The 227,971-nt window shown below is 60.7% G+C and carries 212 protein-coding genes, 4 tRNA genes and 4 pseudogenes (1 of these 220 running past the window's edge); 123 read left to right on the forward strand and 97 right to left on the reverse strand.

Going from position 1 to position 227,971, the window contains the following annotated elements; translation table 11 throughout:
• The first annotated feature begins 278 nt into the window (after window positions 1-278).
• Window positions 279-1,013, forward strand: a complete 735-nt coding sequence (locus tag BVH01_RS09625; RefSeq protein WP_075930115.1) for a DUF599 domain-containing protein — start codon at window positions 279-281, stop codon at window positions 1,011-1,013.
• Window positions 1,010-1,402 (forward strand): MAPEG family protein, encoded by a 393-nt coding sequence (locus BVH01_RS09630; RefSeq protein WP_075930116.1) that lies wholly within the window; start codon window positions 1,010-1,012, stop codon window positions 1,400-1,402. The genes BVH01_RS09625 and BVH01_RS09630 overlap by 4 nt, the downstream gene beginning before the upstream one ends.
• Before the next feature lie 66 nt (window positions 1,403-1,468).
• Here the strand turns inward: BVH01_RS09630 and BVH01_RS09635 are convergent, their stop codons facing one another.
• Window positions 1,469-1,762, reverse strand: a complete 294-nt coding sequence (locus tag BVH01_RS09635) for a hypothetical protein (RefSeq protein ID WP_075930117.1) — start codon at window positions 1,760-1,762, stop codon at window positions 1,469-1,471.
• A gap of 243 nt (window positions 1,763-2,005) precedes the next feature.
• Between BVH01_RS09635 and BVH01_RS09640 the strand changes: the two genes are divergently transcribed.
• Window positions 2,006-3,247 carry an MFS transporter gene (locus BVH01_RS09640; protein ID WP_075930118.1) on the forward strand — a complete coding sequence of 414 codons (1,242 nt, stop codon included), beginning with the start codon at window positions 2,006-2,008 and terminating at the stop codon, window positions 3,245-3,247.
• An 80-nt stretch (window positions 3,248-3,327) separates the two neighbouring features.
• On the forward strand, window positions 3,328-5,232 hold the full coding sequence (gene htpG, locus BVH01_RS09645) for a molecular chaperone HtpG (protein ID WP_075930995.1): 1,905 nt from the start codon (window positions 3,328-3,330) through the stop codon (window positions 5,230-5,232).
• 369 nt (window positions 5,233-5,601) lie between these two features.
• Here the strand turns inward: htpG and BVH01_RS09650 are convergent, their stop codons facing one another.
• The 7 genes and pseudogenes from BVH01_RS09650 to BVH01_RS24095 all read right to left on the reverse strand — a co-directional run bounded on the left by BVH01_RS09650 (window position 5,602) and on the right by BVH01_RS24095 (window position 10,809).
• Window positions 5,602-7,188: an ABC-F family ATPase gene (locus BVH01_RS09650; RefSeq protein WP_075930119.1), complete on the reverse strand. Its 1,587-nt coding sequence runs from the start codon at window positions 7,186-7,188 to the stop codon at window positions 5,602-5,604.
• Between the two features lie 20 nt (window positions 7,189-7,208).
• Window positions 7,209-7,736, reverse strand: a complete 528-nt coding sequence (locus tag BVH01_RS24955; protein ID WP_371915599.1) for a tyrosine-type recombinase/integrase — start codon at window positions 7,734-7,736, stop codon at window positions 7,209-7,211.
• A pseudogene (locus tag BVH01_RS24960) lies at window positions 7,737-8,578 on the reverse strand (nucleoid-associated protein); the annotation flags it as partial.
• A 444-nt stretch (window positions 8,579-9,022) separates the two neighbouring features.
• Complete coding sequence (locus BVH01_RS09670; protein WP_075930123.1) at window positions 9,023-9,670, reverse strand: hypothetical protein; 648 nt, start codon at window positions 9,668-9,670, stop codon at window positions 9,023-9,025.
• A gap of 129 nt (window positions 9,671-9,799) precedes the next feature.
• Complete coding sequence (locus tag BVH01_RS09675; protein ID WP_075930124.1) at window positions 9,800-10,045, reverse strand: hypothetical protein; 246 nt, start codon at window positions 10,043-10,045, stop codon at window positions 9,800-9,802.
• A gap of 181 nt (window positions 10,046-10,226) precedes the next feature.
• Entirely contained in the window at window positions 10,227-10,409 is a 183-nt protein-coding gene (locus BVH01_RS24650) for a hypothetical protein (protein ID WP_075930125.1), read from the reverse strand.
• Window positions 10,410-10,515: 106 nt separating this feature from the next.
• Window positions 10,516-10,809 carry a hypothetical protein gene (locus BVH01_RS24095; protein ID WP_083651793.1) on the reverse strand — a complete coding sequence of 98 codons (294 nt, stop codon included), beginning with the start codon at window positions 10,807-10,809 and terminating at the stop codon, window positions 10,516-10,518.
• Here BVH01_RS24095 and BVH01_RS09685 point away from each other — a divergent pair.
• The 3 genes from BVH01_RS09685 to BVH01_RS24100 all read left to right on the forward strand — a co-directional run bounded on the left by BVH01_RS09685 (window position 10,809) and on the right by BVH01_RS24100 (window position 12,716).
• A complete protein-coding gene (locus tag BVH01_RS09685) occupies window positions 10,809-11,042 on the forward strand; it encodes a DUF1654 domain-containing protein (RefSeq protein ID WP_083651795.1) in 234 nt (77 codons plus the stop codon). The two genes, BVH01_RS24095 and BVH01_RS09685, sit on opposite strands and share 1 nt — an antisense overlap.
• Before the next feature lie 49 nt (window positions 11,043-11,091).
• A complete protein-coding gene (locus BVH01_RS09690; RefSeq protein WP_075930127.1) occupies window positions 11,092-11,397 on the forward strand; it encodes a DUF1654 domain-containing protein in 306 nt (101 codons plus the stop codon).
• Between the two features lie 116 nt (window positions 11,398-11,513).
• Window positions 11,514-12,716: a hypothetical protein gene (locus BVH01_RS24100; protein WP_139317808.1), complete on the forward strand. Its 1,203-nt coding sequence runs from the start codon at window positions 11,514-11,516 to the stop codon at window positions 12,714-12,716.
• Between the two features lie 394 nt (window positions 12,717-13,110).
• Here BVH01_RS24100 and BVH01_RS09700 read toward each other — a convergent pair whose 3' ends face one another.
• The 6 genes and pseudogenes from BVH01_RS09700 to BVH01_RS09720 form a co-directional block, all read right to left on the reverse strand.
• Window positions 13,111-13,470, reverse strand: coding sequence for a DUF4440 domain-containing protein (locus BVH01_RS09700; protein ID WP_075930128.1), 360 nt, complete (start codon window positions 13,468-13,470; stop codon window positions 13,111-13,113).
• A gap of 156 nt (window positions 13,471-13,626) precedes the next feature.
• Window positions 13,627-14,079, reverse strand: a complete 453-nt coding sequence (gene gspS2, locus BVH01_RS09705; RefSeq protein WP_075930129.1) for a type II secretion system pilot lipoprotein GspS-beta — start codon at window positions 14,077-14,079, stop codon at window positions 13,627-13,629.
• 78 nt (window positions 14,080-14,157) lie between these two features.
• Window positions 14,158-14,739, reverse strand: coding sequence for a hypothetical protein (locus BVH01_RS09710; RefSeq protein ID WP_075930130.1), 582 nt, complete (start codon window positions 14,737-14,739; stop codon window positions 14,158-14,160).
• 2 nt (window positions 14,740-14,741) lie between these two features.
• Complete coding sequence (locus tag BVH01_RS09715; protein ID WP_075930131.1) at window positions 14,742-15,317, reverse strand: hypothetical protein; 576 nt, start codon at window positions 15,315-15,317, stop codon at window positions 14,742-14,744.
• A gap of 22 nt (window positions 15,318-15,339) precedes the next feature.
• Window positions 15,340-15,450: pseudogene (locus BVH01_RS24965) on the reverse strand (Cro/Cl family transcriptional regulator); the annotation flags it as partial.
• Complete coding sequence (locus BVH01_RS09720) at window positions 15,438-15,857, reverse strand: hypothetical protein (protein ID WP_075930132.1); 420 nt, start codon at window positions 15,855-15,857, stop codon at window positions 15,438-15,440. The pseudogene BVH01_RS24965 and the gene BVH01_RS09720, both read right to left, overlap by 13 nt.
• Before the next feature lie 441 nt (window positions 15,858-16,298).
• Here BVH01_RS09720 and BVH01_RS09725 point away from each other — a divergent pair, with 441 nt between their 5' ends.
• Entirely contained in the window at window positions 16,299-16,562 is a 264-nt protein-coding gene (locus BVH01_RS09725) for a hypothetical protein (RefSeq protein WP_075930133.1), read from the forward strand.
• A gap of 76 nt (window positions 16,563-16,638) precedes the next feature.
• On the opposite strand, the gene BVH01_RS09730 is transcribed toward BVH01_RS09725, so the two are convergent.
• The 3 genes from BVH01_RS09730 to BVH01_RS09740 form a co-directional block, all read right to left on the reverse strand.
• A complete protein-coding gene (locus BVH01_RS09730) occupies window positions 16,639-16,875 on the reverse strand; it encodes a hypothetical protein (RefSeq protein WP_075930134.1) in 237 nt (78 codons plus the stop codon).
• 179 nt (window positions 16,876-17,054) lie between these two features.
• Window positions 17,055-17,318 carry a hypothetical protein gene (locus tag BVH01_RS09735; protein ID WP_075930135.1) on the reverse strand — a complete coding sequence of 88 codons (264 nt, stop codon included), beginning with the start codon at window positions 17,316-17,318 and terminating at the stop codon, window positions 17,055-17,057.
• A gap of 149 nt (window positions 17,319-17,467) precedes the next feature.
• Complete coding sequence (locus BVH01_RS09740) at window positions 17,468-18,424, reverse strand: GlxA family transcriptional regulator (protein WP_075930136.1); 957 nt, start codon at window positions 18,422-18,424, stop codon at window positions 17,468-17,470.
• Window positions 18,425-18,683: 259 nt separating this feature from the next.
• Here BVH01_RS09740 and BVH01_RS09745 point away from each other — a divergent pair, with 259 nt between their 5' ends.
• The 6 genes from BVH01_RS09745 (at window position 18,684) to BVH01_RS24105 (ending at window position 26,980) form a co-directional block, all read left to right on the forward strand.
• Window positions 18,684-19,478 (forward strand): outer membrane protein, encoded by a 795-nt coding sequence (locus BVH01_RS09745; protein ID WP_075930137.1) that lies wholly within the window; start codon window positions 18,684-18,686, stop codon window positions 19,476-19,478.
• Between the two features lie 324 nt (window positions 19,479-19,802).
• Window positions 19,803-20,972 (forward strand): GGDEF domain-containing protein, encoded by a 1,170-nt coding sequence (locus BVH01_RS09750; RefSeq protein ID WP_075930138.1) that lies wholly within the window; start codon window positions 19,803-19,805, stop codon window positions 20,970-20,972.
• A gap of 799 nt (window positions 20,973-21,771) precedes the next feature.
• The gene (locus BVH01_RS09755; protein WP_218189097.1) at window positions 21,772-22,371 is read left to right on the forward strand and encodes a fimbrial protein; all 600 of its coding nucleotides are present in this window, start codon (window positions 21,772-21,774) and stop codon (window positions 22,369-22,371) included.
• Window positions 22,372-22,428: 57 nt separating this feature from the next.
• A complete protein-coding gene (locus tag BVH01_RS09760; protein ID WP_075930140.1) occupies window positions 22,429-23,163 on the forward strand; it encodes a fimbria/pilus periplasmic chaperone in 735 nt (244 codons plus the stop codon).
• An 84-nt stretch (window positions 23,164-23,247) separates the two neighbouring features.
• Entirely contained in the window at window positions 23,248-25,866 is a 2,619-nt protein-coding gene (locus tag BVH01_RS09765) for a fimbria/pilus outer membrane usher protein (RefSeq protein ID WP_083659451.1), read from the forward strand.
• An 88-nt stretch (window positions 25,867-25,954) separates the two neighbouring features.
• Window positions 25,955-26,980 (forward strand): fimbrial protein, encoded by a 1,026-nt coding sequence (locus tag BVH01_RS24105; RefSeq protein WP_168177273.1) that lies wholly within the window; start codon window positions 25,955-25,957, stop codon window positions 26,978-26,980.
• Between the two features lie 158 nt (window positions 26,981-27,138).
• Here BVH01_RS24105 and BVH01_RS09775 read toward each other — a convergent pair whose 3' ends face one another.
• From BVH01_RS09775 to BVH01_RS09810, 8 genes and pseudogenes are all read right to left on the reverse strand, one after another.
• Window positions 27,139-27,789: a methionine ABC transporter permease gene (locus tag BVH01_RS09775; RefSeq protein WP_168172872.1), complete on the reverse strand. Its 651-nt coding sequence runs from the start codon at window positions 27,787-27,789 to the stop codon at window positions 27,139-27,141.
• Window positions 27,773-28,813, reverse strand: a pseudogene (locus tag BVH01_RS09780) (methionine ABC transporter ATP-binding protein); the annotation flags it as partial. The gene BVH01_RS09775 and the pseudogene BVH01_RS09780, both read right to left, overlap by 17 nt.
• 55 nt (window positions 28,814-28,868) lie before the next feature.
• A complete protein-coding gene (locus BVH01_RS09785) occupies window positions 28,869-29,663 on the reverse strand; it encodes a MetQ/NlpA family ABC transporter substrate-binding protein (protein WP_075930144.1) in 795 nt (264 codons plus the stop codon).
• Between the two features lie 18 nt (window positions 29,664-29,681).
• Window positions 29,682-31,100 carry an LLM class flavin-dependent oxidoreductase gene (locus BVH01_RS09790; RefSeq protein ID WP_075930145.1) on the reverse strand — a complete coding sequence of 473 codons (1,419 nt, stop codon included), beginning with the start codon at window positions 31,098-31,100 and terminating at the stop codon, window positions 29,682-29,684.
• Window positions 31,100-32,299 (reverse strand): SfnB family sulfur acquisition oxidoreductase, encoded by a 1,200-nt coding sequence (locus BVH01_RS09795; RefSeq protein ID WP_075930146.1) that lies wholly within the window; start codon window positions 32,297-32,299, stop codon window positions 31,100-31,102. Before BVH01_RS09795 ends, BVH01_RS09790 begins: the two co-directional genes overlap by 1 nt.
• Before the next feature lie 4 nt (window positions 32,300-32,303).
• Complete coding sequence (locus BVH01_RS09800; protein ID WP_075930147.1) at window positions 32,304-33,548, reverse strand: SfnB family sulfur acquisition oxidoreductase; 1,245 nt, start codon at window positions 33,546-33,548, stop codon at window positions 32,304-32,306.
• A 109-nt stretch (window positions 33,549-33,657) separates the two neighbouring features.
• Window positions 33,658-34,887, reverse strand: coding sequence for an acyl-CoA dehydrogenase family protein (locus BVH01_RS09805; RefSeq protein WP_075930148.1), 1,230 nt, complete (start codon window positions 34,885-34,887; stop codon window positions 33,658-33,660).
• A complete protein-coding gene (locus tag BVH01_RS09810; RefSeq protein ID WP_075930149.1) occupies window positions 34,884-35,846 on the reverse strand; it encodes an aliphatic sulfonate ABC transporter substrate-binding protein in 963 nt (320 codons plus the stop codon). The genes BVH01_RS09805 and BVH01_RS09810 overlap by 4 nt, the downstream gene beginning before the upstream one ends.
• A 371-nt stretch (window positions 35,847-36,217) precedes the next feature.
• Here BVH01_RS09810 and BVH01_RS09815 point away from each other — a divergent pair, with 371 nt between their 5' ends.
• The 4 genes from BVH01_RS09815 (at window position 36,218) to BVH01_RS09830 (ending at window position 40,147) form a co-directional block, all read left to right on the forward strand.
• Window positions 36,218-37,534 (forward strand): OprD family porin, encoded by a 1,317-nt coding sequence (locus BVH01_RS09815; protein ID WP_075930150.1) that lies wholly within the window; start codon window positions 36,218-36,220, stop codon window positions 37,532-37,534.
• Window positions 37,535-37,602: 68 nt separating this feature from the next.
• Window positions 37,603-38,595, forward strand: coding sequence for an aliphatic sulfonate ABC transporter substrate-binding protein (locus tag BVH01_RS09820; protein ID WP_075930151.1), 993 nt, complete (start codon window positions 37,603-37,605; stop codon window positions 38,593-38,595).
• A gap of 2 nt (window positions 38,596-38,597) precedes the next feature.
• Window positions 38,598-39,419 carry an ABC transporter permease gene (locus BVH01_RS09825; RefSeq protein WP_075930998.1) on the forward strand — a complete coding sequence of 274 codons (822 nt, stop codon included), beginning with the start codon at window positions 38,598-38,600 and terminating at the stop codon, window positions 39,417-39,419.
• The gene (locus tag BVH01_RS09830; protein WP_075930152.1) at window positions 39,416-40,147 is read left to right on the forward strand and encodes an ABC transporter ATP-binding protein; all 732 of its coding nucleotides are present in this window, start codon (window positions 39,416-39,418) and stop codon (window positions 40,145-40,147) included. The genes BVH01_RS09825 and BVH01_RS09830 overlap by 4 nt, the downstream gene beginning before the upstream one ends.
• A 217-nt stretch (window positions 40,148-40,364) precedes the next feature.
• Here BVH01_RS09830 and sseA read toward each other — a convergent pair whose 3' ends face one another.
• Both sseA and BVH01_RS09840 read right to left on the reverse strand, forming a co-directional pair.
• On the reverse strand, window positions 40,365-41,216 hold the full coding sequence (sseA, locus tag BVH01_RS09835) for a 3-mercaptopyruvate sulfurtransferase (RefSeq protein ID WP_075930153.1): 852 nt from the start codon (window positions 41,214-41,216) through the stop codon (window positions 40,365-40,367).
• Between the two features lie 110 nt (window positions 41,217-41,326).
• Window positions 41,327-41,605, reverse strand: a complete 279-nt coding sequence (locus tag BVH01_RS09840; protein ID WP_013791549.1) for a peptidylprolyl isomerase — start codon at window positions 41,603-41,605, stop codon at window positions 41,327-41,329.
• Window positions 41,606-41,748: 143 nt separating this feature from the next.
• Between BVH01_RS09840 and BVH01_RS09845 the strand changes: the two genes are divergently transcribed.
• Entirely contained in the window at window positions 41,749-42,954 is a 1,206-nt protein-coding gene (locus tag BVH01_RS09845) for a PilT/PilU family type 4a pilus ATPase (RefSeq protein WP_177344606.1), read from the forward strand.
• A 46-nt stretch (window positions 42,955-43,000) separates the two neighbouring features.
• On the opposite strand, the gene BVH01_RS09850 is transcribed toward BVH01_RS09845, so the two are convergent.
• The 7 genes from BVH01_RS09850 to alaC all read right to left on the reverse strand — a co-directional run bounded on the left by BVH01_RS09850 (window position 43,001) and on the right by alaC (window position 51,900).
• The gene (locus BVH01_RS09850; RefSeq protein WP_075930155.1) at window positions 43,001-43,525 is read right to left on the reverse strand and encodes a thioredoxin family protein; all 525 of its coding nucleotides are present in this window, start codon (window positions 43,523-43,525) and stop codon (window positions 43,001-43,003) included.
• Between the two features lie 301 nt (window positions 43,526-43,826).
• Window positions 43,827-44,543 carry an ABC transporter substrate-binding protein gene (locus BVH01_RS09855; protein WP_168177274.1) on the reverse strand — a complete coding sequence of 239 codons (717 nt, stop codon included), beginning with the start codon at window positions 44,541-44,543 and terminating at the stop codon, window positions 43,827-43,829.
• A 142-nt stretch (window positions 44,544-44,685) separates the two neighbouring features.
• Entirely contained in the window at window positions 44,686-46,641 is a 1,956-nt protein-coding gene (locus BVH01_RS09860; protein WP_075930157.1) for an acetoacetate--CoA ligase, read from the reverse strand.
• A 46-nt stretch (window positions 46,642-46,687) separates the two neighbouring features.
• Window positions 46,688-47,458, reverse strand: a complete 771-nt coding sequence (locus tag BVH01_RS09865) for a 3-hydroxybutyrate dehydrogenase (protein ID WP_075930158.1) — start codon at window positions 47,456-47,458, stop codon at window positions 46,688-46,690.
• Window positions 47,459-47,501: 43 nt separating this feature from the next.
• Window positions 47,502-48,893 (reverse strand): GntP family permease, encoded by a 1,392-nt coding sequence (locus BVH01_RS09870; protein WP_075930159.1) that lies wholly within the window; start codon window positions 48,891-48,893, stop codon window positions 47,502-47,504.
• A 289-nt stretch (window positions 48,894-49,182) separates the two neighbouring features.
• Window positions 49,183-50,583, reverse strand: coding sequence for a sigma-54-dependent Fis family transcriptional regulator (locus tag BVH01_RS09875; RefSeq protein ID WP_075930160.1), 1,401 nt, complete (start codon window positions 50,581-50,583; stop codon window positions 49,183-49,185).
• Between the two features lie 72 nt (window positions 50,584-50,655).
• Window positions 50,656-51,900: an alanine transaminase gene (gene alaC, locus BVH01_RS09880; RefSeq protein ID WP_075930161.1), complete on the reverse strand. Its 1,245-nt coding sequence runs from the start codon at window positions 51,898-51,900 to the stop codon at window positions 50,656-50,658.
• Window positions 51,901-52,135: 235 nt separating this feature from the next.
• Between alaC and ampC the strand changes: the two genes are divergently transcribed.
• On the forward strand, window positions 52,136-53,299 hold the full coding sequence (gene ampC / locus BVH01_RS09885; protein WP_075930162.1) for a class C beta-lactamase: 1,164 nt from the start codon (window positions 52,136-52,138) through the stop codon (window positions 53,297-53,299).
• 3 nt (window positions 53,300-53,302) lie between these two features.
• Here the strand turns inward: ampC and BVH01_RS09890 are convergent, their stop codons facing one another.
• Both BVH01_RS09890 and acnB read right to left on the reverse strand, forming a co-directional pair.
• On the reverse strand, window positions 53,303-54,652 hold the full coding sequence (locus BVH01_RS09890; RefSeq protein ID WP_075930163.1) for a pyridoxal-dependent decarboxylase: 1,350 nt from the start codon (window positions 54,650-54,652) through the stop codon (window positions 53,303-53,305).
• A gap of 302 nt (window positions 54,653-54,954) precedes the next feature.
• Window positions 54,955-57,564, reverse strand: coding sequence for a bifunctional aconitate hydratase 2/2-methylisocitrate dehydratase (gene acnB / locus BVH01_RS09895; protein WP_075930164.1), 2,610 nt, complete (start codon window positions 57,562-57,564; stop codon window positions 54,955-54,957).
• A 396-nt stretch (window positions 57,565-57,960) separates the two neighbouring features.
• Between acnB and BVH01_RS09900 the strand changes: the two genes are divergently transcribed.
• On the forward strand, window positions 57,961-58,437 hold the full coding sequence (locus BVH01_RS09900; protein ID WP_075930165.1) for a DUF1289 domain-containing protein: 477 nt from the start codon (window positions 57,961-57,963) through the stop codon (window positions 58,435-58,437).
• 72 nt (window positions 58,438-58,509) lie between these two features.
• On the opposite strand, the gene BVH01_RS09905 is transcribed toward BVH01_RS09900, so the two are convergent.
• Window positions 58,510-58,791, reverse strand: coding sequence for a pyrimidine/purine nucleoside phosphorylase (locus BVH01_RS09905; protein WP_070887319.1), 282 nt, complete (start codon window positions 58,789-58,791; stop codon window positions 58,510-58,512).
• A gap of 61 nt (window positions 58,792-58,852) precedes the next feature.
• Entirely contained in the window at window positions 58,853-59,416 is a 564-nt protein-coding gene (locus tag BVH01_RS09910; protein ID WP_075930166.1) for an exonuclease domain-containing protein, read from the reverse strand.
• Window positions 59,417-59,592: 176 nt separating this feature from the next.
• Between BVH01_RS09910 and BVH01_RS09915 the strand changes: the two genes are divergently transcribed.
• The 4 genes from BVH01_RS09915 to BVH01_RS09930 all read left to right on the forward strand — a co-directional run bounded on the left by BVH01_RS09915 (window position 59,593) and on the right by BVH01_RS09930 (window position 64,682).
• Window positions 59,593-61,806 carry an EAL domain-containing protein gene (locus BVH01_RS09915; RefSeq protein WP_075930167.1) on the forward strand — a complete coding sequence of 738 codons (2,214 nt, stop codon included), beginning with the start codon at window positions 59,593-59,595 and terminating at the stop codon, window positions 61,804-61,806.
• Window positions 61,806-63,713, forward strand: coding sequence for a sensor histidine kinase (locus BVH01_RS09920; RefSeq protein WP_075930168.1), 1,908 nt, complete (start codon window positions 61,806-61,808; stop codon window positions 63,711-63,713). Before BVH01_RS09915 ends, BVH01_RS09920 begins: the two co-directional genes overlap by 1 nt.
• A gap of 79 nt (window positions 63,714-63,792) precedes the next feature.
• Window positions 63,793-64,053, forward strand: a complete 261-nt coding sequence (locus BVH01_RS09925; protein WP_070887505.1) for a YkgJ family cysteine cluster protein — start codon at window positions 63,793-63,795, stop codon at window positions 64,051-64,053.
• Between the two features lie 29 nt (window positions 64,054-64,082).
• A complete protein-coding gene (locus BVH01_RS09930; RefSeq protein WP_075930169.1) occupies window positions 64,083-64,682 on the forward strand; it encodes an START domain-containing protein in 600 nt (199 codons plus the stop codon).
• Between the two features lie 57 nt (window positions 64,683-64,739).
• Here the strand turns inward: BVH01_RS09930 and BVH01_RS09935 are convergent, their stop codons facing one another.
• A complete protein-coding gene (locus BVH01_RS09935) occupies window positions 64,740-65,408 on the reverse strand; it encodes a Bax inhibitor-1/YccA family protein (RefSeq protein ID WP_075930170.1) in 669 nt (222 codons plus the stop codon).
• A gap of 180 nt (window positions 65,409-65,588) precedes the next feature.
• Between BVH01_RS09935 and BVH01_RS09940 the strand changes: the two genes are divergently transcribed.
• Window positions 65,589-65,679 (forward strand) — tRNA-Ser (locus BVH01_RS09940).
• A gap of 613 nt (window positions 65,680-66,292) precedes the next feature.
• Here BVH01_RS09940 and BVH01_RS09945 read toward each other — a convergent pair.
• Entirely contained in the window at window positions 66,293-66,499 is a 207-nt protein-coding gene (locus tag BVH01_RS09945; protein WP_074888029.1) for a hypothetical protein, read from the reverse strand.
• Between the two features lie 326 nt (window positions 66,500-66,825).
• Between BVH01_RS09945 and uvrY the strand changes: the two genes are divergently transcribed.
• The 5 genes from uvrY to BVH01_RS09970 all read left to right on the forward strand — a co-directional run bounded on the left by uvrY (window position 66,826) and on the right by BVH01_RS09970 (window position 70,143).
• The gene (gene uvrY, locus BVH01_RS09950) at window positions 66,826-67,470 is read left to right on the forward strand and encodes a UvrY/SirA/GacA family response regulator transcription factor (RefSeq protein ID WP_075930171.1); all 645 of its coding nucleotides are present in this window, start codon (window positions 66,826-66,828) and stop codon (window positions 67,468-67,470) included.
• Between the two features lies 1 nt (window position 67,471).
• The gene (uvrC, locus tag BVH01_RS09955; RefSeq protein WP_075930999.1) at window positions 67,472-69,295 is read left to right on the forward strand and encodes an excinuclease ABC subunit UvrC; all 1,824 of its coding nucleotides are present in this window, start codon (window positions 67,472-67,474) and stop codon (window positions 69,293-69,295) included.
• A gap of 33 nt (window positions 69,296-69,328) precedes the next feature.
• Window positions 69,329-69,889, forward strand: a complete 561-nt coding sequence (gene pgsA, locus BVH01_RS09960) for a CDP-diacylglycerol--glycerol-3-phosphate 3-phosphatidyltransferase (protein ID WP_075930172.1) — start codon at window positions 69,329-69,331, stop codon at window positions 69,887-69,889.
• Window positions 69,890-69,955: 66 nt separating this feature from the next.
• A tRNA-Gly gene (locus BVH01_RS09965) sits at window positions 69,956-70,031 on the forward strand.
• A 38-nt stretch (window positions 70,032-70,069) separates the two neighbouring features.
• A tRNA-Cys gene (locus BVH01_RS09970) sits at window positions 70,070-70,143 on the forward strand.
• A 274-nt stretch (window positions 70,144-70,417) separates the two neighbouring features.
• Here BVH01_RS09970 and BVH01_RS09975 read toward each other — a convergent pair.
• Together BVH01_RS09975 and BVH01_RS09980 are read right to left on the reverse strand one after the other, a co-directional pair.
• Complete coding sequence (locus BVH01_RS09975) at window positions 70,418-70,852, reverse strand: hypothetical protein (protein WP_075930173.1); 435 nt, start codon at window positions 70,850-70,852, stop codon at window positions 70,418-70,420.
• A 235-nt stretch (window positions 70,853-71,087) separates the two neighbouring features.
• A complete protein-coding gene (locus BVH01_RS09980; protein WP_013791523.1) occupies window positions 71,088-71,378 on the reverse strand; it encodes an Arc family DNA-binding protein in 291 nt (96 codons plus the stop codon).
• A 253-nt stretch (window positions 71,379-71,631) separates the two neighbouring features.
• On the opposite strand from BVH01_RS09980, the gene BVH01_RS09985 reads away from it, so the two are divergent.
• From BVH01_RS09985 to BVH01_RS10010, 6 genes are all read left to right on the forward strand, one after another.
• The gene (locus BVH01_RS09985) at window positions 71,632-71,835 is read left to right on the forward strand and encodes a hypothetical protein (protein WP_075930174.1); all 204 of its coding nucleotides are present in this window, start codon (window positions 71,632-71,634) and stop codon (window positions 71,833-71,835) included.
• Window positions 71,836-72,093: 258 nt separating this feature from the next.
• Window positions 72,094-72,342, forward strand: a complete 249-nt coding sequence (locus BVH01_RS09990; protein ID WP_075930175.1) for a DUF1652 domain-containing protein — start codon at window positions 72,094-72,096, stop codon at window positions 72,340-72,342.
• A 79-nt stretch (window positions 72,343-72,421) separates the two neighbouring features.
• Window positions 72,422-72,673 (forward strand): hypothetical protein, encoded by a 252-nt coding sequence (locus BVH01_RS09995; RefSeq protein WP_075930176.1) that lies wholly within the window; start codon window positions 72,422-72,424, stop codon window positions 72,671-72,673.
• A gap of 77 nt (window positions 72,674-72,750) precedes the next feature.
• Entirely contained in the window at window positions 72,751-73,101 is a 351-nt protein-coding gene (locus tag BVH01_RS10000; protein WP_083651909.1) for a YqjD family protein, read from the forward strand.
• 175 nt (window positions 73,102-73,276) lie between these two features.
• Window positions 73,277-73,363, forward strand: a tRNA-Leu gene (locus BVH01_RS10005).
• Between the two features lie 63 nt (window positions 73,364-73,426).
• Window positions 73,427-73,996, forward strand: coding sequence for a GNAT family N-acetyltransferase (locus BVH01_RS10010; RefSeq protein ID WP_075930177.1), 570 nt, complete (start codon window positions 73,427-73,429; stop codon window positions 73,994-73,996).
• A 52-nt stretch (window positions 73,997-74,048) separates the two neighbouring features.
• Here BVH01_RS10010 and BVH01_RS10015 read toward each other — a convergent pair whose 3' ends face one another.
• Window positions 74,049-74,837 (reverse strand): outer membrane protein OmpK, encoded by a 789-nt coding sequence (locus tag BVH01_RS10015; protein WP_075930178.1) that lies wholly within the window; start codon window positions 74,835-74,837, stop codon window positions 74,049-74,051.
• A gap of 247 nt (window positions 74,838-75,084) precedes the next feature.
• Window positions 75,085-75,336, reverse strand: a complete 252-nt coding sequence (locus tag BVH01_RS10020) for a hypothetical protein (protein ID WP_075930179.1) — start codon at window positions 75,334-75,336, stop codon at window positions 75,085-75,087.
• Between the two features lie 147 nt (window positions 75,337-75,483).
• Here BVH01_RS10020 and galU (BVH01_RS10025) point away from each other — a divergent pair, with 147 nt between their 5' ends.
• Window positions 75,484-76,320, forward strand: coding sequence for a UTP--glucose-1-phosphate uridylyltransferase GalU (galU, locus tag BVH01_RS10025; protein ID WP_075930180.1), 837 nt, complete (start codon window positions 75,484-75,486; stop codon window positions 76,318-76,320).
• 75 nt (window positions 76,321-76,395) lie between these two features.
• Here the strand turns inward: galU (BVH01_RS10025) and BVH01_RS10030 are convergent, their stop codons facing one another.
• Window positions 76,396-76,818, reverse strand: a complete 423-nt coding sequence (locus tag BVH01_RS10030) for a VOC family protein (RefSeq protein WP_075930181.1) — start codon at window positions 76,816-76,818, stop codon at window positions 76,396-76,398.
• Between the two features lie 117 nt (window positions 76,819-76,935).
• Here BVH01_RS10030 and gorA point away from each other — a divergent pair, with 117 nt between their 5' ends.
• Complete coding sequence (gorA, locus tag BVH01_RS10035) at window positions 76,936-78,291, forward strand: glutathione-disulfide reductase (RefSeq protein ID WP_075930182.1); 1,356 nt, start codon at window positions 76,936-76,938, stop codon at window positions 78,289-78,291.
• 7 nt (window positions 78,292-78,298) lie between these two features.
• Complete coding sequence (locus tag BVH01_RS10040; protein WP_075930183.1) at window positions 78,299-78,922, forward strand: trimeric intracellular cation channel family protein; 624 nt, start codon at window positions 78,299-78,301, stop codon at window positions 78,920-78,922.
• Window positions 78,923-78,975: 53 nt separating this feature from the next.
• Here BVH01_RS10040 and tcyN read toward each other — a convergent pair whose 3' ends face one another.
• From tcyN to BVH01_RS10060, 4 genes are all read right to left on the reverse strand, one after another.
• Entirely contained in the window at window positions 78,976-79,737 is a 762-nt protein-coding gene (tcyN, locus tag BVH01_RS10045) for an L-cystine ABC transporter ATP-binding protein TcyN (protein ID WP_075931000.1), read from the reverse strand.
• An 11-nt stretch (window positions 79,738-79,748) separates the two neighbouring features.
• Complete coding sequence (tcyL, locus tag BVH01_RS10050) at window positions 79,749-80,417, reverse strand: cystine ABC transporter permease (protein WP_075930184.1); 669 nt, start codon at window positions 80,415-80,417, stop codon at window positions 79,749-79,751.
• Window positions 80,414-81,211: a cystine ABC transporter substrate-binding protein gene (gene tcyJ, locus BVH01_RS10055; RefSeq protein WP_075930185.1), complete on the reverse strand. Its 798-nt coding sequence runs from the start codon at window positions 81,209-81,211 to the stop codon at window positions 80,414-80,416. Before tcyJ ends, tcyL begins: the two co-directional genes overlap by 4 nt.
• A gap of 104 nt (window positions 81,212-81,315) precedes the next feature.
• On the reverse strand, window positions 81,316-82,314 hold the full coding sequence (locus BVH01_RS10060; protein ID WP_075930186.1) for a D-cysteine desulfhydrase: 999 nt from the start codon (window positions 82,312-82,314) through the stop codon (window positions 81,316-81,318).
• 219 nt (window positions 82,315-82,533) lie between these two features.
• On the opposite strand from BVH01_RS10060, the gene BVH01_RS10065 reads away from it, so the two are divergent.
• From BVH01_RS10065 to BVH01_RS10090, 6 genes are all read left to right on the forward strand, one after another.
• Window positions 82,534-83,313, forward strand: a complete 780-nt coding sequence (locus tag BVH01_RS10065; protein ID WP_075930187.1) for a MetQ/NlpA family ABC transporter substrate-binding protein — start codon at window positions 82,534-82,536, stop codon at window positions 83,311-83,313.
• 477 nt (window positions 83,314-83,790) lie between these two features.
• A complete protein-coding gene (locus BVH01_RS10070) occupies window positions 83,791-84,684 on the forward strand; it encodes a TauD/TfdA family dioxygenase (RefSeq protein WP_075930188.1) in 894 nt (297 codons plus the stop codon).
• 214 nt (window positions 84,685-84,898) lie between these two features.
• Complete coding sequence (locus tag BVH01_RS10075) at window positions 84,899-85,942, forward strand: ABC transporter substrate-binding protein (protein ID WP_075930189.1); 1,044 nt, start codon at window positions 84,899-84,901, stop codon at window positions 85,940-85,942.
• Window positions 85,943-85,948: 6 nt separating this feature from the next.
• Window positions 85,949-86,812: an ABC transporter ATP-binding protein gene (locus BVH01_RS10080; RefSeq protein ID WP_075930190.1), complete on the forward strand. Its 864-nt coding sequence runs from the start codon at window positions 85,949-85,951 to the stop codon at window positions 86,810-86,812.
• Between the two features lie 13 nt (window positions 86,813-86,825).
• Window positions 86,826-87,692, forward strand: a complete 867-nt coding sequence (locus BVH01_RS10085) for an ABC transporter permease (protein WP_075930191.1) — start codon at window positions 86,826-86,828, stop codon at window positions 87,690-87,692.
• Window positions 87,693-87,810: 118 nt separating this feature from the next.
• Window positions 87,811-88,827, forward strand: coding sequence for an ABC transporter substrate-binding protein (locus BVH01_RS10090; RefSeq protein WP_075930192.1), 1,017 nt, complete (start codon window positions 87,811-87,813; stop codon window positions 88,825-88,827).
• 216 nt (window positions 88,828-89,043) lie between these two features.
• Here the strand turns inward: BVH01_RS10090 and BVH01_RS10095 are convergent, their stop codons facing one another.
• The gene (locus BVH01_RS10095; RefSeq protein ID WP_075930193.1) at window positions 89,044-89,940 is read right to left on the reverse strand and encodes a formate/nitrite transporter family protein; all 897 of its coding nucleotides are present in this window, start codon (window positions 89,938-89,940) and stop codon (window positions 89,044-89,046) included.
• 399 nt (window positions 89,941-90,339) lie between these two features.
• Here BVH01_RS10095 and cysP point away from each other — a divergent pair, with 399 nt between their 5' ends.
• The 3 genes from cysP to cysW all read left to right on the forward strand — a co-directional run bounded on the left by cysP (window position 90,340) and on the right by cysW (window position 93,325).
• On the forward strand, window positions 90,340-91,353 hold the full coding sequence (cysP, locus tag BVH01_RS10100) for a thiosulfate ABC transporter substrate-binding protein CysP (protein ID WP_075930194.1): 1,014 nt from the start codon (window positions 90,340-90,342) through the stop codon (window positions 91,351-91,353).
• 296 nt (window positions 91,354-91,649) lie between these two features.
• Window positions 91,650-92,498, forward strand: coding sequence for a sulfate ABC transporter permease subunit CysT (cysT, locus tag BVH01_RS10105; RefSeq protein ID WP_013791498.1), 849 nt, complete (start codon window positions 91,650-91,652; stop codon window positions 92,496-92,498).
• A complete protein-coding gene (gene cysW / locus BVH01_RS10110; protein WP_075930195.1) occupies window positions 92,495-93,325 on the forward strand; it encodes a sulfate ABC transporter permease subunit CysW in 831 nt (276 codons plus the stop codon). Before cysT ends, cysW begins: the two co-directional genes overlap by 4 nt.
• Here cysW and ubiM read toward each other — a convergent pair whose 3' ends face one another.
• Both ubiM and BVH01_RS10120 read right to left on the reverse strand, forming a co-directional pair.
• Window positions 93,326-94,501 (reverse strand): 5-demethoxyubiquinol-8 5-hydroxylase UbiM, encoded by a 1,176-nt coding sequence (gene ubiM, locus BVH01_RS10115; RefSeq protein ID WP_075930196.1) that lies wholly within the window; start codon window positions 94,499-94,501, stop codon window positions 93,326-93,328.
• A gap of 85 nt (window positions 94,502-94,586) precedes the next feature.
• Window positions 94,587-95,024, reverse strand: a complete 438-nt coding sequence (locus BVH01_RS10120) for a hypothetical protein (protein WP_083659454.1) — start codon at window positions 95,022-95,024, stop codon at window positions 94,587-94,589.
• A 163-nt stretch (window positions 95,025-95,187) separates the two neighbouring features.
• On the opposite strand from BVH01_RS10120, the gene BVH01_RS10125 reads away from it, so the two are divergent.
• The 3 genes from BVH01_RS10125 (at window position 95,188) to BVH01_RS10135 (ending at window position 97,359) form a co-directional block, all read left to right on the forward strand.
• Window positions 95,188-95,688 (forward strand): CinA family protein, encoded by a 501-nt coding sequence (locus BVH01_RS10125; protein ID WP_075930197.1) that lies wholly within the window; start codon window positions 95,188-95,190, stop codon window positions 95,686-95,688.
• 49 nt (window positions 95,689-95,737) lie between these two features.
• A complete protein-coding gene (galU, locus tag BVH01_RS10130; RefSeq protein ID WP_075930198.1) occupies window positions 95,738-96,574 on the forward strand; it encodes a UTP--glucose-1-phosphate uridylyltransferase GalU in 837 nt (278 codons plus the stop codon).
• A 248-nt stretch (window positions 96,575-96,822) separates the two neighbouring features.
• On the forward strand, window positions 96,823-97,359 hold the full coding sequence (locus tag BVH01_RS10135) for a sterol desaturase family protein (protein ID WP_075930199.1): 537 nt from the start codon (window positions 96,823-96,825) through the stop codon (window positions 97,357-97,359).
• Here BVH01_RS10135 and crtB read toward each other — a convergent pair.
• From crtB to fni, 5 genes are read right to left on the reverse strand one after another with little or no spacing between them, the layout of a single operon-like run.
• On the reverse strand, window positions 97,241-98,239 hold the full coding sequence (crtB, locus tag BVH01_RS10140) for a 15-cis-phytoene synthase CrtB (RefSeq protein WP_075930200.1): 999 nt from the start codon (window positions 98,237-98,239) through the stop codon (window positions 97,241-97,243). The two genes, BVH01_RS10135 and crtB, sit on opposite strands and share 119 nt — an antisense overlap.
• Window positions 98,236-99,726 (reverse strand): phytoene desaturase, encoded by a 1,491-nt coding sequence (locus tag BVH01_RS10145; RefSeq protein ID WP_075930201.1) that lies wholly within the window; start codon window positions 99,724-99,726, stop codon window positions 98,236-98,238. Before BVH01_RS10145 ends, crtB begins: the two co-directional genes overlap by 4 nt.
• Window positions 99,723-100,889, reverse strand: a complete 1,167-nt coding sequence (gene crtY, locus BVH01_RS10150; RefSeq protein WP_075930202.1) for a lycopene beta-cyclase CrtY — start codon at window positions 100,887-100,889, stop codon at window positions 99,723-99,725. Before crtY ends, BVH01_RS10145 begins: the two co-directional genes overlap by 4 nt.
• Window positions 100,886-102,157 (reverse strand): glycosyltransferase, encoded by a 1,272-nt coding sequence (locus BVH01_RS10155; protein WP_075930203.1) that lies wholly within the window; start codon window positions 102,155-102,157, stop codon window positions 100,886-100,888. Before BVH01_RS10155 ends, crtY begins: the two co-directional genes overlap by 4 nt.
• The gene (gene fni, locus BVH01_RS10160; RefSeq protein ID WP_075930204.1) at window positions 102,154-103,209 is read right to left on the reverse strand and encodes a type 2 isopentenyl-diphosphate Delta-isomerase; all 1,056 of its coding nucleotides are present in this window, start codon (window positions 103,207-103,209) and stop codon (window positions 102,154-102,156) included. The genes BVH01_RS10155 and fni overlap by 4 nt, the downstream gene beginning before the upstream one ends.
• Window positions 103,210-103,457: 248 nt before the next feature.
• On the opposite strand from fni, the gene BVH01_RS10165 reads away from it, so the two are divergent.
• Window positions 103,458-104,345, forward strand: coding sequence for a polyprenyl synthetase family protein (locus BVH01_RS10165; protein ID WP_075930205.1), 888 nt, complete (start codon window positions 103,458-103,460; stop codon window positions 104,343-104,345).
• Here BVH01_RS10165 and BVH01_RS10170 read toward each other — a convergent pair whose 3' ends face one another.
• On the reverse strand, window positions 104,346-104,807 hold the full coding sequence (locus tag BVH01_RS10170; RefSeq protein ID WP_075930206.1) for a hypothetical protein: 462 nt from the start codon (window positions 104,805-104,807) through the stop codon (window positions 104,346-104,348).
• 207 nt (window positions 104,808-105,014) lie between these two features.
• Between BVH01_RS10170 and BVH01_RS10175 the strand changes: the two genes are divergently transcribed.
• The 16 genes from BVH01_RS10175 (at window position 105,015) to BVH01_RS10250 (ending at window position 124,664) form a co-directional block, all read left to right on the forward strand.
• Entirely contained in the window at window positions 105,015-105,527 is a 513-nt protein-coding gene (locus BVH01_RS10175; RefSeq protein WP_075930207.1) for a sigma-70 family RNA polymerase sigma factor, read from the forward strand.
• Entirely contained in the window at window positions 105,521-106,471 is a 951-nt protein-coding gene (locus BVH01_RS10180) for a FecR domain-containing protein (RefSeq protein ID WP_083659455.1), read from the forward strand. The genes BVH01_RS10175 and BVH01_RS10180 overlap by 7 nt, the downstream gene beginning before the upstream one ends.
• Window positions 106,472-106,536: 65 nt before the next feature.
• Window positions 106,537-108,963, forward strand: a complete 2,427-nt coding sequence (locus tag BVH01_RS10185) for a TonB-dependent receptor (RefSeq protein ID WP_075930208.1) — start codon at window positions 106,537-106,539, stop codon at window positions 108,961-108,963.
• Window positions 108,964-109,178: 215 nt separating this feature from the next.
• On the forward strand, window positions 109,179-110,564 hold the full coding sequence (locus BVH01_RS10190) for a diaminobutyrate--2-oxoglutarate transaminase (RefSeq protein ID WP_075930209.1): 1,386 nt from the start codon (window positions 109,179-109,181) through the stop codon (window positions 110,562-110,564).
• Between the two features lie 85 nt (window positions 110,565-110,649).
• On the forward strand, window positions 110,650-112,410 hold the full coding sequence (locus tag BVH01_RS10195) for an IucA/IucC family siderophore biosynthesis protein (RefSeq protein ID WP_075931003.1): 1,761 nt from the start codon (window positions 110,650-110,652) through the stop codon (window positions 112,408-112,410).
• On the forward strand, window positions 112,403-113,602 hold the full coding sequence (locus BVH01_RS10200) for a type III PLP-dependent enzyme (protein ID WP_075930210.1): 1,200 nt from the start codon (window positions 112,403-112,405) through the stop codon (window positions 113,600-113,602). Before BVH01_RS10195 ends, BVH01_RS10200 begins: the two co-directional genes overlap by 8 nt.
• Complete coding sequence (locus BVH01_RS10205) at window positions 113,602-115,059, forward strand: DHA2 family efflux MFS transporter permease subunit (protein WP_075930211.1); 1,458 nt, start codon at window positions 113,602-113,604, stop codon at window positions 115,057-115,059. The genes BVH01_RS10200 and BVH01_RS10205 overlap by 1 nt, the downstream gene beginning before the upstream one ends.
• An 11-nt stretch (window positions 115,060-115,070) precedes the next feature.
• Entirely contained in the window at window positions 115,071-116,936 is a 1,866-nt protein-coding gene (locus tag BVH01_RS10210; protein WP_075930212.1) for an IucA/IucC family siderophore biosynthesis protein, read from the forward strand.
• A complete protein-coding gene (locus BVH01_RS10215; protein ID WP_075930213.1) occupies window positions 116,930-117,703 on the forward strand; it encodes an HpcH/HpaI aldolase/citrate lyase family protein in 774 nt (257 codons plus the stop codon). The genes BVH01_RS10210 and BVH01_RS10215 overlap by 7 nt, the downstream gene beginning before the upstream one ends.
• A 4-nt stretch (window positions 117,704-117,707) precedes the next feature.
• Window positions 117,708-119,579: an IucA/IucC family siderophore biosynthesis protein gene (locus tag BVH01_RS10220; RefSeq protein WP_075930214.1), complete on the forward strand. Its 1,872-nt coding sequence runs from the start codon at window positions 117,708-117,710 to the stop codon at window positions 119,577-119,579.
• Window positions 119,569-120,480 (forward strand): ABC transporter substrate-binding protein, encoded by a 912-nt coding sequence (locus tag BVH01_RS10225; RefSeq protein WP_075930215.1) that lies wholly within the window; start codon window positions 119,569-119,571, stop codon window positions 120,478-120,480. The genes BVH01_RS10220 and BVH01_RS10225 overlap by 11 nt, the downstream gene beginning before the upstream one ends.
• On the forward strand, window positions 120,477-121,466 hold the full coding sequence (locus BVH01_RS10230) for an iron ABC transporter permease (RefSeq protein WP_075930216.1): 990 nt from the start codon (window positions 120,477-120,479) through the stop codon (window positions 121,464-121,466). The genes BVH01_RS10225 and BVH01_RS10230 overlap by 4 nt, the downstream gene beginning before the upstream one ends.
• The gene (locus BVH01_RS10235) at window positions 121,459-122,490 is read left to right on the forward strand and encodes an iron chelate uptake ABC transporter family permease subunit (protein WP_075930217.1); all 1,032 of its coding nucleotides are present in this window, start codon (window positions 121,459-121,461) and stop codon (window positions 122,488-122,490) included. The genes BVH01_RS10230 and BVH01_RS10235 overlap by 8 nt, the downstream gene beginning before the upstream one ends.
• Window positions 122,491-122,500: 10 nt before the next feature.
• Window positions 122,501-123,292, forward strand: coding sequence for an ABC transporter ATP-binding protein (locus tag BVH01_RS10240; protein WP_013791471.1), 792 nt, complete (start codon window positions 122,501-122,503; stop codon window positions 123,290-123,292).
• Window positions 123,289-124,059 carry an IucA/IucC family C-terminal-domain containing protein gene (locus BVH01_RS10245; RefSeq protein ID WP_075930218.1) on the forward strand — a complete coding sequence of 257 codons (771 nt, stop codon included), beginning with the start codon at window positions 123,289-123,291 and terminating at the stop codon, window positions 124,057-124,059. Before BVH01_RS10240 ends, BVH01_RS10245 begins: the two co-directional genes overlap by 4 nt.
• Window positions 124,056-124,664: an RraA family protein gene (locus BVH01_RS10250; RefSeq protein WP_075930219.1), complete on the forward strand. Its 609-nt coding sequence runs from the start codon at window positions 124,056-124,058 to the stop codon at window positions 124,662-124,664. The genes BVH01_RS10245 and BVH01_RS10250 overlap by 4 nt, the downstream gene beginning before the upstream one ends.
• A gap of 264 nt (window positions 124,665-124,928) precedes the next feature.
• Here BVH01_RS10250 and BVH01_RS10255 read toward each other — a convergent pair whose 3' ends face one another.
• Entirely contained in the window at window positions 124,929-125,240 is a 312-nt protein-coding gene (locus tag BVH01_RS10255) for a hypothetical protein (protein WP_075930220.1), read from the reverse strand.
• Window positions 125,230-126,006, reverse strand: coding sequence for a VacJ family lipoprotein (locus BVH01_RS10260; protein WP_075930221.1), 777 nt, complete (start codon window positions 126,004-126,006; stop codon window positions 125,230-125,232). Before BVH01_RS10260 ends, BVH01_RS10255 begins: the two co-directional genes overlap by 11 nt.
• A gap of 164 nt (window positions 126,007-126,170) precedes the next feature.
• Here BVH01_RS10260 and BVH01_RS10265 point away from each other — a divergent pair, with 164 nt between their 5' ends.
• Entirely contained in the window at window positions 126,171-126,875 is a 705-nt protein-coding gene (locus BVH01_RS10265; protein WP_075930222.1) for a response regulator, read from the forward strand.
• The gene (locus tag BVH01_RS10270; protein WP_075930223.1) at window positions 126,872-128,218 is read left to right on the forward strand and encodes an ATP-binding protein; all 1,347 of its coding nucleotides are present in this window, start codon (window positions 126,872-126,874) and stop codon (window positions 128,216-128,218) included. Before BVH01_RS10265 ends, BVH01_RS10270 begins: the two co-directional genes overlap by 4 nt.
• Before the next feature lie 20 nt (window positions 128,219-128,238).
• Here the strand turns inward: BVH01_RS10270 and BVH01_RS10275 are convergent, their stop codons facing one another.
• The 13 genes from BVH01_RS10275 to BVH01_RS10335 form a co-directional block, all read right to left on the reverse strand.
• Complete coding sequence (locus tag BVH01_RS10275) at window positions 128,239-129,426, reverse strand: N-acetylmuramoyl-L-alanine amidase (protein ID WP_075930224.1); 1,188 nt, start codon at window positions 129,424-129,426, stop codon at window positions 128,239-128,241.
• A gap of 216 nt (window positions 129,427-129,642) precedes the next feature.
• Window positions 129,643-130,467: a DUF4198 domain-containing protein gene (locus tag BVH01_RS10280; protein ID WP_075930225.1), complete on the reverse strand. Its 825-nt coding sequence runs from the start codon at window positions 130,465-130,467 to the stop codon at window positions 129,643-129,645.
• Between the two features lie 7 nt (window positions 130,468-130,474).
• The gene (locus BVH01_RS10285) at window positions 130,475-130,798 is read right to left on the reverse strand and encodes a hypothetical protein (RefSeq protein WP_075930226.1); all 324 of its coding nucleotides are present in this window, start codon (window positions 130,796-130,798) and stop codon (window positions 130,475-130,477) included.
• An 18-nt stretch (window positions 130,799-130,816) separates the two neighbouring features.
• Complete coding sequence (locus BVH01_RS10290; protein WP_256562748.1) at window positions 130,817-131,770, reverse strand: metal ABC transporter solute-binding protein, Zn/Mn family; 954 nt, start codon at window positions 131,768-131,770, stop codon at window positions 130,817-130,819.
• Window positions 131,771-131,811: 41 nt separating this feature from the next.
• Window positions 131,812-132,717 carry a metal ABC transporter permease gene (locus tag BVH01_RS10295; protein ID WP_075930228.1) on the reverse strand — a complete coding sequence of 302 codons (906 nt, stop codon included), beginning with the start codon at window positions 132,715-132,717 and terminating at the stop codon, window positions 131,812-131,814.
• Window positions 132,710-133,393 (reverse strand): metal ABC transporter ATP-binding protein, encoded by a 684-nt coding sequence (locus tag BVH01_RS10300; RefSeq protein ID WP_256562749.1) that lies wholly within the window; start codon window positions 133,391-133,393, stop codon window positions 132,710-132,712. Before BVH01_RS10300 ends, BVH01_RS10295 begins: the two co-directional genes overlap by 8 nt.
• 14 nt (window positions 133,394-133,407) lie before the next feature.
• Window positions 133,408-134,340, reverse strand: a complete 933-nt coding sequence (locus BVH01_RS10305) for a metal ABC transporter solute-binding protein, Zn/Mn family (RefSeq protein WP_075930230.1) — start codon at window positions 134,338-134,340, stop codon at window positions 133,408-133,410.
• Window positions 134,337-135,074 carry a DUF6162 family protein gene (locus BVH01_RS10310; RefSeq protein WP_075930231.1) on the reverse strand — a complete coding sequence of 246 codons (738 nt, stop codon included), beginning with the start codon at window positions 135,072-135,074 and terminating at the stop codon, window positions 134,337-134,339. The genes BVH01_RS10305 and BVH01_RS10310 overlap by 4 nt, the downstream gene beginning before the upstream one ends.
• The gene (locus BVH01_RS10315; RefSeq protein WP_075930232.1) at window positions 135,074-135,562 is read right to left on the reverse strand and encodes a DUF6644 family protein; all 489 of its coding nucleotides are present in this window, start codon (window positions 135,560-135,562) and stop codon (window positions 135,074-135,076) included. Before BVH01_RS10315 ends, BVH01_RS10310 begins: the two co-directional genes overlap by 1 nt.
• A gap of 28 nt (window positions 135,563-135,590) precedes the next feature.
• Window positions 135,591-136,079 (reverse strand): DUF6644 family protein, encoded by a 489-nt coding sequence (locus BVH01_RS10320; protein WP_075930233.1) that lies wholly within the window; start codon window positions 136,077-136,079, stop codon window positions 135,591-135,593.
• Window positions 136,080-136,100: 21 nt separating this feature from the next.
• Window positions 136,101-137,609, reverse strand: a complete 1,509-nt coding sequence (locus BVH01_RS10325) for an alpha/beta hydrolase domain-containing protein (RefSeq protein WP_075930234.1) — start codon at window positions 137,607-137,609, stop codon at window positions 136,101-136,103.
• A 38-nt stretch (window positions 137,610-137,647) separates the two neighbouring features.
• Window positions 137,648-138,403, reverse strand: coding sequence for a hypothetical protein (locus BVH01_RS10330; RefSeq protein WP_075930235.1), 756 nt, complete (start codon window positions 138,401-138,403; stop codon window positions 137,648-137,650).
• Between the two features lie 57 nt (window positions 138,404-138,460).
• Window positions 138,461-138,853, reverse strand: a complete 393-nt coding sequence (locus tag BVH01_RS10335; RefSeq protein WP_075930236.1) for a DUF6152 family protein — start codon at window positions 138,851-138,853, stop codon at window positions 138,461-138,463.
• Window positions 138,854-139,096: 243 nt separating this feature from the next.
• On the opposite strand from BVH01_RS10335, the gene BVH01_RS10340 reads away from it, so the two are divergent.
• Complete coding sequence (locus BVH01_RS10340) at window positions 139,097-140,431, forward strand: hypothetical protein (protein ID WP_075930237.1); 1,335 nt, start codon at window positions 139,097-139,099, stop codon at window positions 140,429-140,431.
• Window positions 140,432-140,731: 300 nt separating this feature from the next.
• On the opposite strand, the gene BVH01_RS10345 is transcribed toward BVH01_RS10340, so the two are convergent.
• From BVH01_RS10345 to BVH01_RS10355, 3 genes are all read right to left on the reverse strand, one after another.
• On the reverse strand, window positions 140,732-141,295 hold the full coding sequence (locus BVH01_RS10345) for a cytochrome b (RefSeq protein WP_075930238.1): 564 nt from the start codon (window positions 141,293-141,295) through the stop codon (window positions 140,732-140,734).
• Window positions 141,296-141,382: 87 nt separating this feature from the next.
• Entirely contained in the window at window positions 141,383-142,837 is a 1,455-nt protein-coding gene (locus BVH01_RS10350; protein ID WP_075930239.1) for an aldehyde dehydrogenase family protein, read from the reverse strand.
• A 28-nt stretch (window positions 142,838-142,865) separates the two neighbouring features.
• The gene (locus tag BVH01_RS10355) at window positions 142,866-144,242 is read right to left on the reverse strand and encodes an aspartate aminotransferase family protein (protein ID WP_075930240.1); all 1,377 of its coding nucleotides are present in this window, start codon (window positions 144,240-144,242) and stop codon (window positions 142,866-142,868) included.
• Between the two features lie 190 nt (window positions 144,243-144,432).
• On the opposite strand from BVH01_RS10355, the gene BVH01_RS10360 reads away from it, so the two are divergent.
• From BVH01_RS10360 to BVH01_RS10390, 7 genes are all read left to right on the forward strand, one after another.
• The gene (locus tag BVH01_RS10360; protein ID WP_075930241.1) at window positions 144,433-145,407 is read left to right on the forward strand and encodes a helix-turn-helix domain-containing protein; all 975 of its coding nucleotides are present in this window, start codon (window positions 144,433-144,435) and stop codon (window positions 145,405-145,407) included.
• Window positions 145,408-145,492: 85 nt separating this feature from the next.
• A complete protein-coding gene (gene xth / locus BVH01_RS10365) occupies window positions 145,493-146,293 on the forward strand; it encodes an exodeoxyribonuclease III (RefSeq protein WP_075930242.1) in 801 nt (266 codons plus the stop codon).
• 152 nt (window positions 146,294-146,445) lie between these two features.
• Complete coding sequence (locus BVH01_RS10370; protein WP_075930243.1) at window positions 146,446-147,756, forward strand: MmgE/PrpD family protein; 1,311 nt, start codon at window positions 146,446-146,448, stop codon at window positions 147,754-147,756.
• Between the two features lie 9 nt (window positions 147,757-147,765).
• On the forward strand, window positions 147,766-149,115 hold the full coding sequence (locus BVH01_RS10375; RefSeq protein WP_075930244.1) for an LLM class flavin-dependent oxidoreductase: 1,350 nt from the start codon (window positions 147,766-147,768) through the stop codon (window positions 149,113-149,115).
• Between the two features lie 3 nt (window positions 149,116-149,118).
• Window positions 149,119-150,015 (forward strand): ABC transporter substrate-binding protein, encoded by an 897-nt coding sequence (locus BVH01_RS10380; protein WP_075930245.1) that lies wholly within the window; start codon window positions 149,119-149,121, stop codon window positions 150,013-150,015.
• On the forward strand, window positions 150,012-150,914 hold the full coding sequence (locus BVH01_RS10385; RefSeq protein ID WP_075930246.1) for an amino acid ABC transporter permease: 903 nt from the start codon (window positions 150,012-150,014) through the stop codon (window positions 150,912-150,914). Before BVH01_RS10380 ends, BVH01_RS10385 begins: the two co-directional genes overlap by 4 nt.
• Entirely contained in the window at window positions 150,911-151,672 is a 762-nt protein-coding gene (locus tag BVH01_RS10390; RefSeq protein ID WP_075930247.1) for an amino acid ABC transporter ATP-binding protein, read from the forward strand. The genes BVH01_RS10385 and BVH01_RS10390 overlap by 4 nt, the downstream gene beginning before the upstream one ends.
• Window positions 151,673-151,717: 45 nt before the next feature.
• Here BVH01_RS10390 and BVH01_RS10395 read toward each other — a convergent pair whose 3' ends face one another.
• Window positions 151,718-152,824: a YheT family hydrolase gene (locus BVH01_RS10395; RefSeq protein ID WP_083651933.1), complete on the reverse strand. Its 1,107-nt coding sequence runs from the start codon at window positions 152,822-152,824 to the stop codon at window positions 151,718-151,720.
• Between the two features lie 248 nt (window positions 152,825-153,072).
• On the opposite strand from BVH01_RS10395, the gene BVH01_RS10400 reads away from it, so the two are divergent.
• Window positions 153,073-153,981, forward strand: coding sequence for a bifunctional GNAT family N-acetyltransferase/nucleoside diphosphate kinase regulator (locus BVH01_RS10400; RefSeq protein WP_075930249.1), 909 nt, complete (start codon window positions 153,073-153,075; stop codon window positions 153,979-153,981).
• A 343-nt stretch (window positions 153,982-154,324) separates the two neighbouring features.
• On the opposite strand, the gene BVH01_RS10405 is transcribed toward BVH01_RS10400, so the two are convergent.
• Window positions 154,325-155,905 (reverse strand): IclR family transcriptional regulator C-terminal domain-containing protein, encoded by a 1,581-nt coding sequence (locus BVH01_RS10405; protein WP_075930250.1) that lies wholly within the window; start codon window positions 155,903-155,905, stop codon window positions 154,325-154,327.
• A 135-nt stretch (window positions 155,906-156,040) separates the two neighbouring features.
• Here BVH01_RS10405 and BVH01_RS10410 point away from each other — a divergent pair, with 135 nt between their 5' ends.
• The 9 genes from BVH01_RS10410 to BVH01_RS24355 all read left to right on the forward strand — a co-directional run bounded on the left by BVH01_RS10410 (window position 156,041) and on the right by BVH01_RS24355 (window position 165,569).
• Window positions 156,041-157,375: an MFS transporter gene (locus BVH01_RS10410; RefSeq protein ID WP_075930251.1), complete on the forward strand. Its 1,335-nt coding sequence runs from the start codon at window positions 156,041-156,043 to the stop codon at window positions 157,373-157,375.
• Between the two features lie 8 nt (window positions 157,376-157,383).
• Window positions 157,384-158,358: a hydroxyacid dehydrogenase gene (locus BVH01_RS10415; protein ID WP_075930252.1), complete on the forward strand. Its 975-nt coding sequence runs from the start codon at window positions 157,384-157,386 to the stop codon at window positions 158,356-158,358.
• Window positions 158,359-158,385: 27 nt separating this feature from the next.
• Complete coding sequence (locus tag BVH01_RS10420) at window positions 158,386-159,030, forward strand: RraA family protein (RefSeq protein WP_075930253.1); 645 nt, start codon at window positions 158,386-158,388, stop codon at window positions 159,028-159,030.
• A 916-nt stretch (window positions 159,031-159,946) separates the two neighbouring features.
• A complete protein-coding gene (locus BVH01_RS10425) occupies window positions 159,947-161,725 on the forward strand; it encodes a Mu transposase C-terminal domain-containing protein (RefSeq protein WP_168177275.1) in 1,779 nt (592 codons plus the stop codon).
• A 122-nt stretch (window positions 161,726-161,847) separates the two neighbouring features.
• Window positions 161,848-162,165: a TniB family NTP-binding protein gene (locus BVH01_RS25175; RefSeq protein WP_168177276.1), complete on the forward strand. Its 318-nt coding sequence runs from the start codon at window positions 161,848-161,850 to the stop codon at window positions 162,163-162,165.
• Between the two features lie 30 nt (window positions 162,166-162,195).
• Window positions 162,196-163,049, forward strand: a protein-coding gene (locus BVH01_RS24110; protein WP_139317811.1) for an IS5 family transposase whose coding sequence is annotated in 2 segments (ribosomal slippage) — window positions 162,196-162,544 and window positions 162,544-163,049 — 855 coding nt in all. Because the reading frame shifts where the segments join, the coding sequence is not laid out codon by codon here.
• A gap of 10 nt (window positions 163,050-163,059) precedes the next feature.
• On the forward strand, window positions 163,060-163,668 hold the full coding sequence (locus BVH01_RS10445; protein ID WP_139317812.1) for a TniB family NTP-binding protein: 609 nt from the start codon (window positions 163,060-163,062) through the stop codon (window positions 163,666-163,668).
• On the forward strand, window positions 163,661-164,512 hold the full coding sequence (locus BVH01_RS24350) for an AAA family ATPase (RefSeq protein ID WP_139317813.1): 852 nt from the start codon (window positions 163,661-163,663) through the stop codon (window positions 164,510-164,512). The genes BVH01_RS10445 and BVH01_RS24350 overlap by 8 nt, the downstream gene beginning before the upstream one ends.
• Window positions 164,496-165,569: a hypothetical protein gene (locus tag BVH01_RS24355; RefSeq protein ID WP_139317814.1), complete on the forward strand. Its 1,074-nt coding sequence runs from the start codon at window positions 164,496-164,498 to the stop codon at window positions 165,567-165,569. The genes BVH01_RS24350 and BVH01_RS24355 overlap by 17 nt, the downstream gene beginning before the upstream one ends.
• Before the next feature lie 714 nt (window positions 165,570-166,283).
• Here the strand turns inward: BVH01_RS24355 and BVH01_RS10455 are convergent.
• Complete coding sequence (locus BVH01_RS10455) at window positions 166,284-167,384, reverse strand: hypothetical protein (RefSeq protein WP_075930259.1); 1,101 nt, start codon at window positions 167,382-167,384, stop codon at window positions 166,284-166,286.
• Window positions 167,385-167,720: 336 nt separating this feature from the next.
• On the opposite strand from BVH01_RS10455, the gene BVH01_RS10460 reads away from it, so the two are divergent.
• Both BVH01_RS10460 and BVH01_RS10465 read left to right on the forward strand, forming a co-directional pair.
• Window positions 167,721-168,080 carry a histone-like nucleoid-structuring protein, MvaT/MvaU family gene (locus tag BVH01_RS10460; RefSeq protein WP_075931004.1) on the forward strand — a complete coding sequence of 120 codons (360 nt, stop codon included), beginning with the start codon at window positions 167,721-167,723 and terminating at the stop codon, window positions 168,078-168,080.
• A gap of 128 nt (window positions 168,081-168,208) precedes the next feature.
• Complete coding sequence (locus BVH01_RS10465) at window positions 168,209-169,381, forward strand: hypothetical protein (RefSeq protein ID WP_075930260.1); 1,173 nt, start codon at window positions 168,209-168,211, stop codon at window positions 169,379-169,381.
• 223 nt (window positions 169,382-169,604) lie between these two features.
• Here the strand turns inward: BVH01_RS10465 and BVH01_RS10470 are convergent, their stop codons facing one another.
• Window positions 169,605-171,194 (reverse strand): LA2681 family HEPN domain-containing protein, encoded by a 1,590-nt coding sequence (locus BVH01_RS10470; RefSeq protein WP_177344607.1) that lies wholly within the window; start codon window positions 171,192-171,194, stop codon window positions 169,605-169,607.
• A gap of 312 nt (window positions 171,195-171,506) precedes the next feature.
• Between BVH01_RS10470 and BVH01_RS24360 the strand changes: the two genes are divergently transcribed.
• From BVH01_RS24360 to BVH01_RS10485, 5 genes are all read left to right on the forward strand, one after another.
• Entirely contained in the window at window positions 171,507-172,424 is a 918-nt protein-coding gene (locus BVH01_RS24360; protein WP_139317815.1) for a DUF5677 domain-containing protein, read from the forward strand.
• Between the two features lie 72 nt (window positions 172,425-172,496).
• A complete protein-coding gene (locus BVH01_RS10475) occupies window positions 172,497-173,003 on the forward strand; it encodes a hypothetical protein (protein WP_075930261.1) in 507 nt (168 codons plus the stop codon).
• A 392-nt stretch (window positions 173,004-173,395) separates the two neighbouring features.
• Entirely contained in the window at window positions 173,396-174,202 is an 807-nt protein-coding gene (locus BVH01_RS24115) for a hypothetical protein (protein ID WP_177344608.1), read from the forward strand.
• Window positions 174,203-174,245: 43 nt separating this feature from the next.
• Entirely contained in the window at window positions 174,246-175,817 is a 1,572-nt protein-coding gene (locus BVH01_RS10480) for an AAA family ATPase (protein ID WP_075930262.1), read from the forward strand.
• Entirely contained in the window at window positions 175,814-176,686 is an 873-nt protein-coding gene (locus BVH01_RS10485) for an HNH endonuclease (protein WP_075930263.1), read from the forward strand. Before BVH01_RS10480 ends, BVH01_RS10485 begins: the two co-directional genes overlap by 4 nt.
• A 32-nt stretch (window positions 176,687-176,718) precedes the next feature.
• Here BVH01_RS10485 and BVH01_RS10490 read toward each other — a convergent pair whose 3' ends face one another.
• Window positions 176,719-177,780 (reverse strand): phospholipase D family protein, encoded by a 1,062-nt coding sequence (locus BVH01_RS10490; protein WP_075930264.1) that lies wholly within the window; start codon window positions 177,778-177,780, stop codon window positions 176,719-176,721.
• Between the two features lie 57 nt (window positions 177,781-177,837).
• Between BVH01_RS10490 and BVH01_RS10495 the strand changes: the two genes are divergently transcribed.
• Window positions 177,838-178,590 carry an NYN domain-containing protein gene (locus BVH01_RS10495; protein WP_075930265.1) on the forward strand — a complete coding sequence of 251 codons (753 nt, stop codon included), beginning with the start codon at window positions 177,838-177,840 and terminating at the stop codon, window positions 178,588-178,590.
• 118 nt (window positions 178,591-178,708) lie between these two features.
• Here the strand turns inward: BVH01_RS10495 and BVH01_RS10500 are convergent, their stop codons facing one another.
• On the reverse strand, window positions 178,709-179,824 hold the full coding sequence (locus BVH01_RS10500) for a pentapeptide repeat-containing protein (RefSeq protein WP_075930266.1): 1,116 nt from the start codon (window positions 179,822-179,824) through the stop codon (window positions 178,709-178,711).
• 34 nt (window positions 179,825-179,858) lie between these two features.
• On the opposite strand from BVH01_RS10500, the pseudogene BVH01_RS10505 reads away from it, so the two are divergent.
• Together BVH01_RS10505 and BVH01_RS10510 are read left to right on the forward strand one after the other, a co-directional pair.
• Window positions 179,859-180,272, forward strand: a pseudogene (locus BVH01_RS10505) (DDE-type integrase/transposase/recombinase); the annotation flags it as partial.
• Window positions 180,273-180,423: 151 nt separating this feature from the next.
• Window positions 180,424-181,752, forward strand: coding sequence for a hypothetical protein (locus tag BVH01_RS10510; RefSeq protein WP_075930267.1), 1,329 nt, complete (start codon window positions 180,424-180,426; stop codon window positions 181,750-181,752).
• 127 nt (window positions 181,753-181,879) lie between these two features.
• Here the strand turns inward: BVH01_RS10510 and BVH01_RS10515 are convergent, their stop codons facing one another.
• Together BVH01_RS10515 and BVH01_RS10520 are read right to left on the reverse strand one after the other, a co-directional pair.
• Window positions 181,880-182,875 (reverse strand): hypothetical protein, encoded by a 996-nt coding sequence (locus BVH01_RS10515; RefSeq protein ID WP_075930268.1) that lies wholly within the window; start codon window positions 182,873-182,875, stop codon window positions 181,880-181,882.
• A 779-nt stretch (window positions 182,876-183,654) separates the two neighbouring features.
• Entirely contained in the window at window positions 183,655-184,113 is a 459-nt protein-coding gene (locus BVH01_RS10520) for a helix-turn-helix domain-containing protein (RefSeq protein ID WP_075930269.1), read from the reverse strand.
• Between the two features lie 167 nt (window positions 184,114-184,280).
• Between BVH01_RS10520 and BVH01_RS10525 the strand changes: the two genes are divergently transcribed.
• Genes BVH01_RS10525 through BVH01_RS10540 form a run of 4 tightly spaced genes read left to right on the forward strand, consistent with a single transcriptional unit; the run spans window position 184,281 to window position 186,141 of the window.
• Window positions 184,281-184,571, forward strand: coding sequence for a hypothetical protein (locus BVH01_RS10525; protein ID WP_075930270.1), 291 nt, complete (start codon window positions 184,281-184,283; stop codon window positions 184,569-184,571).
• A gap of 14 nt (window positions 184,572-184,585) precedes the next feature.
• On the forward strand, window positions 184,586-184,981 hold the full coding sequence (locus BVH01_RS10530) for a hypothetical protein (protein WP_075930271.1): 396 nt from the start codon (window positions 184,586-184,588) through the stop codon (window positions 184,979-184,981).
• Window positions 184,978-185,376 (forward strand): hypothetical protein, encoded by a 399-nt coding sequence (locus BVH01_RS10535; protein ID WP_075930272.1) that lies wholly within the window; start codon window positions 184,978-184,980, stop codon window positions 185,374-185,376. The genes BVH01_RS10530 and BVH01_RS10535 overlap by 4 nt, the downstream gene beginning before the upstream one ends.
• Window positions 185,377-185,406: 30 nt before the next feature.
• Window positions 185,407-186,141, forward strand: coding sequence for a metallophosphoesterase (locus BVH01_RS10540; protein WP_075930273.1), 735 nt, complete (start codon window positions 185,407-185,409; stop codon window positions 186,139-186,141).
• Between the two features lie 237 nt (window positions 186,142-186,378).
• On the opposite strand, the gene BVH01_RS10545 is transcribed toward BVH01_RS10540, so the two are convergent.
• Both BVH01_RS10545 and BVH01_RS10550 read right to left on the reverse strand, forming a co-directional pair.
• On the reverse strand, window positions 186,379-187,677 hold the full coding sequence (locus BVH01_RS10545; protein WP_075931006.1) for an integrase: 1,299 nt from the start codon (window positions 187,675-187,677) through the stop codon (window positions 186,379-186,381).
• 1,140 nt (window positions 187,678-188,817) lie between these two features.
• Window positions 188,818-190,257, reverse strand: coding sequence for an HD domain-containing phosphohydrolase (locus tag BVH01_RS10550; protein ID WP_075930274.1), 1,440 nt, complete (start codon window positions 190,255-190,257; stop codon window positions 188,818-188,820).
• 92 nt (window positions 190,258-190,349) lie between these two features.
• On the opposite strand from BVH01_RS10550, the gene BVH01_RS10555 reads away from it, so the two are divergent.
• A complete protein-coding gene (locus BVH01_RS10555; protein WP_075930275.1) occupies window positions 190,350-191,135 on the forward strand; it encodes an alpha/beta fold hydrolase in 786 nt (261 codons plus the stop codon).
• Between the two features lie 46 nt (window positions 191,136-191,181).
• Here the strand turns inward: BVH01_RS10555 and BVH01_RS10560 are convergent, their stop codons facing one another.
• The gene (locus BVH01_RS10560) at window positions 191,182-192,558 is read right to left on the reverse strand and encodes a GntP family permease (protein ID WP_075930276.1); all 1,377 of its coding nucleotides are present in this window, start codon (window positions 192,556-192,558) and stop codon (window positions 191,182-191,184) included.
• A 118-nt stretch (window positions 192,559-192,676) separates the two neighbouring features.
• The gene (locus BVH01_RS10565; RefSeq protein WP_177344612.1) at window positions 192,677-193,171 is read right to left on the reverse strand and encodes a gluconokinase; all 495 of its coding nucleotides are present in this window, start codon (window positions 193,169-193,171) and stop codon (window positions 192,677-192,679) included.
• 222 nt (window positions 193,172-193,393) lie between these two features.
• On the opposite strand from BVH01_RS10565, the gene BVH01_RS10570 reads away from it, so the two are divergent.
• Complete coding sequence (locus tag BVH01_RS10570; RefSeq protein WP_075930278.1) at window positions 193,394-194,419, forward strand: LacI family DNA-binding transcriptional regulator; 1,026 nt, start codon at window positions 193,394-193,396, stop codon at window positions 194,417-194,419.
• 114 nt (window positions 194,420-194,533) lie between these two features.
• On the opposite strand, the gene BVH01_RS10575 is transcribed toward BVH01_RS10570, so the two are convergent.
• Entirely contained in the window at window positions 194,534-195,550 is a 1,017-nt protein-coding gene (locus BVH01_RS10575) for a zinc-dependent alcohol dehydrogenase family protein (protein WP_075930279.1), read from the reverse strand.
• A gap of 242 nt (window positions 195,551-195,792) precedes the next feature.
• On the opposite strand from BVH01_RS10575, the gene BVH01_RS10580 reads away from it, so the two are divergent.
• The 7 genes from BVH01_RS10580 to BVH01_RS10610 all read left to right on the forward strand — a co-directional run bounded on the left by BVH01_RS10580 (window position 195,793) and on the right by BVH01_RS10610 (window position 206,326).
• Entirely contained in the window at window positions 195,793-196,710 is a 918-nt protein-coding gene (locus tag BVH01_RS10580; protein WP_075930280.1) for a LysR family transcriptional regulator, read from the forward strand.
• A gap of 179 nt (window positions 196,711-196,889) precedes the next feature.
• Window positions 196,890-198,110, forward strand: coding sequence for a multidrug efflux RND transporter periplasmic adaptor subunit MexE (gene mexE / locus BVH01_RS10585; protein ID WP_075930281.1), 1,221 nt, complete (start codon window positions 196,890-196,892; stop codon window positions 198,108-198,110).
• Window positions 198,111-198,210: 100 nt separating this feature from the next.
• Window positions 198,211-201,387: an efflux RND transporter permease subunit gene (locus tag BVH01_RS10590; protein WP_075930282.1), complete on the forward strand. Its 3,177-nt coding sequence runs from the start codon at window positions 198,211-198,213 to the stop codon at window positions 201,385-201,387.
• Between the two features lie 5 nt (window positions 201,388-201,392).
• Entirely contained in the window at window positions 201,393-202,796 is a 1,404-nt protein-coding gene (locus BVH01_RS10595) for an efflux transporter outer membrane subunit (RefSeq protein WP_371915600.1), read from the forward strand.
• Between the two features lie 312 nt (window positions 202,797-203,108).
• A complete protein-coding gene (locus BVH01_RS10600) occupies window positions 203,109-203,606 on the forward strand; it encodes a disulfide bond formation protein B (protein ID WP_075930284.1) in 498 nt (165 codons plus the stop codon).
• 6 nt (window positions 203,607-203,612) lie between these two features.
• Window positions 203,613-204,899 carry a glycosyltransferase family 4 protein gene (locus tag BVH01_RS10605; RefSeq protein WP_075930285.1) on the forward strand — a complete coding sequence of 429 codons (1,287 nt, stop codon included), beginning with the start codon at window positions 203,613-203,615 and terminating at the stop codon, window positions 204,897-204,899.
• A gap of 425 nt (window positions 204,900-205,324) precedes the next feature.
• On the forward strand, window positions 205,325-206,326 hold the full coding sequence (locus BVH01_RS10610; RefSeq protein WP_075930286.1) for a TRAP transporter substrate-binding protein: 1,002 nt from the start codon (window positions 205,325-205,327) through the stop codon (window positions 206,324-206,326).
• Between the two features lie 59 nt (window positions 206,327-206,385).
• On the opposite strand, the gene cysG is transcribed toward BVH01_RS10610, so the two are convergent.
• The 6 genes from cysG to ftsK form a co-directional block, all read right to left on the reverse strand.
• Window positions 206,386-207,777, reverse strand: a complete 1,392-nt coding sequence (gene cysG / locus BVH01_RS10615; RefSeq protein WP_075930287.1) for a siroheme synthase CysG — start codon at window positions 207,775-207,777, stop codon at window positions 206,386-206,388.
• Window positions 207,778-207,950: 173 nt separating this feature from the next.
• Window positions 207,951-209,228, reverse strand: a complete 1,278-nt coding sequence (serS, locus tag BVH01_RS10620; RefSeq protein ID WP_075930288.1) for a serine--tRNA ligase — start codon at window positions 209,226-209,228, stop codon at window positions 207,951-207,953.
• A gap of 16 nt (window positions 209,229-209,244) precedes the next feature.
• Window positions 209,245-209,619, reverse strand: coding sequence for a fluoride efflux transporter CrcB (gene crcB / locus BVH01_RS10625; RefSeq protein ID WP_075930289.1), 375 nt, complete (start codon window positions 209,617-209,619; stop codon window positions 209,245-209,247).
• Window positions 209,616-210,941, reverse strand: coding sequence for a replication-associated recombination protein A (locus tag BVH01_RS10630; protein WP_075930290.1), 1,326 nt, complete (start codon window positions 210,939-210,941; stop codon window positions 209,616-209,618). The genes crcB and BVH01_RS10630 overlap by 4 nt, the downstream gene beginning before the upstream one ends.
• Before the next feature lie 6 nt (window positions 210,942-210,947).
• Window positions 210,948-211,574, reverse strand: coding sequence for an outer membrane lipoprotein chaperone LolA (lolA, locus tag BVH01_RS10635; protein ID WP_075930291.1), 627 nt, complete (start codon window positions 211,572-211,574; stop codon window positions 210,948-210,950).
• Between the two features lie 18 nt (window positions 211,575-211,592).
• Window positions 211,593-213,998, reverse strand: coding sequence for a DNA translocase FtsK (gene ftsK, locus BVH01_RS10640; RefSeq protein WP_075930292.1), 2,406 nt, complete (start codon window positions 213,996-213,998; stop codon window positions 211,593-211,595).
• A 216-nt stretch (window positions 213,999-214,214) separates the two neighbouring features.
• On the opposite strand from ftsK, the gene trxB reads away from it, so the two are divergent.
• The 4 genes from trxB (at window position 214,215) to infA (ending at window position 217,043) form a co-directional block, all read left to right on the forward strand.
• Window positions 214,215-215,165, forward strand: coding sequence for a thioredoxin-disulfide reductase (trxB, locus tag BVH01_RS10645; RefSeq protein WP_027910772.1), 951 nt, complete (start codon window positions 214,215-214,217; stop codon window positions 215,163-215,165).
• 47 nt (window positions 215,166-215,212) lie between these two features.
• Entirely contained in the window at window positions 215,213-215,905 is a 693-nt protein-coding gene (aat, locus tag BVH01_RS10650; RefSeq protein WP_075930293.1) for a leucyl/phenylalanyl-tRNA--protein transferase, read from the forward strand.
• 69 nt (window positions 215,906-215,974) lie between these two features.
• Complete coding sequence (locus BVH01_RS10655) at window positions 215,975-216,682, forward strand: arginyltransferase (RefSeq protein ID WP_075930294.1); 708 nt, start codon at window positions 215,975-215,977, stop codon at window positions 216,680-216,682.
• Between the two features lie 142 nt (window positions 216,683-216,824).
• The gene (gene infA / locus BVH01_RS10660) at window positions 216,825-217,043 is read left to right on the forward strand and encodes a translation initiation factor IF-1 (RefSeq protein ID WP_002553999.1); all 219 of its coding nucleotides are present in this window, start codon (window positions 216,825-216,827) and stop codon (window positions 217,041-217,043) included.
• A 122-nt stretch (window positions 217,044-217,165) separates the two neighbouring features.
• Here the strand turns inward: infA and clpA are convergent, their stop codons facing one another.
• Window positions 217,166-219,436 (reverse strand): ATP-dependent Clp protease ATP-binding subunit ClpA, encoded by a 2,271-nt coding sequence (gene clpA / locus BVH01_RS10665; RefSeq protein ID WP_075930295.1) that lies wholly within the window; start codon window positions 219,434-219,436, stop codon window positions 217,166-217,168.
• Window positions 219,437-219,464: 28 nt separating this feature from the next.
• Window positions 219,465-219,827, reverse strand: a complete 363-nt coding sequence (gene clpS / locus BVH01_RS10670) for an ATP-dependent Clp protease adapter ClpS (protein WP_075930296.1) — start codon at window positions 219,825-219,827, stop codon at window positions 219,465-219,467.
• A 221-nt stretch (window positions 219,828-220,048) separates the two neighbouring features.
• Here clpS and cspD point away from each other — a divergent pair, with 221 nt between their 5' ends.
• The 7 genes from cspD to BVH01_RS10705 all read left to right on the forward strand — a co-directional run.
• Complete coding sequence (gene cspD, locus BVH01_RS10675; RefSeq protein ID WP_075931007.1) at window positions 220,049-220,315, forward strand: cold shock domain-containing protein CspD; 267 nt, start codon at window positions 220,049-220,051, stop codon at window positions 220,313-220,315.
• Between the two features lie 384 nt (window positions 220,316-220,699).
• Window positions 220,700-222,928, forward strand: coding sequence for an NADP-dependent isocitrate dehydrogenase (locus BVH01_RS10680; protein WP_075930297.1), 2,229 nt, complete (start codon window positions 220,700-220,702; stop codon window positions 222,926-222,928).
• 80 nt (window positions 222,929-223,008) lie between these two features.
• Complete coding sequence (locus BVH01_RS10685) at window positions 223,009-223,455, forward strand: NUDIX hydrolase (protein WP_075930298.1); 447 nt, start codon at window positions 223,009-223,011, stop codon at window positions 223,453-223,455.
• Between the two features lie 83 nt (window positions 223,456-223,538).
• Window positions 223,539-224,654, forward strand: coding sequence for a tRNA 2-thiouridine(34) synthase MnmA (mnmA, locus tag BVH01_RS10690; RefSeq protein WP_075930299.1), 1,116 nt, complete (start codon window positions 223,539-223,541; stop codon window positions 224,652-224,654).
• Window positions 224,651-225,271, forward strand: coding sequence for a high frequency lysogenization protein HflD (hflD, locus tag BVH01_RS10695; RefSeq protein WP_075930300.1), 621 nt, complete (start codon window positions 224,651-224,653; stop codon window positions 225,269-225,271). The genes mnmA and hflD overlap by 4 nt, the downstream gene beginning before the upstream one ends.
• Window positions 225,272-225,389: 118 nt before the next feature.
• Window positions 225,390-226,760, forward strand: coding sequence for an adenylosuccinate lyase (gene purB / locus BVH01_RS10700; RefSeq protein ID WP_075930301.1), 1,371 nt, complete (start codon window positions 225,390-225,392; stop codon window positions 226,758-226,760).
• 80 nt (window positions 226,761-226,840) lie between these two features.
• On the forward strand, window positions 226,841-227,971 hold the 5' portion of the coding sequence (locus BVH01_RS10705) for a cupin domain-containing protein (protein WP_075930302.1). 39 nt of this gene lie beyond the right edge of the window; the window shows 1,131 of its 1,170 coding nt (coding positions 1-1,131); its start codon is at window positions 226,841-226,843; the stop codon falls past the right edge of the window.

Raw genomic sequence — 227,971 nt, forward strand, 5'->3', positions numbered from 1 at the left:
AGCCAAACTTCGCATCTGTGTGACCCACATGGATGTGGGAAATGCCGCAAGCCCGCCGGGAGCGGGCGCGGCCCTTGCCTCGCGCAAGAACTGGCTCCGGCGCGGCCGTGCGTGAAACGGGAACAGACCCTAGGCCTTAACGCGTGAACGAAAGCCGCTCCCTGGAGCGGCTTTTTGCTGTCTTGCGTGGCTATAATTCGCAGGCCTGCTGCCGTTTCATCGCCACTCGAAGAGGAGGGCGCGATCACCGGCAGGCCCTCGCCCCACAAGGAATTTGCATGTCCATCAGCGAAGACTATCTCCACCACTTGATTGCTGCCTGCTGGTTCGTTCTGTGCTGGGCGGGTTACACCCGGTATGCCCATGCCAAGGGCCGCACCACGCCATGCCTGGCCAGCGTACTGCACCTGTATCGCGAGGACTGGATGCGGCGCATGTTGCTGCGCGAGAACCGCATCGCCGATGCCAACGTGATCGGCAACCTGGAACGCAATGCCTCGTTCTTCGCATCCAGTACGCTGATCATTCTGGCCGGTATCCTCACCGTACTTGGCGCCTCGGATCGCGCGGTGTCACTACTCGCCGACCTGCCATTCGTGCAGTCGGCCAGCCGTGGCATCTCCGAGGTCAAGCTGCTGTGCCTGGGCGTGGTGTTCGTCTACGCCTTCTTCACGTTCAGCTGGTGCATGCGCCAGTACAACTTTGCCGCCGTGCTGGTGGGCTCGGCACCGATGATCGGTGAGCGTCACGTTACCGAGCAGGAACGCAAGGCGTTCGCCGAGCGCACTGCGCGCGTCATCTCGATGGCGGCTAACCAGTTCAACTATGGCTTGCGCGCCTATTATTTCGGCATGGCCACCCTGGCGTGGTTCATCAACCCCTGGTTCTTCATGATGGTGAGCGCAGGGGTCGTGGTGGTGTTGTACCGCCGCGAATTTCATTCGGATGTACTGGAAGTCATGGTGTACACACAAACGCCGACCTTCGAGCCGGCCAAGGAGAAGAGCGAGTGAGCATTCCATTCTGGTGCATCTTCATCAGCGCCTTGCTGATTTTCATCGCTAAAGCGCCGGTAGCCAGGGCGATGAAGCAGGAGGGCGGCACGTACGACAATCACCATCCGCGGGCTCAGCAGGCGCGCTTGACCGGTTTCGGTGCGCGGGCATTGGCGGCGCATCAGAACAGCTTCGAAGCCTTCCCGCTGTTCGCGGTGGGCGTGCTGATGGCGCACGTTACCCAGAGCAGTGGCTGGCTGGTCGACTGGCTGGCGGTGATCTTCGTGATCGCGCGGGTTCTGTATCTGATCTTCTACTGGGCCGACCTGCACTGGCAGCGCAGCCTGGTATGGGCGATTGGGATGGGATGTACGCTGTTGCTGATGCTGACACCGGCGATGCGTTGAACCAGACGGGAGCAGGGGGGAAGGGCGTTACCCGCAGCGGACTGCGGGTAACGTGATACTGTCAGCTTACTGCTGCTTTGGCGCGTCAGTCGCGGCTGGTTCTGCAGGGGCTGCAGGCTCGGCCGGGGCAGTGGCTGGTGGAGTCTGAGCTTCTTCCTGTTGCTCTTTGGCGGCTTCTTGAGCGGCCTCTGCTTCTTTCTGTGCAGCTTCGTTGCTTTCTTTAGCAGCGTCGTTCATCGACTCTTGAGCTTCAGTACGGGCTTCCTGAGCATCTTGAGCTTTGTTTTCGGACGGCTTGTCACAGGCCGCAAGGCCCAGCGTGGCAGCCAGCATGAAGGCGTAAGCGACTGATTTTTGCATGGTGGTGTTTCTCCTTTGGGTAAAGACCATTACCGTTTTTCGAGGCGTCGAGGGCACGATAAGTTCACTGCCTTTGCGTTGATGCGCTTTTTTGCTTCACCCAAGCAGGCGCAAGCACCAATCCAGGGCTTGCCACGAAAAGCGAAAAGGCTCGACGCGTCGATGGAACCCGAGTGCGGCGATCATTATCGTTGCGCTCTTTGCGCGGTTGATCGACGCCGGTTACTGATCTAAGGAAATCGAATGGATGCGTTGTTGATCCTGGGCGGCCTGCTGCTGATCCTCGTCGGCCTGGTGCTGTTGGTGATGCGCGGTTTCGCCACCAGTCTGCTGTGGGGGTGGGCCTGCCTGTTGCCGCCGTTGACGCTGCTGTTCATCGTGCGGCACTGGCGACGTGCCAAGCATGCACTGGGTTGCTGCGCTTTGGGCATGATCCCGCTGATCGTCGGGCTTGCGGTGATGGCCGGGCAGGATCCGCAACGCCTGGAGGCGATCATCGGACTGCAGTGGCTCAAGCCCGAGCAGCCAGCCGCTGGCGAACTGAACATCCAGTTGCACGGCCAGCTCAACGGCGAGCCCTTCACGCCCCAGGAAGGCGAACTGGTCGATGGCGTGCTCAGCCTGCGTGAAGGCCAGGATTTTTTCGCGCGTCGCGAGCTCAGCATTCGCGGCCTGCCGGTCGGCGTCGATGGTTTGCGCCTGGATGTGCTGCCCGATGATCCCGGGCAACTGCCGGAAATCGAATTGAGCTGGTTGTTGCCCGATCAGGATCTGCCCGAAGCACGTCAGCTCAAGGGCGGCTATACGCTGCATCTGGACCTGCACCCCGAGGAACCGAACCGCCTGGTAGGTGAATTTCACCTGGTGCTGCCGGCACAGTTCCAGACCACCTTGACCGGCAAAGTCGAGTTGTTTCGCAACGGCTTGCGCTACCAGCAAGGCCAGGTCGACCGTACGGTGGATTCACGCGACACTCTGGTTTACCTGGTCACCGATTACCTGCAGCGGCGCTTTGCCACCCGTGACGTCCAGCTCGCGCCGTTGCCGCTGCACGACGTGACCACCGGCAATCTGGCGCTCGACGTACAGGCGCGCGTGGGCGGCCAGGAGCGGCGCGTTCCGGTGCGCTTGAGCAAACATCCGCAGCTTGGCTGGCGAATCGATGATGACCGTTTCCCGGAATTGCCGGTGGCATCCGAGCCCGCGCCGAGCACCATGGCGCCCAAGGCGGCGATAAACCCACCATCGGCGCAGCTGGATCCTCGCCAGGAGCTGACTCTGGCGCGGTTGCTCGCCGAGCCGCAGCACTACGTCAACCAGCCCATGCGCCTGTTCAGCGAAAAGGGCACGGCGGTTCAGGGCCAGTTTGCCGGCATCGACGAACAGGGCCTGCTGGTGCTGCGTCAACGCCTGAATGGTTCGGGCGAAGCACGCTTCACCCTGTTGCCGGCCGATGTCGTGCACGTGGAGCGCGTCGACGAATGACTTGAATTTTTCCACGCCGCCCCCACCTGATGGTCATCCGCCGTACCGCGGCTTAGCCATCAATGTGGAGTTAGATGACCATGAGTGTGGAAACTCAAAAAGAAACCCTGGGCTTCCAGACAGAGGTGAAGCAGCTGCTGCACCTCATGATTCACTCGCTGTATTCCAACAAGGAAATCTTCCTGCGCGAGTTGATCTCCAACGCATCGGACGCCGTCGACAAGCTGCGTTTCGAAGCGCTGGCCAAGCCCGAGCTGCTCGAGGGCGGTTCGGAGCTGAAGATCCGTGTGAGCTTCGATAAGGACGCCAAGACCGTCACCCTCGAAGACAACGGCATCGGCATGAGCCGCGAAGAGACCATCGCGCACCTGGGCACCATCGCCAAGTCGGGCACCGCCGATTTCCTGAAGAACCTCTCCGGTGATCAGAAGAAGGATTCGAGCCTGATCGGCCAGTTCGGCGTGGGCTTCTATTCGGCCTTCATCGTCGCCGACAAGGTCGAAGTGTTCACCCGTCGCGCAGGCCTGGCCGCCGGCGAAGGCGTGCACTGGGCCTCGAAGGGCGAAGGCGAGTTCGAGATCGCCACCGTCGAGAAAGCCGAGCGCGGCACCCGTATCGTCCTGCACCTGAAGAGCGGCGAAGAAGAGTTCGCCGATGGCTGGCGCCTGCGCAACGTCATCAAGAAGTACTCCGACCATATCGGCTTGCCGATCGAGCTGCCGAAAGAATTCCACGGCGAAGAGAAGGACAAGCCCGCTGAGCCGGAGTGGGAGGTGGTCAACCGCGCCAGCGCGCTGTGGACGCGCCCGCGCACCGAGGTCACCGACGAGCAGTACCAGGAATTCTACAAGCACGTCTCCCACGACTACGACAACCCACTTAGCTGGAGCCACAACAAGGTCGAAGGCAAGCTGGAGTACACCTCGCTGCTGTACGTGCCGGGCCGCGCACCGTTCGACCTGTACCAGCGTGAAGCGCCGCGCGGCCTGAAGCTATATGTGCAGCGCGTGTTCATCATGGATCAGGCCGACGAGTTCCTGCCGCTGTATCTGCGCTTCATCAAGGGCGTGGTCGACTCCAACGACCTGTCGCTGAACGTTTCGCGCGAAATCCTGCAAAAGGATCCGGTGATCGACTCCATGAAGTCGGCGCTGACCAAGCGCGTGCTCGACATGCTGGAGAAACTCGCCAAGAACGAGCCCGAGCAGTACAAGACCTTCTGGAAGAACTTCGCTCAGGTCCTCAAGGAAGGCCCGGCGGAAGACTTCGCCAACAAGGAAAAAATCGCTGGGCTGCTGCGTTTCGCCTCGACCGCCGAAGGCGAGGGCGAGCAGGTGGTTTCCCTGGGCGATTACGTCAGCCGCCTGAAAGAAGGCCAGGACAAGATCTACTTCCTCACCGGCGAATCCTACGCGCAGGTCAAGAACAGCCCGCACCTGGAAGTCTTCCGCAAGAAAGGCATCGAAGTGCTGCTGCTCACCGACCGCATCGACGAGTGGCTGATGAGCTACCTCACCGAGTTCGACGGCAAGTCTTTCATCGACGTGGCGCGTGGTGATCTGGATCTGGGCTCGCTGGACTCGGAAGAGGACAAGAAGGCCCAGGAAGAAGTCGCCAAGAGCAAGGAAGGCCTGGTCGAACGCCTGAAAACCGCCCTGGGCGAGCAGGTCGCCGAGGTTCGCGTTTCCCATCGTCTGACCGATTCGCCGGCCATTCTGGCCATCGGCGAACAGGACCTGGGCCTGCAGATGCGCCAGATCCTCGAGGCCAGCGGGCAGAAGGTGCCGGATTCGAAACCGATCTTCGAATTCAACCCCAGCCATCCGCTGATCGAGAAGCTGGACGCCGAGCCGGACGAAGATCGTTTCGGCGACCTGTCGCACATCCTCTTCGACCAGGCGGCCCTGGCAGCAGGCGATAGCCTGAAGGATCCGGCCGCCTATGTGCAGCGCCTGAACAAGCTGCTGGTCGAACTATCAGCCTGATCATTCAGCCGTAACCCAAAAGCGCCGCTCGATTGAGCGGCGTTTTTGTATCTGCAGCCTGGTTCTTTCGATTCGGTAGCCTGGGTATCGCGATGCTCAACCCAGGCTACGCCGTCAGGCGCGGTGCACATATGGGTGTGCAGGACATGCCGAGAGGCACGCTGCAAAAATGTGGGAGCGGCTTCAGCCGCGATAAGCCTTGCGTTCGCCGATAGCCTCGCGGCTAAAGCCGCTCCCACAGGGGGAAATCCGTTATCGGCTACCACCGGTGGGTCCGCAGGCTGCAACCTGCGACGCTACTATCAGCCCATACAAAAAGCCCCGCCATCCAGCGGATGACGGGGCTTCTGGTCACACTGGCTCAGTCGATCAAACGATGATGCCCTGGCTGCGCAGGTAGTCGTCGTAGGTACCGCTGAAGTCGGTCACGCCGTTGTCCGACAGTTCGATGATACGCGTGGCCAGGGAACCGACGAACTCACGGTCGTGGCTGACGAAGATCAGCGTGCCCGGGTAGTTTTCCAGCGCCAGGTTGAGCGCTTCGATGGATTCCATATCCAGGTGGTTGGTCGGTTCGTCCATCACCAGTACGTTGGGTTTCTGCAGGATCAGCTTGCCGAACAGCATGCGGCCCTGTTCACCACCGGAGATGACCTTCACCGACTTGAGAATTTCGTCGTTGGAGAACAGCATGCGGCCCAGGGTGCCGCGAATGACCTGCTCACCGGTGGTCCATTGGCCCATCCAGTCGAACAGGCTCACGTCGTCCTCGAAGTCGTGGGCGTGATCCTGGGCGTAGTAGCCGACTTCGGCGCTTTCCGTCCATTTCACCGCACCGGCATCCGGTTTCATTTCGCCAACCAGAGTGCGCAGCAGGGTAGTCTTGCCGATCCCGTTGGGGCCGATGATCGCCACGCGCTCGCCCGCTTCGACGGTGAAGCTGAAGTTCTTGAACAGCACCTTGTCATCGAATGCCTTGCTGAGCTTCTCGATGGTCACGGCCTGGCGGTGCAGCTTCTTGGTCTGCTCGAAGCGAATGAACGGGCTGACGCGACTCGACGGCTTGACCTCGGCCAGCTGGATCTTGTCGATCTGCTTGGCGCGGCTGGTTGCCTGCTTGGCCTTCGAGGCGTTCGCCGAGAAGCGGCTGACGAAGCTTTGCAGCTCGGAGATCTGCGCCTTCTTCTTGGCGTTGTCGGCCAGCAGCTGCTCGCGTGACTGAGTCGCGGCGGTCATGTACTCGTCGTAGTTGCCTGGGAAGAGGCGCAGTTCGCCGTAATCCAGGTCAGCCATGTGGGTGCAGACCGAGTTCAGGAAGTGACGGTCGTGGGAAATGATGATCATGGTGCTGTTGCGCGCTGTGAGGATCGTTTCCAACCAACGGATGGTGTTGATATCCAGGTGGTTGGTCGGCTCGTCGAGCAGCAACACGTCCGGATCGGAGAACAGCGCCTGGGCCAGCAGCACCCGCAGCTTCCAGCCGGGCGCGACTTCGCTCATCGGACCAAAATGCTGTTCCAGCGGAATGCCCAGGCCCAGCAGCAGTTCGCCGGCGCGAGACTCGGCGGTATAACCGTCCATCTCGGCGAACTCGCCCTCGAGCTCGCCGACTTTCATGCCGTCTTCTTCGCTCATTTCAGGCAGCGAGTAGATACGGTCGCGCTCGGCCTTGACCTTCCACAACTCCTCATGACCCATGATGACCGTGTCGATCACGTTGAATTCTTCGTAGGCGAACTGATCCTGGCGCAGCTTACCCAGGCGCACGTTCGGTTCGAGCATCACCTGGCCGCCGGATGGCTCGAGGTCGCCGCCGAGAATCTTCATGAAGGTCGACTTGCCGCAGCCGTTGGCGCCGATCAGGCCGTAGCGGTTGCCGTTGTTGAACTTGACGGAAACGTTCTCAAACAGCGGCTTGGCGCCGAACTGCATGGTGATGTTAGCGGTGGAGATCAAAGTGCTTACCTATCAGTAACTTAGCTGCGCGTTTCTTGAATCGATACCGATTTGATACCAATATCAAGCTTGCTCATCTCCCCCCAGTCCGAGGTTGAGTTGATCCGGCGCGCATATGTGGAGAGCAGCATCTGCACGGAATGGCCGAGCTGCTGGGCGATAAAGGCGGGTTTCATGTCCGTCATTAAGCAGATTGTCGCATACGTGTGACGGCAGTTATATGGCCGCCTGTAGCGAATGCCCAGGTCATTCAGGGTCGGGCGCCACTTGTAGTGGATATCGGAGGTTAGTCGAACGTATTCCTGGCCCTTCGACGGCGGGAATATGTAGTGCGTCGACTTGATACGCCCGATGCCGAGCAGGCGGCGATCAGCGTATGCCTTGGCGAACCACAGCGCTCTGAGAGCCCTCTGATTCAGCAGCACGAACCGTTCATGGCCCGTCTTCGTTCTCTCTTCTTCCTGGCCCAGCGCAACCGTGCGACGGACGTGAGCGCTGCGCTGTCCCCAGTTGATGTCTTCCCATCTAAGCTCGAGCGCCTCTGAAATCCGGAGCCCTGAGAACGTTCGCTTGTCCGCCGGTATCTCAGGCGACAGGCCGTAGTCCTTGTTGCGGATGTGGTCGTAGACGGCCTTCGGGCGATCTTCATCCGGTACCTCGGACAGTTCGTCCAGGGTGATCGGCTCGCTTATCTTGGCCTGGGCGAGTGCATGCTCTTCCGGCAGATCCTCGGCTTCGACGAATCGCTGAAAGCCTTGAGCAGCGTGCGGGTCTCGCTTGGCGCGTCGATCCCTTCCTGACACCCAATGAAATCGTGGAAGTAATCGCTCACCTTGCGGCCGTTCTTTCCCTTGATGAACGAAATGTACTGCTTCGATTGCTTGTTGTCGCGCCACTCGCTGAGGTTGATACGCGATGCCAGATGCAGTTGGCCCAGGTCGAGCTGCTTGGCTGGTACTGGCTGCAGCGAATCATCCAGAGCTACACCGTCGGCATGGTGGAGAAGGGCAATCGCGAGGTAGTCCGTCGTGCCCTGCTGGTAGTGGGCGAAGAACACTTAGCCACCGGTGGTGAGGTTCGATTCCTCCATCAGGTTGGCCAAGTGCACGGCCGCCTCAAGGCTGAAATCGATGAAAGACAACGACTGCTGCAGGTATTCGTTCAGCCAGCGGCTGAAGGGGCACGCGCCGGATTCTTCATGGAAGAAGCCCCAGGCTTTGCCCTGCCTGGCGTTGTAATTTTCGTTGAGGTCGGCCAGCACGCCTTCAATTAGCTCGCCAGCAGGCCGCTCGGCTGGGGCGTGATGCAGCACCGCTGGGGTTCCGTCCGGTTTTTTGTCGATATGGTGAATAACGCGAATCGGCGTGGCGGATACCTCAGTTATGGGCATAGCTTCGCCGTCGGCTGCGGGGGCAGGCCGGTGGCGGATTGGTGTGGGTGGGCTATTACAGTTAACCGGCATGAGGCCGGATCTAGGAGGTGTGATGGCTGCAGATCGTGAAATCGCTTTGGAGCAGGCGCTCATTGCCTTGATCGGCTGCTAAGCACAAGGGCTGGGATGAGAGGGAGTTGGCTGATCACGCCGGAGCGCTCCTGCTCGGCAACAACCCCCTCCGGGATGTCGGGCATCCCCATGTAACCAACGCGATCAGGGAGATTGGCGAGGCTCACAGCGAGGCGTTGGTACGTCTGGCCTGAGCCGCGGCATCAGTCTCGGAATCCCGCCGCAGCTCGCGCTCGCTCTCTTCGATGAAGCGCCGTGCCACGTTTTCCGATTATTGGATTTCGTCGCGCGCGATGGCGAGAGCAGTGGGACTGGGTGAGTATAGCGAGGTCACCACTGGTCGTCTTCCGGGTCGTACCCTTTAACCTCATAGGCAAAGGCTTCCCGGCGTTTCTGACCCTCCTCGTTGAGCTGCTGCCAGCCGGGCGAAACGTCGTGATGCACTATCTCACCTGCCTTGAAATGGATGGTTCCACAGTTACTACCGAGGTCTTCATCGGCGAACTGTACTTCGATCAGCTCAGTCGGATGGCTGGCGCTCAGTGCCTGTAAAACCGGGATAGGGCAGCTCCAAGCTGTGTCAAATTTGACCTTGCCTGCTGCTGCGTCGATTTCCTGCTCATAGGCATTCCACTTGGTACCCCAGTTCTCCCGGGTGAAAGACAGGTAATGCATGAAGCCGGTTGCTCGGAAGTTGCGTAGCATCTGAATGAACTGCTCGAAATCCCGTTCGGGCAGAGCCGCAATGCTGGAGCTTTCGCGGTTTTTGGCCTGCCAGTTGGTGATCGTGACGTTCTCGTGAAGCGGCACGTTGAGCGCAATATCCGCCGCGGCTTGGGCTGCCTCGCTTACGTCATCCCAGGGCCATTCACCTGGAAAAGGAATGATCTTTGCGAAGTCGACCTGGCCGCTTTCATCGAGCATCGAATGTATGACTGCGGTCGTCGCCTGAATACGGTTGGTGACATGATTGGGCATGCAATGTTCCTCAGGTTGGTCAGGCGAAGCTGAGTGCCAGTTGGATTTTAAAGTCCGTTGGAAGCCGATGCCCAGCAGCAGGGCAGTGTCGATTAGCCCACGCGCGCCCGTACATGTCACACCTCTATGTCACATATCGGTGATTTCGAGCAGGGTTTCGTCATCAAAGCAGTTGGCGCCGCAGATCAAACGGCTGATGAGGTCTTGCGGCTCCTCGATGTCCAGCCGCTCCATGGAGCGGATCAGCTGAGCGTCGGTGGCCTTGAACAGGTCGAGCTTGATGGTGCACGACAGCAGCCTGGCCAGGCGTTCCTCTTCGGCCAGCTTGTCGCGCTCCCGCTGCTCCTGCTTTCGTCGGGTCGCGGATTTGGCCATCAAGCGCTCCTCGATCCAGGAAGCGGGGTGCCGTGCCGCGCCATGAACTGCTCGAACGCTACGGGTCCAAGTCCCAACATTCTTGCGAATGTGCTGAGAGCCCAGGCCGGTCGCGGCCAGTGCTGCCGCGCGTTGCGCCAGGTCATTGTCCTTGCGGTCGAGCTCGCGCCGGCTGGTGCAGCTAGGTGCGGACTCGGTCGCGCAGCTTGCCGACGGGTTCGGGCAGGCGGTCGGTGATAGCCAGCTTGTCGACCTGGCCGCCAGAGGCCAGGAACTGCTCCTGCAGGGCTGCCAGTTCGTCGCGCTCGGGAGCGCGGAGTTGGTTGCTGGTTGCTGGTTGCTGGTTGCTGGTTGCTGCAAGCATAAGCACCTCACACAGCGATGCGGCTCTGCTGAGCCTGCTGGATATGGCTGATCAGCGCCGAGCAGATCGCCGGGAAGTCTGCGGCGCGATACAAGACGGCGGCACGCTAACGGCCAACGGCCTCGAAGCCGATTGAGCGGGGGAAGTCGCCGGTCAGGTTGGAGCGCAACCGGCCGTTGATGTCGCCGAGCTTGATGCGCTGGCCATCGTCGACGGCAGCGGCTGGGGAATGCGCTGCATGCGTAACTGGCGCTGACTGCTGAGCCTGCGTTGCGGGCTCCGGCTGACTGGCCGGGGCAACCGGTGCCGCCGCTTCCTTGGCTTGGGCCTTTGCAGCCTGGCGCTTCTGTGCCTCGGCCTGCTCGTGATCATGGATGCGTAGGCCTGCGGGTGTCGGCAATGATCGGATCGCCACAGGCGCAGCTAGAGAGGAGGGCGGTGATTCACCGCCTGGAAACGGACACCGATGAGGCCTGGGACGGGATCATGACGCTGCTGGCGGATACCGACGGCCTGGCGCTGGCCTTCGATGTAGAGGAGCACGCGGTGATTACCTGGGAAGCCGGCGAGCCAGAGGATGGTGCAGAGCGTAGCGAGGCGGTGGCGCCCGTTGAGGAAGAGGCGCCGTTTTAGGTGCTCGCGGATTGCGGAATTGGTAAGGCAAAGAATTCAGGAGGGCGGCATGGGTAGGCAAGCAGCAGAGGCACAAGATATGGCGTCGATCAGCACAGGCTCATATCAATTGGCGCGCGGAGTGCTGGCGATGGTCGATTTGCCGGTGGCATGGCTGGGCAAGCGCGTACGGATACATCGGTTGGAAACCGACGGCGACGCGGAGTGGGGTCAGGTGATGTATCAGCTGGCAGCTATAGGCGGGTTGCAGATGGACTTCGACGAGGCAGGCTCGGTGATTCTACAGTGGGAGAAGCAAGGTGATATGGCTTCGGTGTTCGGTGGAAAAAAGCGTATTGCAGCTACAGCCAGCTGATAAGGAAGCAGTTCCGTTTTGATGGTGTTGGTATTAGATGGCAACAATCGATGGCATGGAACCGGATGGAACTGGCGCCCACTTAGCTGAAGAGCAACCAGTTGAATGGATCACCTATGCCAACGCCTATCAGCAACCCGCACTTCAACCCTAGTCTGACCTTATTGCGTGGCCAACATCAGCCATTACAAATCGCGCAACCACAAGCCAGGCTCGAGCAGCCTGGTGAGGGGATTATCTCCGTCAGCGGTATGCCGGTGCAGCTAAAACCTGTGAGCAGAGCTGGTTTCACGTCATCTTTCGAAGCGCCCGCCTCTCGAGAGATTCAACAAAGAGGTCGTCAGCAATTAAGTGTCAATGATGCCAGGCATTTGCTTGCTCAGAAGGCATACTTGAGGCAACACGCTCAAGCAATGGCAGATTCTATCAAGGGAATGACGCTGAACGATTTGCCCAATTCTCGCACCATGATTCATACCCAAAGCCGGGAATATGTCAGCTCTTTGTCTCGCGCTCATAAAAGCGAACTGGCTGAAGCCTTGGATTATTATCAGCAGGCGTACGGCGACAATTTCTTCATGAACTTGGCTGCAATGGGATTTGAATCGCTGCCTCAATTTCTACGTCACCTCACACCTGATGAGGGTGAGCAATCGAATGACATTGATGAATTCGTCGAGGAGTTTGGACATCATTATGGCGCGTTTACTGGAATGTGCGAGCTTGAGGAGGAAATGGACGCCCTTAGAATGCGTTTGGAAGATACGCTGCAGGCGCCAAGTCAAGTGTTGAAAAATATTTTGCAGCATGCCCCGAAGATTGATGGGGTTCCCTTGTTGAAGGGGGCAACGAGTTCTGAAGATGCGGTAACTACAAAGCTACAAGGTGGGCGCTTTCTCAATGCAATTCTTGACGGGGAGTGCATCAACTTTAATGGCTTCTTGAGTACGACATCGTCCTACCACGCAGCCATGCAATTCTCGGGGCGGATGGCGAGCAGCGGAATGGGCGAGCCGGAATACGTTGTGGACTTGACCAAGAGCGATATGGAGAACGAAGTGCTGAGGAGGCAGTTGAAAAAAGAACTTGAAAGCGGGAACTGCAATACCGGATCTGTGCTGTTTTATATGAAGTCTAGCAACGCTGCTGGCATGAGTGTGAATGCTGCCAAAGTAGCTCTTGGCGAGAGCGAAGACCGGTTAGATTCTGAAGATGAGTTGCTATTGGCGCCAGGCCATTACCTTACGCCCGAACAGGTTGTAAAAAGTGCAGATGGAATTATAGTCATTGGCCAACTGCGCAATGGTGCTGAAAGGTGAAGTACTCGGTCGGCACAGTGTGACCGGGTATAAATAGTCGCTGGCCGAGTACGACGAGGTCATAGAGTGGCTGGATGTCCCGAGCAGTTTGCAAAGGAGCTTCGAAGAAACGGGCTCAGTTATCCTGCAGCGAGAGTCGTGTGGCGACCTGGCAATGACGCTTGTCGAAGGCAGCACTAAAGCGGATCGCAGCAATCATGAGGCTCCGTTCTGACGGGGCTGAGAGATGCGGCCGGCCGCGATGCTCCATCATCTCTTGTGGGCATGCACTGGGAGCGCGCGAGTCGTAAGCGTACGGCTAGTACACCTTTACTTAGATTGAGCCGTATCAGCAAAAAAATCGATTCATATGTGTGAGGTACCGCCTCATGCACATTAGCGTTGGTATCGATATCTACTCGGAGACCCCCGTACCTTGGTGAAACACCATGTGCCAACCACTCTCGTAGGTTTTCCAAACAGAGCTACGCATTGATAAGGACTCATCGCCATTAGCGTTTTGATGACGGCATCGGTACGTTGCTAACGCGACACCATCTGCAAGTACACGCAGTTTGAAATCCTCAATTGTTCTTTTGATCCAGGTCTGGGACTTTAGTCCCATGATCACTTCCGCTCTCGTCCAGCTTTTGCCGATAGCTCCAAACTCAACGAAGTCTTCGGCAAGCAGCTGTTTGAGCAGTCGATCATTCTTTCTCGCATCCGGCTCTAGCAACAGCTGTTCAAGCGCTAAAATTTCTAGACGGATATCCATTTCCCTCACCTACCAAGTGTGATTTACATGTGTTTCACAGTGGACAATAGATCACATGAGTTACATCTGTACCCACTGATGCGGCAGCAGCTGGCTGATGTCCTTGGACCGTGCCAATTAATGCCTCAGTCCAGGTGCCCAATCCGTAGCGGCAGCTCAGAGCCCAGATGCACGGCAGATATCAGCCGACACTGAGGCAGTGACCACGGTCGCGCCTAGGTTGTTGGCGTACACGTAGTCGTATGTCAGGCCCCCGTTCAGGGTCTTACGGAGCTCCGCGTCGGTGCAAGTGTGATTCATCAAATCAGAGCGCATTTCAGCTACCGCGTCTTCGGGGAATTCATCTCCGTCGTAGTTGATGAACGTGTAATGGAAGGTCACTAGGGCACCTGGCCCTGCCTCAGCTTTTTCGAGGCGGGTTTCGTCGTCGACCATGTTTGGCGCTTCCCTGTTCACCATGAAGGCAGTTGCCTCCGCTACCTTTGTAGCGCTCTCCAGTGCTTCAGCGGCCAGCTTTTCTGGGTCGCGGTCAATGTAGACGGCCTTGTAGGCGACCAGGCCGAACAGGGTGGCGGCGCTGAGCAGGTATATGACGAGTTTGCGATTCATGGTCGATCCTTGAGCGGCCAGCTAAGACGCTGGAAATCCTTTGAGTAATTCGTTACTGATTGATAATCATCTGGTAAATCATGGACAGGGGCTGAAAATCTGTATCACCTCTGAGCCAACCACGATGGGAACAGGACCGCTAGGGGCGTAGACATTGTGGACGCCGTATTCCTTCCGGCCGGTCCCTCTGGTGATCGTCGCATCTTTACCTGTCAGGTATGGCTGACCATTGCTGAGCAGCATCTTGATCACTTTGGCGCGGTATTCCGGATTGTTTTCCAGGGGAGCTCTGTGCACTTCGGTATAGGGGATCAGCGACACGGCCAGCTTGTCTTTGAAGACATAGAAATTCTGTCCGTCAGCATCACTGATGCACTTCACGTCCTCAGTTTTGATGACGTCTTTCTGCACGAAAGCCCCTTTTTCATAGTCCGTTAGATACAGGCTATCAGGCGTGAGAACGCTATACCCAGGCGTATATTTGCACCTGGCAACTCCATCAATGGCAAGCCAGCAGAAGCTAGTGAGCGCTGTATCGACAATCTGGTCGATCTTCAGGTCTCGCTTGATTTGCTCCCGGACTTCAGGTGATTTGTGCTCGATGTTCGTGCAGGCAGTAAGGAGGAGTGCAGTTGAAACGATGGCTATGCGGCGGAGCATCATCAGTCCTTGATCGTATTGGACGTGGTTGAGGCATCGGGTACCTGGCTCAGAGAGATGCCGTCCAGATTGTCTGCCTCGATGTGAACCTGCCGCTTACTGTCGATGCTGACGGTTACGGTGATTCCTTCATGCAAGGCTTTCTTCAGCGCCTCGGCGTCAGTCGAGCCTCGCAGGCAGATTCTGACAGGCTTGCCCTCAGTGAGAATCAGCGGCATTCGCTGCTTGGGAAATGGTTTGACTGCCAGCAGAAGAAACGCCCCGGACGCGCCGGCATACGCGATTACGTTGAATGTGTTCAGTATCAGCATGAACACGTCTTTGCGTGATATCGGTTCCGCGCTGACTCGGAACTCATAGATTTCTTTAGCTGAAGACCAGGTGATTGTTGCCGCACCTGCAAGCATGCACAAAAACAATAGACGCAGCGCGGAGCTGGCAACGACCGGCTTTGCACGCTTAGTGTGCTCAGAGAGCCACCTTCGAAAATTCTCGCGCTTATCGGGTCCAGATGAGCCGTAGTGCCAAGCGCCTGCCGCGATTACCGCGACCATCGAGAGGAGAAACTCGTAACTCATACACATCCTTGTTTTGTCGGGCTCACACCCGCGTCGCGTGCCAGACCAGCAGAGTCTTGACTTGGATATAGGTCTCGTCGATTCGAACGATCCGATCCTTGTGTGTCGGGTTGTCCGAAATCATCTCGAAGTGCGGTGTTTTATGGAATCGGCGGGAGCTTGCCGGGGAGCTTGGAGTATCCCCTGCCTATCCGGCTCTGGCAGATCAGCTTGAAGGATCCGTGTCTCGATCATCTGACGGATCGCGTCCTCATGAAACTTGATCGTGACCACGCCAAGGATCGCGGAAAGCCCGCCGTCATCCTCCAGAAAATCCAAGCCCTTTGCAGTTATTTGCGCAAACAGGACAGCTTGGATGCCGTCCATGTAGTCGGTGATTTTTGCGCGCACCAGTCCGTGCTCATGCAGGTATTTGCAACACCACGCCATGTCTTCGTTTTCATCGAAAATATCTGCCAGCCCATTGAAATCGACCTGCCTCGGATAGGCCGTGGCCAGCCTTTCGAGCACCGCTCGCTGAACAGATCTATCAATTCTCATCAGCCTGGTCTCCTGACCTTCGTTTCGAGCGAGCTCAAAACGATAGCACGGAGCGCCCGGCGCCCAGTTAGGCGTAAAGCCCTGAGAGGTGCTCTGTGAGCATGGGTTTAATGGTTGCCGCCATCCGGTATAGGGTCGAGTTGGGGCCATTTGCGCAGAGATTGAGGGCAGCGTTCGTTCGCTTCGACCGAGCTGCAGGGCAGTAAGGCAGGGTTACAAGCCTGATTGCAGCTATTGTCGCATAGCTGTGTCAGCAGTTGTATGGCGTCCTACGAACGTTTTGGTCTCTCCAGCGGCTGGCTGCACAGTGGCAAGTCGATTCTCGGCGCGCGGAGTGCCGTTCAGCTGAAAAGCTACAAAGTTTCCTGAATCCCCACCACATAGCCTCTGTCACTAATTACAGACGCGGTATTTCCCACGCATGTCGATGAGGTGACAGTAGTGAGATGCTTTATCTGTGGCGACGACGCCTGGTTGATTTCCAAAACGGGCACTTACGCGGCGTGTGACTGTCGCACCTGCGGGCTGTATCGAGTCGAAGGTGGCTGGTTCCAGGGCATCGCTGCTCCCGTACCTGCCGACGATTTCCGCGCCTTCCTGCAGTTGCAGCGCGAGGAAAGCCCGGATGACACGCCGGTGATCAGCAGCGAATCGGCCAAATCCTTGTTCGCGTTGAGCCAGCTCAATACCTCGCAGGCGATCTGACGGGCGTGGGCGGCTCTATGGCCGCCGCTCGTCTCTGTGCGCTCCAGGCCAAAGGATTACCTTCCCTCAGATTTTCTCAGGCGCTTTTGGAGCGAACGATACGGCCAGCCTTGATCTCGCCCGCATATTTGTTGAGCCGATCCTCGTCGTTGGTCAGTACTCCGACCATGCGCATAATGGCCCAGGCGTCCGCCTCATTTTCCGTCCCTCGCAAACGCTCGGCGATCTTCAACAGGTCGACGGAGACCCATCGCAGGTCTTCTGCAACGGCTTTCAGATCTTGCTTCAATATCTGTGTTTGGCGCTGGCCCATATGTACTCGTATGCGTTGAAATGGTGACGACCGTGTAGAGCGAACAGCGCTTCTGGCGGCTGCAAGAGTGACAGCGTTGCCACGTTGAGATCGCTGAGACTGGCATTTTACGCCATCGCCGGATCGTCCAAGAGCAGAGGTGGGCGGTAATTCGCTTGCCGGATTACCGCCATTGACATTTAAAGATCTTTCTTCAGTTCCTTGTCAATATGCTTGTCTGCCTTGTGCCGCTCCTTGCTGTCATGGTCGATGCCTTTGTCGATTTCCTCGGCGCTGTGATGCTCGCCTTTGTCTACCTCGTGGGCATCGTGTTTAGCATCCTTCTCGACATCCCGGGCCTCCTCGCGGATGCTCTTTTCGGCCGGGCTTTCTGCCATGGCCGCCGGGATGACCGTCGCAGAAACGAACAAGGCGACAGCCAGAGTGATGAGTGCTTTTGGCATAGTGATTCTCCATTTCTCTATGGGCAGCCCTTTATGGGGCTGTACACCTTGCACTCTAGTTCAGGAAAACGAGGGCCGACGTGCATCCAGTCGGTTTGCTCGAGTGCATGGCGCCTCGGTTGTGCTGCCGCGTGAGGTGCACGCTAATTTCAACTGGCTCGAAAGTGCTCACGGTGCTCCTTGGGCGTCACGCCAAATGCTTTGGTGAAGCGCCGAATCAGCGTGGCTTCATTATTGAATCCAGTCTTGCAGGCCACCTCCTTGAGCGGCCTGTTCGAGGTCACCAGGAGATGCCGGGCGGCGTCCAGGCGCAGTTGTTCGACCATCTTCTTCGGCGTGCGTCCTGTTTCCGCCGTGTATTTGCGAATGAACGTACGCTCGGTCATATTCATGAAGTTGGCCAGCATTGAAATCGACAGATCCATATCGAGGTTTCTGGTTATCCAGGCGTGTAGATCGGAAAAGTGACTGCTTTCAGCCTGTAACTTCAATGACGAGCTGAATTGTTCCTGATCGCCGGGGCGCTTCAGAAACATCACCAGATGCCTCGCCACTGCCAGTGCCACGGAGTGCCCCAGGTCTTGTTCAACCAGAGATAGTGCCAGGTCGATGCCTGAAGTTATGCCTGCGGACGTCCAGATATTGCCATCTTTGATGTAGATGGGGCCTCGCTGTACGGAGACGTCAGGGAACCGCTGCTCCAACTCGTCGTAGGCTGACCAGTGCGTAGTCGCCTTCAGCCCTTTCAACTTGCCGGCGGTTGCCAGTGCGAACGTGCCGATGCACACACCAACCAGGCGCTGCGCCTTGTTCATGTGTGCCACGAGTTCGATGAAACGCGGGGATTTGCACAGTTCATGAATCCCCAACCCACCAGGAATGACCAAGGTATGCGGCTTCGGCGTTTCAGCATCGAGCAGGCTGGTATTCAATGACAGTCCTGAAAACACGTCGGTTCTCTCTTCCAGTGCGATAACCGATATTGAATAGGGCGGTCTGGTCGACGGCGCAAACATGTTCGCTGCAAGAAAAACGTCGAGAGGGCCTGCAAGGTCGAGCAGGCTGATGCCGGAATACGAAACAATTTGTATCGACTTACTGGGCACAGGGCAGTCCTTGTAATCTGATTACTACCCGCCGCCTGCCGGACTGGCGAGAACAATCAATTTTTTGTCCATTAGGCGAGCATCAATGGCTTTATTGTTACAGCTCAATTTTGAACAGTGATTTGCTCAGATAAGCAACTGTTCGAAGCTACATCTGACGTGTCGCGCTTCCAGTACAACGATAACCCACGGTTACCCGTTTCGTTGCCTATCTGGTCTGGCCCACGGAAGGGTCTTGGAACTATATAGGAAGCTTACGATGCGCTTGCAACCCACTCTTTTAATCGCCCTCGCCACGCTGAGCCTTGTCGGGCCGGCCAACGCGAGCGCCTACGATAGCTGGGAGGGGTTCTACGGCGGCCTGTCCATCGGGCAACGCACGCTGATTGCCGATTGGGCACAAACCGGCCTCTACGACACCGAGGGTCCGTATCTCATGGACAGCCACTTCACCCGTAGCTCGCGTGATCGGGCTGCCTACGCGGGCGTTTATGCGGGCTACAACTGGCTCATCAGTAGTCAAGTGATTGCCGGCGTCGAACTGTCCGCCGGCTATGCCGGCAATGAATCCTCGGCCAATCCCCTCTACCTACCGCCGACCCCTGTTTTCGACGGGGTGCTGCCAACCGCTGCCGCTACTACCCTGAAGTCCGATTGGGATGCAAAACTGCGGGGCCGGCTGGGCTATATGGTTACGCCGACTACGCTGCTGTATGGCGCGGCCGGTGTTGCGGTCACCCAGCTCAAAGCGACGACCACTTGTAGGGGGCCGATAGGCTTTGTTTGTTTCGGCCCTGACCGTAAGGAAACCGTTTCCGAGACGCTATTTGGCTGGACCGCTGGCGTCGGCGTCGAACACGCCTTGTCGGATCGCGTGCTGGCCCGCGCCGAGTACAGTTATACAGACTATGAGCGCGCTTCGTTCATGGCCCAGCGCTCCGGAAAAGACGACTACGATTTCGCCTCTGGTTCGGGTAGCGCCGCAGCGGGCATCAGGGGGAGGGCCGACTTGACAACCCAGGCGCTCAGCCTCGGCCTGACCTATCGCTTCTGATAGGTGATAGTGCTCTGGCGAGTTGGTCAGCAAAAATCCAAGACCCGCAAGGCGCGGGATTGGGTGTTTGAAGGCCGGCCATACGAGTGCTTGCTAGGGTTTCTCACTGTGCCATCCGAGTGCATTGGAATGGCTTTGAACCCGAAGCGCTGGTCTATTGCGACAACGGCCCACTGAGAGGCAAATGCCATTCAACGCGGGCCTTCAATACGATTCGCAACATCAAATGGCTGTACCGAATGCCCGGTAGGCATCTTTCAGCGATCACGCCCTGCCAGTCCTCCCGTGTTCGGTCCTAATCGTACTCTCACCTGCGCGAACTCCATGGTCACTACCGTCATTATCGGCATGCTTTGCGTGTACCTGCTGTGCTTTTGCGTGATGTTCTTGGTGATCAGCACACGTCTTGCCGACCAGAAAATGGGCATGGACGTGTTCGCGCTGGGTAACCTGTTGCTAGGGCTTGCCTATATGCTTCAGCTATTGGGTGAAGCACCTGGCTGGAGCGCGATGAGCGTCGTCAACCACACCCTGACGCTGTGCGCACCCGTCACCTATGCCATCGGCGCCATGCGGTTCTTCAAGCGTCCAACACCGGTGCTGCGCCCGCTGCTCGCCTTGGCTGTCACTTACACAGTCGCTCAAGTGCTGGTGCATCTAGCGCTAGGCAGTGAAGCACGCCATGCACTGCTGGCCGGTTCCTGTGCGCTGCTCTTCCTGCTGATGTCGTGTGCAGCGGTGCACGCCAGCCGGACTTTTGCTAGGGATTTGCGGGTTGAAATGCTGGTAATTGCCGCGCTGATCCGTGGCATCTGCGTGCTGAACGCCGCCAAGTTCATGATGATCGTTGGCGGTGGTCTGGCCGCGCTGGACATGGGCGGCAACTTTCAGAAAATCTTCTATTTGTATATGTCATTCCTCGCTACGGTGTTGCCGCCCTGCGCGGTATGGCTGGTGCTACGCCGTCTTACTGATCAGCTACGCAGCCTGGCGGCCCGCGACCCGCTAACGGGCCTGCTCAATCGGCGTGGGCTGATGGACGTTCTGGAAGCACACTTTCGCTCCGGTACTGCAGAACCTGGCTTTCTACTGATCGTCGACATCGACCAATTCAAACGTATCAACGATACCCACGGCCACAAGACGGGTGACCTGGTGTTGTGCCATGTCGCCGATACGCTCAAGCATGCCGCCCGCCAGGGCAATCTGATTTGCCGGCTGGGGGGCGAGGAGTTCGTGGTGGTCGCATTTGGTTCTGACAAAGCAGTTGTGCTTCAACTGGCAGAGCGCATGCGTGCAGAAATCGAAACTCTTGAGCTGCGCAGCTCTGATCGAAAGCAGTCAATCCGTTGTACTGTGACCATTGGGGTTTCGGACTCGTTCGCCAGCACGCAAGCAGTTGATGAGTGTTTGCAACTGGCGGATTCTGCGCTTTATCGAGGAAAGCGAGCAGGGCGTAACCGGGTCGAGTGGCGGCCGGCACACGATCTCTGAAGTTGCACGAAAGTCGCCGAGTGAATCGTGAGCGTGGCAACGCATAGCATACAGGCAGCGTTTAAGAATTGTGAGTCAGCATTCCGGCTGGGCTGGCAACCCAGCCGACTTTCAAATACTGCCTCAGCAGGTTCGGCAGGTTAATTCAGCGTTTTCTCATCGCGGACACTACCGTTAACAACGGCCAAGACCAAGATCTTGAGTGTCGTCTTGAATTTCTCCAACTCTCATAAATAAGTATGGCGATGCGGAAAAGCCGTAATTCTCGGATTGTTCCCTTCTTGGCCATAGCCGCCGCAAGCGCAATAATTTTTGCAGAACATGCAGCGTTCGTTATCGATCAGAGTGATCGATTGCAAACCGCAGGTATTGCGCTGCTTACTGAAAGGTAATCAAAGAAAGGCTGGTTTGGTGCGATAACGGATGTCGTATGAGTTAGCTTGATACTAATAAAAAATGATCGCCGCTCAAGGTTTTAGAAAACCGCTCGATCTGGGTAAGTTGGCCGACGAGATGACTTCGTCAATTTTTAGATGATGCGTGGAATTAGCGAGTTGTCCGCCAATTATTAAGTAATGTTCTGGCAGGAATCATCAACTTTTTGTCCGCTTGAGGCGTGTCGGTAGCTCTATCTTTAGGGTCTTGTTGTTGAGTGCTTGATTTGCTTTTGCAATGAGTTGCATCAAATTTTGCATATCGAGATGAGATTCTGTTGCCGAGCGTGGAGGTGTATCGATAGTTGAGCGAGTTTCAAGATCTAACCTGTATCAAAGTTTAATTGTAGGCGGCAGTCGACTCTGTGACCGATCACTACGAGGTGGCTGCCGATGCAGTACATAAATTACATATCAGTGGAAAATATATAATGAAACTAAAAAGCTTGTCGCTGGCCCTAACCGCCGCTGCCTCCGTACTGGTATTCGGCTCGGCAATGGCCTCCGACGGAACGATCACCATCAATGGCTCGGTGACTGGCAATACGTGCACCGTGACGGGCAACGGAGCTGGCGGTGATATCACGGTCAACCTGGATCGCACAGGTACCAACACCCTTCATGCTGCGGGTCAAACAGCCGGGTTCAAACCCTTTACCATCACGCTGAGCGACTGCACTGCTGCTGGTCTTGTCAAGGCGGGCTTCGAGGCGGGCGCGACGACCAATATCGCCACTGGTCGTTTGAAAGTGTTGCCGGCCGCTGACGCGGCAAGCAACGTAGAACTGCAATTGCGTAACCCCGACAACTCCGTCATCAAAATTGGCGACAGCAGCACCATCCAAGGCACAACCGTCGAGAATGGTACGGCCACTCTGGACTATCTCGTCGGTTACTACGCGACAGGTGCCGCAACGCCGGGTACTGCAAACAGCACCGTGACTTACAGCATCATCTATCCGTAACGGATGGCACAGGAGGGGGCTTTCCCCTCCTGGCTCAGATCGTCATTCGAGGGCGCAATGGGAAAAAAAGTACGTCTTTTTTCAATTTTCGTCGGTATGCTCTTTGGCAGTATTATGACTCTGCCGGCATCCGCGACAATCGTTTTGAGCAATACACGAGTGGTTTACAACGCCAGCGATGCCGAAACCAGTGTAAGGCTTGTCAACAATGGAGCAAGCCCGTCCATTGTTCAGTCCTGGATTGATGACGGCGAGATCAATCAAGATCCCAGTCAGCTCAAAGTTCCATTCATGTTGATGCCACCCATGGCTCGGGTCGAGCCAGGCCAAGGGCAAACATTGCGACTGATGTATACCGGTGAGCAACTGCCCGGCGATCGTGAGTCGATCTATTACCTTAATGTGCTGGAAATCCCCCCGAAAGCTAATGCCAAAGAGGGGGAGAACTATGTGCAAGTCGCGCTGCGTACCAGAATCAAACTTTTCTTTCGGCCTGATAGGCTTCAGGGAAGGTCAATCGAAGCTCCAGCGAAAATGACCTGGTCCATAGTTGAAGACCATGGTGTCGCTTACCTCAAAGCTTCGAATCCTACGCCTTATCACGTCTCTATGAGTGAAGTGGCCTTGGATGCAAACGGCAAGCTCACTCAGGTAGGAGAGGGCATGGTTGCTCCGTTGCAAGCGCTGAGTCTAAAACTGAACGAGCGACCAAGCAGGGGAGCCAGAGTAAGACTGTCGGCGATTGACGATTTTGGTGCAGTCCGGGTGGTCTATAGCGACTTACAGCCGTAACGGCTCAAGAAAATAATACGAGTGATTCTCTTATTATAGGGACGCTTTCAAGAGCAAGGCTCTGCAGTCATCTCCAGGATTTCTATGAATGAATTATCGAATGTGTCAGGTTCACGACGCATAGTTCGCAGTGTCTATCGTTTAGGTTTTTCATTGCTATCGATTGTCGCCAGTCAATATGCGAATGCCAGGGAAAACCACGAATTCGAAGAGTCATTTCTGCAGGGCGGAGTTGGCGCCAGCGAGCTTGCGAAATTTTCAAGAGGCCATTTGGTCGAGCCGGGAACTTATTCGTTGGACATTGTTGCCAACGACATAGCGATTGGCCGCGACATGGTCGATTTTTACTTGCTACCGGGCGATGAGAGTGCAACACCGTGTCTGACTTATGAATTACTGGGGCGCATCGGTGTCGACGTGCTCAAACTTCCGAGCATTGCTCCGGAGGCTCAGCAGTCCTGTGTCGATCTCGAAGCCAGCGTTGACCTGGCCAGTGTGTACTATGATAGCGCTGAGCATCGGCTGAACATTAGCGTGCCACAGGCTTATTTACGCCGTAATGTCCAGGGATATGTTGATCCCTCCCAATGGGACAGGGGCGTTACCGCAGGGCTCCTAAATTACAACTACAACAGTTTCTACAGCAGTCGGCAGCGAAGCGGCACGCAAAATTACCTTGGTTTGACAGCTGGCTTCAACCTGGGGGATTGGCGTCTGCGCTCGATTTCCTCGTATGAGCGGAACGATGACGATAGCCGCTGGCAAAATCGCCAACTGTATGCCCAGCGAGATATAAAGACGCTCAAATCCCAATTGACGCTTGGTGATCTATCGAGCAACGGTAATTTGTTCGACTCGTTTTCCCTGCGCGGTGCACAACTTTCAAGTGATGATCGGATGCTGCCGGATTCCCTCAGCGGCTATGCTCCCGTGGTTCGCGGGCAGGCAAATAGCAACGCCAAGGTGACGGTTACGCAGAATGGCTACACCATCTACGAGACGAACGTGGCGCCTGGGCCCTTTGAAATCAAGGACCTCTATCCGTCTGGTTACGGCGGCGACCTAAACGTGGAGGTCACCGAGGCCGACGGCCAAGTTCGCAAATTTTCAGTACCTTACTCTTCGGTCGTTCGTTTACTGCGACCAGGGGCCTACCGCTATAGCGCAGCGATAGGACAGTATCGTGATGGGTTCGATACCAAATCAGATCAACCAGTGGGGCAATTCACCTACGAGCACGGGTTGAGCAACATGTTCACCGCCTACGCCGGATTGCAAGGCACCCGCGGCTATCATTCGCCGATGATCGGTACGGCCATGAACACGCCTGTCGGCGCATTCGGCCTTGATGTCGCCCATGCGACCACCAAACTTCCCACGCATTCGGCAGCTGGTGCTGGAACGCAGACAGGAAAGAGCGCACGCCTGTCATTCAGTAAGACACTACCAGAGACTGGTAGTACCGTTTCGATTGCAGCCTACCGCTATTCCACCAGTGGCTTTTACAACCTTTCAGATGCCGTATTGGCGATGAACGACGAACGCAGGAGATTCTCCGTCGATACGCGCTCCTATGGTGAAAGCGAGGCCAGCTATTCATTGGACAGATACAAAGATCGGGACTTTCAGTTAAAGCGCCAGCGCAGCACCATGCAATTGACGCTGAACCAATCCCTGGGCGACAAGGGATCGATTTTCATGACTGGAATTCGGCGCAACTACTGGGGCCATTCAAAACCTTCCACGCAGTACCAACTGGGCTACAACGGGAGCCTTCGCCATTTGAGCTATTCGGTGTCGGCTATGCGTTCCACCGACTCCCAAGGCAAGGGCAATAACGAGGTTTATGCAACGCTCTCGATCCCGATCGGCGCTCGTACGACTGCCTCCTCTACTGCCAGTTTCAGCGACAAAGGATCAACGGTTCGAGGCGTTCTGAATGGAACGGCAGGTGCGAATAACCAATATACATGGGGCACCAGCGCAACCAAGGATCACGATGACAATGGTGCTGTTGGTGCACATGGGAGTTACCGGGGCTCCAATGGCATGCTCAACGCTTCACTTGGGCGTGGTGAGGACTATCGACAGGCTTCTTTAGGGGTTAGCGGTTCTGTTGTAGGGCATTCTGGCGGCATCACGCTGGGTCAGCCCGTCAGTGAAACGCTGGCAATCATCGAGGTGCCGGGAGCGCAGGGGGCCTCGGTAGTCTCTCAAAATGGTGTGAAAGTCGATGGCCGAGGCTATGCGGTCGTGCCTTATCTGACACCCTACCGTCGCAATAGAGTCGAAATCGATCCCAAAGGGACTTCCTCCTATGTGGAGTTGAGATCGACCAGTAAAGAGTTGGTGCCTACAGCGGGTGCCATCGTAGTCAAGAAATTTGAAACGGTCAGCGGTCAGGCAGCCGTTATCGACTTGCAACTTCCGAAAGGTGTTTCAGTACCCTTTGGTACTCAAGTATCGACGGTTGAAGGCACCAGCGTCGGGGTTGTCGGACAGGGCAGCAGGGTGATCGCTCGTGGCCTCGACGGCAGTGGGTCGCTGATCATCAGGTGGGGGGAGTCTGCCGATCAGCAATGTCAGGTTTTCTATACCTTGGCACCACCAAGGAAAAATGTAAGCCGAACTCGTTTCGAACACCTCAGCGCGCCCTGCACACCGCCGCGTACAGAAATGCCTGTTGCGATGAGTGAGCATTGAAACACATGGGTATCGGATTAAATGGAATTCTCGCGTTTCGAAATCGGCATCGGGTTATGCCGCGGACGTGAAGTGGGAGATTAGAAGCTTGCATTATTTAAAATTAGTTTGTCGCGCGTTTTTCGGCGTGTTGGAAACCAAGACTCGCTTGAGTATTCTGCTTGGTGGCAGTGCGATGCTTTCGTTGATGTCGTTCACACAATCTGCCTCTGCTAACTGCATACTCGAGAGTGAAACCTCTTACATAAATGTCACCTTGCCTGATAATTTATCCATCCCAGTCAATGCACGCTATTCTCCTGGGGATATTCTTTGGGATAGTCAATGGGTTCCGGGCACGTCCAGGCCTCGGAGTCATTGCTTTACAGTGACAGAAGTCCGTTGGCCTCTCGCTCCTTTGCAAGCAACAAGTCTTCCGAATGTCTACCAAACGGCTGTGCCAGGAGTTGGTATTCGGGCTTATGTAAACGAGTTGGGTAGGGTATTAACGCATCCTGCACGTACTGATCGATCCGGTGCTGGAATCGCCTATGGCCCGCAGTCTGGGGCGGGCCGTGTTCAGTTGATCTATACAGGGCCGGTGAGAAGCGGCCAACTACAACTGCCGGTGATTTTGGGCGCCGAGTACTACGGCGATGCCATGACCGCACAGCTTAGCCTGAACAACAACAACGCATCCGTGACGGCGGGTACTTGCGAAGTCACCACCCCCAATATCAACGTATCCATGCCCGCAGCCTCCACTGAACGTTTCCCTGCCGTAGGCTCGAGCTATGGTCGCACGCCATTTGTCATTGGAATCAACTGTAATTCAGCAGTTGGGCTGAACGTTACGCTCACGGACTCCAGTAATTCCGGTAATGATTCGGACATACTGTCGTTAACTCCCGGATCGAGTGCCAGAGGCATCGGTTATCGGGTAAGACACAATGCGTCGGTGGTTCGTTATGGCCCCGATTCGGCTCTGGCAGGCAATCCGAATCAGATTCATGTTGGCACGGCCTCAGCCGCAGGATATGTGTCGATTCCGTTCACCATAGAGTACGTCAATACCGACACCGTTCGAGCTGGCAGCGCTAACGCGATGGCAACGTTTACCATGAGTTATCAATAAGACAGCATGGGCAATACAGTTGGTGAACGGCTCACTACGACGCAGTTATTTCGATCCCATAGCAAGATTCGAAAGTTTCTAACAGGCGTTGAGTGAGCAGCCTCGAGCCAAAAAGACCCCGGAAATCCGGGGTTTTCATGTGCAGTGACAACTCCACCTCACCGCTTATTCAGCCGCTGCGCCAATCGATCCCCACCTAACTGAATGAAGCTGACCATCACCACCAATACGACGATCACCGTCAGCATCACCTGTGTGTCGAAGCGCTGGTAGCCATAGCGATAAGCCAGATCACCCAGGCCGCCTGCGCCAATGGCGCCGGCCATGGCGGAGGAGTTGATCATGGTGACCAGGGTGATGGTGAATCCGCCGACGATGCCAGGCAGGGCCTCGGGCAGCAGTACGTGCCAGACGATATGCCGGCGGCGGCAGCCCATGGCCTGGGCGGCTTCGATCAGACCGTGATCCACCTCGCGCAGGCTGACTTCGGCGATGCGCGCGAAGAACGGTGTAGCGGCGATGGTCAGCGGCACCACGGCGGCCCAGACGCCATAGGTGGTGCCGACCACCAAGCGGGTAAAGGGAATCAGCGCAACCATCAGGATCAGGAAGGGGATGGAGCGGAACAGGTTGACGATGGCGCCGAGCACGCGGTTCAGCCGCGGCGCCTCGAAGATGCCGCCGCGGCTGCTGGTGACCAGAAATACCGCCAGCGGGATACCGGCCAGCAGGGCGAGCACGGAGGACACGCCGACCATCAGCAGGGTGTCGAGCAGGCCTTGCCACAGGCGTTCAAACAGCAGCGACATAACCCAGTACCTCCACATGGTCGGCCAGCGCGCGGGCGTTTTCGATCAGCGCTGCATGGCCGAGAGCTGACGGGCCTACGGACAGGATCAGGTGGCCCACGGCGTGACCCTGAATCTGTTCCAGGCTGGCGTCGAGCAAGGTGGCGCGGCCGCCCAGGGCCGCGCTCAGTGCCGGCAGGTCCGGTTCCAGGCCCGTGCCGGCGAAGTGCAGGCGCAGCACCAGGTCGTCGCGCTCGCCGGGTGAGTCGTGCAGACGCTGTTGCAAGCTCGCCGGCAGGGCATGTTGCAGCGGTGCCAGCAGGGTGCGGGTGACCTCGTGGCGTGGCGCGCCGAATACCTGCCACACCGGACCTTGTTCCACCACCTCACCGCGTTCCAGCACCACCACGCGGTCGCAGATCTCGCGAATCACCGCCATCTCGTGGGTGATCAGCACCACGGTCAGGCCCAGACGCCGGTTGATCTCGCGCAGCAGGCCGAGGATCGCCTGGGTCGTTTCCGGATCCAGAGCGCTGGTGGCTTCGTCGCAGAGCAGAACCTGAGGGTCGTGCACCAGGGCGCGGGCGATGCCCACGCGTTGCTTCTGTCCGCCGGAGAGCTGCGCCGGGTAGGCGCCGTGCTTGTCCGCCAGACCCACCAGTTCGAGCAATTCACGCACCTTGTGCTGGCGGGTTTCGCGCGCCACGCCGGCAACCTTTAGCGGCAGCTCGACGTTCTGCCAGACGGTTTTGGCGGACATCAGGTTGAAATGTTGGAAGATCATGCCGATGCGCCGGCGCAGCGCCACCAGGGCGTCATCGTCATAGCCGGCGATGTCGCTGCCATCGATCAGCACGCGGCCGCTACTAGGCCGCTCCAGGCGATTGATGGTGCGCAGCAGCGACGATTTGCCCGCGCCGCTGCGGCCGATGATGCCGAACACTTCGCCGCGCTCGATCGACAGCTCGATGTCATGCAGCGCATGCACCGGGCCCTGGGCGCCCTCGTAGGTCTTGCCCAGGCGCTCGAAGCGCAGGTGCGCCTGAGCGATGCGGCTGGCTGCGGCGGCTTGCTGCAGGTGGGGATCGAAGCCGCTCATGTCAGCTCTCCCAGCCGGCCTGGTAGAGGTTGCCGTGTGCCTTGTCAAGCGCAGCGCGCACTGCTGGTGAGTGCTGGTAGATATCGATGAACTTGAGCAGTCGCGCGTCCTGCGCCTTCGCCGGTTGGGCGACGAACTGGATGATGTACTCGGGATGGTCGACGCCATCGAACAGCAGGGCCGAGGCCGGATCGAAGGTCTTGGCCAGGCGAATGTAGGCCGGATAGCCCTGCACCAGATCGACCTCGTCATAGGCGCGCACCAACTGCACGGCTTCCAGTTCGATGATGCGGATGTTCTTCGGATTGGCGGTGATGTCCTGCTGGGTCGCCTTGTAGCCGACGCCGGGCTTGAGTTCTATCAGCCCGGCCTTTTGCAACAGTTGCAGGCCGCGCCCACCATTGACCGGGTCGTTGGCGATGGCCACTTTGGCACCATCCGGGAGGCTGGCGAAATCCTTGTGTTGCTTGGAGTAGAGGCCGACGTTGTTGATCACCCCGCGCGCCACCGGCACCAGGTCGTAACCGCCCTCGGCCTTGGCGTTTTCCAGAAAGGGAATGTGCTGGAAGTAATTCACGTCAATGTCGCCATTAGCGAGGCTGACGTTGGGGGCGATCCAGTCGGTGAACTCGATCAGTTCCACCTCCAGCCCCTGTTTCCTGGCTTCGGCCACGGCCACTTCCAGCGGTGGGGCGAATGCCGCGGTGGTGCCCAGCTTGAGAGCGGGCTCGGCCTGGGCCAGGGTGCTGGCCGTGAACAGAGCGACGAGGGTCAGGGTTTTCAACGGTTTGAGCATGGCGGCGTCCTTGTGGGGTCAGAGCAGGTTCAGCGCATTGGCGCTGAGGTTTCGCAGTTCATGGGGGATGGCGTTGGCGTGTTGCAGGCGGGCAGGGTCGCGCCAGGCTGCAGCCGGATGATCGGCCGGCAGCCTGGGACCCTGGCCGAACAGCTTGTGGCGTAGGGCTCCCTGGGCGTAGGCGGTCTTGTAGCGGCCGCGCTGTTGCAGCTCGGGAATCACCAGGTCGATGAAGTCGGCGTAGCTTTGCGGGGTAACGATGCGCGTGAGGTTGAAACCGTCCAGGCCGGTGGCGTCGATCCAATCGACCAATTGATCGGCCACTTGGCCGGGCGAGCCGACCAGCACTGGATAGCGGCCGCCCAGGGCGTGCTGTTCCAGCAGGCGACGCTTGGTCCAGCCGGTGAAGGTCTTGACCACCGATTCGATGGCGTTGGTCTTGCGCGCCATGATCGGTTCGTCGAGGCCAAAGGCCGCCAGGTCGATACCGGTGGAACTGGAGAAGTGGGCGATGCCGGCTTCCGGGCTGGCGTAGCGCAGGTACTCGGCGTGCTTGTCGCGGGCCTCGGCTTCGGTGGGCGCGACGATCACGGCGATGCCCATGAATACCTTGATCGCGTCGCCCTTGCGCCCGGCCGCCACGGCGCTGGCCCGCACCTGCTCGACCTGGGCGCGCGCCGCCTCGACGCCATTACCGCCAATGAACACGCATTCGGCGTGCTGGCCGGCGAAGCGCGAGCCGCGTGCTGACGAACCGGCCTGGAACAGCAGCGGCGTACGCTGTGGCGACGGCTGGCTGAGGTGGTAACCCTCGACCTGATAGAACTCGCCGTGGTGGCGCACCTTGTGCACCTTGCCGGGCTGGGCGTAGACACGTTGCTGGCGGTCGGCGAGCACGGCGTCGTCCTGCCAGCTGCCTTCGAGCAGCTTGTAGAGCACCTCCAGATATTCGTCGGCCTGGTCGTAGCGGCGGTCGTGCTCGACCTGCTGGCTCAGACCCATGGCCTTGGCCGCGCTTTCCAGGTAGCCGGTGACGATGTTCCAGCCGATGCGGCCATTGCTCAGATGATCGAGGGTGGAGAGCCTGCGGGCGAAGGTGTACGGCGCCTCGTAGCTGAGGTTGGCAGTAACCCCAAAGCCGAGGTGCTGCGTGACGCCGGCCATGGCGGAGACCAGCAGCAGCGGGTCGTTGACCGGCAGCTGGATGGCCTCCTGCAGCGGCAAGTCGATGCCGTTCTGGTACACGTCGTAAACGCCGAGGATGTCGGCGATAAACAGACCGTCGAACAGCCCGCGCTCCAGCAGTTGGGCCAGATCGGTCCAGTAGCTCAGCTGGTTGAAGTTCACCGACTGATCGTCGGGGTGCGTCCACAGGCCGTGATGGATGTGCCCGACGCAGTTCATGTTGAAGGCGTTGAGAAGAATCTGTTTGCTCATCAGATGGTCCCCCGACGCGGCGGTAGGCGATCGTTGAGGTAGAAGTCGCCCACGGCGTGGTACTTCCAGCGCACCGGGTCGTGCAGGGTGTGGGTGCGGGCGTTGCGCCAGTGGCGGTCGAGGCCGTGTTCGGCCAGGGTGGCGCGACTACCAGCCAGTTCCAGCAGCTTGCTGCCGAGCAGCAGCGAGGTTTCCGTGCTGATGGCCCGGGCCTCGGCTACGGCAATCGATGCGGCGGCCACGCTGTCGGCATCTGGCGCGGCCTGGGCGCGGTCGACGAATTCGCCGGCCCGCTCCAGTAGCGCTTCGGTTGCGGCCAGGCGCACGCGCAGCTTGCCGATTTCCTGCTGGGTCAGTGGGTCTTCACTGGCCTTTTCGATGCCGGCGTCGATCCACGGCCGCGACTTGTGCCGCACGAACTGCAGCAGGTCCTCGTAGGCGCCACGGGCGATGCCGGTGTCGATGGCGGCGTGCAGCAGTTGGGCGAAGGGGCCGACCGTGGTTGGGCGCTCGAAGGCACTCTGGAATGGCAGCACGTCATCGGTGTCCACCGCCACGCCGTCGAACACCACGCTGCCGCTGCCGGTGGTGCGCTGGCCGAAACCGCTCCAGTCGTCGATCACCTGCAGGCCGCTGGCGTGGCTCGGCACGAAGGCGAGAAAGCCGATGCCGTTTTCATCGATGGCCAGGGTCGGGATGCGTTGAGCGAACAGGGCGCCAGTGCAGTAGAACTTGCGCCCGTCGATGCGGTAACCATCGGCGATGCGGGTCAGGCGGGTGGTGCGGTCCAGCGCCGTTTTGGTGCCCAGTTCGGCCAGGGCATTGCCAAAGCGCTCGCCGGCCAGCACCTCGGCATACAAGCGGCGCTGCTGCGCCTGGCTGCCGTTTACCCGCAGCACTTCCAGGGCGTAGAAATGGTTTTGCGGAATCTGCCCGAGCGAGCCGTCGGCCTGGGCGATACGGGCGATGACCTTGGCGATGGTGACGCTAGCCAGGCCCGGCCCGCCAAAGGCGGTGGGCACGCTGATGCCCCACAGGCCGGAGTGAGAGAACTGCGCCAGTTCGGCGTGGGGTAACTGCCGATCGCGGTCACGCTCGGCGGCGCCGTCGGCGAAGCGCTCGGCCAGGCGCTCGGCGACGGCAAGGGCTTGGGCGTCGTCGCGCAGTAGCGGCACGCCAGGTTGGGTGTGGGCGTTCATGGGCTCAAATCCAGGAGTGGCGGTTGGGGCGGGTGCCGTTGAGGTGCCAGGCGCCGATGGCGTGGTACTTCCAGCGCACCGGGTCGTGCAGGGTGTGAGTGCGGGCGTTACGCCAATGGCGGTCGAGGCCGAACTCGGCCAGGGTGGCGCGGCTGCCGGCTAGCTCCAGCAGCTTTTCGCTGGCCTGCAGGCTGAGCTCGGTGCTCAGCGCCTTGGCTTCGGCCACGGCGATGGAGGCCCGCGCCGCGCCGTCGGCATCGATAGGTGCGGCGGCCACTTCATCGAGCACCCGGCCGGCCTTGTGCAGCAGCGCTTGCGCGGCGTGCAGTTCGATGTGCAGGCGACCGACGTCGGCGATCACGTACGGGTCGTCACCGGCGCGCTCGACCTTGGCATCGATCCATGGCCGGGATTTTTCGCGCACGAAGGCAATGGCGTCGCGCACCGCGCCATCGGCAATCCCGAGATCGATGGCCGCCTGAATCAGCTGGGAAAACGCGCCCTGGATGCTTGGCTTGTCGGCCAAAGGCCACAGCGGCACGAGGTCGTTCTCATCGACTTCTACCTCATTGAGCAGCACGGTGCCGCTGGCGGTGGTGCGCTGGCCGAAGCCGGACCAGTCGTTGACGATACGCAGGCCCGGCCGGCCGCGCTGGATGAAGGCCAGCCACGGGCGGCCCTGATCATCCAGCGCCTTGGCGGTGACCCAGTGGGCGAACAGGGCGCCGGTGGAGTAGAACTTCTCGCCACTGAGCAGCCAGCGCCCGTCGCGCTGGATCAGGCGTGCGCGCAGATCCAGGGTGTGCTTGCTGCCACGCTCCGGGCCGCCGTTGCCGATGCGCCAGCCGGCCAACACGCTGGCGAACAGGCGCCGCTGTTGCGCTGGGTTGGCAGCAGCGTGCAGCAGGCCGAGCAGGCCGAAGTGGTTTTGCGGAATTTGCCCGAGCGCCGGGTCGACGGCGCTGATGATGCGAAACACCTCGGCGATGGTCACGTACGACAGCTGAGGGCCACCGAAGACGCGCGGCACGGCGATGCTGCCCAGGCCACTGGCGGTGAAACGCTCAACCAGCTCCCACGGCAGGCGCCGCTCACGGTCACGCTGGATGGCGCCGGCTTCGGCGGCGTTGGCCAGGGCGTGTGCGGCCTCCAACGCGTCGGCGTCGCTGGACAGAATGGCGGCGGGGTGTAGCGGTGGGGCGACGTCCTGATCGGATGCGCTGTCCTCAAGGGTAATCGGACGTGTCATGTGAACCTCATCGTGTGGATGTACCGCAGGAGCGCGGGGATGGGCGCGCCACGGCGAGAAAGCTAGGCTCCGGTGGCCCGCTGGCGGACAGCGTGCGTAACGAGCACGATCAGCTGTAAAGCGAGGGTTGCGGGCCCTGGCCGCTGAGCAGCCAGTGACCGAGGTCGCGTACCTTGTAGTCGATGGGATCGTGCAGGCTGTGCACCCGCACGTTGCGCCAGAAGCGATCGAAGCCGTATCGCGAGCTGGTGGCGCGGGCGCCCATGTTCTCGAAGATCTGGCTGGTGATATCCAGGGCAGCACGTACTGCCACCACCTTGGCCTCGCTGATGGCCAGAGCGACCTCAGCGCGCTCGGCGGCGGTAAGTGCGGATTTTTCCCAGGCGCTCTGCAAGCGTTGTGCGGCTTGTTCGGCCAACGGAAGTGCGGCGCGATAACGCAACCACAGCTCGCCGTAGCGGTGCTGGATGAATGGGTCATCGCTGGCCTGGGCCACGCCGGAGGCCGGCCAGGCGCGGCTCTGTTCGCGGGTGTAGCGCAGCGCGGCGTCCAGCGCGCCCTGGGCGTTGCCCAAGTAGAGCTGGGTGAGGATCAGCTGTGACAGGCACGAGCGCAGGGTGGTGCGCGGGCTGGGGCCGACGGGGCCGAGCAACTCGCTGCTGTCCACGAACACCTGCTCGAACTGCACGGTGCCGCTGTCGGTCTGGCGCTGGCCGAAGCCGTCCCAGTCCTGATTCACCGCCAGGCCTTCGCGCTGGCTGGGCAATACGATGAACACCCGATCATCGGGTTTCTTGCTGCGCTGCACGCCGATTACCAGGGCATCGGCGCCCAGAGCGCCGGAGCAGAACGACTTGCTGCCATTGAGCTCGAAGTGCTCCTCGCGCTGGGTAAGATGCAACCCCACGTCGCGGCCATTGGTGGCGTTGCCCCAGAACCAGTTGTCCTGCGCGGTGCGGGTCAGCCATTGACGCTGCTGCTCGGGGCTGCCGAACAGCTGGATGGTCGCCACCTGCAAATGCTGGAAGGCGAACAGGTGGGCGAGCGAGCTGTCGGCGGCGGCGAGGTAGCGCACGATGCGATAGATCTCCGGCCAGGCCACGCCCTGGCCGCCGTACTGCTGCGGCACGGCGAGGGTCAGCAGACCGCTGCCCCGCAGCAGATCGCGTTCGGCCTGCGCGCTGCCGCCGGCACGGTCGCGCTCCACGACGCTGGCGGCCAACTGCCGTGCCAGGTGTTCGACCGTGGTGCTGCGGCTGCCGAAATCCGCCGGGAACAGATGCGCGGCGAACAGCGGTTCTTCCGGCTGGCGGGAATGAGCGAGTGCCTGGCTGATCATGGTGCCGGGCTCCAGATGTTCACCTGGCGGGCGTCCACAGCCTTGGGTAGCAGCCCGGCCGCGAGGAAGGCATCGGCGATCTTCTGTTGCTCGGCAAGGCTGTCAGGCTTGACCAGACGTACCTGATAGCTGCGTTTGGCATTGGCCTTCTCGACGATGGCGGGAGCCAGGTTGCCCCACAGCGGGCCCAGCACCTCGGCGCCTTGGCTCGGGTTGGCGCGCAGCCAGTCGCCGGTCTTCACCAGTTCGGCGAAGACGATCTGCAGCACCTGCGGATGATTCCTGGCGAAGCTGGCGCTGGTCAGGTAATAGCGTTGGTAGTCGGCCAGGCCTTCGCCATCCGCGAGGATGCGTGTGGGCAGTTGCTGCTGGGCACCACTGAGAAAGGGCTCCCAGGTCACCCAGGCATCGACCTTGCGATTCTCGAAAGCGGCGCGTCCGTCGGCGGGTGTCAGGTAGGCCGGCTCGATGTCGCTGAACTTCAGGCCTGCCTTGGCGAGCGCGGCGATCAGCAGATAGTGCACGCCGGCAGCCTTGGTGACGGCGACCTTCTTGCCCTTGAGGTCGGCCAGGCTCTTGATCGGTGAATCCTCGCGCACCACGATGGCCTGGGCGTGAGGCGAGGGTGCCTCCTGGGCGAAGTAGGCGAGGTCGGCGCCGGCTGCTTGAGCGAACACCGGCACGGTGTCGGCGACATCCGCGGACAGGTCGATATTGCCCACATTGAGCGATTCGAGCAGCGGTTGACCGCTGGGGAACTCGTGCCAGCTGATGGTGACGCCCTGATCGGCCAGCGCCTTTTCCAGGGTGCCCTGGCTCTTCAGCAGACTGATCAGGGTCGATGATTTCTGATAGCCGATGCGCAGTTGTTCAGCCGCATTGGCAAGCGGCGCAGCAGCCAGGCCGAGAACCAGTAACAAGGCAGTGACGGGGCGGTGCAGGGTGTGCGGCAATGACATGGCAGGACCTCGACAAAAACGCGTGGCGGCCATGCAGGGGACGATCACACGTACTTCATGAATGAGCGATAGAAGTCCGGTGGTCCGGTGTCGAGAAGCTAATCGATATAAAAAGTGATTAATAAATAATTTTTAGATATTAGCTTAGGTCGATGAACTCGCCCGTTTGATATGCAAAATAGTTACTACAAAGTGAAAAATAATTCTTTTTAGGGATTACCAAAGCTCTCGTAAATTAGCCACCAGCCGACAGCGGACCACCGCATCGGGCCCGAACCAGGGGCTCTCTGCCAACGTCTTCGTGTCGGTGATGTCGAGCCCCTGTGCCGTGCCCGTTCATAACAGCACACCCTTGCACTGGAGCATCGAGCATGAACAAGTCCACCCTGGCATTGGCCGTCGCCCTGGCCGCTCTGGCCACCGAAGCGAGCGCCGCTGGCTTCATCGAAGACAGCAAGGCCAGCATCGGCCTGCGCAATTTCTACTACGACCTCAACACCAAGAACACCGCCAACAACAATGGCGAGGCGCAGGAGTGGGGGCAGGGTTTCATTTTCAACTACGCCTCCGGGTTCACCCAGGGCACGGTCGGCTTTGGCGTCGATGCCATCGGCCTGCTCGGCGTGAAACTCGATTCCGGTGGCCGGGCTGGCAAGGCCGGCCGTGATCGCACTCCAGGCCAGCTGTTCCCGCTCGATAGCGACGGCAGCGCGGTGGACGACTACAGCAAGGCCGGCGTGACCGCCAAACTGCGGCTGTCCAAGACCGAGGCGCGTATCGGCACGCTGCAGCCCAAGCTGCCGGTGGTGACCTTCAACGATGGTCGTCTGCTGCCGCAGACCTTCGAAGGCGGGCAGGTGACCTCCAGCGAGATCGACGGCCTGACCCTGACCGCCGGCCAATTGGAAAGCACCAAGACCCGCAGCTCCACCGACGACATCGGCCTGCGTATCGCTGGCGCCTCGGGCGAGGCCGACTCCAACAAGTTCTATTTCGCCGGCGGCGACTGGAAAGCCACCAAGGACCTGACGCTGCAGTACTACTACGGCAATCTGGAGGATTTCTACAAACAGCACTTCCTCGGCCTGGTACACAACTGGGCCATCGGGCCGGGTTCGCTGAAGAGCGACCTGCGTTACTTCGACAGCAATTCCGATGGCAAGAACGGCAGCGCAGCGGGGCGCGCCCAGGGTTACACCAGCACCGGCTACTACGGCAACGGCGTGACCGCCGGCGAGGTGGACAATCAGACCTGGAGCGCCTTGTTCACCTACACCCTGGGCGGCCATTCCGCCGGCCTGGGCTACCAGCAGGTCGAAGGCGACAGCGCCTTCCCGTTCCTCAACCAGGGTGGCGGCTCGTCGTCCTACCTGATCACCGATCGGCAGATCGGCAAGTTCGCCAGTGCCGGAGAGCGCACCTGGGTGGCCGAATATGCCTACGACTTCGCCAAGCTGGGCGTGCCGGGCCTGAAGGCCAGCGTCGCCTATCTCAAGGGTGACAACGTCGATTCCGTCAGCGGTGACCTCAAAGAGTGGGAGCGTGACCTGCGCCTGGATTACACCCTGCTCGACGGGCCACTCAAGGGCCTGGGCGTGTCCTGGCGTAATGCGACCCAGCGCGGCAACGTCGCCACCGATGCCGACGAGAATCGTCTGATTCTAAGCTACACCCTGACGCTGCTGTAAGCCGCCCGTAATCGCCATGAGCTGGCGGGCGGTATTGGTCCGCCAGCGTCGTTCACAAGGACAAGATCATGAAAAAAACCGCTTTGCGTGTCGGGCTCGCCGCCCTGTTCGCTGCCTGGCTGCCCATCGCCGCCTACGCCGCGCCGCCCAGGGAAGTACGCCTGGACTACGCCTATTACGCGCCCACCAGCCTGGTGCTCAAGCAGCAAGGTTTGCTGGAAAAAGCGCTCGAGCCCCAGGGCATCAGCGTCAAATGGGTCTTCAGCCAGGGCAGCAACCGCTCGCTGGAATACCTCAATGGCGGTAGCACCGATTTCGCCTCGACCGCCGGCCTGGCCGCGGTGCTGAGCCGTGCCAATGGCGCGCCGATCAAGACCGTCTACGTGGCCAGCCGTCCGGAATGGACGGCGCTGGTGGTACCCAAGGATTCGCCGATCCAGACCGTGGCTGACCTCAAGGGCAAGAAGGTGGCGGCCACCAAGGGCACCGATCCCTTTCTGTTCCTGCTGCAGAGCCTGCAGAAAGCCGGGCTGAACAAGAACGACGTGGAGATCGTCCACCTGCAGCACCCCGATGGCCGCGTGGCCCTGGAGCGTGGCGACGTGCAGGCCTGGGCCGGGCTCGACCCGCTGATGGCGTCGAGCGAGTTGCAGGCCGGTTCGCGCCTGCTGTATCGCAATCGCGATTTCAACAGTTACAGCGTTCTCAGCGTGACCGAAACCTTCGCCAAGCAGCAGCCAGCGTTGATCGAGCAGGTCATCGCCGCCTATGAGCAGGCCCGCCAGTGGGCCATTGCCAACCCGGATGCCTTGGCCCAGTTGCTCGCCGAGGAAGCCAAGCTGCCGCTGGAAGTCGCCAAGCTGCAGCTGTCGCGTACCGACTTCAGCAACTCGCAGCCAGGCGCCGAACACATCAACGCACTGAAGGCGGCGGCGCCGATCCTGCTCGAAGAGGGGCTGGTGCGCCCGGGTACCGACGTCGCCGGGGTGGTCGATCAACTGATCACGCCGCAACTGGCGGCCAAAGTGATCGCTCGCTCCGTGGCCAAGGCAGGTAACTGATGATGAGGGCGCTAGGGCTCGTCATCAGCCGCGGCCTGCCCACCTCTCGGCCCAGGCTGAACGACCTGCGTGGCTGGGTGGTGCCGCTGCTGTTGCTGGCGCTGCTGGAAACCCTGGTGCGCACCGGCGTGCTGCCGAGCCACCAGATGCCGGCGCCCAGTCAAGTGGCCCAAACGCTGTACCTCTTGGCGCAAAGCGGCGAGTTGTGGCGTCATCTCAGTGCCAGCCTGTTGCGGGTCGGGGCCGGCTTCGTGATCGGCGCCGCGCTGGCCATCGTCATCGGCACCTGGGTCGGGCTGAGCCGGCGCGCCGAGGCGTATCTGGAGCCGACCTTCCAGGCGCTGCGGGCGATTCCCAGCCTGGCCTGGGTGCCGTTGTTGCTGCTCTGGCTGGGCATCGACGAAACGCCGAAGATCGTACTGATCGCCCTGGGCGCATTCTTTCCGGTGTACCTGGCGCTGCTGGCCGGTATCCGCAACATTGATCGCAAGTTGGTGGAAGTGGGACAGCTCTACGGCCTGCCGCCACTGACCCTGGTGCGCCGAATTCTCTTGCCGGCTGCGCTGCCAAGCCTGTTCACCGGTCTGCGTGGCGCGCTGAGCCTGAGCTGGATGTTCCTGGTCGCCGCCGAACTGATCGCCGCTACTCGTGGCCTCGGTTATCTGCTCAGCGATGGTCGGGAAACCTCGCGCCCGGATCTGGTGATCGCCGCCATTCTGCTGCTGGCGCTGCTCGGCAAACTCAGCGACAGCCTGCTCAAAGCCTGGGAAAACCGGGCCCTGCGCTGGCGTGACAGCTATCAGGGTGGGGAGGGTGGAGCATGAATACGCTTTTGCAATTACAGAGTATTCATAAGGCTTTCGCCGATGTGCGGGTGCTCGAAGACGTCAGCCTGAGCCTCGCTCCCGGCGAAGTGGTCAGCCTGCTCGGCCCCAGCGGCTGCGGCAAGAGCACCTTGCTGCGCATCGCCGCGGGGCTGGATCGTGCATACCAGGGCGATTTGCAGCTCGGCGCACACCTGCCGCGCGGGCGCGGCAATGGCATCGGCGTGGTGTTCCAGGAGCCGCGGCTGATGCCCTGGTTGAGCGTGGCCCAGAACGTCGGCTTTGCCGATGGCTGGATCGCCGAGGACAAATGGGTGCAACAGCTACTGCGTGACGTCGGCCTGCAGGGGCGCGGTGATGCCTTGCCCAAGCACTTGTCCGGCGGCCAGGCGCAGCGCGTGGCGATTGCCCGGGCGCTGTACGGCAAACCCCAGGTGCTGCTGCTCGATGAGCCGTTCAGCGCGGTGGATGCCTTCACGCGGATGAAATTGCAGGACCTGGTGGCCGAACTGGCTGCCCGCTACGGGATTGCCGTGCTGCTGGTCACCCATGACCTGGACGAGGCGTTCTACCTGAGCGATCGCGTGCTGATTCTCGGCGGTGCGCCCAGCCGTTTGCAGCGTGAGCTGGCGGTGCAGTTGCCGCGTCCCCGTGATCGACGTTCGCCACAGCTGGGGCAGTTGCGCGGTGAGGCGCTGACGGAGCTGTACCAATCCCATGCGCTATAGCAGCGCAGTATCTGTGGGGAGCGGGCCATGACCGCGAAAAATCACGGGCATGGCCCGTTCCCACCGGTAAAACAACAATCTCTAATAGCACGTGTGCATGCCCAGAAAGATCATGAGCAGGTGCTTATGGCCGTGTTGCAGCCAAAGGAAATAAAACCCGGCATGCAGACCCTGAGCAGGCTCCAAGCGCCCGCCGTTCCGGGCGGGCGCTTGGGCATTACACCACGCCGGTGGCCTTCGGCGTATCGGCGCGGCTGCCCCATTCGGTCCAGGAGCCATCGTACAAGGCGCCTTCCGGCAGCCCGGCGACTTCCAGGCCCAGCAACAATACCGCCGCGGTAACGCCGCTGCCGCAACTGGTGATCACCGTCTTCTTGCCATCTACACCCGCCTCGGCAAACAGCGCCTGCAGGGCCTGGGGCGGTTGCAGGGTTTGATCGCTGCGCAGCAGGCGGCTGTAGGGCAGGTTGTGGCTGCCTGGGATGTGTCCGCTGGCCACACCCGGACGCGCTTCGGCGGTGCTGCCGTCGAAGCGATTGGCGGCGCGGGCGTCGAGAATCAGCGTATCGTCACGCTCGATTGCCTCCAGCACGTCACCGAGGCCGCGCACCTTGCGGGCGTGCACATTGACCTGAAAACTGCGCTCGCTGGCGGCTGTCGGTTCGCCGCTTTCGGTGGCGCGCTGCTCGGTCAGCCATTTGGGCAAACCGCCATCGAGCACCGCGACCTTCTGGTGGCCGAAGTAACGAAACAGCCACCAGGCGCGGGCGGCGGAAAACAGCCCCTTCTGGTCGTAGACCACCACGCGGGTATCGTTGCCCACGCCTTCGGCGCCGATCAGTCGCGCGAAGCGGCCCTGGGACGGTACGGTGTGGGGCAGCGGGGTATCGGGGTCAGAGAAGGCGTCGATATCGAAGAAGCGGGCGCCGGGAATATGCGCCTTCAAGTACTCGGCGCGGCCATTCTTCGCTTCGTTGGGCAGGTAGGTGCTGGCGTCGAACAGCAGCACGTCCGCAGCATTGCCTTCATTGGCCAGCCAGTCGGTGGTTACCAGGGGTCCAAACGTCATCCTTCTTCTCCTTTCGCAGCGTTGGCGTTCATCCTGCCAGCTTGAAGCGGGCGGCGCAGCCCCTGGCGACCGCCTGTAGCAGACCGATTGTGCCTATGCATAGAACGCGATCAATCGCGAAAGAACACCTGCACCAGGTGATAGCCGAACTGGCTCTTGATCGGCCCATGCACTTCGCGCAGCGGTTTCTTGAAGATCACCTGATCGATCACGCGCACCATCTGCCCGGGCCGGACTTCGCCCAGGTCGCCGCCTTTCTTGCCGGATGGGCAGGTCGAGTGCTTGCGCGCCAGTACATCGAACGCCTCGCCGCCTGCGATGCGCTTCTTCAGAGCAGCGGCTTCCGCTTCGGTCTTGACCAGGATGTGGCGGGCCATTGCCTTAGCCATGACAGGTTCCTCAATTATTGGGCGCGTATTGTGCCAGTATTCGCGGCGCCAGCTAAATGGCGCCATTTACGTGGCCTGTATGGGCCGTTGTCTTTAATGAATCTTGGCTAACGTAATAGCTTCAGTCGACGGGAACGCTGCTCATGGATCTGCACGCAATGCTGAAAATCCTCTCCAGCCAGGACGGCTCTGACCTGTACCTGTCGACGGGTGCGCCGCCCTGCGCCAAGTTCAACGGCGTACTCAAGGCGCTCAGTAGCGAACCGCTGAAGGCCGGGGCGGTAGCGGAAATCGCCGACGGGGTGATGGATAGCGCCCAGCGCGAGGAATTCGAGCGCGAGCTGGAAATGAATCTGGCGATCTCGCTCAATGGCGTCGGTCGTTTTCGAATCAATATCTTCAAGCAGCGCAACGAGGTGTCCATCGTCGCGCGCAACATCAAGCTCGACATTCCCCGCTTCGAGGACCTGAAATTGCCCGAAGTGCTGCTCAAGACGGTGATGGAGAAACGCGGCCTGGTGCTGTTCGTCGGCGGTACCGGCTCGGGCAAGTCGACGTCGCTGGCTGCGCTGATCGACTACCGTAATCGCAACAGCGGCGGCCACATCATCACCATCGAGGATCCGGTGGAATACGTGCACCGGCACAAGAAATCGATCATCAACCAGCGCGAGGTCGGCGTGGACACCCGCAGCTTCCACGCCGCACTGAAGAACACCCTGCGCCAGGCACCAGACGTGATTCTGATCGGCGAGATCCGCGACCGGGAAACCATGGAACACGCTCTGGCCTTCGCCGACACCGGGCATCTGGCGATTTCCACCCTGCACGCCAACAACGCCAACCAGGCGCTGGACCGCATCATCAACTTCTTCCCCGAAGACCGCCGCCCGCAACTGCTCAACGACCTGGGCAACAACCTCAAGGCGTTCGTTTCCCAGCGCCTGGTCAAGACGGTCGATGGCAAGCGCCGCGCCGCAGTCGAGGTGCTGTTGGGCACGCCGACCATCCGTGACCTGATCAAGCGCAACGAGTTTTCCGAGATCAAGGAGATCATGGAAAAGTCGAAAAACCTTGGCATGCAGACCTTCGACCAGGCGCTGATCGACCTGGTCAACGAAGGCGCCATCGACGAGGAAGAGGCGGTGAAGAACGCCGACTCGGCCAACAACGTGCGCCTCAAGCTCAAGCTGTATCGCGAGAACACCGCCGTCGCGGCGCCTGCTGCTCCCATGGTTGAGGCGCGCCCGGCCAAACCTGCCGAGCCGGCGGATTGGGGGCTGGAGCTGAAGCTGGAAGACATCGAGGACGACACGCCACCCGAGGACCCGGGCCGCCACGGCATCTGAGTCGAACGTGCACTGCGGCGCTGCATGCGGCTCCTGAGCTCAGTGCTCAGTGCTCAGTCGTGTTCGGGCTCTCGTGGGCTTCGATGATGGTCAGCAGCTCTGCCAGGGTACTTTGTAGATAACGGCCGGCGCGGTAGTCAGCCTTCACCGCTTCGCCGCCGTCAACTACTGCTTGCGGCTGCTCGACGAAACGGCCGATCAGCTCGAACTTGTCGTCGAGTACCAGCACCAGCGGAATCGAAATGCGCTCAAGACTCAGCAGCGTTTTCAAGGCGTGCTCGGCGCGAGCCTTGGAGATGATCGCCAGGCTCACCTTGGGCTGCAGACGCTGCAGGTGATCCATCGCCGCCAGGTTGAGCTGGCAGTCCGGGCACCACATTTCCCCGGCGGCCAACAGGTAGTAACGGCCCTGTATCGCAACCAACCGTCGATGCATGTCGGCGCTCAGGGCGTCGGCTCGGACGAGCAGGGCCTGAGCGGTTCGTACTGTCTCGATTTCGGCAGGCAGCCCGCGGCTGGCGAAGGCCTCGAAACGCTCGCCGATGGCGATAAGGTCCTGATAACTGGGCATGAGGGGCTCCTGTTAGACGGTGCTGTATTCCAGCAGCAAAGCCCCAGTGCGGCAACCGACTTAGAATCTGTCACGATCCTTGTGCGCCTGAAGCGGCAACAACAAGGCAGCAGCGGACATCGATGCAGTACCTGTGGGAACGGGCGGGGACGCCTAGTCCATGCCCGCGAAATCACGGGCATGGACTAGGCGTCCCCGCCCGTTCCCACAAGTGGCTGTCGGCCGTCCATTTTCGCCACTTACCTGCCAAAATCAGCGAACCTGGTCTGCAAGACTATCAGCAGGTTCTTAAAGGTGGCCCTTAGCGGTCCGGCACGTAGCGTTCGATGATGCGCTGCAGGCTGCCGTCGGCGCGCATGCCTTCGAGGGCGTCGTGGACCGATTGAACCAGCTGCGGGTCGCACCGCAGCGAGCAGGCGATGTACATGTCCAGCGGCGCCAGCAGCGCACTCATCGCCAGCGCCGGGCCGCTGTCCCACTGGTGGCGGCCTTCCAGGTCGGTGGTGAACCAGGCATCCACGCGTCCGCGCCTGACCAGTTGGATCGGCCGGTCGCCCAGTTTCAAGGGATAGAGCTGGTCGCTGGTGAAGCCGGCGCGTCTGAGAATCTCTTCCTGCGCCGAGCCCAGACCGACAGCCACCAGGCGATAACGCTGGCGCGCTTCTTCCAGGCTGGAAACCGGATTGCCGAGGGTGAAGAAGGCGCGATAGAGCGGTTGGATATTGGCGACCCAGGTAAAGTGCTCTTCACGTTCCAGGGTGCGCGAGAGTGGCACGATCATCACGTCACGCGCCTCCTGGGTACGCTTCTGGGCGCGCGGCCAGGGGGCATTCTCAACCACGGCGCGATAGCCCGCTCGTTGCAACGCCATGATGGCGATGTCACCGGTGATGCCATTGCCGTCGTCACCGTGCAGTGCCAATGGCGCGGCATCCGGCATGTACAACTGGATAGCGCGTGGCTCGGCAGCTAGCGAGTAGGGCAGCAGCAATGACAGAAGGCATGCAAGAAGGCGCAACGCGAGCATTCCTTGAGGGGATGTCGCGAGTATAGGAGCTGTCGCGCAGGATATCTGTGAACCGTTGGCAGGGTGGCAGGGAAGCGCTTCATGTTTCAGCCGCCGACAAGGTGATCCCCCGGCATGCGCCGGGGGGCGGTCGTTAGCTTTGCAGCGCCGGCAGGTCGCGATACAGCTCCAGCGCCTGGGGATTGGCCAGGGCATCGGTATTCTTCACCGGCTTGCCGTGCACCACGTTGCGCACCGCCAGTTCGACGATCTTGCCGCTGATGGTGCGTGGAATGTCGGGCACCGCAACAATGCGTGCCGGCACGTGACGCGGCGTGGTGTTGGCGCGGATCACCTGGCAGATCTGTTTCTGCAGCGCTTCGTCGAGTGTCACGCCGTCGCGCAGGCGCACGAACAGCACGACGCGTACGTCGCCGTCCCACTCCTGGCCGATGGCGATGGATTCGAGCACCTGCTCGACCTTTTCCACCTGGCGGTAGATCTCGGCGGTGCCGATGCGCACGCCGCCTGGGTTGAGCACGGCGTCGGAGCGGCCATGAATGATCAGCCCGCCGTGGGGCGTTTGTTCGGCGTAGTCACCGTGGGCCCAGACGCCGGGAAAGGTCTCGAAGTAGGCGCTGCGAAACTTCTCGCCGTCGGCGTCGTTCCAGAAGCCGACCGGCATGGAGGTGAAGTGCCTGGCGCAGACCAGCTCGCCTTTTTCGCCGACCACCGCCTTGCCGGCGTCGTCCCACACCTGCACGTCCATGCCCAGGCCCTTGCACTGGATCTCGCCGCGGTACACCGGCGACACCGGGTTGCCGAGGGCGAAGCATGAGACGATATCGGTGCCGCCGGAAATGGACGACAAGCAGACATCGGCCTTGATGTCGCGGTACACGTAATCGAAGCTTTCGTGGGCCAGGGGCGAACCGGTGGAGAGAATCGCCTTGAGGCGACTCAGTTCATGGGTTTCGCGCGGCTTGGCACCGGCCTTTTCCAGGGCGGCGATGAACTTGGCGCTGGTGCCGAAGATACTGATGTCTTCGGCGTCGATCAGGTCGATCAGCCGTGTTGGTTCTGGATGAAACGGCGAGCCGTCGTACAGTATCAGGGTGGCGCCCAGAGCCAGACCGGAAACCAGCCAGTTCCACATCATCCAGCCGCAGGTTGTGTAGTAGAACAGGGTGTCCTCGGCCGTCACGTCGCTGTGCAGGCCGAGCTCCTTGACGTGCTGCAGCAGCGTGCCGCCAGCACCATGGACGATGCACTTGGGCACGCCGGTGGTGCCGCTGGAGTAGAGGATATATAGCGGGTGCGCGAACGGCACCGAGGTGAAGGTCGGCTCGCCCTGGGCCTGGTAGAAATCCTCCCAGCAGGCGACCTGCGCCTGGGTCTTGAAGTCTTCGGCCTGGCAACTGGTATTGGCGTAGGGCACCACCACCAACTGCTGCAGGGTCGGCAGGTGGGTGAGAATCTCGTTGAGCTTGCCGGTCAGGTCGAGGTTCTTGCCGGCGTAGCGGTAGCCGGCGCAGGCGATCAGCACCTTGGGTTCGATCTGCCCGAAACGGTCGATCACGCCCTGAGTGCCGAAGTCCGGCGAGCAGCTCGACCAGGTGGCGCCCAGGCTCGCGGTGGCGAGCATACCGACCAACGTTTGCCAAGTGTTGGGCATAAAGGCCGCGACCCGATCGCCAATGCCCACGCCAGCCGCGCGCAGGCTGCGCTGCAAGCCGGCGACATGGGTGGCCAGTTGTGCGTAACTGAGTTGCTCGCGGCTGCCGTCTTCGCCGATGGCGATGATGGCCGGGTGGTCGTCACGGCGGCGCAGCAGGTGTTCGGCGAAGTTCAGCGTAGCGCCCGGAAACCAGTGGGCGCTGGGCATCGCCGGGCCTTCTTCGAGCACCGCCCGCGGCGCTTGGTCGAAGCGCACGTCGAAGACCTCGACGATGGCCTGCCAGAACGCCTCGCGCTCGCTCACGCTCCAGGCGTGCAGCGCCGGGTAATCGGCCAGATCCAGGCGATGGCGCTGATTGACGAAGCGCCGGAAGGCGTCCATCCGGGTGGCGCCGATGCGTTCGGCCGTGGGCGTCCAGAGCGGTTGCTGCATGGGGTTACCTCTTGGTTCTTGTCGTTTTGGGCTGCAGTCTAGCGCGTCACTGCGCCAGCCAACCGCCATCCATGTTCCAGGCTGCGCCGCGCACTTGAGCAGCCGCGTCGCTGCACAGGAACAGCGCCAGCTCGCCGAGCTGCCGGGGTGTGATGAACTCCAGCGAGGGCTGTTTCTCGGCCAGCAGATTGCGCCGTTCACCCTCGCTGTCACCGCTTTCGGCGGCGCGCGCGTCGATCTGCGCCTGCACCAGCGGGGTCAGCACCCAGCCGGGGCAGATGGCGTTGCAGGTGATGCCGGTGGTGGCTGTTTCCAGCGCAACCGATTTGCTCAGGCCGACCAGCCCATGCTTGGCCGCCACGTAAGCGCTCTTGCCGGCGGAGGCGGCCAGGCCGTGAGCCGAGGCGATATTGATGATGCGCCCCCAATTGCGCTGGCGCATGCCGGGCAGCGCCAGGCGGGTGGTGTGGAAGGCCGAGGACAGGTTGATGGCGATGATCGCGTCCCAGCGTTCCGGGGCAAAATTCTCCACCGGCGAGACATGCTGGATGCCGGCGTTGTTGACCAGAATGTCGATGGTGCCGAACTCGCGCTCGGCGTAGGCGATCATTGCCTCGATCTGCTCTGGGTCGCTCATGTCCGCGGGGTGGTGAAGCACCTTGCCGCCAGATGCGGCCACGCTGTCGATGGCCACCTGAGCGTCACCGAAACCATTGAGCAACAGATCGGCGCCGGCTTCGGCCAGCACCTGGGCGATACCCAGGCCGATGCCGCTGGTGGAGCCGGTGACCAGTGCGGTCTTGCCTTTGAGGTTCATAACAACTCCTTAAGCGCGCAGCGAGGCGCGCTTCTCACGAAAACTAAACGATGCCGGTGGTGTAGAAGACGCCGATCACGAAAAACACCGCGAGGGTCTTGATGATCGTGATCCCGAAGATGTCCTTGTAGGCTTCGCGATGGGTCAGCCCGGTGACCGCCAGCAGGGTGATCACCGCGCCGTTGTGGGGCAGGGTATCCATGCCGCCGCTGGCCATGGAGGCGACTCGGTGCATGACTTCCAGCGGAATGTTGGCGGCGTTGGCCGCGGCGATGAAGGTGTCGGACATGGCCGCTAGGGCGATGCTCATGCCGCCCGAGGCCGAGCCGGTGATGCCGGCCAGCAAGGTGACCGTGACCGCCTCGTTGACCAGCGGATCGGGGATGCCCTTGAGCGCATCGGCGAGGATCAGGAAGCCTGGCAGCGAGGCGATCACCGCACCGAAGCCGTATTCCGACGCGGTGTTCATCGCTGCCAGCAGTGAGCCGCCGACAGCGCTCTTGGTGCCTTCGGCGAGCTTGTCGCGGATCACCCCGAAGGCGCTGACCAGCACCATCAGTATGCCCAGCAGCAGCGCGGCCTGTACGGCCCAGATGGCGGTGAGCTTGCTGACGTCGGTCTGCAGCGGCGCGGCCATGCCGGCCAGTTGCAGGCTGTGGGTCTTGCCGTAGAACTCGGGAATCCAGTGGGTGAACAGCAGGTTGGCCACGCCCACCAGAATCAGCGGCGCGATGGCCAACCATGGGCTGGGCAGCTTGATGTCGTCCGGGGTTTCCGGCTCGTTGCGCAGCTCGGTGCCGTAGCCCTCGCCAGCCCGCAAGGCCTTGCCCAGCTGGCGGCGCAGGTAGAACATGCCGACGCCGAGCACGAACAGGCTGCCGATCAGGCCCAGCCAGGGTGCGGCCCAGGCGGTGGTGTTGAAGAAGGTGGTGGGGATGATGTTCTGGATCTGCGGGGTGCCGGGCAGGGCGTCCATGGTGAAGCTGAACGCGCCGAGGGCGATGGTCGCCGGAATCAGCCGCTTGGGAATGTTGCTCTGGCGAAACATCTCGGCGGCGAACGGGTAGACCGCGAACACCACCACGAACAGTGATACGCCGCCGTAGGTGAGCAGGGCGCACACCAGCACGATCACCAGCATCGCCTGGCCGGTACCCAGCAGGCGAATGGCGGCGGCGACGATCGAGCGTGAGAAGCCGGACAGCTCGATCAGCTTGCCGAACACGGCGCCGAGCAGGAATACCGGGAAGTAAAGCTTGATGAAACCGACCATCTTCTCCATGAACACCCCGGTGAACGCGGGTGCCACGGCGCTGGGATCGGTGAGCAGTACCGCGCCGAGCGCAGCGATGGGGGCGAACAGAATGACGCTGTAGCCGCGGTAGGCAGCCAGCATCAGTAAAGCCAGTGCAGCGAGGGCGATGATGACGCTCATCGACGATCTCCTGACCCTGCAACGCGGCGAATCGACAGGCTGCCGTTAGCCTTCGAGTAACTCGCTCAGGCGCTGTGGGCGCTTTTGTTTTTGTTGTCGGCGGCGGGTAAGCCCGCAGTCTGGCTATAGCGAGTTCTGTGCCAGTTTTTAACTTACTGAATTTAAAAGGTTTTATTAACCTGGTGCTGATACACGGCTTCGCTTGTCCCAATTTCAGGACGGAAACAGTGAGTTGACCCCGGCCAGCATGGTATTCACGTTAATCCCTTAAATGGGACGAGTCTCGAAATCAGGACGAAAGACCCAGCTCGAGCATCTTTCGGTACAGGGTGGAGCGCCCCAAGCCCAGGCGCTGCGCGGCTTGCGGTACATCGCCCGCGGTGACAGCCAGCGCCCTGCGGATCAACTCGCGTTCGAAATTGGCGCGGGCCTGATGGAAGTCTTCGACTTCATCGGTTTGCGCAACGATGTCCTGGTTTTCTGGCAACGGATGCAGGGTGCCGATCGCGCTGGCGACCGCCGCGGCGTCGAGCACGATGTCGTCGCTGAGCAGGCAGGCCCGCTCCAGCACGTTGTGCAGCTCACGCACGTTGCCCGGCCAGGCGTGGCGACCGAGCAGGGCCATGGCTTCGGGGTGCAGCTCGTGGCGGCCCTGCAGCGCATCAAAGATCGCCTCGCACAGCGCCGGCAAGTCCTCCAGGCGCTCGCGCAACGGCGGCACGGCGAGGGTCAGCACGTTGAGCCGGTAGTACAGGTCGGCGCGAAAGGTGCCCTTGCGCACCGCCGCTTCCAGATCGATTGACGTGGCAGCGATCAGCCGAACATCGCTGCGCAGCACCTCATTGGAGCCCACCGGCTCGAACTCCTTTTCCTGCAGCACCCGCAAGAGTTTGCTCTGCAAGGGCAGGGGCATGTCGCCGATCTCGTCGAGAAACAGCGTGCCGCCGTGGGCGATCTGCAGCTTGCCGGCGCGGCCCTTGCGGTCCGCGCCGGTGAAGGCGCCCGGCGCGGTGCCGAAGAACTCGGCTTCCAGCAGGGTTTCCGGGATCGCCGCGGTGTTCAGGCTGACGAACGGCTTGCTGGCCCGTGGCGAGGCATTGTGAATGGCGTGGGCCAGCAGTTCCTTGCCAGTGCCGGTCTCGCCCAGCAGCAATACCGCCGAGTCGCTGGTCGCGCTGCGCCGTGCCAGGCGCTTGACCTCCAGACTGCGGGCGCTGGTACCGATGAACTGCGCGAAGCTGTATTTGGCCTGGCGCGATTTGAGCTGCGAGCGGGTCGAGGCCAGTTCCTGCTGCATGCGTTGATAGCGGGCCAGCAGGGGTGACAGCGATTGCAGTTCGTCGAACAGGGCGAAGCCGATGGCGCCGATCACCTGGCCGGCGTCGTCATGGATGGGTAGGCGCATGACCACCAGCGGTTCGCGGGGCGTGTCCATCATGTCCAGCAGGATCGGCCGGCCGCTGTTCACCACATCGCGCAACAGGCTGCCGGGGATCACGCTTTCGCACGGGCGGCCGATGGCTTCGCTGGCGCTTTGCAGGCCGAAGCGCTGGGCGTAGCGTTCGTTCATCCAGACGATATGGGCGTCGCGGTCGACGATGATGGTGCCTTCGCTGGATTGCTCGAAGATCTCGAACAGCGAACGGATGGCCGACTGGCGAATGTGGGGGTAGTTGCCGAGGTCCTGCATGGCGCGCTCGTCTGCGGGGTGAGCGCCGATCATAACGCGGCGCGGCACCCTTGCGGTGCCGCGCCGTGGCGGTCAGCCCGCTTCGCTGGCCTTGCGCGGGGTTTTCACTGCAGGCGCGTCGATCAGCCCGTCGGCACGGAACATCGCCTTGATGCCGCGCACCGCCTGACGGATGCGATCCTGGTTCTCGATCAGCGCGAAGCGCACGTGATCGTCGCCATAGTCGCCAAAGCCGATGCCCGGCGACACGCAGACCCTGGCCTCGGCCAGCAGCTTCTTGGCGAATTCCAAGGAGCCGAGATGAGCGTAGGCGTCGGGAATCTTTGCCCACACGTACATCGAGGCCTTGGGGTTCTCGACCATCCAGCCCAGCTCGTGCAGGCCCTTGACCAGCACGTTGCGGCGCTGGCGGTATTGCTCGGCGATGTCGCGCACGCACTGCTGGTCGCCTTCCAGGGCGGCGATGGCCGCGACCTGCAGCGGCGTGAAGGTGCCGTAGTCGTGATAGCTCTTGATCCGCGCCAGGGCGCCGACCAGCTCAGGGTTGCCGACCATGAAGCCGATCCGCCAGCCGGCCATGTTGTAGCTCTTGGACAGGGTGAAGAACTCCACGGCGATGTCCTTGGCGCCCGGCACCTGCATGATCGACGGGGCTTTCCAGCCGTCGTAGACGATGTCGGCGTAGGCCAGGTCGTGGATCACTAGCACGTTGTACTGCTTGGCCAAGGCCACCACGCGCTCGAAGAAGTCGAGCTCCACGCACTGCGCGGTCGGGTTGGACGGAAAGCCGAGAATCATCATCTTCGGCTTGGGGATGCTCTCGCGGATCGCCCGTTCCAGCTCGATGAAGAAATCCACGCCCGGCACCAGCGGCACCGAACGCACCTGGGCGCCGGCGATCACTGCACCGTAGATGTGGATCGGGTAGCTGGGGTTGGGTACCAGCACCGTGTCGCCGTGATCCAGGGTGGCCAGCATCAGGTGCGCCAGGCCTTCCTTGGAGCCGATGGTGACGATGGCTTCGCTTTCGGGGTCGATGTCGACTGCGTAGCGATCCTTGTACCAGTGCGAAATGGCCCGGCGCAGGCGCGGGATGCCTCGGGAGGTGGAATAGCCATGGGTGTCTTCACGCTGGGCGACCTGCACCAGCTTCTCCACGATATGCGGCGGTGTGGCGCCATCGGGGTTGCCCATGCTCAGGTCGATGATGTCCTCGCCACGGCGGCGGGCGGCCATCTTCAATTCAGCGGTGATGTTGAAAACGTAAGGGGGGAGACGATCGATGCGCGCAAAGCGGCGCGAAGCCTGGTCAGCCATGCTTTCCTCGAGAGACGTAAGCGCCCGGAACCGTCCGAGCGACGTTGGCCACATGGGGTGGCCTGGCTGGACAATAAGGGCAGGCGCAGGCTTTGTCGAGTGCCTGCAAAAGCTTTTCCTGCAGTGCCTGCTGACCGCCTCGAACGATATGCTTGGCCGCCACTCGAATCCTGACCCATCCTCCAGGCAGCGCTCGTTCCGCTGCCGCCCTACAACAAGACAGAGAACCTACCCGATGACTCACCGCACTATCGCTCTGGGCCTGCTCGCCGCCGGCCTCGTCGTGACACTGCCGGCCGCGGCCCTGACCGAGCAGCAATTTCAAGCCGAGGCCGACACGCTCTTCGCGCCATTGATGGCCGAGTACGACATACCTGGCCTCGCGGTTGGCGTGACCTGGCAAGGCAAGCACTACGTGTTCACCAAAGGCCTGGCGAACCGTGAGGCGGCCAGGGCGGTTTCCCGCGAGACACTGTTCGAGCTGGGCTCGTTGAGCAAGACCTTCAACGTCACCCTGGCGGCGCTGGCTCGGCAGCGCTCGCTGCTGTCGCTCGATGACCGGCTCGCTGCCCGCATGCCGTCGCTGCAGGGAAGCCCCGCAGGTGAGCTGAGCCTGATGGATCTGGCCACCCACCAGAGCAGCGGTATGCCGTTGCAGGTGCCGGATCAGGTCAAGGATGACAATGGCTTGTTGAACTGGCTGCGGCAATGGAAGCCGACCACTGAGGCTGGCCACGAGCGCTCTTATTCCAACGTCAGCATCGGCCTGCTGGGGCGGGTGTCCGCCCAGGCGTTCGGCGAGCCCTATGCCAAGGCGCTGCACGATCAGGTGCTCGTTCCGCTGGCGCTGAAGCATACCCATGTTCAGGTGCCAGCGGCGCAGATGCCGAATTACGCCTACGGCTATGCGCGGCAGGACAACAAGGCCATTCGCGTCAGCCCTGGCGTGCTGGATGCCGAGGCTTATGGCCTGAAGTCCAACATCGACGACATGCTGCGTTTCGTCGATATCAACCTGGGCGAAACCCAGGTACCAGCGCCACTGGCTGCCGCGATAAAGACGACGCATCAGGGCGTGACTCGCACCGAGCGCTTCACCCAGGCGATGGTGTGGGAGCGCTATCCCTGGCCCGTTTCCCGCGAGCAACTGCTGGCGGGCAACGCGCCGTCGATGGCTGTTGAAGCGCAACCGGCTACCCGTCTGCCCGAGCCTGAAACGAGCGAGCAGGGCGTGCTGTTCGGCAAGACTGGTTCGACCAACGGCTTTGGCGGTTACGCTGCCTTCGTGCCGGACGAGCGCATCGGCGTGGTGCTGCTGGCCAACCGCAACGTGCCGCTCGAGGCCCGGGTCGATGCGTCCTTCAAGCTGCTGCAGCAGGTCTTGAAAGCTGACCGTTGAGGCTCAGGCGTCTTTCAGGCGCAGGAGCAGGGCGATCAAGGCGTCGATATCGGCGTCCGTGGTGCGCCAGGAACTGACGCTCAGGCGAAAGGCCGGCCGCCCCTGCCAGACAGTAGACCCGAACCAGGCTTCACCAGACGCCTGGGCGGCCTGGAGAATCTCCGTGGTCTGTTCGTCTGAATCGGCGCGTACCAGCACCTGGTTGAGGCGCACCCGGTTGAGCACCTGGTATCCACCGGCACGAAGCGCCTCGGCGAGGTGCCCGGCCTGGCGGATGTGCCGGTCGATCATCTCGGCCAGGCCATCGCGGCCCAGGTTGGCCAGCGCTGCCCAGATCGCCACGCCCCTCGCGCGGCGCGAGAACTCCAGGGTCAGGTTCTTTTGCGAGTCCTTCGAGGCCATGGCGTACGCGGCGTCGCTGTTCATCGCAGCGGCCAGGGCGTCACCGTCACGGCAGATGGCCATGGCGCTGTCGTAGGGGGTGTTCAGCCACTTGTGGCCATCGGTGGTCCAGCTGTCCGCCAGGTCCACGCCGTCGGCCAGCCCGGCTGAGGACGACGCCCGCGCCCACAGCCCAAAGGCGCCATCGACATGCACCCAGGCGCCAGCGGCCTTGGCCCTGGGAATCAGTTCGGCGAAGCGGTCGAACTCGCCGGTATTGACCTCGCCAGCCTGCAGAATCAGCACGGTACGCTCGTCCAGTTCGGGGAGCCGGGCCGGATCGATGCGACCGTACTGATCCACCGGCGCCAGAAGCAGCCGGCGCATGCCGAAACCCAGCACGCGCAGCGCCTTCTTCACGGTGATATGGGCGGTTTCGGAAATCACCACGCGGATTTCCGGGGCGCCGATCAAGCCGTCTTGGTCGAAATCCCAGCCCTGCCTGGCCAGCAACGTGCGACGTGCGGCTGCCAGGCAGGCGAGGGTGCAGGCGGTGGCACTGGTGCCGAAGCCAACGGCGCTTTCATCTGGCAGGCCGAGCGCCTCGCAGACCCAGCGGGCGGCAACCTTTTCCAGTTTGTCGGCAACTGGCGAGTTATCGAGGGACGATGCGCATTGATCCCAGGCCAGCACCATCCGCTCGGCGGCTGCGGCGGCAGGCAGGGTGGCGCCGATCACGAAGCCGAAATAGCGCGGCCCGTTACTGGTAACGGTGGCGGGCGAGCCGAGTTCATCGAGTGCGTGCAGCACCTGCCCGGCATCTTCTCCCGTGGTTGGCAGGGGCTGGTCGAAGGCATTCAGGGCGGCGATGGCGCTCTCAACGGGATAGACCCGGCGCTGCTCCAGGGAATCGTTATAGGCGATGGCGCGGCGGTCGGCGTCGGTCAGCAGGGCGTGTTCGGCATTGCGCATGGGGCGGGTCTCGGCAGGTGGCGGCGATATGCAACCCTAACCGAGGGCCGTGGCGGCCTGTCAGATACAGCCCACGGCTGCATGTCCCCTACAGCGGGACGGCCAGCACAGCTGTATCCGGTACAGTTCGCGCTAATTCTCAGGGGAAATGTGTCCTTGTGGGGAGCGGGCCGGGCATCCGCCACAGCCTGTGAAGGGCTCGCGGCTGAAGCCGCTCCCATGTCATTCGGTGCCCGGCGTATTGCGAAGAGCCATAAAAAAGCCCCGCACTGGGCGGGGCTCCTTTTGACGCGGGTGACGCCTTAGGCTTGAACGACCGGGATGTTCGCGCTCGCCGCGGCTTCGCGGAACTCGGCGATCTGGTCGAAGCTCAGGTAGCGGTAAACGTCGGCAGCCATGCTGTCGATGTTCTTCGCGTACTCCATGTACTCCTCGACGGTCGGCAGTTTGCCGATGATCGAAGCGACAGCGGCCAGTTCGGCCGATGCCAGGTACACGTTGGCGCCATCGCCCAGACGGTTCGGGAAGTTACGCGTCGAGGTCGATACCACGGTGGAGTTCGCCGCCACACGTGCCTGGTTACCCATGCACAGCGAGCAACCCGGCATTTCCATGCGGGCGCCGGCCTTGCCGTAGATGCCGTAGTAGCCTTCTTCGGTCAGCTGGTGAGCGTCCATCTTGGTCGGCGGCGACAGCCACAGACGGGTCGGAATGGAACCCTTGACCTTGTCGAGCAGCTTGCCGGCAGCGCGGAAGTGACCGATGTTGGTCATGCACGAACCGATGAACACTTCGTCGATCTTCTCGCCCTGAACGGTCGACAGCAAACGCGCGTCGTCCGGGTCGTTCGGCGCGCAGAGCACAGGCTCCTTGACGTCGGCCAGGTCGATTTCGATGATTTCGGCGTACTCGGCATCGGCGTCGGCGGACAGCAGTTCCGGGTTGGCCAGCCAGGCTTCCATGGCCTGCGCGCGACGCTCCATGGTGCGTGCATCACCGTAGCCTTCGCTGATCATCCAGCGCAGCAGGGTGATGTTCGACTTCAGGTACTCGGCGATGGCCTTTTCCGGCAGCTTGATGGTGCAACCGGCAGCGGAGCGCTCGGCCGAGGCGTCGGAGAGCTCGAACGCCTGCTCGACGGTCAGCTCGTCCAGGCCTTCGATTTCCAGGATGCGGCCGGAGAAGGCGTTCTTCTTGCCTTTCTTCTCGACGGTCAGCAGGCCCTTCTGGATGGCGTAGTAAGGGATGGCATGAACCAGGTCACGCAGGGTGATGCCAGGCTGCAGCTTGCCCTTGAAGCGAACCAGGATCGACTCGGGCATGTCCAGCGGCATGACGCCGGTGGCAGCGGCGAAGGCGACCAGGCCGGAACCGGCCGGGAAGCTGATGCCGATCGGGAAACGGGTGTGCGAGTCGCCACCGGTGCCGACTGTGTCGGGCAGCAGCATGCGGTTCAGCCAGCTGTGGATGATGCCGTCGCCAGGGCGCAGGGATACGCCGCCACGGGTGCGGATGAAGTCCGGCAGGGTGTGGTGGGTGGTAACGTCGATCGGCTTCGGATAGGCCGCGGTGTGGCAGAACGACTGCATGACCAAGTCAGCGGAGAAGCCCAGGCACGCCAGGTCTTTCAGCTCGTCGCGGGTCATCGGGCCAGTGGTGTCCTGGGAGCCGACGGTGGTCATCTTCGGTTCGCAGTAGGTGCCCGGGCGAACGCCTTTGCCTTCCGGCAGGCCACAGGCCTTGCCGACCATCTTCTGCGCCAGGGTGTAGCCCTTGCCAGTGTCGACCGGCGCTTCCGGCAATGCGAACAGGTCGGTCGGGCCCATGCCCAGCTCGGCACGAGCCTTGTCGGTCAGGCCACGGCCGACGATCAGCGGAATACGGCCGCCAGCGCGAACTTCATCGAGCAGAACCGGCGTCTTCAGTTCGAAGGTGGTGATGACCTCGTCGGTGCCGTGCTTGCAGACCTTGCCAGCGTGCGGGTAGACGTCGATCACGTCGCCCATTTCGATGTTCGACACGTCGAACTCGATCGGCAGGGCGCCGGCATCTTCCATGGTGTTGTAGAAGATCGGAGCGATCTTGGAGCCGAAGCAGAAGCCACCGGCGCGCTTGTTCGGCACATAAGGAATGTCGTCGCCGAAGAACCACAGCACCGAGTTGGTGGCGGACTTACGCGAGGAACCGGTACCGACCACGTCACCGACGTAGGCGACCGGGAAACCTTTGGCGCGTACTTCTTCGATCTGCTTCAGCGGGCCGATGGAGCCAGGCTGCTCGGGAACGATGCCGTCGCGGGCCATTTTCAGCATGGCCAGAGCGTGCAGCGGGATGTCAGGGCGCGACCAGGCGTCCGGAGCCGGCGACAGGTCGTCGGTGTTGGTTTCGCCCGGTACCTTGAAGACGCTCAGGCTGTACTTCTCGGCAATCGCCGGACGCTTGGTGAACCACTCACCGGCAGCCCAGGATTCCAGCACGGCCTTGGCATTGGCGTTACCGGCCTTGGCCTTTTCGGCCACGTCGTGGAAGGCGTCGAACATCAGCAGGGTGTGCTTGAGCTGTTCGGCGGCAATGGCGCCCAATTCGGCGCTATCGAGCAGCTCGACCAGGGTGGCGATGTTGTAGCCGCCCTGCATGGTGCCGAGCAGTTCGGTGGCGCGCTTCTTGTCGAGCAGCGGGGAAGTGGCTTCACCTTTGGCGATGGCGGACAGGAAGCCGGCCTTCACGTAAGCCGCTTCGTCGACGCCTGGCGGCACGCGATTGGTGATCAGATCGAGGAGGAATTCTTCTTCGCCGGCCGGCGGGTTCTTCAGCAGGTCGACGAGACCGGCAGTTTGTTCGGCGTTTAGCGGCTGGGGCACGATACCCTGGGCGGCACGCTCTGCTACGTGTTTGCGGTAGGCTTCAAGCACAGTTATTACCCTCATCAGTGGTCCCAAATGGGAAGTCCGGGACGCATGCAGGAATGCATCAAACACATCCGTCGCGCAGCCTCATGGGCTGAGCACGATGGTTTCGATACTTCCATCCGGAAGCTGCTTTCAAAGTTTTACGCCTGCAGAACGGGGTCTGATGAGGGCTGGCATGGCCTGAGGGTGACCACGCCAACTATCGTGCTGCAGGATCGACTGTGCTCGTGACGCTTTGAAAACAGCTTCCAACGGACATTGGCGCCTTTCGCAAGGCGCGCTGATTCTAGCCGAATCTTCGCACGAAGTTAAGTGAAAGACCCATCGGCCTCTGGGGTGATCCCCATTAGACAAAGGGCTAAGATGCATCCTTCATTGTCCGGTGTATCGATTCAACGCATGCCCAATCAACGTATCAAGACGCCTTGCATAGGCCTGTGTTCCACGGTTTTCGGGGATTCCGTATGCCGTGGCTGCAAGCGCTTCCACCACGAGGTGATCAACTGGAACGGCTACAGCGACGAGGAAAAACAGTCGGTGTGGCTGCGCCTGGAAATGCTGCTGGTACAGGTGATGACCGCCAAGCTGGAGGTGTTCGACGAGGCGCTGCTGCTCAAGCAACTGCAACAGCGGCAGATTCGCTTCGTTCCTCAGCAGTCGGCGTACTGTTGGGCTTATCAATTGTTGGCACGCGGCGCGCGGGTGATTTCCCAACTCGAGGCATACGGCATCGTGTTGCTACCCGAATTTCGCGATTGGGAGTTGCCCGATCTGCGCGATGCCATCGACCGCGAGTTCTTCCTGCTGTCCGAGGCGCACTTCGAACGCTATATCGCGCCACGCTTTCTCAAGGAAGGCATGGAGCTGCGCGTCTGACGGGGCGCGAGTAGGCCTCATTAATGCAAGAAGCCCGGCACTTGGCCGGGCTTCTTCTTGCTGCAGGAGCTATCAGCGGTATTCGCACAGGTATGCGGTGTCCTGTTCGACCTTGAGCTGGAACTTGCTGTCGGCCGGCACGGTGAAACGGCTGCCGGCGGTGAAGGTTTCCCAGTTGTCGCTGCCCGGCAGCTTGACGGTCAGGGCGCCGGCGATCACGTGCATGATCTCCAGCTGACCGGTGCCGAATTCATACTCGCCCGCCGCCATCACGCCAATGGTGGCCGGGCCTTCTGCCATGCCGAACGCGATGGATTTGACGGTGCCGTCGAAATACTCGTTGACCTTGAACATGTGCATCCTCGTGAGCGGCAGAATAAAGGGCTGGCAAGTATGCCCAAGGCGTTTGACGGCGTCACGTATTGCGCGCGCCGCTTCGCTCGGTCATCACCAGGGGCAGCAGACGAGCGGTATTGCGTGCATCGTGCAGGGCGCGGTGCTGCTGGCCGCTGAAGTTGAAACCGGCCAGTTGTAGCGCCGCGTTCAGGCCAACGGGGCGGGGCAGCTGCCGTTCTTCGGCGAAGCGGCGCTTGAGGTTGAGATGCGGCAGCGCCTGCAGGCTGCTGGCGAGGTCATGGCGCTGCCAGTCCTGTTCGAGCTGCTGGCGATCATAATCGCCCCAACTGCACCAACCCTGCAGCCGAGGGTGATGGGGCTGCAGCCAGCGCTCGAATTGCGGCCACAGTACCGGCAAGGTGGCAGCGCCATCCACCTCCGCCTGGCTGATGTGAGTGAGTTGCCGGCAGAAGCGGGTGAGCAGGGGGCGGCGCATGGGCCGCACGAAACGCTGGAAATGATCGATCTCGTGGCCGCTGGCGTTGACCAGGCTGGCACCGACCTCGATGACCTCCATATGCTCCACTGGCCAGCCGCCTTCTTCGGTGGTGGCTTCCAGGTCGATGACCAGCCAATACCCCATTGCCTCTCCTTGTCTGCTGTCGTCCGGTCATGTTCGCTCACTGCTCAGACCGACGAGTGGTGCGATTCGTGCCATATACGAAATGCCATCATGGACATTGTGTCTTTGCGGCGCTGGCTATACTTGCGTACGCAAGATCGTGGTTCTCTATTTCCGCGTGATAGGTGAGTGTGTTCATGGATGATTCCGTGGTGTTTTCAGATGACGAGCCGGTGGGTGACAACAGCCATCCGGCGTGGCGCATCCTGACCGTTGATGATGATCCTGACTTCCAGCGCGCAACCGCCTTTGCGATCAGCGAGATGGATATCCTCGGCCGGCGTGTCGAGATCCAGCAGGCGTTCAGCAACCGCGAAGCCGCCATGTTGCTGGCCGAGCAGCAGGATTTCGCCCTGGTGCTGCTCGATGTGGTGATGGAAACCGAAGACGCCGGCCTGCGCCTGGTCAAGACCCTGCGCGAAGTCATCGGCAACGCCGAGATCCGTATCGTGCTGCTGACCGGCGAACCGGGCATGGCGCCGGTGCAGAGCGTGATGCGCGACTACGACATCAACGACTACTGGTCCAAGAGCGAACTCAGCGCCGAACGCCTGCGCACCGTGCTCACCGCCGGGCTGCGCAGCTACTCGCAACTCAGGGCTACCGCGCGGGCACGCCGCGGCCTGCAGATGATCGTCGAGTCTAGCAATGCGCTGTTCTGCTCGAAGAACACCCGTGAACTGTCGGCCAAGATTCTTTCCGAAATCGCCTCGCTGCTCGATCTGCAGGCTGAAGGCATCGTCTGCGTAAAGGCCCATGATGCCAGCCCCGGCGAGCTTCCCGACGCCTATGTGATCAGTGCCAGTGGTCGCTTTTACGGCTCCATCGACGGCAATCTCAATGGTCTTGGCGACGACGCGGTGGCCAGCGCGCTGCGCTGCTCTCTGCAAAAACAGGCCACGTTGCGTTTCGATGATTGCACGGTGCTGTTCTTCCCACGCTTTCAGGCTGGCGCGGACTACGCCTGCTACGTGGCCACCGAGCGCACGCTGGACGACACCGAGCTGGAGCTGCTCGAAGTGTTCAGCGCCAGCATCAGCCGAGGGCTCTACAACGTGGCGCTGTTCAGTCGCCTCGAAGAGATGGCCTACCAGGACGATTTGCTGAAGATCCCCAATCGCAATGCGCTGATCCGCATGCTCGACATGACCCTGAGCAGCCCGAACAAGAACGAGCGGGTGCTGGTGCTGCTCGATATCGACAACTTCTCCGGCGCCAACACCGCTTTCGGTACCGGCTACGGGGATTTCATCCTCGGTTTGGTGGCCAACCGCCTGCGTGATGCGTTCGACGGCAATGTGCTGATCGCACGTGTGCGCGATGACCTGTTCGCTGTGCTGGGCCCGGAGGATCAGGTGCGTGCCGAGGATATCGTGGCCTTGTTCCGACGCCCCAACCGGCCTTACGAGCTGGGCCAAGTGCACAGCCTGAGCAGCGTCACCCTGTATTTGCGCGATTTCGATGACACCGCCAGCGTTGCCCTGCAGGATGCAAGGCTGACCCTCAAGCAGGCCAAGCAGTTGGGCCACGATCAGCATGTGGTGCACGACCGCCAGCTGCAGAGCGCCCATGCCGAGTCGTTTCGGCTGCTGCTGGCGCTGCGCGACGCAGTGGCCAGCGACCTGATCAGCATCGAACTGCAACCCCAGGTGGATCTGCGAACTGGCGTGGTCACCGGCGTAGAGGCTTTGGCTCGTTGGTACCAGGCCGACGGCAAAGCCATTGCGCCGCTCGAGTTCATTCCACTGGCCGAGGCCACTGGCTACATCCTGCCGCTGGGCGACCTGCTCATGCGCCTGGGCTTGCAGGCGGCCCGACGGCTGGCTGAAACCGGCTATCGCGACATCCGCGTGGCGATCAACGTATCGGCGACTCAACTACTGCAGCGCGATTTCATCGAGCGGTTCACCCTGCATCTGGAGGCCGCTGGCGTGAGTGCGGCTCAGGTCGAGCTGGAAATCACCGAGTCGGTGGCCATGCGCTCGTTCGAGCAGGTTTGCGAGCAACTGCTGGCGCTGCGTGCCATGGGCGTCAAGGTGGCCATCGACGACTTCGGCACTGGCTTCTCGTCGCTCAGCTACCTGCGCCAACTACCGGCGGATCGCTTGAAGATCGACCGCAGTTTCGTCGAGGAACTGCGTGCCGAGGACGATGGCCAGGCGATCGCTGAAGCGATCATCCACATTGCCCGAAGGGTCGGCATGACAGTGATTGCCGAAGGGGTAGAAAACCAGCAGCAGGCCGAATGGCTGAAACGCCATGATTGCCTGGAGGCCCAGGGCTATCTGTACGCCAGGCCAATGCCGCTGGAGCGGCTGTTAGGCTGGCTGGGCGAGCGTTCGCAACGGTGATGGGTCGCCGCATCGCCGGTTGGCGAACGGCGCTGTCCAGGCCGCTGCCGCGTAACCTGCTGGTGCTGTTCCTGCCGTGGTCCCTGCTGATCATCGTGCTCAGCTTGTTGCTCTACGATCGCATGCTCAATGACCGGCTGGAACCGCTGCTCGAGGCGCAGACCGACAGCTTGAACGAGGGCGTGGCGGTTCTGGAACGGCATCTGTCGAGTTTGCGCGGTGATTTGCAGTTCCTCAGTCAGCAGCCCCTGCTGAATCGGGCCGTGAGGCATGCCTCCGATGATAGCTACGCTGCATTGAGTGAGCTGTTCGCCGAGTTTTCAAATAGCCGTGGTAACTACCAGCACATTCGCTGGCTCGATGAACACGGAATGGAGCGGGTGCGCATCGACAACGTGTCGGGAAAGGCGCGCCAGGTCGAGTTGGCTGATTTGCAGAATGACTCGGCTGCCTATTACTTCGTGGAAACCATGCATCTCTACAAAGGCGAGTCGTACCTGTCGCGTTTCGACCTGGAGCGTCATTACCGGCCTGATGGTTCCGTCGAGACCCTGGTGCCAATCCTGCGCGCGGCGGTGCCGGTGTTCAGCGAGCGCGGTGAGCGGCGCGGCATCCTGATCCTCGACTACCGTGCCGAACGGATGTTGGAGCGTTTGCGCGAAACATCCGTGGCATATGGAGGATCGTTACAACTGCTCGATCACGAAGGCTACTGGATGCTGGGCGAGAGCCCGGAGCACGCCTGGGGCTTCTTGCTTGGCAAGCCCGATCTGACCCTTGCCAGCCACCAGCCATCGAGCTGGCGGCGCTTGCAGAACGAACAGCGCGGCTCGTTCATCGATGCGGCAGGCTTCTGGGCCTACAGTCACTTCCGGCCGAGCGATGCCGCTTCGGCAACCTCGAACGCCGCGGACCACTGGCTGTTGCTGTCTCACTTGCCTGCCCGGAATTTGAGCGAATTGCGCTGGGATGTGGTGTGGCGCGTTCTACTGTTCTTCAGCGTGCTGCAAGGAGTCGGGCTTCTGATCAGCGTAAGGCGAGCCATCGATGAAGCTGAACGCTTGCGGGCCGAGCACGGGCTGCACGTGAGCAGCAGGGCGCTGGCAGCCAGCAACGAGCAGCTGCAGCGTACCGTCGAACAATTGCAGCGCACACGCCGCGCCTTGTTGCAGGCTGAAAAGCTGTCGTCCCTCGGTACCATGGTCGCCGGCGTCGCCCACGAATTGAATACGCCAATTGGCGCCGCCAGCGTGGCAGCGTCGACCCTGGAGCGAGCCAGCCAGGAGTTTCAGGTGGCGGTGCGCGAAGGACTGAAGCGCACCACCCTGGAGCGTTTCGTGCAGCGTACCGATGATGGCCTGAGCATCATTCTGATCAGCCTGGAGCGGATGTCGCAGCTGACCCGTGCATTCAAGCAACTGGCTACCGACCGCGCCAGTACGGAACGGCGTCGCTTCGGCCTGCGCGAGCTGGTGGACGAGGTGGTATTGCTACTGCAACCGAAGTTACGTCAGAACGACCACCGGATCGCGGTGGAGGTTGCCCCGGACATAGTGCTGGACAGCTACCCGGGGCCCCTCGGGCAAGTCGTGCAGAATCTCGTCGACAATGCGCTGGTTCATGCCTTCGACCCTGGTGTGAAAGGCTTGGTCATCGTGCGCGGCCAGGTCGATGACGAACGAGGGCAATGCGTCATCGAGATCATCGACGACGGTCGGGGCATGGACGAGGAACTGCTGGGCAAGATATTCGACCCGTTCTTCACCACCCGGCGCGGCCAGGGCGGTACCGGCCTGGGCTTGCACATCACCCATCAGCTGGCGGTGGATGTGCTCGGTGCCGAACTGGAAGTCGACAGCACACCGGGAGAGGGATCGCGCTTCAGGATTCGCTTCGACCTGAACTGACTGAGGGGCTGCCGGCCGGTGAAGCGGCAGGCTAGAATCGCCGCCGTCTGCTGCATGCTTCTTGTTCGAGGTCCGTTCCATGCAATGCCGTCCTGGTTGTGGCGCCTGCTGCATCTCCCCGTCGATCAGTTCCTTCATTCCCGGCATGCCCAATGGCAAGGCTGCTGGCGAGCGCTGCGTGAATCTGGCCGAGGACAACCGTTGTTCGATCTTCGGGCGCGAGGATCGACCCGCCGTGTGCGCCGCATTTTCAGCGGATTTCGCTGTCTGCGGTAATAGCCGTGAAGAAGCCATCCGCCTGCTGGCCTGGCTGGAAGGTGCTACGGCAACGGCTGTCTGACGCTCTACAGGCAAACTCCGGAGAATAAAATGTCGTTGACCCGTTTATTGCTAGCAAGTACGGCGCTGTGCATCGCCTCTGCCGCCCATGCCGAGGACTGGCGCCTGGCCAAAGACGAGGAGGGCATCAAGGTCTACCTCAGCGAAGTGGCCGGCTCTCCCTACAAGGCTTACCGCGGCGTAACCCTGATCAAGACCGACGTGGCCAAGCTCAGGGCGTTGCAGGAGGACGTGGTGGCTTCCTGTGCCTGGATCCACGAGTGTCAGGAGCAGCGGTTGCTCAAGCACGAAGGTGGCAAGAGCTGGACTTACACCCGCTTCAACACGCCATGGCCGGTGACGCCTCGGGATTCGATCATCGAGGTCACCACCGAGCAGGGCGCCGATGGCAGCGTGATCCGCACCCTTCACGGCGCGCCTGATTACCGCCCTGAGGAAAAGGGCTACGTACGCGTGGCCAGTGTCGAAGGCCAATGGACCATGACGCCCAAGCCCGACGGCATGGTTGAGGTGGTGTACGAAGCGCATACTGACCCAGGTGGCAGCGTGCCTTCTTGGCTGTCCAACAAGTTCGTGGTCGAGGCGCCCTTCAATACGCTCAAGGGCATGCGCCAAAAGGCCCAGCAGTAATTTTTCCAGGCCATAAAAAACCCGCCATAAAGGCGGGTTCTTGTTTGCGGGTGACGATCAGTCGTCGCCGCCCATGATGCCGAAGATCTGCAACAGGCTGACGAACAGGTTGTAGATCGATACGTACAGGCTGATGGTCGCCATGATGTAGTTGCGCTCACCACCATGAATGATCGCGCTGGTCTGGAACAGGATACAGGCCGACGAGAACAGCACGAAGCCAGCGCTGATCGCCAGTTGCAGGCCGCTGATCTGGAAGAAGAAGCTGGCCAGGATCGCGCCGAGCAGTACGAAGAAGCCGGCGGTGATGAAACCGCTCAGGAAGCTCATGTCCTTGCGGGTGGTCAGCACGTAAGCCGAGAGGCCGCCGAACACTACGGCCGTCATCATGAATGCGGAGCTGACGACTTCGGCGCCGTTGGCCATACCCAGGTAACGGTTGAGAATCGGGCCCAGGGTGTAACCCATGAAACCGGTGAGGGCGAAGGTCGACAGCAGGCCCCAGCCGGAATCACGCAGCTTGGCGGTCAGGAAGAACAGGCCGTAAAAGCCTATCAGTACCACGAAGATGTTCGGGTAGGGGACGTTGGCGCGTTGCGCCATGAAAGCCACGATGCCGCTGAATGCCAGGGTGAGAGCCAGCAAACCGTATGTGTTGCGCAGAACGCTGCTGACTGCGGTTTGTTCAACCCGTGAAGGGCTATGTGCGTAATCTTGTTCGCGCATGGCGACACTCCTAGTAAATGCTGTTGGTCCGTGACCAAGGTCGAGAAGCATCTTAACAGAGCCTTGGGTACTGCCAAGTCAGAGTGTTTGACAGTGTGTTGCGTTCCGGTAAGATGCCGCCCGCAGCCTGCAAGGTTGCAAAGGAATGTTTCGGCGAACCGACGCATTTCATGTCGACCTGGAGGGTTGGCAGAGCGGTTGAATGCACCGGTCTTGAAAACCGGCGAACGTTAATAGCGTTCCCAGGGTTCGAATCCCTGGCCCTCCACCATATACAAGAAGAAGCCCGGCACTCGCCGGGCTTTTTCATTCCTGTCCTGCCTCTGCGCAAATCCTCGACCGTTTACTTTTGCCGCGAGATCACAGCGTCATTCGCTCATCGCGTTCGAACATGCATCAGTGCGCAGTGCCGTGCCCAGGCAAGTCTGTATGCGGCCATGCGCGGCTGATCTGGCCCGATGAACTGCGAGGCTCAGTTCTGGCTGAACTCCCCGAGGATCTGCAGCAGCGAATAGATGCCTGCGCCCAGAAGCGAGGCGAGTGACAGGGCGACGCTGAGTGCTATCCAGATCATGGTCATGCTCTTCTATTGCTGGTTACGAATTGCCCACTGACCACTGGCGCTGGTCGGGACATGATCGAAATAGAATGGGTACTTTGCGGGTTCGTTCAGGGAATTTGTGCGACCGATCAGTCATGTTTTGCGCAATTGATGGATAGCTGGCTATCTATCGCTCAAGAGGCATATTGGTGGCCGGCATTCGTTGGGCGGACTCAGATTCAAAAGTGAGAGCGGGGCAGAGGACGTTGCATGGACGTGCAGGTTTTCAGCGCGGCTCTAGCGTGTCGAGGCCGCGCTGTGATTGCGGCGATGATCACCTCGATCAGTAACCCAGCGTACCTTTCAGATCGGCATACACCGCCGTCATGAGGATCTTGTTCTGCAGCTGGGCGGCGGTCAGGCGGCGTGTCGCCACCAGGTTACACTGCAGATCTAGGCAGTCGACCTGCAAGCCCTCAGCAGAAGTTTCCGTGACGATGTGATAACGGCCAGCGGTTACGGTTTTGAGCTGCTTGATGAGCATGTCCATGGAAAACCCCTCGGTATGGTTCGCGTTCTGTAAATTCAGAGCAATGCCTCGGGAGCCGCGTTCCGAATAAATTATTCGCGGGTCGATTTCCTGTTGCGGCGCTGATGATCAGGTGCGTGCGGCGTGGGGCCAGCGCATGTCGTAATGACCAGAGGAGAAGCGTGCCGAATACGCGAAGATGTACGTTTGTCAGATTCCGCTGCCTTCGGGTTACTTGACGCTTGTAAGTTGACGCTTATGGCTAACTCACCCGTCAGGTTTTTTGTTATGGTGTATTTCTCTCAGGTAGTCGCCGTGCGGCGCTCGCGCAGGTACGAGGTGTTCGTTTGATTAAGGTATTGGTTGTCGATGATCATGACCTCGTTCGTACGGGTATCTCGCGCATGTTGGCCGACATCGACGGCTTGCAGGTCACCGGTCAGGCCTGCTCGGGCGAAGAAGCGCTGAAGAAGGTTCGTGAGCTCAAGCCCGACGTTGTGTTGATGGACGTGAAGATGCCTGGCATTGGCGGGCTCGAGGCTACCCGCAAGTTGATGCGCAGCCATCCCGATCTCAAGGTCGTGGCGGTTACCGTGTGCGAGGAAGACCCGTTTCCGACTCGGTTGCTGCAGGCTGGCGCCGCAGGCTACCTGACCAAGGGCGCTGGCCTTGAAGAAATGGTGCAGGCCATTCGCATGGTGTTTGCCGGACAGCGTTTCATCAGCCCGCAGATCGCCCAGCAGTTGGCCCTGAAATCCTTCCAGCCGCAAAGCAGCAATTCGCCATTCGATCTGTTATCCGAGCGTGAGATCCAGATCGCGCTGATGATCGCCGGCTGCCAGAAAGTGCAGAGCATTTCCGACAAGCTGTGCCTGTCGCCCAAGACGGTCAATACCTACCGCTACCGGATCTTCGAGAAGCTTTCGATCACCAGCGACGTGGAGCTGGCGCTGCTCGCCGTCCGCCATGGCATGGTCGATGCCACCAGCTGAAGTGACGCCCGTGTTCGATTCCAGTGCTTTTCTCGCTACCTGCAGTGGGCGTCCGGGCGTCTACCGCATGTTCGACGCGAGCGGCAATCTGCTGTACGTCGGCAAGGCGAAGAACCTCAAGAAGCGACTCGCCAGCTACTTTCGCAAAACCGGGTTGGCGACCAAGACCATGGCGCTGGTGGGCAAGATCGCCCAGGTGGAAACGACCATCACCGGCAACGAGACCGAAGCGCTATTGCTCGAGCAGACGCTGATCAAGGAATGGCGGCCGCCGTACAACATCCTGCTGCGTGACGATAAATCCTACCCCTACGTGTTTCTGTCTGACGGCGATTACCCGCGCCTGGACATTCACCGTGGCGCGAAGAACCGCAAAGGTCGCTATTTCGGCCCCTATCCCAGTGCTGGCGCGATCCGCGAAAGCCTGGCGTTGTTGCAGAAGACCTTTCTGGTTCGCCAATGTGAGGACAGCTACTACCGCAATCGTACACGCCCGTGCCTGCAGTATCAGATCAAGCGCTGCAAGGCGCCGTGCGTAGGCCTGGTCGAACCGGCCGAATATGCCGAGGACGTGCGTCACTCGGTGATGTTTCTGGAAGGGCGCAGCAATGCCCTGAATGCCGAGCTTTCCACCAGCATGCAGCAGGCGTCCGCCGCGCTGGATTTCGAGAAGGCCGCCGAACTGCGTGATCAGATGGCCCTGCTGCGCCGCGTTCAGGATCAACAGAGCATGGAGGGCGGTAGCGGCGACGTCGATATCATCGCGGCGATGGTCAATCCCGGCGGTGCCTGCGTGCACCTGATCAGCGTGCGTGGCGGGCGTGTGCTGGGCAGCAAGAATTTCTTTCCTCAGGTGGCAATCGAGGAAGAAGCACAGGATGTGCTCGTCGCCTTTCTCGGCCAGTACTACCTGGGTAGCCATGAGCGGGACTTGCCCAGCGAGTTGATCGTCAATGCGCCTCACGAAGACTATCCCGTGCTGATCGCGGCGATTCAGGAATTGCGCGGTCGTGAGCTGGCCATCAGCTATCGGGTTCGTGGCACCCGTGCGCGCTGGCAGGCGCTGGCGGTCACCAATGCCGAGCAGGCGCTGGGCGCACGGCTGGCCAATCGCGAGCATATGGCCGGTCGCTTCGACTCGCTGGCCGAGGCGCTGGAGATGGATGAGGTGCCCCAGCGCCTGGAATGCTTCGATATCAGTCACTCCAGTGGCGAGGCGACGGTGGCGTCCTGCGTGGTATTCGGTCCGGAAGGCCCGATCAAGTCGGACTACCGACGCTACAACATCGAAGGCGTGACGGGCGGTGACGACTATGCAGCCATGCACCAGGCGCTTACTCGGCGTTTCAGCAAGGCCAAGCAGAACGAAGGCAAGCTGCCGGACATTCTTCTTGTCGACGGCGGCAAAGGCCAGCTGGCGATGGCCCGCGAGGTGTTGACCGAGCTCGAGGTCCCGCCGTTGATCCTGCTCGGCGTGGCCAAGGGCACCACCCGCAAGCCCGGCCTGGAAACCCTGTACCTGAACGATGCCGCCCATGAATTCACCCTGCCGGGCAATTCGCCAGCCTTGCACCTGATTCAGCAGATTCGCGACGAATCGCACCGTTTCGCCATTACCGGCCACCGGGCGCGCCGCGGCAAGGCGCGTCGCACCTCCAGTTTGGAGGAAGTGGCTGGCGTCGGGCCGAAACGGCGTCGTGAACTGCTCAACCATTTTGGCGGTCTGCAAGAGTTGTCCCGTGCCAGCACGGAAGAAATCGCCAAAGCACCCGGCATCAGTAAAAAGCTCGCCGGTTTGATTTATGCGGCACTGCACAGCGAGTAGAATGCCGCCTCACCTAACCGTCCAGTCGAGCCGATGAATATCCCCAACCTCCTAACGGTGCTCCGCGTTCTGCTGATCCCGATCTTCATCCTGTTGTTCTACATGCCATTTTCATGGAGCTATTGGGCTGCCAGCGCCGTGTTCGCCTTCGCTGCGCTAACCGATTGGCTGGATGGTTATCTGGCGCGCCGCTGGGAACAGAGCACGCCGTTCGGTGCGTTTCTGGATCCCGTTGCCGACAAGCTGATGGTGGCCACCGCGCTGGTGCTGCTGGTGGCTGAGCATGCCAATCTGTGGCTGACGCTGCCGGCAACCATCATCATTGGCCGCGAGATCGTCGTATCGGCACTGCGTGAATGGATGGCGGAGCTGGGCGCCAGGGCGCATGTAGCAGTCTCCAATCTGGGCAAATGGAAGACCGCTGCGCAGATGGTGGCGTTGGTGATCCTGCTCGGCAACCCGCCATTATTCGGTTTCTGGGTGTTGATGGGCTATGTGCTGTTGATCGTGGCCGCGGCGCTCACGCTGTGGTCGATGGCGCAGTATCTGCTCGCGGCCTGGCCGCATCTGAGCGTCACCGCAGAAAAGAAATAACTTTTTTGAATCAAGGGCTTGACTGGGCGTCGTGAAGATATAGAATGGCGCCCGTCGACAAGACAAGCGGGAATAGCTCAGTTGGTAGAGCACGACCTTGCCAAGGTCGGGGTCGCGAGTTCGAGTCTCGTTTCCCGCTCCAGTTTCAACGGGCCGTCACGTACGGCCCGTTCAGTTTAAGGCTGAGTAGCAGAGTGGTTATGCACCGGATTGCAAATCCGTGAACGCCGGTTCGATTCCGACCTCAGCCTCCAAACGCAAAGCCCCGTAGCCAATGGCTACGGGGCTTTTTTATTGCGTCTGAGAAAGTATGCGTCAGCTACTCATCCGTTCAGGTGCGCCAGTGTACTCAAAAGCTTGGCTCGGCTTTCGCTCAAGCGTCGTTAGATGCCATGAATGATTTTGACTGCGAGAGACGCTGGCGATCCGGATGCGGTTCAGATCAGGAAGCGCTTCAGAATGCCCAGCTCTCAACGCTGTGAGGGCAGGAATCCCAACGCGCTTTATGCCCAAACAATCAGGCTTGATTCAAACCGCTCTCGAGCGAGGGTAGCTGGTGAGAAAACGAGAGAGTTCGTCCCGGCCTGGTGCGCGGTGCGGGGCGCCGGGGCCGTCATTGGGGATATAGAACTTGTCGGAGCGGGGGTGCTTTTCCTCGGCCAGGGACACGGTCTGCAGTGATACCCAGGGCAACACGATTGCGCCATCCTCGAAACCGTAACAGCCGGAAAGCGAGGCCAGGTGAATGGTCTTTTTCTTACCGCCTGGCAGGGTCAGGGTGGCCTGGCGCTCATTGAACAGGCGACGGGCGAACACCGGGCCCAGAAGCTTTTCGATGTGCTCGTTCAGGCTGCTGAGGATTCCAGGAACCAGCATGACCTCGTCATGCTTGTTCATCGCCAGATCGAGAACGCGCGAGAACTCTTGCAGGCAAGCGCCGTACTTCAGGGTGTGGTGCATCATGGAGGGTGTGTCCTTACTCAGTGTGGCTCCTGTGTAATAGCGTAGCCCCCCAGCACAAATCTTGAAAGCTGCAGCCGTTGTGCAGGACAACAATCCGACGATCAGGCTTCCGTGTCTCAAGTCATCGCCCGTGGTTTTCACGGTTTCGAGCGCGGTTCTCGGCACGAGCTCAGCAGCCGGAAATAAAAAGCCCCGAATACTCGGGGCTTTGTTTGACCTGACGCAGCTTGCGCAGTCAGCGTGTGCCTGTCTTGAGCCCGTCGAGGTAATCGATATTGGCTTCCTGAGCTTTTTTGCCGGGTTTCGCCGCGGTTTGCAGCTCGCTCTTCAGCTTGGCTTCCAAGGCATCGATCAGCAGGGTCTGCCTGGCCTGGCCCTCAAGGTGAGCTTCGATGGCACGGATGATTTCGGTGTTCATGCTCGTGTAGTTGTCATTGGCCAGATCTTCGATGCGCTTGCGCATTCCATCAGGCAAACGGACGACGAACTTGTCCGCGGTGCGGGCATTGAAAATGGGTTTGCTCACGATTGGTTCCTCCATATCGAGTAATACTAGCTATTTGATGGTATCTGGAGCGATAGTTCAGTCGACCGGACGATTGGTCGTAAATAAGTCGCCGAGCCATCACTTACCGACCGAAAACCCGGCCCACGCAAGAAATGATTATTATACGCCGGGTAATGTGGCATAGTGATATCGCCTGTCAACTCACTTCCGGCATGGAAAGCCGGTAGCGTGATGCATGCATCACTATCTGAACGAACGAGAAGGACCTCGCATGACTGTTCACATCCCGTTATTGAAGATCGCCTCTGACATCGGCCTCAGCGAGAGCATGCTCTCGAGCTGGGTCACCCATTCGCGACCTTACGCGGACGGCAGCGGCTACCGTGTGTTTTTCAAGGTCGAGACGCCAGGCGATGTCCGTCAACTGCTGCCTCGAATCACGCCCACCAATATGTTGATCGTCCTGGCGCGCTGATCGACAAGGCGTAAGGGCGAGATCGTGTCGTTGGGCGGGAAAGTCCCCTCTAAGCATGTTCTTGAGAAGGCCGTCCACACAGTCTTGCTCGATGCCGTTCGCCATTCTTATCGTGCCCACAGCGGAGTGGGGCGGCTGACGAGCGGCCCCGAAGAGAGCCGAAATGGCCAGCCGATGGACGGGACAAAATGCCTCATGCCAGATCTTGCACGACAGCTAGACTCCACTCGTCATCAACGTGAGGAAGGAGTTTCCAGGATGATGTCCGTTCTCGAGCAGCGTCATATAGTCGAATGTGCCTTCTTGCCGTTGGCGTGCAGTTGCTCCATTGGCAGTGAGTCGGTGACGATTCAGATCAGGGACCCGGTCACCGCGCAGGTCTACCTCAATGTCACGGGTATCTCCCGCGCTGAACTGTCTACCTCGCGGCAGATTTCGCAGTTGGTGATGCAACTTCGCCAGGATCTGCTCACCCTGAATTCCGGCACCGCCAAGCGCCAGGCCTGAATGGGTGTGAAAGACAGAGGGAACTGCCAGCCCGGGCGGGCGGCCTCAGTTAGCAACACTGACTGAGGAGGGCGACGATATGGACGGTGGCAAATTCGATGGCTTCGACCTCGAGCGTTTCAACGCTTTGCTGGCGCAGGAGCTGGGCCTGACCGAAGATGAGCTGCAAACGTGGATGCAGGATGAGCGCGAACGCGTGGACGAAAACGGCCAGCTGATCGGTCATGCGGTTACTTTCAAGCCGGATATGCCCTTCGATCTGCGTGCGCGGGTGCGGGGTATGGCGGGCGACCATGTGGCTCATACCGGCATCATCCCGCTCGATGCCTGAGGTCTTGCAGGTCGCAAGCGGCAAAAAGCCTGAACTCTGCCGCTTGGCCAGGCCTCCAAAAAACGTCAACCACTGTTATGGAGCACTCGCCAATGGCACGTAAAACTTCGCTTGAGAGCGGCCTGGATCAGTTTCAACAGGAAAGCGCCAAGGAACTGAAGAAACTTCTCGATCAAGCCAGCAAGGCGCTGGGCGATGCTGAGTCGTTCTCCGGCGACAAGGCTCACGAAGCTCGTGAGAAAGTGATCGCGTTGCTGAATGAGGCCAAAGGCACCATCACCGATAAAGGTCGTGAGGCTGTCGAGCTTGGCCGTGAGACGATCGGCAACGCGCAGGATCGTATCGAAAGCAACCCGTGGACCTCGGTAGCCGTGGCCTCTGGTTTCGGCTTGCTGATTGGCCTGCTGGTTGGCCGTAGCAGCAAATAACTGCCGAAGCGCAGCTGCCTGAGCCCCGCAGAGCCTGCCAACGCTGTTGAGCTGCCAAGCCGGCAGCTCAGCGCATAACCTCGTAGATCACTGATTTACGGGGTTTTTTATTGCATGCTTTAAACTTGCGGCGCTGCCTGGGGGTGTATATAGTCCTGCCCTCGCATATTTCACCGCCCCGATGGTGAAATTGGTAAACACAGCAGACTTAAAATCTGCCGGCCGCAAGGCCTTGCCGGTTCGATTCCGGCTCGGGGCACCACTTCCAGCGTCGGCCCGTGCGAAGCCCTCGCGTCCTTCCACTCGTTCCCCTCGGGCGTGAAGCATGGACGGCACACTCGCTACGTTTCCCGAATTCTCCTTCGCCAATGGCCGATTACGGCGTATTCGCCCCGACGATATCGGTCAGGTCTATGCCGGCCTGTCTCACCCACAGGTGATCGCTCATTACGGCGTTTCCTACGCCAGCCTGGCCGCTACCCGCGAGCAGATGCACTGGTACGAGCAATTGCTCGAAGACGGTACGGGAATCTGGTGGGCTCTGGCGGATGACGACGATGCACTGATCGGCGCCTGCGGCTTCAATGATCGCAATCACCAGCATCGTCGCGTCGAAATGGGGTACTGGTTACTGCCGCAGCACTGGCAACGTGGCCTGATGGGGCAGGCGTTGCCGGCAATCCTCAGGCATGCATTCCTGGCCATGGGCGTGCACCGCATCCATCTCGATATCGAGCCCGACAACATCGCCAGCTGGCGACTTGCCGAGAAGCTCGGGTTCAGCCGCGACGGTACCTTGCGCGACGTCGAGTTCAAGAATGGCCGATATCTCAGCCTTCATCAGTACAGCTTGCTCGCTACCGACCAGGCCGCCCGCGCACTGCTCGGGGACTGAGCAGCGCCGATCGTGAAGGCTGGCCGTCGGGGATGACGGCCAGCGCGTGGCGTCAGAAGTGCGCCTTGACCAGCAGGCTGATGGCGCTCTGGTTGGTGCCACCGAGCACGTCGTCACCGAGCGGGCTGTCGTTGTCGATGCCGTACTTGTGCTTCCAGTAGTCGTATTCGACGCCTACGTAGAATTTCTGCCCCCAACCCATGGCCTTGGCCAGGTCATATTTGATCTGCGGGTTGATGTGCAGGTTGGCGTGATAGCTGTCGTCGTTGTCCACCACCCAGTCGATGAAGCCGTCGATCACCAGGTCGGAGCGGCCGACCGGGATGGTATAGCTCCACACTGGAGTGATCTGCCACACGTTGCGGCCGTCGCGCTTGCCGTCCGGGCGGCGCAGGTAGGTGTTGAGCTGGAAGTAGTCGAAGCCGGGTATGGCCAGATCCACTGCCGGGCCCAGCAGGTAGGCGTCGACATCGTCCTCGCCGAATTCGTAGGTGGCGGACAGCAGAACATCCTTGACCGGCCCGAACGACAGGTCGGCACCGCTGAGTTTGCCGAATGACAAGCGCGGGCTGATTTCACCGTAGAAGGTGTGGCCGTCACCGGCACCGTTGGTGGCGTCGGTGTTGTACTTGATGCCGTCGACGAACAGAAACAGGTCACCGAAGCTCCAGCCGCTGGCGTGCTCGAAGGTCAGCGTCTGCTGGCGTGGCGGATCGATCTTGAAGTCGATGCCGTTGAGGTAGGTCAGGCTGTTGTCCTGCCACAACAGGAGATCGGCCATGGCCTGGGCAGGCGCCAGCAGGCTGCCCGCCAGCAACAGGGAGGTTGCGGTGTGTTTCATCGAGAGGTGTTCCGGCAAGTGTTGAATAGTCGCTACGCAGCGCCGCTGCGCAAAGCCGCCCTGGCTATCCGAGGCGTTGGCGCAGGCAGGCGAGGGCTCTGCAATGGCCATCCCAGCTGCGCGCGGCGCGGGAGTTTACAGGATTTGCCGGTATCCGATACGGCGCCTCTCGGCCTGGCCGCAGAAACAGCTGCGCCGCTGCCCCTTGAAGGGGAAGCGGCGCAGGTTGAATGGTATTCGGGGCGGATCAGACGTCGAGTTGCTTGGCCGTCTCGACGCCGGATGAGCTGAGTTTGATGGGGTAGTGGATGGACAGCTCGCCGCCCGATTCGGAAAGGTTGCCATCGTGGATCAGGCCGCCTTTGTGAAGGTGCCTCAGCACGTCCACGACCGCGTACTCGCCGCGGAAATTGTCCAGTACCTCTTTGCCCAGGCCTGCCGGATGCGCGTGCAGCAGACGAGTGAGAACTTCTTTCTTCAGGTCATTGTCGATGGACATGCGAACCTCGCGTTGCGGTGGGTTTCACCTGTTGTGACTTCCCGCCGCCGCAAACGTTTGAGCTGTTTGCATTGCTCCCGTTGTAAGCCTTGCGCGTCCTGCTAGACTGCTGCGGCGTCGATAACCCTCTCTCATTCAGGGACTTCCATGATCAAAAAATGCTTGTTTCCTGCCGCTGGCTACGGCACTCGTTTTCTCCCGGCAACCAAGGCCATGCCCAAGGAAATGCTGCCAATCGTGAACAAGCCGTTGATCCAATACGGTGTGGAGGAAGCGCTGTCCGCCGGCCTTACCGAAATCGCCATGGTGACCGGTCGTGGCAAGCGTTCGCTGGAAGATCATTTCGACATCAGTTACGAGCTGGAAGAGCAGATCCGCAACACCGACAAGGAAAAGTACCTGGTCGGTATCCGTCGCCTGATCGACAACTGCACCTTTTCCTACACCCGCCAGGTGGAAATGAAAGGCCTGGGCCACGCCATCCTCAGCGGCCGTCCGTTGATCGGTGACGAGCCGTTCGCCGTTGTTCTGGCCGATGACCTGTGCCTGAACCTGGAAGGCGACAGCGTGCTGACCCAGATGGTCAAGCTGTACAACCAGTTCCGCTGCTCGATCGTGGCGGTGCAGGAAGTGCCGATGGACGAGATCCACAAGTACGGCGTGATTGCCGGCGAGATGATCCGCGACGACATCTTCCGCGTGAACAGCATGGTCGAGAAGCCCAAGGCCGAAGATGCGCCGTCCAACCTGGCGATCATCGGCCGCTACATCCTGACCCCGGACATCTTCGAGTTGATCGAGAAGACCGAGCCGGGCAAAGGTGGTGAGATCCAGATCACCGACGCGCTGATGAAGCAGGCCCAGGACGGTTGTGTGCTGGCTTACAAATTCAAGGGCCAGCGCTTCGATTGCGGTGGCGCCGAGGGTTACATCGAGGCGACCAACTTCTGCTTCGAGAATCTGTACAAGACCGGTAAAGGCTGAGGCTCGCCAGCCTCATGCTTGGAAAAACCGCCTTCGGGCGGTTTTTTATGCCTGCCGTATTTAACCAGGGCCAGTTCAGCTGGCGTTGATCGGCGTCGCACCGGGGCCAAGCGGCTGGCCATAGCTGAACTCGACCTGATGGCCTGCCGGATCGCGGACGCCGCAGTAATAGCCAACCGGGTAAGGCTCGTCGCGTTGCGCCCAGAGCAGGCATCCGGCGGCTTCGGCCTTGGCGACCACCGCGTCGACCTCATCACGGCTCTGCAGGGCAAAGCCGAAGTGGCTGTAATCGCCAGGCGCCAATCGGCGAGGCTCGCCACCGGGCATGATGACGAAGATGAATTCGCTCTCACGTCCCGGCTCGGCCATCCACACGATCTGCGAACCCTTGCCAGGGCGGCGGTGGATGACCCGCATGCCGCAGAAATCTTCGTAGAAGCTGATGCAGGCCTGCAGGTCCGGTACGTGCAGGGCAAGATGGGTGAGAATCGGGCGCATGGTCTGGTTCCTCCTCTCGGCTCTAGACCCAATGTGGCGGTGACAAGTTTGCCCCATGTGCCAGGCGGGCAGGGCGCTGCGTTTACGGTATGCTCTGCGTCTGTTCAGGAGGCTTCTATGACCTACGATTTCGATCTGTTTGTAATCGGCGCCGGCTCCGGCGGTGTACGTGCAGCACGCTTCGCGGCGGGCTACGGCGCCCGGGTGGCCGTGGCGGAAAGCCGTTATCTGGGCGGTACCTGCGTCAACGTTGGCTGCGTGCCTAAAAAGCTGCTGGTCTATGGGGCGCAATTCGCCGATGAGTTCGAACACGCCGAAGGTTTTGGCTGGACGCCCGGCCAGGCCAGCTTCAGCTGGCCGACGCTGATCGCCAACAAGAACCGCGAGATCGAACGCCTAAACGGCATCTACCGCAAACTGCTGGTGGGCAGTGGCGTCACCCTGGTCGAGGGCCATGCGCGCCTGCTCGACGAGCATCGGGTGGAAGTCGACGGCAAGATTTACAGCGCCGAGCGTATCCTCATCGCAACCGGCGGCTGGCCCCATGTTCCCGAGATCCCGGGCCATGAGCATGCGATCAACTCAAACCAGGCGTTTTTCCTGGAAGAGCTGCCCAGGCGCATCCTGGTGGTCGGCGGTGGCTACATCGCGGTGGAGTTCGCCTCGATCTTCAACGGTCTTGGCGCGCAGACTTCGCTCTTGTACCGCGGCGATTTGTTCCTGCGTGGCTTCGACAAATCCCTGCGTACCCACCTGCATGAGGAACTCGGCAAGCGCGGCCTGGACGTGCAGTTCAACACCGACATCGCACGCATCGACAAGCAGGCCGACGGCAGCCTCAAGGCGACGCTCAAGGATGGCCGTACGCTGGAAGCCGACTGCATCTTCTACGCCACCGGTCGCCGCCCAATGCTCGACAACCTGGGCCTGGAAAATACCTCGGTCAGCCTGGACGACAAGGGTTACATCGAGGTCGATGACGAGTACCAAACCCGCGCACCGTCGATTCTGGCCATCGGTGACGTGATCGGTCGCGTGCAGCTCACCCCCGTGGCGCTGGCCGAAGGCATGGCGGTGGCACGGCGCCTGTTCAAACCGGAGGAATACCGCAAGGTCGACTACCGGATGATCCCAACGGCGGTGTTCAGCCTGCCGAACATCGGCACCGTGGGCCTTTCTGAGGAGCAGGCGCGTGAAGCAGGACACGAGGTGAAGATCTTCGAGAGCCGCTTCCGGCCGATGAAGCTGACCCTGACCGAGAGCGACGAGCGCACGCTGATGAAGCTGGTGGTCGACGCCAAGACCGATCGCGTGCTGGGCTGCCACATGGTCGGGCCCGATGCCGGCGAAATCGTCCAGGGCTTGGCGGTCGCGCTCAAGGCTGGGGCGACCAAGCAGGTATTCGATGAAACCATCGGTGTGCACCCTAGCGCGGCCGAAGAGTTCGTGACCTTGCGTACGCCGGTGAACTGACTTGTCGATGAACCAGCTGTTCTATTTCGCGGATCTGTTCGGGGTGGCGGTGTTCGCCATCACCGGCGCGCTGATGGCCGGACGCAAGTCCATGGACCTGTTCGGCGTGCTGGTCATCGCCATCATTACCGCCCTGGGCGGTGGCACCCTGCGCGACGTGATTTTGGGTAACCACCCGGTCAGCTGGATTCGCAACGACACCTACATCCTGGTGGCTACCCTTGCGGCGCTGGGCACGGTGGTCTGGGTGCGCATGACCCGGCCGATCCATGAAAAGGGCTTGCTGATCGCTGACGCGTTCGGGCTGGCCGTGTTCACCGTGATCGGCACCGAGGTCGCGCTGCAGTACGCGATGCCCTCCAGCACGGCGGTGATCATGGGCATCATGACCGGCGTCGCCGGCGGTGTGATGCGCGACGTGATCTGCAACGAGATCCCGCTGATCTTCAAGAAGGAGATCTACGCCACCGCCTGCCTGGCCGGCGCGGTGACCTTCGTGCTGCTGCGCATGTTGCAAACCCCGCACTGGCTGGATACCGGCCTGGCCATGCTGGTGGTACTGGGCATTCGCCTGGCCGCGATCCGCTGGCGGTTTTCGCTGCCCAGTTTTCACCTGCTCGATCGTGAATAGACGCGCGCCAGCCAGGGGCTGGCGCGTTTCATTCAGCGTCGTCGAGGCGCAGGTCAGGAATGTGCGGTGTCGTTACCGAGAAACTTGCTGAGAAACTGCTGGGTGCGTGCCTGTTTAGGTGCGCTGAACAGTTCGCGGGCGTCGCCCTGTTCGACGATCACGCCGCCGTCGATGAAGATGGCACGGTTGGCCACGTCACGGGCGAAACTCATCTCGTGGGTGACGATCACCAGCGTGCGATTCTCTTCGGCCAGGGCGCGGATGGTCGCCAGCACTTCGCCGACCAGTTCCGGGTCCAGCGCCGAGGTGGGTTCGTCGAACAGGATCACGTCCGGCTCCATGGCCAGCGCCCGGGCGATGGCCACCCGCTGTTGCTGGCCGCCGGACAGGCGTTTGGGGTAGGCGTCTTCCTTGCCGGCCAGGCCGACCTTGGCCAGTAGTTGCCTGCCCAGTTCAATGGCCTTGTCGCGCGGCTGCTTCCTGACCACAACGGGACCTTCGATGACGTTCTCCAGGGCGCTGCGGTGGGGAAACAGGTTGAAGTTCTGGAACACGAAACCCACGTGTTGGCGCAGCTTGCGGATCAGCCCCTGTTGTTGGCCGATCGGTTTGCTGGCATCGATTTCGATGTCGCCGACGCGAATGCTGCCGCCATCGGGCGTTTCCAGCAGGTTGAGACAGCGCAGCAGGGTAGTCTTGCCCGAGCCGCTGGGGCCGATGATGGCAACGACCTCGCCGGGGGCGATATCCAGGTCGATACCCTTGAGTACGGTCTGGCCTTTGAAGGATTTGCTCAGGTTGCGAACGGTGATCATGCTCGAAGCCATCAGTTGTCCGCCTCGTGACGGTTGACGCGTGCTTCCAGGCGGTTCTGCAAGTGGGCGAGCAGGCTGGAGAGAATCCAGTAGATCACCGTTGCCGCCAGGTACATGGCGAATACCTCATAAGTGCGCGCGGTGATCAACTGGGCCTGCCGGAACAGCTCCGGCACCTGGATGGTGGCCGCCAGGGCGGTGTCCTTGACCAGTGAGATGAAGCTGTTGCCCAGCGGTGGCAGGGCCGTACGCATCGCTTGCGGTAGAATGGTGCGCAGCATCGTCTGGCTCTTGCTCATGCCGATGCTGGCAGCTGCTTCCCACTGGCCACGGTCGATGGAGGCGATGGCCGCCCGCATGATCTCGGCGACATAGGCCGCCATGTTCAGGGAGAAACCGATCAGTGCCGCGGTCAGGGGCTCGAGTTGCAGCCCCAGTTCAGGTAGCCCGAAGTAGATGACGAACAGTTGCACCAGCAGCGGCGTACCGCGGAAGAACGAAATGTAGACCCTGGCCAGCCAGCCCAGTGGGGCGATGGCATAGAGCCTCACCAGGGCAAGGCCGAAGCCCAGCAGCATGCCGAAGAACATGCCGCCAAGGCTCAGAACGATGGTCCAAATCGCGCCCTTGAGGAGAAAGGGCAGGGAGTCCAGCACCAGCTGGAAGGTGTCCGGCATCATTGAGTGACGTCAGCCTTGAACCATTTCTCGGAGAGTTGCTTCAGGGTGCCGTCGCTGCGCAGCTTGGCAAGGGCCTTGTCGATGGCTGCGAGCAGTTCCGGGTTGCCTTTGCGCATCGCGATCCCCGACTCCTGACGGGAGAACGCGTCACCGGCAACGGCCATGCGCTCACCGGTCTTGGCAACCATCTCGAACGCGGCCAGGCGGTCGACCAGTACGACGTCGATGCGGCCCACGTTGAGGTCCTGGAACTTGGTCGGATCATCGTCGTAGGTACGGATGTCGGCCTGCGGCACGTTCTCTTTCAGCCACTGCTCGTAGTTAGTGCCCAGGCCCACACCGACTTTCTTGCCGGCCAGGTCCGCGGCGGTTTTCACGCTGTCCGCTTCGCTCTTGCGGGTCAGGGCCTGGATGCCCGAGACGGTGTAGGGCGTGGAAAAATCGTACTTTTTCTTGCGCTCGTCGGAGATGGTGACCTGGTTGATCACCACATCGATGCGGCCCGATTCAAGGGAGGCGAGAATGCCGTCCCATTTGGTCGGCTGGAAGCTCGCGGTCACACCCAGCTCTTTGGCCAATGCGTTGGCCAGATCCACTTCGAAGCCGGCGAGCTTGCCGCTTTCGTCCTGGAAGTTGAAAGGCGGATAAGTGCCTTCCAGGCCCACCTTGATGCTGCCGCTGTCCTTGATCTTCTGTAGGTCATCGGCTGCGTAAGCCTGGCCACCGAAGCCGGCGAACAGCGCCAGACCGAGGCTGCCAATAAGGAAATGTCGACGCAGGGTGGCGATTATCATGATCGAGCCTCGATGGTTTGTTTTGTTAGGTGCGGTTGGGACGCGGCACTCTACGGTTGCCTGGGTAGTCGAGAAAATAATAAAAAATTATTTGTATATGCCGTTCAGAGAGTCAAGGACTGATACGCGAACAGCGCCGGCGCGCCGCCGGTATGCAGGAACACGATCGGCTCGCCTTCCTCGAACGCACCTTTCTGCACCCCGTCGAGCAAGCCTGCGAACGCCTTGCCGGTATAGACCGGGTCGAGCAGCAGGCCCTGGCTGCTCGCCAGCAGACGGATGGCATCAAGCGTACCGGTGTTCGGCTCGCCATAACGCGGCCCGTAGTACTCGTCCCACAGCTCGATGGTCAGCGCTTGCGGCACGTTGACGCCCAGTAGCTCTGCGGTGCGTTGCACCAGGCCCATTACCTTGGGGCGTTGCAGATCGGCGGGGCGCGATACGGTGATGCCAAGCACGCGCCATTCGGGCAGCACGTGGGCCAGGGCCAGCGCCAAACCCGCATGGGTCGCTCCGCTTCCCGAGGCCAGCATCAGGGTGCCGCTGTCGAGACCCTTGGCCGCGACCTGCTCGGCGAACTCCAGCCCTGCCTTGACATAGCCCAGGGTACCAAGTGCATTCGAGCCGCCGATCGGAATCACGTAAGGTTTCTTGCCGGTGGCACGCAGGCGGTCGGCCTTGGCCATCAGCATCAGATCCGGCTCCTCGAGGTTATCGACGTGCTCGACGCGTGTGCCGAACAGATCCAGTAGCAGGCGGTTGCCGTTGTGCAGGTAGTTCTGCTCCTGCGTATCGATAGGGTTTTCCAGCAGGGCCACGCAGGCCAGGCCCAGCTTGGCGGCCAGCGCGGCGGTCTGGCGCACGTGATTGGATTGGATGGCGCCCGCAGTGATCAGCGTATCGGCCTGTTGGGCCAGCGCGTCGGATCCCAAGTATTCCAGTTTGCGGGCCTTGTTGCCGCCCAGGGCGAACAGGGTCAGGTCATCGCGTTTGACATAGATATCGCGGCCCACATGGTGCGACAGGCGCAGCAGATGTTGCAGCGGGGTGGCATGGGGAACCAGTTCCAGGCGCTCGAAACGGTTCAGGGCTTCGCTGATCATGTTCGTCAATCCGCAATGGGGGGTGTCTTCACTTTAGAAGTGACCGCCCGAAACACAACAAGTGCGCCGGCCCTGCTTATTCTGATAAGAAATATGAGAATGAATTAAAAGTATTTTCCACGTATAACTGAGGGCCGTATTGTCAGCGCGCCGACCCTATCCGGCCCGGCCAATCATCCCATGCCGCTGTCGATCCAACGGCAACTACCGAGAATAAACATGAAAAAAACGCTTCTGTTGGCTGCATTGGCCTCTGTCCTGACTACCCAGGCATTCGCCGCGGAGAAACTCACTGTGGCCGCGACGCCGGTTCCTCACGCTGAAATCCTCGAGCTGATCAAGCCCAAGCTGGCGGAGCAGGGCGTCGACCTCGAGATCAAGGTGTTCACCGATTACGTGCAGCCCAACCTGCAGGTCGAGCAGAAGCAACTCGATGCCAACTACTTCCAGACCAAGCCGTACCTGGACAGCTTCAACGAAAGCCGCGGCACCCACCTGGTGATCGTCAAGGGCGTGCACGTCGAGCCCTTCGGCGGCTACTCGCGCAAGTACAAGAGCCTCGATGAGCTGCCCGATGGCGCCACCATCGCCATCCCCAACGAAGCGAGCAACAGCGGTCGTGCCCTGCAGTTGCTGCAGCATGCCGGCCTGCTGACCCTGAAGGATCCTGCCAACATCCAGGCCACCCCAAAGGATCTGGCCACCAACCCGCACAACTTCAAGTTCAAGCAGCTCGAAGCGGCCATGCTGCCGCGCGTGCTGGATCAGGTCGACCTGGCACTGATCAACACCAACTACGCGCTGGAAGCCAAACTCAACCCGAACAAGGATGCGCTGGTACTGGAGAACAAGGATTCGCCGTACGTGAACTACCTGGTTGCTCGCCCGGATAACCAGAACAGCGAGTCCATCAAGAAGCTCGCCGATGCGCTGACCAGCCCGGACGTGAAAGCCTTCATCGAGAAGAAGTACTCGGGCGCCGTGGTGCCTGCGTTCTAAGGATCTGTCCGCGATCTTTTTCGGCGACATGAAGAGGCGGCTACAAGGCAGAAGCGGCCACTCAAACCAACCTGTGGGAGCCCCGACCTCGGGGCGAAACGATTGCAGCCTGACTGCCTATCCGGCGGTGCCTGAACGAATCGCCGCGAGGTCGCGGCTCCCACAATGGATCGGATAACGACCGCTCCTGCCACCTCTCAATCAAAGCCGAAAGATCGTAAGCGAGCTCTAAAGCTCACAGCTGCTGTACCAAACGCCGACAGGGCTGAACCCTGTCGGCGTTTTCTTTTGTTCAGGCGAATGCGGATCGCCATAAGCAAATGCTAAAAAGGTATTTAAATTAATTTTTTTATATCGATATAGTTCACCCATGCGTACCCGCTGGCTAACCGGCGCGCCGCACGACTGAATACAGGTGCCGAACACCTGCTTCTGAGATGCGCCCCATTGGCGCCCTTACCGTGTGGAGTTGCGCAAATGCCCGCCGTGTCGTTGAGTTCTGCCAATCACCAGCCAACGCAGAATTTTGAAGTACGCCCCTTTTCCGCTGCAGTCGGTGCCGAGATCGTCGGCCTCGACCTCAGCCGCCCGCTGAACGACACCGATTTCGCCCGCGCTCATCAGGCGCACCTCGACTACAACGTCGTGGTGTTCCGCGATCAACGCATCACGCCACAGCAGCAGATCGATTTCAGCCGCCGCTTCGGCGTATTGCAGATCCACGTGCTCAAGCAGTTCTTGCTGGAAGGCCACCCGGAAATCTTCATCATCTCCAACATCAAGGAGAACGGGCAGCCGATCGGCCTGGGCGATGCCGGCAAGTTCTGGCACTCGGATCTCTCCTACAAGGAGTTTCCCAGCCTGGGCTCCATGCTCTACGCCCAGGAGCTGCCGGAGGAGGGCGGCGATACCCTGTTCGCCAGCCAACAGCTGGCCTTCGAGACGCTACCGGTCGAGCTGCGCCAGGCCATCGACGGCAAGCGCGCTGCCCATTCCTATACCGCTCGTTACGCCGATGAGGTGTTCGCCGGCATTCGCCGCCCAACGCTTACCGAGGCGCAACTGGCCGAGGTCAAGGCCGTGATTCATCCGGTGGTGCGCACCCACCCGGAAACCGGGCGCCGGGGCCTGTTCGTCAACGAGAACTTCACCACCCACATTCTCGATGTGCCCGAGGACGAAAGCCGGCAGATTCTCGCCGAGCTGTATGCCCACAGCGCCAAACCGGAATTCATCTACCGCCATCAGTGGCAAGACGGCGACATGGTGTTCTGGGACAACCGCGCACTGATCCACCTGGCCACGGGCTGCCCGAGTCATCTGCGGCGGCGCATGCACCGCACCACCATCCAGGGCGACGTACCGTTTTAAAAAGGCCGCCGGAAAACTACCTGCGTTGCCATCGCAGCGTTAAAAACAGGCTTGGATGCGAGTCCAATCAAAATGCTCATGTACTCGCTTTCTCACCTGTTTTTTCGGGGCCGCCATCGGCCTTGCGCTGGCTGCCTCGCCTACGTTTTTCAACGACCTTTTACGCGATAGCCCGCCACACCCCATTTCTGCACTTTTTGACTGGAGCCTCGACATGTCGGCAGGTAAGCGCTTTCCCTTCGTTCCACGTTTTGCCCGGTTGACCGGCGGCATCGTCCTGAGTCTGAGCCTGCTGGCAGGCAGCCTGACGGCGCCGCAAGTCGCTCATGCCGAAGGGCAGATCCGTATCGCCGAGCAGTTCGGTATCGTTTACCTGCTCCTCAACGTGGTACGTGATCAGCAATTGATCGAGAAGCATGGCAAGGCCGAGGGGCTGGATATCAAGGTCGACTGGCAGCAGCTGTCCGGTGGCTCGGCGGTCAACGATGCGCTGCTTTCCGGCGCCATCGATATCGCCGGCGCCGGCATCGGACCGCTGCTGACGGTCTGGGATCGCACCCAGGGCAAACAAAACGTCAAGGGCGTGGCCTCGCTGGGCAACTTCCCGTACTACCTGCTGAGCAACAACCCCAAGGTCAAGACCATCGCCGACTTCACTGAGAAGGATCGCATCGCCGTTCCGGCGGTGGGCGTGTCGGTGCAATCTCGCTTCCTGCAATACGCCGCCGCCAAGCAGTGGGGCGATAAGGAATTCGACCGCCTCGACAAGTACACGGTGGCGCTGCCGCACCCGGATGCCACGGCGTCCCTGAAAACCGGCGGCACCGAACTGACCGGGCACTTCTCCAACCCGCCGTTCCAGAACCAGGCCCTCGAAAACCCCGACGTGCACGTGGTGCTCGATACCTACGAGTTGCTCGGCCCGAACTCGCCGACGGTGCTGTACGCCACAGAGAAATTTCGTAGCGACAATCCCAAGACCTACAAGGCCTTCGTCGGCGCCCTGGCCGAAGCAGCGGATTTCGCCCAGAAGGACAAAGGCGCCGCGGCGGATACCTACATTCGCGTCACCGGCGCCAAGATCAGTCGCGAAGAACTGCTGAAGATCATCGACAACGAGCAGTTCCAGTTCACCGTCACCCCCACCAATACCTACCCGCTGGCCGACTTCCTGCACCGCGTCGGCGCCATCAAACACAAACCGGCCAGCTGGCAGGACTACTTCTTCGAAGACGCCGCCATCGGTCAGGGAAGCTGATAACCCATGAATGCCCCTCTGCAAGGCCACACGGCCAGCACGCTGAATCCAGGCGCCTTCGACACCGTTCTCCAGGTGGACAAGGTCAGCCTCGAGTACCGCACCCCGCAGCGCGTGGTGCGCGCCACCCACGAAGTCAGCTTCGCAGTGGATCGTGCCGATCGCTTCGTGCTGCTCGGCCCCTCCGGCTGCGGTAAATCCACTTTGCTCAAGGCGGTGGCCGGTTTCATCGAACCGGTCGCCGGCAGCATCCGCCTCGACGGTGCCCTGGTACACGAACCGGGCCCGGACCGCATCGTGGTATTCCAGGAGTTCGATCAGTTGCCGCCGTGGAAGACGGTCAAGCAGAACGTCATGTTTCCGCTGCTGGCCTCACGCACCCTGGGTCGTAAAGAGGCCGAGGAGCGCGCTCTGCATTACCTGGAGAAGGTCGGGCTGGCCGCTTTCGCCGATGCCTACCCGCACACCCTGTCCGGCGGCATGAAGGCGAGGGTAGCGATTGCCCGGGCGCTGGCCATGCAGCCGAAGATTCTGCTGATGGACGAGCCTTTCGCCGCCCTCGACGCGCTGACCCGCCGCAAGATGCAGGAGGAGTTGTTGGAGCTGTGGGAAGAGGTGCGCTTCACCCTGCTGTTCGTCACTCACTCCATCGAAGAGGCGCTGATCGTCGGCAATCGCATCCTGCTGCTGTCGCCACATCCGGGCCGCGTGCGGGCGGAAATCAACAGCCACCAGTTCGACCTGCACAGCCTCGGTGGTGTGGGTTTCCAACACACCGCGCAGCGGATTCACCGCCTGCTGTTCGACGAAGACGTCGACGGCGGCGCCGCTGCCGAGCTGGGTTTCCAGGATATCCGCATCGCCTACTGAGGAGCGTTCCATCATGAGTCTTTCACCCGCACGGCGTGAGGAATACGAAATTCCCCTGCAGCCGCTGCCCGGCCTCAAGCTGGAGCGCGAGCTGTCGCTCGGTCAGCGCCTGTGGCAACAGGGCTGGTTGCGCAAATCGCTGATTCTGCTGGCCCTGGCAGTGATCTGGGAGGCGGCTGCCCGCTACCAGGCCAACGACCTGCTGCTGCCCAGCTTCCTGCAGACGGCCAGGGCATTCATCGAGGGCATTGGCACCGGCGAGTTGCTGGAGAAGGTGGCGATCTCGCTATCGGTGCTGGTCAAGGGTTACCTGATCGGCATCGTTCTGGCCTTTCTGCTGACCAGCCTGGCGGTGTCGACCCAGCTCGGCCGCGACCTCTTGTCGACACTGACCTCGATGTTCAACCCGCTACCGGCCATCGCGCTGCTGCCACTGTCGCTGCTGTGGTTCGGGCTGGGCGAGAACAGCCTGATCTTCGTGCTGGTGCACTCGGTGCTCTGGGCCCTGGCGCTGAACACCTACGCCGGTTTTCTCGGCGTTTCCGAGACCCAGCGCATGGCCGGGCGCAACTACGGCCTCAAGGGCCTGCGCTTCGTGCTGTTCATCCTGATCCCGGCGGCGCTGCCATCGATCCTCTCAGGGCTGAAGATCGGCTGGGCCTTCGCCTGGCGCACCCTGATCGCCGCCGAGCTGGTGTTCGGCGCCTCCAGCGGCAAGGGCGGCCTGGGCTGGTACATCTTCCAGAACCGTAACGAGCTTTACACCGACAAGGTGTTCGCCGGGTTGGTGGCGGTAATCCTGATCGGCCTGCTGGTGGAGAATCTGATCTTCGCCAGCATCGAGCGGGTGACCGTCAAGCGCTGGGGGATGCAGCGCTAGGGCCCAGTAGGGTGGATCACGCTTCACCGATTCACCGTGTCGCAATCGCAATGGTGGATGAAAAGAGCGTCATCCACCCTACGTAACCAACTTACTGATCACATAACGAGAAACGACCATGACCAACACGTTCAAATTCGGCCGCCTGGCCACCGCACTGGGCTTGCTCGGCGCCTTGGCGACTCCGCTGGCCGCTCATGCCGAAGGCAAGATCAGCATCGCCCAGCAGTTCGGCATCGGTTACCTGGTGCTGCACGTGGTCAAGGACCAGCAACTGATCGAGAAGCATGCCAAGGCCCAGGGCCTGGACAAGATCGACGTCGAGTGGCGGACCATCTCCGGCGCCACCGCGATGAACGAGGCGCTGCTGGCCGGTGCCATCGACGTGGTCTCGGCTGGCGTGCCGCCGATGCTCACCGTGTGGGACCGCACCCATGGCCGGCAGAACGTCAAGGCCGTGGCTTCGCTGGGCTCTCTGCCCAATTATCTGCTGAGTAATCGCGATGAAGTGAAGACTCTCGACGATCTCGGTGAGAAGGACCGTATCGCGGTGCCGGCCGCCGGCGTTGGCTTCCAGTCGCGCACCCTGCAGATCGAAACCGCCAAGCGTTACGGCAATGCCGACTTCCAGCGTTTCGACAAGATTTCCGTCAGCTTGCCGCACCCGGATGCCACCGCGGCACTGACCAAGGGCGGCTCGGAAATCACCGCGCATTTCTCCAGCCCGCCATTCCAGTACCAGGCGCTGGAAAACCCCAAGGTGCACAAGCTGATCAGCAGCTACGACATCCTCGGTGGCCAGGCCACCTTCAACGTGCTCTACGCCACCGAGAAATTCCACGACGCCAATCCGAAGACCTACAAGGCTTTCTACGACGCGCTGGTCGAGGCCTCGCAGATCATCAAGGCCGACAAGGCCGCTGCGGCCGAGACCTACATTCGCGTGGAGAACTCCAAGTTGCCGCTGGAGTTCGTGAGGAAAATCATCGAGGACCCGGAAAACGACTTCACCGTGTCGCCGCAGCGCACCTTCATCTACGCCGAGAAGTTGCACGAACTGGGCGTGCTGAAGAACAAGGCAAGCTCCTGGAAGGATTACTTCTTCGAGGAAGCCTACGCCAATCCGGGTAGCTGATCCGCGTTGAACTGGATAGTGCCCTGCTATTGGGCGCTTGACTTCTGAAAGCGTAGCGACTCGATTGACGCGTGATATCGAATGGCAACAGCGCTCTGCTGACGAACGCGTCACTGACGTTGCCAAGGCGTTGCTGGTGCGCGTCGGCATCAGTGCGACGCCTTCGAAGGGTCGAGCGGCCACCGAGGCCTTGAGGCCTCTGGCGATCTTGTACAGTCAGTCCTTGCGATTGCGGCGCAACTCCTCCAGCAACTTGTGCTTGTCGCGCTCGCGCTTGGCAATCACGTCACGCTCGCTGCGGATCTGGGCATGGCTGAGCAGGGCAAAGATAAAGCTGCCGCCGATGATATTGCCGGCCAGGGTAGGCCCCGCAAACACCAGCCAGAAATCGCCCCAGCTCACTTCACCGGCATACACCAGATAAGACACCTCTACCGAGCCGACCACGATATGGGTGAAGTCACCCAGTGCCATGAGGTAAGTGATCAGCACGATAATGGCGATCTTGGCGCTTTCCATCGAGGCGATCATCCACACCATGGTGGCGATCATCCAGCCCGAGATGATGCCTTTGGCAAGCATCTTGGACACGTCGTTTTCCATCACCTTGCGGCCGATTTCCAGAAATGCCAGGTCGGTCTGGGTATCGAAAATCGGCAGGCGCAGCATCACCCACGCCACCAGCAAAGTGCCGGCCAGGTTCCCGCATAGCACCACGCCCCAGAGACGCAATAGTCGCCCGAAATTGTTCAGGGTCAGCTTGCTCATCACCGGCAGCACGGCGGTCAGGGTGTTTTCCGTAAACAGTTGCTGACGGGCGAGGATCACCGCCAGAAAGCCCGCCGAATAACCGAGGCTGGCGATCACATGACTTTCATCGCTGGGCCCCAACCGAGAGCGGAACAAACCCATGGCCATCAGCGACAGGCCCATGGTCAGCCCGGCGGCCAGCGCCGACCACCATAATGCTGCGATGCTGCGTTCCAGCTCATGGTCGCCCTGGATCCTGATGGTCTCATGCAACACCGCCGCCCGCGGCGGCAGCTTCTCATCGATCTCGCGCTCTTCTTCGGCTGACAGGCCGGGTGTCTTGCCGTCTGCTTGTTCTTGCATACCGGTTACCTTCATGGGTGAAACGACGGAGGCCCGTCTGTCTAAGAACCTGTTCAAAGTCTGCTGTGCGTCGGCACTGCGGCGTTAAAAACAGGCTCGGACTGCTCATTTACAGCTCGTAAACTCCGCGTCCTCGCCTGTTTTCGCCTTGCATTGCTCTAGCTCGCTAGACTTTGAACAGGCTCTGAGGATTCAGACCTGCGGCGCCCGGCGTCGTTCTGCCGTCATGAAGGCGTCCTTGCCTCGCGGCAGGATGGGCTACGGCGCAGCCGTGCGTTAAACGTCAACAGACCTCAGTGCGTAGTGGAATATGATTATGATAAAAGGGTTCTTTTAAGGCATAAGGCCATCAGGCAGACTGCCGCCCTTATCTGCCCCCTCGTAAGGAAACCCTGGATCATGCTGAAGAAAATCCTGCTGGCGACTGCCGTCACCACGTCGCTGCTTGGCAGCGCTGTCGCATCGGCGGCGGACAAGCCGATTCTGAACGCCTCCTACGATGTCGCCCGTGAGCTGTTCGCCGAGATCAATCCCAAGTTTCAGGCTCACTGGAAGGCCGAGACCGGCAAGGATCTGAAGATCGACCAGTCGTTCGCCGGCACGTCGCGCCAGGCTCAGGACATCATCCAGGGCAAGAAGGTCGACACCGTGACCTTCAACCAGGTCACCGACGTGGACATCCTCGCCAAACGCGGCCTGGTGCGTAAGGACTGGGCCGAGCAGTTCCCCAACCACAGCTCGCCGTACTACAGCACCACCGCATTCCTGGTGCGCAAGGGCAACCCCAAGGGCATCAAGAACTGGGACGACCTGGCCCGTTCCGACGTGAAGCTGGTGTTCCCCAACCCGAAAACCTCCGGCAACGCCCGCTACAGCTACCTGGGCGCCTGGCTGTACGCCAACGAAGCGTTCAAGGGGGATGAAGCGAAGATCAAGGAGTTTGTCGGCAAGGTGCTGCGCAATGTCGAGAACTTCCCCACCGGCGGCCGTGGCGCCACCGTGGCCTTCGCCCAGAACGGGCAGGGCGACGTGCTGCTGAGCTTCGAATCGGAAGTGGTGAACATCGCCAAGGGTGAGGAATTCAAGTCCGGCGAGTTCGAGGTGATCGTGCCGCCAGTGAGCGTGCTGGCCGAATTCCCGGTCGCCATCGTCGACAAGGTGGTGGACGAGAAGGGCACCCGTGACGTGGCCAAGGCCTACCTGGACTTCCAGTACAGCAAAGACATCCAGAAGCTGCTGACCACCTACCACTATCGCGTGCAGGACAAGGAAGTGGCCGCCGAGACCGCCGGCCAGTTCCAGGATCTTCGTCTGATCAACCCGACCGACGTGCTGGGCACCTGGGACGAGATCACTGCCAAGCACTTCGATGGCAATGGTATTCTTGACCAGCTTCTGGCCGAAGGCCGCTAATCGGCTTGCAGTCGACCGACGGCGATAAGGCAAAAGCGGTCGCTACGTAGGGTGGATGACGCTCTTTTCATCCACCGTTGCGATCGCGGAGTGGTGGACGGATGAAGCGTCGTCCACCCTACAGGTGTCCGCTCTCGCAACGCCGCCTTGCAGTCGTGCCGAGGACGTTACCGCGACAGAAGAAGTAGGGGCCTACTGCGGGCCGTGAGCGGCGAACCACCCTGATTATTGAGCCGCATCAGCCGTATTCCACAAACCGCCGACTTCCGGCGGTTTGTGCATTCAAGGATTTCCGAGTGAGCAAGACCCCCGTTTTCTTTCTGCAGAATCCGCTGCTGCCGGGCTTTGGCCTGAGCTTCGGTTTCAGCGTCTTCTACCTGTCGCTGGTCATTCTGTTTCCGCTGTCCGCCCTGTTGCTGTACGTCAGCGACATGAGCTGGGCGCAGTACTGGCAGGCGATCAGCGATCCGCGTGTAGTGCAGAGTTACAAGGTGACCATCAGCGGCGCCTTCTACTCGACCGTGATCGTGCTGCTGATCGGTTTGCTGATCGCTTGGATCATCACCCGTTACGACTTTCCGGGCCGCCGTCTGGTCGATGCCCTGGTGGACCTGCCGTTCGCGCTACCGACCTCGGTGGCCGGTTTGACCCTGGCGACCTTGCTGGTGCCCGGCGGTTGGCTCGGCCAGTACTTCGAGGCTGCGGGCATCAAGATCGCCTATGCCTACCCGGGCCTGCTGATCGCCATGGTGTTCACCAGCCTGCCATTCGTGGTGCGCACCGTGCAGCCGGTGCTGCAGAGCCTGGGCAGCGAGTACGAGGAAGCCGCGCGCACCCTGGGCGCCAAGAAATGGCAGAGCTTCGCCTACGTGGTGCTGCCGAGCTTGCTGCCTGCGCTGATCACCGGTGCGTCGCAGGCCTTCGTGCGCAGCCTGGGTGAGTTCGGCGCGGTGATCATGATCGCCGGCAACATTCCCTATAAGACCGAAGTGTCGTCGCTGATGATTTTCGTGCGCCTGCAGGAATTCAACTACCCGGCAGCGGCGGCGATCGCCTCGGTGATTCTGTTGGCGTCGCTGTTCCTGCTGTTCAGCCTGCAGGTGGTGCAGGGCCGACTGTTCAAATGGCAGAGGCAAGGCCGATGAAGAAGCCCCAACACTGGCACCAATGGTTGCTCATCGGCCTGGGCCTCGGCGCGGTCGCGCTGATGCTGCTGGTGCCCCTGGCGCTGATTTTCACCCGGGCGCTCAGCGGTGGCTGGGCGATGCTGGTCGACAACCTGTCCCAGGATTACATGCAGCACGCCATCGGCCTGACTCTGCTGGTCGCCGCGCTCACCGTGCCGCTGAACCTGTGCTTCGGCATTCTGCTGGCCTGGTGCGTGACCCACTACGATTTCCGCGGCCGCAAGCTGCTCACCACCCTGGTGGACATTCCCTATGCGGTGTCGCCGGTAGTCGCCGGCCTCTGCTATCTGGTCGTCTACGGGCTGGAAAGCGCCCTGGGCCAGTGGTTCTACGATAACGACATGCAACTGATGTTCGCCTGGCCGGGGATCGTCATGGTCACGGTGTTCGTCACCGCTCCGTACGTGGCGCGCATCCTGATTCCGGTGATGCAGTCCCAGGGCAATGACGAGGAAACCTCGGCGCTGTGTCTGGGCGCCAATGGCTGGCAGATCTTCCGCCACATCACGCTGCCGAACATCAAGTGGGCGCTGCTGTATGGCGTGGTGGTCACCAATGCGCGGGCCGTTGGCGAGTTCGGTGCGGTGTCGGTGGTCTCCGGCACCATTCTCAACCAGACCCTGACGCTGCCGTTGCTGGTCGACCAGCTCAACAACGACTACAAGCCGGTGGCGGCCTTCACTGCGGCTGCCTTGTTGGCTTGCATGGCGTTGATCACCTTGTTGCTGAAGACCTATATGGAATGGCGGCAGCGGGTGAATATGCAGCGCGCCGCCGACAGCTAACTAGCGCGCAAGCTGGGTCAGGTGCCGGGCCAGTGCGGCCTTGAACGGCGGCATATTCTGCGCCAGGCGCAGGCCTGCATTGCGCAGCAGGCGGGTAGGGACGCGATCATCGGTGTACAGCCGCACCAGCAGGCTGGTGGCCTGGTAGAGCGGCCAGCTGGCTCGCTGCTGGGCACCGGCGTAGCGCTGCAGGACGCCTGGCTCACCGATGTCCCGGCCCTGGCGCAATGCGCCGAGCAGGGTATCGGCCAGGCGCTTCTGGCTTTGCAGCCCGAAGTTGAAACCATGTGCCGTGACCGGGTGCATGCCCACTGCGGCGTCGCCCACCAAGGCACTGCGCAACCCGGCGAAGCGCTCGGCATACACGCCCACCAGCGGGTAGGTGATGCGCTCGCCAATCAGCTCCATGCGCCCCAGGCGGCGGTCGAAGCGCCGCTCCATCTCGCGAGCGAAGGCCTGGCCATCGAGGCCTATCACCTGATTCATTTCCGTGGGCTCGAGGGTCAGTACCGCCGAGGCGCAGTTGCCATTCAACGGTAGCAGTGCAAGGGTCTGCCCGTAGCCGAACCACTCCCAGGCCACTTGCTCATGGTTGCGCTCGTGGGCCATGCGGCATACCAGCATGGTCTTGCCGAAGTCCTCCATGCGCGCGCCGATTCCGAGGCGCCTGCGGGTTTCGGAAAAGCGGCTGTCGGCTGCGACGATCAGGCGTGCGTCCACGGCGGTGCCGTCGCTCAAACGCAGGGCGACACTTTCAGCCGAGCAGCTCAGCTCGCTGATCGTACGCTCGCAGAACAGTTCGACGTCTGGGCATTCGCTCACCGCATCATAGGCGGCCCGGCGAATCGCCTGGTTGGGCACCAGGCAGCCAAGGCGCTCCTTGCCAACCGCCGCAGCGGCAATGCGCAAGGCATAGAGCGAAGGGCCGTTGAGCACCTGGGCGTCGCGCAACGGAGCGATCTCTTTGGCGCAGAATCGCCGCCACAGACCCAGGTCTTCGAGGATTCGTTGCGAGGCGTGCGTCAGCGCGATCTCACGGCCGTCGAACGGCGGGGCAGTCAGTTCCGCCTCGGGCTGACGCTCGATGATGCGGATCGACAGGCCATGGCCCGATAACGAACGCGCCAGACACAACCCCGCAGGCCCGGCGCCCACGATGACGACATCGGCTTTCATGGCCGTTTCTCCTGTCAAAGACCAGACCGGAGCCTAGGTCAGCACGTACCGGCAAGCCTTGCTCAGGATCAGTCAATCCAGCGGTTTACCAAAAACCGATGGGGTGCCGCTCGTTGATGTAGTCCATCGGCAGCGCAAAGCCCTTGCGAAAGAAGTTGGCCAGGCGGGTATCGATGACCTTTTCGTTGATCGAGGCGAGCAGCGATTCCTGGCGATGGATGTCGCCACTGTCGGCGTAGAACTCCTCGTGAAGCATGCGCTGCGCGGCCAGGTTGGCGACCAGGCTGTAGCTGCTCACGGTGTCCTCGCCGGGGCGGCTGACCGCCAGGATCAGGCGCGGCTTGTCATGCTCCAGCACCAGGTCGACCACCACGTCGAGATCATGATTGCGTGCGTAGCTGGCCGCTTCCTCGAACAGCGGGCGCGCCTTCTCGCTCAGCGCCTGGATGAACGCCTGGCGCGGCGAGTCGTCACTGACATCATGCAGCCCATGGGTTTCTTGCGGTTTACGCAGCGTATTCACTTGTCGTCCCCTCGGTTCTTCGGTTCTCCAGGCTGGGAAAACCAGCCTGCCTGGGGAGTTCAGCCGGCACGATCAGCGGTCGCTGGCAAATGCTTCGGAACTTGTAGCCCCCGACCACTGCCATAGACACACGGTAACAATTGGTTAGGAGACATTCGCGGGCATGCAAAACATCGAGCAGGCGGTTCATTTCCTGGAAAAGTACAACCTGGTGCTGAGCACGGCGGAGTCGGCCACGGCCGGTCTGCTGGCCGCCACGGTGGCTGCGGTGCCGGGTTGTGACGGCGTGCTCGAGAGCGGCTTCGTGGTGTATTCCAAACGCGCGATGCAGTCCTCCCTGGGCGTAAAGCCGGAGACCATCGAGACCTTCGGCATGAACAGCGAAGAGGTGGCGCGCGAGATGGCCCTGGGCGTGCTGATGACCAGCAGCGCCGACATCATCCTGGCCATCACCGGCGCCCCGACCGCCGACGACAAGCGCGGTCAGCAGGTCTACGACGGCGCCATGTGCTTCGCCTGCGCCACACGCCTGGCCGAACACCAGGGGGTGACCAGCGAGACCGTGACCTTTCCCGGAGACAACAACGAACGACGTGCGGCCGCCGCACGCCATGCCTTGCTGCGACTGCCTTATTACTACGAACGGCTGCGTCAGACCTCCTGACGCGGACGCTTCAGCGACTTGAGCAACATTGACCATTCAAGGAAAACACATGATCAAGAAATGCCTGTTCCCTGCCGCCGGTTACGGCACACGCTTCCTTCCGGCGACCAAGGCCATGCCCAAGGAAATGCTGCCGGTGGTCAACACGCCGCTGATCCAGTATGGCGTCGAGGAAGCGCTCGATGCAGGCCTGAACGAGATCGCCATGGTCACCGGTCGCGGTAAGCGCTCGCTGGAAGACCACTTCGACATCAGCTACGAACTCGAGCACCAGATCCGCAACACCGACAAGGAAAAGTACCTGGTCGGCATCCGTCGTCTGATCGAAAACTGCACCTTCTCCTACACCCGTCAGGTGGAGATGAAGGGCCTGGGCCACGCCATTCTCAGTGGTCGTCCGTTGATCGGTGACGAGCCGTTCGCCGTGGTACTGGCCGATGACCTGTGCCTGAACGTCGGCGGTGACGGCGTACTGACCCAGATGGTCAAGCTGTACAACCAGTTCCGCTGCTCGATCGTGGCGGTGCAGGAAGTGCCGATGGACGAGATCCACAAGTACGGCGTGATCGCCGGCGAAACCATCCGTGACGATATCTTCCGTGTCAGCCACATGGTCGAGAAACCCAAGGCCGAAGACGCGCCGTCGAACTTGGCGATCATCGGTCGCTACATCCTGACCCCGGACATCTTCGACCTGATCAAGGACACCGAGCCAGGTAAAGGTGGTGAAATCCAGATCACCGACGCGCTGATGAAACAGGCGCAGGACGGTTGCGTGCTGGCTTACAAGTTCAAGGGGCAGCGTTTCGACTGCGGTGGCGCCGAGGGCTACATCGAGGCAACCAACTTCTGCTTCGAGCACCTCTACCGTGAAGGCCGCGGCTGATCCGCGACCGTGATCGAGAAAACCGGGCCATGCGCCCGGTTTTTTATTGCCTGCACTTTGTTGACCTGGGCCACACGGTGATCACCATCTGCGGATACAATCGCAGACGACTCTGCCGCCCGACGCCTCAAACAGATGGATCGGATGATTGCCCACGGGGTCGATAGCAGTGCCCGCCGTGCAACGATTCGAGCCGCACGGTGGAAAACGGTCCGTTCACCTTTTCAGCTCTCGCGCACCGGTACCCGATGATCATCAATGCACTGGTTTTTCTCGCCACCCTGACCGCAATGGAAGGCGTGGCCTATCTCGCCCACAAGTACGTGATGCACGGTTGGGGCTGGGGCTGGCATCGCTCCCATCACGAACCGCGCGAAGGCTGGTTCGAGAAGAACGACCTGTACGCGGCGGTGTTCGCCGGGCTGGCCATCGTGCTGATTGCCCTGGGCACCCAGGGTTGGCACCCGCTGGAGTGGATCGGCGCGGGCATGACCGCTTACGGTTTTCTGTATTTCGTCGTGCACGACGGCCTGGTGCATCACCGCTGGCCGTTTCGCTTCGTGCCGCGCAGCGGTTATCTCAAGCGCCTTTATCAGGCGCATCTGATGCATCACGCGGTCGAAGGCAAGGAGCGCTGCGTGTCGTTCGGCTTTCTCTACGCGCCGACTACGGCGCGTCTGAAGGCACAGCTGCGGGCAATGCACGATGGTCCGTTGCGCAAGACGGACGGGGACGTTGCCACAGCCCAGCGGAGCGAGCCGGCCAGCGCGCGAAACGGCTCGTGATCGCCTGCCACAGGCCGATCGCCACCGCGCCGATCTTCTCCGCCTTGGAGGTGGAAATACGTTCGTCCCAGGCGTGATCGCCAGCTTCCAGCACCTTCATGCCGATTTGCCGATAAACCACCGCTGCCGTCGCCACCGCCCAGGCCGAGCGCCAGGGCAGGGCGCTCAGTCCTGCCTGAGCGCTGGCATAGTAGGGTTCGGCCAGTTCGACCAGACGCTGGCCGAGCACCGCCACCGCCGGGCGGTGGTGAATGTCTGCTACCCGGTCACGGGGCACCTGATATTCCTCCAGCCATTGCTCGGGCAGGTAGCAGCGGCCCACGGCGGCGTCGTCGATGATGTCGCGGGCGATATTGGTCAGCTGGAACGCCAGGCCCAGGTCGCAGGCGCGATCCAGTGTCGCCTCGTCACGCGTGCCCATCACCCGCGCCATCATCAGGCCCACCACGCCCGCGACGTGATAGCAGTACTCGAGGGTGTCATCGATGCTCAGGTAGCGGCGCTCCAGCACATCCATCTCGAAGCCGGCCAGGTGCTCGAGGGCGTGTTGCTGGGGGATGTCGTGGGCCGTCACCACCTGGCGAAAGGCGGCGAATGCCGGGTCGTCCAGCGCGGCGCCGGCATAGACCGCGTGGGTCTGCGCCTTGAGATGCGCCAGGCGTCGCTCGGCCTCTTCACGGCTGATGGAGACGGCATCGTGGCCGGCTTCCTGCCCGTCGATCACGTCGTCGCAATGGCGGCACCAGGCGTAGAGCATCACCGCACCGCGCCGGGTCGGCTCGTCGAACAGTTTGGAGGCAGCGGCGAAACTCTTCGAGCCGACGGCGATGCTCTGGTTGGCATGCTCGATCAGCGCGTCGTCCTGCGGCGTGCCGGTCATGGTTGCAGATCCTCGAGCATCAGGCTGGCGGTGGCCTTGGCCGAACCGATCACGCCGGGTACCCCTGCGCCCGGATGGGTGCCGGCGCCTACCAGATAAACGTTATTCAGTTGGGCATCACGGTTGTGCGGGCGGAACCAGGCGCTCTGCTGCAGCACTGGCTCCAGCGAGAAGGCCGAGCCCTGATAGGCGTGGAGTTCGTCGCGGAAGTCGTCCGGGGTGAAGATCCGGCAGGTCACCAGGTCCTCACGCAGCCCCGGCATGTAGTGCTCTTCGAGGTAGGCGAGGATGCGATCCCGGTAGCGCGGGCCTTCCACGCTCCAGTCGATGGGCGCGTTGCCCAGGTGCGGCACCGGCGACAGCACGTAATGGCTGGAGCAGCCCTCGGGCGCCAGGCTCGGGTCGGTCACGCAGGGCGCATGCAGATAGAGTGAGAAATCCTCGGCCAGGGTCTGGCCCTTGAAGATCTCCTCGATCAGCTCGCGATAGCGCGGCCCGAAGCACACCGTGTGGTGTTGCAACTGGGGCTGTGGGCGCTTGAGGCCGAAATGGATCACGAACAGCGAGTTGCTGAAGCGTTTGCCCTTCAGGCGTTTGCCTTCCTGGCGCCCACGCGGGTGGCCGGCCAGCAGCTTGTCGTAGGTATGCACTACATCGCCGTTGGATGCCACACTGTCGGCCTTGAAATGACGCCCGTCCTGCAGGCGCACGCCAGTGGCGCGATCGCCAGATGTGTCGATGGCCGCCACGTCGGCATTGAGTTCCAGCTGGCCGCCCAGGTCCTCGAACAGCTTGACCATACCCTGCACCAGTGCGCCGGTGCCGCCCTTGGGAAACCACACGCCCCATTCGCGCTCCAGGGCGTGGATCAAGGTGTAGATCGACGAGGTGGCGAACGGGTTGCCGCCCACCAGCAGCGAGTGAAAGGAGAACGCCTGGCGCAGTTTGTCGTGCTCGACGAAGCTCGACACCATCGAATAGACGCTGCGCCACGCCTGCAGGCGTGCCAATTGCGGGCCGACCTTGAGCATGTCGCCAACCGACAGGAATGGCACCGCGCCGAGCTTCAGGTAGCCTTCCTTGAACACGGCCTTGGAGTAGGCGAGAAAACGCTGGTAACCGGCCACGTCCGCCGGGTTCAGGGCGGCGATCTGGCGGTCCAGCTCGGCCTGATCGTTGGCATAGTCGAACTGCGTACCGTCTTCCCAGCACAGCCGATAGAACGGGGTGACCGGCAGCATCTCGACGTAGTCGGCGAGCTTGCGACCGCTCAGGGCGTACAACTCCTCGATGGCGCTCGGGTCGGTGATCACCGTTGGGCCGGCATCGAAGGTGAAGCCCTGGTCACGATAGACGTAGGCACGGCCGCCGGGCTGGTCACGCTTCTCCAGCAAGGTGGTCTGCACGCCTGCGCTCTGCAGGCGGATGGCCAGGGCCAGCCCGCCGAAACCCGCGCCGATGACGATGGCTGTTTTCGCTTGGTTCATGAACGCGTCTCGAAATGCCGGGGCGAGTGGCGCAGGGCTGCCCGCATGGCTTGATCAACGGGGACCGGCGGTTTGCCGATGAGAATTCGTGCGCGGTCGTACCAGGGGTTACTGGCGGCGTAGAAACGCTCGATCAACCCGGCTGGCAAGCCGTAGAAACGTTGCATCACCTGCCAGCGATCCTGCGGCCGACCGGCCAGGAACAGCATGCGATTGAGCAGGCGATAGAAGCCCTGGTTGCGCCATTCGCCACGGGCGTGCTCGCGCAGGTCGCGGGCCAGGGTGGCGGCATCTTGCAATCGATAGTTCACCAGCCACTCGGCCAGGCGCACGGCATGGGGCAGAGAATAACCGGTGGTGCAGTGGAATAGCCCGGCGCGCAGGCCCGACTGCGGCTGGCCGGCGGCCTCGTCCCAGAAAGCGTCGAAATCGCCGGCCAGGGTGATCGGCAGCACGCCCTGTTCCTCGCGCAGGCACTCGGCCACCTGCCAGCCATGCTGCTGCGCATAGGCCGCGATGTGCTCGCGAAGCTGTTCGGTCGTGGCGCGGTGCTGGTCGACGTAGTGGGTGTCTTCGATCAGCAGCGTGTCGGCGGAAAAAGGCAGCACGTAGACGAACCGGTAGCCATCGCCCTGGGGCACTCGGGCGTCCATGATGATCGGCGCGGTCAGGCCGTGGGGCCGCTCCAGGCGCAGCACCTGGCCGACGAACGCCTGCTGGCCGAGTACCAGATTGCTACTGGGGCGTGCACCGCGCCCGTCGATGACCGCGCGTGCCTCCAGACGCTCGCCGCTTTCCAGGGTGACGTGAGTCGGGCTGATTTCGGTGATGCGGCAGCCGAGCCGCAGCCCGTCGCCCAGCGCCGGGGTCAGCACCTCGGCGAAACGTTCGCCGGTGATGCTCGCATAGCCGCTGTTCAGGGCCCGCGACAGATAGGGGAACTGCACCTGGTAGCTGGGCCAGCGTTTGACCACCAGTGGCTCCAGCCAGCGGTGCTGGGCTTCGCTCAGGTCGCCGTCATGGAACGACCAGGTGTGGTTACCGCCCAGGCTGGCTCGTTCCTCGATGCACAGCACGTTCAATTCCGGGCGCTGCTGCTGAAGGCGCCAGGCGATCAGACCGTTGGCGAGGCCGCCGCCGGCGAGAATCAGGTCATGGCTCATAGGGTGTGCGCCTGTGCGGTGGCATGGCTGACCACGGCAGCCTCGACGATATCGGCGGCCCGGGTTACGCCGCCGGCCCGCTGCAACTCATCGATCAGCGCATCGAAGCCCGGCAGCGGTCGCGCGAGCAATTCGCGCAACGCCGCTTCGATACGGGCCGCGCTGGCACGTCGGCTCAACTGGGTGCCGACACCACGGTGCGCCACTCGCGCCGCGACGCCCGGCTGGTCGAAGGCGATCGGCATCACCAGCATTGGCGTACGCGCGACGATGGCATCCATCACGGTGTTCAGGCCGCCGTGGGTGATCACCGCGTCGGCCCGTTCCAGCACCCATTGTTGCGGTGCGAAGTCGGTGACCCAGGTGGCGCCGCCGTCTATCAGGCGGCGCTCCTGGGCCGCATCGAGCTTGCCGCAGTGAGCGATCAGCAGTTGAGCGTCGAGGCGCCGACTGGCGTTGGCGATGCGTTCGAACAATTTGAAGCGGTCGCCCTGCAGGGTGCCCAGGCTGGCGAACAGGAACGGACGCGCGTCATCGATGGGCCATTCACCCTGATGGGGTGCGACCGCGCTACGCAGCGGGCCGACCGCATGGAAATGTGCCGGCAACTGGCTGCGCGGGAAATCGAATCCGGCCAGGGTCTGGCTGATCTGCGCCAGGGGCGACAGGCACTCGTGCAAGGCTGTGCGCGGCGCTACGCCAAGGCGCAGCGCCGCCGAATGGATCACCTTGGCCAGCGGCTTCATCAGCCAGTCGTACACCTGGGTGCTGCCGCGGTACATGTGCTGGCTGCGCTCGTCGGTGCCGTAGGCGAAGGGCATCACCGGCAGGGGCAGGCCCGGCTCACGGTTGACCGGCAGCGCGCAGGCCACCGATATGAAGGGCAGGCCCAGGCTCTCCGCGACCAGCCCGCCGGCCGGCTCCATCTGGTCACAGAGCAGGGCATCCACACCGTTGTCGGCCAGGGCCTGGGGCAGCTCATTGCAGAGCATGGCGGTGGTCGCGCCCATCTGCTTGATGATGCGCCGAAGGCCCCAGGGCGTATCGGGATGGGCGGCCTGGTGCAGGGTGCGTTCCAGGCTGCCCGGCGGGTGACTGTTGGCGCCCACCGAGCGAAAGGCCACGCGCGGGTCGCTGAGCCAATGGGCGGCATCGGACTGATGAACGAAGGTTACCCGGTGGCCGCGCCCGATCAGCTCGACGGCGAGGGCTTGCAGGGCCTGGAAGTGACTGTAGTAAGGCGGTGCGACAACGGCGAAGTGGGTCATGCTTGAGTCGTTCGCAAGGGGCCGTTTGGCAGCAGCGGCGCCTGGCGCAGTGCAGCCAGGTTGGCCGAGCCGGTGCAGAAGCAGGCGGTGCGCAGTTGGCGGATGACGATCTGGAAGTGCTCGATCACCGCCTCGGTCGACAGCGTGGCACCGGGCAGTGCGCCAGCCGCCTGGCCGACGATATCGGCGCCCAGGCGAATGGCCTTGGCGGCATCCACGCCGTCACGCACGCCACCGGAGGCAATCAGTGCAACATCCGGTAATGCATTGCGTATCGCCTGTACGGCGGAGGCGGTGGGGATGCCCCAGTCGGCGAAAGCCATGGCCACGGCGCGGTCCGCAGCGTTGGCCGCCCGCTCGCCTTCCACTGCCGCCCAACTGGTGCCGCCGGCACCGGCCACGTCGATGACCTGCACGCCGGCCTCGGCCAGCGAGCGCGCCACCGTGGCCGACAGGCCAGCGCCGACTTCCTTGACGATCACCGGCACCTCCAGGCTGTCGACCACCCGGGCGATCTGCGTCAGCACACCGCGCCAGTCACGATCGCCCTCGGCCTGCACCGCTTCCTGCAGGGGATTCAGGTGAATGATCAGGCCATTGGCCTGCAAGGCATCGACCGCGCGGCGCGCCAGGTCGAGGCCGTCGGCCTCCAGCAACTGGGCAGCACCGATATTGGACAGCAGCACGATATCCGGGGCCAGGCGGCGCAGTTCGCGAGTCAGGCCCTGGTCGTTGCCGGTTTGCAGGCTGACGCGCTGGGAGCCGACGCCCATGGCGATGCCCAGTTCCTGGGCCGCTTCGGCGAGATGCCGGTTGATGGCTTCGGAGCGCACCGCACCACCGGTCATGGAACTGATCAGCAGCGGCGCCTGCAGCGCGATGCCCAGCAGCGAGGTGCGCAGATCGATGGCCGCGTGATCGAGCTCGGGGAGGGCGCAATGTTCGAATTGCACCTGCGACCAACCAGCGCTGATATTGGCAGCGGCCTTGTGTCGATCCAAAACGATATCCAGATGATCATCCTTACGCCGACTGAGGTCGCTATTATTCATGCAGGCTCCATTGCGCCGGAATCATTTTGGTGTGCACAGGGTCTTTGCAGAGCGGGATAATCGAATAGCATGTCGATATCATCCGGCCCTGCCGGGCAGATTATCAGGCAACCGCAGGCATTAGACGTTCCAACATTACAAATCGGCTTTGGCTACGATGATTTAGATGTCAGGATCGTACAACGTCGTGACCCTCGGCATGTAATACGTGCTCGCGTACCGAGGCATACAGAAGAAGAGAATGAACGATGACAGCCTATGCGACTGCAACGATCGACAGCGGATTCACCGAACACCTGATGCAGCTGCGCGCGGCCGTCGATGATCGACTCGACGAGTTGCTGCCGCCTGCCAGCAACGAGCGCGACCTGGTCGCGGCGGCGATCCGCGATGGCGCCCTGGCGCCGGGCAAGCGCATGCGCCCGCTGCTGTTGCTGCTCGCAGCCAATGGCCTGGGTGCCAACCAGCGCCAGGCGCTGGATCTGGCCTGCGCCATCGAGATGGTGCATGCCGCCTCGCTGATTCTCGACGACATGCCCTGCATGGATAACGCTCAGCTGCGCCGCGGCCGGCCCACCGTGCACCTGACGTTCGGTGAGGACATCGCCATCCTCGCCGCCGTGGCGCTGCTGTCACGGGCCTTTGGCGTAGTGGCGTCGATCGACGGGCTGCGCCCGCTGGTGCGCACCCAGCTGGTGGAAATCCTCGCCAATACCATCGGCTCCCAAGGGTTGGTGCAGGGGCAGTTGCAGGACCTGCGCGACGGCAAGCACGCGCGCAGCGAAGAGGAAATCGCCGCCACCAACAACCTCAAGACCGGGGTGCTGTTCAGCGCGATCATGGACATGGCGTATCTGATCAGCGAGGCGCCCAAGCCCATGCGGGTGGTGCTGCAGCGCTTCGCCATCGAGTTGGGGCACGCCGTGCAGCTCTACGATGACCTGCAGGACATCAACCCCAACAGCGACAAGGATCAGGGCAAGGACGACGGTAAATCGACGCTCCTGGCCCTGCACGGTGAGCAGAAGGTGCGTGAGCGCCTCGACGGCCACCTGGCGCGGGCGCACATCTGCCTGGATGAAGCCTATCGCGGCGACGTCTACATCGGCCGCTTTCTCGGCATGCTGTTCGGCTGATTACTGGGGCAGCGCCTCGAGCGCTGCCTGCAGGGCCGCGGCATCGCTGAAACGCTGTTCGCGCACCACGGCGCCATCTTCCACTTCCAGCCACTGCACGGTATCGCGATCACCGTCGTAGCGGCTGGCGACCCGGCCGGTCTGGTCGAGCATGATGCGGTACTTGGCCGAACGCATGGCCGGCACCGCGACCATCTTGGCCAGCGACGGCATCTTCTCGATATCGGCCACGTAGACCACGTGGCGAGCGTCCAGAAAACCCTCAGGTTTCTCTTCCAGCGCGCCGTTCACCAGGCGTGCGGTGGACATGCTGCGCGCCACCAGCACCACACGGGCGTTGTCGTCCAGGGTGTAGGCCTTCTCGAATTGATCCAGCAGCGTCCAGCGTGTCGGCGCAGGCGCATCGGTCGCCCAGGTAGAAGAACAGACAACACTGAACAACAGGACGCAAAGTCGTTTCATGGCAAGCCGCTCGGTGAAAAAAGTCGCAGCACAATAGAGCGCTGCAGCCAACCTTGCCAAATATTTTGCGTGCGATTCGGGGGTAGGGCGCTCGTCACGGGCAATCCCTACCGGCAACGCGCAGCAAATCCGCATGCGAGGCTACCTTTCAGGACAATTGTTAATTAGAATCGATCTCGTTATTGATCTTTCGTAACAGGTGTTTGCATGGGTGGTTTGGCTGTATCGAGTGAACGCGCGTTCAACGATCTGTACCGGGAGCATCGCAGCTGGCTGGAGCAGTGGCTCAGCCGGCGCATGGGCAATGGCTGGGACGCCGCCGATCTCAGTCAGGATGCCTTCATGCGCGTGCTGGCCGGCTCCCAGGCGATCAGCGAGCTGCAGGAGCCGCGCGCCTACCTGAAAACCATCGGTAAACGCCTGCTGATCAACCTCTATAAACGGCGCAGCCTGGAACAGGCGTATATCGATGCGCTGGCGCAATTGCCCGAAGCTTGCGCACCGTCGCCGGAAGAGCGCTGGCTGGTGCTGGAGACCTTGCAGGCGCTGGATGAGCTGCTCGATGGCTTGCCCCACGTGGTACGCCGGGCCTTTCTGCTCAGCCAGCTCGAAGGGCTGGGTTATCGGGATATCGCCGAGCGCCTCGACGTTTCCGAGCGCAGCGTCAAGCGCTATATGGTGCAGGCCTACGAGCACTGTCTGCTGGTCGAGCTGTGCTGAAACGGGAAGTCAGTGACGACACCCGCCGCGTCGCCCGCTCGGCGGCGCGCTGGCTGGCGCTGATCGAGTCAGGCGAGGCCAGCGAGCGGGATCATCTGGCGCTGCAACGCTGGCGCGACGTGCACGCCAGCCACGAGCACGCCTGGCAGAAGATCCAGGCCCTGCGCTCGCGTTTCGGCGGGCTGCCGCCCGAGCTGGCGATGGCCAGCCTGGATCGTCCCGACCAGGGCCGGCGGCGCATGCTCAAGGGCATGCTTGGCTTCGCCACCCTGGCGCCCGCCGCCTGGCTGGTCAGCCGTGAACTGCCCATCGACGCCTGGCGCGCCGACCTTGCCACCGGAGTGGGCGAGCAGCGCCGGCTGACCCTGGCCGATGGCAGCGTGCTGGATATCAATACCGATTCTGCGCTGAACCTGGATGCCGGTGGGCGCCGGCTGACCTTGCTGCGTGGCGAGGTATCGCTGCGAGTAGCGGGGAGCGCGCCGTTCATCATCGACACCGCCCAGGGACGGGCGACGCTCGGCGCTGGCGAGATCTGCGTGCATCAGCACGGCGACGCTTGCCAGTTCTCACTGTTCAGTGGAGCAGGGCAGTTGCAGCCGGATGCCTACGACACCCTGGCACTGCAGGCGGGGCAGCGGCTGACCCTGCGCGGCGGCCGCGTCGCATCCACCCAGGCGTTCGACGTGCGCCAGCTGGGTTGGCGCGATGGCGTGCTGATGGCCAACGATCAACCTTTGGGCGACTTCCTGCGCGAACTCGATCGCTATCGCCCAGGTGTGCTGCGCTGGTCGCCAGCCCTGGAAGGGTTGCGAGTGACCGGCAGTTTCCGCCTTGCCGACACCGATCAGATCCTCGATCTGCTGGCCGCCAGCCTGCCGCTGGACGTGCATAAACGCACCCGTTACTGGGTCACTTTGGTGCCGCGCGAAAAAATTGCCTGAAGGCTGTCCCTTTTTTCTCACTCGCCGGTCATGGGAAGTAGTGAATTAAAAAGAGAGCGTCTGCCATGCCATCACTGACACGTCATCGGCCTCGTCTGGTGTCTTCGATTTCCTACTCCACCGTGTGCCTGAGCCTGATGCTCGGGCTGGGCAGCATCGCGCCACTGGCCGCCCAAGCTCAAACTGCCGAGCGCACCTACAGCGTACCGAGCAGCACCCTGGGCGAAGCGCTGAGTCGATTCGCCAGCCAGGCAGGGGTGAGCCTGTCGGTAGATCCGGCGCTGGTCAGCGGCCGCAGCAGCCCGGGGCTCTCCGGTACCTACAGCGTCGATGAAGGCTTCGCGCGCCTGCTGCAGGGCAGCGGCCTGCGTCTGCAGCCGGTCAGCGACTCGGCCTATACCATCGCCCCGGCAGCCGACAGTGCCGATACCATGGAAATCGCTCCCACCGCCATCACCGGTGTGACCATTCCCTCGGAAAGCCTGGAAGGCGAGCGCTACGCCGGCGGCCAGGTCGCCCGTCGCAGCTCCCAGGGGCTGCTGGGCTCGCGGGATTTCATGGAGTCGCCGCTGAGCATGACCACCTACACCAGCGAGGCGGTGAAGAACACTCAGTCGCGCACCCTGGCCGACCTGACTGCCAGCGACCCGGCGGTGCGCTCCACCAACCCGGCGGGCGGTCGCTTCGAGCAGTTCACCATCCGCGGCTTCAGCCTGTTCAACAGCGACGTGTCCTACGGCGGGCTGTACGGCATCATGCCGACGTACTCCATCGACATGGAAATGGCCGACCGCGTCGACATCCTCCGCGGCCCGACCCAGTTGGTCAACGGCATCTCCCCGCGCGGTAGCGTCGGCGGCGGCATCAACGTGGTGCCCAAGCGCGCCACCGACAAGCCGATCACCGAGTTCACTGGCACCTACGCCTCGGACAGCCAGGTGGGTGGTGCCGTCGACGTAGGTCGTCGCTTCGGCGAGGACAACCGCTTCGGCATCCGCTTCAACGGCGTCAAGCAGTCAGGCGATACCGAGTGGGATCATCAGAAGGTCAACCGCGAAATGGCCGTGGTCGGTCTCGACTTCCGCGACGAGCGCCTGCGCCTGTCGATGGACCTGGGGCATACCGAGCGTGATACCGATGCGCCGCAGGAGCGGGTGCTGGTCAATGCCGCTGCACCAGTGCCAAAAGCCAGTGATGTGCGCCATAACTACGCCCAGGCGTGGAGTAAGGCCGAGACCAGCGATACTTTTGGTGCCCTGCGTGGTGAGTACGATATCGATGACTCATTGATGGTTTATGGTGCTGTTGGCGCTCGCAAAAGTGATCATGACTTCCTACGCCATAACGTCAACCTGACTAACGCAGCAGGCGATTTCACCTATCAAACTCGTAATTTCACACGCCAGGAAGATGTGAAAACGGCCAATATTGGGGTCCGCAAGTGGCTACAAACTGGGCCGGTGAGCCACGAGATAAACGCGAGTGCCGATATTTTCGCGATGGACTTCAAGAATATCGAACAGCGTTATGCCAATCGCACCAGCAATTTGTACAACCCGATTGCTTCGCCAACGCCCACGAGTGGCGCCTCACGTAGGCCAACAACCTATACGGAGAATCGCTTTGAAGGTGTAGCGCTCGCCGACACAATGGGGTTCCTTGAGGATCAGGTTCTTCTTACCGTCGGTGCTCGCTGGCAGCGCGTGAAAGTGGATGATTGGTCTGATGGAGTCAAACAGCCTACTAACTACGATGAGGAAAAACTTTCCCCGTCGGTGGGCGTGTTGTTCAAGGCGACTGATCAGCTATCGCTTTATGCCAACTACATGGAAGGCCTGAGCCAGGGCAAGATCGCGCCGTCCACTGCAACGAACAACAACGAGATATTCCCTCCATTCATTAGCCGCCAGCTTGAAGCGGGCGCTAAGTACGACTTGGGCCGTTTTGCAGTGACCGCAGCGGTATTTCGCATCAAACAACCTGCTTACGAAACTAACGCAACATCGCGCGCATTCGGTCCGAACGGTAAGCGCGTGAACGACGGCATAGAGCTCAATATGTTCGGTGAGCCACTTGATGGTGTTCGGTTGATGGGTGGTGTTATGTACATCCGTAGTGAGCTGACCGATACCGTAGACGGCGTCACCGATGGCAACCGAGCGCCTGCAACGCCCAAGTACAACGCCAACTTTGGTGCCGAGTGGGACGTGCCGACGGTCAAGGGGCTGACCCTGACCGCGCGTAGCATGTACAGCAGCTCCCAGTACCTGGATCAGGCCAACACCAAGGAAATCGATTCCTGGACGCGCTATGACCTGGGGGCTCGCTATGCCTTCAAGGTCAACGAGACCGATGTCACCTTGCGCGGCACCGTCGAAAACGTCGCCAACTCCCGGGACTGGATTTCGGCTGGCGCCTCGGATGACAGCGAGCCTGGCCTGACGCTTTCGGCGCCGCGCACCTTCGTGCTGTCGGCCACCCTCGGCTTCTGATTTTTCCGTTGCACCTCCACGGCGAACGCCTGGTAACGGGCGTTCGCTGCACACAATAAAACCAACCATTCAGGGATGAAGCGGGACGCCTCGCAGAAGGCAGCCCCGCATTCGGCGTGACCTGCCGTTACTGATATGCCGTTACTGATGAGTGCAGTGCTGACGACTTTCAACGGCTCCATCCGGAGCCTCGAACAGATAGAGGCGAGCACCATATGTTGAGTGAACGTACCCTGCCGCTGGAGCGACTCGATCGCGAGGCGGTACATAGCAACAACGCGGATTACCTGGAACGCCAGGACCGCTTCGAATCCAATGTGCGCAGCTACCCGCGCAAGCTGCCCCTGGCCATCGCCAAGGCGCAGGGCGTGTGGGTGACCGATGTCGAGGGGCGCCGATACCTCGATTGCCTGGCCGGGGCCGGAACCCTGGCGCTGGGCCACAACCATCCGGCGATCGTCGACAGTTTGTCGAGCTTCCTGGCCTCCGGGCTGCCGATGCATACCCTGGACCTGACCACGCCATTGAAGGATGCCTTCAGCGAAACCCTGCTGGGCGTGCTGCCGGCCAAAGGCTATTGCCTGCAGTTCTGCGGGCCGTCCGGCGCCGATGCGGTGGAGGCCGCGCTCAAGTTGGCCAAGACGGTGACCCGGCGCAGCAACGTGATCGCCTTTTCCGGCGGCTACCACGGCATGACCCATGGCGCCCTGGCAGTGACCGGTAATACCGGTCCGAAGGATGCCGTGGCCTCGCTGATGCCCGGCGTGCAATTCATGCCGTACCCTCATGAGTACCGTTGCCCGCTGGGCATCGGTGGCGAGGCGGGCGTGCAGGCGCTGGCCCATTACTTCAGCCAGTTCATCGAGGACGTCGAAAGCGGCGTCAGCCTGCCGGCGGCGGTGATCGTCGAGGCGGTGCAGGGCGAGGGCGGTGCCAACCCGGCGCCCGATGGCTGGCTGCGCACCTTGCGCGAGGTGACCCAACGCCACGGCATCCTCTTGATCGTCGATGAAGTGCAGGCCGGTTTCGGCCGCACCGGGCGGATGTTCGCCTTCGAACACGCTGGTATCGAGCCGGACATCATCGTCATGTCCAAGGCGGTCGGTGGCGGCCTGCCACTGGCGGTGCTGGCCATCAAGCGCGAGTTCGACGCCTGGCAGCCAGGCGCCCACACCGGCACCTTCCGCGGCAACCAGATGGCCATGGCCAGTGGCATGACCACCCTGCAGATCATCCAGCGCGACCAATTGGCCGAGCAGGCCCATGTACGCGGTGACTGGTTGAAGGCACGCCTGAACGGTTTGCGCGAGCGTTATCCGGCGATAGGCCAGGTGCGTGGCCGCGGGCTGATGCTGGGCCTGGAAATCGTCGACGAGCGCCAGAACCCTGACGCCCAGGGCGCCCACCCCATGGACGCCGCGCTGTCGGCGGCCATTCAGAGCGAGTGCTTCAAACAGGGCCTGCTGCTCGAGCGCGGCGGGCGACATGGCAGCGTGATTCGCCTGCTGCCGCCGCTGATCATCGACGAGGCGCAGTGCGCCGAGGTGGTTGCTCGTTTCGAGCGCGCCCTGGGTGCAGCCCTGGGAGGTGCCCGTGGCTGAGCAATCTGTACGCGCTACGCGTGCCTACCTGGCCGCCTTCGAGGAACCGGCCAGCGTTACCCGTATCGATTCGGTGCGCGGCAGCATGGCCCGGGTGATCAGTGAAATGGCCGCTACCCATGCCTTGCTCAATTGCCTGATCAAGGAATTCGCGCTGCCGGAAAACCGCGCTCGCTATGCCTGGCCATCCCATGTGCGCGGCATCGCGCCGGCCAATTACCTGCGCGCGATGCAGGGCAAGGGCCTGCCGCTGCTGATCGACCTGCCGGATAACTGCCAGTTTCTGGTGCTGGTGGATCGTCGCGACCCGCTCGGCAGCCAGCGTTACCTCAGCGATCTTTATAAGCGCGAGGGGGATGGCGACTGGCATTGCCCGCCCTTCGCCGAGTTCGCCGCGCACCTGCTCGAGGCCTGCCAGCAGCTGACCGGCTCGCGCAATGACGAGTTGCTCGAACAGGTGATGCAGAGCCAGGGCGTAACAGCCGCCATCGTCGATCACGCCCTGCAGAGCGAGGGCAACGACCCGCTGCGTGACTACCTGGCCAGCGAGCAGGGCCTCTGGTTTGGCCACCCCAACCACCCGGCGCCCAAGGCCCGATTGTGGCCCGAGCACCTGGGCCAGCAGACCTATGCGCCGGAGTTCCGCGCACGGGTACCGCTGCATGTGCTCGAGGTCCCACGTGACGGCTTGCAGCTGCACGGCAATGGCCTGAGCGACGAGCAGGTGCTGGCTGGTTTCGCCGACCAGCGCCTGGCCCGCAGCGGGCGTGCGGTGATCGGCCTGCACCCGGTACAGGCCGAGCTGTTCCTGGCCGATCCGCGGGTCAAGGCGCTGGTCGCCAGCGGCGAAATCGTCGACCTCGGCCAGAAAGGCCCGCTAGCCAGCCCGACCGCGTCGATGCGCACCTGGTACGGCGAAGGCCGCGGTTATTTCCTCAAGGGTTCGCTGAACGTGCGCATCACCAATTGCGTTCGCAAGAACGCCTGGTACGAGCTGGACAGCGCGCTGTTCATCGACCGCCTGTTCAGCCGCCTGCAACGTGAGCATCAGGCGACCATCGGTGGCGCCACCCTGGTCAGTGAGCCGGGAGCGTTGAGCTGGGCGCCGGCAGGCAGCAACGCCGAGGACGCGCACTGGTTCCGCGAGCAGACCGGCGCCATCCTGCGCGAGAACTTCTGCCGCCACGCCGCGCCGCAATCCTGTCTGATGGCCGGCACGCTGTTCGCCCGCAACCTGCAGCTACGCCCGCTGATCCAGGGCTTTGTGCAACAACCGGGTGCGCGCAAACCGAGCGACGACTATCTGTTGGACTGGTTCGAGGCCTACCAGGCGCTGTTACTGCGCCCGGTGCTGGCGCTGTTCTTCAACCACGGCGTGGTGCTCGAGCCGCACCTGCAAAACGCCGTGCTGGTGCACGACAACGGCTGGCCGGCGCAATTGCTGCTGCGCGACTTCGAAGGGGTGAAGCTGACCGACGACCTCGGTGTGAATCATCTGGAAGCAGACATCGCCGAACGGGTTCGCCAGTCGTTGACCTACACCCGCGAGCAGGGCTGGAAGCGCATCAGCTACTGCCTGTTCGTCAATAACCTGTCCGAGGCCATCCTGGCGCTGAGCTGGGAGCGGCCGCACCTGGCCGTCGCCATGTGGCAGCGGGTCGAACGGCAGTTGCAGGCGCTGCGCAGTGAACTGGTGCGCCCGGCGCCCGAGCTGGATGCCTTGCTGGCCGGCGAGCCGATCGCCTGCAAGACCAATCTCAAGGTACGTCTGTCGGCTCAGGCCGATCGGCACGCCGGTTACGTCAGGTTGGCGTGCCCGTGGGCGGAGGAGGTGAGCCATGGATAAGCTGCCTGCCAGCGTACTGGCTGCCATCGAACAGGCCCGCAGTCGCGCGGCCGATCCCCTGGCGGTGTTCGTCTACGACCTCGACGCCCTGGCGCAGCACGTGCGCGAGGTGATGGCCGCGCTGCCGGCAGGTGTCGAGCTGTTCTACGCGATCAAGGCCAACAGCGAAGCGCCGATCCTGCGCACTTTGGCGCCGTTGGTAGACGGCTTCGAGATCTCGTCCGGCGGCGAGATCGAACGGCTGCAGGCGGCGTGCAGCGATCGGCCCTTCGTGTTTTCCGGGCCTGGCAAGCTGGACTCCGACTTCCGCGCCGCGCTGCGCCAGGGCGTGGCGGCCATTCACGTCGAGAGCCTGGGCGAAATCGAGCGTCTGCAACGCATCGCCGTCGAGCTGGGTCGGGTGCAGGCGGTGTTCATCCGCATCAACCCGGAGTTGCCGGCCACGCTATCCAGCCGCCTGGCCATGGCCGGCACAGCGACGCCGTTCGGTCTGGACGAGGCCGAGGTGCCAGAGGCGGTCAAACGGGTGGAGGCCAGCAGCCACCTGCGCCTGCAGGGTTTCCATGTACATGCGATGTCCCACCAGCAGCAAGTCGAGCGCCATGAACAGCTGCTCGACCTTTACCTGGAACGCTGGGCGCAGTGGAGGGCCCTGGCCAATCGGCCCGAGACCGTGACCCACTTGAACGTCGGCGGCGGCATTGGCGTCGATTACCTGAGCGGCGAGCGTTTCGACTGGCCACGCCTGTGTCGTCACCTGGAGAACCGGCTCGGGGCGTTGGCGGATGCGCCGGTGGTGCGTTTCGAGCCAGGGCGCTTCATCAGTGCGTACTGCGGCTATTACGCTATCGAGGTGCTGGACAGCAAATCCAGCCACGGCCAGCACTTTCTGGTCTGCCGCGGCGGTACCCACCAGTTCCGCCTGCCGGTCGCCCAGGGCCACGATCACCCGGTGATCCATTTGCCGGCGGCAGGGCGTGAACCGAGCGGCGTGTCGCGGCCCTTCAGTGTGGTCGGCCAGCTGTGTACGCCCAAGGACGTGCTCAGCCGCGGTCGCCAACTGGTCGATCCGGCCGTTGGCGACCTGCTGGTGCTGCCCATGGCCGGCGCTTACGGCTACAACATCTCCCACGCCGACTTCCTCTGTCATCCGCGCCCGGAGCAGGTGTTCGTCGACCGAGGTGATGGCTGATGCTGGCGTCACGTCGCCTGGTGGTCGTGGCGGTGATTCTCGGCACCACCACCGTGAGCCTCAACAACACCTCGTTGAACCCGGCATTGCCGGCCTTCATCGAGGCGTTCGCGCTTGGCCCGGTGATGGCCACATGGATCGTCGCGGCGTTCATGGTGAGCATGGGCATGACCATGCCGCTGACCAGTTACCTGGCCCAGCGTGCAGGCCGCAAACCACTGTATCTCGCTGGCCTGGGGCTGTTCGTCGTTGGCTCGTTGCTGGGCGCCATGGCCGGCTCCATCGCCTGGGTGATCACTGCCCGGGTGGTGCAGGGCGTCGCCAGCGGGCTGATGATTCCCCTGTCGCTGGCGATCATCTTTTCGGTTTACCCGAAAGGTGAGCGCGGTGCGGTGACCGGCTTGTGGGGCGCTGCCGTGATGCTCGCCCCGGCGGTCGGGCCGTTGTGCGGCAGCCTGGTGCTGCAGTGGTACGACTGGCGCGCACTGTTCCTGGTCAACGTGCCCATCGGGCTGTTGGCCCTGGGCCTGGGCGTCAACGTGCTGCCGAAAAGCGAGGCGGGCGCCGCCAAGGCATTCGACCTGAGCGGCTACCTGCTCGTCGCGATCGGTATCGGCGTGCTGATGATCACCGTGGGGCGGTTGCACGACCTGCAAGCGCTGCAGGATCCGTTCAACCTGCTCGGCCTGCTGCTGGCTGCGTTCTGCCTGGTGGCGTTCGTGCGGCACCAGTTGCGCCACCCGACGCCCTTGCTGGAGCTGCGCATCTTCGCCTTGAAAGGCTACCGCTCCAGCGTGGTGATCGCCGTGGTGCAGTCCATCGGCATGTTCGAGTGCCTGGTGCTGGTGCCTCTGCTGGTGCAGATGGTGATGGGTCACAGCGCCATCTGGACCGGTATCGCGCTGCTCTGTACCGCCTTGTCGGCCAGCCTGTTCGGCCACTTTGGCGGGCAGTTGCTGGACCGTCACGGGCCGCGCGGCATCGTCTCTACCGGTTTGCTGTTGACCGGCCTGGCGACCCTCGCCCTGGGCACCATCGACCACGATGTCGGCATGCTCGCCATCTGCCTGCTGATGGTGGTGCGCGGCGCCGGCCTGGGGCTGTCCTACATGCCGGTGACCACCGCCGGGCTGGACGTGCTGCCCGAGGCGCTGATCACCCAGGGCGCGGCGATGAACAACATCTCCCGACGCCTGCTGTCGTCCCTGGCCATCGTGCTGGCGTCGCTGTGGCTGCAGGTTCGCCTTGGCGATGACTGGGGCGCGGTGCATTCCGGGGCAGCCCATGCTGGCGCGGTGCATTCCGGCACGGCCCACGCCGGCACTGCAGGTGCCGTCGGCGAAGTGTTTATCGCCACCGCCGTGCTGATCCTCCTCGCCCTGCCGTTCGCCTGGCGTTTTCCCCTTTCCAATGACGGCGCCGAGCCCGGCTCGGCCCTGTCCGAACACCGTTCATGAGGTGTCTATCAATGTCTTCGTTTTCTCCCCTTCGTGCGCCAGAGCTGATCGCCCATGCCCACGCATGGCTGACCCCGGCCAACCCGCAGCGCTACCGCCAGGTGTCGCAACGGGTGGTCGGGCAACTGCTGCAAACCCTGCTTTACGAGGATGTGCTGAGCTATCGCCAGGAGCCCCTGGGCGACGGTCGCCAACGCTTTATCGTCGCCGGCACTGACGAGCAGGGCGCAGCGGTCGAGTACCGCTGCGATGGCCTGCTTAGCGACAGCTTCGCCATCATCCGCCTCGACTCGGCCACCCTGGAGCGTATCGACGCTCAGGGCCAGGCCACTCAGCCCGATCTGCACCAGGCCATCGCCGAGCTGCTCGGCGAGCTGGCCGATGGCCCGCACATGCCGCGCTTCATCCAGGAACTGGAGCAGACGCTGCTCAAGGACCTGCAGTCGCGCAGCCAGGACTACAGCCCCGCTGCGGCGCCACACACCCTGGATGCCGACAGCCTGGAGCGGCACTTCATGGATGCCCACAGCTACCACCCGTGCTACAAGTCGCGCATCGGCTTTTCCCTGGACGACAACCGTCGTTATGGCCCGGAATTCGGCCAGCCGATGGCGGTGGTCTGGCTGGGCATCGCCCGCGGGCTGGGCTCGGTGAACCAGTCGCAAGGCATCGACCTGCAGCGCTTTCTCGAAGATGAATTCGGCGCCGGCCGTTGGGCCGAGATCGAGCGGGCACTGGCCGAGCAGGGCCGCGCGCTCGCCGACTACTGGCCGATTCCCGTGCACCCCTGGCAGTGGGAGCAGGTCATCGTGCCGAACTTCCAGGCCGAGCTGGCCCGCGGCGAGCTGCTGTACCTGGGCACGTCCGGCCCGGATTACCGCCCCCAGCAGTCGATCCGTACCCTGGCCAACGTCGAGCAGCCCACAAGGCCCTACGTGAAGCTCGCCCTGAGCATGACCAACACCTCGAGCACGCGCATCCTGGCGCGGCACACGGTGCTCAACGGGCCGATCATCAACGACTGGCTGCAACGGCTGATCGCCAGCGACGCCACCGCTCAGAAGCTCGGTTTCGTGGTTCTTGGTGAAGTCGCCGGGGTCAGCTTCGACTATGCCCAGTTACCCGCCATCCGCCAGAGCCAGACCTACGGCACCCTGGGCGCGATCTGGCGGGAAAACCTCAACCGCTACCTGACGCCGGGCGAGCAGGGCGTGCCATTCAACGGCCTGAGCCATGTCGAGAACCGTTACGCTGACGGCGAACAGCGGCCCTTCATTGACGCCTGGATCGCCCAATACGGCCTGCATGCCTGGGTGCAGCAACTGCTGCGCGTCAGTGTGGCGCCCATCGTGCACATGCTGTATGCCGAGGGCATCGGCATGGAATCCCACGGGCAGAACATCGTGTTGATCCACCGCGACGGCTGGCCCGAGCGTATCGCCCTGAAGGACTTCCACGACGGCGTGCGGTACTCGCCGGCGCACCTGGCTCGCCCGGAATTGGCGCCCGAGTTGGTGCCGCTGCCGGCGAGCCACGCCAAGTTGAACCGCAACTCGTTCATCCTCACCGATGATCTGAACGCGGTGCGCGACTTCTCCTGTGACGCGTTCTTCTTCATCTGCCTGGCCGAGATGGCGATCTTCCTGCGTCAGCACTATGGCCTGGACGAGGGCGAGTTCTGGCACATGACCGCAGACGTGGTGCTCGACTATCAGCGCCAGCACCCGCAGCACGCAGCGCGCTTTGAAGCCTTCGACGTGTTCGCCGCCGAGTACGAGGTGGAGGAACTGACCAAGCGCCGGCTGCTGGGCGACGGCGAGCGGCGCTTCAAGCACGTACCCAATCCCATGCACCGCCACGGACCGCGCCCATGCTGAGAACCAACCGACTCAAGCAGCAATTGGCTGCCGGCGAGGCGGTGCGCGGGTTGATCGCCTCGATTCCGTCGGCGGCGTCCATCGAGCTGATTGCCGAAGCCGGCTACGACTTCGTGATCATCGACATGGAGCACGTGCTGATCAACCCGGAAACCGTCGAGCACATGATCCGTACTGCCGAGAGCTATGCGCTGACGCCCCTGGTGCGGGTGCCGGACTTCGCGCCCAAGCGCATGCTGCGCCTGCTCGATGGTGGCGCCCAGGGCATCGTCCTGCCCCAGGTCGAAAGCCCCGAGGAGCTGAGTGCGGCGATCCGCGCTTGCAAGTATCACCCGCTGGGTGAGCGCAGCCTGAATGCCGGTCGCCCCGGCGCCTTCGGCAAGGCCAGCCTGGCCGAGTACGTCACCGAGGCCAACGCACAGATCATGGTCGTGGCCATGGTCGAAAGCGTCGCGGGCGTGCGCCGCGCCGCGGAGCTGGCCGCCGTGCCGGGCCTGGACATGATCCTCGAAGGCGCTGCCGACCTGTCCCAGTCGTTCGGCACGCCGTGGCGGATCGACCAGCCGACGGTGCAGCAAGCGCTGCTCGACACCTGGCGCGCCGCCCAGGCAGCCGGCATCCCGTACTGCGCCATTCCACGCCAGCCCGACGACCACCTGCGGTGGCTCGAACGCGGCGTCAACACTTTCGTGCTGGGTGACGAACGCGGCATCGCGTTTCGCGCCCTCCAGGCCAAGTTGGCCACCACCTCGACGCGAGGAAACTGATTCCATGACTCACACCAACCACTCGATTGCCGCTGACCTGGTTATGCAGGACCTGGTCGACTGCCTGCTGGCCGAAGATTTCTTCGGCCCCCTCGATGCCCATCTGGTCGAACCCGCCACCTGGCGTGCTGCGCACCCCGATTCGCCGCTCGCCGATCTGCAGGTGCCGCACAGGATCTGGCACTGGCACTACGACGCCGCCGAACAACGCGGCCTGGCGGTCGCCCTGCGCGCGGGCATCACCCAGGCCTGGGAGAAGGTGCCCGGCACCCCGGTGCTGGACGTGCAGGGACAGAGCACCCGGCCACTCACCCCGGATGCCTTCATGGCCCTGGCCCTGAAAGGCGTGAACGTCGATGCGGTCGACAACGACAAGGGCATCGAGCTGTTCATGGACGTGCTGCGCACCAGCGTCGGGCAGACCGCGCTGTCCCTCGATCACCAGGTGCCGACCGAAGGCCTGCTGGAAAAGGACGGCGCCGCGTTCTTCCTGGCCATGGAGCAGTGGGGCTCGCTACGCGACCGGCCGTTCCATCCCCTGGCCAAGGCCAAGCAGGGCCTGGATGACGAGCAGTACTGCCAGTACCAGGCCGAGTTCGACCAGCCCCTGGCCCTCAACTGGGTCGCGGTGGCCAAAAGCTGCCTGACCTTCGGTGCCGGTATCGAGGCGCTGGCGCGCTGCCAGCCGGCCCAGTTCATTCTCGAGCCTGAGCAGCACGCGAAGCTCGACGCCGAGATGCGCACCCTGGGCATTGCCGATAGCCACGTCGCCCTGCCTGTGCACCCCTGGCAACTGGAGCAGGTGTTGCCTGCGCAGCTCGGCGCGGCTTTCGAGCGTGGTGAGTGCCTGCGCCTGAGCTTCCAGGAAGGCCGCTTCAATCCCACCTCGTCGCTGCGTTCGCTGGCCTGCGCCGCGGCGCCGGCCGATCACATAAAGCTGCCGATGGCGGTGTATTCCCTCGGCGCCTCCCGCTACCTGCCGGCGGTGAAGATGATCAACGGCGGGCTGAGCGAGGCGCTGTTGCGCCAGGGCCGCGAGCGCGACGAGGTGCTGCGCGAGGCGCTGCACATCTGCGACGAGAGCAAATGGTGGGGCTACATGCCCGACGGCGGTACCTTGTTCGACGAAGCGCCGCGCCACCTCTCGGCCATGGTCCGTGGCTACCCGCCAGCGCTGCTCGCAGACCCCGCCAGGCGCCTGCTGCCCATGGCCGCGCTGGGGACGCCATTGCCCGACAGCGACCGGCATTTCTTCGACGACTGCATTCGCCAGCGCGGTCTGCCTGCCGGGCCGGCGTCGGTGCTGCAACTGTTCGGCGAGCTGTGCACCTTGTTCTTCGACGTCAACCTGCGCATGTTCCGCCTCGGTATGCTCGGCGAGGTGCACGGCCAGAACGCCGTGCTGGTGTACGACGCAGGCAAGGTCAGCGGGCTGTTGCTGCGTGATCACGACTCGCTGCGCCTGTACGTGCCCTGGCTGGAGCGCAACGGCATGCTCGACCCGCAGTACCGAATCAAGAAAGGTCATGCCCAGACGCTGTACCATGAACGTCCCGAAGACTTGCTGTTCTGGCTGCAGACCCTGGGCATCCAGGTGAACCTGCGCGGTATCATCGATACCCTGGAGCGCGTTTACGACGTACCAGCCGTGCAGGCCTGGCGGGTGCTGCGTGATGCCCTGAGCGAGGGGATCGCCGCTGTGCCGTTCGACGACGACGCTCGCGCCGTGCTGCGTGGCCAGTTGTTCGAGTCCGACACCTGGCCGCAGAAACTCCTGCTGCGCCCGATGATCGAACGGGCCGGTGGGCCGGGCAGCATGCCGTTCGGCAAGGGGCTAGTCGTCAATCCATTACAAAGGATCGAGTTTGCAACCTAGTGGATCGTTGTCCAGGCGCACGTTGATGCGCCTTTCCCTGGGCGTTATCGCTGCTGGTGCAATGCCCCTGGCCAAGGCCGGGCCTGCACCGCAGCGCGTCATCACCTTGTTTCAAGGCGCCACCGACACTGCGGTGGCGCTTGGCATTCGGCCGGCCGGCGTGGTCGATTCGTGGAGCGAGAAGCCCATGTATCGCTACCTGCGCCCGGCGCTGACAGGTGTGCCCCATGTCGGCTTGGAAACCCAGCCGAGCCTGGAGGACATCGCCTTGCTCACCCCTGACCTGATCGTCGCCTCGCGCTTTCGCCACGAGCGGGTCGAGGGGCTGCTCGAACAGCTGTGCCCGGTGGTGATGCTCGACGAGGTATTCGAATTCCGCCACACCCTGCGCGTGATGGGCGCCGCCACGGCGCGCAACGTCGAAGCGCAGGCTTTGCAAGCACGCTGGGATGCACGCATCAGCGCGATGCGCATGCGCCTGGCCACCAAGTTCGGCGCGCGCTGGCCGCTCAGCGTATCGGTGCTGGACGTCCGTGAAGACCACGTGCGCAGCTACCTGCCCGACAGCTTCGCCGGCAGCGTGCTGGCCGAACTGGGCTTCGTGTGGAACCGCCAGAGCCGCGATGCCACCGGTGTTTCCATCAAGCTGCGCAGCCGCGAAAGCCTGCCAGTGGCCGACGCCGACGTGTTCTTCGTCTTCGGCCGTGCCGACAGCCCGGCGGTGCAGCGCCATTACCAGGCGATTACCCATCACCCGCTATGGCAGCGCATGAGCGCGCCCAAAGCCGGGCAGGTGTGGTGGGTGGACGGCGTGGCCTGGATATTTTCCGGCGGCATTCTCGGCGCCAATCGCGTTCTCGACGATATCGAACGCACCCTGCTGCAGGACGCTGCGGCATGACGGCGTGGAGCAAACTGATCATCGTTTCGCTAGTGCTGCTGGCTTGCTGCGTGCTGAGCTTGTCCACCGGCCCCAGCTGGATCGCCCCGCACACGGTGTTCAACGCCTTGCTGCATGCCGATCCGCTGAACGTCGATCACCTGTTGGTCAATACCACCCGGCTGTCGCGTACACTGATGGCAGTGGTGGTCGGCGCCAGCCTGGCGGTGGCCGGGGCGCTGATGCAGGCCATGACCCGCAACCCACTGGCCTCGCCAGGGTTGTTCGGCATCGACGCCGGGGCGACCTTCGCGCTGATCGTCAGCCTGTCGCTGTTCTCTCTGAATGCGCCTGAGCAATGGTTGTGGAGCGCCTTCTGCGGCGCCGCCGTGGCCGGTGCGCTGGTCTGGACGGTGGGCAACAGCGGGCAGGGCGCGCTCAACCCGTTGCGCATGGTGCTTGCCGGGGCGGCGATCACAGCGCTGTTCACGGCGTTCAGCCAGGCGCTGCTGGTGATCGACCAGCAAGGTCTGGATACCGTACTGTTCTGGCTGGCCGGTTCGCTCAGCGAGCGCAGCCTGGCCACCGCCGTGCCGCTGTTGATCTGCGCGCTGGTGGCGCTGCTGGTGGCCTGCCTGCTCGGCGCTCAGGTCAACGTGCTCAATGCCGGCGTGCAGATCGCCATCGGCCTGGGGCAGCGCACCGGCCTGATCCGCCTACAACTCGGCGTGCTGGTGGTAATGCTGGCTGGCAGCGCAGTGGCCCTGGCGGGCAGCATCGGTTTCATCGGTCTGATCGTGCCGCACATGGTGCGCCGCCTCGTCGGCATCGACCACCGGGTGATGTTGCCTGGCTGCGCGCTGCTCGGCGCCACGCTGTTGCTGGTCGCCGACATGCTCGCCCGGGTGGTGATCCTGCCCCAGGAAGTGCCGGTCGGGGTGATGACCGCGCTGTTCGGCGCGCCGTTTTTCATTGCACTGGCACGCCGTGGAGGTCGCAATGCCTAGACCTCGCATCCTGCGCTGGCACGGTTTCTCTCGGCGTATCGAAGGCACCGGCGCGCTGCGCCTGCTGCTGGCCGTGCTGTTCAGCCTTTTCGTGCTGGTTCTCGGCCTGTGCTTGGGCAAAGTCATGCTCTCGCCGCAGCGAGTCGCTGCCGTGCTGATGGGCGAAGGCGGGGCCGGGCTGAGCTTTATCGTCGAGCAGCTGCGCCTGCCGCGCCTGCTGCTTGGCGCGTTGATCGGTGGCGCCCTGGCAGTTTCCGGGTTGATCCTGCAGGCCATCGTGCGCAATCCCCTGGCCTCACCGGATCTGCTCGGCCTGTCCAGCGGCGCCAGTGCGGCGGCGGTGCTGTACCTGTCGGCCTTCGCGGCGACCTGGGGCATGGGCGGCTTGCCGCTGGCGGCGATGCTCGGTGCCGGCAGTGCCGCGCTGGCGGTCTACGGCCTGGCCTGGAAGCAGGGCACGTCACCGCTGCGGCTGGTGCTGATCGGCGTCGGTGTGTCGGCCATGCTGGCTGCTGCCACCACCTTCATGCTGGTGTTCAGCCCGCTGAGCACCACCTTGTCGGCCTATGTATGGCTGACCGGCAGCGTGTACGGCGCGGGCTGGCGAGAGGTCAAGGCGCTGGCGGGCGTGCTGCTGTGCCTGCTGCCGGTCCTGGCGCTGCTATCGCGCCACGTGGTGGTTCAGCAACTGGACGAGGGCCTGGCCCGCGGCATCGGCGTGCGCGTGCAGTGGCTGCGCGCAGCGCTGCTCGCGGTCAGCGTGGCCCTGGCCGGCTCGGCCATCGCCTGGGGCGGCGCCATGGCCTTCGTCGGCTTGATCGCCCCGCATATCGCTCGCCAGCTGATCCCCATCGGTTTCGCCGCCCAGGCCTGCATGGCAGCGCTGGTCGGTGCCAACCTGGTAATGCTCGCCGACCTCGCCGGGCGCACCCTGTTCCTGCCGCTGGATCTGCCCGCCGGCATCTTCGTCGCCGTGTTCGGCACCCCGTATTTTCTGTACCTGCTGATCAAGCAGCGGCAGTGAGGATCCTGACATGACCGCCATCGCCAGCCGTAACCTGACTCTTGCCTACCAGCGCCAGCCGATCATCGACAACCTCGACCTGGCGTTGCCGCGTGGCCAGGTGACGGTGCTGATCGGCAGCAACGGTTGTGGCAAGAGCACGCTGCTGAAATCCTTCGCGCGGCTGCTCAAGCCGCAGGCCGGCACGGTGATCCTCAACGGTGCCGACATCCAGCGCAAACCGACCGCCGCCGTGGCGCGGGAGCTGGCGATCCTGCCGCAGATGCCGGTGGCGCCCGAGGGCATCAGCGTGCGCCAACTGGTCGCCCTGGGGCGCTACCCGTACCAGAGCTGGATGCAGCAGTGGTCGGCCGAGGACGAGGCCGTGGTGGCCCGCGCACTTACCCGTACCGGCCTCGATGAGCTGGCCGAACGGCCGGTCGATGCGCTGTCCGGCGGTCAGCGGCAGCGCGCCTGGATCGCCATGACCCTGGCCCAGGAAACCGAGTTGGTGCTGCTCGACGAGCCGACCACCTTTCTCGACCTGGCCCACCAGATCGAGGTGCTGGACCTGCTGCGCGAGCTCAATCGCCAGGAGGGCAAGACCATCGTCATGGTGCTGCATGACCTCAACCTGGCCTGTCGCTACGCCGACCACATGGTCGCCGTGCACCAACGCACCGCCTACGCCCAGGGCAAGCCGGCGGACATCCTCAGCGAAGAGCTGGTCAAGACGGTGTTCGACCTGGATTGCCGGATCATCCCCGACCCGTTCTTCCACACGCCGCTGTGCATTCCCTTTGGTCGGGACATTCCACGATGAGCTTCAGCGACGCCCAATGGGCCAGCCTGTGTGGTGCGCTGCGCCTGCGCCGTGAAAGCGAGCGAGACCTTGCGCGCTGCCTGCCGGCCAGGGAGTTGCTGGACGAAGCCACCTGCACGGCGCTGCTGGACAAACTCGGCCCGGTGATTCTCTCGCCGTCGCGGCGCATCACCGCCTCGCTGCTGGGCAAGCGTCAGTCGTTCCTGCTCACCGGCGCCTGCCTGTACGCCATGTCCGCCTACGACAAAGGCCTGGAGCTGTCGCTGGACAACACCTTCATCGAGTACGGCCACGACGATGGCCTGTGGACCTCGTCGCTGCCGCTGCGCAGCCTGGCCGTCTCGCGGCCCGAACCCGGCGCGCGCGAAGCCTGGCGCGAGGCGGTGACCGGTCAGCTGTTCGCCGGCTTGCTGCAGCCGTTGTGGGAGAGCTTCTACCGGCTCACCGGCGTATCGCGGCGCATCCTCTGGGAGAACACCGCAGTGCGCGTCTACTCGCTGTACGAGCGACGCCTGGCCAAGCTCGAATGCGCCGCGACGCGACAGCGCTGCGCCGAAGACTTTCGTTGGCTGACCGAGCAGGCGCCCGGCAGCCTGTTCGGCCTCGACTACAACCCGCTGCAGCATTTCAACCGACCGCTGACCCTGCTCGATGACGGCGCGCGCGCCGTACGGTTCCGCCGCACCTGCTGCTTCTACTACCAGGCCAGCGACCCGGTGGAATATTGCTCCACCTGCCCACTGATCCGACCCAAGGCCCCGCGATGAGTACCGAATCCGTTCCCGCTGCATTGATCGACGCCTATCGCGGCATCGCCGCGTCGACCATCGGCCATGTGCTGCAGGAAGGACACATCCACGGCTTGCCGCCGTTGGTGGCCGATGTGCACATCGTCGGCCGCGTTACCACCGCGCAGATCCACGCACCGGACGGTGGCGTGCTGCGCGATGCGCTGATCGCCAGCCAGCCCGGCGACGTGCTGGTGATCGCCAACAGCGGCGAGGCGAACTGCGCCTGCTGGGGCGAGTTGCGCACCCTCGCGGCGTGCATCAAGGGCCTGGCGGGGGTGGTGATCGACGGCCCGGTGACCGACGTGCGCGTGCTGCGAACGCTCGGCCTGCCGATCTTCTGCGGCGGTGTCAGCGCCTATACCACGCGCCCGCTTGGCGAGCAGGGCGCGGTGAACGTTCCGGTGACGATACACGGCGTGCGGGTGCAGCCCGGTGATCTGCTGATCGGCGATGACGACGGGATTTACGTGCTGTCGCCTCAGCAGGCCGGCGAGTTGCTGGAGCGCCTGCAGAGCAAAGAGGCCGCCGATGCGGCTCGGCGCGCGGAGTTGCAGGCGCGGTTGGAACAATCGGGGGGCTAGGGTCTGTTCCCGTTTCAGCGCGAGCCGCGTTGCTGCGAGAAATGGCCTCCGGTTAGGCGCAGGACGCAGGGAATGGACTAGCCGTCCGCGTCTTCCCTTGCCAAGTCCTGCAACGACAGCGGACTAGCACGCCCCCGCGGCCCAACACCTGTTGGAGCGGCTTCAGCCGCGAGCTCCTGACGCCCGATAGCCCATCCGCACGATGTGCCGAAGAATATTTCGCGGCCATGAACTTGGTATCTCCGGCCGCCTTAAACGACTGAATCACTCAACCAAGCGCTTCAGCCTTCCGGCTCGCCAGGACGTAGGACGGACAACGCTCTTTTCGTCCGCAACGGCGATATCGGGTTCGTGCCCCTGGCTGACCATCCAGCGCAGCAGGCTGACCAGCGACACCTTGTGATCACGTCTGGCGCCCCAGATGGACTGGTCTTCGCCATACAGCTCGGTGTAGCGGCTGAGCACCAGGTGGCGGCCATCGGCATCCAGTCGTAGCTCGAGCTCGCGGTAATGCAACGTGGCCCTATCCGGTGCCCTGATTCGCCGGTGCAGCACCAGCACGCCTTCAGCGCTCATCGCTCGCTCCGCAGAGATCCGGCTGCTCGCCGAGCTTGCCCTCGGCAACGAAGTGCGCGCGCCGCTCGGCCACGGCGTCGCGCAGGGCCAGGTAGTAATCAGGCTGCGTTCTCAAATCGTCGGTCAGCGGCAATGCCTCGGCGCGGCCATCGACGATGTCGCCGACGGTGTTCACCGTGCTCAGTGTCTTCAGGGCGTCGCTGTTGTTGCCGAACGGCGAGACCGCGAAGCCCAACACCTTGCCGGTGGCGTCACGCAGGTTGCCGGTGCCCAGCAGCGGTAGTTCGACGATCGGGCCGTTGGCGATGTTCCATACACCAAAGGTCTGGCCGAAGTCCGCTTCGTGGCGTTCGATGCCCATGCGCCCAGATACGTCGATCAGGCCGAGGATGCCGACCGTGGTATTGACCGCGAAACGGCCTACCGTGGTGACAGAGCGCGCTCCGTTGCCTTGCAGCAGGTCGTTGATCAATACCTTGGGCTCGCCGAAGTTGGCCACGAAATTGTGTACGCCCCCCTGCACGAACCCAGGCAGGTGCCGATAGCCGCGGGCCACTGGGGCCAGCAGGTAATCGTCGATGCTGCGGTTGAACGCGAAGATGCCGCGGTTGACCGACTCGGCCGGGTCATGGGGGGCGGCCAGCGTGCCCTGGCACAGTTGGGTGGCGGAGGGTACGGGCGAGCTGGCACAGCCTGTGGCCAGGCTCATGGCGGCTGCCAGCGACAGCGTACGGGCGAAGGGACGAGCGAGAGCGTTGGTCGGCATGGGCGATCCTCGATGAAAACTGCGCCGATGCTGCCTGGCAGTTTTTGCCCGAGCGTGTCCGCTATATTGCGAAAACGCCGCTTTGTTGCCGAACTGAAATATATGACGCGCTCGCGCCAATGGTTTTAGATAGCCGCTCCAGAACTGCCCGCAGCGAGCCCCGCGTGAATCACCTATTGCTGGTGGACGATGACCTCGAAGTCCTCGCCCTCCTGAAGAAATTCCTCGAGCAGCACGGCTATTGCGTCGACGTGGCCAGCGACGGCACGGGCCTCTGGCAGGCAATGGCGCGCCAGCAGCCCGACCTGGTGATCCTCGACGTCATGCTGCCAGGGGAGAGCGGCCTGGTGCTCTGCCAACGTCTGCGCAGCGAACACTCGGTGGCGGTGATCATGCTCACCGCCATGGGTGAACTCAGCGACCGCGTGGTAGGCCTGGAGCTTGGCGCCGACGATTACCTCACCAAGCCTTTCGATGCCCGCGAGCTACTCGCCCGGGTGCGCGCCGTGTTGCGCCGCACCGGTGAAATCAGCCGGGACAAGCCGCGCCCGACCTTGGAGTTCGCCGGCTGGCTGCTGGACGTCACACGCCGTGAACTGCGTTCGCCGGACAAGGTGATGATTCCGCTGTCCGGCGGTGAATTCGACTTGCTGCTGGTGTTCGCCGAGCACCCACGCCGGGTGCTGAGCCGCCAGCAGCTACTGGACATGACCCGCGGCGACGCCTTCGAAGCCTTCGACCGCAGCATCGACGTGCAGGTCAGCCGCTTGCGTCGCAAGCTGGAGGGCGATGTCAGCGGCACGCCGATGATTCGCACGGTACGCAACAGCGGCTACCTGTTCACCCCCAGCGTGCTGGTGAAGCGATGAAATGGCTGCCCAGGGTCAGTCGCTCCAGCGATACGGTGGCGCGGTGGATCGCGCTGACCACGCTGACCGCGATGCTCACGGCTTTGCTGCTGACCTGGGCACTCAGCCAATTGGCCGGCGTGTGGGCGCGCCCGCCGTTGTTACAGACCGGCCTGTTGGAAAGCCTCGCCAGCATCAGCCGCATCATCGATGCGGCACCACCCGAGCAGCGCCCGGCCATCGCCAGGTCCGCCAGTGACGCGCTCTATACCACCACCTGGCTGCGTCGTTTCGAGGAGGCCGGGTTGCCAGAGCCGGATGACGAAGCGGACTTTCGCTCCGGCGAAGACTTTCTGCGTAGCCAGTTGCGCAACCCCAGCGCCAGGATCATCGGCTACGAACCCGCCGACTGGCCAGCCGATGATCCCGGTGCGGAATACGCCTTGGCGGTCGAGCTGCGCGACGGCTCCTGGGTGAAATTCTCTGCATTCACCCGCAGCTGGGGCCTCGATGAGCTGCCACGCAACCTGATCGTCATCGCCCTGGTGCTGCTCTCGACCATCATCGTGGCACTGATCGCCACCCGCCACCTGGCCGCGCCTCTGGAACGTTTCGCCCGCGGTGCCCGGCGTTTCGGCAGTGATTTCCGTGCCCCGCCCATTGCCGTCGAAGGGCCGCGAGAAATCCGCCAGGCCATCGTCGCCTTCAACGCCATGCAGGCCCAGTTGCAGCACTTCATCCATGACCGCACGCAGATGCTGGCGGCAATTTCCCATGACCTGCGCACGCCGCTGACGCGCATGCGCCTGCGCGGTGAATTCATCGACGACCCTGAGCAGCAGGCCAAGCTGTTTCGCGATGTGGACGAGATGCAGGCGATGGTCAATAGCGCTCTGGAGTTCTTTCGCGACGACGCCCGCCTGGAGCCAGCGACCGCCTTCGACCTCGCCGGGTTGCTGCACACGTTGGTCGATGACTACCGCGACGTCGGTATCGACGTGCAGCTGCGCGCGCAGGGGCGGGTGGTGTACGTCGGTCGGCCAATCGGTATCAAGCGCATGCTCGGCAACCTGCTCGACAATGCCATCAAGTACGGCCACGAGCCGGCAGTGATGCTCGAGCAGGGCGCCCGCGCTGTACGCATTCGCGTGCTCGATCGCGGGCCGGGTATCGCCCCGGCGTTTCAGGATGAAGTCTTCAAACCGTTCTTCCGCATCGAGGGCTCGCGCAACAAGCACACCGGTGGTGTCGGCTTGGGGCTTTCTGCCGCGCGGGCCATCGTGCTGGAGCACGGCGGCAGTCTGACGCTGCGCAATCGCCCCAGCGGCGGGCTGGAAGTGCGGGTCGAGCTGCCGTTCGCCTGAGCACTGTTACCGGATGCGGGTTAGGTGAGCGATCCGTTCTTCTGGCTCGCCAGGAACGTGCCGGTCGGTGGGCTGGCTACAAAGTGCTTCTGCAATCCATCGAAAATCGCCTGGGCCACGCGCTTCTGGTGCAGCGGGTCACAGAGTTTGCGGCAGTCGGCCGGGTTGGAAATGAAGCCGGTTTCCACCAGGATGGACGGGATGTCCGGTGATTTGAGCACCGCGAAGCCGGCCTGCTCGACGCGTTTCTGATGCACGCCGGCCACCTTGCCGACATTGTCGAGGACCGTCTTGCCCAACCCCAGGCTGGTGCTGATGGTGGAGTTCAGCGACATGTCCAGCAGCACGCCGGCCAGCACCGGATCCTTGTTCTTGAGCGACAGCAGCTCGCGGGCGCCCAGCAGGTCCGCGCTGTTCTCGCGCTCGGCCATCCAGCGCGCGGTGGTCGACGTAGCACCGTTCTCCGAGAGGGCGAACACCGAAGCGCCCGATGCGCTCCTACGCGGCGCGGCGTCGGCATGCACTGAAATGAACAGGTCGGCATTGTGCCGGCGAGCGACCTCCACGCGCTTGCGCAGCGGCACGAAAACGTCCTGGTTGCGCACCAACTGCGCCTTGAAGCCGCGCTGGCGGTTGAGCTTCTGGGCCAGCAGGCGGGCAATGGCCAGGGCCACCACCTTTTCCTGCTCGCCGTTGCCGCCCAGTGCACCGGGGTCCTTGCCGCCATGCCCGGCATCGATCACCACGATCACGTCCCGTTGCCCGGCAGTGTTGGCCGGCTGTGGTTCAGCGATCCGCTGTGGCGCGAGCGCGATGTCATGAAGATCGACGACCAGACGATGACCCTCGCTACCGGTGGGGCCGAGCAGAAAGCTTTCCACCCTGACCGGCCGCTTGAGGTCGAGCACGACGCGCGTCCCACCGGCCTGAGGGCCGCTGCGAATGGCGCTGAGCATGCGGTTGCCGGCCGATAGTTCGTTCAGGTTGGTGGTCGTACCGGTATTCGCGAGATCGACGACCAGTCGCTCAGGCGCTTTCAGGGAGAAGATCTGGTAGTTCGCCGGGCCGCTCAGGTCGAACACCAGCCTCAGTTTCTCGCCATCGTCCCAGGCGCGCGCGTTGACGAGCTTCTGGGTCGCGGATACGGCCATGGCCCAGGGCAGGGTGATGCCTGCAAGGGCGAAGTGCAGGAGGTGACGTCTATGCATAACCATTCACTTGAAAATGAGCATGATGCAAAACGTTATACTATTGCATTTTCTGAGTGTATGTAAGGCTCCGAACGGCTGTCAGTGACAGTCATGGATTATGGCCATGCCAGACAGTGGGGCGCGCCGTTACGAGGCAGCAATCGAGTTACCGATAAAACGGATAGCCCGCACGTGTCTGCCGGCTATCCATGTTTCCACGCGAGCGAGCCTGGGTCACTTCATGTCGCGGGCCTGCACCCAGAGCACGGCATCCTGCGATAACGCCTTGCCCTTGTAGGTTTTGGTGCTGCCGATATTGAGCGCGGCGATGCCCCACCAGCCAGCACGGGGCAGGCCGATGGTCACCACACCCTCGGCGTCCGAGTAGGTGCTCACGGTATTGAAGGCGGGCTGGGGCGAGGCGACTTCATTTTTCGGGTCGAAGGCATTCTGGTCGAGCTCGACGCCATGGTTGAGGTACTCGACCTCGATCTGCGCGAACGGCACTGGCTTGCCGTCGGCCAGCACCTGAGCGCGGAACACACCGCCGGTCCAGTTCGCATAGGGCTTGCTGAGCGGTTTGATGTCGACTGGCAAATCCTGGGCATCCGACCACTGGCCAGGTACGCCACCGACGTTGACGATCAGCTTGGTGAACTGCTGGATGTACAGATCTTCTTCGGCTTCCAGGTAGGGTTCGGGTTCAAGGACGAAAATATGATCGCCCAGAGCGCGCATCATTTCCTTGGGGATGGTGGCGCGATAGGCCTCGGCACGATTTTCACGGCTTTGCCACTGGACCGGACGCAGGTAGCGAAGCAGGTCGGTCTTATCGCCGTTGTGGGAGCTGATATGGCTGAACGACAGCGGCTTGCCCATGGCCATGGTCGGGCCGCCGTCGAATGGGTGGGTGAATACCGCCGCCATCTCCAGTTCCTGGGCCTTCTGCATTGCGCTGTCGTTCACATACAGCAGTTGGAAGTGTGCGTGGGCGAAGCCGGCAGTGCAGCTCAATGCGGCACCAGCGAGCAACTGGAACAGTTTGCTTGGGTGGGTCATGGCGGTATTACCTCGTGATGTCGGAAGACTGGATCGTTACGGCGTGCCCTTCGCCGCCAAGAAACACCACGGCGTAATCATCGGTCGGCGGCTTGAAGCCGTAGGTGCTGTCTGCGCCGACGCTGCCGTCAAGCAGCACCTTGCCGCTGGCGTCCTGCACGTGGACCTTGCGACCTGCCGCCGAGCTGCCGTCGGTGAAGCCCGCTTCGCACTTCACCGAGTCGTCCTGCTCGATGTAGCAGTCGAATACCGGGCCATGGGCAAGTGCGGCCTGGCTGAGCACAAGCGTGCCCAGCACCGCGGTTCGAGCAACAGAACAGAAGCGTTTCATGGGTGTGGGTCTCCACGGTCAGGGTTGATGAGCAGCAGGCACGGCCTGGCTCGACGGGGCGAAGCCCGCCAGCAGGGCATCTAGATCGGCGCGCATGAGGTCGTCATAGGGTTTGCCCGGGTCATCGAGAACGCCCGGATTCCCGGCATCGAGAATCAGCAGGCGCGCGCCGCCTGCTTCGATGGCTTGGGTGATGGCAGCATCGGGCGGCCATTTGTGCACCACCACCTTGATGTCGCGTTCGCGCAGGTAACGGGTCAGGGCCTCACGGTCGGCCTGGCTCCAGTCGATGTCCTGACGCACGAACCAGCCGTCGACGAAGATATCGAACTCGCCGAACAGGTAAATAAACTCGTCCGCCAACGACAGCACCCGCAGATCCGGGATCTTTGCCAGGCGCAGGCCGTAATCGGCTTTCAGCTGGCGTAAGCGGTTTTCCAGCGTACTTAGGTTGCGGGCGATTCGTGGAGCATCCTCGGGCGAGAGGCGCGCCAGATCGGCAGCGATGATCGCCGACATGCGCATGGCGTTGACCGGGCCGAGCCAGGCATGGGGCGACGGCTCGGCGCTGGGCTGGTCGTCAGCGGCGGCCCACGGTACGTCGTTGGCCGGCGCTTGGGTTATGGCAACACCAGGTTTGACCGGGTCCCAGGAGCGCGATGCGTCGATCTCGACGATACGCAGGTTGTGCCGGCGCGCTGCAGCATACAGCGGGTCGGCGCGCCATAGGCTGCTCAGGGTGATTACCGCATCGGCTTGTTGAAACACGCCAGGGTCCAGGCGCGACAAGGCATTGGCCTGGCTTTGCATGGGCACTGCGGCATCCGCCGGAATGCGCACGACGGTGATGCGGGTGCCCTGGCAAAGGCTCGCGGTCAGTGCATGCAATGCCGGCAGGGCAACCAGTACCCGCGGCTGCGTGGTGTCTGCGAGCACGCTTGTTGTAGCGCCCAGCAGCAACGTCAGAAGCAACCAACGCAATGCTCGGGATAGACCAGGAAACATGCACGGGTTCATACGCTGGCTCCCCTGAAGCGGGCGCTACTGGCGCGAATGATGGTGGTCAGTGCGAACACCAGGGCGGCGACGATAACGATCGCGCCGCCGGTAGGCACCGGTATGTAGAACTGCATGGGCACCAGGATGCCGACCACGCAGGAGAAGGTGGCGATCAGTGCGGCGAGGGTTACCAGCACCGGCAACGAGCGGCTGATGTTGCGCGCGGCCGCTGCCGGGATCAGCAGCAACGCCTCGACCAGCACGGCGCCGATGATCTTCAGGCAGGCCACCGTCACCAGGGTCACCAGCACCACGAACAGGTATTCGACAACGCGCACCGGCACGCCCCGCGCGTGGGCCAGGCTGGGATTGAGGCTGGCCAGCAGCATGGCGTTGTACAGCGGCAGGCCGATGAGCGCACAGACGGCAGTGACGGCCAACAGCACGTTCATGTCGGTGTGATCCACCGCCAGGATGGAGCCGAACAGCACGCTCTCCATCACATGAGTGTTGATCTTCGCCGACACGAACAGCAACAGTGAGGCACCGACCGCCAGGGAAATGGACAGAAACACCCCGATCAGGGTGTCGTTGGGCAGCGTGGTGCGGTGCTGGGTGTACTTGAGCGTGAGCGCGAACAGCATGCAGAAACCGAACATCGACAGGTACGGTGAGGTATAGGACTCGCCGACCAGCACGCCGATGGCCACGCCGGTCATCGCGGCATTGCCGACCGACTGACTGAAGAAGGCCATGCGCTTGATCATCACCATCGAGCCCAGTACGCCGAGCAGTGGCCCGATCAGCAGGGCGCAGAGCAGGGCATTGATGACGAACTCGTATTCGAACGGCTGCGGCAGCACCTGGCTGGCGGCCAGCGCCTGCAGGTGGTCGCGAATCCAGCTGTACAGATCATTCATCGCCCGTGCTCCAGTTAGCTGGCAACTGCTCGCCCGTGCCATGGAACAGCACGCGCTGGTTGAGGACGGTCACCGACTGGGCGATACGCCTGACCTGCTCCAGGTCATGGTTGATCCACACGATGGTGACGCCGTTGCCGTGCAGCTCCTTCACCAGGCTCTCCACCAAGTGCAGCCCCGGCTTGTCGATCCCGGCGGTGGGCTCATCGAGAATCAGCAGGCGCGGCAACGGTGTGATTGCCTGGGCCAGCAGCACGCGCTGGCGTTGACCGCCCGACAAGCTGCCAAACGCCTTGTGGCCCATACCTGCCACGCCAGTGCGTTGCAGCGCTTCGGCATTGGCCGCCCTGGCGGCACGGCTGGAGCCCAGAAAGGCTGGGCGGCGCTGGCCGAGGAGGGCCATCACGTCGTAGACGGTCATCGGTACGTTACGATCGAAATCCGCCAACTGCGGCACGTAGCCCACCGACCGGGCGGGTTCGCCAGCGATACGGATGGCGCCGGTGTGCGGCATCTGCCCCAGCAGCGCACGCACCAGCGAGGTCTTGCCGCCGCCATTGGGCCCCACCAGGCAATGCAGCGCACCGGCCTCGATGTGGAAGCTCACGGCGTCCAGAACCTGGGTACCGCCTAGTTTCAGGGACACGTTATCGAACACCAGGGCGGGGCCGAGCATGCTCATTTCCTTGTTCATTGCTGGGTGTACTCGACGGCTTCGGCCAGGGTTTCGAGGTTCTCGCCCATGGCGATCTCGAACTCATCGGCGCTGTAGGTACCCCCGGTTATGTGGGACAGGGCGAACACCTTCACGCCGGTGGCGGCCTCGATGGGCTTGGCCAGATCGAGGGAAAAGGTCTTCTCGGCGAACAACACCCGCACATGGGCCTTCTTGATCGCTTCGATGGTATTGGCCAACTGCCGCGCGGTGGGCGCCACGCCGTGGCGCGGCTCGATCACCGCACTGACGAACAGGCCGAACTCCTGCATCAGGTAGTCGTAACCGGCGTGGGTGGTGGCGCAGCGAAATTTGGACAGGTCCAGTGCGGCGAAGCGGTTCATGAACCGGGCGCGCAGCGCGCGAATGCGCCCCGCGTAGGCCATGGCGTTGCGCCGATAAGTGGCGGCGTTGTCCGGGTCCAGCTCACCAAGGCGGCGGGCGATTTCGAAGACCTGCTGGACTGCCGCGGTGGTGGAGACGAAGGTATGCGGATTGACCACCTTGGCGCCGCCCTGATCACCGCCAATGGGAATCAGCGCGACGGAGGCGTTGGCCTGGATGATCGGCAGGTTGTCGCTGCGCCCGGCTGCCTTGACGATGGCCCCGGCCCACTCGTCGTGACCGATGCCATTGACCACCAGGGCATCGAGGGTCATCGCGCGGGTGATGTCGGCAGGCTGTGGCTGATAATTGTGCGGGTTGGCTTCCCCCGGAATCAGCGCCACCACCTCGGCCCGGTCGCCGACGATATTGGCGACGAAGCTGTAGTAGGGGTGCAGCGTCACGCCGATCTTGAGTTTTTTGGCCGCAGCCTGTGCATGGCCGGCCAGGGCGAGTGCAGGTATCAACACCAGCAGGGCGAGGCAGCTGCGCAGCCGTGGCTGAAGTCTTGCTGAAGCAATCATGGCTGGTTTCCTTTCACGCGTTCGATTTCACTGTTGCCGTCGTAGGCGATGACCTGCCGCCAGCCTTTGCTCACCAACGCTTCGGGCTTGACGATGCCGGGGTAGGGCGCATTCGGGTCGCGGTGAACCCAGATGGTCGCCTGGTTGGCCCACATCACCCCGGCGTGGGCATGGCCGATCACCAGCAGGTAGGCGCTCTGGCCCGGCAGCTGGCCGCCCGAGCCGTAGTACACGGCGGCGCCCTGGCCCTGGGTGGCCTGGGAGACCTGGCTGGAGCTCTGCGCCGCGCTGGCGGTTTGGCCATCCGGTGTGCTGGCATGGGCCTGGTGGCTGCCGGGGAGGACCAACTGCCAGTGCACCTCACCGTTGCTCTTCCAGAACGCGTCGCGATAGAACGGCGGCAGAACGATCTTCTGGGCGTGTTCCAGGCTGATCCAGCCGCCGGTGTCGTTGTTGTTCCAGATGATTTCTTCACCCGCTGGCAGCAACGCGCTATGAATGGCCTGGTCGACCGCATTCAGTCCGTCGAACGAGCGCACCTGCCAGCTCAAGGCCGCAGGCGGGCCGACCTCACGGGGGCGCAGCAGCAGGTAGCCCGCCAGGCAGGCGATCACACCGAGGGTCAGCAGCACCATGGCCAGCGACTCCCAGCGCCCGGAGGCCGGGCTCACGACCTTGCCGGGTTTGCCAGTGCTCAGGTCGGCATCGAGGTCGTTCAGCGGCAGGCTGGCCATCAGACGAACGCGATCCAGCGGCCGAGAAAGATCACCCCGGTCCACAACGCCAGCGAACCGAGCCCGGCGATTCGCGCCTGGGCCGGCGGCGGCACGCTGCTATCCCATTCATGGATGCGGCGAAAGGCGCCGAGGTGGAAGATCGCCATGTTCAGCCCCGCCAGACCCAGCAGGCCCATCTTGCCCAGGAACATGGGGTTTTCCGCGTAGGTGGTGGCGTTGGCCATGAACATCAGCACGCCGGTCACCACGCACGTCGCGAAGGCCACCCAGGTGAAGGGCAGCAATTCCTTGATCAGCCGCAGCGCGCCTGGGCGGTGAGCGGCTATACCGAGCAGGCGCAGGTCGACCACGGCAATGGTGCCGAGCACCAGGGCGATACCGATGACATGCAGCGATTCCAGCGCCGGAAAGCCCGAGTCGGACTCGCGAATCAGCGTGGCGATGGCGGTGTCCTGCAGAGTTTGCAGCAGTGATTGGATATCCATGACGGCTACCTGAGAGCGTTGGAATGAATTAGATCGAGTAGGCGATCCAGCGGCCGCAGAAGATCACCACGCACCACAGGGCGATCGACAGCCAGGCCAGCACCTTGATGGCTGGGTGAATGGCATCGCTTTGCGACCCGTCGGCAGCAGGCTTGAGCAGCGGCCGGCGGATGCTCCAGGCGAGCGCGAAGGCGCCGATCACCAGGGCCATCTTCAGCCAGAAGGTGGAGTTGACCAGGACCCGGTCCGGCTCGCCGATGATCATGACCAGGCCGGTGGCCAGCAGCACCAGCAGCGCGTTGCGCATCCACGGGTAGTAGCGGCCGATCACCTCGCGGGCCGGGCGATCGACGGCCAGCACCCCGGCCAGGCGCAGGTCGGATATCACCGCGGAGCCGAAAATCGCGGCGATGGCGATGATGTGTACGCTCTGCACGGTGGGCACCACCCAGAGCATGTCTCGGATGGTGGTGCTCAGCGCTGACGCGTAGAGCCAGGCAATGAATTCCGCTGACATCGGTTGTCTCCCTGAAGCGGCTTAGAAGTCTTGGGGTTTGGCGATCGGTTGCAGGCCCTTGGCATCCTCGGGCAGCAAATAGCCTTCCTGCACCGAGCGCGCCTTGGCGTCTTCGAAGGCCTTCTGGTATTGCGCGTAGCTGCCGTAGCGTTTGCGCAGCTCGCCGCGCGAATACGCCACTTTGGTGTCGTAGATCAGCCCGCAGGCGGTTTCCTGGTCGGTGAGGTAGGTGGCGCTCGGTACCTGGATCCACGGCGGGCGAACGCCGCCCAGAAGGTTGCCGGTAGCGGCGTCGCGCACTGCGGCGTTGCCTTGGCGGGGCACGCGCGGAGCCTTGGGCATGGGCTTGCCGTCACGAACCCAGCGGTCCATGCCATCGAGCAGCGCCGAGACGACCAGCTCCGCCGGCTCGTCGTAGAGCATCTGGCAGCGCGGATCATTGCCCTTGCCAACGTCGGCGGCCAGGCGTTCGGTATGCTGGGTACCGAGGTCGGCCAGGCGCAGGTGCGGGATGCCGGTCACTTCGTAGTAGCGAAGCTTGGGTTCGTCGGTATCGGCGGGCAGGGCAATGCCTTCGAGCACGTCGTGCATCAACTCGGACTGGCTGTAGACGGTCACGAACGGCGCATCGCCTGGCATCCTGCGCGGCACGCGGATGACATCACCGCCCACTTCGCCATAGGCCATGCGGCCGGTCATGTAGGCATCGATCAGCGGTTTACCGTCCGGCATGCGCCACTGCTGGTGGCGACCCTGGTCGAGGTAATCCATCCACACCTGGGCCGTCACCGCCCAGCTGTTGACGTAGACGCGCTTGACGTCCAGCCCGGCCAACGGGCCTTTTGGCGTGTCGCTCTTGAGTAGCAGCGCCAGCTGCGCGCCGATGCCCTGAGATTGCGGCACGAAGGGATCCGGCGCGTCGCCACGGGTGAAGCGCTTGGCATCGTAGTAGCTGGCGAGCGGCGCGTAGCGGGCATAGTCGAAGCGGCGCATGAAGTCGAAGTTGACGATCTTGCCGTACTGGGCGATGCCATCGGCTTCGACGGCCGGGTCACCGGCGATGAACTTGGGGTCGACCTCTGGCTTGTTGATGTTCAGCGTGTAGCCGACGTAGGCATAGCCATGGCGTAGCAGATAGTCGCGGGTGAGAATCCAGCCCGCAGCGCGTTCGCCGAACCAGCTGAACGGCTCGATGATCACCGTGCCGTTGAAGCGTGCCGGGTCGGCGGGTTTGCGCACCAGTATGCGGGTGGTATAGGGCGCTTCGAGCAGGGTTTGCCCGGCAGCGGTGATCGCTGGCGCAACCCCTTGCAGATAGAACTCCTGCTCGACGTAGCCGCTGCCTTTGAGATCGCTGTACTCGGTGCCCTGGTAGGTGGCCGAGGACAGCGGCGGCTTGCCCGAATCCGGCACCGCCATGGCCGTGGGCAGGCGCGGCACCTCGGCGAATGCTGCCGTGGCCAGGGCTAGCGTCAACAGCACGCCGTGCATGGCAGGTTGCAGGATGCTGATTGTTATTGGTCGTTGCATCCGAATCTCTCCTGATTAGGGGCGACAGTGGGTGTCACTCAGTCCGTTTTGAGGGTGGCTTTGCCTTCGCTGTCGATGACGATCTGGTTGTTCTCGCAGACGTACTCTTCGATGCGGTAGTCCGAGCGTTTGTATTCGAAGGTGAATTCATAAGGCCTGGTGAGCAGCTGCGGATCTTCGATCGTCACGCGGTTCTGCAGGTGGTCGGGCGCCGTCAGGCGGATGCGCTCGGTGACCTTCACGCCCTCGCTGTGGGGCACGTCGTAGAAGGTCACGTCGGTGCGAATGGCGCGGGTTTCCACTATCAGGGTGTCGCCTTGCCAGCGGCCGCGTGAATGCCCCTGATAGACCGGGTCGAGTTCGTCCAAAGGCGGCAGCGGTTCGTTGAGGATGATGCGGCGCACCTGCTGCAGGTACTCACCAAGCACGATCACGTTCTTGTCGTCATAGATGATCTGAATCGGAAACAGCGCCGCCATCAGCGTCGGCATGCCTTCGGGCAGGCACTTGGCACTGGTGGTCGCCAGTGGCGTGCCGGCCTCGTTGGCCTCTGCCTGCTTTTTCTTCAGCTCGGCGTACTGGCTGGCGTACGGCTCCTTGAGTGGCATGGGGCCGCCCGGCAGCACCGGATCGTCCGGGTCTTCGCCGAACCAGTCGTCCGGGGTGCGCTCCCAGGTGCCGCTGATATTCGGCTTGGTCGCGGCGATTTCGGTTGCGCCACTGGTGGCGACCAAGCTCATGCAAAGCGCGCCCAGCAGCAACGCTACCGGTGCCAGGTGTCGTGTCGGTTTCATGCAGGTGTCTCCAGCCGGTGGATTCAGTGCGGTCGTCGTGCAGCGCTACCGCGGTAATCAGCCGCCGCCGGTGAGCACCGTGTCGCCAATCTTGATCTCGACCAGCAAGCCGCCGGGCTCGCCGTTCTTCAGGGGCTTGAAGGTCACCTCAGCCTCATCGCCGGCCTTGATCACATTGGCTTTCCAACCCGTGCGCTTGAGCGCGTTGACGCTGCCGGTCTCGATCTTGAATTGCTGCTCAGGTGGGCCGGGGGCGTCGATGTAGATGGCGACGTGGGGGTTGGTCCAGGCGAAACGCGAAACCACGCCCTTGATGGTCACCGTCTTGGTCTGATCGAAAATGGCGAAGGAATGGTGGGCGCTCACTACGCCGGGGAGGGCACAGGTGACGAGGGCTGCGAGCAGCCAGCGGCGCTGACGCAAAAGCGGGGGAAACGAGACAAGGGTCATGACAGGTACCTCGGTTCTTATTTGTTCTTATGGCGCCGAGCATAGGGCCGGGTACCTGCTGGGCCTTATCCCAAAATGGCAACGAATGACGGTTGGATGCTGTTTTCTGGCGCAGCCAGCCAGGTAATCAACCAATACGTGTGAGTGCAGCGTCGTTCGTTGCTGATATGGGATACCGCTGTCGTGGTTACGGGGAAAACACTCGCGGCTCGCCTCATCAATAACAACAACAGGAGAGACGTCATGCGTACCCACAGTTACGCCCCACTAGTGTCATTGCTCGCACTCTGTACGGTCGGCTCACCGGCGCGGGCCTATGAGCTGTACAACGAAAACGGCGGCGCCACCGTGCTCAACGCTGAGATCTGGGCAGGGTTCGGCTGGTACACGGCCAACAAGAACTACCTGGGAGACCCAGAGCGCGAGCCAGATCGAATGCGCTGGCAGGAAGGCTTCATCAAATACGGGCTGACGGGCGCCACCGATAAAATCGACGCCGGCTCGGTCTACGGCGGCCTCAGCATGATCAGTTCGGGGTCGTTCGGTGATGGCGACCCAGGCGGTCTGACTACCGGCGAGGAACGCAGAACCTCGCTGGAAGACGCTTACCTGGGGTGGAAGTCCGCCGATCTGTTTCCGGCACTGGGCACCGATGGCGTGGACTTTTCCATCGGCCGGCAGATCGTCACGCTGGACGGCTTTCTGATCACCGATGACGGTTTCTCGCCCGGCCGTGCTTTCAACCCCATAGAGGGAGTGTCCGATGGCCGCTTCGATCGCGGCGGTGCCTTCTATCTCGGCCCGCGCCTGGCATTCGGCAACTCGGCGGTATTGAAGCTTGGCGGCACCGAAGGCCTGCACGGCAGCATGATGTGGCTGAAGATCGACAGCCCCGGGCAGTCCAAGACCGAGGTCGCTGCGGCAACCGTCGACTACACCACGGCGTTCGGCTCGATCGGTTCGACCTACATCCATGGTCTGCACGTCGATGAGCATTACGCCTTCGGTGATCGTATGGAGCGCGAGGGCATGGATATCTACAGCATCCGTGGCCAGGGCAACGCCGGCATCGAGGATGCCGATTTCGCCTTCGAGGTGGCCCGCCAGGAAAAACGCTCGGGCTCGCAACGGGCGATGTTCTTCGATGCTGGCTACACCTTCAGCGAGGTGCGCTGGAAGCCGGCGGTCAGTTACCGCTTCTCACGCTATTCGGAAGGCTGGGATTTCCTGTTCCAGGGCGGCTACCGCAAGCGCCTGCAGGGCGAAGTCGGCGTCAACTATGCGGGCTCGGTCACCTCGAACATGCGTATCAACGATGTGCAGTTTTCCGTGCAGCCAACCGACAAGCTGACCCTCAACGCCATGTACTTCAACTTCCACCAGTTGTCGCGGCGTGACGAGCAGGATTACAGCGCCCAGGAGATCGACCTGTTCGTGGACTGGATGGTGACCGATAACATCACCTTGTCGCCCCTGGTGGGTTTCTACAAGCCTGACAAATGGCGGGAAACCGGCGGGCTGCAAAGCGGGCCGGGCACCAACACCTACATGCAGTTCATCGTGTGGATGGAGTTCTGATTCAACGCTATGGGTAAGAACCTGTTCATCATCTTTAAGCCCAGGTTCGTCGATTTTGGCGGCTAAGTGGGGCTGACATCGGCGGGGTATTTGTGGGAGCGGGCGGGGGCGCCTAGTTCATGCCCGCGATTGTTCGCGCGCATGGCGCGCTCCCACTGTGGATCGGCGAACGGCTGCTTCTGCCTTGTAGTTGCCTCTTCATGCGCATACAAGACTTTGAACAGGTTCTAAGGGTTTTCAGCCCACAAAAACAAGCGCCACCCCAAGGGTGGCGCTTGTTTTTTGCAGGTTTATCGTTGTTTACAGCATGCGCTTGAGTACATCGTTGCGCTTGTCCTTGTCGAAGAAGCGGTGCTTCAGCGAACCGATGACGTGCAGCACGATCAAGGCGAGCAGGGTGTAGGCCAGCGTTTTGTGCAGCCACTGGAAGACCACGAACCAGTCGTCGTTTTTGGCCAGCAACTCCGGCAGGTTGACGCCGAAGAAGTACACGCCGTCGCTCATGGTGTAGGTGCTGGACATCGAGTAACCCATCAGCGGCACCAACACCAGCAGCACGTACATGGAACGTTGTACCAGTTGCGCGAGAACACGCTCGTGGCCTGCCAGGGTCAGCGGTGGCTTGGGCAGCACGGGCGTTTTCAGGCGAATGACGATCTGGATCACCACCACCAGAAATGCCAGCACGCCGAATGATTTGTGCCAGGGGTAATAGAGCACGAACTTGCTCTCTATATCGTCGCTCATCCCGGTCATATGCCAGCCTGCCCACAACAGGCCGAGGATCAGCACCGCACGTACCCAGTGCAGCACCAGCAGGGATCTTGGATAGCGGTCGACTGGTTCTTTTCTTGTCGTATTCATCGCAGTCTCTTTTTATCGATCATCAGGGCCTTAGGAATCGCAATGGCCTGCAACCACCAGGAGGCGCAGGCCATTGCTGGAACGCACTCAGCTGGGCAGCAGGACGGTGACCACTTTTTCCTCGGTGTAGGCGACCGCGCCGCCAAAGCCACCTTCACGGCCGATACCGCTGGTCTTCACGCCGCCCCAGGGCAGGTTGGCGTCCAGAGGGCTCCAGCAGTTGACGCCCACCGCACCAGTTTTCAGGGCTGCGGCCACGCGATGCGCACGGGCCAGGTTGGTCGTCCATACGGTGGCGGCCAGGCCGTAGCTGGAGTCGTTGGCCAGGGCGATGGCTTCTTCCTCGGTATCGAAGGTGATCACCGTGCCGACCGGGCCGAAGATCTCGTCGCGGGCGATGGCCATGTCATTGCGGGCATTGGCGAAAATGGTCGGGCGCACGAAGAAGCCCTGGTCGGGATTCGACACGCCGCCGGCGAGCAGCGTCGCGCCCTGATCGATACCCAGCTGGATGTAGCGGTTGACGCGGTCGAACTGCGCCTTCTTGGCCACCGGGCCCATTTGGGTGTCGGGCTGGCGCGGGTCGCCAACCTTCACGGAGCTGGCCGCCTGGGCCAATGCCGCAGCGAAACGCTCGGCGACGCCGCGTTGCACCAGAATGCGCGAGCCGGCAGCACAAACCTGGCCCTGGTTGGCGAACAGGCCGAGCGAGCAGCCGAACAGGGCATCCTCGAAGGAGGCATCGTCAAAAACGATCTGCGGGCTCTTGCCGCCGAGCTCCAGGGCCACGCGCTTGAACAGAACGCCGGCGGTGCGCTGAATCTCGCGGCCTGCTTCCGGGCTGCCGGTGAAGCTGATCTTGGCGATGTCCGGGTGCTCGCAGAGGGCGCGACCCACTTCGGCGCCAAAACCGGTGACGATATTGATCACGCCATCGGGAAAGCCAGCCTCCTTGGCCAATGCGGCCAGGTGCAACGCCGACTGCGGAGTTTCTTCCGACGGTTTGACCACCACGGTGCAGCCAGCGGCCAGCAGGGCGGCGAGCTTCCACACGGTGATCATCAACGGCGAGTTCCACGGCACGATGGCGCCGACCACGCCGATTGGCTCACGCACGGTGTACGAAAGGGTTTTGGTGCCGAAGTAGCCGCCGCTGGGAATGGTGCGGCCTTCGAGCTGGTTGGCCCAGCCGGCAGCGGCGCGCAGGTTGGCGATGGCGTTGGGCAGGTCCATGCGCCGCGGCTCCGTCGGCGAGCGGCCGATGGCATTGGCGTCGAAGTCGGCCAGCAATTCGCTGTCGCGCTCCACCAGATCGGCCAATTTGTTGAGCAGGCGGCTGCGCTCGGAGCCGGAGAGTTGGCTCCAGGCGCCACCCTCGAGTTGCTCATGGGCGGCTTTCACGGCGCGGTTGACGTCCTCGACGGTGCCGCGGGCGGAGCTGCCGTAGACCTTCTCGGTCACCGGATCGATGAGGTCGAAACGGCGACCGTCGGATGAGTCCGCGGCAGCGCCGGCGATGAAGTGTTGCAGATGCTGAGTCATGTGCGTATCCACGAAAAATGAGAGTGGGTTAAGCCTTGAGCGACGCCAGGGCGTCGCCAAAGATGTCCAGTGCCTTGAAGAACAGCGCGCGGGAGATGGTCAGCGACGGCATCACGCGCATCACGTTGCTGTAGCGGCCACAGGGGATCATCAGCACGCCGTGGTTGATCAGGTAGCCCATCAGCTGGCCGATCTTGTCGCGCGACAGCGGCTCCTTGGTGACCGGGTCTTCGACCAGCTCGATACCGATCATCAGGCCGCGGCCGCGCACTTCGCCCACGAACGGGCTGTTGAAGCCGCGGATGCGTTCCTGTGCTTCCAGGCCCACGGCATGAGCGCGATTGAGCAGGTCCAGCTCCGGGTCCTGAAGGATGGCGATGTTGGTCAGCGCCACCACCGCGGACAGTGAGTTGGCCGCGAAGGTGTTGGGCATCGACCCGTCGGGAATCTTGGCGGCCAGATCCGAGCGCATGATCAGGCCGGCCATCGGCAGGTCGCTGCCGATGCCCTTGCCAAAGGTCAGCATGTCCGGCTTGACGCCAGAGTGCTCGACGGCCCACATCTTGCCGGTACGCCCGGCGCCGGCCTGTACCTCATCGACGATCAGCAGCGCGCCGCTGCGGTCGCAGGCCTCTCGCAGCAGTTGCAGGAACTCGGGCGAGGGCGGCACGTAGCCGCCTTCACCCTGCACCGGTTCGACGATCACCGCGGCCACGTCGTCGGCGGCGGTGTAGGGCGTGTTGAGCAGATAGTCCACGTACTCGCCGGCGATCTGCTCGGCGCTTTTGTGGGTGGTGTCGAACGGGAACCGGTAGGCGTACGGGTAGGGCGCGTGAATCACACCGCCCATCTGCGCCCCATAGCCCTTGCGGTAGGCGTTGCCGGTGGTCAGCGCACCCGAGGCGTTCCATACGCCGTGGTAGCCGCCGTGAAAGGCGATGATCTGGTGGCGGCCGGTGACCCGTTTGGCGAACTTGATCGCCGCTTCCAGCGCATCACTGCCGCTTTGTGTGAAAAAGGTGACGCAGTCGCCACGCAGGCCATCCGGCGCGATCTCCGACAGCTTGGCAGCCAGTTCGGTGCGGCGGGTGCTGTTGATTTCCAGCGCGTGCATCAGCACTTCGGATTGTTCACGGATGGCCTTTACCACCTTGGGGTGGCAGCGGCCGACACTGCTAACGCCCACGCCGGCGGACAGGTCGATGTAGGTGTTGCCGTCCGGGTCCTTGAAGGTCGCACCAAAGGCGCGATCCATGGCGATCGGCATGCGACCACCGCCGCGCGCCATCGATTCGGTGCGCGCAGACAGAGCCAGGGCCTCGCTGGCTTTCGGGCCGGGCAGGACGCTGGAAATGATTTGCGGGGCATCGGCAAAGTGCAGGGATTCGAGTTTGGCTTCGCTCATGACGGCCTCTACGGGATGTCGGTTCAGGTGAGCCGATCATCTCCGTTGCGCGTACGAAGCCGGTATCCCAAATCGGCACTTGGCGCGTGCACCACAGGTGCACGGGGCGTTCACGAGCGAAGCTCGGTGTGCGACTATCCGCGGTTAGGGCCACCTTAGAACAACACGCGCGGCGAGGGCGCTGCAGGCCATGAACACCCACCACACCAGCCATTTTCGTGACATCCACGTCCATGCCGCCACGGTGCAGCAGTGGAGCCAGGACTACAGCCAGCTGAGCGCTGGAGCCTCGGAAAGCTCGCTCACCCAACTGATCACCGAGCGTTGCCACCTGTTTCTGGAACAGATCAATCAGCGTGTGGTGCAGAACGGCGAGGCGCCGCGAGGGCGCATGTGTTTTGCGTTGCCAATCAATGTGCCCGGATCGGTGCGCATGCAGGGCCGCGATGTGGACGACAGCAGCCTGTTCTTTCTCAACGGTGGGGAGGAATTCATGTTCCACATGCCAACCGGCATGCAATTGCTGTCCGTCACCTTCGAACGCGAAATGTTCGAGCAGGCCCTGGCGCAGACGGCCGCGGAGAAGGAAATCGCTGAGCTGCTGCGCCAACCGGTGATCCGGTTGCCTCCTAGGCGCTTCGCCGATGCGCGCCGCCGCCTGCTGGCGATGTTCGCTCAGGCGCTGAGCCGCGCGGCGCCCGACGGCGTATGCGACCGGCCCGGCGAATTGGCCCTGGAGCAGGCCATGCTCGACGAACTGCTGCAACTGATGATTGACCCGGCCTGCGACAAGCAACAACGCTCGCCAAGTTCGACACGCAGCTTCATCGTCGAGAAATGCCATCGGCTGGTCGCGGCGCAAATGACCTGCGCGCCGAGCGTGACCGATCTGTGTGAGCGCCTTCAAGTCAGCCGGCGCACCTTGCAGAACAGCTTCCACGCGGTCGCCGAGACCACACCGCTCAATTATCTGCGCTCGGTACGCCTCAACGGTGTGCGGCGAACCCTGATGGCCACCCCGGCGGCGCGCCTGTCGATTGGCGACGCGGCGGCGCAATGGGGGTTCTATCACCTCAGCCATTTCGCTGCCGAGTACCACGCGCTGTTCGCCGAGTTGCCGTCGCATACCACACGCGCTGCCATTGCCGATTACGCCCGGGCTTGAACAGGCGCCGCCATCCATCACTCTGCAGCATCGATTGTTCTTGGAATCGGTCATAGCCTGGACATGACCGTTCCGGACCTTGACGATGAAGCGCTTGCGAATCGCCACGTACAACATCAATGGCATCAACGCCCGGCTGCCCAATTTGCTGGACTGGCTGGAGCGCGAGCAGCCGGACATCGTGTGCCTGCAGGAACTGAAGACGCCCGACAAGTCGTTCCCGGCCAGGGATATCGAAGCGGCCGGGTACGGCGTGGTGTATCAGGGGCAGACATCGTGGAACGGCGTGGCGATTCTCGGCCGTGATACTCAGCCACTGGAGATTCGTCGCGGCCTGCCCGGCGCCGAGTGGGACGCCCAGGCGCGCTACATCGAGGCCGCGGTACTGGGCGTGGTGGTGGCCTGCCTGTATTTGCCCAACGGCAACCCGCAGCCCGGGCCGAAGTTCGATTACAAGCTCAAATGGTTCGAACATCTGATCGCCCATGCCCAGCCGTTACAGGCCAGCGAGCATCCGGTGGTGCTGGCCGGCGACTTCAACGTGGTACCGACCGATTTCGACATCTACAACACCCGCTCGTGGCTCAAGGACGCTCTTTTACAACCCGAAAGTCGCGCCTGTTTTCAGCGCTTGCTGGATCAGGGCTGGGTGGATGCGCTACGCACGCTGCACCCTGATGAGCAGCTCTTCACCTTCTGGGATTACTTCCGTCGCCACTGGCAGAGCAACTCCGGGTTGCGTATCGACCACCTGTTACTCAATCCGGCGCTGGCACCCTATCTGCAATCGGCCGGCGTGGACACCTGGGTGCGTGGCGAGGCGCACCCTAGCGACCATGCGCCGACCTGGATCCAGCTGGGCAGCCGCAAAAAGCGCGACAGGTAAACGCGAGGCTCATATCAGAAGATTGATTTCTTATTCATTTTAGGAATATGCAAAGAGTTTTTTCATATTTGCGGCGACTATGGCCGAATAGGAAAATGCTCGATTGCACGAATTTATTGATACAGGTCAAAGCCTTACTTCAAAGGTGCCGTTTGAACACAACCCTTAGTGGCCAATTGGCCAGAACGCTTGCCGACAGCCAGCCAGGGTCTGATGAGCGTCAACGCGCCCGCGAGGGCGTGATCGATTACTTCGCCTGCCTGCTGCCCGTGCAGCTCGGTTTGCTGCGGGACTCGGGGCTGACCTCGGTTCGCAAGGTGTTTCCCGCAGCGCGCAGCACGGAGAATCATGCCCTGCAGCTGGGTTACATGAGCCACGCGCTGGATTTCGACGACTACCATGCGACGTTCCGCGGCCACCCGACCACGGTGGTGCTGTCGACGCTGCTGGCCGTGCTCGCGAATCATCCGCGCCTGACTTTCGAGAATTTTCTCGATGCTTATGTCGTCGGCGTCGAACTGGCCGGGCGCCTGGGCAAGGCCATCGGTACCCGCCATTACGCCGCCGGGCTGCACAGCACCGCGACGCTGGGCGTGATCGCGGCGACGGGCGCTGCCTGCCGGCTGCTGCGCCTGACGCCTGAGCAAAGCGAAACCGCCCTCGGCCTGGCCGCGACCCAGGCTTCGGGGCTGCGAGCCCAGTTCGGCTCTGCTGCCAAGGCCCTGCATGCCGGCCTGGCCGCGCGAGGTGCGATCAACAGCGTCGAGTTGGCCCGGGCCGGTTTTGCCGCGCAACGTCACGGCGTGCTGGAGGCATTTCTGGCCGCTCTGGGTTACGGCGTCGAACGCCCGGATGATCTGTTGGCCGGGTGGGGCGCACCCTGGCGGATCATCGCGCCAGGCCTGGAATTCAAGCGCTATCCCACCTGCGGTGGAACCCACAGTGCGGCGGAGGCCGCGTTCGTGCTGCGCGAGCGGCTGGGCGCCGACCTGCATACCGTGCAGCATATCGAGGTGAGTTTCCCGCCGGGCGCCGACACCGCGCCCAACATCATCGCGCCGATCAATGGCGTGCAGGCGCGCTTCAGCCTCGAATACGTGATCGCCGATGCGCTGCTCAACGGCGCCATCTCCCTTGAGCGTTACGGCGAAGAACCGGTCGATACCCAGATCGCCGCGCTGGCCGCACGGGTGAAGCGCGTACCGGACCCGCGTGCGCCGGCCGATGAGCTCGATCCGGATCGGCGCTTTCACCGCGTCACGCTGTTCATGGCCGATGGCACGTCCCACAGCCACTGCGTGACTCGCATGGAAACCGCCGCCGCGCCCACCGACGTGCTGGCCAAGCTGCGCACCAATCTTCGATCCCTGCCCGAGGCGCGGCTGGCCGCGATCAGCGGGGATCTGCAACTCGCTGACGATGCCGCGCTGCATCGCCTGGCTTCACTCATTAGCTGTCAGTAAGGATTCGTTATGTCCGTGCAACCTGCTTCACCCCGTCAACTGCGCCTCGGCCTGTTCGTGCAGGCGCTGGGGCACCACGTGGGCGGCTGGCGTGCCGAGGGCGCGAAAGGCTCGCCCACCGACATCGACTGGTTCACCTGGATCGCCAAGAAGGCCGAAGAGGGCAAGTTCGACATGTTCTTCGTCGGCGACGCCCTGGCCACCAGCGTGCACCGCCTGCCCTCGACCATGTCGCGCCTGGAACCGCTGACGCTGCTCTCGGCCCTGGCCGTGCAGACCAAACACATCGGCCTGGCCGCCACGGCGTCCACCACCTTCGACGAGCCATTCCACCTGGCGCGCGCGCTGTGTTCGGTGGACCATATCAGCCGTGGCCGTGGCGCCTGGAACGTGGTCACCTCGTTCTCCCTCGACGCGGCGCGCAACTTCAGCCGTGAAGACCTGCCGTCCCATGCCGACCGCTATGAAATGGCCCGTGAGTTTCTCGATGTGGCCTTCAAACTGTGGGATGGCTGGGAAGAGGGCGCCATCGTCCGCGAGAAGGACACCGGACGTTACTCGGACGAAAGCAAGATCCACGCGGCCAACCACAAGGGCAAGCACTTCCAGGTGCAGGGCCCGCTGAACATCGCCCGTTCGCCCCAGGGCCGCCCGGTGATCATCGAGGCGGGTTCGTCGCCTGCTGGTCAGCAGTTGGCCGCACAAACCGCCGAAGTGGTGTTCACCGCTGCATCGTCGCTGGAGGAGGGCCAGGCCTTTTACCAGAGCCAGAAGCAGTTCGTGCGCGACGCCGGTCGCCAGCCCGACCACCTGCTGATTCTGCCGGGAGTGATGCCCATCGTCGGTCGCACCCGTGAAGAGGCCCAGGCAGTCTGGAACCAGCTCAACGAACTGGTCGATATCGACAACGGCATCGAGCAGCTTTCGGCGCGTTTCGGCGTGGACATGACCGCCTATCCGCTCGACGGTCCGGTACCGGAAATCCCCGCTACCGAAGGCAGCCAGAGCCGCGTCAAGCTGCTTACCGAGCTGGCCGCCCGCGAGAACCTGACCCTGCGCCAACTGGCAGCAGTGGCTGCCGGCTCGCGCGGTCACCGCGTGGTGGTCGGCACGGCCGAGGATATCGCCGATGACTTCCAGCACTGGCTGGAGCAGGGCGGCGCCGATGGTTTCAACATCATGCCGGCCGTGCTGCCCGATCAGCTCGAGCTGTTCGTCGAGCTGGTGATTCCCGAACTGCAGCGTCGCGGCCTGTTCCGCACCGATTACCAATACAGCACGCTGCGGGAGAACCTCGGCCTGCCTAGCGTTGCTGAAAACTTTGCCGCCGTTGCCCCGCTGGCAACCGAGAAGGAATGACCCATGAAACGTTCTGCACTGACCGCTGCCGCCTTCGCGCTGTTGCCACTGACCGGCGCTTTCGCCGCCGACAAGGGCGTGCCCTTCAACGCCACCGCCAAGCCCGAGGCCGATGCCGCGCTGCATGACAGCCTGCCCGAAGCCATCAAGAAGCGTGGCAGCATCATCGCCGGCACCAACCCGAACACACCGCCGACCACCTTCTACCAGGCCGACAACAAGACCCTGGCCGGGCGCGAGATCGACATCATCAGCGCGGTTGCCGATCGCCTGGGCGTGAAGCTGGACCTGCGTGACACCGGCGGCTTCGACAACATCATTCCAGGTCTGAAATCCGGGCGTTACGACGCGGCGATCTCCAACATCGACGCCAATGCCAAGCGCCTGGAACAGGTCGATTTCGTCGGCTACTACAACGCCTCCAAGCTGGCACTGGTCGGCCGCGCGGATTCCGACAAAGGCCCGTTCAACAGCTTTGCCGAGCTGTGCGGCCAGACCGTCGGCGCCGGCGCCGGCACCTCCCAGGTCACGCGCCTGCAGCAGGCCAGCGAGGCGTGCGTGGCCGATGGCAAACCGGCCATCAAGGTGCCGATCTTCCCGGATCGCCCAGCCGGCGTGCAGGCAGTGATCAGCGGCCGCGTGCCGATGTTCTTCGGCCCGTACGAAGGCCTGCGTTACCAGGCCAGCCAGGTGAAGGCGCTGAAACTGGCCGGTGAGATCACCATCGAGGACACCATCGTGTCCATCGCGCTGGCCAAGGACTCGCCGCTGGGCAAGCCGATCCAGGCGGCGCTCAACTCGCTGATCAAGGACGGCACCTACCAGCAGATCCTCGACAAGTGGGAAATCGGCTTCGGCGCTGTCGAATCCGCCGGCCTCAACGCAGAAAACCTCAAATGAGCCAACGGCCTGACGACGACATCGCCGGGCTGCGCATCGTCAAGCACCGTCACTGGGGGCGCTGGTTCAGCGCCCTGATCGTGCTGTTGCTGCTGTCGCTGGTGGGCACTTCGATGGTCAACAACCCGCGTTTCGAATGGGACGTGGTGGCGCAGAACCTGACCGAAGAATCGATCCTCGCCGGCGTGCTGATGACCATCGAACTGACGGTCATCTCGGTGGTGTTCGGCTTTGCCGGCGGTACGCTGCTGGCCCTCATGCGGCTGTCTTCCAACCCGGTGCTGGTCAGCGTCAGCTGGGCCTACACCTGGTTCTTCCGCGCCGTGCCGATGCTGGTGCAGCTGTTTCTCTGGTACAATATCGCGGCACTGTATCCGCAGCTGTCGCTGAGCCTGCCGCTGGTGGGCGAGGTGTGGAGCGCGGAAACCAACGAGATCATCAGCCCGTTCAGCGCCGCGGTGCTGGCCCTGGTGATTCACCAGTCCGCGTACGCGGCAGAAATCATTCGCGCCGGCATCCAGAGCGTCGGTCAGGGCCAGCTGGAAGCCGCCAAGGCGCTCGGCTACCGCCCCGGGCAGATCTTTCGTCAGACCGTGCTGCCCCAGGCCATGCGCACCATCCTGCCGCCGGCCGGCAACGAGGTGATCGGCCAGCTGAAAACCACCGCGGTGGTGTCGGTGATCGCCCTGCAGGACGTGCTCTATTCGGCGCAGATCATCTACCAGCGCACCTATGAGGTAATCCCGCTGCTGCTGGTCGCCACCCTCTGGTACCTGGTGATGACTTCGGTGCTGTCGGTGCTCCAGCATTACATCGAGGTGTGGTTCAGCCGCGGCAATGGCCCGGCGCGCGGAAGCTGGCTGCGCCGCAACAAAGGCACGCAGGAGTCCGAGTCATGAGCGAGTCCATCCGCCTGCGTGGCGTGCACAAGCAATTTTCCGGCAATACGGTGCTGCACGGCATCGACCTGGACATTGCCGCCGGCTCGGTGACGGTGATTCTCGGGCCGTCCGGCTCGGGCAAGTCGACCTTGCTGCGCTGCATCAACCACCTGGAAAAGCTCGACGGTGGCACCATCCACGTCGGCGACACGCTGATCGGTTATTGCCGCAAGGGCCAGGCGCTCTACGAACTGCCGGAGAAGGCCGTCGCCCGGCAGCGTCAGCGCATCGGCATGGTGTTCCAGCAGTTCAACCTGTTCCCGCACCGCACGGTGCTGCAGAACATCGCCGATGCACCGATCCGCATCCTCGGCCAGAAACGCGCCGAGGTGGAGGCGCGGGCCATGCAGTTGCTCGATCAGGTCGGCCTGGCGCACCGCGCCCAGGCCTGGCCGCGCGAGCTGTCCGGCGGCCAGCAGCAGCGCGTGGCGATCGCCCGGGCGCTGGCGATGCAGCCCGACGTGATGCTGTTCGACGAGCCGACCTCGGCGCTAGACCCCGAGCTGGTCGGCGAAGTGCTGCAGGTGATGAAGCAGTTGGCGCACTCGGGCATCACCATGGTGGTGGTCACCCATGAAATCGGCTTTGCCCGCGAGGTGGCGGACAACATCGTGTTCATGGACAACGGCAAAGTGGTGGAGGCGGGCGATGCCCGCGCCTTGCTGGACAGCCCTCAGCATCCACGGCTGCGCGAGTTCCTGGCCAGCGTGCTGTGACGCGTCGCCTGGTAGTGAGCCTCTCGCTCACCACCAGGCGCATCGTCATCCCGCCCGGCCTGCGTGCACGGCTTGCAGGAATTCCGCCGCCAGGTGATGGGCCCAGGGCCTGGCGGTAAGCCCCGACAGGTAGGCGCAATGGCTGCCGCGCGAGGTGACGGCCAGCAGCGTTCTGGGCAAGCGCGCCATGGCGTGTACATGCTCGCGCACGTTATCCGCCACGCAGACGGGATCGTCCTCGGCATTGAGCACCAGCAGCGGCACGCTGACGCGATCCATCAGCGCAACCGGGTTGCAGCCGTCCAGGTAGGCCTGCCAACTGTCGTAGCCAGCGCACTCGTACAGGTGCTGGTGAAATTCATCCAGGCTTTGCGCCCCCTCGAGCCGCGCCAGGCTGGGCCAGGTCGCCAGGGCTTCGCGGTTGCGCGTCACGAACTGGCGTACCAGCCTTCTCGCCATCACCCGGCTGTAGGGTGCTCGCGAGCGGGCGAACGCCACCTCGATGTCGTAACCCGGGCAATAGGCAAAGGCGCCGTGCAACGGCGTGTCATCGCCTTGCTCGCCAAGGTAGCGCACCAATAGGCCGGTACCGGCCGAAATACCCGCGGCGTAAAGCGGGGAGTGGGGATGGCGCTCGCCGATCTGCCGCAATTGCTCGCGCAGGTCTTCGGTGTCGCCCATGGTGTTGAAGCGCGGGCTGGTCAGCGGCAACTCGCCGTGGCCGCGACGCTCGCACAGCACGATCCGCCAGCCGGTGAGGCGCTGCATGTCACGCACGAACACGCGCATGCTCTGCGGTGTACCGGTGATGGTGTGCAGCACTGCCAGGGTCGGCGTGTGGGCCGGCAAGTCGGCGCCCAGCCAATGCAATGCCGTGGTTCCACCATCGCTCATACGCAGCATCTCGACCTGGTCATAGACTAGGCGAGGGGAGAGCGCTTCCTGGATACCGGCGACGAAAATCTGCAGGTGTCCGTTGACGGCCCAGGGGGTGGCCCAGAAGCGCCGCGTCAGGCGTGGCAGCCTGGCGAGCAACTCGGCATTGTGTGCGTTGGCCTGATAGGTCAGCTGCGGTCGACGCGCGGCGGTGGCCAGGTAGTAAGCGGCGAAGCCGATCAGAAATACGCACAGCGCGACCATCGCGGTTGTCATTCAATGCCCCCATGAGCGTTCTCAGCCGGGCAATCTTACCGGCTGCGGCGCCGGATTGCCGCGTGGTCTGGGTGAATGAAGGCGGGTGAGGGCAGTTATTGCGCGCTATCTGTCCAACTGACGAGCCAGATCGAGCGCCCGGATGGGTCGGAATTAGTCGCCTGATGCTTTAAACTAGCCGGTTACCGTAAGAACCGTCATGGCCATAGCCATGAAGGGCTTCAAACCTTCAAATATGTGTGGTGAAGATGACCAAGCCTTTCATTTCGCTGTGCCCGGAAATCACTCGGGCACATGCGCTGAAGCTGATGGACTGGTTGGAAGATGATCGCGTTACCTGCTACCTGAGCGATTCACGAGATGTCTCCCGGTCCATCGAACACGCCATCGATCGGACGCAATTGCCGATCCTGACCCATCTGTTCAACCGCGACGGCCGCTTCTTCATGGCTTACGACCGGCACGACGAACCGGTGGGCTTCGTGCGCCTGATCAAGAATGGACCCGAGTGCGAGATCGTCCTGGCCATCGGCGACAGCGAAAAATGGGGCCGCAATCTCGGCACCCGCACCATCCGCGAAGGCATGAAGCTGGCGTTTCTCGACATGCGCGCCAGGAAGCTCATCGCCAAGATTCACCCGGACAACCAGCGCTCGCAGAACGCCTTTCTGCGCAGCGGCTTCGAACTCGAGAGCGAAACACCGACCCTGACCTCATGGGCCATGACGGCCGGGCGCTACCTGCAGCTGCTGCGCGAAGATGCCTTCCGCGATGCCCCCGGGATCTACATCACCGAAATGGACAAGGCCAAGCTCGACAACCTGATCGCACTGGAGGAAGGCCCGGTCGTCCAACTCGAACACGAGCTCGAACGCGCCATTGTCGTCGAGCCGGATCAGGTGCCCAGCACCGTCGTCACGATGAACACCAGAGCCCTGGTGCAACTGGACGACGAAGAAATCGAAGTGGCCGTGGTTTACCCCGAAGACGCCAACAGCAGCGCCGGCAAGCATTCCGTGTGCTCCGACCTCGGCGCCGCCATCCTGGGTTATCAGGAAGGCGACGCCATCGACTGGCGCATCGCGGGCCGCACGCGGCAGATCGAGATCAGGAAGGTGCTTTATCAGCCGGAGGCGGCGGGGGATTTTCATCTTTAGTGGCTGAGGAAGCCTCCCCAAGAGCCTGTCCATAGTCTTGCCGTACAGGTTCGTCGGTTTGGCTACCAAGTGGGGCGAAAGCGGGCGCTGTGCGCAGTATCTGTAGGCTTTCTTGTCTGCCTTGATGAAACGCTCGGGGCTAACGCGGATCGCCGCCAGGCCCCTCCTAAAGAGGCGGCGGCGCGCGATGACCGCTTCTGCTTTATGCGCACAAAGATCTTGAACAGGTTCTGAAGAGCCTCGCCCCAAGGGCAACTGATCGCGTTCGGCGAATCTGCCCCCAGTCACCGCACTTGTTGCTTGGGCTACTCAGGCCGCAGCGTTGGCCTGCCATCGTTATGGCCTATTGCATCGTCCCCAAAGACAGCAGTTTTCCTATTTTCCTGCTGGCTTCGAGCATCAGTTCGGTGAGCCTGGGTAAATCGAGATCCTCTTTGCGGTACTGCGGAATCGTAGCGGAGATCGAGCCACGAATCTTCCCATCGACGAAGAAGGGAGTAGCGCAGCCGAAGGCACCGATGACGCGCTCACCGTCGCCAGTAGCCCAGCCCCTTTCCCTGATCATTTTGAGGTCGGCATTGAGGGTTTCGTAGGAGGTGATGGTGGCTTCCGTAATCTTCTTCAGCTCGATCGAGTCGATCGTGCCGGGGGCGCAATACGCCAAAACGGCTTTCCCGGACGCGCCTGCATAAAGTGGAACGTCAATTTGGGTTTGGAGCTTGTACTGGATGGGCCGCCACCCCTGAATTACATCCAGATACCGGGCCTTGCGACTCGATTCGTCATAAGACAGAAACGCAATCGTCTCGCCAGTTTCTTGCACCAGATCAAGGAGAATCGAGCGGGCGAGATCCGCCAAGCCAGACGGATGGCTACCCAGTTTGGCTGCCCACTTATGAAGCCTGGCGCCTGGGTAAAGGATGCCATCTTGCGCGACGACCACTCCGGCCTGAATAGCCGACTGTACGAGACGCTTGGCCGTGGCTCCATTGCAGAGCAATTGCTCATGAAGTTCGGCGTTGTTTTTCAACCCCTCAGGATGGACGCATGTGAGCAGTAGGAGCCTTTCAAGGCGATAGGCAGTGGATGTGGTGTCTTCGTCTGGCAACGCCGAGAAGGGCTTGAGACTGCCCGGCTCAAGGATCTCGATCTGCGCGTCCATCTCATCGATGAGCTGCGAGACGCAAGGAGCGGCATTCTCGTTTCTCTCCGGTTCTGATGCTCTGATCGAATGAGTGGAAACTGCAATCAGAAGCCCATTCGACAGTTGTCTGGTCGCGATAGATGTAGCACTGGGAAACTCCGATTCTGAAAGCAAACCCGCCGTATCCTGACGCTCGGTTCTCGTTGTTTCCCCTAAAACACTGGGCGCGCAATCATGTGTCAGCCCTACAGGTTCTTGCTCGAAAAAAGCGGTGAAATGGCGGCCTATATCACCGAATGAGAGGGGATAGATACGCCCCAGCTCAGGCCGGAACGAGAGCGTGGCAGCGGCTTCACCGCTCGCTGCCACGAAGTAACCGCGGCTGATTGGGCAGTACACCGAGATCAGGGCCGTGCTTCTAGTGGCATCGGCTAGCGAGTCGAGTGAACGTTTGCCCTCGCGCAGCAATACGCTCGAACCGCTCAATGCGTTGGTGAGGACCGTCATCCTAGGGCCTGCGTTGTACTTTCCTGCCCCAACTTCTACCGCAAGTCCTCGCTCGACGAGCGATACCAGAATTCGATTCACGGTACTTCGGCTTTCGTTCAGTTCGGTAGCGAGCTCGCGAACCCCCCAGGGCTCAGCCGCTGATCGCTTAACGAGCGCGTCCAATACCTCGACGAGCCTGGTATGGCTGGAAGTAGAGCCCGTTGGCGTCATGGGTGCCACAGCAGCTTGAGCTTCGTTCATCGCATTCGGATCGTCTATCGGGGCCTTCATTTTGGGCTCTAGCAGCAGGAAACCGCAAATCCGCCAGATGTTGACAAGCGTCGAATGGTTCTGGATGCTAGAAAAAAACAATAGTAGGACGCTGTCCCATTATTTGAAATGGCGTCGTACAACCCCGGAGTAGCGATGAACAACAACAATGCAATGACGGAACCGGTCGCACAGGTGGAACAAACCAGAAAGGCCAAGAAAGCCACGCGAGCGGCGGTATTTGGCACTTTCGTCGAGTATTACGATTTCAGCGTTTATGGGTACGTGGCTGCCACTCTAGCCCTGGTGTTTTTCCCCTCGGATGACCCGACAACCGGGTTACTCAATACTTTTCTGGTCTTCGGATCAGCATTTTTGGTACGCCCCCTCGGTGCCGTGGCATTCGGCTGGCTGGGTGACAAGGTCGGTAGGCGTACCAGTCTGATCGCGTGCATTACCCTGATGGGCGCAGCCGCTACCCTTATCGGATTACTTCCGGGGTATGCGCAGATCGGCGTCTGGGCACCAATCCTGCTCGTCGTACTACGAATGCTTCAGGGCTTCTCTGCGGGCGGAGAGATCGGTGGTGCGGCGAGCTACATTCGCGAGTGGGCTCCGCCATCTCGTCGAGCGTTGTACATCTCCTTCCTGCCTTCCATTGCGCAATTCGGTAAAGGGTTGGCCGCTGCAATAGCCGGGTTGGCAGCAGCGAATCTCACTGATCCGCAGATGCTTGAATGGGGCTGGCGTATTCCGTTCCTGCTGGCACTGCCCCTTGGTATCGTCGGTCTCTGGATGCGCTTGAGTATCGAGGACAGTCCTGAGTTCGAAGCCAAGAAAGAGGAAACTGCCAGTAAGCAAAGCGCTCCCTTCAGCGAGCTGATTCGTAAATATCCTCGTGCACTCTCCAAAGTTATTCTGATCTCGCTGGTTCAGAACACGGGTACTTACATCGGCACCGTTTTCATCGCTGCGTATTTCAGCTCAATACTCGGTTATTCGAAAAGCCAGGCTTCAACCATCGTTCTGATCGCAGTGATTCTGGCAGCGTTCCTGATTCCACTTGCGGGGCAACTTGGATCCTCTCGGGGCGGCAAGTCGATCTTGCGGATGTCTTATATCGCTTATGCCTTGCTGTCGATCCCGTCTTTTATGTTGATGCAGCAGGGCTCGATCAACCTTGCCGTCCTAGGACTTGCGGTTGGCATGATCCCCTATGCGCTCTGCCAGGCTGGCACCTATTCCGTAATGCCGGAGTTCTTTCCTACGCACATCCGTCATACGGGCGTGGCGTTCGGGCATAGCGTGGGCGCAGTTCTTGGTGGGGGCATTGGCCCGTATCTGGCAACTTGGTTGGTCGGCGCGACGGGCGATCAATCGGCGCCTGCCTACATTCTCTGCACCGCGGGTGTTATTGGCCTGATTGTTATATCAACAGTTCGCAAGAATGCCCCAGTACAAAACGATACCAACAGCCACCAATTTTCGTGAGTTGAAAGATGACCTTGATTTATGTGACCAGCCCAATTCATGAAGATGTGGTACGTGAACTTTCTAAAATTGGAAACGTTACGCTCGGCTACGGAGCCAACGCTGTTTCATATGCAGACATTCAGGAGCAAGTCGATGCGGTCTTCCTACGGGGAGGGCATATCACCGCCGAGATGATCGCGGCCTCTCCGAAGTTGCGCATCGTGGCACGCCATGGTGCCGGTTATGACAATGTGGACTACAAGGCCGCAGCGGCGTATGGGGTTTGGGTTACCAATACACCTGGTGCGAATCGGCGCAGTGTGGTCGAGCATGTCTTCGCGCTTCTTCTTGGGCTTTGCAGAAAGATTCAATTCGCCTCCGATCAGACGCGCAGTGGCGTGTGGGCTGAAGATCGTCTGTCGCTCACCGGCATCGAGCTGGAAGGTCGAACGATGGGGATAATCGGCTTCGGCAGCATTGGCCAATACGTCGCTCCGATGGCGGAAGCGTTCGGCATGAAGGTGCTGCTGGCCGACCCGGCTTACGATTCCGGTTACGACAGCCGGATCGTCGATCTCGATACCTTACTGACGAATTCAGACGTAGTCAGCCTTCACGTACCGCTTCTGCCGGGCACTCGAAATCTAATAGGTGCGGTTGAAATCGAGAAGATGAAAACCGGCGCCATTCTGATCAACACCAGCCGAGGAGGGGTAGTTGACGAGACGGCTCTCGCCGAAGCACTGACTCGTGGAAAGCTTGCAGGTGCGGGTGTCGATGTTCTGGATGCCGAGAACATCGACATGATCTCGCCGCTCAAACACAGCAAGTTTCCCGTTGCCGAGTTGCCGAACTTAATCGTGACGCCCCACGTTGCGGGGCAGACAAATGAGTCTCTTCTGCGGGTGGGCATGAGCGCTGTGGATGCCATTTCCGCCGTTCTCAAAGGCGAGTCGCCTGCGCACCCGGTCAATGAGCCAATAGCCAAGAAATTCAGCTAAGCATTACGAATTCACACTGAGGTCAATATGTTCATTAATGTCTCTGATGAAAGCATCGATGTAAGTGAGGGTTGGGAACGTGCCGACCTTGGCTTGATCGAGGAGATTTCCCATTATCCAATCGCTCTGATCGGTGACGTTCTTCAGCGCATGGGAATGATGGCTTCAGCGATTCATCATGTCGCTGGCAAGCCCTCCTTCTTTGGAACCATTATGCCCTTGCTGACGAGGGAGGGGGACAACCTTGCCATTCACCGTGCCTTGGATGATGCACAGCCGGGTGACGTACTTGTCGTCAACGCGAATGGTGAAACCAATCGTGCTGTCTTCGGTGATCTGTTAGGCGAGATTTGTCTGCTCAAGAAGGTTGCTGCTGTGGTGATTGACGGCGCCGTCAGAGACATCGAGGAGCTGGATGTGATGGGATTGCCCACATACGCTCGCGCTGTAAATCCAGCTGGCCCGTCGAAATACGGCCCAGGCCAGGTTGGTGCCCCAGTAGCTTGCGGCAACGTCGTATGCAATCCAGGCGATGCAATTCTTGGTGATCGAGATGGCGTCATAGTTATCAGTCGCCACATCCTTCCAACGTTGGCGGAAAGGCTCAAGACGCAAAATGACTTTGAGGTTTCTTTTCGTGAGCGCGTTCGTGCGTCCGTCGGCAATCGTTGATCGCGACATAACCGGTTCGAGTGGGCGTGGGAATGCCTGCCTAATAACGTATCGAGGCACTTGGCCAAGCTTCCGAGGCTGTCGGGTGTTACGAGAAAGCATTGAGGCTGAACCCGAAGATTGAGGGTTAGGGGAACGCTTGATGCTTTGCTGAATCCGCAAAGTTTCTGCCTGATCGGGCGAGTGATGATCCAGCGACCTTTGAGATCGTTAGCCCCAGCGGTTAGCAGAGCAATTGAGGTACGACCAGTCTGATCGTGCCATGCGATGCTAACCGGCGATTAATGAAACAGCAGTGAGAAGAGAGCATGAGTTAGGGAGTGTGAGAATCGCGAAATGAGGAGACTCCCATAACGTACTGTTTTTAAAGAGAAATTCTATGCCCTTCGATTAATGAGGAGACTTTTTGGAGGATAGTCTCCCGAAGAATCAAAAGAAAAGTGGAATGTCTACCGATTAACTCAAAGGTGAATCTAGGTTCCTGTGCCAATAGACATGAATCAAATTAATAAGAAGAAAAAACCTTACGAAGCGCCTTCAATACAAAATATATGCACTTAAAATTTAGATGGATTTTAAGGTCTGCGGCCTAGAATGGCTTGATTTATCAAATCGGAAGTTCTAATGGCTCGTCAATAAGTTCATATCAACTAATCGAGCACTCCTTCCTGCTTGACGCCGAAGCCGCGTCGTTACTGGTCTTAGTCAGATTCCTGAATTACAGTAAATTAAAAGAAAAAATAATTAGCCTCTATTGCCGAGCACAGAGGGGGTGTTGACTCAGGTGTTTGGAGAAGCAAGACTGTGTTCAATGTAAATACGAACATATGCATGACCCGCTCTTTAAAAATATAAAGCCTCCTAGCGTCGCCCAAATAAGTAACTAGCCATTAAACGAATTATGGAGACAACGCTAGTGAGCGACTCAGAGGAATCAGGTGCAGATGAACCTGGAATAATTCTGGGGTCAGACAGTTCTGAAAAAGATATAGCGAGACACCAGCAGGCCGCAAATAGATATTCAGTACTAAAGGACTTCATTGCAGGAAATATCAGTGCAAAGCGAGCAATGGAGGTTATAGGAGTTGGAAAGGCGCAGCTTTACAAGTTACGCAAAAAGATGCGGGGAGCAAACTCTTACCGCAGTCTATTAGCGACTGGTCCGGGCCGTAAGAAGGGGTTAAGTGAACAAGACCCTGAAGTACTAGCGCTAATCGAAGAGATGGTCCTAGAGGTCTATCCGAGGTATAAGAGCATTTCGGCAGTATGGAAGTCTTGCCAGGGTCAGGCTGATAATAGAAGGATTCCAAGACCAAGTTATCACGTCGTTAGAGCTTGGATGAAAAATCTGGGTGAGAAGAAACTATATGCCATGACTCACTCGGCTGAACAGGTTAAACAGCGATTTAAGCTAAAGCCTGGCTACAAGGAGGTAACAAGACCACTGCAATGGGTGCAGTTTGATCATACGAAAGTAGATCTAATGGTGGTCGATGAAGACGATAGGACAGTTGTGCTAGGAAGACCTTACATAAGCGTTGCCATCGACCTTTACAGTCGTGTGATCCTAGGTTTTTACGTCTCATTACTTTCACCTAGCGCTGTATCAGTCGGCATGCTTATGGAAAGTTGTGTTTTATCAAAAAAAGAACTTCTCCAAAGGCTCGGCCTCCCTGAACATCTCTTACCTTTTAGTGGGCTACCTGAAGTCATTCACACGGATAATGCAAAAGAGTTTATCTCGGATGTATTTGTTCTAAACGCGAAGGAGTTTGACATAAATGTGGTGCACCGCGATATACCACAAAAGCATCAGGGTGGCCACATAGAAAGCCTGATCGGCAAAATCATGCTTAAGAATATTCACCCGCTTCCAGGTACCACAGGTTCGAATCCAGTAGAGCGCAAACATCTTAACAGCGAGAAGGAAGCTGCGATTGGGTTGAATGGCTTACGCACGATACTTGCCTATCACATACACTCCTATCACAACATGGTCCATTCGGGAATCGGTGATACCCCTGCTAATGTTTGGAACGAGTGGTGCGAAAAAAATGATAATAAAATTCGTAGTTTGGACCCCAAGCTTCATACGAATTTTAAGTATAGGTTCTACCCCGAGATGAGTAAGCCTATCGTTGTCAAGGGGATTGAAATGATGAGGAGATACTATTCCAGTTCCGATTTGGCCGATAAGGTCGGTGACAGGGTGGTGGTCAAGTACGACCCGTACGACCTAGGTCATATATTCGTTAATCTAAATGGTGACTTCAAAGAGATTCCATGTGTTCGGAATCCATTCAACCGAAGTAGTGACTATGAGACCTACCAGTGGGGACGTCATGGGACACAAAAAGCCAGGGCAGGCACGATGACTAAGGAAGGTGCCCAATCTTACGCGAAAACTCAGTCAAAAGTGAAGAAGGAAGTGAGTCTAACGGCTGAAGAGAAAAAACAGAAAAAACGTGAGCAAAAGAGACAGAAAGGTGAGGAGGACTATAGGAGTCAAGCAAACGTCAATGCAGCGGATACACCAATTAGGAATGACCAGCCGACTGGTAAAAAAGGGAGCAAGCCTAAACCTAAAAAACCGTCGCAATCTAAATACTCAGTGAGACTAGATGAGTTTACAGATCAAAGTGACGCAGTTGACTTCGACCAACCGCCGACCTTCTACGATACCAACAAATCGTAATAAAGTGCGACTTGTTGGCAGGAAGGCTCTAGCCAGCTGAATGGATTCAGTTGTTGAGATATCTGGTCGCTGATAGCAACTACAAACAACTTATTAGCTGACACCTGAATGAGTTCGTCATTATGGCAGATTATTCACACGTCCATCCATCAGCCCACAAGTTTTTTTCCCTACCTGACGATCAACGATTAATAGCATGCTCGAATGATTTTTGGGTGCAACACCCTGGTGCGGAAAAGATCATGGCGGGGATCCAGCTCAAGATGAAGATGCGCAATAAGGTCAGTGCGCCCTGCATGTTGATCACTGCACCTGGCGGTGGTGGAAAGACAGCATTGATAGAGGAAATGAAGGCTAGGAATGCTAACAACGAAGACAAGATGATATTTGTCAGCATGCACCAAAGCCCTAGGTTTTGTACGAAAAGTCGGTACGGGTAAAATTGCCGCCATGATTGGCTGGAGGCCCGCATGGCAAAGCGTTACGAACTCTCCGACGCATCGTGGGAATTGATCAAGGATCTGGTTTCTTCAGAGCAGAAGATGGGTCGCCCACGCAGTGATGATCGTCTGGTACTCCACGCAATCCTGTGGATCCTCTGCTCGGGCGCTGCCTGGCGTGATCTGCCGGAACGCTTTGGGCCTTGGTCGACGGTGTATCAGCGTTTTCGTGACTGGCGCGACGACGGTACGTTCGACCGGATACTGGAGCGCTTGCACATCCGATTAAACCGGGAGGGACTGATTGATCTGGACACCTGGATGATCGATTCCACTGCGATACGTGCAACCCGAGCCTCTTCAGGCGCCGGGAAAAAAGGGGGCCTGAAGAACCGCTAGATCATGCTTTGGGGCGTAGTCGAGGCGGCCTTACTACCAAGATTCACATGATCTGTGACGCCAATGGTGTTCCATTACGCTTCATTCTTTCGCCGGGGCAAACCAGCGATATCGCTCATGCCCAGCCGTTGCTGGATCAGGTGCGAATTCCCGGTAAGCCGGGGCGTCCACGCAAACGCAGTCGCTGGTTACTGGCTGACAAAGGCTATGACGCGCAACACCTGCGCCATTACTGCGACCGCTACCGAATACAGCCGGTGATCCCGCTGCGTGCCATGCCCCGCAAGCCTCGGCCTGGCCTGCCCCGGCTCTTTGATCGTCCAAAGTATCGACAGCGAAACATCATTGAGCGGATGTTTGGCTGGCTGAAAGAGAACCGCAGAATAGGCACTCGCTACGACAAGCTGGCGAGAAGCTTCTCAGCCATGGTCACGCTGGCCTGCAGCCTGCGTTGCATGCGTCAGTACTTTTCGTACAAAACCTAACAGTTATACATTGAAAGAGCTAGTACTCGGTGAGCTTGGTGTCGGAGTAGGCCGGCATGCCCGACGCGGGCATAACATAACACCCGAGATGCAGAGCATAATCAAGTCAAAAAACATTCGAGCGATTGTTATTGATGAGATCCATGATGCGCTTACTCTGACCGAGAATCAGCAGCGCATCAACCTTTCACTGCTTAAAAACCTATCTGGTTCGGCTTATGGCCTGTCGGTGTTCGCATTTGGCATCCCTGCCGCTGCAAGCGTTCTACGACAAGATCCGCAATTGCAGCGTCGATACACAGTTGTCTCATTGCACGGCTGGGAAAACAATTCAGGCTTTCGAAATTTTGTTGCAACCTACATCCACCATCTACCCCTGAAAAAGAAAACGGACTTTAACGACCCAAAATTTTTCCAGCAAATAATGGATGTAGGGCAGGGTATTACAGATAATGTTGTGAAAGTTCTCCAAGCTTGTGCCATGGCTAGTATAATGGACAAGTCTGAGCATATCACTCGACAGCACCTAAACAACATAGAAGAAATCATGGAGGGTTTTTATTTCTCATTACGCGGAGCGGAGAGCTATCAGAACTACGAAGGCGAGTCAGATGATTGACGGTAAATTGTCAGGTCTGAAGCAAGAAATTCTATGCGACGTGCTTCAGGGGCGACACGGTTTTTATTATATTTGGCCGTCGCTCAAGCATGTCAATGATACCCTGGATCAAGTTGCGAGTTCTGTAGAGCCTAGGCTGACGATTCTCACGGGCGCGCCAGGTGCTGGAATTACATCCGCTCTAGATGTGTTCACAAGAAAATATAACACCAGGGTAATTAAAGTAATCCCTGCCATGGGGGCGCAAAACCTTAATCTGATAGCTCATATAATGCAGTCACTATTTCCAGCTAGTCAATCACCTGCACAAGAGGGATGCTTTCTTAAGCTGGCGGAGTTGTCATCTAAAAGCATAATTGTGATTGATGATGTGGAAACCATGCTGGATCTGAATGGGCTGGGTAGTGATTTGTTAAAAGAGATAAAAAGTCTGCATTCAGACAGAAAAAAATTTTCCTTCGTGATTTCAACTAGAAGACAAAGAATTATAAGTACGCATTTATTGAAGGAGGGAAATTTAGGTTCCCAGATCATGGTTGACGGAAGAGTTTCGTCTGACGAAGTCGATCATGTGATTCAAGAGTTTTATACCTTCTGCAATGATCGGTATGAGACCGAACTAACGGCGCCCATCTTGAGTACTCAGATCTTTTATGGGGCGAGCACTACGATAGACAGCCTTGTCTACATTTTGGAAACTATATTTTGTCTTTCTGTTTTACACGCGCCTTCAGAGTTTAATTACGAGACGTTCTTTCAAGTGCAAAGTAACGATGCTTCTGTAGGTGCTCTCGATCTCTGGAGGAGGGTTAGGGAGGAACTGCAAAATGCCGCGTTCACATGATGGGAGAACCACCTTGAATTTGGGTAAATTTTGGAAGATGGGAGTGCGGACGATAATTGAACCACTCATTGATGAAACACTATCTTCTTGGTTGTACCGAGTGAACGTCAGTCTAGGAATGCCTTTGAGATTTTACTCTAGCCCAAGCGTAGGTCCTGATCGGCCCTCTTTATCATCCGGTGGAGCCAGTATGGCCTTTTCTGATCCAGACATCGTGGGAGAAAACTTATTCCTGGAAGAGGTTGCAACTCAACTTAGTATTTCTCGCGGATGGTTGGAAAAGCGTTTTCCTCGAACAAATCGACCTACCGTGCCTGCGCAATATAGAAGATCATTTTGCATTCATTGCCACTCAGACTCAGTCAAGGCCGTGAATAATCCTATATGTAAAAGTAGCTGGTCATACTTAACTAAGCCGCAGTGTGAAATACATTCAGTGCCACTGATCGATTGTCACTTAACCGTCTCTGGAACTGCTGATTTTTCTGCTCAGACGTTGCTCTGGTATTGCAGTGTGCATTCCATTGAGCGAGAAGTTTATTTGTCTAACGATGCTTGCAAGCTTCGTTCAGCACTAGCTCTTAATGTACAGCGACGTATTAGTAGTCTTGAGGTTGGAGTGGATGTTTCGAAAGGTGCCTCCTCGGTCGAGATGTTTGTATTTACGCTTATGCGAGCCATGATGATGCCGCAAGTTCACCATTCGTATTCAAAAATAGCATTCAGGCAATGGGAGAGTCACAAACGATACGATACAAGGGGTACGTATATTAATTTTTTTCAAGAGATATATCGAAGCACATGCTTTATGAGAATTCATGCGCTTTATCTCTGTGGAATTATTCTAGGGTGGGTAGATGAGGACGAAGCGCAAGCAACCAATAAGATTGAGGGGTGGTATTCGCCATTCGCCGCCGATTTTATTTGGGGCATGCTTAAGGATTCAAAATTATTGCGATTGATGTTTACAGAGTTGAAGCGCTATGAAAGCTCAGCTTTAAACCTTAACCATTTAAGAGGTTTGCCGAGCCCCTATAGGAGTTCGTATTGTGAATAAATTATCTCTGATATATTGGAAGCCGGCCTTAGGTGTGTGTGAGCCTGGAGGCGATTTGTTATGGCAATCCAAGCTTTGTAATATACGAGTGCGCCTTGGTTAGGGCGGATAGTTATTTATCTTTCGCGCTAAGGCATGACGTTCAAAAAGAACGGTTGCCGAGTAGAATCTTGAATGAGGGCTTTGGTTCATTTGCTGAAGATGACGCAATCGGGCCATACGATGCATTGAAGAGCATACCTCGTGAGCACTATAAGAAGTTTCATTTCCTAATATTTTGTTTGCAGAGGTTTTTTATGACTTGGACAGGAATGAGCAAGCATTTATGTATGACTTGTACTGTGTTCCGATAGATATTTTGAGTCGAAGGCTTTCAGTTTCCATTGAAAAGGCAAATGCTTATTTTTCAGCTAACGCTGTGGCGTGGGTTGATCGACATTGCCTGTGATAGTAAGCCTGTTTTTTACTCGCAACCTTCGTCTGAGGTTATCTCGTGAGGAGAAAAAAATGTTTCCAGTGAAATTTCCCAACTGGAAACTGATTAGAAAGCTACAGCCCTCACCCCTGATTATTGGCGGTAATGGCCATTCGGTGTTTACGTCAAAAGATTTTTTTGCTGCACTTTGAGCGGTCCCTTTCCAGCTGACGCGTTTAGTCTGATGACCATCTCATGCGCTAACGCTTTCACCACCTGAAAGGCCACGCTCAGGTTTTTTAGGTATTCATCGGTAGCGCCGATATGATTTCATTCAACTCAGCCATTGCCCCTTCCATCTCCAGATCTTCTTCGACAATTCGCTTTCCTGCCCATGTGACAGCGAATAGCGCATCATCTATCTCGACAGCATCGACGGAGCAGATCAACTGTAATAGAGAATCACCTGTTACTTTAACCGTCTCGGCGCTTTCCCCAGCATCAAGCGCATTCCCACAACGCTCAAGTGCTCGGTTCTTCGAGCTGAATAATTCGAGCACAATGGCCTCGTCCCACTTGCCGTACGTGTGATGCGCGAGATCGGCCTGTCCATTGACACGGTTGACAAAGGCGTACCGCTCCGCGAGCGAGGCAATGTGCTCATTTAGCGGTCCACGGCGAATGAGCCATGCGCCGTTCGGACCCCGCGCGCTCAAATGGGGGACGAGGGCCATCTGTCTAATCCAGGGGGATCTAGAGAAAGCACGAACGCTCAAAGCCGGCCGTCCTAAGTGGATCATCGTGCTCCCACATTGGATTGTTGTTGAATCCCAGGTAGACCATTGTCCAAGTGGCTCTTGGATATCCATCAGCCTGATCAAAGCGGGTAGCAGTTTGCTGGACTTTTTGCTCAAGCCATGGAAGAGGGCGCGTTCAATTTCCTCACGGCTATCCTCGGTATCGGCCTTCAACAGTGCTTCATCGAACGGAACAAATTCGCTCACCAGCTGCCCGTCATGAATCATCTTCGCAACGGTGACCATCTCTTGCCCGTATAGCCGGAGTTGTTCATTTCTCAGAGGAATGCAATCAGTCTCTCGTGCGGCACGCCCAGCGCTCGCGTCGACGGAGATCGACTCGATCTTGCTTTTCCAGTCACAGCCTGGTCCAGACCACATCTCGACGGCATCTGCGAAGGCGACACCTGAGCTGTTTTTCTCCGGCGTGCCCGAGTAGTAACGAACGAGTGGTAACACGCCAAAAAACACCTTGCAGACAGTCCTTGTGTACGGCAGTCGTCCCTCAACCGCCTTCATCTCGATAACGAGGTCTAAATCACCACACTCGGGGGCGCCCCGTGCGTAGGAGCCGACGGCCCAGAGCGATGAAATGGTGACCACACTCGATTCGGCCGAGTTATCGTACGGATCTTTGTAATCGACCCTTCGCTCAGCGGCTTCTTCTAGCCGGCTTCAAATCTTCACGAGTTTTTTACTGAATGATGCCCGGGCGTATCGCTTTTCCATTGCAGCTGTTTTCCAAAAAGGAGGGCGTAATTAAGGGCTACATCTTACATGTGGCATGTGTACCCTGGCAGGGGTGATTTAATCCACCGTGAGACATTCAGCACCCAGTACGTGCAGATCATCATACAAGATATGAAATTCGAGATTGCTGTAGTACGATTCAACCGCTATCTGGGTAACCCCAAGCCATCAAGCTTTCTAGGAGTAACTATGTCGAAAATTGCCGAATTTAAAGCTCTCGAAGCTCAGCTCCAGGAAGTCCAGCAGCGCCTTGCTGGCCTGCAAAACGATGAAGGTCTTAAGCGTGAAATTGAATTTGAGAGTAAATTGCGCAAGCTTCTTGCTGAGTACAACTACTCACTCCCAGGTGTGATCGCTCTGCTCGATCCAGCAGCGGCCAAAGGTCGTCAAATCGTAGCCGCTAAGGCTGGCCGCCGTGAGCGGACCCTGAAGCGTTACAAGAATCCGAACACTGGTGAGGTGGTCGAGACCAAAGGCGGCAACCATAAAGTGCTTAAAGCCTGGAAAGAAGAGCACGGTTCTGACGTTGTTGAGTCCTGGCTTCAGTAAGATGAATGCACAAAGAGCCGCACTAGCGGCTCTTTTGTTTTTAGGGGCCACCATCGTGAAGCGTGCCCATGTCATGATTAAAGGCTATGAGTGCTAAGATCCCTATCTTTGAACTTTTGTAGACGACGATGCGTACCTCCCACGGCTCTCAATCTCTGAAAATAAATCTAGACTACTACAAGGGACACGAGTCTCTACTTGCTACTGGAGCATACAAAACTCTGGACACAGCCAAAAGGGTTGAGGGTTTTCAAAAGCATGGATTAATTCCACTTTCGGATTTTCTTAATTATTTCCTCATCCGGCGACAAGAAAATCCGAATTATAAGACATATTTGGATCGACTTAACCACATAGATAAAGCAAGTATGTGGCTTGAGGATATTCTTGATATAAATACTACAATCAACTGGAAATCGGGTAGTAACAGGGAGCAAGAGGGGGTTGGTGAGGCTGTCAGCCTTTCTGTTGCAAATTCTTTATTTGGTTTGACGGCTGCTGATTGGACGACAATACCAGAGCAGAAGGGGCGGAAGGCGCACCCTACATTTGATTTTGAACAAACTTTGGTTGGTATTACTTCCCAAAATTCCATTGTACAGATCGAGTCAAAGGGGAGCTTTGTTCAGGACAACACTCTGAACTCATCAGCAGTGAGTTCACACGCCCGGAATATTGTCAAGAAGAAAACCAGTATTGCCAGCAAGGGAACTGCTTACAAGCACCCTGCAATGGCCATGTATGGAATGATTGCAGCGATCGATCCAATGAATGAGGCTAAGTGCTGGTTACTTGACCCACCTGCTGACTTTCTGGAAGGCAACCCCCGAGACATAAAAGTTGCGACTCGGCTGGAATATGTCGCCTCAATAGTCTCTATGCTAGCACCAACTGCGAAGCTGCCTCATGCTTTACTAGAACGTGCTAAATTATGGCGAGAAGGGGCGGCATCGAAAAAAGTGGAATCACTTGAAGGGCACCCTTTTACAGGGGACAACTATGTGGAAACCTATCTGGCAAAAAGTAAGATTTTAATGAAAGACCAGGACATAGTTGGACAGGTTTATGTTGGCGAGTCTGGCAAAATATTCTTTCTCGGCTTACGTGGAGATTTGGTTCGCGCGGCAATCAAACAAGAGCCTGACGCAATCATCAATGCGCGATTTTTACCAAGCGAAGAAAAAACTGATTTTATAGCAGAACCTCTACTGATAAGACACTGGAAAAAAGGGTCGCCTCGCAAAGTATCCATAACGCTTTACACCGCATCTAGCGGAGTTGTGATTGGTCTTCCAAGTTAAATTCTCTTTCACTGGATATGACGCCGATTACCGACACCGGCTGTAGCTTTTTCGAAGACCGCTCTTAGAGATATCTGTTATGGGATGGATGTAAGTCATCAGCACCGTCCGGTTCGGGCCTGTCACGATGGGCGACTAGCGGCAAGAAGCGGCAGATCGGTAGGGGAGAGTTACAGGATACTTGTCTCCATTATCGACGTGTCCAGGAGGCCATGTACACTACTTAGAAAGGATCGCGCCGCTTCCGCTTTTCATTCAGGCCGTAGAGTGGCATCGACCCAATAGGCTGGCCGGAAATGGCGAGTTGTTTCTGCCGTTCTTCTACATTAATTGCAAAACATATGTAGAGCATCGCGGACCGTGCCATTTTCATGACCCGCATCGCTTTGGCTTCGAGCTCATCGCTGCCGATGGCAATGCCGAAGCCACTATTGTTCGTTCCGTTGATCATGAAGGGCTTGGCCCAGCCTTCACTTACGCGCAGATAAGTGTGCTCCAAGGCGTTGCGGATACTGTGCAGCTCACGAGCATCAGCTGCGGTCGTCTGTTTGAGCTGATCGTCAAATAACTCTTTAGATAGCCAGAACAAGCCACGAAGGGGCAAGTTATCGCGCTCCTCGAACTGCGGTAGCAGGCGCGCCTTTTTCTCGATCATCCAAACGTTCTTGAAGCTAATCCTGTCAGGTATCTTTCCTAGATTCCAATAGCGATCAACAAGGAAGGCTACCTTATCCAGTAGGGAGTAGGCGATGCGGAACGCTGTACGAATCCGCTCGCTTGCTAGTGAGTAAAGTGGATAGTCTAGCGTGTCGGTAAGTGTGACTCTGCGATCAGAGAAGTGAGTCTGTGTGCTGGTTATCCCCTCGAACAATAAGAAACGTGCCGAAACGTACTCTTGTTTCATCTGACTGAAGAGGCCAACGATTGGCGGGGGAAGGTGTCCGTCCGGGCGGTCACCAAACCCTTCAAGAAGAGGGGGCAACATTAGATCGTCCTCGGCTGCCGCAAGATGCGCTCCTAGGTCGTTCAGGGGACAAAGAAAAAGACGGTGTTCCAGACACCAGTGGCGATATGCGCGTTCGGTCTTCGACCGACCTTCATAGCCATGATCGAGGTTCTGCATCGTCCGAACTGCATCAATATCAACGACACCAGAGAGCTCCGCCGCTTGACTGGCGAAAAAGGTTAGTGGCGCTTGTGGATCCTCGGAGTCATACATCGCGTCATCAGCCATCGTAGAGCAAAAGCTATCGAATGCGTGTAAGGCTAGGATCGCGCGCTCATGACTGTCATCCACCATGCCAGCGTAGCAGCGGAGTCCAACACCACGATTGCCTCGTGCCATAGCAAAACCAGGAATAATCTTTAGAGCTTTGTCCCAGATAGCAATTGCATCGATCGTGCGACCGACTGTATTGAGGAGGTTTGCATGGTTGGTAAGAATCTGGCACTGACGCATTTTGCCGAGGCTTGCAAAGCCGGCATGGTTTGAGGCACGGGACAGTGCGAGCAGTTCCTCTTGCCGCTCGGACGCCTCCCATGACCAGGATCGCCGTACATTCCCTATGTAGGAGAGAGCCGACCAAGCATTAGCTCGAAAGTACTCTACCAGTGCGCCATCTGTCTCAATGAGCGCACGCTTGGATAACTCGTCAAGCAGATATAGCGCGCGTTTGGCAGCTCGCTCAAAAGAGGCGTCGAAGGCACCGTCAATCAGTTGACCGATGTGTACTAGCGCCTCGGCATCGCTCAATTTCGTGATGCTACGTTCGCATTGTTTACTGATGCTGTATGCGCCTGGATTGCTTGTCATCGCTTTCAATGCTCCATCGACATTGAGGTGCTTGAACCTCTGTAGACCAACTCCTGCCGTGCCGCGTAGGATACCTGCAATAGACACGCTCCGTGCGGATCGAGTACTGTCGCGAAAGTATTTCTTCTCGCACCTGGTTGAGCAAGCGATGCTGTCCATCCATGACGTATAGCTCCCTTATACGGTTATCAGAATGCCTCAGCCTATACACCAAAAGCGAGAGGAACAAGGAGTGTTATATCCCACGCCCGTCTGGGGAATTATGCACCAGTCGGTGTCTATTTATGGCCGTATCCCTAGAGACTAAGTTACATGAATCCTGAAGCCAAGGAAGCAGTATTAAGTATTTTTTGCAATAAGCATAACATCAATCCTGAAACGTTAGATCACAAGCTCAAGGTTACTATTGCAGAAATTTATGCGCCATTTTTGCTTTTCTGCGAGTGCCTGGATACTAAGCATTTTAAAAGGAGGAACAACCCATTCGACGGTTTTTTACTAAACATGCTGCATAGATCGTCGAATACCTTTGCTAGCATGATTTCGTTAATTGCCAATGGCCACCTGCAAGACGCAGAAGTGATTTCTCGAACCCTAACTGAAACATCTCTAACCATTCAATTCATTCTAAGTGGTGACGCTGAAGAAAATCTAACGCACTATCTAGCAGGGTATTTCGAAGGACAGAAATGGAAGAATAACAAATGGCAGGCAGCCATAACCGGAGTAGAGGGGCATCCTCATGAGGGTCTAATACTTCAAAAGAACGAGACAGAGTTAAAGGCAAAAGCTATTTGCCGAAATTTTGTTGAGGCTGCTGGTAGAGAATGGCCGGAAAAGCCAAGGGCGATGCCAATCGAAAAAATTTATAAAGATTTGGGTAAGGATATTGAGTACAGAGCCGTATATCGGGCTATGTGCGGCCAATCACACCAGAATCAAGAGGACTTAGTAAATAATTTGCTTTGCTCCCTCACTCAGAATGATGAAATAGATATCAAGTCAAAGAATGAAAAGCATTCATTTAGCATCTTCATCTGCCTGTGGGGTGCCCGTTACTTTCTGAGCGCCATTGCAACGCTGGGGCAGCATTATAAATTTGAAACTGTAATGCATCAATCAAAAAGCGCGACTAAAGAAGCAAGCATTCTTCATGAGGAAATTATAGTCGCACTGAGCAGTTGTTCTTTCCCTGCTGGCTGGGCGAAATCCATCGTTGATGGAATATGAAATGGTTCAAGCAGTTCGCTGTAAATGGCTTAGGCCTGTCCTTAATCAGGCACAATGTACTTAGGAGGAAATATGTGGTGGGATGTCACATTGGCATCAATAAAGGTCGTTTTCTTTATATGGATTTTCTCTTATGTTTTTCGTCCATTCTTACCCGGAGGGTACAATAATATTGCCGAAACGATCGGCTATCGACTTCTCGCTGTGATTAATGGGATTCCGCACTTTGTTCGGGGCGCCTGGATATTTTCCTCGTCTATAATTTATTATCTTGGTATGTTTTCGATTCTGGGGCTACTAATTATTGGGGGGTTTCTCTTTGGTTATACTTTACTATTAAAGTTGGGCATCAGCTTCGCGGAAGCCCTGCCCTACTATCAAGTTCTGAGTAGTGTTGCAGAAGACAAAACGGCATGGGCAGGCGCTACTTCTGTCATTGCTTCAACGGTTGCTATCGGCCATATGTGGAACCTTAGAATAAACTCAGTAAAATTTGATGAGGACATGAAAAAAATCGCAAGGGAGGAGCGTGAGGCAAAAGAAAAGCGTCGCGAAGAGCAAAAGAATCGGCTACTTTAATAGTTTTGAAGATATGGTAAATGACTTAAATTTTCTGTAGTGCTCACGCAAAGCGTGAGCAACGCCCACTTATAAGTCTTTTCGAAATCGCGAATGGATACCTAGAAAGCACTGAAGCTTGCAGAAAGAGAACCTTAGGCATTAATCAAAATAAATTTATTTATTGGCCCCGCGACATGGGCTTTTGTCAGCTGAGCAAATGATATTACAACTGCAATTCACACTGGTGGAATATCTGAGCTTGAAGCTGAGGTGAGGCGGCAAAAGTTATCATTGCGCATCGCAAAGATGTAAGCACAACGGCTTACGGACGCGCAATTGCTCATCGGATAGAAAATCCACTTGAGGTAGAGGTTGCATAGGTTGAGAGTTGCAATAAGGACGTTTATAAAATGGCGACAAGCAATAAATCAGATTCGCCTCAGGGTTGCACTGATAGATGTAAACAATGTAGACAGGAGATACCTGCTGATGCATTGATCTGTGCCAACTGCAATTCGTATCAAGATTGGCGCAGTTTCATACCCTTTTCAAATACTGCGCTGGCACTCCTAACAGCCTTAATATCAGTCGCGGGCATCGCAATACCTTCTGTCTACAATCTGGTGCACAAGCCGCGATCAGACGCATACCTCTCCATGCCTTCTGTAGATGGCACAACTTTGAGAGTCGTCGCTTTGAATAATGGTGATGCTCCTGCATCTATTATCAAAGCGTGGGTCGACAGCGAGTACTTGGCTGCTGCTACGAAGATTCGGCTTAGGAACGATGAGGACGCAATTATCCATCCAGGTAGTCAGTTACTCACCTTCGATGTGATACCTCTATTGGATGAAGATGATTCGTATAGGGGGTCGATAGAAATGCTTTCTTATTACATGCGGAACGAACCCCCTCCGAGAACAGAAATTCGATTTCATGTTTTACAGTCAGACGGCAGATTCCAAATTCAAGCCATTAATCTGGACGCAGGAAAATTATTTAACCTATTAAGAGCCAATGCTGACAGGTGCTCTGCAATCACGAGTATCAATTTCGAGAACGGGTGTATCGGCAGGGGCACTCCACCAGAGGAGCGGTTCCCAACCAAGGCAGATAAGATACCAAAAGGCTTGGTCGATGAGCTCGAAATTCGTATAAATAGAGCGTCAGAGGTCGGTGCGGAAGTAGTGGAAGACCCTATTTATAGGGTCGATTAAGATTGGCTCGGATGTATGAGAAAGTTTAATTAGAGGACATAGAATGGAATTCATTGTCGTTTCGAGTGGGATGGTCCATCCATCACAATCCAAAAATACTGTGTATCTATTGAAAGATAATTGGAACGACTACTCTTATGTAACAATGTTTTCAATGACTGTTTACGACCAGCATGGGGTTAAGTGGGATATAGGCAGTACGAAAATTGCTTTTAAAGGCCAAACCAGCAGTGTTTCGACATACTCCAAGCTAGTCGCACGGTTTGAGTCACTGCCGAACAACTTTTTTTCACTGGGCCAGGGTGTAAAATTTTATCAGAACATGGCTCGGTTAGACCCTCATACGAAGGGGGCTGTCCTCCGTGGTCTTAACGATATTGTCCAGCACCCTAAGATCATTGACGAAATAGTCGATGAGGAGGTTTTTGGCACTTCGCTCCTCCGGTATACGAGTTTGTCCGTCGTTAAAGGACAGTTTGCTCGGGTTCTTGCTGGGAAGGCGGAACTAACAGGGTTTAGTTTCAGGTATTCTAGACCGGAGACTCCAGATGTCGGTGGGGTTGAAGTTGATTTTGAGGTTGCTGTCGACTCCAAGCCTAATACAAATATTCATGCTGTTATTGGCCGAAATGGTGTGGGCAAGACTACGTTGCTGAACGGAATGATTGGAGCGGTAACGGGAGAGGAATCTGGTGGTTTCTTTCTTAATCAATGGAATCAAAAGATAGAGTCGGATTACTTTAGTAGCTTGGTTTCAGTTTCGTTCAGTGCATTTGATCCCTTCACACCGCCCAAGGATCAGCCAGATCCTGCAAAGGGCACCTGTTATTTCTACATCGGTTTAAAGGATCCAGGTAAAGAAGAGGGACGGCTAAGAACTATTCCAGAGCTGAGGGTTGACTGTGTTAAGGCTCTAACCTCCTGTTTTCAGAGCGTAGAGAAAACTGAACGTTGGTTAAGCGCAATAGAAAAATTAGGTTCTGATGAGAATTTTTCTCGTATGAAGCTGGAACAACTAGAGTCTGTTTACAGAGGCATCCGTGAAGGCATCGATCCTGCTCAACAGTCAGACTCTGAAGGATTTAGAGATTTATATTTAACAAAATCTCTCCCCTATTTAGGTAAAATGAGTTCAGGCCATGCGCTAGTCCTTCTCACCGTAACTAGGCTCGTCGCTCGTGTGGAAGAAAAAACTCTTGTTCTTTTAGATGAGCCCGAGAGCCATTTGCATCCGCCTTTGCTCTCCGCGTTTATCAGGGCCCTTGCCGATCTGCTTCATGACCAAAATGGCGTCGCCATCATTGCAACCCACTCACCTGTAGTGCTTCAAGAGATTCCTAGGTCTTGCGCGTGGATTGTATATCGCGCCGGGAAGGATACGGTGACGGGGCGTCCTAAAATCGAGACCTTTGGTGAGAACGTTGGAATATTAACTTCTGAGGTCTTCAATCTTGAGGTTGAGCGTGCGGGCTTCCACGACATCTTAAGAGCGTCTGTACGCGCTGGCGGAACCTACGATGAGATACTGAATGAGTATAATGGCCAGCTCGGCCTTGAGGCAAAGGCCATTTTGAGAACCTTAATTATGAGTAGGGACAAGGGGGTATTGCAATGATGCGATTGCCAGAGCCTCCTTGCACTTTTGAAGAGGCAATTGATGCATGCGTGGTAGGCATTACTGGGAATAATATCCTTAAAGGTAAAGTCAACGGCGTAAAGGCGCAGCTGCTCATGCATGGCGAGCATTACTGCACGTCCTCCCGTGCAGGAGAACTATATCGTCTCCAGCCTGTACAAGGCGCTGCATCTTCTAATCCATTCATCCTCAATGACGTTACAAAGTCTGAATTTATAAATTTGTACGACACATACTTTGTGCCTGAAAAGAAACCTGCCAGAGAATCATATGAAAAGATTCTAAATGCGGCGAGAGAGAGCTGTCCTTTCTGCGGTGGAATTGGTACACCTAGAAATCTCGATCATTTTCTTCCCAAGGCTCACTTCCCTCAATTTTCAATACTTCCGTCCAACTTGGTTCCTTCCTGTCGTGATTGCAATATGGATGGAAAGGCAGCTGCTTTTGCAACAACAGCTGAACTCCAAATCATCCAGCCCTATCATGATCATGACCATTTCTTTCAACAACAATGGATATTTGCAAAATATGAAGAGAGTGGCCCTGGGGAATCAGGTCACTTTCGTTATTTTGTTCATTCTCCCGTGGCTTGGACTGTGACGGATAAGGCCCGAGCCTCAAAACATTTTTCCGACTTCAATCTAGCGCATCGTTATGCGGTAAAGGCCGCACAGGCATCGGTTACGGTCATAAATCAAGTTTCTAAGTTGCAAGGGTTTGGATTGGGCGCTGAAGATATTCGCGAGACCCTACTCGGTCCGGGAGCTGATAGTGCGCCATTCATAAATCACTGGCAGCGTGGGCTATACCAAGCATTAATCGATCATTACGCAGCGGTATATTCCTAGCTGACGTCTCAGCCCGTGACGGGTACGTACCGCTAGTCAGCCTCCGATGCGCGCTGCTGATGAAGGACACGAGCAAGCTCTGAAATGTGGAGGCGACGAGCATACGGATGCCCATTGGAGCTGAAGCTCGCCGCATTCCAGATTTCACGACCCAAGGGCTTCAGCTGAGCGGCCATGAGCTTGCGCGCTGTCTTTCCAAAAGGGCGGCTGAGCAGTGTTTCCTGTGACAGCGCCATGTCGACGGTCCCAGGCTCTCCGCCGTCATACGTGAAAAAAAGCCGTTTACCAATCATTCGACAAACACCATCTACGCTTACGCGACCTTTCGTGCCATAGAGAATGGCCAAGTGGTCAACCATGGTCTTGTCGCTCAGATTGCTTGGCCAGGACTCGAATGGCCACCAATCCAATCCGCCAGCACTTTCTTGCTGTTGAGCTTTGAACGTATCAGCTGACGCTTCTGCCTCTGCACCAACACGCGAGCGATACAAGAGTACATAAGCAGGCAAGCCCTCAAGGTCGCTCGCTGAAAATTTACTCAGATCGAATTCATCTTGGTCCGTGCCAGGGAGCGTCCAGGTGCGTCTGTTTTGCGTCCAAATTTTGATCGCAGCCTCAATATCCTGATCATCGATCTCCTGTACCTGGCTCGAACGCCATAGCTCATCGAACCAACCACGGGCACTGGCTACGACAGCTACGTCCGAGGTGAGCATGCCTGCTTCGAGCCAGTGAGCTGAATTCTGGTTGCCGAGCCCGAGGCCATTCCCTGACACGTTCGCTGAGCCAATGAGTGCCTGGTGATTTCCGACAGCAACCTTGGCATGAAGCCGGTCGCATTGGAGTATCCGGATTCTGACGGGATTTTCGTGAGCAATTTTGCAGAGTTCGCGAATGACGTAGGGATTGGTTCCACCTGACTTGAGGTTGCACAAAATGCGGAATTTCTTTCCAGGCCGGCTCGTGATCAGTGGCACCGCGCTTTCGCCCCAGAAGGCTATCGCCAGCGAGAGGTCGTCCTCATCATCGAGCAGCTGTTCGAGCCTCTGCTTGTAGTCGTCAGGTCTGACAAAAAGCGAAATTTGTTCCCTCATTTCATTTCCTTTTACTATCGGTACAAGTGTCCTGCATTCACGAACAAGGATGTCCTCATGCAACAAAAGCGCATCGCTCTGCTCATCGACTGTGACAACGTCAGCCACAACGCTATTGAAGGCGTGCTCGAAGAGCTCGCCAAATACGGGATGGTTAACGTACGTCATGCTCATGGAGACTGGAAGAGCGACGGTCTAGCAGGGTGGGTTGAGCGCCTTCATCCATTCGCCATTCGGCCTATGCAGCAGTTCGCGTGCACAAAAGGAAAAAATGCTACTGACGCAGCCATGATCATTGATGCGATGGATCTGCTGTACAGCAAGAACATTGACGCATTCGCTTTGATGACGAGTGACAGCGACTTCACGCCTTTGGCCCTTCGTCTGCAAGAGAATGGCTTACCGGTGTATGGCTTTGGCGAGAAGAAAACCCCTGCTGCTTTCGTTCACGCGTGCACCTCGTTCATCTACGTAGAGAACCTGCTCCGCGCTCCAGATGATGACAAGGCACCCGCTGACGAGCGACCCAAAAAGAAAACTCGGAACGAGCTGAGATGTGACACGTCCTTGGTCCGCTTGCTCCGCAATGCCGCTGACCAGACAGCCGATGATGATGGCTGGTCACTGTTGAGCAGGGTGTCAGATTACATCCACAACAACAGTTCGTTCTCTGTCGTGAACTACGGCTTCCAAAAGCTGGGCGATCTCATCCGCACATCGGAGCTTTTTGATATCGAAATGCGGGGTACTGCCATGGTGGTTCGTACGATCCGAAAACAGGTCACTTCGGCAATTTCGGAGCCTGCCTGATTGCCTGTAGGAGGCGGTCATTCGCAGGTGTTGAAAGAGCGCGGGCTGGAGCATTCCAGGAAAGCGCTCTGTTATCAGAAAGCCTGGGTGCACAACCCAGCCGGCTGCCCGAGGAGTCCTAGCGGAATACTTTTTTCGCTAGGACAACCACAAAAAGCGAGATCCATATCGCGCCAATCAATGCCTCCACGGTGGTCAGCACTCTGAGCCAAGGCGAACCCACGCCATACGTGACGTCGCCAAACCCAAGCGTCGTAAACGTGGTGAGCGAGAGATAGAGCGACTCAAGATACCTGTCTTGGATTGATTCCCTCGCGGTCGGTACGCCGAGCCATGCATAAAGGCACGTGAAAAGGATGGAAACCAGCATCCCCCATACCAATACGCGAAGTGGTTTCGTCGCATATCCAGAAAGGACACCCGACACAAGGCTTTGGGACCACATCGATACCGCAGAGGCGCAGCGTTGACGCTTAAGATGTGGCCACAGGACGTGCTTTCGCTGTTCGGTTTTCTCACGATAAAAATAGCCATCCGCTTGGGACCAGAGCTCTGCTCGTTCATAAGCCATTCGAATGCTGCGCAGAAGGTCAGGCTGTTGGTCTGCGGGGAGCGTGCGTTTTTTCCATTTACGTCGAAGGGTGAGGTCGAAGCGAGTCAGGTAATTAACCTTCATGTCCTCAATCAGCGTGCCGTCAAAATAGGCGCCACGTAGGTCCGTTCCTGAAAAATCGCATTCACGGAACCCAGACAACCAGAAGCTGGCGTTGACTGCTGTGCAGTCAGTCATGCGCGTGCAGAAGCCTCCGGAGGCCACGACGGCCGTATCGGTGAGATCGCATTTTTCAAATCGTGCATAAGAAAGCTCAGTCATCTCAAGACTCGACCCGCTCAGGTTGCAGTTATAGAACGACGCATAGCTGAGGGCTTTCTTTGCAAGGGACGGCGTATTCGAGACGTCCTCGTTGTAGAACCTGATGCCGCGTAGGTCGTCTTGTGTCAGCACCCAAAAATCGCCTTCGGTCATCGCATCAGGCGGATAGATTGGATAGCCATATGGCTCGATGTTGTCCTTGTGCTTCAGGACGTATGGATCGAGGACTGACCGGATATCAGTCGAGCTTTTGAGTCCCTCCAGCACCTCATCACGCACACGTGAGCCAACCTCAGTGTCCCAGCGATTCACCAAGAACCGCTGTGTCTGTAGATCAAATTTGAAGCCGTCTTTGTCCACTTTTGCCAATTCGCCTGTAGTGCTCCGATGATGGATGGCACTCTATCACCGACGCTGCATCTTCAAGATCAGAACCTCTAACGTCATCAGGGCGCTGGATATGGCTTACGGGCAACGCGGCAAGCCGCAACAGGTAATGTTCCATTCGGATCAGGGTAGCCAGTACGCCAGCCGGCTGTTTCGCCAGAGGCTTTGGCGCTATCGGATTCAGCAGAGCATGAGTCGTAGGGGTAATTGCTGGGACAATTCGCCGATGGAGCGCCTGTTCCGAAGCCTGAAGTCGGAATGGGTTCCAACGACCGGATACCTAACCGCTCAGGAAGCTCAACGGGACATCAGTCATTACCTGATGCACCGTTACAACTGGATCAGGCCGCATCAGTTCAACGACGGATTACCACCTGCGGTGGCCGAAGAAAAACTTGACCCACTGTCCGGGATAGGTTGAACACTACAGTTGACCACTACACTGGTAGCATGCCGACGTGCTCCACTCTTGCATCGACCTCACCCATAATTTCGCACGACAGGGGGCATGTCTTGAGTCGACCACCCAGCGATTACGCGAATCTAAAATCAAAGGCTGCGGGACATATTACATGTTGGATCGTTTTGGAAGGGATACCTCTCACCTCAGGGACTCTCAACAAGAGCATCCTGCTGAGTTCGCTACGGAGTGCATCGCGGCAGTTGAAGGCCTGTTCGGGGCCGAGTGGCTAGAGGGGCAGGAAGGGAAGGAACAACACCGCCTTCAAGCGCTTTGGAAGCGCAAGGATTGGCTATCTACCTGCGAGCTTTTCGGGCTAGGCAAATGCATTCAGGAACTAGCGCCGAAACATGCTGGCTGGCTTAGGCAGACGGCTAGAAAGGTCAAATCTGGCGTATCGAATGCCCATGGTTTCACCACCGAGATATTGACCTGCGGCTCCATTAAGTCGCAGCAGGGGGAGGTCGCTCCGGCTAAGGGAAATCAAAAAGGCTACGACCTTCAGGTCCAATTCCCTAGCGGTTTCAAATACTATATTTCCATCAAAAACCAAGGGCTGAGTTCGCACGAAGCAGCGTTTCATCAGTTCGGCGACCGACTCAAAGCGGCATTCGATCAGCGTTTAAGAGTGCTAAAGGTAGATGGTGAACTTTACTTAGAGTCAAATGCACACATCGGGCCGGAGACATTCGAACGGCTCATTACCTTCGTGGGCGACATACTTCAACGCCCAGACAAGTATACGTTCAAAGGTAGCACACTGACTTTCAGGACAATGCCTCGTTCAAGAGAACCTAGAGCATCGACGTTCAGATCCAGCCAGGTAACCATTTGGTGCCCTCAACACCGCAACGCACTTAAAAATGCCGAATCCAGATTGAAGGAAGCTGCCGAAAATATGGGCGCTCATCTCAGATACAGTGACGATTATTTTCGATACCTATGGATCCGCGTTCACAGTTCCATTGAGGTCGCAGTGCTCAAGCAGGCCGCTGAAACCATGCTCACAGATGACGCGCAAGATTACGGGTTTGATGCTGTTTTTTTCCACCAACCATCGGTGATAAGAAACGACTCCAATAGCATAATAAATACCTATTTTGATTACGCTTTTACGAGTGGACATCAAGGTTTTATCAAAGCAGTGCGAGAGAAGAAAATTAGCCTTCTCAGCATCGATACACCTGTGGGCTGTTTGTCGCAAAAGCCTTCTGAACTTTATATAACCAACGGTTCCTTGAGCGCCCCCGTTCCCCCTCGCCACTATTTCTATCAAAAAGCGGATATCTACGTTCTGATGCAGCGAGACGGCGAGGCTATGGTGGGAAACTGGTCGTCGCCAGCGTCGGGTATCCGTCATCACCTTGTGCTCCGCAACCGCGACCGGGAGGTACTGTTTCCTTCGCCATCTGTAGAGGTTGAGGAAACGTTGATAATCTGAGGGCGCAGCACCGAGCTAAGCTTCTAGCAGGCAAGATTAGTCTGTTTTTCTACGAATCAAGGAGCTTGCCGCTCGCCTGCTGCGAAGGTAAAAGGGTCAGAACGTCTTTCAGATAAGCAAATGATCTTTAAGCGGCAATTCTTAAGCCTGAGGCGGAGTATCGCTGCCTTATAGACTGATCTATAGCGTCTACTACACGATTAGGCGCCATCGCTAAAGACTCACCAGCCAACAAATAAATTTTTTCCACGATTTCAGCGCGCAGTAACCGATTACCAAACATCTGAACCGTGATTAACATATTCGGTAGCTTTTTGAATTCGGAAATAGCCTCATTCTGTGCATTCACTTCCCGTTTTATTACCTTCAAGCTCGCCAAATCGTTTAAGACCACCTCAGCATACGCCAGCTCCTCTTTGTTCAGTTTCTTTTTCTCTGGAATTTTTTGGAGCGCGTGAAGAAAGGAATAGAGCTGAGATGTAAAGTGTTCATCTTCAATACTCAGCCAAGGGCCCAAGCCTTTAAGGGTTCCACAGTCATGCGGATACCAGCTGTTCTCCTTTATTTTTTTTCCCGTACCGTCATCACCCGTTCTAACAACCAGATACTCCCACATCACTTTCAGTGCATTGCGCTTCCATCGCTCGTGTAGAGCAGAAACCAGTTGACGAGGTAATGCCTCGGTGACTTTAAACGCCGAGTCTCGCAGGTTTCTGACATCAGAGAGGATCAGTTTGACCTCTTGGGTGAACTCATCCTTCTGGGCCAAAAGCTGCTCCACCTTGGCTCGACGTAGAGCTTCACGATCCGCGGCCGAAACCTGCTGGAACTCGTTTTTGATTTTTTCGTCGTCCAAGCCTAGGTGCTTGTGTGCGCAGCAATGGCCTATGAGAACCTGTTTGCCATCCAAGGTTTCCACTACGTAGCCATGCTGGTGCGACTGGCCACAGTTTTTATTCCCCTTTAGATACTGGCACCTTGCGTCAGCTTTGATCAGTTCGTACGAGCGTACAGGTCGCAGATAGTTGTTCTTTGTCAGGATTTCATCCGAGGCAATCTCAAACAGTGTTGCCAGTTCGCCAAGGGATCTGATCTCGGAGATGTTGGATTCAAAGCTTCGCATGCAGTATGCTCCTGATGGCGACATGCCATTACCGTACTGTTCTGCGGATCGTATATGCCTTGAGCTGGTTATTCAATCAGCCTGTTTGGGTATCCAGCTTTCGTTTTCAGTAACGCACGTACGAGCTCATCCAGGCCTGCTTTCTGTCTAGTGATCTAGTGAACCAAGTGCTTTCATCACAATTGCACTCGGCCCACGTCGGTTTCCTCGTGGTAGGTCATGTATGTCCATGAGCCTCCACATCGAGCCGACCTAATGTTCTGTGTGGACCTGGAGCGAGGTAGGGCAGGACGGGAGCAGATCACGATCTCTGGCTCAAGGATTACGCAGAGGACGTCTTCTGAGGGCGAAGCTTACGATCGGGGGTCTTCCTGCCTGCGGGTGAGCTCAGCCTCGTACAATGGTCACCGATTCCTATAAAGAGAAGGGGAGTGCTGACCTGGGCGTAGTCGCGCCGACGCTGCTCTCAGACTTAATAGCGGCCTTCAGGCAGAGTTACCTGCTCAGCAATCTGCGTGCCTGTTTACGGTCTTCGATGTACTGCTCGGTGACGACTTCGGAGGGATCTATTGAAATGTGGAGTCCGTTAACCCTAAGGGTTTTGAGCTTCCTGATGCTTTCTGAAATTTCGCGATCTTCTGGCGATAGACGAGAACCAGGTGCTCCCCAGAGCCGCGTAAAAATCCATTTGGTGAGGGTGTTCATCGGTAGGCCCTTTGTAGGGACGCTCAGTCAGCGCAGGCCGCCGACATGGTGCACGTCTTGATCAATCGCCACGCCTAATCAGGCTTGAGCCAATATCTTCCTACAGTTCTCATCGAAACGCCTAAGGTCTTCGCCGCTTGTGCCTGCGACAGCCCGGCACCTTGTAGTCGCGCGACCTTGGCCTGGGTCATCTCCGCTTTGCTACCTTTGAGCCCCTGGGCGGCGCTCTTCCTTGTGACTGGGTTCCAAACGCCTGCCTTATCGCGGCGAAGGAGCTGTTTCATTTGCATGCGAGCATGCGCCTTCAATTCTTCGCCCGCCAACCTCGCTTCTGCAACAAGCATGAGCTCAACCGGCGAAACACCCAGACGCTCAGCAATTGACACGAGCATATCCATTCCAACCGTCGTTAAGCCACGCTCGATCTCCCTCACGTAAGACCGGCTCGTGAATTCTGCGAACGCGTCCCGGCTAAGACCCAGGTTGATACGAGCGTCTCGAATCGCCTCTCCCAACGCCTGCCGATAATTCATGATCTTCCCAACACGCAAAGGAAATCATAAAGCCACCTTTGACTCGGCACGTCGTGCCGGAATAGTATCCATTTTGCTGACATGACTTATCAGAACTGGTTTGTCAATAAGCATTTATCAAAATAGCGCTTTTCGATGTTTTTGGCATGGCGAGGCAGGAGTAACGGATGCAGTCTCAAGCAACAGAAGCACGCGTTTCTGAACCTGGTGTTGATGCGAACAGCGTCATTGCCTCCAGGTTCGGCGCTCAGGCTGACCTGGCGATGCTCAGTGCGGGGGTTTTCAGCGTCGGCTTGAGCGCACCGTTGCATGAGCTAGATGCGGAGTTGCCGAATGGCTATCTCCAAGCCATTCAGGTGCTGTTCGACGAAAGCTCGTTTTTGAGTCGTCGCGCGTACGAGCTACTTGCCTCACCGCAACCAGATTCGCCACCTAGCGCCCAATCAACACTGACTTGAAATTAGGAAGAACAGTGGAACAGCACAATAACTCTGCAACCTCCCAAGCGGGGGCTGGCCAGCTGCTTGACGCAATCATTGGTTGGCGCGCCATGCAGGCCGTCGCAGGAAAGGAAGAAATAATTCGTATGCGACTGCAAAAGCAGTTCGCTCATTACTTTGGGTGTACTACTGACCAAGTCCGCCAAGATCAGCTAGAGAAAGCTGTCGATGAGCTTGCTTTCATCGTTTACGACCGACTGATCTTTAGCCCAAACAATCCGGAGGAGCGCCTTAAAGCGATTATCAAGAACCGGGTAGGCAAGATTGTTCACGATCAAGTCTTCACCACGGCAGCGGACGTGGATCAGCTCGTTAACGCCCTAGAACTTGCGGAGTTTTTTCGCCAGAAAGAGGTTGGTGAAGCATGAGCTGTGTGGTCTTAGATAGCATTGGGCCTCGCCGCGACGGAGATGTGCTCATCGGCAGTGCGATGACCGATAAGGAAGCTTTTACGTATGCACAACAAAACTTTCCTGATGGACGGTTTTGCCTCGTTCGCGACTGGATCTGGGTTGAGTACGACATCAGCTCGGTTAGCTTCACTAGGCTGAGAGCCCAAGGAATCTATCCAGTCATGCTCTATTCAAGCAATGTTGTCTTTGACGGGATGTGCCGCTGGCCTGAAGGGGGCTTCGTCCGGACGTCAGCTCTCACGAGCTTTCGTGAGCAGTTCATTTTTCAGACGCGAAACACCACGTACATCTTGCTCGGCGACGGACAGCAGCGCTATGTGCCAGCAGAAGCAGAGCGAACACTGCACTGACCTGTGTCTTGAGATGAGCCTGGGGTACTTGTGAAGATTCATATCCTGTCCGACCTGCACCTAGAATTTGCGAGCTACATGCCAGCCGAAATCGATGCTGATGTCGTCGTTCTGGCCGGAGACGTCTACACGAAAGGGCGCGCATCTGTGTGGGCGAGCGGTCGCTTCAAGGTACCGACAGTACTGGTCGCAGGCAATCATGATGCCTACGGTGCTTCACTCCAAGGCGCATATAGAAAGCTGCAAGAGGGTGCACAGGGACACGTGCACTTTCTAGAGCGAGAAATTTTCGTACACCAAGACGTTAGATTCATCGGCTGCACGGCATGGACTGACTTCAGGGCCTTCGGCAGTTTTCCTCTCAACGTTTTGAATGCTCAGTCCTCGATGAACGACTACAGAGTGATACGCCTTGAACCAGGCTTTCGCCGCTTGCGCGCATCGGACACGCAAGCCATTGCTGACGAATCACGGTCGTGGCTACTGGAGCAGGCGCGCGTTCCATTTGCGGGAAAAACCGTGGTGGTGACTCACCATGCTCCTTTACTTCGCTTGCTGCCGAGCTGGCCTGACTACGGCGGGCTGGATGCTGCTTATGCAAATGAATGGATCGAGTTTTTGAGCGAGAAGATTGATCTGTGGATTTTCGGGCACACGCACCATGCGGTCGACGTAGTCATAGACGGCACAAGGTTTGTGTCGAATCCTCGGGGGTATCCGGGCGAACAGTCGGGATTCCGTGCTGATCTCGTGATCGAGCTGTAGGGGGGGACAAGACAGCCCCCTAACCGAACGAGTGCGAGGCGCTAAATGATTGGGATTGCCCACATTACAGGCGTCCTAGATCTCGTGATCCTGGGGCGAGGGGAGAGCAGATTAGTCCCGAGAGGATGCTCTAGCCTCAATGGGTGCGGCCCACTCACGGCTACACAGTGCACAACCAGTGCTCCTTGCAGGCAAGGCTTTTACAGCGGGCGAATACAGGCCGCATCCGCGATCTCCTTAGCCACGATCGCGCATCTCAAGTTTTTTTATCGACAAGGCCCGCTCTTGATCATGCGAGTGATAATAGGTGTTCTGGGTGGTACTCAGGTTGCTGTGTCGAAGATCTGTCTGAAGGTCCTTTGCGTTGCGCAGCGGCGCATCGAACGTCGCCGACGTGTGGCGCAGCCAATGTGCTGAAGCAAATTTCAGCGCCTCCATCTCATGGGCTGCTCGGCCTTCAAGTCGCATCTGATTCAACGTCCGGTCAAACACAGCTTGGAGGAGGGCGCGGACCTGCCGGTCCGACAAGCCAGACCGTCCGCTCAAGGTTTTAATAAGAGGCGTCGATTCACCCGCCGACGGTAAATCTGACAGCCCTAGAAAGCGACGATAGCGCGTCAAATAGCGCGTGATGTAGGCATCGCGCACTGCAATCTTTCCTGATTTGTTGCCTTTGCCTACGGCGAAGAACCACCAATTGCCTTCAGGATCCTGGCGAAAGTCGCCCATGGTAGGCTTCCAATTCCTGCGGCCCACGAGGTCCGAGACTCTCAAATACATCGAGAAAAGAGTCGCCAGGATGAAGAGGGTGCGCTCATGTCGATGAGGCTCCTCCTGCGCCATCTGCTCGGCATTTTCTAGCACATAGTCCCACTGTAGTGGTGTAAGTGCTCGTGTCGCGCTTATGTCTTCTGGGACATCATTCGAACGACCGGCCTTTTTGATCATTCTGAAAGGATTGGCTTGGGCAGCACCATCCTCAATCAAGAACTCGTAAAAGCGGCTACAAATAGAGAAAACTTGAGCCATCGTCCCCTTGGAGGGACTGTAGCGCTGAACAGTCTCAGGCTGATCAACACAGTCACTGCGAATATCCGACTTAGAGGCTTTAACATTAAATGGCCTCCAATTTGGATTAGGAAGCATAGAGAATTCAGTCCCTGAGGACATCTCGGACTTACTGATGAAGCGACTTCTTGTAACCGGCCCAATCCAGTCAGGTAGCGGATTTCGGCAAAAGTCCAAGTAGTCTTGTGCATCTTGGCGTTTAAGCGCGAACAATGGTTTTTTCTTAACAATCAGAGTCCAAAGCAGCAACCTTTCTACAGCTGTTCGATAAGACGCGAATGTGGTGGGCACGTACGAATAGGCCCTGAGAAATGAGCGTACGGCTAGATACCCTTGTACTGCGCACAGTTCATCTGGAAAGGTGCGCAGATACTCAGCTATACATGAGTTCTCGGGCTCGTAGACACTGAAGTTCTGGTCCACAAAGGACTCATATGTATCAAACAGAGGTATCGGCAAACCATTCATCAGAACCACCAGGAGCTCAATTGGAGAACTTCCAGTTATGACAGTAATTGGAAGTTAGGGTAGGGGTGTTCATTTACTCTCACCTCCCGACCTAAAAAGTATACTGGATGGTAACCGTCAAAACCCCAGTCCGCAACTACAGTGCCATTGTAAAAACTTTAGAACCTAAAAGTCTTTAAGCTTGCCAACCATTTGAAACCGATGGCCACGCAAAATAAAAACTCAAGAATTACGAATCGATAGACATTAAATAAATTCCAGCCGAACGATGCTAGCCATGCAGCAGGCAATACATTCATATGCAAATAGGAGGCTCTGCCACAAGGTGAATGTCCACTCGTTTATTTAAAAATATGCGCCCTGAGGAATGTCTACTCATTAATTTAAAATATGGGGTGCCGTCGGATTTCCTGGCCTACAGGGGCGGATTCCTATGAAATGCATGGTGAATGTCTACTCATTTCTCAAAAATGCAGAATCGTTTTTAAGCATCCCGGATGCCTACCGAATCTTGCAGTTTTAGGCTAGGCGATGGGCGACCCAGGGCCTAGAGTTGCCCGAGCCCCTGATCTGCGTGGACCTCACAAGGTGTCTACGAGACCTAGAAATCGTTGCCACAGTTTCAGCGAATGTAAACCGGAGGCTCTTTTTAGGTGGAAGGTCTACCGATTAGTGCAAAAATAGAGCCTAGTGGAATGTCTACTCATTAATTCAAATGGCACGTTACCAATTGAATTAGTTGAGTATTTTCTATGTCAAGAGATATCTTCGAGAAAAATCGTCTACTCATTTCGCCTAAATTTCTTAAGCAATTCCTCTTGGAAAGGCACGGATAGATTTCTATTTAAATCAATAGGTTAAGTGATAGGCCACCGATGACGTGTCTACTGATTAATTTAAAAATCTTCCATTCCGGGCAGAGCACATGTTCCATTTTTCCTTTAGATTCAGCACGTTAGTGACATTTCGGGAAGAGTCTCCTCATTTCGCAACTCTCGCAGGGAGTGAGGATGAGCATTCAGATGCTGCTATAGATCGTGATAGGCGATTTAACATAATATACATTATGCGAAGTTATGGCTGAGCGATGCTAGCCATTCTTCCCTGCCATTTTCTCGTAATCATCCGCTGCAAAACCCTCTAAGCAATCAGCCCCAGTGTCAGTCCCTTCAACGTGGCTGCCGCCCGCGTCGAACACTCCAATTTGCGAAAGATGCTCTCCATATGCGTGCGCACGGTGCTCGGGCTGATCGACAGGTTGCGCGCCACTTCCTTGTTGCTGGCTCCACGGCTGATTTCGGTGAGAATGTCGCATTCACGTGCGGTCAGCAGCGCGCTTCTGGATTGCGACAGCCGTCGTTTGCCTTGGGCGGCTGCAATCACGGCTTCGCAGATATCGCTGTCGAAGATGTCGCGACTGGCGTCCTGCCTCAGTTCGCGTTGTGCCTGAGACATATCGTGGGCCGTTCGCCAAGGCCTGGTGCTACGCAATGCGACCCAGGCAACCGAAGCTGCAAGCAAACGGTATTCGGTGCACAACGAATCAGCTGACGAACCACGGAAATAGCCGCTGCCGTCCAGGCGTTCGTAGGCATGGGCGGCGATTTCTCCAGGGCGGGCCAGTTCGGCGATGGGTTTGCAGGCCTTTTGCGTCCAGTACGGCACAAGGTGAACACGTTCCAGGGCGCCGTATGGCAAAGCTGCGGGGTTGTTCCAGACCTGGTTGGAGACGGCTGCGCGCCCCAGGCCATGTAGTAGCGCGGCCTTGCCGACGTCGATCAGCGCGTGTTCCGGTAGGCCCCATAGGCGTCCCGCCTCGATGGCCATGTCCGCGACCTGCCGAGAATGGCCTGCCAACCAGGGCAACTTGAGATCGATCACGTCACCGACCAGACTCAGCGACACTTGGCTTTCGGCTTGCGCCGGGCTCTGCGGTGGTTCACAGCCATGCAATTGATCGAGCCAGGCGCTGGCATGACGTTGCAGCAGTCGGGCAAGCGCTGCGGGATAGCGCCTGTCACCCTGCCCGCCAATCCACTCCATCGCCGCTTTCAGGCCGTGAGTGCGGCTGAGAATCTCCAGGTCGCCGGCCAGTACCACGTGGTAGACCGCATCGGGAATTTGCCCGTGCTTCAGCCCGGCAGGTCGGCCGGAACCGTCATAAGTTTCGAATATCCGGTACAACGTTGCCTCGACGTCCGTGCCCAGCCCTAGCGTGCTTGCTACCTGCTCCGATACCTCGCAGTGCACGACGGCGAGCGAGCCGGCTTCGTGTACTGCACGCATGGGCGCAGCGCCGAGGGTCTGATCGAGCATCGCGCGGCGGCCGTCCACGTCGTCCCCCAGCAGATGGCTGAAACCCTCGGCGTTGGCCGTGCAACCGGACCAACGCAGCAAAGCCGCGTACTCGGCGATGTCTAGATGACCGCCCTCGCCCAGGCTCGCTTGCGCCAATTGCCGCGCCAACCTGGCAACGCGCATCGAATGGCCCAGTGGCTGGCCCATGCTCAGGTCACCAACCTGGGAAATGGCCGCCAACGCGGCGCCGGTGGAGACGACAAGGTGCGAAGCGTCAGTCACGGCAGAAAGTCTCCAGGTCGGATAAATGACCGATACCGGCCATGTGGCGCGCTCAGCAGAATTGGAGCCTCACCCACGCAGGAGTTTACCCAATGAAAACCTTCGGATCGCAAATCGCTGCACTCGCGCTCGCACTGGGCACTACCTTCACCGTTGCCGCCAGCCAGGCGGCCGATGCTTCGCCCTCGGTGGTGATCGTCCACGGCGCGTTCGCCGATGGCTCCGACTGGGCCAAGGTGGTGCCATTGCTGCAGGCGCAAGGCGTGACCGTTACCGTGGTGCAGAACCCCCTTACCTCGCTGGCCGATGACGTCGGGGCTACCAAAAGAGTGCTCAACAACCAGACCGGCAAGGTGGTGCTGGTCGGCCATTCCTGGGGCGGCACGGTGATCAGCGAAGCCGGTGACGATAACAAGGTCGGCGCGCTGGTGTATGTTGCGGCCTTTGCGCCGGATGCCGGCCAGACCAGTGGCGAACAAGGAAAAGGTGCGCCGACGCCTCCCGGTATCAGCCAGTTGAAGACCGATGGCAATGGCTTCATCTACTTGACGCCCCAAGGCATGGCCACCGACTTCGCCCAGGATCTGCCTGCCGCCCAGACGGCGGTGATGACCGCGACCCAAGGGCCGATCAAGGCATCGGCCTTCGAGGAAAAGACCAGTGTCGCGGCCTGGAAGATCAAGCCGTCCTGGTATCTGCTGGCCACTCAGGATCGGATGATTCACCCGGACGTTCAGCGCTCTTCCGCCAAGCGCATCGGCGCAACGCTGAGCGAAGTGAACAGCAGCCATGTGCCGCAGCAGTCCCGGCCGGCCGAGGTCGCCAAGGTGATTCTCGAGGCGGTGCATGCGGTTGCCGGCGATGATCGAGATAGGTAAACCCGCGCCGACGCCGTCATCACCATGACGGCATCGGCCTTTCACGCTACAGGATCAGGCTGCCAATGACCGCCAGGGTGAAGGCGATGCCACCGAGCAGGGTTTCCATCACGGTCCAGGTCTTGAGAGTGGTCTTCTCGTCCATTTCCAGGAAGCGGCTGACCAGCCAGAACCCCGAGTCGTTGACGTGAGACAGCACGGTAGCGCCACCGGCGATGGCAACTACGATGAAGCACAGGTCGAACTCGCTGAGCCCGGGCGTGGCGGCAACCATCGGTGCCACCAGGGCGGCTGTGGTGGTCAGTGCGACGGTGGCCGAGCCCTGGGCTACGCGCAGCGCCGCAGAGATCACGAAGGCAGCGAGGATGACCGGCATGCCGGTGTCCGACAGGGTGCCAGCCAGCGCGTCACCGATACCGCTGGTGCGCAGCACGCCACCGAACATGCCCCCTGCCCCTGTCACCAGAATGATCGAGCAGATCGGGCCGAGCGCCCCTTCGCAGACCGTTTCCAGGTGCTTGCGGCTATGTCGGCCGCTGAAGGCGATCAGCGCGAACAGCACGGTAATCAGCAGTGCCACTGGGGTTTTGCCGAGCATGCGCAGGAATTGCACCCAGCTGCTGCCGCCATCCACTGCGCCAATGACGGTCAGGGTATTGAGGCCGGTATCCAGGAAGATCAACACCAGCGGCATCAACAGAATGGTCAGCACCAGCGAGAACGCCGGTGGCGTCACGCTGTTGTCACGCGGCACATCGGTCAGAAAGCTGGCCGGCAGTTTCAGGTCGTAGCGCTTGCCGGCCCACAGCCCGAACAGATAGCCGCCGAAATACCAGGTTGGCAGCGCGATGACGGTGCCGACGATGACCAGCAGACCAATGTTGGCGCCGAGCAGCTCAGCCGCGGCGACCGGGCCAGGATGTGGCGGCACCAGCGCGTGCATGGCGGCGAAGGCACCGGCGGCTGGCAAGGCGTACTTGAGAGTGGAGCCACCGAAACGCTTGGCCACGCTGAAGATGATCGGCAACATCACGATCAGGCCGGCATCGAAGAAGATCGGAAAGCCGAACAACAGCGAAGCCACTCCCAGGGCGAACGGCGCCCGATGCTCCCCGAACTTGTTGATCAGCGTGTCGGCCAGCACCTGGGCACCGCCGGTAATCTCCAATAGCCGGCCGATCATCGCGCCGAGGCCGACCAGCAAGGCCACCGCCGCGAGCGTGGTGCCGAAGCCGCCGAGTAGCGTCGGTACGATCTTGTCGAAGGGAATCTGCGTTGCCAGTGCGGTGAAAATGCTCACCAGCACCAGTGCCAGAAAGGCATGCAGGCGGAAGCGGATGATCATCAGCAATAGCAGCAGGACGGCGCCGGCGGCGATGGACAGTAGCGGTCCGGCGCCAAGGGTGGTGGTCACCTCATTCATGGTGAGCGCCCTCCTCTATGCTTGCAGCATGGGATGAACAGTACGGTGCAGCCTGATGCTTGATATTCATGTCGCCTCCACTTGTCTTTGTTATGGGAGATGCATGGGGTCGTTACGGTCAGCGGTCGTCGTTGGAAGTCCGCCACCAGTCAGCGGCCTTGCGGCCAAGGGTATCGATGGGTTGCGTGGCATCCAGCACCAACGTCGAAGGCTCGCCGTGAGGCGGTTCCAGAGTGGCGAACTGGCTGTCGATCAGGCTGGCGGGCATGAAGTGCCCCGGGCGATTGCCGACACGCTGCGCGGCCTCCTCACGGGACAGTTCGAGAAACACGAAGCCCAGGCCGGGCACGGCTTCGCGCAGTCGGTCGCGGTACTTGCGCTTGAGCGACGAGCAGGTCAACACGGGATGCGGGTGGGTCTCGAGCGCGCTGACCAGTTCCCGGCCCAGGCGGCTCAGCCAGTCGGCACGGTCATCGTCGTCGAGGGGAATGCCGGCGCTCATCTTTTCGATGTTGGCAGGCGGGTGAAATTGGTCACCTTCGATCAGGTAACCGCCGACATGGTTGGCGATCGATTCGCCGACGCAGCTCTTGCCGCATCCGGATACGCCCATGACGACTACTGCGGTTATCGGTTTGCTCATCGTGCAACTCCAGCAGAAGACAGCGCTATCTTTGGCGAGTGAAGCGATACGCGAGACAGCGGCTTCAGATGTTGTAACTGTTATTCGCCGGTTCCTGCTGCTCAGAAGTGGCAAGCGCATTGCGCTCAATTGCCAAGCCCCTGAGACAGCGCTACCTTAACCAGCAATTCTGGCCGCTGACAACCCCTGCCGATGAAATCCCCGACGCACAACAACTCCCGCACCCTTGGTATGCCGACCCTGGCACAGGTCGCTGAACGCGCCGGCGTATCGACCATCACGGCCTCGCGGGCGCTGCGCGGCGTGGCCACGGTGGGCGCCGATCTCGCCGAGCGGGTGCGCAAGGCCGCCGATGAATTGGGTTACGTGGCCAACCCGGCGGCACGAACCCTGGCATCGGCGCGCAGTACCTCGGTCGTGGTGCTGATTCCCTCGCTCTCCAACCAGCTGTTCATCGAACCGCTGGATGCCATTCACGAAGTGATGCGGCCACGCGGTATCGAGGTGCTGATTGGTGATTACCACTACTGCCGGGACGAGGAAGAACGGCTGGTGCGCAACTACCTGCCATATCGGCCGATGGGCATGCTGCTGACCGGTTTCGACCGCACCGAGGGCACCCGGCACCTGCTCAGCGCCAGCCGTATTCCCTGCGTGCACATGATGGAATTGAGCGATGCGCCGGGTATCGCCAGCGTCGGCTTTTCCCAGCAGGCGGCCGGTGAAGCCGCGGCCAGGCATCTGCTGCAGCAAGGTCGCAAGCGGCTCGCCTATGTGGCGGCCCAGCTGGACCCGCGGGTGATGCAACGCGGCGAAGGGTTTCGCCGCGCCTTGCAGGCCGCCGGCGTCTACGACCCGGCCCTGGAGCTGTTGCATCCCCTGCCCTCGTCCATCGGCCTGGGCTGCCAGTTGTTTCGCGACTTGATGCAGCGCCATCCGGATGTCGACGGCATTTTCTTCTGCAACGACGACCTGGCCCAGGGCGCGCTGTTCGAAGCACAGCGCTGCGAGATGGCGGTGCCGGGGCGCGTGGCGATGGTCGGTTTCAACGACCTGCCGGCTTCGGCGCACACCGTGCCGCGGCTGTCGTCGATCCATACGCCGCGCACCGAGGTCGGCCGCGAAGCCGCCAACCTGCTGCTGAAAATGCTCGATGGCCGCCCTGCAACGCCTAACATCGACCTGGGTTTCGAGCTGCGGGTGCGTGAGAGCAGCTAGGCGCGCGGTCATCAAATCGCAAGGGATGGCCGCCATGATCGGTACCCGACACAAGGATGTGTTACCCCAGAAAGAAGCCCGGTCAGTGCCGGGCTTCTTTCGTTCAGGGGCGGATCATTCCAGCGTCAGGGCGACGCGTCCACGATCGGGGCAGGCTTCCATATGGCGGTGCGCGTCGGCGAACTCCTCGAAGGCGAAGGTCCGGTCGATTCGCGGCTTGAGCAGGCCATCGGCGGTGAGCATGTTGATGTGATCCAGCGCGCGCTGTACGGCGGCGTGATCCTGCTCGATGCCCAGCTCCGAGTGCCCGGTGAAGTCCAGCACGCAGTGACGGAAGAACTGCAGGTGCTTCTTGAACGCCGCGCAGGCCGGGAACGCGGTGTCGTTGCCACCGTTGAGGCCGTAGAGAATCAGCTTGCCGCGGGTAGCGGCCACGTCACCGAGCAACTTGAGCTGCTGGCCGGCGCAATGGTCGAGAATCACCTCGGCGCCCTTGCCCTCGGTGTATCGCTCGACCTCGAGCACCAGATCCTGTTCTTCGGTGAAGATGATCTTGTCGGCGCCCAGCTCGCGCAGAAATTCACGGCTGCCCGGCACGCTGGTCGACACGATGACCTTGGCACCCAGCGCCTTGGCCAGTTGCACCGACTGTGGCGCCAGGCAATGGCAGGCCTCGGTGATCAGCACGTGCTGGCCGGCCTTGAGCTTGGCCAGGTCGACCATCGCGAAATAGGCGAACAGCAGGCCAGTGTAATGGATGCTGGCTTCGGTCGGGCTGAGCACGTCCGGGTAGCGGGTCAGCGCATAGCGCGGCACCACCACCACATCGCCCCAGGTCGGGTAACGGTTGGGCGTGTTGGCCGGGAACGCGGCAACCGGCGTACCGACCGGGAGGTCGTCAACGCCCTCGCCCACGGCTTCTACGATACCGGCCAGCTCGGAGCCGACACCGGAGGGTAATTTGGCTTCTTCAGAGGCGAGGTTCTGGCGCCACAGCACATCGCCCCAGCTGACGCCAAGCGCCTGGACACGTACCAGCACCTCCCCGGCGTTCGGAGTGGGTGTCGGCATTTCTTCGCACTGCAATACGCTGGCGTCGCCGAACTTGTGGAAACGGATCATGCGGGACATCGTCAACCTCAACTGATCGCGGATTGGGTCATTCACTGGACTCGACTTTATCTGCACACCTGGGTGCACACCACCCGACACGACTAATAGTCGTCATGCCTGGCAGTGATATAGGCCGGCGGAACGTGTGGATATGCCAATCTTACCGGTGTCTTTCCCAATGCGCTCAAGTGCTCGTACTATTGGCGCACAAGGCTCTCACTAGCGTCCCGCTCTGGCAAGCCCGCACATTTGGAACCCGGATGAACCGCAACGACCTGCGACGTCTCGATCTCAACCTGCTGATCGTGTTCGAAACGCTGATGCACGAGCGCAGCGTGACCCGTGCGGCAGAGAAACTGTTTCTTGGCCAGCCGGCGATCAGCGCGGCGTTGTCGCGCCTGCGCAACCTGTTCGATGACCCGCTGTTCGTGCGTACCGGGCGCAGCATGGAGCCCACCGCGCGCGCGCAGGAAATCTTCGCCCTGCTCTCGCCAGCGCTGGACTCGATCTCCACCGCGGTCAGCCGCGCTTCCGAGTTCGACCCGGCCACCAGCACCGCGGTGTTCCGGGTCGGCCTGTCGGACGATGTCGAGTTCGCCCTGCTTCCGGCGCTGCTGCGGCGCCTGCGCTCCGAAGCGCCCAATGTGGTGCTGGTGGTGCGCCGCGCCAACTACCTGCTGATGCCCAACCTGCTCGCTTCCGGGGAAATCTCCGTAGGCGTCAGTTACACCGAGGAACTGCCGGCCAACGCCAAGCGCAAGACCCTGCGCCGCAGCAAACCGAAGCTGCTGCGCGCCGATGCGATCCCCGGCAAGCTCAGCCTCGACGAATACTGCGCTCGCCCCCACGCCATGGTGTCGTTCGCCGGCGACCTCAATGGCTTCATCGATGACCAGTTGGCGCGTTTCGACCGCACCCGCAAAGTGGTGCTCGCCGTGCCGCAGTTCAACGGCCTGGGCACCTTGCTGTCCGGCACCGACCTGATCGCCGTGGTGCCCGACTACACCGCTGCCACGCTTACCGCCGCCGGCGGCCTGCGCGCCGAAGACCTGCCGTTCGAGAGCAACAGCTTCGAGATGTCCATGGCCTGGCGCGGCGCTCAGGACAACGACCCGGCCGAGCGCTGGCTGCGCTCGCGCATCCAGATGTTCTTCGGTGATCCGGACAGCTTGGAATAGCCCTTACGCCTGCCGACAGGTCTAGATTAAATAGATAGGTAGCTCTCTATTTATATTCCAACGGGTAATATCATCATTCTCGATGATATCTATCTTCGTGGCGTTCGATTCGTTCCCGGATGTTGCAGCGACCAGACTCCGCCTCCATCACTTCCCTCTCCTCTTGGCGGATCGAAATCATGGAACAGTCCAACCCAAGGCTCTGGCAATTCCCCCTGGCCCTAACCGCAGCGCTCGTACTGGCCGCCTGTGGCAAGAGCCAGGAAACCGCACAGCAGATGCCTACCCCCAAGGTCAGCGTGGCCGAAGTCATCGAACAGCCCCTCAACGAGTGGGACGAGTTCACCGGCCGCCTCGAGGCGCCGGAATCAGTGCAGATACGCCCGCGGGTGTCCGGCTTCATCGACAAGGTGAGCTTCACCGAAGGCGCATTGGTGAAGAAAGGCGACCTGCTGTTCCAGATCGACCCGCGCCCGTTCCAGGCCGAAGTCAAACGCCTCGAGGCCCAGTTGCAACAAGCCCGCTCCAATCAGGTACGGGCCAGCAGCGAAGCCCAGCGTGGTGAACGCCTGCGTGAAGGCAATGCGATCTCCACCGAGCTGGCCGATGCCCGTAAAAGTGCGGCACAGGAAGCCCAGGCCGCCGTGGCCGGCATCCAGGCCGAACTCGACAACGCCCGCCTGAACCTCAGCTTCACCCGCGTCATCGCGCCCATCGATGGCCGCGTCAGCCGTGCCGAAGTGACCGCCGGCAACCTGGTGACCGCCAGCGAATCGCTGCTCACCTCGCTGGTGTCCACCGACAAGGTGTACGCCTACTTCGACGCCGACGAGCGCGCCTTCCTCAAGTACACCGAGCTGGCTCGCAAGGCCGGCCATGACAGCCGTAGCAAGAGCCCGGTGTACCTGGGCCTGTCCAACGAGGCCGGCAACCCGCATCTGGGCCAGCTGGACTTCCTCGACAACCAGGTCAACCCGCGCACCGGAACAATCCGCGGCCGCGCCGTGTTCGACAACCGTGACGGCACCTTCACCCCGGGCCTGTATGCGCGCCTGAAGCTGGTGGGCAGCGACACCTACGACGCCATGCTGATCCAGGACGTCGCCGTCGGTACCGACCTGGGCAAGAAGTTCGTGCTGGTGCTCGCTGACAACAACACCGTGGCCTATCGCTCCGTGGAGCTGGGGCCCAAGCTCGAGGGGCTGCGCATTGTCCGCAGTGGTCTGGCCAAGGGCGACCGCGTGGTGGTCAACGGCCTGCAGCGCGCGATACCGGGCAGCACCGTGGACCCGCAGAGCGTGCCGATGGCCGACGAGAAAACCCTGGCGACGCTGGAAAAGCAGCGCAAGGCCGTAGCCTCGGCGCGCAATGACGAACCCCTGAAGGTCAGCCTCAAGTAACACCGGGCCTCGCCCTCTCCCATTTCCTACCCGAGAACCTGCTCGCGCCGCCCATGGCGTGGGCAGGCTGGGCTGTGCCCGCATCAAAAGGACATTAACGATGAACTTCTCGCAGTTCTTCATCCAGCGGCCGATCTTCGCCGCCGTGCTCTCGCTGATCATCCTGATCGGCGGTGCCATCTCGCTGTTCCAGCTGCCGATCAGCGAATACCCGGAAGTGGTGCCGCCCACCGTGGTGGTGCGTGCCGACTTCCCCGGCGCCAACCCCAAGGTGATCGGCGAAACCGTGGCTTCGCCGCTCGAACAGGCCATCGTCGGCGTCGAGGGCATGCTCTACATGTCGTCCCAGGCGACCAACGACGGGCGCATGACGCTGACCATCACCTTCGCCCTGGGCACCAATCTGGATACCGCCCAGGTGCAGGTGCAGAACCGCGTCACCCGCACCATGCCGACGTTGCCCACCGAAGTGCAGCGCCTCGGCGTGACGGTCGACAAGGCGTCGTCTGACATGACCATGGTCGTGCACCTGACCTCGCCCAACGACGCCTACGACATGCTCTACCTGTCCAACTACGCCTCGTTGAACATCAAGGACGAGCTGGCTCGTCTCGATGGCGTCGGCGACGTGCAACTGTTCGGCCTCGGTGACTACTCGATGCGCGTGTGGCTGGACCCGGACAAGGTCGCCTCCCGCGGGCTGACCGCCACCGATGTGGTAAACGCCATCCGCGAGCAGAACCGCCAGGTGGCGGCCGGCTCCCTGGGCGCGCCACCGGCGGCCAGCGACAACAGCTTCCAGCTGTCGATCAATACCCAGGGCCGTCTGGTCAACGAGGAAGAGTTCGAGAACATCGTGGTGCGCGCCGGCGAGAACGGCGAGATCACCCGCCTCAAGGACATCGCCCGCATCGAACTGGGCTCCAAGCAATACGCCCTGCGTTCGCTGCTCAACAACAAGCCCGCCGTGGCCATGCCGATCTTCCAGCGCCCGGGCTCCAACGCCATCGCCATTTCCGATGCGGTGCGCGAGCGCATGGCCGAGCTCAAGCAGAGCTTCCCGGAAGGCGTGGATTACGAAATCGTCTACGACCCGACCATCTTCGTGCGCGGCTCCATCGAAGCGGTGGTGCACACCCTGCTCGAAGCCATCGTGCTGGTAGTGCTGGTGGTGATCCTGTTCCTGCAGACCTGGCGCGCTTCGATCATCCCCCTGGCCGCCGTGCCAGTGTCGCTGATCGGCACCTTCGCGGTCATGCACATGTTCGGCTTCTCGCTCAACGCCCTGTCATTGTTCGGGCTGGTATTGGCCATCGGTATCGTGGTGGATGACGCCATCGTCGTGGTGGAGAACGTCGAACGCAACATCGGCCTCGGCAAGACGCCGCTGGAGGCGACCCGCCAGGCCATGAAGGAAGTCACCGGGCCGATCGTCGCCACCGCCCTGGTGCTCTGCGCCGTGTTCGTGCCGACCGCGTTCATCTCCGGCCTCACCGGGCAGTTCTATCAGCAGTTCGCGCTGACCATCGCCATCTCCACGGTGATCTCCGCCTTCAACTCGCTGACCCTGTCGCCGGCCTTGGCCGCCGTATTGCTCAAAGGTCATCACGAGCCCAAGGACCGCTTCTCGGTGGTGCTCGACCGTTTGTTCGGGCGCTGGCTGTTCAACCCCTTCAACCGCGTGTTCGAACGGGCCAGCCATGGCTACGTCGGCACCGTGCGCCGTGTGGTACGCGGCAGCGGCATCGCCCTGATCGTCTACGCGGGCCTCATGGGGCTGACCTATATGGGCTTTTCCAGCACCCCGACCGGCTTCGTACCGCCCCAGGACAAGCAGTACCTGGTGGCCTTCGCCCAGTTGCCGGACGCCGCCAGCCTGGACCGCAGCGAAGCGGTGATCAAGCGCATGTCGGACATCGCCGCCAAGCACCCTGGCGTGGAAAACACCGTGTCGTTCCCGGGCCTGTCGATCAATGGCTTCACCAACAGCCCGAACAGCGGCATCGTGTTCGTCACCCTCAAGGATTTCGATCAGCGCAAGGACGCATCGCTGAGCGCCAACGCCATTGCCGCCGACCTCAACGGCCAGTTCTCCAGCATTCAGGAGGCCTACATCGCCATCTTCCCGCCACCGCCGGTGATGGGCCTGGGCACCATCGGCGGCTTCCGCGTGCAGCTGCAGGACCGTGGCAGCCTGGGGTACGAAGAGCTGTACAAGCAGACCCAGAACATCATCGCCAAGAGCCAGAACGTGCCGGAGCTGGCCGGGTTGTTCACCAGCTATCAGGTCAACGTGCCCCAGGTGGAAGCCAACCTCGACCGCGAGAAGGCCAAGACCCACGGCGTGGCCATCGATGACATCTTCGACACCATGCAGGTCTACCTCGGCTCGCTGTACGCCAACGACTTCAACCGTTTTGGCCGTACCTACCAGGTCAACGTGCAGGCCGACCAGCGCTTCCGCCTGGACGCCGAGCAGATCGGCCAGCTGAAGGTACGCAACAACCGTGGCGAGATGATCCCGCTGTCGACCTTCGTCAAGGTCAGCGACAGCTCCGGCCCCGACCGGGTGATGCACTACAACGGCTTCATCACTGCCGAGATCAACGGCGCCGCAGCTCCCGGCTACAGCTCCGGCCAGGCCGAAGCGGCGATGGCCAAGCTGCTCAAGGAAGAACTGCCCAACGGCATGAGCTACGAGTGGACCGAGCTGACCTATCAGCAGATCCTCGCCGGCAACACCGCGCTGTTCGTGTTCCCACTTTGCGTGCTGCTGGCCTTCCTGGTGCTGGCCGCCCAGTACGAGAGCTGGAGCCTGCCGCTGGCGGTGATCCTGATCGTACCGACGGTGCTGCTGTCGGCTATTACCGGGGTGATCCTGTCCGGCGGCGACAACAACATCTTCACCCAGATCGGCCTGATCGTATTGGTTGGCCTGGCATGCAAGAACGCGATTCTGATCGTCGAGTTCGCCAAGGAGCAGCAGGAGCACGGCCTGGATCGCGTCGCCGCGGTGCTGGAAGCCTGCCGCCTGCGCCTGCGGCCGATCCTGATGACCAGCTTCGCCTTCATCATGGGCGTGGTCCCGCTGGTGCTGTCCAGCGGCGCCGGCGCGGAAATGCGCCATGCCATGGGCGTCGCGGTATTCAGCGGCATGCTCGGCGTGACCTTCTTCGGCCTGCTGCTCACCCCGGTGTTCTACGTACTGATTCGCGCCTTCGTGGAAAAACGCCAGGCGCGCAAACAACAGGCCCGTCTGCAGGAGGCCCAGGCATGAATTCGATGACTCACTTGGTGCCACGCACGCTGCTGATCTCAGCCCTGGCGCTGGCCATCAGCGCCTGCGCGGTCGGCCCGGACTACCAGGCGCCGCAGGATGCCACCGTGGTGTCGGCGCAAGCGGCCCAGGGCCGTTACGACACCGCCCGCTTCGAAGCGCAGTGGTGGCAACAGTTCGACGACCCGACCCTGAATCAACTGGTCGATCAGTCGCTGCAGAACAACCGCGAGCTGCGCGTGGCCTACGCCCGGCTGCGCGCTGCCCGGTCGATTCGCGACGACGTCGCCAACGACCGTCTGCCCACCGTGACCAGCCGGGCCAGCAGCGAAATCGGCAAGGCCCAGCAGCCCGGCGTGACCGAGCAGCGGGTCAATGCCGAGCGTTATGACCTGGGCCTGGACATGGCCTGGGAGCTCGATCTGTTCGGTCGCATCCAGCGGCAGCTGGAAGCCAGCGAGGCGCAGATCGAAGTGGCCCAGGCCGACTATCAGCAGCTGCAGGTCAGCCTGATCGCCGAGCTGGTCGATGCCTACGGCACCTTGCGTGGAGCGCAGTTGCGCGAGGGCATCGCCCGTTCCGATCTGCAGAACCAGCAGTCGTCTCGGGACATCATCGAGCGTCGTCGCGAAGTCGGTATGGGCAGCGAGCTGGACGTGCTGCGCTCCGACGCCCGCCTGGCGGCCACCGAAGCGACGCTGCCGCAACTGCAGGCGCAGCAGGTGCGGGCGCGCAACCGCATTGCCACCCTGCTCGGCCAGCGTCCGGAGCAACTCCGCGTGGACTTGGCGCCGCGCCCGCTGCCGGCCATTGCCAAGGCACTGCCGATCGGTGACCCGGGCGAGCTGCTGCGTCGCCGGCCGGACGTGCGCGCCGCCGAACGCGAGCTGGCGGCGGCTACCGCCCAGGTCGGCGTGGCCACGGCGGATCTGTTCCCGCGGGTCAGCCTGTCCGGCTTCCTCGGCTTTACCGCCGGCCGCGGCTCGCAGCTCGGCTCCTCGGCAGCGCGCGCCTGGGGCGTGGCGCCAACCATCAGCTGGGCCGCGTTCGACCTTGGCAGCGTCAGGGCCCGCCTGCGCGGCGCCGAAGCGGATGCCGACGGCGCCCTGGCGAGTTACGAGCAGCAGGTGCTGCTGGCCCTGGAGGAATCGGAGAACGCCTTTAGCGACTACGGCAAACGCCAGCAGCGTCTGCTGTCACTGGTGCGCCAGTCCGAGGCCAGCCGCGCCGCCGCAGCCCAGGCCGCCCTGCAGTACCGCGAAGGCAGCGCTGATTTCCTCGTGCTGCTCGACGCCGAACGCGAACGCCTGGCCGCCGAAGACAGCCAGGCCCAGGCCGAGGTCGAGCTGTATCAGGGCATCGTCGCCATCTACAAGGCCCTGGGTGGCGGTTGGCAGCCGGCCTCCTGAACTACTTTTCCCTCCCGGCCGCTTTGTCGGCCCTTGTTGCCCCACGCAGACGCCACTCTGCGTGGGGATTTTTTCTACTCAGGGTCCGAGTCGACCGCTGCCCATGTGGGAGCGCGCGGGGACGCCCAGTCCATGCGCGCGAGATCACGGGCATGGCCCGTTCCCACAGAAAATATCCCATCGTCATTGAGCGCGATCGTATCCAGGCCCGCAAAAATGATGGATTCCATCGGATTCCTCGATTGCCCGGCACGCTGCCTTCCGGTACAAACGGCACCTTGCCACCGTAGGCCTTCGCTCCTGGAGAATTGCATGTCCCGCCCCGCCCCGCTGTTGCTGCTGATCGCCCTGGCCAGCGTCCTGATGCTCGCCGGTGCCCTGATTGCCCAGCATGTATTCGGTTGGGAGCCCTGCACCCTGTGCGTGCAGATCCGCCTGTGGCTATGCCTGACCGCCGTCATCGCCCTGCTGCTGAGCGCCGCCTCGGCAGCCCGCCAGACCTGGCTGTCGGTACTGCTGTGGCCCCTGCTGCTCGCTGCCAGCGGCATGGCGCTGATCGACAATGCCCACGTCACGCTGATCGAACTGGGTATCATGGAAAGCAGCAGTTGCTCGCCCTTCCCGTTCTACTACCAGCAGCTGCCTCTGCACGAATACTGGCCTGGCGTGTTCATGAGCGGCGGCGTATGCGGCATGAACGACTACAAGATTCTCGGTGTGCCGTTCACCGCCTGGACACTGGCGAGCATCGCCGCGCTGTTCGTGCTGGTACTCGTCACCCTGTGGCGCAGCATCCGCGGCACGCGCTGAGCCCTTATGCGCAAGGTACTGGTGCTCGGCTACGTGTGGCCGGAGCCGCGTTCGTCTGCCGCTGGCAGCCGCATGCTGGAACTGCTCGGGGTGTTTCGCAGCCAGGGCTGGCAGGTCACCTTCGCCAGCGCTGCGGCATTGTCCACCCATCGTGCCGACCTGGCCACGCTTGCGATCGAGGAAGTCGCCGTCGCCCTGAACTGCGACAGCTTCGATCGCTATGTCGCGAGCTTGCAACCGGATCTGGTGCTGTTCGACCGTTTCTTCACCGAGGAACAGTTCGGCTGGCGGGTGGAACGGGCCTGGCCAACGGCGCTGCGGGTGCTCGACACCAGTGACCTGCATTGTCTGCGCGACGCCCGCCACGCTTTGCTAAAGGCCAGCCAGCAGGCCTGCGACAACGAAACCCAGCGGCATCAGGTCGGGCCCGTACAGGCATCCCCGCAGCAGCTGTACGCGGCCATGGCGACCGGCGACATGGCCCAGCGCGAAGTGGCGTCGATCTACCGCTGCGACCTGACGCTGATGATCTCCGCGTTCGAGATGCACCTGCTGCAGGAACAGTTCGGCGTGCCGGCGAGCCTCTTGCACGACTGCGCGCTGATGCTGATCCCGCCTGTGCTGGCCGACCTGCCCTTCGCCGAGCGTGCGCATTTCCTGAGCATCGGCAATTTCCGCCATGCGCCCAATTGGGACGCCGTGTTGTGGCTCAAGCACGCCTTATGGCCGCTGATTCGCGCACGCTTGCCCCAGGCGCAGCTGCACGTCTACGGCGCCTACCCGCCCCCCAAGGCCACGGCGCTGCACAACCCCAGGCAGGGCTTTCACGTGTTGGGCTGGGTCGACGACGCGCATCGGGTGATGGCCCAGGCCCGGGTCTGCCTGGCGCCCCTGCGTTTCGGTGCGGGCATCAAGGGCAAGCTGGCCGATGCCATGGCCTGCGGCACGCCCAGCGTGACCACCCGTATCGGCAGTGAAGGCATGCACGGCGAGCTGCCCTGGCCGGGGCACGTGAGCGACGACGCCTTGGCCTTTGCCGAGGCGGCCGTGCAGCTTCATGAAGACCCGGCGACGTGGTCGCAAGCGCGTAGCCACATCGCGCCGCTGCTGCAGCAGCGCTTCGATCGCCCGCGGCTCGGCGCCGAACTGCTCACCAGGCTGGAGCAGGTACTGGATACGCGCGAGCAGCATCGCCAACTGAACTTCGTCGGCGCCATGCTGCGTCACCACCAGCACAAGAGCACCCAGTACATGTCCCAGTGGATCGCCGCCAAGAACGCACGCGGCGGCTGACCTGACGCAAGCTGGCATTTTGCCGCAGCCAGGGTCTGTTGCCGTTTCAACGCGAGCCGCGTTGCCGCGTAAAACTCGCCAAGCTAGGCGGAGGACGCAGGGAATGGCGCTCCCTTTTCAAGTCCTCCAACAACGCATGGCGAGATTTCTCGCGCAACCCGAAGGGCCGGGTCCGTTTTGCCGCGATGCTGCGTTTCTTGCCGGCTCATTTAGCTAGCTAAACTTCGCGGCTCGTGCCTTACCTCGCGGCAAAACGGGCTCCGGCGCGGCCGTGCGTGAAACGGCAACAGACCCTAAGACGGCTGTCACATATATGGCGCCAGCAATGCAGTAGACTTCGCCTACAATCCTAAGCGGTACCCACGGGCGCTACTGCCAACCGGCGTCCGACCGTAAAAACAGTCGACAAGAATAAGGTCATCCACATGCTGAAAAAGATCGCTGTCGCGGCCGTCTGCGCCCTGACGCTCACCTCCTACGCCGCCGTCGCCCAGGAAAGCACGCTGGTGATCAAGCTTTCCCATGTGGTGGCGGACGACACGCCCAAGGGCCAGGGCGCCCTGATGTTCCAGCGCCTGGTCGATCAGCGTCTGGAAGGCAAGGTGCGGGTCGAGGTCTACCCCAATTCGTCGCTGTATGGCGATGCCAACGAGCTCGAGGCCCTGCGCAACAACGAGGTGCAGATGCTCGCGCCGTCGCTGGCCAAGTTCGACCAGTACACCAAGCAATTGCAGGTGTTCGACCTGCCGTTCATGTTCGATGACCTGGAGGCCGTCAATCGCTTCCAGAAGCGCGCCAAAGGGCGTCAGCTGCTGCGCTCGATGGAAGATCAGAACATCGTCGGCCTGGCCTATTGGCACAACGGCATGAAGCAGATGTCGGCGACCAAGGCCCTGCGCCTGCCAGGGGACGCTGCCGGCCTGAACTTCCGTATCCAGAATTCCAAGGTGCTCGACGCCCAGTTCGCCCAGTTGGGTGCGACTGCGGTGAAGATGCCCTTCGCCGAGGTCTACAAGGGCCTGCAGAGCGGTCAGGTACAGGGCGCTGAAAACCCCTGGTCGAACATCTACAGCCAGCGCCTGCACGAGGTGCAGCCGTTCATCACCGAAACCAACCACGGCGTGCTCGACTACATGCTGATCAGCAACGCGCGCTTCTGGTACGCCATTCCTCACCAGATCCGCACCGAGCTGGAAGCGATCATCGACGAGGTCACCTATGCGGTGAACCGCCAGGCCGAAGAAGCCAACCAGGCCGATCGCCGCCGCATCGAAGCCTCCGGCAAGAGCCAGATCATCAGCCTCACCCCGGAACAGCGCCAGGCCTGGCGCGACGCGATGCAGCCGGTATGGCAGCAGTTCGAAGCCGAGATCGGCAGCGACGTGATCAAGGCCGCTCAGGTAGTGAACCGCAAGCGCCACGATTGATCGTTCCACAAACGAAAGAGGCCCGCGTTATGCGGGCCTCTTCGTTTTTGCTCCCAGGCTCAGGCGTGCTGCGCCCCTTCGAACCAGGCCAGCTTCTCGCGTAGCAGCACCACTTCCCCGACGATCACCAGGGTTGGCGCATGCACTTCATGCCGCGCCACCAGATCCGGCAGGTTGGCCAGGGTGCCGGTGAATACCCGCTGATTCTCCGTGGTGCCCTGCTGGATCAACGCCGCTGGCGTGCTGGCAGCGCGGCCGTGGGCGACCAGTTGCTGGCAGATGGTCGGCAGGCCGACCAGGCCCATGTAGAACACCAGGGTCTGGCTGGAGGCCACCAGCTCCTGCCAAGGCAGATCGGCGCTGCCGTCCTTCAGGTGGCCGGTGACGAAACGTACCGACTGGGCATGATCGCGATGCGTCAGCGGAATGCCGGCGTAGGCCGAACAGCCGCTGGCCGCGGTGATGCCTGGCACCACCTGAAACGGAATGCCGTGGGCCGCCAGTTGCTCGATCTCCTCGCCGCCACGGCCGAAGATGAACGGGTCGCCGCCCTTGAGGCGCAAAACGCGCTTGCCGGCCTTGGCCAGGTCGATCAGGCGCTGGTTGATCTGCTCCTGGGGCACGGCGTGATCGGCGCGGCGCTTGCCCACGTAGATGCGTTCGGCGTCACGGCGGCACAGCTCGACGATGGCCGGGGCGACCAGGCGGTCGTAGAGCACCACGTCGGCCTGCTGCATCAGGCGCAGCGCGCGGAAGGTCAGCAGATCGGGATCGCCGGGGCCGGCGCCGACCAGGTACACCTCGCCCAGCGCCTGGGGCGCCGCGCCGTTGATCTTGTCTTCGAGCAGGCGGCGAGCTTCACCGAGCTTGCCGGCGAATGCGCTCTCGGCCACCGGGCCCTGGAATACGTCTTCCCAGAAGACGCGGCGCTGCTGTACGTCCGGGAACAGGTTCTTGACCTGGGCACGGAAGATCTTCGCCAAGCCGGCCAACTGGCCATAGGTGGCCGGGATCCAGGTTTCGATCTTGGCGCGAATCAGGCGAGCCAGCACCGGGGCATCGCCACCGCTGCTGACCGCGACGATCAGCGGCGAGCGGTCGACGATGGCCGGGAAGATCACGCTGCACAGCGCCGGCGCATCGACCACGTTGACGGGAATGCCGAGGGCCTGGGCCTGCTCGGAGATCTGCGCATTGAGGGGCACGTCGTCGGTCGCCGCGATGACCAGCGACACGCCCTGCAGGTCGCCTGCCTCGTAGCCACGCAGCAGCAACTCCCCTGCCCCTTGCTCGACGAGGTCACGCAATTCGCTGACCACGTCGGGCGACACCACCCGCAGCGTGCCGCCGGCATCGGCCAGCAGCCGCGCCTTGCGCAAGGCGATTTCGCCACCGCCTACCACCAGCACGCGGCGGTTCTGCAATTTGTGGAACAGGGGAAGGAAGTCCATAGCGAGTCCCGCTTCAGTCGCTCACGGCAGCGACATTGAAAATGGCGACCCCGAGACGAAGCTCGGGGCCTGATTGGTAAGGTGGTCCGGGGGCGCGTAGCGACGTTCTATTGGCCCACCGGTGCAACGGCCGGGCGCTCAGTCGAGCGCCCAAGCCTTCTCGCAGACCCGCTTCAGATGACCTCGATGCCACCCATGTACGGCTTCAGCACGTCCGGTACGCGGATGGTGCCGTCGGCCTGCTGGTAGTTCTCCAGCACGGCCACCAGGGTGCGGCCCACTGCCAGGCCGGAGCCGTTGAGGGTGTGCAGCAGCTCGGGCTTGCCGGTTTCCGGGTTGCGATAACGGGCCTGCATGCGGCGTGCCTGGAAGTCGCCACAGTTTGAGCACGAGGAGATCTCGCGGTACTTGTCCTGGCTTGGTACCCAGACTTCCAGGTCGTAGGTCTTGGTGGCGCTGAAGCCCATGTCGCCGGTGCACAGCGCGAGGACGCGGTACGGCAGTTCGAGCAATTGCAGCACTTTCTCGGCGTGGCCGGTCAGCTCTTCCAGGGCGTCGAAAGACTTGCCCGGCTCGACCACGTGAACCATCTCGACCTTGTCGAACTGGTGCTGGCGAATCATCCCACGGGTGTCACGCCCCGATGCACCGGCCTCGCTGCGGAAGCACGGCGTGTGGGCGACGAACTTCAACGGCAGTTGCTTGGCCTCGACGATCTCGCCGGCAACGATGTTGGTCAGCGACACCTCGGCGGTCGGGATCAGGTAGAAGTCGGCTTCGCCTTCGCGGCTGATCTTGAACAGGTCTTCCTCGAACTTCGGCAACTGGCCGGTGCCCTGCAGCGCAGGCGCCTGCACCAGGTACGGCGTGTAGGCTTCTTCGTAACCGTGCTCGGCGGTGTGCAGGTTGATCATGAACTGCGCCAGGGCGCGGTGCAGGCGGGCGATCGGGCCACGCAGCAGGGCGAAGCGCGCGCCGGACAGCTTGGCGGCGGTTTCGAAATCCAGCCAGCCGTGCTGCTCGCCAAGGCTGACGTGATCCTGCACGGCGAAATCGAAGGCACGCGGCGTACCCCAGCGACGCACCTCGACGTTGTCGTCTTCATCGGCGCCCACCGGCACCGACTCATGCGGCAGGTTGGGGATGCTCAGCAACAGGTTATCCAGCTCGACCTGGATGGCGTCCAGTTCGCGCTTGCCCTCTTCCAGCTCGTTGCCCATGCGGTCGACATCGGCCAGCAGCGGCGCGATGTCTTCACCGCGCTGCTTGGCCTGGCCGATGGACTTGGATCGACTGTTGCGCTCGGCCTGCAGTTGCTCGGTGCGGGTCTGAACGGACTTGCGCTGCGCCTCGAGGGCTTCGACGCGGGTCACGTCCAGTTCATAGCCACGGGTGGCCAGACGCTGGGCAATTTCGTGCAGTTGGCTGCGCACCAGTTTGGAATCGAGCATTTCAGGTTCTCGTCGATCAGAGTTTGGTTAGCGAAAGGCCTGCCCAGGTGGCGAGCAGGCCGCCCAGGACACTCACTGCCACATAGGCCAGGGCCAGTGGCGCCTGGCTGCCTTCCAGCAGGCGCAGGGTGTCCAGGGAAAACGAAGAAAATGTGGTGAAACCGCCCAGCACGCCGACGATCAGCCCTGCCCGAACGGGCAGCGGCACCTCGGGGCGCATCAGGAACAGGCCGTAGAGTACCCCGATCAGCAGGCAGCCGACGAGGTTGACGATCAAGGTGGCGCCATAAAAATGCTGTGGCCAGTTGGCGTTGACCCAGTTGCCAGTGAAAAACCGCGCAAGGGTGCCCAGGGCGCCGCCGACGGCAACCGCGACGATGGTCGTGATCATGGCTTTCTCCGCTGCCGGGGGCTGTTGGCATCCTGGTTGGCCAGATGGGCCAGCTTGTCGCGAATTTTCAATTCCAGACCACGCGGCACCGGTTCGTAATAGCGCCGCGGTTCGAGGTCTTCCGGGAAGTAGTCTTCGCCTGCCGCATAGGCATCAGGCTCGTCGTGGGCGTAGCGGTATTCGTCGCCGTAGCCGAGCTCCTTCATCAGCTTGGTCGGTGCGTTGCGCAGGTGCAGCGGCACTTCCCGGGAGCCATTTTCGGCGATATCGCGCTTGGCGGCCTTGAAGGCCATGTATACGGCGTTGCTCTTCGGCGCACAGGCCAGGTAGACGATGGCCTGTGCCACGGCCAGCTCGCCCTCGGGGCTGCCCAGGCGTTCCTGCACGTCCCAGGCGTTCAGGCACAGGGTCAGGGCGCGCGGGTCGGCGTTGCCGATATCCTCGCTGGCCATGCGCACCACACGGCGGGCGATGTACAACGGATCGCAGCCACCGTCGAGCATGCGTGCGAACCAGTACAGCGCACCGTCCGGGCTGGATCCGCGAATCGATTTGTGCAGCGCGGAGATCTGGTCGTAGAACGCCTCACCGCCCTTGTCGAAACGCCTACGCGTGTCGCCAAGCAGGTCGAGCAGCAGCTCGGTGCTGATCTCGCCGCCGTCATCGGCCAGGTCCGCCGCGTTCTCGAGGAAATTGAGAAACCGCCGGCCGTCACCGTCCGCGGCGCTCTTCAGAATCTCGAAGCTTTCTTCCGGCAGCGTCAGGTGTCGCTCGCCAAGCCCTTTGGGCTCGTTCAGGGCGCGGTTTACCAGCTTGCGCAGCGCAGCGTCGTCGAGGCTCTTGAGCACATAGACGCGGGCGCGGGACAGCAAGGCGTTGTTGAGTTCGAAGGACGGGTTTTCGGTGGTCGCACCGATGAAGATCAGCGTGCCGTCTTCGACATAGGGCAGAAAGGCGTCCTGCTGGGACTTGTTGAAACGATGCACTTCGTCGACGAACAGGATGGTGCGCCGGCCATACTGGGCCGCATGCTGCTGGGCGACCTCAACGGCCTGGCGGATTTCCTTGACCCCGGACAGCACCGCGGAAATGGTCTCGAAATGCGCGTCGGTAACCTGGGCCAGGAGACGCGCCAGGGTTGTCTTGCCGACCCCGGGCGGGCCCCAGAAGATCATCGAATGCAGGGCGCCCTGCTCCAAGGCTTCGCGCAGCGGTTTGCCGCGGGCCAGCAAGTGCTCCTGACCGACGTATTCGTCCAGCGTGGTCGCCCGCAAACGGGCGGCCAGAGGCTGGGCGACGGGCGCGCTGCGAAACAAATCCACGACGACCTACTCTTGGATGACGTCCGCACCCTCAGGGATTTCGAAGCTGAACTGCTTGTCATCCAGAGGCTGGTTCATCTTCACGCTCATGAACAGGATGTTGGTGCGCTGGCCGATGCTGTCGATCAGTTGCATGTCGTTGAGCACGCCGTTGCGGAAGGACAGGCGCAGGCTGTCGAACAGGGTGTCCTTGGACTTCGGCTTGAGGATGAAGTCCACCACATTGCCACCTTCCTTGAAGGTGATCTCGAAGTTCTCGCGAATCTGCGACACGTCGCCGGACAGCAGCAGCGCCGGCGTGTGGGTCAGACGCTGGTCGAGGGACTGAATGGTGACCTGCTCCAGGTCCGGGTCATACAGCCAGACCTGCTTGCCGTCGGAAACCAGCAGCTGCTCCATCGGCTCGTCGGTGTGCCAGCGGAACAGGCCCGGGCGCTTGAGTGCCAGCTCGCCAGCGGTTTCCTGCAGCTGGGTGCCGCTGCCATCGAGCGACAGCTGGGAAAAGCGTGCGGTGATGGTCTGCGCCTGGTTGAGCAGCTCGGTCAGGCGTTTGACCGCCGCCTCGTCGTCAGCGTGGGCGAACAGGCTGGCCGTGGTGAGAACGGCGAGCAGCATCAGGCGAATCAGGCGCATGTGAATCCTCTGTCGGAGTTAATCGCGGCTCGAACCAGGTGCGATGACCTCGCGCGAGCCGTTGGTGTTCATCGGGGTGACGACGCCGGCCATTTCCATGGCTTCGATCATGCGAGCAGCGCGGTTGTAGCCGATCTTCAGCTTGCGCTGCACCGAAGAGATCGAGGCGCGACGGCTCTCCAGTACGAAGTTGACCGCTTCGTCGTACAAAGGATCACTCTCGCTGTCTTCACCGCCCTCGCCGCCGCTGCCGCCGTCGAAGCCACCGCCGCCTTCTTCGGCGCCGGCGAGGATGTCTTCGTTGTAATCCGGTGCGCCGCGCAGTTTCCACGCTTCCACCACGCGGTGCACTTCGTCATCGGATACGAAGGCGCCGTGCACGCGGATCGGCAGGCTGGTGCCCGGCGGCATATAGAGCATGTCGCCATGGCCGAGCAGCTGTTCGGCGCCGCCCTGGTCGATGATGGTGCGCGAGTCGATCTTGCTCGATACCTGGAACGCCATACGGGTCGGGATGTTGGCCTTGATCAGACCGGTGATCACGTCCACCGAGGGGCGCTGGGTGGCGAGAATCAGGTGGATACCAGCCGCACGCGCTTTCTGGGCGATACGGGCGATCAGTTCTTCGACCTTCTTGCCGACGATCATCATCATGTCGGCGAATTCGTCGACCACGACCACGATGGTTGGCAGCGGCTTGAGCAGCGGTGCTTCGTCTTCCATGCTCTCGCGGCGATACAGCGGGTCGGCCAGCGGTTCGCCGGCTTCGATGGCGTCCTTGACCTTGCGGTTGAAGCCCGCCAGGTTGCGCACGCCCATCTTCGACATCAGCTTGTAGCGGCGCTCCATCTCGGCAACGCTCCAACGCAGGGCGTTGGCCGCCTCCTTCATATCGGTAACCACCGGGCACAGCAGGTGCGGAATGCCTTCGTAGATCGACAGTTCGAGCATCTTCGGGTCGATCATGATCAGCCGCGCGTCTTCCGGGCTCGACTTGAACAGGATCGACAGGATCATCGCGTTGACGCCCACCGACTTACCAGAACCGGTGGTACCGGCCACCAGCAGGTGCGGCATCTTCGCCAGGTCGGTGATCACTGGCTTGCCGCCGATGTCGTGCCCCAGGGCCAGGGCCACCGGCGACTTGGCGTCGTCGTATTCCGGGGTGGACAGCACTTCGGAGAAGCGCACGATCTGGCGGTTCTCGTTGGGAATCTCGATACCCACGGTGGTCTTGCCGGGAATCACTTCCACGACGCGCACGCTGGTCACCGCCAGCGAGCGCGCCAGATCCTTGGCCAGGTTGGCGATGCGGCTGACCTTGACGCCGGCCGCCGGCTGGATTTCGTAGCGGGTGATCACCGGGCCCGGATGGATCGAATCCACCGTGACTTCGACGCCGAACTCCTTGAGCTTGATTTCCAGCAGGTGGCCGACGCCAGCCAGGGATTCGGGCGAGTACTCGACCTTCTTGGCCTCGGCCGGGTCGAGCAGGGAAATGGGCGGCAAGGTGCCTTCCACGGCGCTGTCGACGAACAGCGGCACCTGCTTTTCCTTCTGCACGCGCTTGCTCGGCTCTGGCGCTCTGGGCGCTATCGGTGCGGAAATGACTGGCGCCGGGCGGCTTTCGCGCTCGGTCATGTGCTTGTTGAGCGACTCTTCACGCTCGATCAGGCGTTCCTTGACCTTGGCCTGCTCGCGGCGGTCCTTGACCACCGGGGCGGCGACGTCATGCACGCGCTCATCCACTTCGCGCAACTGGGCGACCAGCTGTTTGCGATCCTGGCGCGAGCTCCACCAGCGGTTGACCACGCTCTGCACCAGTTCCAGCAGGTCGAGGGTGATCTTGCCGGTCAGGTCCATGACCTTGAACCAGGACAGGTCGGTGAACACGGTCAGGCCGAACAGGAACAGGGCAATGAACAGCAGCGTGCTGCCCTGCACGTTGAGCGCGGCGACGGTCAGTTGCCCGAGGCTCTCGCCCAGTGCGCCGCCGGCGGAAGCCGGCATGTTGGCGCCGCTCTGGAAGTGAATGTAGGCCAGCGCCGCCCCGGAGAGCACCAGGAACACCAGGCCGATCAGCCGCCAGGAGAACAGCCAGCCGCTCCAGTGCCACGGCTCGTGGCGTGCGCGAAACACCTGCAGGGCCTTGATGCCCAGCAGCAGCGGAAACAGATAGGCGAAATAGCCCAAGGCCATGAACAGCACATCGGCGAACCAGGCGCCGGCTCGCCCCGCGGCGTTGTGCACCTGCTCGACGTTGCTGGTGTGCGTCCAGCCCGGATCGGCCGGGTCGTAGGTGAGCAACGCCATCCACACGTAGAGACACAGCGCACCGAGAGCGATCAGGGCGCCCTCTTTGAGGCGATATGGCAATTGCTGACGCCAGGCCGGCGCCGGTGCTGTAGAGCTAGAGTTCTTCAAAACGCATCTGTTCCTGCGCTGCTTAGCGCGCCGAATGATCGGTGGAGGACGAAACGCCGCCATTGTACGGCATGCCGCCGGTGCATTGGGGAACCGATCGCCCGGCTGGCTCCCGCTCGTCCCGTGCTTCGGTGTAGCATAGCGGCCACTATTCGTCCGTGCGGCTCAATTTGAGCATGCATTCTCTTTTGTGACAAAGGCTTATGAGGTGTTTTTATGAGCGAAGTCAAGCATTCCCGCCTGATTATCCTGGGCTCCGGGCCGGCCGGTTACAGCGCCGCCGTATACGCCGCTCGTGCCAATCTGAAGCCTGTCATCATCACCGGTATTCAGCCTGGCGGTCAGCTGACCACCACCACCGAGGTCGACAACTGGCCGGGTGACGTGGAAGGGCTGACGGGACCGGGGCTGATGGAGCGCATGCAGAAACACGCGGAGCGCTTCGAAACCGAGATCATCTACGACCACATCCACACCGCCGAGTTGCAGAGCCGTCCGTTCACCCTCAAGGGTGACAGCGGCACCTACACTTGCGATGCGCTGATCATCGCCACCGGCGCTTCGGCGCAGTACCTGGGCCTGCCCTCCGAAGAAGCGTTCGCCGGCAAGGGCGTTTCCGCCTGCGCGACCTGCGACGGTTTCTTCTACCGCAACCAGGTGGTCGCGGTCATCGGCGGCGGCAACACCGCCGTGGAAGAAGCGCTGTACCTGTCCAACATCGCCAAGGAAGTGCACCTGGTGCATCGCCGCGACAAGCTGCGCTCGGAGAAGATCCTGCAGGACAAGATCTTCGACAAGGCGGCCAACGGCAATATCAAGCTGCACTGGAACCACACCCTGGAAGAAGTGCTGGGCGACGCCACTGGCGTGACCGGCGCGCGCCTGCGCAGCACCCAGGACGGCACCACCAGCGACCTGCCATTGGCCGGCGTGTTCATCGCCATCGGTCACAAGCCGAACACCGACCTGTTCCAAGGCCAACTGGAAATGCGTGACGGCTACCTGCTGGTCAAGGGCGGCAGCGAAGGCAACGCCACGGCCACCAGCATCGAGGGCGTGTTCGCCGCCGGTGACGTGGCCGATCACGTCTATCGCCAGGCCATCACCTCGGCCGGTGCGGGCTGCATGGCCGCCCTGGATGTCGAGAAGTTCCTCGACGACAACTGAGGCTCCGGGCGGGGTGACTCCCGCCCTCCCCCGCTGCGGTCTCGCCAATGCTTACCTGGTTGCAACGCGACTCCCTGACCTTTCCGCCGCTCGACAAGGCGCTGCACGAACCCAATGGCCTGCTGGCCGCTGGCGGCGACCTGCGCGCCGAGCGGCTGATCGCCGCCTATCGGCACGGCTGCTTTCCCTGGTACCAGGATGGGCAGCCGCTGCTGTGGTGGTCGCCCGACCCGCGTACCGTGCTGTTTCCCAGCGAATTGCATGTGTCGCGCAGCCTGCGCAAAGTCATCCGCCAAGGTTATTTTCAGGTGACCTTCGACCAGGCGTTCACTGATGTCATACGCGCCTGCGCGGCGCCTCGCGACTACGCGGATGGCACCTGGATCACCACGCCCATGCAACAGGCCTATATCGACCTGCACGAGCGCGGCGTCGCGCATAGCGTCGAGGTGTGGCAGGACCAGCAACTGGTCGGCGGGCTTTACGGTCTGGCCATGGGCAGGCTGTTCTTCGGTGAGTCGATGTTCAGCCGGGCCGACAATGCCTCAAAGGTCGGTTTCACCAGCCTGGTCGAGCAACTCCAGGCCTGGCAGTTCGAACTGATCGACTGCCAGATGCCGACCCAGCACCTGCACAGCCTCGGCGCCCGCGCGATCAGCCGCCAGGCGTTCGCCGGCTATCTGGAGCGTTTTCTGGATCAGCCCAGCCTGGCCGACTGGCACGGCGCTGGCGACCGGTGACGAGCGCCGTTCTGGCTCGCAGCCCGGCACTGGCATACACTGATTCCAGGCCATTCCCGGGAGTCGATCATGACTGAGCTGGCTCGCCTGAAGTTCTACGCCACGCAACCCCATCCCTGCAGCTACCTGCTCGAGGAACAGGCCACCACGCTGTTTCTCGACCCCAGCCAGCCGATGGACGCGGACATGTATGCCGAGCTCTCCGAGCTGGGCTTCCGGCGTAGCGGCGATCACCTCTATCGCCCGCATTGTCAGCGCTGCACGGCCTGCGTGCCGGCGCGGATTCCGGCTGCCCGCTTTGCCCCCAATCGGCAGCAGCGGCGTATCCTCAAACGTAATGAGTCGCTTGAGGTTCGTGCGGTAAGGCCTTGTTTCAACGAAGAATATTATCAGCTCTACGCGCGCTACATCGAGCAGCGTCATGCCGACGGCGACATGTATCCGCCCAGCCGTGAGCAGTTCTCCACGTTTCTGGTGCGCGACCTTTCTTTCTCCTGCTTCTTCGAATTTCGCGAACAGGGCCGGCTGCTCGCCATCGCCGTGACCGACGTATTGCCCAATGGCCTGTCGGCGGTCTACACCTTCTACGATCCGGACGAAGAGCGCCGCAGCCTGGGTCGCTACGCCATTCTCTGGCAAATCGGCGAAGCGCTGCGCCTGAATCTGCAGGCCGTATATCTTGGCTACTGGATCAAGAACTGCAGGAAGATGAACTACAAGACCCAGTACCGCCCCATCGAGCTATTCGTCAATCAGCGCTGGGTCGCTCTGACCTGAAATCGACGATTTTCCTGGCCTTTCGCTGCTGAAACAGAGGCAGCCCCTTGGCGTCAACCCTTGTTTTCAGGCACAATGCTTGCCGCTTTTGCCTGGGGCCAGTTGCGCCGGGCCATTCTCTGGATACCGAGGGCTTTACTGCATGTCGAAAGAAGACAGCTTCGAAATGGAAGGCACTGTCGTCGACACCCTGCCCAACACCATGTTTCGCGTGGAGTTGGAAAACGGGCACGTCGTTACCGCGCACATCTCCGGAAAGATGCGCAAGAATTACATCCGCATTCTGACTGGTGACAAGGTTCGCGTAGAGCTGACCCCGTACGACCTGAGCAAAGGTCGCATCACCTATCGCGCTCGCTAACAGGGCAAGAGCACGATTCACTGCTCTGCTCCAGTGACCAATAAAAAGCCCGGCATCTCTGCCGGGCTTTTTATTGGTCGCTTGCCTGGAAAGACGGGGCGCGATGAGCGCCCCGCCAACCCTCAGGCCATTTCCGCAGTGGTCTCGAAATCGAACGTCAGCTCGCCGTTTTCGAGATTCACGTGCACCGTACCGCCATGCTCGGAAAGCTCCCCGAAGAGAATCTCCTCGGCCAGGGGACGCTTGATGCGGTCCTGGATCAGGCGAGCCATGGGCCGGGCGCCCATCTGCACGTCGTAACCCTGCTCGGCCAGCCAGTCGCGCGCCGCATCGCTGACTTCGAGCATGACGCGCTTGTCCTCGAGCTGCGCCTGCAGCTCGATGAGGAACTTGTCGACGATGCTCTTGATCGTTTCGTGACTGAGACGGCCGAACTGGATGATGGTATCCAGACGGTTGCGGAACTCCGGCGTAAAGCTCTTCTTGATCACTTCCATGGCGTCGGACGAGTGATCCTGATAGCTGAAGCCGATCGACGCCCGCGATGCGGTTTCCGCACCGGCGTTGGTGGTCATGATCAGGATCACGTTGCGGAAGTCCGCCTTGCGCCCGTTGTTATCGGTCAGCGTGCCGTGATCCATGACCTGCAGCAGCAGATTGAAGACTTCCGGGTGCGCTTTCTCGATTTCATCGAGCAGCAGTACGCAATGGGGCTGCTTGGTGATCGCTTCGGTCAGCAGGCCGCCCTGATCGAAACCGACGTAGCCGGGTGGCGCCCCGATCAGGCGCGACACGGTGTGCCGCTCCATGTACTCGGACATGTCGAAACGCACCAGTTCCACGCCCAGCGCCTTGGACAGCTGGCGAGCCGCCTCGGTCTTGCCGACGCCGGTGGGGCCGGCAAACAGGAACGAGCCGACCGGCTTGTCCGGCGCCTTGAGGCCAGCACGCGACAGCTTGATGGCGGTGGCCAGCGAATCGATGGCGGCGTCCTGGCCGAACACGGTCAGCTTGAGGTCGCGCTCCAGGTTGCGCAGCAGTTCCTTGTCGGAGCTGCTGACATGTTTCGGCGGAATGCGCGCGATCTTGGCCACGATGTCCTCGACCTGCGGCACGTCGATGCGCTTGACGCGCTTCTCCTGCGGCTGCAGGCGCTGGAACGCACCCGCCTCGTCGATCACGTCGATGGCCTTGTCGGGCATGTGACGATCATTGATGTAGCGCGAGGCCAGCTCCGCGGCTGCGCGCAGGGCCTCATCACTGTACTCGATGTCGTGGTGCTGCTCGAAGCGCCCCTTGAGGCCCTTGAGGATGCCAATGGTGTCTTCCACCGAAGGCTCCACCACGTCGACCTTCTGGAAACGCCGCGCCAAGGCGCGATCCTTCTCGAAGATGCCACGAAATTCCTGGAAGGTCGTCGAGCCGATGCAGCGGATCTCGCCCGACGACAGGGCCGGCTTGAGCAGGTTCGAGGCATCCATCACGCCGCCCGAGGCAGCCCCGGCACCGATGATGGTGTGAATCTCGTCGATGAACAGGATGGCTTGTGGGCGCTTGCGCAGCTCGGTGAGCAGTGCCTTGAGGCGCTTCTCGAAATCCCCGCGGTACTTGGTACCGGCCAGGAGTGCGCCGAGATCCAGAGAGTAGACGACGCTGTCAGCCAGCAGGTCGGGCACCTGATTGTCGACGATGCGCTTGGCCAGGCCTTCGGCGATGGCAGTTTTGCCGACGCCAGCCTCGCCGACCAGCAGCGGATTGTTCTTGCGGCGGCGGGCGAGGATCTGCGCAACGCGCTCGACCTCGTGCTCGCGGCCGACCAGCGGGTCGATGCGGCCCTGGCGCGCCAGCTCGTTGAGGTTGCTGGCGTAGGCGTCCAGCGGATTGCTCGAGGAAGAGGACTCGCCACCCTCTTCGTCCTGCATTTCCGGGTCGGCTTCGGGTGACGCGCCCTGCCCGGGCACCTTGGAGATGCCATGGGCGATGAAATTGACCACGTCGATACGGGCCACGCTCTGCTGCTTGAGCAGGAACACGGCCTGGCTTTCCTGCTCGCTGAAGATCGCGACCAGCACGTTGGCGCCGGTGACCTCGCGCTTGCCGGAACTCTGCACGTGGAATACCGCGCGCTGCAGCACGCGCTGGAAGCCCAGGGTCGGCTGAGTTTCGCGCTCTTCGTCGTGCTGGGGGATCAGCGGCGTGGTGGAGTCGATGAATTCCTGCAGGTCACTGCGCAGCTTGTCCAGACTGGCACCGCAGGCACGCAGCACACTGGCTGCAGCTTCGTTGTCCAGAAGAGCCAGCAGGAGGTGCTCCACGGTCATGAATTCATGACGTTTCGCGCGGGCCTCCTTGAAGGCCAGGTTGAGGGTGACTTCGAGCTCTCGATTTAACATAGCTTCACCTCATGCCAAGCGGCCGGCGTTAACCGTCCTTCTCGATTTCACAGAGTAATGGGTGCTGGCTTTCACGCGCGTACTGGTTGACCTGCGTGGCCTTGGTCTCGGCGATGTCGCGGGTGTAGAGCCCGCAAACGGCGCGACCTTCGGTATGCACGGTCAACATGATCCTGGTTGCCACCTCGCGATTGAGGTTGAAGAAGGTCTCGAGTATCTCGACCACGAAATCCATGGGGGTGTAGTCATCATTGAACAAGACCACCTTGTAGAGCGGAGGCGCCTGCAATGCCGGCTTGGACTCCTCGACGGCCAGGCCTGATGAGTCGTCCTCATGCGGTGCGGGTCGGTCCTGATTGAATGTTAGTCGAATCTGGCTACTTGCATGCATGCTGGATAAAAGGTTCGTGGGGTGAATGGAGCGGGCCGCAAAAAATCAGACCCGTTTATCGTCGTTTCGTGCGATGCCTTGACTATCGGCAAAAGGGTGTTACAACCAAAGGATACCCCTACGGGGCGAAAGGGCTTGCGTTCGCTGGGCGATCCCCGTGAACGCTGGATCTAATGTGGATGATACTCCAGCAGTGGGGTTCCTTGCAGAGGGATATCAGCATGCTAAGTGGTAAGGTCAAGTGGTTCAACAACGCCAAGGGCTATGGGTTCATCCTGGCCGATGGCCGAGATGAGGACCTGTTCGCCCATTACTCGGCCATTCAGATGGATGGGTACAAAACGCTGAAGGCCGGCCAGGCCGTCAGCTTCGATATCATTCAAGGCCCCAAGGGTCTCCATGCCGTTAACATCAGCGCCGCCCAGGCCGTGCAGGACACGCCTGCCCCAGCTGTCAGCAAGGCGCACGCGAGCGCGGTCGGAGCCTGACCTTTCACTCCACGAACGACCGGCCCCAGTGGCCGGTTTTTTTATGGCCGCGGCCGGTGCTACCTGCCGCGGGCGAGGTTCTGCAACCGATGCATTCCGACGAACGCATATCTTCGCTACCGGTGCGAGCAACTTGGCACGTCGGTTTGATATACTCGGGCGCTGACTGAGTAGTCATAAGGGCGCCTTCGCCTGGAGTACGGCTTCCAGCACTCGTCGCGCCGGCCCTGTCAGGCGGTCCGTTACCGTCATCAGGCAGCTGCGACACCCAACATCATCGGGATGGAACTTCGAATTCACCTCATTGATGCCGCGCTGTGGCCAGAAGCCACCTCACCCGGATCAGTGCCGTGCAAGTTCAGTAAAGAGAGAGTTAAATCAAATATGACCACACGCTCGAAGATCATTTACACCCTCACCGACGAAGCCCCAGCGCTCGCGACCTACTCCCTGCTCCCCATCGTCAAAGCCTTTACCGCCTCCTCCGATATCGCCGTCGAGACCCGCGACATTTCGCTGGCCGGCCGTATCCTGGCGCTGTTCCCCGAGTTCCTGACCGACGCTCAGAAACAGGGCGATCACCTCGCCGAGCTGGGCGCCCTGGCCACCACGCCAGAAGCCAACATCATCAAACTGCCGAACATCAGCGCCTCCGTACCGCAGCTCAAGGCCGCCATCAAGGAATTGCAGAGCCAGGGTTACGCCCTGCCCGACTACCCGGACGCCGACGACAGCGAGCAGGCACGCGACATCCGCAGCCGCTACGACAAGGTCAAGGGCAGCGCCGTGAACCCGGTTCTGCGTGAAGGCAACTCCGACCGCCGCGCACCGCTGTCGGTCAAAAACTATGCTCGCAAGCACCCGCACAAGATGGGCGCCTGGGCTGCCGACTCCAAATCCCATGTCGCGCACATGGAAAACGGCGATTTCTACGGGAGCGAGAAAGCTGCCCTGATCGACGCCAAAGGCAGCGTGAAGATCGAACTGGTCGGCGCTGACGGCACCACCACCGTGCTGAAAGAAAAAACCAGCGTGCTGGCTGACGAAGTCCTGGATTGCTCGGTGCTGAGCAAGAAGGCCCTGCGCAGCTTCATCGCCGCCCAGATCGAAGACGCCAAGAAGCAAGGCGTGCTGTTCTCGGTGCACCTGAAGGCCACCATGATGAAGGTCTCCGACCCGATCATCTTTGGCCAGATCGTTGCCGAGTTCTACAAGTCGGCCCTGGAAAAGCACGCTGCTGCCCTGCAGGAAGCCGGCTTCAACCTGAACAACGGCATCGGCGACCTGTACGCCAGCATCAAGAAGCTGCCAGCCGACAAGCAGGCCGAAATCGAAGCCGACATCAACGCCGTCTACGCCGATCGTCCGGCACTGGCGATGGTCAACTCCGACAAGGGCATCACCAACCTGCACGTGCCGAGCGACGTGATCGTCGACGCCTCGATGCCGGCGATGATTCGCGATTCGGGCCGCATGTGGAACACCGCGGGTGAGCTGCAAGATGCCAAGGCCGTGATCCCGGATCGCTGCTATGCCGGTATCTACCAGGCCGTGATCGAAGACTGCAAGGCCAATGGCGCCTTCAACCCGACCACCATGGGCAGCGTGCCGAACGTTGGCCTGATGGCGCAGAAAGCCGAAGAGTACGGCTCCCACGACAAGACCTTCCAGATCCAGGCCGCCGGCGTGGTTCGCGTCAGCGATGCCAACGGCAAGGTACTGATGGAGCAGAAGGTCGAGGAAGGCGACATCTTCCGCATGTGCCAGACCAAGGACGCGCCGATCCAGGACTGGGTCAAGCTGGCGGTCAATCGCGCCCGCCTGAGCAACACCCCAGCGGTGTTCTGGCTGGACCCGGCCCGCGCCCACGACGCCGAAATGATCAAGAAGGTCGAGAAATACCTGAAGGATCACGACACCAGCGACCTGGACATCCGCATCCTCGCGCCGGTCGAAGCCATCAAGTTCTCCCTGGCGCGCATCCGCGAAGGCAAGGACACCATCTCGGTGACCGGCAACGTGCTGCGCGACTACCTGACCGACCTGTTCCCGATCATGGAGCTGGGTACCAGTGCCAAGATGCTGTCGATCGTGCCACTGATGAATGGCGGCGGCCTGTTCGAAACCGGCGCTGGCGGTTCGGCGCCCAAGCACGTGCAACAGCTCGTCGAAGAGAACTTCCTGCGCTGGGATTCGCTGGGTGAGTTCCTTGCTCTGGCCGCTTCCCTGGAGCACCTGGGCAACACCTACGACAACCCGAAAGCACTGGTGCTGAGCAAGACTCTGGACCAGGCCACCGGCCAGTTCCTCGACAACGACAAGTCGCCGGCGCGCAAGGTTGGCGGTATCGACAACCGTGGCAGCCATTTCTACCTGGCGCTGTACTGGGCACAAGCTCTGGCAGCCCAGAGCGAAGACGCCGCCCTGCAGGCGCAGTTCGCACCACTGGCCAAGACCCTGACCGACAGCGAAGCCAAGATCGTTGCCGAGCTCGGCGCGGTACAGGGCAAACCGGCTGACATCGGTGGCTACTACGCACCGGACAAGGCACTGACCGAAAAAGTCATGCGCCCGAGCGCGACCCTCAACGCTGCCCTGGCCTCCCTGGCTTGAGCAACGCGCTGATCTAGCGACACCGACAACCCCGGCCTCGTGCCGGGGTTGTCGTTTTCAGTATTCGAAAAGGAGTCAGCATGACCTGGCACGCACATGTCACCGTCGCCACCATCGTCGAACACGAGGGGCGTTTTCTGTTCGTCGAGGAGCTCAAGGGGGGACGCCTGGTGCTCAATCAGCCCGCCGGCCACCTGGAGCCGAAGGAGAGCCTGCAGCAGGCAGCCGTGCGCGAAACGCTCGAGGAGACCGGCTGCGACGTCGAGTTGACGGGCGTTACCGGCATCTATCTGTACACCGCGCCGAGCAACGGCGTGACCTATCAACGCATCTGCTTCGTCGCCAACCTGGTAAAGCACCATGCCGAGCGTGCGCTGGACAGCGACATCAGTGGCATCCGCTGGCTCACGTACGACGAACTGCTGGCCGAGCGCGGCCGCCTGCGCAGCGAGCTGGTGCTGCGCTGCCTGGATGACTACCTGGCGGGCGCCCGCTTCCCGCTCAGCCTCATCCACGACCCCATGTGAACGCCGCCCGTGCGCGGCAGACTGAAACACGTCGCGCATCCTGTTAGAATCTCGCCCCTTTGAAGCCCGTATCGATCCCGACCATGCAAGATTCAGCCACCCAGCGCGTCATCGTCGGCATGTCCGGCGGTGTCGACTCCTCCGTCTCGGCCCTGCTCCTGCTCGAAGCGGGCTATCAGGTCGAAGGCCTGTTCATGAAGAACTGGGACGAAGACGACGGCACCGAGTACTGCACCGCCATGGACGACCTGGCGGACGCCCAGGCCGTGTGCGACCGCATCGGCATCAAGCTGCACACCGCCAACTTCGCCGCCGAGTACTGGGACAACGTGTTCGAGCACTTCCTGGCCGAGTACAAGGCCGGGCGCACGCCTAACCCGGACATCCTCTGCAACCGTGAAATCAAGTTCAAGGCGTTTCTCGACTACGCCCTGATGCTCGGGGCCGACCTGATCGCCACCGGCCATTACGTGCGCCGCCGCGATATCGACGGGCGCAGCGAACTGCTCAAGGGCCTGGATCCGAACAAGGACCAGAGTTACTTCCTGCACGCCGTTGGCGGCGAGCAGATCGCCAAGACCCTGTTCCCGGTCGGCGAGCTGGAGAAGCCCGAAGTGCGGGCGATCGCCGAGAAGTATGAGCTGGCCACCGCCAAGAAGAAGGATTCCACCGGTATCTGCTTCATTGGCGAGCGCCGTTTCAGCGACTTCCTCAAGCAGTACCTGCCGGCGCAGCCAGGCAACATCGAAACCACCGAGGGTGAGGTGATCGGCAAACATCACGGCCTGATGTACCACACCATCGGCCAGCGCCAGGGCCTGGGTATCGGCGGCCTCAAGGATGCCGGCGACGAGCCCTGGTACGTGCTGCACAAGGACCTGACCCGCAACGTGCTGATCGTCGGCCAGGGCAACGAACATCCCTGGCTGTTTTCCCGCGCCCTGCATGCCTCGCAGATCTACTGGGTCAACCCCGTGGCGCTCGATGCCCCTCGGCGCCTGACCGCCAAGGTGCGTTACCGCCAGGCTGACCAGGCCTGCACCCTGGAGCGCACCGCCGATGGCTACCGCGCTACGTTCGAGCAACCCCAGCGTGCGGTCACGCCGGGGCAGTCCGTGGTGTTCTATGACGGTGACGTCTGCCTCGGCGGCGGCGTGATCGAGAGCGCCGAACCCTGGAGCGAGGGCGCACCGCGATGAATCCCATTCAAGAGCAGCTGATCGCCCTGGGCGCGGTGTTTCAGGCCGCGGTGATGGTCGACAAGATCGCCAAGACCGGCCAGGCCGCCGAAAGCGAAGTGACCTGCCTGATCAACAGCCTGCTGGTGCGCGATGCCAACGGCACGCTGGACGTGTACGGCGGTGATGACCTGAATTTGCGCGACGGTTACCGCGCCCTGGTCAGCGCCCTGGAACGTGACCCCACCAGCCTGCAACGCGAGCCGCTGCGCTACGCCCTCGCCCTGCTCGGCCTGGAGCGACAGCTCGACAAGCGCGGCGACCTGCTGCAACTGATGGGCAATCGCCTGGACCAGATCCAGAGCCAGGCCGACCATTTCGGCATTGGCCACGAGAACGTCATTTCTTCCTGTGGCGCGCTGTATCAGGACACCATCAGCACCTTCAAGCAGCGCATTCAGGTGCAGGGCGACAGCCGCTTCCTGCAACAACCGGCCAATGCCTCGAAGATTCGTGGCCTGCTGCTCGCCGGGATTCGCTCGGCGCGCCTGTGGCGCCAACTGGGCGGGCATCGCTGGCAGCTGGTGTTCAGCCGCCGCAAATTGCTGCGAGAACTCTACCCGATGCTGCGCGGCTGATCCGCCGCGCCCCCATGCATTTCATCCGTCGATTCACCGGGCGACAGCGCTGATAGCCGCCCGGATTCGTGTATGATATGCGCCCTTTTCAACGCCCGACTGTCCGAGAACGCCTCCCATGCAGCTTTCCTCGCTCACCGCGGTTTCGCCCGTAGACGGCCGCTATGCCGGCAAAACCAGCGCCCTGCGCCCCATTTTCAGCGAGTACGGCCTGATCCGTTTCCGCGTCCAGGTGGAAGTCCGCTGGCTGCAGCGCCTCGCCGCCCATGAGGGCGTCAGCGAAGTCGCGCCCTTCTCCGCCGAAGCCAACGCCCTGCTCAACGAGCTGGCGGAAAACTTCGCCGTCGAGCACGCCGAGCGGGTCAAGGAAATCGAGCGCACCACCAACCACGACGTCAAAGCCGTGGAATACCTGCTCAAGGAGCAGGCTGCCAAGCTGCCGGAGCTGGACAAGGTCAGCGAGTTCATTCACTTCGCCTGCACCAGCGAGGACATCAACAACCTGTCCCATGCCCTGATGCTGCGCGAAGGCCGTGACGACGTGCTGCTGCCGCTGATGCGCCAGATCGCCGCCGCCATCCGCGAGCTGGCGGTCAAGTTCGCCGACGTGCCGATGCTGTCGCGCACCCATGGCCAACCGGCATCGCCGACCACCCTGGGCAAGGAGCTGGCCAACGTCGTCTACCGCCTCGAGCGGCAGATCACCCAGATCGCCGCCGTCCCGCTGCTGGGCAAGATCAACGGCGCTGTGGGCAACTACAACGCCCACCTGTCGGCCTATCCGCAGGTCGACTGGGAAGCCAATGCCCGTCAGTTCATCGAAGGTGACCTGGGCCTGCAGTGGAACCCCTACACCACGCAGATCGAGCCCCACGACTACATCGCCGAACTGTTCGACGCCATCGCGCGCTTCAACACCATCCTCATCGACTTCGATCGCGATATCTGGGGCTACATTTCCCTCGGCTATTTCAAGCAAAAGACCGTCGCTGGCGAGATCGGCTCGTCGACCATGCCGCACAAGGTCAACCCGATCGACTTCGAGAACTCCGAAGGCAACCTCGGTATCGCCAATGCGCTGTTCCAGCACCTGGCCAGCAAGCTGCCGATCTCGCGCTGGCAGCGTGACCTGACCGACTCCACCGTACTGCGCAACCTCGGTGTCGGCTTCGCCCACAGCGTGATCGCCTACGAAGCAAGTCTCAAGGGAATCAGCAAGTTGGAGCTCAATACTCAACGTATTGCTGAAGACCTGAATGCCTGTTGGGAAGTGCTCGCCGAGCCGATCCAGACCGTCATGCGTCGTTACGCCATCGAGAACCCTTACGAGAAGCTCAAGGAGCTGACGCGCGGCAAGGGCATCACGCCCGAGGCGCTGCTGGCCTTCATCGACGCGCTGGACATGCCCGCTCCTGCCAAGGAAGAGCTCAAGCAGCTCACCCCGGCCAACTACATCGGCAATGCCGTGGCTCAGGCCAAGCGCATCTGACCGACGGGCACGCCCGAGAACGCCCGGCTGACGCCGGGCGTTTCTTTTTATACGCACCGATAAATATCAAGGACTTACACATGAATCCTGATGCTCCTCTTCAGCTATTGGGTGGCCTGAGCGCACGCGAATTCCTGCGCGATTACTGGCAGAAGAAGCCCTTGCTGGTGCGCCAGGCCATCGCCGATTTCGAGAGCCCGATTTCTCCCGATGAACTGGCTGGCCTGGCCCTCGAGGAAGAAGTCGAGTCGCGCCTGGTGCTCGAACATGGCGAAACCCCGTGGGAAGTTCGCCGCGGCCCATTCGCCGAGGATGCGTTCGCCGACCTGCCGGAGCGTGACTGGACCCTGCTGGTGCAGGCCGTCGACCAGTTCGTACCCGATGTTGCCGAACTGCTGGAGCAATTCAAGTTCCTGCCCAAGTGGCGGATCGACGACGTGATGATCAGCTTCGCCACACCAGGTGGCGGCGTTGGCCCGCATTTCGACAACTACGACGTATTCCTGCTGCAGGCCCATGGCCGCCGCCGCTGGCAGATCGGCCAGATGTGCGACGCCCAAAGCCCGCTGTTGCCGGATCTGGACATGAAGATCCTGGCTCAATTCGATCAAACTGAAGAATGGGTGCTCGAGCCCGGCGATATGCTCTATCTGCCGCCGCTCCTTGCCCACTGTGGCACCGCCGAGGACGATTGCATGACTTATTCCGTGGGTTTCCGCGCACCCAGCGCGGCCGAAGTTCTGACCCATTTCACTGACTTCCTTGGCCAGTTCCTGCCGGACGAAACGCGTTACAGCGACGCCGGCACCGCGCCGACCAGCGACCCGCACGAGATTCAGCGTGACGCCCTCGAGCGCCTCAAGGCGCTGCTCGCCGAGCACATGAGCGACGAGCGCCTGCTGATGACGTGGTTCGGCCAGTTCATGACCGAGCCCAAGTACCCGGAACTGGTCGAAGGCATCGAGATCGACGAGGACGGCTTCCTCGATCAGCTCGAGGATGGCGCCATTCTGGTTCGCAACCCAAGCGCGCGCCTGGCCTGGTCGGAAGTCGGCGATGGCCTGGTACTGTTCGCCAGCGGGCAAAGCCGCCTGGTCTCCGCCAGCCTGCGCGAATTGTTGAAGATGATCTGCTCGGCCGACGCCCTGCACCTGGAAAACCTCGGCCCATGGCTGGGCAACGACGAGGCCCGCGAGCTGGTGCTCGAACTG

Source organism: Pseudomonas sp. PA1(2017), assembly GCF_001945375.1.
In the GTDB taxonomy this organism is placed as follows: domain Bacteria; phylum Pseudomonadota; class Gammaproteobacteria; order Pseudomonadales; family Pseudomonadaceae; genus Aquipseudomonas.

Bases quoted from the DNA above. Each gene is read 5' to 3' on its own strand.
- BVH01_RS10340 (WP_075930237.1), top strand. From the start codon at position 139,097: ATGCGTACCCACAGTTACGCCCCACTAGTGTCATTGCTCGCACTCTGT.
- BVH01_RS10515 (WP_075930268.1), bottom strand. From the start codon at position 182,875: ATGCGAAGCTTTGAATCCAACATCTCCGAGATCAGATCCCTTGGCGAA.
- BVH01_RS10175 (WP_075930207.1), top strand. From the start codon at position 105,015: ATGGGTGGTTTGGCTGTATCGAGTGAACGCGCGTTCAACGATCTGTAC.
- BVH01_RS10295 (WP_075930228.1), bottom strand. From the start codon at position 132,717: ATGAATGATCTGTACAGCTGGATTCGCGACCACCTGCAGGCGCTGGCC.
- BVH01_RS09820 (WP_075930151.1), top strand. From the start codon at position 37,603: ATGAAAAAAACCGCTTTGCGTGTCGGGCTCGCCGCCCTGTTCGCTGCC.
- BVH01_RS09815 (WP_075930150.1), top strand. From the start codon at position 36,218: ATGAACAAGTCCACCCTGGCATTGGCCGTCGCCCTGGCCGCTCTGGCC.
- crtY (WP_075930202.1), bottom strand. From the start codon at position 100,889: ATGAGCCATGACCTGATTCTCGCCGGCGGCGGCCTCGCCAACGGTCTG.
- BVH01_RS10470 (WP_177344607.1), bottom strand. From the start codon at position 171,194: ATGACAAGCAATCCAGGCGCATACAGCATCAGTAAACAATGCGAACGT.
- BVH01_RS10510 (WP_075930267.1), top strand. From the start codon at position 180,424: ATGTTGGATCGTTTTGGAAGGGATACCTCTCACCTCAGGGACTCTCAA.
- BVH01_RS24350 (WP_139317813.1), top strand. From the start codon at position 163,661: ATGATTGACGGTAAATTGTCAGGTCTGAAGCAAGAAATTCTATGCGAC.
- BVH01_RS10260 (WP_075930221.1), bottom strand. From the start codon at position 126,006: ATGCCGACCAACGCTCTCGCTCGTCCCTTCGCCCGTACGCTGTCGCTG.
- BVH01_RS10460 (WP_075931004.1), top strand. From the start codon at position 167,721: ATGTCGAAAATTGCCGAATTTAAAGCTCTCGAAGCTCAGCTCCAGGAA.
- crcB (WP_075930289.1), bottom strand. From the start codon at position 209,619: ATGATCACGACCATCGTCGCGGTTGCCGTCGGCGGCGCCCTGGGCACC.
- BVH01_RS10595 (WP_371915600.1), top strand. From the start codon at position 201,393: ATGACTCACTTGGTGCCACGCACGCTGCTGATCTCAGCCCTGGCGCTG.
- BVH01_RS10235 (WP_075930217.1), top strand. From the start codon at position 121,459: ATGCCTAGACCTCGCATCCTGCGCTGGCACGGTTTCTCTCGGCGTATC.
- BVH01_RS09810 (WP_075930149.1), bottom strand. From the start codon at position 35,846: ATGTCATTGCCGCACACCCTGCACCGCCCCGTCACTGCCTTGTTACTG.
- BVH01_RS09860 (WP_075930157.1), bottom strand. From the start codon at position 46,641: ATGCAGCAACCGCTCTGGACGCCCACGGCCGAACGCATCGGCGCCACC.
- BVH01_RS09805 (WP_075930148.1), bottom strand. From the start codon at position 34,887: ATGATCAGCCAGGCACTCGCTCATTCCCGCCAGCCGGAAGAACCGCTG.
- BVH01_RS09905 (WP_070887319.1), bottom strand. From the start codon at position 58,791: ATGTTCAAGGTCAACGAGTATTTCGACGGCACCGTCAAATCCATCGCG.
- BVH01_RS09825 (WP_075930998.1), top strand. From the start codon at position 38,598: ATGAGGGCGCTAGGGCTCGTCATCAGCCGCGGCCTGCCCACCTCTCGG.
- galU (WP_075930198.1), top strand. From the start codon at position 95,738: ATGATCAAGAAATGCCTGTTCCCTGCCGCCGGTTACGGCACACGCTTC.
- BVH01_RS09875 (WP_075930160.1), bottom strand. From the start codon at position 50,583: ATGCAGGACCTCGGCAACTACCCCCACATTCGCCAGTCGGCCATCCGT.
- purB (WP_075930301.1), top strand. From the start codon at position 225,390: ATGCAGCTTTCCTCGCTCACCGCGGTTTCGCCCGTAGACGGCCGCTAT.
- BVH01_RS10250 (WP_075930219.1), top strand. From the start codon at position 124,056: ATGAGTACCGAATCCGTTCCCGCTGCATTGATCGACGCCTATCGCGGC.
- BVH01_RS09850 (WP_075930155.1), bottom strand. From the start codon at position 43,525: ATGCCCAGTTATCAGGACCTTATCGCCATCGGCGAGCGTTTCGAGGCC.
- BVH01_RS09990 (WP_075930175.1), top strand. From the start codon at position 72,094: ATGATGTCCGTTCTCGAGCAGCGTCATATAGTCGAATGTGCCTTCTTG.
- BVH01_RS10555 (WP_075930275.1), top strand. From the start codon at position 190,350: ATGAAAACCTTCGGATCGCAAATCGCTGCACTCGCGCTCGCACTGGGC.
- BVH01_RS10070 (WP_075930188.1), top strand. From the start codon at position 83,791: ATGCCCGCCGTGTCGTTGAGTTCTGCCAATCACCAGCCAACGCAGAAT.
- BVH01_RS10685 (WP_075930298.1), top strand. From the start codon at position 223,009: ATGACCTGGCACGCACATGTCACCGTCGCCACCATCGTCGAACACGAG.
- BVH01_RS10190 (WP_075930209.1), top strand. From the start codon at position 109,179: ATGTTGAGTGAACGTACCCTGCCGCTGGAGCGACTCGATCGCGAGGCG.
- BVH01_RS09925 (WP_070887505.1), top strand. From the start codon at position 63,793: ATGCAATGCCGTCCTGGTTGTGGCGCCTGCTGCATCTCCCCGTCGATC.
- BVH01_RS10330 (WP_075930235.1), bottom strand. From the start codon at position 138,403: ATGAAACCGACACGACACCTGGCACCGGTAGCGTTGCTGCTGGGCGCG.
- BVH01_RS10605 (WP_075930285.1), top strand. From the start codon at position 203,613: ATGCGCAAGGTACTGGTGCTCGGCTACGTGTGGCCGGAGCCGCGTTCG.
- BVH01_RS10245 (WP_075930218.1), top strand. From the start codon at position 123,289: ATGAGCTTCAGCGACGCCCAATGGGCCAGCCTGTGTGGTGCGCTGCGC.
- BVH01_RS09675 (WP_075930124.1), bottom strand. From the start codon at position 10,045: ATGGCCAAATCCGCGACCCGACGAAAGCAGGAGCAGCGGGAGCGCGAC.
- BVH01_RS10380 (WP_075930245.1), top strand. From the start codon at position 149,119: ATGAAACGTTCTGCACTGACCGCTGCCGCCTTCGCGCTGTTGCCACTG.
- BVH01_RS10655 (WP_075930294.1), top strand. From the start codon at position 215,975: ATGACTGAGCTGGCTCGCCTGAAGTTCTACGCCACGCAACCCCATCCC.
- mnmA (WP_075930299.1), top strand. From the start codon at position 223,539: ATGCAAGATTCAGCCACCCAGCGCGTCATCGTCGGCATGTCCGGCGGT.
- sseA (WP_075930153.1), bottom strand. From the start codon at position 41,216: ATGACGTTTGGACCCCTGGTAACCACCGACTGGCTGGCCAATGAAGGC.
- BVH01_RS10350 (WP_075930239.1), bottom strand. From the start codon at position 142,837: ATGACTCAGCATCTGCAACACTTCATCGCCGGCGCTGCCGCGGACTCA.
- BVH01_RS10400 (WP_075930249.1), top strand. From the start codon at position 153,073: ATGACCAAGCCTTTCATTTCGCTGTGCCCGGAAATCACTCGGGCACAT.
- BVH01_RS09745 (WP_075930137.1), top strand. From the start codon at position 18,684: ATGCGCTTGCAACCCACTCTTTTAATCGCCCTCGCCACGCTGAGCCTT.
- BVH01_RS09640 (WP_075930118.1), top strand. From the start codon at position 2,006: ATGGATGCGTTGTTGATCCTGGGCGGCCTGCTGCTGATCCTCGTCGGC.
- ubiM (WP_075930196.1), bottom strand. From the start codon at position 94,501: ATGAAAGCCGATGTCGTCATCGTGGGCGCCGGGCCTGCGGGGTTGTGT.
- BVH01_RS10060 (WP_075930186.1), bottom strand. From the start codon at position 82,314: ATGATCAGCGAAGCCCTGAACCGTTTCGAGCGCCTGGAACTGGTTCCC.
- BVH01_RS10335 (WP_075930236.1), bottom strand. From the start codon at position 138,853: ATGACCCTTGTCTCGTTTCCCCCGCTTTTGCGTCAGCGCCGCTGGCTG.
- BVH01_RS09795 (WP_075930146.1), bottom strand. From the start codon at position 32,299: ATGAACGCCCACACCCAACCTGGCGTGCCGCTACTGCGCGACGACGCC.
- BVH01_RS09690 (WP_075930127.1), top strand. From the start codon at position 11,092: ATGGGTAGGCAAGCAGCAGAGGCACAAGATATGGCGTCGATCAGCACA.
- BVH01_RS10480 (WP_075930262.1), top strand. From the start codon at position 174,246: ATGGAATTCATTGTCGTTTCGAGTGGGATGGTCCATCCATCACAATCC.
- BVH01_RS10495 (WP_075930265.1), top strand. From the start codon at position 177,838: ATGCAACAAAAGCGCATCGCTCTGCTCATCGACTGTGACAACGTCAGC.
- BVH01_RS09845 (WP_177344606.1), top strand. From the start codon at position 41,749: ATGGATCTGCACGCAATGCTGAAAATCCTCTCCAGCCAGGACGGCTCT.
- BVH01_RS10195 (WP_075931003.1), top strand. From the start codon at position 110,650: ATGGCCCGGGTGATCAGTGAAATGGCCGCTACCCATGCCTTGCTCAAT.
- BVH01_RS10280 (WP_075930225.1), bottom strand. From the start codon at position 130,467: ATGACCCACCCAAGCAAACTGTTCCAGTTGCTCGCTGGTGCCGCATTG.
- BVH01_RS10065 (WP_075930187.1), top strand. From the start codon at position 82,534: ATGAAAAAAACGCTTCTGTTGGCTGCATTGGCCTCTGTCCTGACTACC.
- BVH01_RS10040 (WP_075930183.1), top strand. From the start codon at position 78,299: ATGAACCAGCTGTTCTATTTCGCGGATCTGTTCGGGGTGGCGGTGTTC.
- BVH01_RS10525 (WP_075930270.1), top strand. From the start codon at position 184,281: ATGCAGTCTCAAGCAACAGAAGCACGCGTTTCTGAACCTGGTGTTGAT.
- BVH01_RS09710 (WP_075930130.1), bottom strand. From the start codon at position 14,739: ATGCTCCGCCGCATAGCCATCGTTTCAACTGCACTCCTCCTTACTGCC.
- BVH01_RS10255 (WP_075930220.1), bottom strand. From the start codon at position 125,240: ATGAGCGCTGAAGGCGTGCTGGTGCTGCACCGGCGAATCAGGGCACCG.
- BVH01_RS10170 (WP_075930206.1), bottom strand. From the start codon at position 104,807: ATGAAACGACTTTGCGTCCTGTTGTTCAGTGTTGTCTGTTCTTCTACC.
- BVH01_RS10545 (WP_075931006.1), bottom strand. From the start codon at position 187,677: ATGAATGGTTTGCCGATACCTCTGTTTGATACATATGAGTCCTTTGTG.
- BVH01_RS10185 (WP_075930208.1), top strand. From the start codon at position 106,537: ATGCCATCACTGACACGTCATCGGCCTCGTCTGGTGTCTTCGATTTCC.
- BVH01_RS10320 (WP_075930233.1), bottom strand. From the start codon at position 136,079: ATGTCAGCGGAATTCATTGCCTGGCTCTACGCGTCAGCGCTGAGCACC.
- serS (WP_075930288.1), bottom strand. From the start codon at position 209,228: ATGCTCGATTCCAAACTGGTGCGCAGCCAACTGCACGAAATTGCCCAG.
- BVH01_RS10275 (WP_075930224.1), bottom strand. From the start codon at position 129,426: ATGCATAGACGTCACCTCCTGCACTTCGCCCTTGCAGGCATCACCCTG.
- trxB (WP_027910772.1), top strand. From the start codon at position 214,215: ATGAGCGAAGTCAAGCATTCCCGCCTGATTATCCTGGGCTCCGGGCCG.
- BVH01_RS09920 (WP_075930168.1), top strand. From the start codon at position 61,806: ATGGGTCGCCGCATCGCCGGTTGGCGAACGGCGCTGTCCAGGCCGCTG.
- BVH01_RS10475 (WP_075930261.1), top strand. From the start codon at position 172,497: ATGTGGTGGGATGTCACATTGGCATCAATAAAGGTCGTTTTCTTTATA.
- BVH01_RS10390 (WP_075930247.1), top strand. From the start codon at position 150,911: ATGAGCGAGTCCATCCGCCTGCGTGGCGTGCACAAGCAATTTTCCGGC.
- BVH01_RS10125 (WP_075930197.1), top strand. From the start codon at position 95,188: ATGCAAAACATCGAGCAGGCGGTTCATTTCCTGGAAAAGTACAACCTG.
- BVH01_RS09635 (WP_075930117.1), bottom strand. From the start codon at position 1,762: ATGCAAAAATCAGTCGCTTACGCCTTCATGCTGGCTGCCACGCTGGGC.
- BVH01_RS24650 (WP_075930125.1), bottom strand. From the start codon at position 10,409: ATGCTTGCAGCAACCAGCAACCAGCAACCAGCAACCAGCAACCAACTC.
- BVH01_RS10300 (WP_256562749.1), bottom strand. From the start codon at position 133,393: ATGCTCGGCCCCGCCCTGGTGTTCGATAACGTGTCCCTGAAACTAGGC.
- clpS (WP_075930296.1), bottom strand. From the start codon at position 219,827: ATGCATGCAAGTAGCCAGATTCGACTAACATTCAATCAGGACCGACCC.
- BVH01_RS10010 (WP_075930177.1), top strand. From the start codon at position 73,427: ATGGACGGCACACTCGCTACGTTTCCCGAATTCTCCTTCGCCAATGGC.
- BVH01_RS09910 (WP_075930166.1), bottom strand. From the start codon at position 59,416: ATGGGGTATTGGCTGGTCATCGACCTGGAAGCCACCACCGAAGAAGGC.
- BVH01_RS10520 (WP_075930269.1), bottom strand. From the start codon at position 184,113: ATGAATTATCGGCAGGCGTTGGGAGAGGCGATTCGAGACGCTCGTATC.
- BVH01_RS09840 (WP_013791549.1), bottom strand. From the start codon at position 41,605: ATGGCTAAGGCAATGGCCCGCCACATCCTGGTCAAGACCGAAGCGGAA.
- BVH01_RS10345 (WP_075930238.1), bottom strand. From the start codon at position 141,295: ATGAATACGACAAGAAAAGAACCAGTCGACCGCTATCCAAGATCCCTG.
- BVH01_RS09830 (WP_075930152.1), top strand. From the start codon at position 39,416: ATGAATACGCTTTTGCAATTACAGAGTATTCATAAGGCTTTCGCCGAT.
- BVH01_RS10145 (WP_075930201.1), bottom strand. From the start codon at position 99,726: ATGAACCAAGCGAAAACAGCCATCGTCATCGGCGCGGGTTTCGGCGGG.
- BVH01_RS09900 (WP_075930165.1), top strand. From the start codon at position 57,961: ATGCCCAATCAACGTATCAAGACGCCTTGCATAGGCCTGTGTTCCACG.
- BVH01_RS10220 (WP_075930214.1), top strand. From the start codon at position 117,708: ATGACTCACACCAACCACTCGATTGCCGCTGACCTGGTTATGCAGGAC.
- BVH01_RS10490 (WP_075930264.1), bottom strand. From the start codon at position 177,780: ATGAGGGAACAAATTTCGCTTTTTGTCAGACCTGACGACTACAAGCAG.
- BVH01_RS24360 (WP_139317815.1), top strand. From the start codon at position 171,507: ATGAATCCTGAAGCCAAGGAAGCAGTATTAAGTATTTTTTGCAATAAG.
- mexE (WP_075930281.1), top strand. From the start codon at position 196,890: ATGGAACAGTCCAACCCAAGGCTCTGGCAATTCCCCCTGGCCCTAACC.
- BVH01_RS10375 (WP_075930244.1), top strand. From the start codon at position 147,766: ATGTCCGTGCAACCTGCTTCACCCCGTCAACTGCGCCTCGGCCTGTTC.
- BVH01_RS24115 (WP_177344608.1), top strand. From the start codon at position 173,396: ATGGCGACAAGCAATAAATCAGATTCGCCTCAGGGTTGCACTGATAGA.
- alaC (WP_075930161.1), bottom strand. From the start codon at position 51,900: ATGGCTGACCAGGCTTCGCGCCGCTTTGCGCGCATCGATCGTCTCCCC.
- BVH01_RS10015 (WP_075930178.1), bottom strand. From the start codon at position 74,837: ATGAAACACACCGCAACCTCCCTGTTGCTGGCGGGCAGCCTGCTGGCG.
- BVH01_RS10420 (WP_075930253.1), top strand. From the start codon at position 158,386: ATGTTCATTAATGTCTCTGATGAAAGCATCGATGTAAGTGAGGGTTGG.
- fni (WP_075930204.1), bottom strand. From the start codon at position 103,209: ATGAATAATAGCGACCTCAGTCGGCGTAAGGATGATCATCTGGATATC.
- BVH01_RS10565 (WP_177344612.1), bottom strand. From the start codon at position 193,171: ATGGGCGTATCCGGATGCGGCAAGAGCTGCGTCGGCGAATCGATCGCC.
- BVH01_RS10165 (WP_075930205.1), top strand. From the start codon at position 103,458: ATGACAGCCTATGCGACTGCAACGATCGACAGCGGATTCACCGAACAC.
- ampC (WP_075930162.1), top strand. From the start codon at position 52,136: ATGACTCACCGCACTATCGCTCTGGGCCTGCTCGCCGCCGGCCTCGTC.
- cspD (WP_075931007.1), top strand. From the start codon at position 220,049: ATGCTAAGTGGTAAGGTCAAGTGGTTCAACAACGCCAAGGGCTATGGG.
- BVH01_RS10410 (WP_075930251.1), top strand. From the start codon at position 156,041: ATGAACAACAACAATGCAATGACGGAACCGGTCGCACAGGTGGAACAA.
- BVH01_RS10285 (WP_075930226.1), bottom strand. From the start codon at position 130,798: ATGAAACGCTTCTGTTCTGTTGCTCGAACCGCGGTGCTGGGCACGCTT.
- BVH01_RS10560 (WP_075930276.1), bottom strand. From the start codon at position 192,558: ATGAATGAGGTGACCACCACCCTTGGCGCCGGACCGCTACTGTCCATC.
- cysP (WP_075930194.1), top strand. From the start codon at position 90,340: ATGCTGAAGAAAATCCTGCTGGCGACTGCCGTCACCACGTCGCTGCTT.
- BVH01_RS10385 (WP_075930246.1), top strand. From the start codon at position 150,012: ATGAGCCAACGGCCTGACGACGACATCGCCGGGCTGCGCATCGTCAAG.
- clpA (WP_075930295.1), bottom strand. From the start codon at position 219,436: ATGTTAAATCGAGAGCTCGAAGTCACCCTCAACCTGGCCTTCAAGGAG.
- BVH01_RS10030 (WP_075930181.1), bottom strand. From the start codon at position 76,818: ATGCGCCCGATTCTCACCCATCTTGCCCTGCACGTACCGGACCTGCAG.
- BVH01_RS09750 (WP_075930138.1), top strand. From the start codon at position 19,803: ATGGTCACTACCGTCATTATCGGCATGCTTTGCGTGTACCTGCTGTGC.
- BVH01_RS09890 (WP_075930163.1), bottom strand. From the start codon at position 54,652: ATGCGCAATGCCGAACACGCCCTGCTGACCGACGCCGACCGCCGCGCC.
- BVH01_RS09760 (WP_075930140.1), top strand. From the start codon at position 22,429: ATGGGAAAAAAAGTACGTCTTTTTTCAATTTTCGTCGGTATGCTCTTT.
- BVH01_RS09720 (WP_075930132.1), bottom strand. From the start codon at position 15,857: ATGAGAATTGATAGATCTGTTCAGCGAGCGGTGCTCGAAAGGCTGGCC.
- BVH01_RS09685 (WP_083651795.1), top strand. From the start codon at position 10,809: ATGATCGGATCGCCACAGGCGCAGCTAGAGAGGAGGGCGGTGATTCAC.
- BVH01_RS10355 (WP_075930240.1), bottom strand. From the start codon at position 144,242: ATGAGCGAAGCCAAACTCGAATCCCTGCACTTTGCCGATGCCCCGCAA.
- BVH01_RS10360 (WP_075930241.1), top strand. From the start codon at position 144,433: ATGAACACCCACCACACCAGCCATTTTCGTGACATCCACGTCCATGCC.
- BVH01_RS09715 (WP_075930131.1), bottom strand. From the start codon at position 15,317: ATGAGTTACGAGTTTCTCCTCTCGATGGTCGCGGTAATCGCGGCAGGC.
- lolA (WP_075930291.1), bottom strand. From the start codon at position 211,574: ATGCGCCTGATTCGCCTGATGCTGCTCGCCGTTCTCACCACGGCCAGC.
- BVH01_RS09985 (WP_075930174.1), top strand. From the start codon at position 71,632: ATGACTGTTCACATCCCGTTATTGAAGATCGCCTCTGACATCGGCCTC.
- BVH01_RS24355 (WP_139317814.1), top strand. From the start codon at position 164,496: ATGCCGCGTTCACATGATGGGAGAACCACCTTGAATTTGGGTAAATTT.
- BVH01_RS09670 (WP_075930123.1), bottom strand. From the start codon at position 9,670: ATGCCCAATCATGTCACCAACCGTATTCAGGCGACGACCGCAGTCATA.
- BVH01_RS10270 (WP_075930223.1), top strand. From the start codon at position 126,872: ATGAAATGGCTGCCCAGGGTCAGTCGCTCCAGCGATACGGTGGCGCGG.
- BVH01_RS09790 (WP_075930145.1), bottom strand. From the start codon at position 31,100: ATGAGCAAACAGATTCTTCTCAACGCCTTCAACATGAACTGCGTCGGG.
- BVH01_RS10000 (WP_083651909.1), top strand. From the start codon at position 72,751: ATGGAGCACTCGCCAATGGCACGTAAAACTTCGCTTGAGAGCGGCCTG.
- BVH01_RS09700 (WP_075930128.1), bottom strand. From the start codon at position 13,470: ATGGATATCCGTCTAGAAATTTTAGCGCTTGAACAGCTGTTGCTAGAG.
- BVH01_RS10200 (WP_075930210.1), top strand. From the start codon at position 112,403: ATGGATAAGCTGCCTGCCAGCGTACTGGCTGCCATCGAACAGGCCCGC.
- BVH01_RS10535 (WP_075930272.1), top strand. From the start codon at position 184,978: ATGAGCTGTGTGGTCTTAGATAGCATTGGGCCTCGCCGCGACGGAGAT.
- BVH01_RS09625 (WP_075930115.1), top strand. From the start codon at position 279: ATGTCCATCAGCGAAGACTATCTCCACCACTTGATTGCTGCCTGCTGG.
- BVH01_RS10570 (WP_075930278.1), top strand. From the start codon at position 193,394: ATGAAATCCCCGACGCACAACAACTCCCGCACCCTTGGTATGCCGACC.
- BVH01_RS10600 (WP_075930284.1), top strand. From the start codon at position 203,109: ATGTCCCGCCCCGCCCCGCTGTTGCTGCTGATCGCCCTGGCCAGCGTC.
- BVH01_RS10590 (WP_075930282.1), top strand. From the start codon at position 198,211: ATGAACTTCTCGCAGTTCTTCATCCAGCGGCCGATCTTCGCCGCCGTG.
- BVH01_RS10205 (WP_075930211.1), top strand. From the start codon at position 113,602: ATGCTGGCGTCACGTCGCCTGGTGGTCGTGGCGGTGATTCTCGGCACC.
- BVH01_RS10075 (WP_075930189.1), top strand. From the start codon at position 84,899: ATGTCGGCAGGTAAGCGCTTTCCCTTCGTTCCACGTTTTGCCCGGTTG.
- BVH01_RS10090 (WP_075930192.1), top strand. From the start codon at position 87,811: ATGACCAACACGTTCAAATTCGGCCGCCTGGCCACCGCACTGGGCTTG.
- BVH01_RS10240 (WP_013791471.1), top strand. From the start codon at position 122,501: ATGACCGCCATCGCCAGCCGTAACCTGACTCTTGCCTACCAGCGCCAG.
- BVH01_RS10020 (WP_075930179.1), bottom strand. From the start codon at position 75,336: ATGTCCATCGACAATGACCTGAAGAAAGAAGTTCTCACTCGTCTGCTG.
- BVH01_RS09730 (WP_075930134.1), bottom strand. From the start codon at position 16,875: ATGGGCCAGCGCCAAACACAGATATTGAAGCAAGATCTGAAAGCCGTT.
- BVH01_RS09800 (WP_075930147.1), bottom strand. From the start codon at position 33,548: ATGACACGTCCGATTACCCTTGAGGACAGCGCATCCGATCAGGACGTC.
- BVH01_RS09975 (WP_075930173.1), bottom strand. From the start codon at position 70,852: ATGATGCACCACACCCTGAAGTACGGCGCTTGCCTGCAAGAGTTCTCG.
- BVH01_RS10210 (WP_075930212.1), top strand. From the start codon at position 115,071: ATGTCTTCGTTTTCTCCCCTTCGTGCGCCAGAGCTGATCGCCCATGCC.
- hflD (WP_075930300.1), top strand. From the start codon at position 224,651: ATGAATCCCATTCAAGAGCAGCTGATCGCCCTGGGCGCGGTGTTTCAG.
- gspS2 (WP_075930129.1), bottom strand. From the start codon at position 14,079: ATGAATCGCAAACTCGTCATATACCTGCTCAGCGCCGCCACCCTGTTC.
- xth (WP_075930242.1), top strand. From the start codon at position 145,493: ATGAAGCGCTTGCGAATCGCCACGTACAACATCAATGGCATCAACGCC.
- BVH01_RS10395 (WP_083651933.1), bottom strand. From the start codon at position 152,824: ATGACAACCGCGATGGTCGCGCTGTGCGTATTTCTGATCGGCTTCGCC.
- BVH01_RS10575 (WP_075930279.1), bottom strand. From the start codon at position 195,550: ATGTCCCGCATGATCCGTTTCCACAAGTTCGGCGACGCCAGCGTATTG.
- crtB (WP_075930200.1), bottom strand. From the start codon at position 98,239: ATGACCGGCACGCCGCAGGACGACGCGCTGATCGAGCATGCCAACCAG.
- BVH01_RS24100 (WP_139317808.1), top strand. From the start codon at position 11,514: ATGCCAACGCCTATCAGCAACCCGCACTTCAACCCTAGTCTGACCTTA.
- BVH01_RS10610 (WP_075930286.1), top strand. From the start codon at position 205,325: ATGCTGAAAAAGATCGCTGTCGCGGCCGTCTGCGCCCTGACGCTCACC.
- BVH01_RS10310 (WP_075930231.1), bottom strand. From the start codon at position 135,074: ATGGCCAGCCTGCCGCTGAACGACCTCGATGCCGACCTGAGCACTGGC.
- BVH01_RS09765 (WP_083659451.1), top strand. From the start codon at position 23,248: ATGAATGAATTATCGAATGTGTCAGGTTCACGACGCATAGTTCGCAGT.
- BVH01_RS10415 (WP_075930252.1), top strand. From the start codon at position 157,384: ATGACCTTGATTTATGTGACCAGCCCAATTCATGAAGATGTGGTACGT.
- BVH01_RS10135 (WP_075930199.1), top strand. From the start codon at position 96,823: ATGATCATCAATGCACTGGTTTTTCTCGCCACCCTGACCGCAATGGAA.
- BVH01_RS09915 (WP_075930167.1), top strand. From the start codon at position 59,593: ATGGATGATTCCGTGGTGTTTTCAGATGACGAGCCGGTGGGTGACAAC.
- BVH01_RS09775 (WP_168172872.1), bottom strand. From the start codon at position 27,789: ATGTCGCTGCTGTTTGAACGCCTGTGGCAAGGCCTGCTCGACACCCTG.
- BVH01_RS10215 (WP_075930213.1), top strand. From the start codon at position 116,930: ATGCTGAGAACCAACCGACTCAAGCAGCAATTGGCTGCCGGCGAGGCG.
- cysW (WP_075930195.1), top strand. From the start codon at position 92,495: ATGAAGAAGCCCCAACACTGGCACCAATGGTTGCTCATCGGCCTGGGC.
- BVH01_RS10465 (WP_075930260.1), top strand. From the start codon at position 168,209: ATGCGTACCTCCCACGGCTCTCAATCTCTGAAAATAAATCTAGACTAC.
- BVH01_RS10325 (WP_075930234.1), bottom strand. From the start codon at position 137,609: ATGCAACGACCAATAACAATCAGCATCCTGCAACCTGCCATGCACGGC.
- tcyL (WP_075930184.1), bottom strand. From the start codon at position 80,417: ATGATGCCGGACACCTTCCAGCTGGTGCTGGACTCCCTGCCCTTTCTC.
- BVH01_RS10155 (WP_075930203.1), bottom strand. From the start codon at position 102,157: ATGACCCACTTCGCCGTTGTCGCACCGCCTTACTACAGTCACTTCCAG.
- cysG (WP_075930287.1), bottom strand. From the start codon at position 207,777: ATGGACTTCCTTCCCCTGTTCCACAAATTGCAGAACCGCCGCGTGCTG.
- infA (WP_002553999.1), top strand. From the start codon at position 216,825: ATGTCGAAAGAAGACAGCTTCGAAATGGAAGGCACTGTCGTCGACACC.
- BVH01_RS09735 (WP_075930135.1), bottom strand. From the start codon at position 17,318: ATGCCAAAAGCACTCATCACTCTGGCTGTCGCCTTGTTCGTTTCTGCG.
- BVH01_RS10080 (WP_075930190.1), top strand. From the start codon at position 85,949: ATGAATGCCCCTCTGCAAGGCCACACGGCCAGCACGCTGAATCCAGGC.
- BVH01_RS09945 (WP_074888029.1), bottom strand. From the start codon at position 66,499: ATGGACATGCTCATCAAGCAGCTCAAAACCGTAACCGCTGGCCGTTAT.
- BVH01_RS10315 (WP_075930232.1), bottom strand. From the start codon at position 135,562: ATGGATATCCAATCACTGCTGCAAACTCTGCAGGACACCGCCATCGCC.
- BVH01_RS10230 (WP_075930216.1), top strand. From the start codon at position 120,477: ATGACGGCGTGGAGCAAACTGATCATCGTTTCGCTAGTGCTGCTGGCT.
- gorA (WP_075930182.1), top strand. From the start codon at position 76,936: ATGACCTACGATTTCGATCTGTTTGTAATCGGCGCCGGCTCCGGCGGT.
- tcyJ (WP_075930185.1), bottom strand. From the start codon at position 81,211: ATGATAATCGCCACCCTGCGTCGACATTTCCTTATTGGCAGCCTCGGT.
- BVH01_RS09865 (WP_075930158.1), bottom strand. From the start codon at position 47,458: ATGAACCTCAAAGGCAAGACCGCACTGGTCACCGGCTCCACCAGCGGC.
- BVH01_RS10305 (WP_075930230.1), bottom strand. From the start codon at position 134,340: ATGATTGCTTCAGCAAGACTTCAGCCACGGCTGCGCAGCTGCCTCGCC.
- tcyN (WP_075931000.1), bottom strand. From the start codon at position 79,737: ATGATCACCGTTCGCAACCTGAGCAAATCCTTCAAAGGCCAGACCGTA.
- BVH01_RS10095 (WP_075930193.1), bottom strand. From the start codon at position 89,940: ATGCAAGAACAAGCAGACGGCAAGACACCCGGCCTGTCAGCCGAAGAA.
- BVH01_RS09930 (WP_075930169.1), top strand. From the start codon at position 64,083: ATGTCGTTGACCCGTTTATTGCTAGCAAGTACGGCGCTGTGCATCGCC.
- BVH01_RS10405 (WP_075930250.1), bottom strand. From the start codon at position 155,905: ATGAAGGCCCCGATAGACGATCCGAATGCGATGAACGAAGCTCAAGCT.
- pgsA (WP_075930172.1), top strand. From the start codon at position 69,329: ATGAATATCCCCAACCTCCTAACGGTGCTCCGCGTTCTGCTGATCCCG.
- BVH01_RS10485 (WP_075930263.1), top strand. From the start codon at position 175,814: ATGATGCGATTGCCAGAGCCTCCTTGCACTTTTGAAGAGGCAATTGAT.
- BVH01_RS10085 (WP_075930191.1), top strand. From the start codon at position 86,826: ATGAGTCTTTCACCCGCACGGCGTGAGGAATACGAAATTCCCCTGCAG.
- BVH01_RS10580 (WP_075930280.1), top strand. From the start codon at position 195,793: ATGAACCGCAACGACCTGCGACGTCTCGATCTCAACCTGCTGATCGTG.
- galU (WP_075930180.1), top strand. From the start codon at position 75,484: ATGATCAAAAAATGCTTGTTTCCTGCCGCTGGCTACGGCACTCGTTTT.
- BVH01_RS09785 (WP_075930144.1), bottom strand. From the start codon at position 29,663: ATGCTCAAACCGTTGAAAACCCTGACCCTCGTCGCTCTGTTCACGGCC.
- BVH01_RS09870 (WP_075930159.1), bottom strand. From the start codon at position 48,893: ATGAGCGTCATCATCGCCCTCGCTGCACTGGCTTTACTGATGCTGGCT.
- BVH01_RS09935 (WP_075930170.1), bottom strand. From the start codon at position 65,408: ATGCGCGAACAAGATTACGCACATAGCCCTTCACGGGTTGAACAAACC.
- aat (WP_075930293.1), top strand. From the start codon at position 215,213: ATGCTTACCTGGTTGCAACGCGACTCCCTGACCTTTCCGCCGCTCGAC.
- BVH01_RS25175 (WP_168177276.1), top strand. From the start codon at position 161,848: ATGGCAGATTATTCACACGTCCATCCATCAGCCCACAAGTTTTTTTCC.
- BVH01_RS09995 (WP_075930176.1), top strand. From the start codon at position 72,422: ATGGACGGTGGCAAATTCGATGGCTTCGACCTCGAGCGTTTCAACGCT.
- htpG (WP_075930995.1), top strand. From the start codon at position 3,328: ATGAGTGTGGAAACTCAAAAAGAAACCCTGGGCTTCCAGACAGAGGTG.
- BVH01_RS10680 (WP_075930297.1), top strand. From the start codon at position 220,700: ATGACCACACGCTCGAAGATCATTTACACCCTCACCGACGAAGCCCCA.